At 59.6% G+C, this 168,872-nt stretch carries 165 protein-coding genes and 4 pseudogenes; 89 read left to right on the forward strand and 80 right to left on the reverse strand.

What is annotated here, in order from left to right; translation table 11 throughout:
* Positions 1-68: 68 nt before the first annotated feature.
* The 4 genes from C5748_RS16125 to C5748_RS16140 all read right to left on the reverse strand — a co-directional run bounded on the left by C5748_RS16125 (position 69) and on the right by C5748_RS16140 (position 3,320).
* Positions 69-1,016, reverse strand: coding sequence for a phage tail tape measure protein (locus C5748_RS16125; protein WP_105742964.1), 948 nt, complete (start codon positions 1,014-1,016; stop codon positions 69-71).
* 142 nt (positions 1,017-1,158) lie between these two features.
* A complete protein-coding gene (locus C5748_RS16130) occupies positions 1,159-1,467 on the reverse strand; it encodes a phage tail assembly protein (RefSeq protein ID WP_105742965.1) in 309 nt (102 codons plus the stop codon).
* Between the two features lie 65 nt (positions 1,468-1,532).
* A complete protein-coding gene (locus C5748_RS16135) occupies positions 1,533-2,045 on the reverse strand; it encodes a phage major tail tube protein (protein WP_105742966.1) in 513 nt (170 codons plus the stop codon).
* Between the two features lie 51 nt (positions 2,046-2,096).
* Positions 2,097-3,320: a phage tail sheath protein gene (locus C5748_RS16140; protein WP_105742967.1), complete on the reverse strand. Its 1,224-nt coding sequence runs from the start codon at positions 3,318-3,320 to the stop codon at positions 2,097-2,099.
* A gap of 17 nt (positions 3,321-3,337) precedes the next feature.
* Here C5748_RS16140 and C5748_RS16145 point away from each other — a divergent pair, with 17 nt between their 5' ends.
* Entirely contained in the window at positions 3,338-4,663 is a 1,326-nt protein-coding gene (locus C5748_RS16145) for an acyltransferase family protein (protein ID WP_158259869.1), read from the forward strand.
* On the opposite strand, the gene C5748_RS16150 is transcribed toward C5748_RS16145, so the two are convergent.
* From C5748_RS16150 to C5748_RS16180, 7 genes are all read right to left on the reverse strand, one after another.
* Complete coding sequence (locus C5748_RS16150; RefSeq protein ID WP_105742968.1) at positions 4,596-5,051, reverse strand: hypothetical protein; 456 nt, start codon at positions 5,049-5,051, stop codon at positions 4,596-4,598. The two genes, C5748_RS16145 and C5748_RS16150, sit on opposite strands and share 68 nt — an antisense overlap.
* Positions 5,052-6,638 (reverse strand): hypothetical protein, encoded by a 1,587-nt coding sequence (locus C5748_RS16155; protein ID WP_105742969.1) that lies wholly within the window; start codon positions 6,636-6,638, stop codon positions 5,052-5,054. It abuts the gene before it with no gap.
* A gap of 1 nt (position 6,639) precedes the next feature.
* On the reverse strand, positions 6,640-9,963 hold the full coding sequence (locus C5748_RS16160) for a DUF4815 domain-containing protein (RefSeq protein WP_105742970.1): 3,324 nt from the start codon (positions 9,961-9,963) through the stop codon (positions 6,640-6,642).
* A 7-nt stretch (positions 9,964-9,970) separates the two neighbouring features.
* On the reverse strand, positions 9,971-10,456 hold the full coding sequence (locus C5748_RS16165; RefSeq protein WP_105742971.1) for a hypothetical protein: 486 nt from the start codon (positions 10,454-10,456) through the stop codon (positions 9,971-9,973).
* A 3-nt stretch (positions 10,457-10,459) separates the two neighbouring features.
* Positions 10,460-11,125, reverse strand: coding sequence for a hypothetical protein (locus C5748_RS16170; RefSeq protein ID WP_105742972.1), 666 nt, complete (start codon positions 11,123-11,125; stop codon positions 10,460-10,462).
* Positions 11,126-11,488: 363 nt separating this feature from the next.
* Complete coding sequence (locus tag C5748_RS16175) at positions 11,489-13,306, reverse strand: DNA primase family protein (protein WP_245581836.1); 1,818 nt, start codon at positions 13,304-13,306, stop codon at positions 11,489-11,491.
* Positions 13,303-14,634 carry a DUF7146 domain-containing protein gene (locus C5748_RS16180; protein ID WP_105742973.1) on the reverse strand — a complete coding sequence of 444 codons (1,332 nt, stop codon included), beginning with the start codon at positions 14,632-14,634 and terminating at the stop codon, positions 13,303-13,305. The genes C5748_RS16175 and C5748_RS16180 overlap by 4 nt, the downstream gene beginning before the upstream one ends.
* A 62-nt stretch (positions 14,635-14,696) precedes the next feature.
* On the opposite strand from C5748_RS16180, the gene C5748_RS16185 reads away from it, so the two are divergent.
* A complete protein-coding gene (locus C5748_RS16185) occupies positions 14,697-15,683 on the forward strand; it encodes a hypothetical protein (RefSeq protein WP_105742974.1) in 987 nt (328 codons plus the stop codon).
* A 2-nt stretch (positions 15,684-15,685) separates the two neighbouring features.
* On the opposite strand, the gene C5748_RS16190 is transcribed toward C5748_RS16185, so the two are convergent.
* From C5748_RS16190 to C5748_RS16205, 4 genes are all read right to left on the reverse strand, one after another.
* Positions 15,686-16,516 carry an adenine nucleotide alpha hydrolase family protein gene (locus tag C5748_RS16190; RefSeq protein ID WP_146119541.1) on the reverse strand — a complete coding sequence of 277 codons (831 nt, stop codon included), beginning with the start codon at positions 16,514-16,516 and terminating at the stop codon, positions 15,686-15,688.
* A 67-nt stretch (positions 16,517-16,583) separates the two neighbouring features.
* Positions 16,584-18,527, reverse strand: coding sequence for a DNA cytosine methyltransferase (locus tag C5748_RS16195; RefSeq protein WP_158259870.1), 1,944 nt, complete (start codon positions 18,525-18,527; stop codon positions 16,584-16,586).
* A gap of 185 nt (positions 18,528-18,712) precedes the next feature.
* Positions 18,713-18,952 (reverse strand): hypothetical protein, encoded by a 240-nt coding sequence (locus tag C5748_RS16200; protein WP_105742977.1) that lies wholly within the window; start codon positions 18,950-18,952, stop codon positions 18,713-18,715.
* Positions 18,949-19,200 carry a helix-turn-helix domain-containing protein gene (locus tag C5748_RS16205; RefSeq protein WP_210204474.1) on the reverse strand — a complete coding sequence of 84 codons (252 nt, stop codon included), beginning with the start codon at positions 19,198-19,200 and terminating at the stop codon, positions 18,949-18,951. Before C5748_RS16205 ends, C5748_RS16200 begins: the two co-directional genes overlap by 4 nt.
* A gap of 138 nt (positions 19,201-19,338) precedes the next feature.
* Here C5748_RS16205 and C5748_RS16210 point away from each other — a divergent pair, with 138 nt between their 5' ends.
* Together C5748_RS16210 and C5748_RS16215 are read left to right on the forward strand one after the other, a co-directional pair.
* Positions 19,339-19,536: a hypothetical protein gene (locus tag C5748_RS16210; RefSeq protein ID WP_105742979.1), complete on the forward strand. Its 198-nt coding sequence runs from the start codon at positions 19,339-19,341 to the stop codon at positions 19,534-19,536.
* Between the two features lie 38 nt (positions 19,537-19,574).
* A complete protein-coding gene (locus C5748_RS16215; RefSeq protein WP_105742980.1) occupies positions 19,575-20,003 on the forward strand; it encodes a type II toxin-antitoxin system HicB family antitoxin in 429 nt (142 codons plus the stop codon).
* 8 nt (positions 20,004-20,011) lie between these two features.
* On the opposite strand, the gene C5748_RS16220 is transcribed toward C5748_RS16215, so the two are convergent.
* The 7 genes from C5748_RS16220 to C5748_RS16250 form a co-directional block, all read right to left on the reverse strand.
* Positions 20,012-22,759 (reverse strand): DNA methyltransferase, encoded by a 2,748-nt coding sequence (locus C5748_RS16220; RefSeq protein WP_199194815.1) that lies wholly within the window; start codon positions 22,757-22,759, stop codon positions 20,012-20,014.
* A gap of 79 nt (positions 22,760-22,838) precedes the next feature.
* Positions 22,839-23,228, reverse strand: coding sequence for a helix-turn-helix domain-containing protein (locus C5748_RS16225; RefSeq protein ID WP_105742981.1), 390 nt, complete (start codon positions 23,226-23,228; stop codon positions 22,839-22,841).
* Positions 23,225-23,701 (reverse strand): GcrA family cell cycle regulator, encoded by a 477-nt coding sequence (locus C5748_RS16230; RefSeq protein WP_105742982.1) that lies wholly within the window; start codon positions 23,699-23,701, stop codon positions 23,225-23,227. Before C5748_RS16230 ends, C5748_RS16225 begins: the two co-directional genes overlap by 4 nt.
* 3 nt (positions 23,702-23,704) lie before the next feature.
* Entirely contained in the window at positions 23,705-24,193 is a 489-nt protein-coding gene (locus C5748_RS16235) for a phage regulatory CII family protein (protein ID WP_105743110.1), read from the reverse strand.
* A gap of 106 nt (positions 24,194-24,299) precedes the next feature.
* Entirely contained in the window at positions 24,300-24,854 is a 555-nt protein-coding gene (locus C5748_RS27940; RefSeq protein ID WP_146119542.1) for a hypothetical protein, read from the reverse strand.
* Positions 24,855-25,052: a hypothetical protein gene (locus C5748_RS16245; protein WP_105742984.1), complete on the reverse strand. Its 198-nt coding sequence runs from the start codon at positions 25,050-25,052 to the stop codon at positions 24,855-24,857.
* Entirely contained in the window at positions 25,049-25,306 is a 258-nt protein-coding gene (locus C5748_RS16250; RefSeq protein ID WP_105743111.1) for a hypothetical protein, read from the reverse strand. Before C5748_RS16250 ends, C5748_RS16245 begins: the two co-directional genes overlap by 4 nt.
* Between C5748_RS16250 and C5748_RS16255 the strand changes: the two genes are divergently transcribed.
* Positions 25,289-26,107 carry an XRE family transcriptional regulator gene (locus C5748_RS16255; RefSeq protein ID WP_245581837.1) on the forward strand — a complete coding sequence of 273 codons (819 nt, stop codon included), beginning with the start codon at positions 25,289-25,291 and terminating at the stop codon, positions 26,105-26,107. The two genes, C5748_RS16250 and C5748_RS16255, sit on opposite strands and share 18 nt — an antisense overlap.
* 55 nt (positions 26,108-26,162) lie before the next feature.
* Here the strand turns inward: C5748_RS16255 and C5748_RS16260 are convergent, their stop codons facing one another.
* Positions 26,163-26,495, reverse strand: a complete 333-nt coding sequence (locus C5748_RS16260; RefSeq protein ID WP_105742986.1) for a signal recognition particle — start codon at positions 26,493-26,495, stop codon at positions 26,163-26,165.
* On the reverse strand, positions 26,492-26,782 hold the full coding sequence (locus C5748_RS16265) for a hypothetical protein (RefSeq protein ID WP_105742987.1): 291 nt from the start codon (positions 26,780-26,782) through the stop codon (positions 26,492-26,494). Before C5748_RS16265 ends, C5748_RS16260 begins: the two co-directional genes overlap by 4 nt.
* A gap of 200 nt (positions 26,783-26,982) precedes the next feature.
* Here C5748_RS16265 and C5748_RS16270 point away from each other — a divergent pair, with 200 nt between their 5' ends.
* From C5748_RS16270 to C5748_RS16335, 13 genes are all read left to right on the forward strand, one after another.
* A complete protein-coding gene (locus tag C5748_RS16270) occupies positions 26,983-27,600 on the forward strand; it encodes a hypothetical protein (RefSeq protein ID WP_105742988.1) in 618 nt (205 codons plus the stop codon).
* On the forward strand, positions 27,597-28,283 hold the full coding sequence (locus C5748_RS16275; RefSeq protein WP_105742989.1) for a hypothetical protein: 687 nt from the start codon (positions 27,597-27,599) through the stop codon (positions 28,281-28,283). The genes C5748_RS16270 and C5748_RS16275 overlap by 4 nt, the downstream gene beginning before the upstream one ends.
* Positions 28,280-28,561 (forward strand): hypothetical protein, encoded by a 282-nt coding sequence (locus tag C5748_RS16280; protein ID WP_105742990.1) that lies wholly within the window; start codon positions 28,280-28,282, stop codon positions 28,559-28,561. The genes C5748_RS16275 and C5748_RS16280 overlap by 4 nt, the downstream gene beginning before the upstream one ends.
* The gene (locus C5748_RS16285; RefSeq protein ID WP_105742991.1) at positions 28,558-28,899 is read left to right on the forward strand and encodes a hypothetical protein; all 342 of its coding nucleotides are present in this window, start codon (positions 28,558-28,560) and stop codon (positions 28,897-28,899) included. Before C5748_RS16280 ends, C5748_RS16285 begins: the two co-directional genes overlap by 4 nt.
* Before the next feature lie 31 nt (positions 28,900-28,930).
* Complete coding sequence (locus tag C5748_RS16290; RefSeq protein ID WP_105742992.1) at positions 28,931-29,887, forward strand: DUF2303 family protein; 957 nt, start codon at positions 28,931-28,933, stop codon at positions 29,885-29,887.
* The gene (gene dnaN, locus C5748_RS16295) at positions 29,884-31,020 is read left to right on the forward strand and encodes a DNA polymerase III subunit beta (RefSeq protein ID WP_105742993.1); all 1,137 of its coding nucleotides are present in this window, start codon (positions 29,884-29,886) and stop codon (positions 31,018-31,020) included. Before C5748_RS16290 ends, dnaN begins: the two co-directional genes overlap by 4 nt.
* Before the next feature lie 18 nt (positions 31,021-31,038).
* Positions 31,039-31,221, forward strand: coding sequence for a hypothetical protein (locus C5748_RS16300; protein ID WP_105742994.1), 183 nt, complete (start codon positions 31,039-31,041; stop codon positions 31,219-31,221).
* A gap of 2 nt (positions 31,222-31,223) precedes the next feature.
* Positions 31,224-31,418: a hypothetical protein gene (locus tag C5748_RS16305; RefSeq protein WP_105742995.1), complete on the forward strand. Its 195-nt coding sequence runs from the start codon at positions 31,224-31,226 to the stop codon at positions 31,416-31,418.
* 45 nt (positions 31,419-31,463) lie between these two features.
* Positions 31,464-32,912: a hypothetical protein gene (locus C5748_RS16310; protein WP_105742996.1), complete on the forward strand. Its 1,449-nt coding sequence runs from the start codon at positions 31,464-31,466 to the stop codon at positions 32,910-32,912.
* Positions 32,905-33,786, forward strand: coding sequence for a phage Gp37/Gp68 family protein (locus C5748_RS16315; protein WP_105742997.1), 882 nt, complete (start codon positions 32,905-32,907; stop codon positions 33,784-33,786). Before C5748_RS16310 ends, C5748_RS16315 begins: the two co-directional genes overlap by 8 nt.
* A 198-nt stretch (positions 33,787-33,984) precedes the next feature.
* Positions 33,985-34,689: a hypothetical protein gene (locus C5748_RS16320; protein WP_105742998.1), complete on the forward strand. Its 705-nt coding sequence runs from the start codon at positions 33,985-33,987 to the stop codon at positions 34,687-34,689.
* The gene (locus tag C5748_RS16325; RefSeq protein ID WP_199194816.1) at positions 34,686-35,150 is read left to right on the forward strand and encodes an ASCH domain-containing protein; all 465 of its coding nucleotides are present in this window, start codon (positions 34,686-34,688) and stop codon (positions 35,148-35,150) included. The genes C5748_RS16320 and C5748_RS16325 overlap by 4 nt, the downstream gene beginning before the upstream one ends.
* A gap of 181 nt (positions 35,151-35,331) precedes the next feature.
* Positions 35,332-36,450, forward strand: a complete 1,119-nt coding sequence (locus C5748_RS16335) for a tyrosine-type recombinase/integrase (RefSeq protein ID WP_105742999.1) — start codon at positions 35,332-35,334, stop codon at positions 36,448-36,450.
* Between the two features lie 391 nt (positions 36,451-36,841).
* Here the strand turns inward: C5748_RS16335 and C5748_RS16340 are convergent, their stop codons facing one another.
* From C5748_RS16340 to C5748_RS16435, 20 genes are all read right to left on the reverse strand, one after another.
* Positions 36,842-37,603, reverse strand: a complete 762-nt coding sequence (locus tag C5748_RS16340) for a hypothetical protein (RefSeq protein ID WP_146119543.1) — start codon at positions 37,601-37,603, stop codon at positions 36,842-36,844.
* 13 nt (positions 37,604-37,616) lie between these two features.
* Positions 37,617-39,923, reverse strand: coding sequence for a phage tail length tape measure family protein (locus C5748_RS16345; RefSeq protein ID WP_105743001.1), 2,307 nt, complete (start codon positions 39,921-39,923; stop codon positions 37,617-37,619).
* A gap of 137 nt (positions 39,924-40,060) precedes the next feature.
* Positions 40,061-40,996 carry a Mu-like prophage major head subunit gpT family protein gene (locus tag C5748_RS16350; RefSeq protein WP_105743002.1) on the reverse strand — a complete coding sequence of 312 codons (936 nt, stop codon included), beginning with the start codon at positions 40,994-40,996 and terminating at the stop codon, positions 40,061-40,063.
* 188 nt (positions 40,997-41,184) lie between these two features.
* Positions 41,185-42,162 (reverse strand): phage protease, encoded by a 978-nt coding sequence (locus tag C5748_RS16355; RefSeq protein ID WP_158259871.1) that lies wholly within the window; start codon positions 42,160-42,162, stop codon positions 41,185-41,187.
* A 17-nt stretch (positions 42,163-42,179) separates the two neighbouring features.
* On the reverse strand, positions 42,180-42,608 hold the full coding sequence (locus C5748_RS16360; RefSeq protein WP_146119544.1) for a hypothetical protein: 429 nt from the start codon (positions 42,606-42,608) through the stop codon (positions 42,180-42,182).
* Between the two features lie 154 nt (positions 42,609-42,762).
* On the reverse strand, positions 42,763-43,332 hold the full coding sequence (locus C5748_RS16365; protein ID WP_158259872.1) for a DNA-binding protein: 570 nt from the start codon (positions 43,330-43,332) through the stop codon (positions 42,763-42,765).
* Positions 43,322-43,861, reverse strand: a complete 540-nt coding sequence (locus C5748_RS28230; protein WP_158259873.1) for a hypothetical protein — start codon at positions 43,859-43,861, stop codon at positions 43,322-43,324. Before C5748_RS28230 ends, C5748_RS16365 begins: the two co-directional genes overlap by 11 nt.
* Positions 43,862-43,917: 56 nt before the next feature.
* Positions 43,918-44,622 (reverse strand): hypothetical protein, encoded by a 705-nt coding sequence (locus C5748_RS16370; protein ID WP_146119545.1) that lies wholly within the window; start codon positions 44,620-44,622, stop codon positions 43,918-43,920.
* Positions 44,619-45,011 (reverse strand): hypothetical protein, encoded by a 393-nt coding sequence (locus tag C5748_RS27945; protein ID WP_146119546.1) that lies wholly within the window; start codon positions 45,009-45,011, stop codon positions 44,619-44,621. The genes C5748_RS16370 and C5748_RS27945 overlap by 4 nt, the downstream gene beginning before the upstream one ends.
* Before the next feature lie 1,139 nt (positions 45,012-46,150).
* Positions 46,151-46,912, reverse strand: a complete 762-nt coding sequence (locus C5748_RS16385) for a TSUP family transporter (protein ID WP_105743008.1) — start codon at positions 46,910-46,912, stop codon at positions 46,151-46,153.
* Entirely contained in the window at positions 46,909-48,078 is a 1,170-nt protein-coding gene (locus C5748_RS16390) for a mandelate racemase/muconate lactonizing enzyme family protein (protein WP_105743009.1), read from the reverse strand. The genes C5748_RS16385 and C5748_RS16390 overlap by 4 nt, the downstream gene beginning before the upstream one ends.
* Positions 48,079-48,081: 3 nt before the next feature.
* Positions 48,082-48,816: an SDR family NAD(P)-dependent oxidoreductase gene (locus C5748_RS16395; protein WP_105743010.1), complete on the reverse strand. Its 735-nt coding sequence runs from the start codon at positions 48,814-48,816 to the stop codon at positions 48,082-48,084.
* Positions 48,817-48,825: 9 nt separating this feature from the next.
* A complete protein-coding gene (locus C5748_RS16400; RefSeq protein ID WP_105743011.1) occupies positions 48,826-50,304 on the reverse strand; it encodes an NAD-dependent succinate-semialdehyde dehydrogenase in 1,479 nt (492 codons plus the stop codon).
* A gap of 27 nt (positions 50,305-50,331) precedes the next feature.
* A complete protein-coding gene (locus C5748_RS16405; protein ID WP_105743012.1) occupies positions 50,332-51,378 on the reverse strand; it encodes a tagatose 1,6-diphosphate aldolase in 1,047 nt (348 codons plus the stop codon).
* Positions 51,379-51,390: 12 nt separating this feature from the next.
* Positions 51,391-52,302 carry a sugar kinase gene (locus tag C5748_RS16410; RefSeq protein ID WP_105743013.1) on the reverse strand — a complete coding sequence of 304 codons (912 nt, stop codon included), beginning with the start codon at positions 52,300-52,302 and terminating at the stop codon, positions 51,391-51,393.
* Positions 52,299-53,375, reverse strand: coding sequence for an ABC transporter ATP-binding protein (locus C5748_RS16415; RefSeq protein ID WP_105743112.1), 1,077 nt, complete (start codon positions 53,373-53,375; stop codon positions 52,299-52,301). Before C5748_RS16415 ends, C5748_RS16410 begins: the two co-directional genes overlap by 4 nt.
* Before the next feature lie 4 nt (positions 53,376-53,379).
* Entirely contained in the window at positions 53,380-54,378 is a 999-nt protein-coding gene (locus C5748_RS16420) for an alcohol dehydrogenase catalytic domain-containing protein (protein ID WP_425350268.1), read from the reverse strand.
* 5 nt (positions 54,379-54,383) lie between these two features.
* Positions 54,384-55,211, reverse strand: a complete 828-nt coding sequence (locus C5748_RS16425) for a carbohydrate ABC transporter permease (RefSeq protein ID WP_105743015.1) — start codon at positions 55,209-55,211, stop codon at positions 54,384-54,386.
* Between the two features lie 11 nt (positions 55,212-55,222).
* Positions 55,223-56,098 (reverse strand): carbohydrate ABC transporter permease, encoded by an 876-nt coding sequence (locus C5748_RS16430; RefSeq protein WP_105743016.1) that lies wholly within the window; start codon positions 56,096-56,098, stop codon positions 55,223-55,225.
* Positions 56,099-56,161: 63 nt separating this feature from the next.
* Entirely contained in the window at positions 56,162-57,454 is a 1,293-nt protein-coding gene (locus C5748_RS16435; protein ID WP_105743017.1) for an ABC transporter substrate-binding protein, read from the reverse strand.
* 211 nt (positions 57,455-57,665) lie between these two features.
* Between C5748_RS16435 and C5748_RS16440 the strand changes: the two genes are divergently transcribed.
* Positions 57,666-58,688 (forward strand): LacI family DNA-binding transcriptional regulator, encoded by a 1,023-nt coding sequence (locus C5748_RS16440; protein WP_105743018.1) that lies wholly within the window; start codon positions 57,666-57,668, stop codon positions 58,686-58,688.
* 22 nt (positions 58,689-58,710) lie between these two features.
* Here C5748_RS16440 and C5748_RS29505 read toward each other — a convergent pair whose 3' ends face one another.
* From C5748_RS29505 to C5748_RS16475, 7 genes are all read right to left on the reverse strand, one after another.
* Positions 58,711-59,145: an SMC-Scp complex subunit ScpB gene (locus tag C5748_RS29505; protein ID WP_425350270.1), complete on the reverse strand. Its 435-nt coding sequence runs from the start codon at positions 59,143-59,145 to the stop codon at positions 58,711-58,713.
* Positions 59,146-59,248: 103 nt separating this feature from the next.
* Entirely contained in the window at positions 59,249-60,325 is a 1,077-nt protein-coding gene (locus C5748_RS16450) for an ABC transporter ATP-binding protein (RefSeq protein WP_105743019.1), read from the reverse strand.
* 9 nt (positions 60,326-60,334) lie between these two features.
* Entirely contained in the window at positions 60,335-61,147 is an 813-nt protein-coding gene (locus C5748_RS16455; RefSeq protein WP_105743020.1) for a carbohydrate ABC transporter permease, read from the reverse strand.
* Between the two features lie 11 nt (positions 61,148-61,158).
* A complete protein-coding gene (locus C5748_RS16460) occupies positions 61,159-62,061 on the reverse strand; it encodes a carbohydrate ABC transporter permease (protein WP_105743021.1) in 903 nt (300 codons plus the stop codon).
* Positions 62,062-62,293: 232 nt separating this feature from the next.
* Positions 62,294-63,517 carry an ABC transporter substrate-binding protein gene (locus C5748_RS16465; protein ID WP_199194818.1) on the reverse strand — a complete coding sequence of 408 codons (1,224 nt, stop codon included), beginning with the start codon at positions 63,515-63,517 and terminating at the stop codon, positions 62,294-62,296.
* Between the two features lie 107 nt (positions 63,518-63,624).
* Positions 63,625-64,521, reverse strand: coding sequence for a sugar phosphate isomerase/epimerase family protein (locus C5748_RS16470; RefSeq protein ID WP_105743114.1), 897 nt, complete (start codon positions 64,519-64,521; stop codon positions 63,625-63,627).
* 14 nt (positions 64,522-64,535) lie between these two features.
* On the reverse strand, positions 64,536-65,558 hold the full coding sequence (locus tag C5748_RS16475) for a Gfo/Idh/MocA family protein (RefSeq protein WP_105743022.1): 1,023 nt from the start codon (positions 65,556-65,558) through the stop codon (positions 64,536-64,538).
* A 313-nt stretch (positions 65,559-65,871) separates the two neighbouring features.
* Here C5748_RS16475 and C5748_RS16480 point away from each other — a divergent pair, with 313 nt between their 5' ends.
* Positions 65,872-66,921 carry a LacI family DNA-binding transcriptional regulator gene (locus C5748_RS16480; RefSeq protein ID WP_245581838.1) on the forward strand — a complete coding sequence of 350 codons (1,050 nt, stop codon included), beginning with the start codon at positions 65,872-65,874 and terminating at the stop codon, positions 66,919-66,921.
* Positions 66,922-67,367: 446 nt separating this feature from the next.
* Here C5748_RS16480 and C5748_RS16485 read toward each other — a convergent pair whose 3' ends face one another.
* Complete coding sequence (locus C5748_RS16485) at positions 67,368-68,291, reverse strand: LysR family transcriptional regulator (protein WP_105743024.1); 924 nt, start codon at positions 68,289-68,291, stop codon at positions 67,368-67,370.
* Positions 68,292-68,387: 96 nt separating this feature from the next.
* Between C5748_RS16485 and C5748_RS16490 the strand changes: the two genes are divergently transcribed.
* From C5748_RS16490 to C5748_RS28235, 6 genes are all read left to right on the forward strand, one after another.
* Positions 68,388-69,356, forward strand: coding sequence for a TAXI family TRAP transporter solute-binding subunit (locus C5748_RS16490; RefSeq protein ID WP_105743025.1), 969 nt, complete (start codon positions 68,388-68,390; stop codon positions 69,354-69,356).
* Between the two features lie 3 nt (positions 69,357-69,359).
* Positions 69,360-71,219 carry a TRAP transporter permease gene (locus tag C5748_RS16495; protein ID WP_105743026.1) on the forward strand — a complete coding sequence of 620 codons (1,860 nt, stop codon included), beginning with the start codon at positions 69,360-69,362 and terminating at the stop codon, positions 71,217-71,219.
* Positions 71,216-72,553, forward strand: a complete 1,338-nt coding sequence (locus tag C5748_RS16500; protein WP_105743027.1) for an acyclic terpene utilization AtuA family protein — start codon at positions 71,216-71,218, stop codon at positions 72,551-72,553. Before C5748_RS16495 ends, C5748_RS16500 begins: the two co-directional genes overlap by 4 nt.
* A 3-nt stretch (positions 72,554-72,556) precedes the next feature.
* Complete coding sequence (locus C5748_RS16505) at positions 72,557-72,889, forward strand: AtuA-related protein (protein ID WP_105743028.1); 333 nt, start codon at positions 72,557-72,559, stop codon at positions 72,887-72,889.
* A gap of 29 nt (positions 72,890-72,918) precedes the next feature.
* Positions 72,919-74,931 carry a 3-hydroxybutyrate oligomer hydrolase family protein gene (locus tag C5748_RS16510; protein WP_280953487.1) on the forward strand — a complete coding sequence of 671 codons (2,013 nt, stop codon included), beginning with the start codon at positions 72,919-72,921 and terminating at the stop codon, positions 74,929-74,931.
* 147 nt (positions 74,932-75,078) lie between these two features.
* Entirely contained in the window at positions 75,079-75,225 is a 147-nt protein-coding gene (locus C5748_RS28235; protein ID WP_158259875.1) for a hypothetical protein, read from the forward strand.
* 28 nt (positions 75,226-75,253) lie between these two features.
* Here the strand turns inward: C5748_RS28235 and C5748_RS16515 are convergent, their stop codons facing one another.
* The 6 genes from C5748_RS16515 to C5748_RS16540 form a co-directional block, all read right to left on the reverse strand.
* Complete coding sequence (locus tag C5748_RS16515) at positions 75,254-75,997, reverse strand: phosphodiesterase (RefSeq protein WP_105743030.1); 744 nt, start codon at positions 75,995-75,997, stop codon at positions 75,254-75,256.
* The gene (locus C5748_RS16520) at positions 75,994-77,040 is read right to left on the reverse strand and encodes a LacI family DNA-binding transcriptional regulator (protein WP_105743031.1); all 1,047 of its coding nucleotides are present in this window, start codon (positions 77,038-77,040) and stop codon (positions 75,994-75,996) included. Before C5748_RS16520 ends, C5748_RS16515 begins: the two co-directional genes overlap by 4 nt.
* An 8-nt stretch (positions 77,041-77,048) precedes the next feature.
* Complete coding sequence (locus tag C5748_RS16525; protein WP_105743032.1) at positions 77,049-77,894, reverse strand: ABC transporter permease; 846 nt, start codon at positions 77,892-77,894, stop codon at positions 77,049-77,051.
* On the reverse strand, positions 77,891-78,712 hold the full coding sequence (locus C5748_RS16530; protein ID WP_105743115.1) for an ABC transporter permease: 822 nt from the start codon (positions 78,710-78,712) through the stop codon (positions 77,891-77,893). The genes C5748_RS16525 and C5748_RS16530 overlap by 4 nt, the downstream gene beginning before the upstream one ends.
* A gap of 210 nt (positions 78,713-78,922) precedes the next feature.
* Complete coding sequence (locus C5748_RS16535; RefSeq protein WP_105743033.1) at positions 78,923-80,059, reverse strand: ABC transporter substrate-binding protein; 1,137 nt, start codon at positions 80,057-80,059, stop codon at positions 78,923-78,925.
* Positions 80,060-80,084: 25 nt separating this feature from the next.
* Complete coding sequence (locus C5748_RS16540) at positions 80,085-81,239, reverse strand: ABC transporter ATP-binding protein (RefSeq protein WP_105743034.1); 1,155 nt, start codon at positions 81,237-81,239, stop codon at positions 80,085-80,087.
* A gap of 534 nt (positions 81,240-81,773) precedes the next feature.
* On the opposite strand from C5748_RS16540, the gene C5748_RS16545 reads away from it, so the two are divergent.
* Positions 81,774-81,974: a type II toxin-antitoxin system VapB family antitoxin gene (locus C5748_RS16545; RefSeq protein WP_105743116.1), complete on the forward strand. Its 201-nt coding sequence runs from the start codon at positions 81,774-81,776 to the stop codon at positions 81,972-81,974.
* Positions 81,971-82,354, forward strand: coding sequence for a type II toxin-antitoxin system VapC family toxin (locus C5748_RS16550; RefSeq protein WP_105743035.1), 384 nt, complete (start codon positions 81,971-81,973; stop codon positions 82,352-82,354). Before C5748_RS16545 ends, C5748_RS16550 begins: the two co-directional genes overlap by 4 nt.
* Positions 82,355-82,605: 251 nt before the next feature.
* Here C5748_RS16550 and dhaL read toward each other — a convergent pair whose 3' ends face one another.
* The 5 genes from dhaL to C5748_RS16575 form a co-directional block, all read right to left on the reverse strand.
* Positions 82,606-84,375, reverse strand: a complete 1,770-nt coding sequence (gene dhaL, locus C5748_RS16555; RefSeq protein ID WP_105743036.1) for a dihydroxyacetone kinase subunit DhaL — start codon at positions 84,373-84,375, stop codon at positions 82,606-82,608.
* 84 nt (positions 84,376-84,459) lie between these two features.
* Positions 84,460-85,284: a sugar phosphate isomerase/epimerase family protein gene (locus C5748_RS16560; RefSeq protein ID WP_105743037.1), complete on the reverse strand. Its 825-nt coding sequence runs from the start codon at positions 85,282-85,284 to the stop codon at positions 84,460-84,462.
* Between the two features lie 21 nt (positions 85,285-85,305).
* Positions 85,306-86,064: an SDR family NAD(P)-dependent oxidoreductase gene (locus C5748_RS16565; protein ID WP_105743038.1), complete on the reverse strand. Its 759-nt coding sequence runs from the start codon at positions 86,062-86,064 to the stop codon at positions 85,306-85,308.
* 67 nt (positions 86,065-86,131) lie between these two features.
* A complete protein-coding gene (locus tag C5748_RS16570; RefSeq protein WP_105743039.1) occupies positions 86,132-87,178 on the reverse strand; it encodes a transketolase family protein in 1,047 nt (348 codons plus the stop codon).
* A gap of 14 nt (positions 87,179-87,192) precedes the next feature.
* Positions 87,193-88,047 (reverse strand): transketolase, encoded by an 855-nt coding sequence (locus tag C5748_RS16575; RefSeq protein ID WP_105743040.1) that lies wholly within the window; start codon positions 88,045-88,047, stop codon positions 87,193-87,195.
* A 305-nt stretch (positions 88,048-88,352) separates the two neighbouring features.
* Here C5748_RS16575 and C5748_RS16580 point away from each other — a divergent pair, with 305 nt between their 5' ends.
* The 6 genes from C5748_RS16580 (at position 88,353) to C5748_RS16605 (ending at position 94,315) form a co-directional block, all read left to right on the forward strand.
* Positions 88,353-89,330 carry a TRAP transporter substrate-binding protein gene (locus tag C5748_RS16580; RefSeq protein WP_105743041.1) on the forward strand — a complete coding sequence of 326 codons (978 nt, stop codon included), beginning with the start codon at positions 88,353-88,355 and terminating at the stop codon, positions 89,328-89,330.
* Complete coding sequence (locus tag C5748_RS16585; RefSeq protein ID WP_245581839.1) at positions 89,327-89,896, forward strand: TRAP transporter small permease; 570 nt, start codon at positions 89,327-89,329, stop codon at positions 89,894-89,896. Before C5748_RS16580 ends, C5748_RS16585 begins: the two co-directional genes overlap by 4 nt.
* Positions 89,893-91,152, forward strand: a complete 1,260-nt coding sequence (locus C5748_RS16590) for a TRAP transporter large permease (protein WP_105743042.1) — start codon at positions 89,893-89,895, stop codon at positions 91,150-91,152. Before C5748_RS16585 ends, C5748_RS16590 begins: the two co-directional genes overlap by 4 nt.
* A gap of 7 nt (positions 91,153-91,159) precedes the next feature.
* Positions 91,160-92,047: an NAD(P)-dependent oxidoreductase gene (locus C5748_RS16595; protein WP_105743043.1), complete on the forward strand. Its 888-nt coding sequence runs from the start codon at positions 91,160-91,162 to the stop codon at positions 92,045-92,047.
* An 84-nt stretch (positions 92,048-92,131) separates the two neighbouring features.
* Complete coding sequence (locus C5748_RS16600; RefSeq protein ID WP_105743118.1) at positions 92,132-93,106, forward strand: LysR substrate-binding domain-containing protein; 975 nt, start codon at positions 92,132-92,134, stop codon at positions 93,104-93,106.
* A 957-nt stretch (positions 93,107-94,063) separates the two neighbouring features.
* Positions 94,064-94,315 (forward strand): hypothetical protein, encoded by a 252-nt coding sequence (locus C5748_RS16605; protein ID WP_146119547.1) that lies wholly within the window; start codon positions 94,064-94,066, stop codon positions 94,313-94,315.
* Between the two features lie 38 nt (positions 94,316-94,353).
* Here the strand turns inward: C5748_RS16605 and cysQ are convergent, their stop codons facing one another.
* Genes cysQ through cysD form a run of 3 tightly spaced genes read right to left on the reverse strand, consistent with a single transcriptional unit; the run spans position 94,354 to position 98,063 of the window.
* The gene (cysQ, locus tag C5748_RS16610; RefSeq protein WP_105743045.1) at positions 94,354-95,190 is read right to left on the reverse strand and encodes a 3'(2'),5'-bisphosphate nucleotidase CysQ; all 837 of its coding nucleotides are present in this window, start codon (positions 95,188-95,190) and stop codon (positions 94,354-94,356) included.
* A complete protein-coding gene (gene cysN / locus C5748_RS16615) occupies positions 95,191-97,131 on the reverse strand; it encodes a sulfate adenylyltransferase subunit CysN (RefSeq protein WP_105743046.1) in 1,941 nt (646 codons plus the stop codon). It lies immediately after the preceding gene.
* The gene (gene cysD / locus C5748_RS16620) at positions 97,131-98,063 is read right to left on the reverse strand and encodes a sulfate adenylyltransferase subunit CysD (protein WP_425350269.1); all 933 of its coding nucleotides are present in this window, start codon (positions 98,061-98,063) and stop codon (positions 97,131-97,133) included. Before cysD ends, cysN begins: the two co-directional genes overlap by 1 nt.
* Before the next feature lie 327 nt (positions 98,064-98,390).
* Here cysD and C5748_RS16625 point away from each other — a divergent pair, with 327 nt between their 5' ends.
* Positions 98,391-99,341, forward strand: coding sequence for an NAD-dependent epimerase/dehydratase family protein (locus tag C5748_RS16625; RefSeq protein ID WP_105743048.1), 951 nt, complete (start codon positions 98,391-98,393; stop codon positions 99,339-99,341).
* Between the two features lie 18 nt (positions 99,342-99,359).
* Here the strand turns inward: C5748_RS16625 and C5748_RS16630 are convergent.
* Positions 99,360-99,792 (reverse strand): annotated as a pseudogene (locus C5748_RS16630) (hypothetical protein); the annotation flags it as partial.
* A 185-nt stretch (positions 99,793-99,977) separates the two neighbouring features.
* Here C5748_RS16630 and C5748_RS16635 point away from each other — a divergent pair.
* Together C5748_RS16635 and C5748_RS16640 are read left to right on the forward strand one after the other, a co-directional pair.
* Positions 99,978-101,093: an NAD(P)/FAD-dependent oxidoreductase gene (locus tag C5748_RS16635; protein WP_105743049.1), complete on the forward strand. Its 1,116-nt coding sequence runs from the start codon at positions 99,978-99,980 to the stop codon at positions 101,091-101,093.
* Positions 101,094-101,265: 172 nt separating this feature from the next.
* On the forward strand, positions 101,266-102,219 hold the full coding sequence (locus tag C5748_RS16640; RefSeq protein ID WP_105743050.1) for a DMT family transporter: 954 nt from the start codon (positions 101,266-101,268) through the stop codon (positions 102,217-102,219).
* 19 nt (positions 102,220-102,238) lie between these two features.
* Here the strand turns inward: C5748_RS16640 and C5748_RS16645 are convergent.
* A pseudogene (locus C5748_RS16645) lies at positions 102,239-102,871 on the reverse strand (protein-L-isoaspartate(D-aspartate) O-methyltransferase); the annotation flags it as partial.
* A gap of 67 nt (positions 102,872-102,938) precedes the next feature.
* Positions 102,939-103,298, reverse strand: a pseudogene (gene ligD / locus C5748_RS16650) (non-homologous end-joining DNA ligase LigD); the annotation flags it as partial.
* A 244-nt stretch (positions 103,299-103,542) separates the two neighbouring features.
* Between ligD and C5748_RS16655 the strand changes: the two are divergent.
* Positions 103,543-104,301: a glycoside hydrolase family 108 protein gene (locus C5748_RS16655; protein ID WP_105743051.1), complete on the forward strand. Its 759-nt coding sequence runs from the start codon at positions 103,543-103,545 to the stop codon at positions 104,299-104,301.
* 191 nt (positions 104,302-104,492) lie between these two features.
* Here C5748_RS16655 and C5748_RS16660 read toward each other — a convergent pair whose 3' ends face one another.
* The gene (locus C5748_RS16660; protein WP_105743052.1) at positions 104,493-105,236 is read right to left on the reverse strand and encodes a LuxR family transcriptional regulator; all 744 of its coding nucleotides are present in this window, start codon (positions 105,234-105,236) and stop codon (positions 104,493-104,495) included.
* Between the two features lie 382 nt (positions 105,237-105,618).
* On the opposite strand from C5748_RS16660, the gene C5748_RS16665 reads away from it, so the two are divergent.
* On the forward strand, positions 105,619-106,374 hold the full coding sequence (locus C5748_RS16665; RefSeq protein ID WP_105743053.1) for a LecA/PA-IL family lectin: 756 nt from the start codon (positions 105,619-105,621) through the stop codon (positions 106,372-106,374).
* Positions 106,375-107,533: 1,159 nt separating this feature from the next.
* Here C5748_RS16665 and C5748_RS16675 read toward each other — a convergent pair.
* Complete coding sequence (locus C5748_RS16675; RefSeq protein ID WP_105743055.1) at positions 107,534-108,172, reverse strand: TetR/AcrR family transcriptional regulator; 639 nt, start codon at positions 108,170-108,172, stop codon at positions 107,534-107,536.
* Positions 108,173-108,266: 94 nt separating this feature from the next.
* Between C5748_RS16675 and C5748_RS28600 the strand changes: the two genes are divergently transcribed.
* Both C5748_RS28600 and C5748_RS16685 read left to right on the forward strand, forming a co-directional pair.
* The gene (locus tag C5748_RS28600; protein ID WP_199194819.1) at positions 108,267-108,416 is read left to right on the forward strand and encodes a hypothetical protein; all 150 of its coding nucleotides are present in this window, start codon (positions 108,267-108,269) and stop codon (positions 108,414-108,416) included.
* Positions 108,416-108,901, forward strand: a complete 486-nt coding sequence (locus C5748_RS16685; protein WP_105743056.1) for an anthrone oxygenase family protein — start codon at positions 108,416-108,418, stop codon at positions 108,899-108,901. Before C5748_RS28600 ends, C5748_RS16685 begins: the two co-directional genes overlap by 1 nt.
* 343 nt (positions 108,902-109,244) lie before the next feature.
* Here the strand turns inward: C5748_RS16685 and C5748_RS16690 are convergent, their stop codons facing one another.
* A complete protein-coding gene (locus C5748_RS16690) occupies positions 109,245-110,900 on the reverse strand; it encodes a thiamine pyrophosphate-binding protein (RefSeq protein ID WP_105743057.1) in 1,656 nt (551 codons plus the stop codon).
* A gap of 4 nt (positions 110,901-110,904) precedes the next feature.
* Positions 110,905-111,651, reverse strand: a complete 747-nt coding sequence (locus tag C5748_RS16695; RefSeq protein ID WP_146119548.1) for a FadR/GntR family transcriptional regulator — start codon at positions 111,649-111,651, stop codon at positions 110,905-110,907.
* A 196-nt stretch (positions 111,652-111,847) separates the two neighbouring features.
* Here C5748_RS16695 and C5748_RS16700 point away from each other — a divergent pair, with 196 nt between their 5' ends.
* The 14 genes from C5748_RS16700 (at position 111,848) to C5748_RS16760 (ending at position 124,973) form a co-directional block, all read left to right on the forward strand.
* Positions 111,848-112,765 carry an NAD(P)-dependent oxidoreductase gene (locus C5748_RS16700; RefSeq protein WP_158259876.1) on the forward strand — a complete coding sequence of 306 codons (918 nt, stop codon included), beginning with the start codon at positions 111,848-111,850 and terminating at the stop codon, positions 112,763-112,765.
* A gap of 27 nt (positions 112,766-112,792) precedes the next feature.
* Positions 112,793-113,776, forward strand: a complete 984-nt coding sequence (locus C5748_RS16705) for a TRAP transporter substrate-binding protein (protein WP_105743060.1) — start codon at positions 112,793-112,795, stop codon at positions 113,774-113,776.
* A gap of 62 nt (positions 113,777-113,838) precedes the next feature.
* Positions 113,839-115,125 (forward strand): TRAP transporter large permease, encoded by a 1,287-nt coding sequence (locus C5748_RS16710; protein ID WP_105743061.1) that lies wholly within the window; start codon positions 113,839-113,841, stop codon positions 115,123-115,125.
* A 1-nt stretch (position 115,126) separates the two neighbouring features.
* Positions 115,127-115,639 (forward strand): TRAP transporter small permease, encoded by a 513-nt coding sequence (locus C5748_RS16715; protein ID WP_105743062.1) that lies wholly within the window; start codon positions 115,127-115,129, stop codon positions 115,637-115,639.
* Entirely contained in the window at positions 115,636-115,953 is a 318-nt protein-coding gene (locus C5748_RS16720) for an NIPSNAP family protein (RefSeq protein ID WP_105743063.1), read from the forward strand. The genes C5748_RS16715 and C5748_RS16720 overlap by 4 nt, the downstream gene beginning before the upstream one ends.
* A gap of 158 nt (positions 115,954-116,111) precedes the next feature.
* Entirely contained in the window at positions 116,112-116,861 is a 750-nt protein-coding gene (locus C5748_RS16725; RefSeq protein ID WP_105743064.1) for a FadR/GntR family transcriptional regulator, read from the forward strand.
* Positions 116,862-117,074: 213 nt separating this feature from the next.
* The gene (locus C5748_RS16730) at positions 117,075-118,052 is read left to right on the forward strand and encodes a Bug family tripartite tricarboxylate transporter substrate binding protein (RefSeq protein ID WP_105743065.1); all 978 of its coding nucleotides are present in this window, start codon (positions 117,075-117,077) and stop codon (positions 118,050-118,052) included.
* 66 nt (positions 118,053-118,118) lie between these two features.
* Positions 118,119-118,583, forward strand: coding sequence for a tripartite tricarboxylate transporter TctB family protein (locus tag C5748_RS16735; RefSeq protein WP_105743066.1), 465 nt, complete (start codon positions 118,119-118,121; stop codon positions 118,581-118,583).
* Entirely contained in the window at positions 118,583-120,097 is a 1,515-nt protein-coding gene (locus tag C5748_RS16740) for a tripartite tricarboxylate transporter permease (RefSeq protein WP_105743067.1), read from the forward strand. The genes C5748_RS16735 and C5748_RS16740 overlap by 1 nt, the downstream gene beginning before the upstream one ends.
* 180 nt (positions 120,098-120,277) lie before the next feature.
* Positions 120,278-120,760: an EF-hand domain-containing protein gene (locus C5748_RS16745; RefSeq protein ID WP_105743068.1), complete on the forward strand. Its 483-nt coding sequence runs from the start codon at positions 120,278-120,280 to the stop codon at positions 120,758-120,760.
* Positions 120,761-120,878: 118 nt separating this feature from the next.
* Positions 120,879-121,112, forward strand: a complete 234-nt coding sequence (locus C5748_RS27955) for a hypothetical protein (protein ID WP_146119549.1) — start codon at positions 120,879-120,881, stop codon at positions 121,110-121,112.
* Between the two features lie 244 nt (positions 121,113-121,356).
* Positions 121,357-122,571, forward strand: coding sequence for a glycosyltransferase family protein (locus tag C5748_RS16750; protein WP_105743069.1), 1,215 nt, complete (start codon positions 121,357-121,359; stop codon positions 122,569-122,571).
* Positions 122,572-122,577: 6 nt separating this feature from the next.
* Positions 122,578-123,825: a glycosyltransferase family 4 protein gene (locus C5748_RS16755; protein ID WP_105743070.1), complete on the forward strand. Its 1,248-nt coding sequence runs from the start codon at positions 122,578-122,580 to the stop codon at positions 123,823-123,825.
* Positions 123,822-124,973, forward strand: a complete 1,152-nt coding sequence (locus tag C5748_RS16760) for a glycosyltransferase family protein (RefSeq protein WP_105743071.1) — start codon at positions 123,822-123,824, stop codon at positions 124,971-124,973. Before C5748_RS16755 ends, C5748_RS16760 begins: the two co-directional genes overlap by 4 nt.
* Here C5748_RS16760 and C5748_RS16765 read toward each other — a convergent pair.
* The gene (locus C5748_RS16765; protein ID WP_105743072.1) at positions 124,951-125,625 is read right to left on the reverse strand and encodes a class I SAM-dependent methyltransferase; all 675 of its coding nucleotides are present in this window, start codon (positions 125,623-125,625) and stop codon (positions 124,951-124,953) included. The genes C5748_RS16760 and C5748_RS16765 overlap by 23 nt on opposite strands.
* A 70-nt stretch (positions 125,626-125,695) precedes the next feature.
* Here C5748_RS16765 and C5748_RS16770 point away from each other — a divergent pair, with 70 nt between their 5' ends.
* From C5748_RS16770 to C5748_RS16785, 4 genes are all read left to right on the forward strand, one after another.
* Positions 125,696-126,274, forward strand: coding sequence for a hypothetical protein (locus tag C5748_RS16770; RefSeq protein ID WP_105743073.1), 579 nt, complete (start codon positions 125,696-125,698; stop codon positions 126,272-126,274).
* Between the two features lie 17 nt (positions 126,275-126,291).
* Complete coding sequence (locus C5748_RS16775; protein WP_105743074.1) at positions 126,292-129,006, forward strand: ABC transporter ATP-binding protein; 2,715 nt, start codon at positions 126,292-126,294, stop codon at positions 129,004-129,006.
* Between the two features lie 38 nt (positions 129,007-129,044).
* Positions 129,045-129,497, forward strand: a complete 453-nt coding sequence (locus tag C5748_RS16780; RefSeq protein WP_105743075.1) for a cyclic nucleotide-binding domain-containing protein — start codon at positions 129,045-129,047, stop codon at positions 129,495-129,497.
* 138 nt (positions 129,498-129,635) lie between these two features.
* Positions 129,636-130,484 carry an MBL fold metallo-hydrolase gene (locus C5748_RS16785; RefSeq protein WP_105743076.1) on the forward strand — a complete coding sequence of 283 codons (849 nt, stop codon included), beginning with the start codon at positions 129,636-129,638 and terminating at the stop codon, positions 130,482-130,484.
* Here C5748_RS16785 and C5748_RS16790 read toward each other — a convergent pair.
* Together C5748_RS16790 and C5748_RS16795 are read right to left on the reverse strand one after the other, a co-directional pair.
* The gene (locus tag C5748_RS16790; RefSeq protein WP_245581840.1) at positions 130,481-131,236 is read right to left on the reverse strand and encodes a polysaccharide deacetylase family protein; all 756 of its coding nucleotides are present in this window, start codon (positions 131,234-131,236) and stop codon (positions 130,481-130,483) included. The two genes, C5748_RS16785 and C5748_RS16790, sit on opposite strands and share 4 nt — an antisense overlap.
* Entirely contained in the window at positions 131,233-132,321 is a 1,089-nt protein-coding gene (locus C5748_RS16795; RefSeq protein ID WP_105743077.1) for a glycosyltransferase family 4 protein, read from the reverse strand. Before C5748_RS16795 ends, C5748_RS16790 begins: the two co-directional genes overlap by 4 nt.
* A gap of 92 nt (positions 132,322-132,413) precedes the next feature.
* Between C5748_RS16795 and C5748_RS16800 the strand changes: the two genes are divergently transcribed.
* Entirely contained in the window at positions 132,414-133,571 is a 1,158-nt protein-coding gene (locus tag C5748_RS16800) for a DUF3095 domain-containing protein (RefSeq protein WP_105743078.1), read from the forward strand.
* Positions 133,572-133,695: 124 nt separating this feature from the next.
* Entirely contained in the window at positions 133,696-135,054 is a 1,359-nt protein-coding gene (locus C5748_RS16805) for a nucleotide sugar dehydrogenase (protein WP_199194820.1), read from the forward strand.
* A 69-nt stretch (positions 135,055-135,123) separates the two neighbouring features.
* Here the strand turns inward: C5748_RS16805 and C5748_RS16810 are convergent, their stop codons facing one another.
* The gene (locus C5748_RS16810; RefSeq protein WP_105743080.1) at positions 135,124-135,315 is read right to left on the reverse strand and encodes a hypothetical protein; all 192 of its coding nucleotides are present in this window, start codon (positions 135,313-135,315) and stop codon (positions 135,124-135,126) included.
* A 68-nt stretch (positions 135,316-135,383) separates the two neighbouring features.
* Between C5748_RS16810 and C5748_RS16815 the strand changes: the two genes are divergently transcribed.
* From C5748_RS16815 to C5748_RS16895, 17 genes and pseudogenes are all read left to right on the forward strand, one after another.
* Positions 135,384-136,730 carry an adenylate/guanylate cyclase domain-containing protein gene (locus C5748_RS16815; RefSeq protein WP_105743121.1) on the forward strand — a complete coding sequence of 449 codons (1,347 nt, stop codon included), beginning with the start codon at positions 135,384-135,386 and terminating at the stop codon, positions 136,728-136,730.
* A complete protein-coding gene (locus C5748_RS16820) occupies positions 136,727-137,752 on the forward strand; it encodes a polysaccharide lyase family 20 protein (RefSeq protein ID WP_105743081.1) in 1,026 nt (341 codons plus the stop codon). Before C5748_RS16815 ends, C5748_RS16820 begins: the two co-directional genes overlap by 4 nt.
* A gap of 101 nt (positions 137,753-137,853) precedes the next feature.
* Positions 137,854-139,746, forward strand: a complete 1,893-nt coding sequence (locus tag C5748_RS16825; RefSeq protein WP_105743082.1) for an ABC transporter ATP-binding protein — start codon at positions 137,854-137,856, stop codon at positions 139,744-139,746.
* Positions 139,743-141,644, forward strand: a complete 1,902-nt coding sequence (locus tag C5748_RS16830) for an ABC transporter substrate-binding protein (RefSeq protein ID WP_105743083.1) — start codon at positions 139,743-139,745, stop codon at positions 141,642-141,644. The genes C5748_RS16825 and C5748_RS16830 overlap by 4 nt, the downstream gene beginning before the upstream one ends.
* A gap of 2 nt (positions 141,645-141,646) precedes the next feature.
* A complete protein-coding gene (locus C5748_RS16835; RefSeq protein ID WP_105743084.1) occupies positions 141,647-142,645 on the forward strand; it encodes an ABC transporter permease in 999 nt (332 codons plus the stop codon).
* Entirely contained in the window at positions 142,642-143,817 is a 1,176-nt protein-coding gene (locus C5748_RS16840; protein WP_105743085.1) for an ABC transporter permease, read from the forward strand. Before C5748_RS16835 ends, C5748_RS16840 begins: the two co-directional genes overlap by 4 nt.
* A 1,840-nt stretch (positions 143,818-145,657) precedes the next feature.
* Positions 145,658-145,921, forward strand: a pseudogene (locus tag C5748_RS28940) (hypothetical protein); the annotation flags it as partial.
* A 433-nt stretch (positions 145,922-146,354) separates the two neighbouring features.
* Positions 146,355-147,560: a plasmid partitioning protein RepA gene (gene repA / locus C5748_RS16850; RefSeq protein ID WP_105743086.1), complete on the forward strand. Its 1,206-nt coding sequence runs from the start codon at positions 146,355-146,357 to the stop codon at positions 147,558-147,560.
* 69 nt (positions 147,561-147,629) lie between these two features.
* Positions 147,630-148,631, forward strand: a complete 1,002-nt coding sequence (gene repB / locus C5748_RS16855; RefSeq protein WP_105743087.1) for a plasmid partitioning protein RepB — start codon at positions 147,630-147,632, stop codon at positions 148,629-148,631.
* A gap of 154 nt (positions 148,632-148,785) precedes the next feature.
* Positions 148,786-149,982: a plasmid replication protein RepC gene (repC, locus tag C5748_RS16860; RefSeq protein WP_105743088.1), complete on the forward strand. Its 1,197-nt coding sequence runs from the start codon at positions 148,786-148,788 to the stop codon at positions 149,980-149,982.
* Positions 149,983-150,288: 306 nt separating this feature from the next.
* Positions 150,289-151,242 carry a DUF1403 family protein gene (locus C5748_RS16865; protein ID WP_105743089.1) on the forward strand — a complete coding sequence of 318 codons (954 nt, stop codon included), beginning with the start codon at positions 150,289-150,291 and terminating at the stop codon, positions 151,240-151,242.
* A gap of 2 nt (positions 151,243-151,244) precedes the next feature.
* The gene (scpB, locus tag C5748_RS16870; RefSeq protein WP_105743090.1) at positions 151,245-151,976 is read left to right on the forward strand and encodes an SMC-Scp complex subunit ScpB; all 732 of its coding nucleotides are present in this window, start codon (positions 151,245-151,247) and stop codon (positions 151,974-151,976) included.
* A gap of 166 nt (positions 151,977-152,142) precedes the next feature.
* Positions 152,143-152,694, forward strand: coding sequence for a hypothetical protein (locus tag C5748_RS16875; protein WP_105743091.1), 552 nt, complete (start codon positions 152,143-152,145; stop codon positions 152,692-152,694).
* A gap of 165 nt (positions 152,695-152,859) precedes the next feature.
* Entirely contained in the window at positions 152,860-153,966 is a 1,107-nt protein-coding gene (locus tag C5748_RS16880; protein WP_105743092.1) for an ATP-binding protein, read from the forward strand.
* Between the two features lie 234 nt (positions 153,967-154,200).
* Entirely contained in the window at positions 154,201-154,770 is a 570-nt protein-coding gene (locus C5748_RS16885) for a hypothetical protein (RefSeq protein ID WP_105743123.1), read from the forward strand.
* On the forward strand, positions 154,767-155,477 hold the full coding sequence (locus C5748_RS16890; RefSeq protein ID WP_105743093.1) for a hypothetical protein: 711 nt from the start codon (positions 154,767-154,769) through the stop codon (positions 155,475-155,477). Before C5748_RS16885 ends, C5748_RS16890 begins: the two co-directional genes overlap by 4 nt.
* 278 nt (positions 155,478-155,755) lie before the next feature.
* Positions 155,756-156,196: a hypothetical protein gene (locus C5748_RS16895; protein ID WP_146119550.1), complete on the forward strand. Its 441-nt coding sequence runs from the start codon at positions 155,756-155,758 to the stop codon at positions 156,194-156,196.
* A 150-nt stretch (positions 156,197-156,346) separates the two neighbouring features.
* Here the strand turns inward: C5748_RS16895 and C5748_RS16900 are convergent, their stop codons facing one another.
* Both C5748_RS16900 and C5748_RS16905 read right to left on the reverse strand, forming a co-directional pair.
* On the reverse strand, positions 156,347-156,568 hold the full coding sequence (locus tag C5748_RS16900) for a hypothetical protein (protein ID WP_199194821.1): 222 nt from the start codon (positions 156,566-156,568) through the stop codon (positions 156,347-156,349).
* Between the two features lie 7 nt (positions 156,569-156,575).
* The gene (locus tag C5748_RS16905) at positions 156,576-157,472 is read right to left on the reverse strand and encodes a LysR family transcriptional regulator (RefSeq protein ID WP_105743095.1); all 897 of its coding nucleotides are present in this window, start codon (positions 157,470-157,472) and stop codon (positions 156,576-156,578) included.
* Between the two features lie 184 nt (positions 157,473-157,656).
* Here C5748_RS16905 and C5748_RS16910 point away from each other — a divergent pair, with 184 nt between their 5' ends.
* From C5748_RS16910 to C5748_RS16960, 11 genes are all read left to right on the forward strand, one after another.
* A complete protein-coding gene (locus C5748_RS16910) occupies positions 157,657-158,667 on the forward strand; it encodes a hydroxyacid dehydrogenase (RefSeq protein WP_105743096.1) in 1,011 nt (336 codons plus the stop codon).
* A gap of 2 nt (positions 158,668-158,669) precedes the next feature.
* A complete protein-coding gene (locus C5748_RS16915; protein WP_105743097.1) occupies positions 158,670-159,350 on the forward strand; it encodes an RraA family protein in 681 nt (226 codons plus the stop codon).
* Positions 159,351-159,376: 26 nt separating this feature from the next.
* Entirely contained in the window at positions 159,377-160,336 is a 960-nt protein-coding gene (locus C5748_RS16920) for a Bug family tripartite tricarboxylate transporter substrate binding protein (protein WP_105743098.1), read from the forward strand.
* 63 nt (positions 160,337-160,399) lie between these two features.
* Positions 160,400-160,861 carry a tripartite tricarboxylate transporter TctB family protein gene (locus tag C5748_RS16925; protein ID WP_105743099.1) on the forward strand — a complete coding sequence of 154 codons (462 nt, stop codon included), beginning with the start codon at positions 160,400-160,402 and terminating at the stop codon, positions 160,859-160,861.
* Between the two features lie 6 nt (positions 160,862-160,867).
* Entirely contained in the window at positions 160,868-162,376 is a 1,509-nt protein-coding gene (locus tag C5748_RS16930) for a tripartite tricarboxylate transporter permease (RefSeq protein WP_105743100.1), read from the forward strand.
* A 5-nt stretch (positions 162,377-162,381) separates the two neighbouring features.
* On the forward strand, positions 162,382-163,422 hold the full coding sequence (locus C5748_RS16935; protein ID WP_105743101.1) for an amidohydrolase family protein: 1,041 nt from the start codon (positions 162,382-162,384) through the stop codon (positions 163,420-163,422).
* The gene (locus C5748_RS16940) at positions 163,419-164,363 is read left to right on the forward strand and encodes a tripartite tricarboxylate transporter substrate binding protein (RefSeq protein WP_105743102.1); all 945 of its coding nucleotides are present in this window, start codon (positions 163,419-163,421) and stop codon (positions 164,361-164,363) included. Before C5748_RS16935 ends, C5748_RS16940 begins: the two co-directional genes overlap by 4 nt.
* Positions 164,364-164,421: 58 nt before the next feature.
* Entirely contained in the window at positions 164,422-165,396 is a 975-nt protein-coding gene (dctP, locus tag C5748_RS16945; RefSeq protein WP_105743103.1) for a TRAP transporter substrate-binding protein DctP, read from the forward strand.
* 1 nt (position 165,397) lies between these two features.
* A complete protein-coding gene (locus C5748_RS16950; protein ID WP_105743104.1) occupies positions 165,398-165,916 on the forward strand; it encodes a TRAP transporter small permease in 519 nt (172 codons plus the stop codon).
* A complete protein-coding gene (locus tag C5748_RS16955) occupies positions 165,916-167,208 on the forward strand; it encodes a TRAP transporter large permease (protein WP_105743105.1) in 1,293 nt (430 codons plus the stop codon). The genes C5748_RS16950 and C5748_RS16955 overlap by 1 nt, the downstream gene beginning before the upstream one ends.
* A gap of 4 nt (positions 167,209-167,212) precedes the next feature.
* Positions 167,213-168,166: an SMP-30/gluconolactonase/LRE family protein gene (locus C5748_RS16960; protein ID WP_105743106.1), complete on the forward strand. Its 954-nt coding sequence runs from the start codon at positions 167,213-167,215 to the stop codon at positions 168,164-168,166.
* Between the two features lie 238 nt (positions 168,167-168,404).
* On the opposite strand, the gene C5748_RS16965 is transcribed toward C5748_RS16960, so the two are convergent.
* Positions 168,405-168,872 (reverse strand): UTRA domain-containing protein (locus C5748_RS16965; protein ID WP_146119551.1); only part of this gene is annotated, 468 nt, incomplete at its 5' end.

Raw genomic sequence — 168,872 nt, forward strand, 5'->3', positions numbered from 1 at the left:
ACCCGATCGATTGCCGCGCCTTGCGACGCACACTCCTTGCTGTCCGGAATACGGATGAAACGGGTGCGTCACCGTCGCAAACTGCAACGAGGCAGAGGAACTGCCTGTATTTCCAACTGACCTACAAAGAGCTGCGAAAGCGTCGCCGCCTGCATGTATCGCGGCAGCTTCTTTATCCTTGTCAGCACATCGCGCAGCGTGCCGGCCGCGTTTTTCTGCATGGATTTCGAGACTTTGACCGCATCGAGGCCGAGTGTCTTGTATGCTATTCGCTGTGATTTCGTTGCCGCCTCGCCCTTGGTCAATGCCCGGCCCACATTGCGGAACGAAGTGGACGCCACCTCTGCTTGTGCACCCGATGCGATCATCGCCGAGCCGATCGCCGCCGTCTGTTCGGCCGTGAAGCCATACTGCTCGCCGGTGGCCCCGACGCGGTTCATATAGTCGAGGATCTGCGGGGCTTTCGCGGCCATATTGTTGGACAGATGGTTGATGGCGTCGGCCAGCGCGCCGGTGTCGGCGACGGAAAGGCCGAGCGCCGTCTTGAGCAGCGCCAGCGCGTTTCCAGCCTGGCTTGCGCCGATGTCGAATGCGACGCCGACCTTGGCCGCCATTTCCGTGAATGCCAGCAACTCGCCCGCCTCCATGCCGGCCGCGCCCGCTTCGGCGGCGATTGCGGCCAGCCCGGTCGCGGCGATAGGAATGCGCCGCGACATGTCGATAAGGTCGTTTCCCATCGCCTTGAAGGCCGCGGGCGTGGGGAAGTCCACCACCTTGCGCACATCGGCCATGGCCGATTCGAACTCAATGGCGGCCTTGACCGGAGCGCCTACCGCCTTCGCCAAGGCGTAGCCCACCGCCGCCGCCTCGACCATGCGCCCACGCATCGCGTCCAGCTGCCTGGAATTCCTTTCCTGCGCGGCCTTTAACCGGCCAAGGGTCGCCGCGATGCCCCGCGCCGGAGCCGTCACCCTGTCGATCAAAGAGACGATCAGGGAGGATGTCATCACAGCCATGATTGGACCTATCGGGATTTGGAGGGTGGACGATTTTCAGCGCGGATGACGCGGGAAAGGCTCGCGGAATAGTCGAGGAGCTTGTCGATATCCCATTCCTCGATCACATCGATCGAGGTGTGGAGATGGCGGGCAACGGCAGTTATGACGTCTCGCCACTGGACGCTGACACCGCCTTCTGCAGCTGCCCGCCCGCGGACTTTCCCATGAGGGGGGCTACCTTCTCACCGATCGTTTCCATATCCTCCCAGTCCAGATTCTCGATCACCTCGAGATCGACGCCCGCGAGTGCCGCAAACAATTTGTAGCCAACCCGCGCCTGATTTTCGTCGCCCTCGCCGACATAGGCGTCCACACTCTTCATACGGCGGAAGGTTAGGCTGGTGATTTCAGCGCCGGCATGTTGCACCGGATATTCGAGGGGAACCGTGACGGTCGTGACTTTTTTCATTGGAGTGTCCTGTCATGTTGAGGAAAGTAGAGTTTGGCCGCTCTCATCAGAGCGGCCGATGCGGTTCAGGCGCCGAGCGCCCGGCGCTCCGCCGCGAAATAGTCGACGCGCTTCGACCGCAACTCGCGTTCCCAGAAATCGACGTACCAAAGCTCATCTCCGTCGAGATGGAACTCGTAGTGGGTGACTTCCTTGAAGGAATGGGTGCAGCCGACGAATTCTTCCGGGCTCGCTTCGTCGGGCTCCCATTCGGTGATGGCGCCCTCGATGACGGCGCGGGCGGGCAATGAACGGTTCGTCTTCTTGTCCCGCACCGCGCCGGCGAAGGTCCACCGATCCCGCTGGCCGAAGCCATTGAAGATGTCGGTGTCGAAGCCCTTGATCTCGAAAGCCGGTTCGACCGGCTCGATCCGCGGAAGCGCGAAATCGACGCCCATCACGCCACCGGCCGGGTTGTGATTGGCCGTCATGAACTTGATCGCCGGGATCGTCAGCTTGGCGATTGTCAGGGCGCGAGACGAACCGGCCTGCTCGGCGCGGCGAACGTCCACCGCCGTCAGGAGGTAGAGAGACTGCATGGTCTGGTCCTTTCAGGATGAGAAGTGAAACGCGGCTGGCGAGGAGGCGCGTCAGGCCGTCGCGTTGAGACGGGCGACGATCTCGGCGACCAGCCCTTCGACTGCCGGCCGGTAGCGGCGGATTTCGTGGTTCGCGACCTTGAAGGCGGGAGCCGGTTCGATGCCGAGATTGACCGTCAGACGCCCGAGCCGGATTTCTTCCGGGCTGTTCTTGTCCTCGAGGAACTGGAGATTGTAGCCGAGGATATCTTCATCGGCCTTGTGGTCGCGCAGCATGAACTTCATGGAGTTCAGCCAGGCCTCGACGCCATCGGCCGTAATGCGGCGGCCAAGAAACTGCCGCGTGATCTGCATCAGCTTCACTGTCAGATAGTCGGAGCCGCGCACCTGGTGGATCTGCTTCCACAGTTCGCCGGTATCGGCATTGTCGGTGCCGATGAAAACGAAACCGCCGTCCGAAGCGGAGCCATCCACGCCGGTTTCGCCGGGAACGACGATCGAGACATTGCCTTCCAGCATTTGCTGGCCTTCCGTCGAGCCGTCGAGGAGGGAGAACGGGATCCGGCGCGAAAGGCCGGCGAGCCCCTGCACTGCCCTGTTGGCGATGGGATCGAACGGCTTGCCCTCATTGTCGTTGTCGACCCGGGCGAACAGACCGGCGATCCTCGGCCCCATCGGGCGGGTGACAATATTCTCCCCTTCATAAACGCGCGCGGCCACGCCGATCGGCATCAACCGTTGCGAATTCATGGTCTCACGCGCCGAGACCGCCTTGTCTTTCGCGGTGTCATCCACATCCACCGGCGCGATCGCCAGGAGCCGTTCGCATGCAGCCGCCAGCGCAATGACGACCGGATTGACCGTCTGCTCATCGGCGCGCCAGGCGGTGCGACCCGCCCATATGATGCGCGGTGTGGTGTTCACCGCGGAGGGAATATCGCCAGCGCTATCGAGAGCGGCCGCGATTGCCGCGGATGTTGCTGCAACATCTGCACCTTCAGCCACCCGCAAGACCGTAATGTCTGCACCGGCGTTGAGCCCGGAAAGCTGGGCGTTCACACCTTTTACGGCATCCGCCAGATATCCCGTGCCAAGGGCCGCCACCGCATCGGAATCGCTGGACGAGATCCGGACCGGCGTATCGAGCGGATAGGCTTGCGCCGACGCATCCTCGGAGGTTTCGATAAAGAGCATCTTGGAAAAATCCGCGCCGATAACGGGCAACGGCTCGTCATTTGGACGCGTGAATGTCATGCCGAACGTCGGTGCGGACATCGGATAGTCTCCTTCGGGTGTTTGGTTTAGCGCCCCGCCCACGGGCCGATTTCAGGCAACAAAAAACCCGCGCAAAGCGGGTTTATAATCTTGTGTGGCCAACGGTCGGTTTGTTTCAAGCCGATGCGTCCACGCCGATCCCCATTTTATCGATCTCTTCCGGTGTTGCCGATGCATCGAAAATACGGCATAGCTGCCGCAATTCGGTGGGGGTCATGTCAAACAACACTCTCTATTCTGTGCAGTGCGCGCGGGGGCTGGCGGCCTTTATGGTCGCGATCTTCCATATGCTTCCGATCGAAACGAAGTATGTGGCGCAGCAAGTTCTTCCATCTTTCTTCTCCTTCGGTCAGATCGGGGTGGATATTTTCTTTGTGATCAGCGGCTTTGTGATGGTGCTTACGACCGAGCAATCCCATCAGAGCATCGGTGCAATCGGCGAATTCATCCGTCGCCGGGCGACCCGGATTTTTCCCCTGTACTGGTTTTACCTATTGCTACTCCTGCCGATCTATTTCGCCGCTCCGCAGATGATAAATTCGGCACAGGGCAATCAGGTCGATTTAGTTGCATCGTTCCTGCTCCTTCCAAGCAACAAACTTCCGCTGCTCAATGTGGGATGGTCCCTGGTATTCGAACTATGGTTTTATATCGCCTTCGCGGCCATCTTGTTGATGCCTCGAAAATGGCTCGTTCCTACCCTTTTTGGTTGGGCGGCCCTTATCATTGCCAACTCGCTGCACGTTCGAAGCGGAGCTTCGCCCACCATCGATCTCGTGCTCAGCGCGTATTCTCTTGAGTTCATTTCCGGTGCAATCGGCTGCTGGCTCCTGCCGAAGGTTTCGCTTGGCACCGCACGTGCAGCCATCGTTGCAGGTTTTGCGGCACTGGCGGGGACACTGTGGTTCTTCGCGGCAGCTATCGACGTGATCTCCGTTGAACGATGCATTGCGTTAGGCGCGTCCATTGCGCTGGTCCTGACCGGCGCCGCCGCTTGGGAGCGCCATGGCGGATTGCGGAGCCTATCGCGACTAAAATGGACAGGTGATATTTCCTACTCGGTTTATCTGTCGCACGTTCTGGTACTGTCTGTGGTCGGAAGGACGTGGTTGCTGCTCACGGATCGAGCTGAAACCGGTATGCTTGCCACCTTCCTGTTCTGGTCCGCAGCCGGCATTCTTGTGATTGCAGCGGGACTATTCAGTTATCATTTGGTTGAGCGCCCTTTGATGGGCTTTTTTAATACCCGGAAGGTGAGCTCAACCGATCGTTCTCTTAAACCTCTGCAAATTCCGTCCAAACGGTATCGACTTGCTCGTCGGTCAATTCAAGGCCCGGAATAAGCTGCACGATGAGAGGGTGGAGGCGCCGAAACTCGGTTGCATACTGCCACTCGATCTGCGCTTGGCTCCGATCGGGTTCGGGTAACAATTCAATTGCAACTGATACCCCCTCCAGCTTGCCAAGGCTCAACAGGCCGAGCCTCAGTTGTCGAGCCGTAAGGTTTGGCATGACCGCTCTGGCTTCTTCGGGTGTCAGAGGAAGAAACTCCGAAATAGGGCCATACTCTCCGGCAACTCCCTTCTCCCAAATCTCCCGGCCATATTCGGTATCGCTATCTGGCACGGCGGTGAATGGCACCAGGCCGATGCCGTCCAGTTCCACCAGGGCATCAAATGCAGTCTGGTCATGTCTGGACCACTTAAGGTTTGAAACCGAAATCACCTCCATTTATGCGATCCTCCTGAACAAGCCCGCCAATACACTTGAAGAACTTGTGTCATTGTATGCTGGCCCGAGGTATCGCCAAGTTCCAGACGGCGTGTACAGGCTATAGCTTCCACCGTTTCCGCCGAGAGCAGTACCAGCGACCGGAATAAGACTGCTTCCAGCAATGATCGTGTTGGGGGCGATTGAACCTAGCGGTCCATTACCCTTCAAAATCGCCACGCATCCGACGCCATTCGTAGTGATCCCGGTAATTGTCGGCATGATAGCCGCGATCGCTGCGGCCTTCCGGTCGTCCGCGAATTCACGGGCGCGAAGCTCGATGCGGGCGCTAATAGCCGCCTTTGCGTTGGTTGATCCCCAATCTGACCATCCGCTGCCGACGACATTGCCATCGGTGTTGAGATAAGCGTCTCCGTCGGCGGCGTGTACGCGTCCCTGGACTACTATGTCACCGTTGAACCGATGGCCGATGAAGCCATTATCAGCGAAGTGGCTGATACGAGTTCCGCTGGCGTGGCCGATATAACCCGCTCTGGTCCCATCAGGTTTCAGAAATTCGACACGGCCGGGAGTGCCGCCGGCAACGACAAGCCGAGCCCCGCCAAGGTCCGAACGCTTCGCGGTTATGTTGCCGGTCGAACTAACGGTTGAGGCACTGAAATTCGTAATGGTGCCGCTGGCGGCACGGAGGCTATTAACCTCAAACTCGCCATTGGTGTTGAAATTAAAATACCTACTCCCGGCAACACGTATGCGCATCGCGCCGCTGGCGGTATCGCTATACAGTAGCCCCTTTTCATTGCCGTCTGCGTCTGTAAACCAGAAATGGCGATTGCCGTTGTTCTTTACCTGGAAGGCATTTCCCGTAGTAGTTAGGCTACCAGTTATCGTGCCGCCAGTCAGATTGAGCTTGGCATTGAGCGCCGCCTGAAGCCCGCCAATATCGCCGATGACAAGAGCCACCGCCCCGGTCCTGCCGGCGACCGAAAGCACGGCGTCGCTCGGCGTGCGCAACTCGACCCAATTGGCAAATGATGTCGCCGGAGAACGCGCCAGCACGAAGCACTTGTTGATGTCGGAGCGCACCGCGATATCGCCGCGCTGGACATTGAGCGCCAGCATCTGAGCCTGCGAGGACACGACGTAGGTATCAGTGATCGCCACTGCCGGAAGATAGGCTTCCGGGATCTTGGTATCGGCCCCGAGCGGAGCCACGCCATCGGCAGCACCACGCATCGCCTGGGTGAGGACCGGCGAACCGGCCGAGGTGATCGCGCCCGTCGCGGACATCGTGCCCTCGACGGTCAACGATGTCTGGATGGTCGGCGCTGTCCGCCTTGCAAAACGATCGTCGAGAAACTCCTGCAGGAGCCGTTCCTGCAACTGACTGTCGGGCACCACAGCGTTTTCGTCCAGCCCGGCATAGCCGTTCGCCTGCCCTTTCTCGGCCCGCGCCTGCCGCTCGTCCGAGATCTGCTTGACCGCCTCGTCAAACGCCGTCAGCGCGTCGGCGATCTTCTGGACCTCCTCACGCTGGATGCCGCTTGGGTTTGGCAGCGGTACTTTGAAATTCGGTGTTTCAGCCATCTCAAGCCACCTTCGAAGTTATCATGCGCAGGGATGAAAGCTCCGGCCGTGCGGCCGGCGTTCCGGTGAGCGTGATGCGGGTGCGGGCGTCCAGATTGGCCGCAGGATAGGCGGCGCGGACATAGGTCTGCTCGACCAGGCCGTCGCCGAGCTGCGTGGCGCTGAAGACATTCACGACAGCGTAATTGCCGGGCACACCGATCTCGACCTTGACGGACGAGCCGGTCGGCAGCAGCGCGTCGAACGTCGTCATCACCTTGTCGGCGTCAGTGGCTGTTACCGCGCGGGTCACATAATCGGCGGTCGGCTGCAGCTCGCCCTCGATGATCTGCACGGTCGGGAACAGGAAAGGCGTGACCTCGGCCGTGCCGCGCAGTAACGCCGAGACCTCGATCGTCTCGTTCTGGATATATTCGTCCAGACGGTGCGTCTGCGATGGCGAAGAGCGGATCACCTGCCCGTTGGGCCGCTTCAACAGGATCTCGATATCGGCCACCGGAGAGGGATATTCGACACCTGCCGAAACAATGATGTCGGACATCTTGGTCGGCTGGAAAGTGCCGATCGTCACCGTTCGTTCGGACGGCTCAAAGCGACAGGCGATGAGCTGGAAGACGAGATCGGCATCATTGTGCACCGTCCAGGTGCTGGCATTCGACGATGACAGCAGTACGCCGACGGTGAAGGGTTGGCCGGTGATGATCTCGTTGGTCGCCACGTCGATCTTACCGATCTGGGCAATCGCCAATGCGTGGTCGCCGTCATCGGTGAGCGCCACGAAGCAATATTCCCGCGCCGGCTCGAGATAGACGGGATAGCGGAAGCGGGCGGTGAAGAACGCACCTTCCTGAAGTTCAGCACCCGACACGAAGGCTTCGGCCAGCACCGTGCTCGTCGGCAGTCCGACATCCGTGGTTCTGATCTGCAAGAAAATCGCATTGGAGCGCGCCCCGATCGCCGCGCATTTCAACCTGACACCGGCGATGCAGCGGCCGCGCGTCAACGTGAATGTCTGCGCCAATGGATCGTGGTCGCCGCCGCTGCCGAACTCCGGTCTGGTCGGGCTGCGGGTCGAGGTGACCGGCGTGACATTGTTCACCTGCGTGACGTTCGTGGTGTTGTTGGTGACATTGGTGATGTTGTTGATCACCGTCGTCTGGTTGATCGGCTGCGGCATCACCTCGGTGGTGGTGGAGAGCGACGACGCAAGGCGCTGCTCCTCGACCGTGATCGTGCCGCGTCCTACATAGGAGCCAGCCGCCACCGTGCCGACGCTGCCCTGGAAATAGACCGTCTTGGTGCCGGTCGGCACCCCGGCCGGGATGGTGAACGTGCCGGTGATGACACCTGTTTCATCGGCAGGAAGGATGCCGGCCGGGACCACCTCGACATCGTCGAACCACATCTTTTCGAGAAGCTCGCCCTCGATAAAGCCCTCCAGCCGGAAATTCACGGCGCGGGCGCGGACAAACTCCGCCGCGCGCGTCGTCGTCCGTACCGTCTCGATGCGCTGCTCAAGCGATATGCCGGTGATGTACTCGCCATCGGCCGCCTCAAAGCTCTGCGTTTCCGGCGAGGTCCAGACGGTCTCGGTTTCCGTCCAGATGTCGGTCGAAGGCTCCAAGCTTGCTCGACCGGGCATCGGTGTGAAGGTCTGGTACGGATTGATCTTCATCGATCCGCTCTCGCGCAGCTGGCTGATGATGACCTCTTCCGTGAAGACGAGGTGCTCGATATCGGTAAGCGCCGGGAACTCATGCACCCTGGCATGGATCGGCAGGCGGAGCTTGCCGCCGAACGACGCCGCCGTCTGCGCAATGCCCTGGTCGCGCATATCGTCGTCGAGGAACGGATCGACGAAGACGCCGCGCTTTGCCGCGACCTCGCGCGAACTGGCGTCCGTCTTGAGCCGCTCCTGGGCAACAAGGTCGAAGAGGTCGATGACCATTTCCTTCAGGTCGGTCAGCTCCGAATACGGGATATTGCGCACCGCCGACTGGATCACATCAGGGGCAACGCCCCACTTGTTGACCACACGGGCAAGCTCCAGCCGGTTGCCGGGCACCACGGGCGGGCGGGCGCGTGACGTGGCGGAGGTGCCCTTGATGTAGACGAGCTGGCCGGTCGGCTCCATCGCGATCACATCGATGCGCGGCAGCTTATAGGTATAGTCGACAAGGATATTGGTGCCCTGCGCCGCGCCGGTCACCTTGATGCTGTCGCGCGTGACCTGATCTGGATCGATGTTCTCGTAATAGCGGTATTTGACCGTATAGGAGGTGCCGGGTGCCGGCTCGGCTCCGCCCGGCGACCAGTCGATCTCACCTTGGGAGAGAAGCCAGCTTGCCGGCGAAGTGTAAACCGTCGATCCAGCCTTGACCTCGATGATGCGCTCGGCGGAGGGATGCTGGAGCGGGTCAGACACGCCGGAGAACGCGCCATGCAGCACATTTTCGGTCACCTCCTTGATGATGGTGACGCGCTGCACCGCCGCGATCGGCGACTTCGACAGGGTAAAATCCTGCGTTCCGCCCGATGCCGTGGTGAAGGCGTGCGGCTCGGCCGAGATGGCACGCAGGTCCGGCTCCTCGGCAATGGCAAATCGCAGGCTCTGTGCGCGCGGCACACGGCGGCCATTGACGTAGGCAACACCTTCGGCGATCGAAAAGACCTGCTTTTCCTCGCCGTCGATCCCGAGCGCCGTAACGCTGCAGCCGGAATTGACAAAGCTCCCATTGCTCTCGCGGCTGTAGTTCTCGATCGCCTTGTAGATCTCGGAATAGTCAATGTTGGTTTCGGTCGTGATAATGGTGCCGTCCTGGACGGCATAGACGGCGATCAGCGGCAGGTCCGAGAGCTCGACCGAATGTCCCCATTCAACCGACATGGAGACACGCGCCGCGCCCGGCTCCATATAGGCTTCCGTACCTGTGATATCGCCTTTGAGCTCCGGCTCTTCGACATCGGTCACCAGCGCCTCGGAGCGGCGGACGCCGATCGCGTGACTGCCGGTGGCGGATAGCACGATAGTGCGCGCCGGCACGTCATGGACGAGGCCGGCAATATATATAGAGACGGCAGGCAGATCGACGCGGATCGTGCCATCTTCGAGCGGCGTCACCACCGGGTCGGGACCATCGACGATGCGGCCGTCCTGAAGGATATAATCCGAGACGCGCCGCAGCTTGTCGTCGGAAAGCGACTGCAGCTCGTTGAGTTCGGAGGACTGGAGAAAGCGCGGCTCGTCGGCGAAGGCGACCGCGAATTGCTTCCTCGCACGGTCGAAGCGATCAGAGAAACCGGGGCGTTTGATGATGCTGCTCATTTCACGCTCACAAGGTCAGGATAAAGTTGAAAGACTGCTCAAGCGTGCCGTCGCGGATAATCGAGTTGAAGCGATCAACCTGGATGAGCGTGCCGGTGACCGCCACATCGGCGAGCGGGATATACATCTGGCCGGCCGGCACATCCGGGTCGATTTCCACGCCGACCAGAATGCCTGTCTCGCGCAAGGTCGAACCGTTGGCATCGGAAAGGTCGAGCTTGAACTCCAGATATAGGTAGCGGGTCGGGTCATCGACGCGCAAGAATCGAGAGGTGTCCGCCATGATGATGTCGCCGGCATCATCGGGGGCGACAAATGAAATTTCCCGCAGCCGCGTCACGCCGACAGGGGCGACCAGCGCCGTATCGGTTGCCAAGGGTTCGGCGGGCACCGTATCCCAGGCGATATCGCCCGAGCCGACCCCGAGAAAGACCGGCACCTCTTTGAGAAGAGACGCCAGTGTCTTGCGTCCGCCGAGAGTGAATATCGCCATGTTCTAAGAGCCTTTCTGGACGCGGATGGCCGGAACGCCGAACGGCTCATCGAGCCATGGAGCGTTCGAGAACGGAACCGAGGTGGGATTTTCGTAGTCGGCAAGCGCCGGCGCGTTGGAAACGGTGCGCGAGGAGCGCTGGACGGTAGGAGCAGCGGCGTCGATGATGTCGGTCATCCGCATCCGCGAAGTTTCGATCACGCCAATGTCGCCGCCGCCCCACACATCAACGAGCTCGCGATGGTGATATCGCAGCGACAGCACCGGCTCGCCGGATGCGCGGCGGACACCGGACCATGAATTGAGCAACGCGCCGCCATTGAGGCGATGCTGGTTCAGCCGGAAACCGCGCTTGTCGTATCCGGCAGTGACGCGGGCGAACTCCGACCGCAATGGCTTCGAGGCTTTGGAGAGCGCCGTCATCGACGTCACGAAATCGGTATTGCGCACCTCGAACGGCAGGTGAACCTGGATCCACATGCCCGGTGATGAACGATCCCGATCGACCATTGCCATCAGATCGGCAAATTCCATGATCTTGCCCCAGGACGAAGCCTGCATCTGGCGCCAGGCCGAATGCAAATTGTCGAGCCCGTCGACGCCGCCGCCCTTGGTCAATTCATCCGTGAAGGCCCAAGTCAGCAATTCCTCAATCGTCTTCGTTTTCATTTTCCAGACCTTTCACCACTTGGCAGTAGTTTTTCGATAGTTTGCGATAGTTTGTATTGCCGTCGTTTGTTGAATGATTTCAGTTGGTTGCAGTTTAATTGCAGGAGTTGCGATAGTTTTGTCCCTAAAGTCGCATGGGAAATTTCATCCCCGCACCCCTTCTCACATCCCTTAGCCCTCCAAAAACTGGTGCAAACTATCGCAAGTCATTGATTTTCCTTCACTATTCTCGCTGTCTGAAGTGTCGCAAACTGGCGCAAACCGTCGCGACTATCGCAAAGCGAAATCCAACAAAATCAATACGTTGCCAGTTTTCAGGCGAAAACGGCTGGACAAGAAAGGGGTTGCGGGGAACGCGGGCGGTCATCGCAAATGCGCCTCCAAATCCTCGACGCTGTTGCCCGGCCTCTCCTGCGATTTCGGCACAGCGTCGAGTTTCAGGCCGTGATAGTTGACGATGCGCCCGTCCTCGCGCCGGTATTTCTTTTTCATGATCAGCCCGAAGCGGGTGAGCGTCACCGGCTTGCCGCCCTGATCGAGCGTGAAGTCGACATAGGCCTGATAGAACTCCTTGGCGGTCACCGAGCCATGCTCGTCCGGCATCACACAGCGGGCGCAGAAAGCCGCTGTCGGGTCCATCTCGTCGCGGTACTCCTGCGTCTTCGCCTTGACCGATTCCGGGATCACCAGCCCTTCGCGCAGGAAGATCTTCACCCCCTCGATCAGCCAGTTGAGGATGCCGGAATATTCCGGCTGGAATTCGGTCACCACATCTTCGAATTCACGCTGCTCCTTTTCCGCGAGCGTCACCGGCCAATGCACCACGGCCATGCGCCGCCAGATGCCGTTATCGGTGCCGCTGATGCGCGGATAACCATTTCCCGACATATGGCCGGTAAAGATCGGCTTGAAATCGAAATAGCCCTGGAAGAGATCGCGCACGGTGAAATCCTCGCCGCCCGTCAGATCCTTGACCAGGTTCTCGCGCAGATCCTCGCCTTCGGGCAATTCCTTGACGCGCAGGAAGCGGCGGCCATAGAGCCGCGCCATGTCAGGGTTTGCCGCGCCGGCGCCCTTGCCTTCCCCGATGAACGATTCGGAGGGAAGCGTCACAGCCGAATCTCCAAGCAGCCGGCACAGCGTCTCCATGTAGACGGATTTGCCGTTCGCACCGAAGCCATAGTGGAAGAACAGCTTTTGCACCGTCAGCCCGACCAGCCCCAGCCCCGATGCGATCTGCACCATGCGGCGCACATCGTCGATCGGCAGCATGCGCTCCATGAAGGCGTCCCATTTCGGGCATCTCGCCTCCGGATCATAGGCGACCGGCACGATCTGCGTGATCAGATCGCCGCGCTGGTGGCCCGGGATAACGTCGAGCGAGGCGCCGGTCGCCATGATGTATTCCGGCAGGTCTTCGCGAATATCGTCGGGATCGTCGAATGCCGGGTTGCGCTGCCGCTCGGCCGACTTGCTGAAGATCAGCGTATGCCCCCGCACCGCCACCTTGAGCGGATCGGCGTTGAAGGCATCGGGATTGCGCATGATATGTGGCGCTGCGCAGACCAGCATCGCTTCCAGCCGCCCCTTGTTCTTCGAAGAGACGGCATGATCCATCCGCCGCTTGCGCCGTTTGGCGAGGTTCTCCAGGGCATTCTCGGCGGATTTCGCCAGCTTCTTTTCCGCAGCCGTCCGCTCTTCCTCCGCCTTGTCCAGCGCCTTTCTGCCCTTGTCGACCGCCGCCTGCTCCGCAGGCGTCATCTGGATGAACTCGGCCTCCATCGCGATGCGCCCGCCCAGGCGCTGCGCCACGGCGAGTGAGCGGGGATCGCCCGTATCGATATCCCAATGGGTTCCATCCCAGACGGCATAGGCGGCCTTGCGGGCTTTCGATTGCGCCACGACAAGCAGGTCCTCGCCGAAATGCCTCAAAAGCCGCTCCGCATTGTCGGTATCGGAATGGTCGAGGCCGGCGCAATATTCGACGATTTCCTTGTCGACCTTGCCGTCCTCGCGCATGGTGGCTTCCGGCTCACCATCATAACCTTCCGACTGCCAGTCTGCAGGCCGCGCTCCTTCTGAAACGGGGTTGCGGGGATTGTCCGCCGCCCGCGCCTGCCGCTCGGCCTCGTCAAGCATGGCCTTCACCGCGGCGGGAATGTCACTCTTGTCTTTCTTCACGCCGCACCCTCAAACTCTGATCCGGCCTCGGCCATCATTTCCGCGAAATCCTTGCCATGGCGCCCCCAGACGATCGGGATCAGCCGTCCCGGCCGGGAGAGCCGCTTGCGCGCCCGCGCCATGGCCGAAGCCGTCATGATCCGTTCCGAATCGGGATCGCCGAGCAGCACGAGCTGGTCGACGTGGTCCGCGACCCACATGGCATCGTCCGGCGTCTGATCCGGTTTCGGCACAGGCCCGGCGACCATCAGCGGCCGCTCGCGGCCTTTGCGGTCGGTCACCGTCAGCGTCGGGTGTGCAAACCGTGATTTCGGATCGGCCGGTCCCGCAAGATTGCCGAGATCGCCGGCCGCGAAATAGAACGTGTCGGGCCGGAACTTCTCCCACCGCCCAAACGCGGCCCCGTTCTCGATCCCCTCGCCGCCGACCCAGCGCCTGGCCGAGGGATCGCCGGCAAGCGGGATCAGCCCGCCCTTTTTGGAGCCGCGCATCTTCTTGGCCGGCAGATGCTCGTAGAGCTTCACCTCGACATCGGCAGCGGAAGGCGCTGCATCTCCGAAGGCCCAGGGCGCAATCCCGGCCTTCTCGCCCTCTTTCGTCAGGCCATAGAGCACCGGCCGGTACTTCGGAGGGCGGTCGAGATCGATCCAAGTGATGTGGCAGCCGATGATCTCTGCATCAGGGCCGATGAATGGCGCAATCATCGCCGCACCGGCATAGAGCGAATGCGGCTGGCCGTTCTGGTCTTGCCCGTGCCAATAGGTGACAGACGGCGCGACCCTCAACCAGTCGTCATCGGTATAACCCGCCCCGCGACGCTGCAGGTAGAACCGGCCATGCATCATGCCGGCTTTCCAGAGCGGTTCGGCCCGGCCGTATATGCCGCGCGCCTTCTTGCGCTCCGCCTCGCGGAAATCATGGGCCTGGCGTTCCTGCTCTTCACGTGCATTCGCGTTCTCGCGCCGCTTCTGCTCGACACGGTCCAGTCTTGCCGCCCGATCTTCCTCGCTTTCGCGCTCGCCGCCTTCCGGAACGGGCCGGCCGGTCAGGATGGAACACGCCTCGAGGAAGCCATCGCGGCGTCTGATGTCGAGCCCATGAACATGCGCGGCCATGCCGATCGCATCGCTGCCGCCCACTCCTCCATGCCGGCAGTTCCACTTGTTCTTCTGCGAATTGAAGGCGAAGCCATCCCGGCCACCGCATAGCGGGCATGGCTGCGGATGCTCGTTTCCCCGCGCCCGAAACTTGAGCCCGAGCGCCTGCGCGGCGTCTCCGATAGAAACGCCGCACGCTTCCTCAATGAATTCATCGATGGCCGAGGTCATGACCACTCCCCCTGCAATTCCGTCATTGCAGTAGGTGCTGCCCGCCTGCTAATCATCGGCGCATGGGGGCGGTCAATAACGGCAACGATGACAAGAATCAGGACGCCAATGGCGCCGATGTGACGATGGTGGTGATTGTCGCCATCGTCGCGGCATGCGGCGTTGCCGTTTTGGCTCACATCTACGAACTTCCAGGACTTGCGCTTCGGGAACGGTACGAAATCCTCCGTAATGTCGGTCTTCTGGTTCTTGGTTTTATCGGCCTTCCTCTCGCTATCTGGCGAAGCGTTGTTGCCGCGCGGCAAACAACAGAAGCGATCAAACAAGGCAGGCGTGTCGAAAAGCAAATGCTCTTTACCGAGCAGCAGATAGCTGCCGCAGAAGAGAATAACCTCGCCGGTATCCTCGAAAAAGCTGCCTCGTTGGTCGCGGAGAAGAACAATGCGCGAATATCTGCGGGCATCGGACTGCTCCACTATGTGGCGACGGCGAATAAAGCTACATTTTCCCGCGAAGCAACCGACCTTCTCACTGATTTTGTCGATGGCAAAGAGCTTATAGATGGCGAACCGCGTGTACTTTTGCGGGCACTTGAATATTTGAATGAAATCGGACGCAAACGCCCTACGCCTGTTATTGTATCCGTTACCGTCAAATCGGGAGATGTGCCTTTCCGCCATCTGGCGGGCGTCGCATACAACGATTGCGAATTCGATGGAGAGAACCTCCCTTTGGACGGCACAAACACTCTGAAAGATTGCCGCCTTACAGACTGCCGAATTGGCGGTTGGAACTATATGGTCGGTGATATCAAAATCGAGAGAAGCGCAATCAGAACTCTGCGCATCCAGCAGTTGAGGACAACCAAAGTTGTTCTGGATTACTGCGACTTTACCGGATGTCGGCACATCACACCCGGAGCGAGCCTTCAATTCAAGAATTGCTATTATGATGTCGATCATCCGCCTGTGAGGAAAATACTCAAGGAATTCGGAGGTCAACTCGTGGCACGGGATCCGAGTGACGAATTCGAAGATATCGACGAATAGTTTCATTCGGCCGCCTCCGCCGCGCAATGAAGGCCGCACTCAGTGTCGTATTCCTCATTCTGCGGATCGAAGAGTTCGGGAGAACGGCGCACCTCATTGAGGAGCGCTGCATAGCGGTCGCGTCTATCGAAGAAGCCGCCCGTGAGGCGCTCCTGTTCAGCCCACCAGTCGGCGCGGCGTGGATTGTCGCGGATAATGCGCTTGCGGAGACCGCGGCCCTTCAGGAAGCACAGATCACAGTTCCCTTCCCACGGCTCCAGGCCGAGATCGAACGGCTGATCAGCCCAGAAGGCCATGACATCAGCCTTGGTGATCTTTGCCTTCGACAAGGGGTAGAGGCAGCGGCGGTTGAACTTCTCTGCGTTCTCCAACCCCTTGAGGGTGCGCATTCCCTCGTCATAGCGAAGTCCGATGACTTCGGAATATTCACCGGATGGCCAGCCGAGCGATGCAGCGAAGTCATTGAGGACCTCAATTTTGAGGTGTTGGGTGCAAAAGCGAGCCTGCCAGTTAGGCAGATAGCTTTTCCCCTTCACCAGTTCGGCGAACGGTTCTCCGTTGCGACTGGCACTGTTGAACCCAACCTCTTCGAATGAGGGTTTGCCTCGCCGCCATTCAAGCCAATGCACCTGGACGCCCCACCGGCTTCCGCACTCATAGACGAACCGCAGCGTTTCCTCGCGTTCCTTGCCTGTATTGGCAAAGGCGACGATCACGTCGTCCGGCAGCTTTCCGTCATGGGCGCGTAGGATCTCGTGCAGCATGTAAGCTGATGTACGGCCGCCGCTGAAGCTAACGCGCGCTGGGCCGGTAATGAGGTAAGGGTTCGTCATGCTGTCCCCATCAGCCTGAACATCGCGCACATGGCGCTAGAGATCGTTGCATATACGACAAAGCGTTTCATTCCGCCGCCTCCCGAAACGTGGTTTCAGCCCAGTGAAGCGGCGGTCTATAGTTGGCTACGATCACGGCAGCCGCAGGCTTCTCGCAAACGGAATTGCCGATTTTGTGCCGCTGCTCTGTTTCGGACAGCGGCTTGCCATTGAAGATGGGATCAAGGATGAAACTATCCGGGAAATCCTGCGCCCGGGCGAGTTCGCGCGGCACCAGCATGCGCATGCCGATATCGACGATGACGAACACGGTCCCTCGGATTGAAATCGTCACGATCTCGCCGCCGTCCCAACATCCGTGCGCACGCAAGAATTCGGCAACCTGACGCGCTCGCGCCATCTGAGCCTCGGAAATCGGGGGAACGGCAGCGTCCGCCTCGGTCAAGCCGAACCGCGCCTTGGTCGGCACGGTAAGCGATGGGGCGTCGACCCGCGCATGCTGACCGCCGGTCGAATAATAGGCCGTCATCAATGGAAGTGTCACAACGGCAGAATGCTGACCGGAGGCGCATACCGCAGGGTGCGCGTCTTCGCATGAGCCGTCCCGGCGTTCACTGCCCTTCAGTGAAAGCATATGGGCGGCGACCACCCCTTGTTGCGCGCCTTCGAATGTAATCGTCGAGAGTGGCACTCCGGCCGGTCGCCCCGGATTGACGCCAGTAGCACGGCGGCTGTCGCTGTTATGCTGCGCCAAATAGACGGCCGCCAGGCTCCCTTGGTTGCCATCCGGCACCGGCGTCGGCGTTGGCCGCTCCACGCTTGCCGTTCGGGGTTCTTGGCCATCTCTCTCGCCGTATCGCGGAACAAGGTACGGTACGACAACCTGGTTCTGATCACCGTCGGATGCAGAAATCGTGTGAAGCGGCTCCTTCGCGGAACGATTGCCGCCCCCGTGCTGGCCGCGAGAGACGAACGGCACAGCTGCAGTTTCAACGACGCCTATCGGCGACGCTCCGCCCGGACGCTTCAAGAAGCTATTGGCCGTCACAGTTGCCAGCGGTTCCATTGGGGATCTTCCGGTGCTGTCGCCTCTAAAGATGGCGACATGTGGAACCACAAGCCCACGCGCATCGCGCGCAACTATGAAGGCTTCATCACCGGCATCAATCACATGGCGCTTCACACCAAAAGCAAGTCTAGCATCCGTCTTCGGGGCCAATGGCCGCACGACGCGCCTGCCCGTTCGTTTGGCGTATTCCCGCCCTTCTTCCTTTGTCATGAAGATCGAAGGGCAATCCAGCGACCAATCCAAGATGTCGGCTGCTACTGGCCATGGCTTGCGCTCGCCAGACAAGACGAAGTGAGACTTCGGATCGCCATGCGTCGGCTCAGGCCATTCGACGGGCATCCCGTCTCTTCGCGCCACAAGTTTGAGCCTCTTGCGAATGGTCGGTGAGCCATATTCACAGGCAACAACCTCTTTCCAGCCTATCGAATAGCCGAAGCGCGAGAGTGCATGCACGAACTGGTGGAAGGTCCAACCCAACCGATCAGGATCGCGCATGAACCCTTGGCCGTCCGGACGCTCGATCAGCGGTGACCATTTCGCAAAGGCGCTGACATTTTCGAGACAAATGATCCATGGACGTTGCCAATCGGGCAATTCCTTGAGCCATTTTACCGCGACCCACGCAAGGTCGCGGACGGCGCGGGACGTGATCGGGCCACCCTTGGCCGGGGAATGATCGCGGCAATCGGGAGAAAGCCATAGCAGCCCGAACAAATCGTCGCCCAGCGTCTCGCGCATCGAGACCTGCCAAACATTGACGGGAAGATGGGTGGTGTCCGGATGGTTCACAGCATGCATGCAGAGCGCGGCGTCGTCGTGGTTTACTGCGAAATCCACGTCGAGTGGGTGCCCTGCCGGCAGCAATTCCATGCCGTGGAGTTGCTGGAGAGCCAGCCGTATACCATTCGATGCACCGCCCCCACCCGCGAAGCTGTCGACCACACGAACGCGCCGCGTTGCATTCTTCGCGGGCGGAACCTCCGGAAACGGCGCCTTTGCAGCAGGATAGGAGCCAGGGCATGGGAGGCAGCGCCAGCGAGCAGGTACGGCAGCTCTTGCCTCTCCGAAGAGATCAGCGACATGCGTTGCGTCGCCCCTGGCGAAGGAATCGATGATCAGCGGCCGGGTCATTGGGCAGCCTCACTGGCGGCATCGTTGGGACGCATTCCATCAATCTTGAAGGGGCTGAAAATGGTATTGAGGCAGTCGCGGATCTTGTCTTCAGACATGCCGCTCGCCTCGCGCATCTGCTTGCGCGTCAGGCCCATTTCCTGAAGGAGAAGCAGCCCTTCGATCTTCATGGCAATGTGCAGGTCCTGGAAACTGGCCGGCGTGATGCAGCCGGGCTGACCGAATGTCGCGCTCATAGGTAAGCCATCCTTCTGGATTTCAGATCGTCATGGAGGAAAAATTCAGGGGACCGGTCGAGCCATCGGCATATCGCCTCAAGCGCCTCGCGCCCGATGCCGCGCCCACGGATTACCCGGTGGATATCGTCGGGCGGCACATCGCAGATCTTCGCCAGCGCGCCGATGGACAGGCCGGCCCGTATCCGCGCGGCATCCGCAAACATGCCGAGCACTGCAAAATCGATCCGGTCTATCGGAAATGTCACGTCCCCCTCGCCAAGCATTATGGTTCCTCGCCCCAATAATTCGGATAAAAAAATCCGAATTCCGGAAAATAACGTCCGATTTCATTTGACAATGGGTCAAAAATATCCGATTGTCTATTTATCGAAACGGAGAGGTAAATGGACAAACGGGACCGCTTCATCGCCGAATTGAGAGACGAAGCAAAAGCGCTGGGGCTCATCTTCAAAGTGAGCAAAAGCAAAGGAAAAGGCGGACACGCCACGGTCTGGATAGGGGACCGCTTCACGACACTGCCAAGCCGTGAAATCGACCCCAAGACAGCCGCGAAAATCAGGAAAGGGCTGGGGCTCAAGTGAGCCCCTCCCTCCACACCAAACACCGAAGGGCTGGAATTATGAGAACTTATGCTTATGCGGCAATCTTCGAGCCGACGGAACGCGAGGGCGGCTTTGTCGTCACCTTTCCGGACGTGCCGGAAGCCATAACGGAAGGCGACGACATGGCGGATGCGCAGGTCCAGGCGGCCGATGCGCTTGGCGTCGCGCTGCTGACCTATCTCGAAATGGGGCGCCCTCTCCCCATAGCCCGGGCGCATGGCGAACTGATCTCGCCGAATGCGGGCATCGCGACGAAAATCGCGGTGATCGAAACCTTCCGCACATCGGGCATCACCCGCGTCGAACTCGCGCGCCGGGTTGGCAAAGACGAAAAGGAGGTCCGCCGGCTGCTCGATCCGGCGACGGCAACCAAGCTGCCGCTGATGACGGCGGCGCTCGCCGCCATGGGGCAGCGTCTGGTCATCGGGCTGGAAGCCGCGGAATAAGGAGGCCGTCATTCGGCGGCCTCCGCGGTCCCTGCCCCGCCCTCGGGCTGATCGCTGGCGGGGTCCTCATCACGCACGCCGAGATAGTCGAACATCGACGGCATGGCCATCTTGGCTTCCATGGCCTTGCAATGCGCCACGCCGTCGAGGAAATAGCCGGAATTAAGTTCGATCCCGACGCCGCGCCGCCCGAACTTCAGCGCGCGGTAAGGCACCGTCATCAGCCCGCCGAAGGGATCGAGCACCAGGTCTCCCGGATTGGAGAGTTGGTTTATCGGCCTGTCGACAATGTCGAACTGCAGCGGGCAGAGGTGCATTTCCTTGCCCTTGGCATGCTGCGCGCCATTGAGCGTCAGCATGCGGGTGACATCCGACCAGACATCATCATGATTGCTGTGCGGCGGCATCAGCATGAAGGTCGGCGGCAGCGCGCCGCGCATCTCCAGCCCCTCCGCCAACATGACATGATGCTCGAAATCATAGATCGACTGGAGATTATAGGCCTTCCAGATCTTGAACACCCGGCCAGCCGGGATGCCCTGTATCTCCTGTGCAGTCAGGAGCCGCTCGCCGGAAGACCGCGCAAAGGCATGCGCATCGATCTGCCACCTGGCGCGGGAATAGCCGGCCTCGTTCTTCCACTGTCCCTTGTCGTGGTCAAGAATCGGCTCATCGCCCCCGATCGGATAGCCGTCCTCGTCCAACGCCGGCTCGTCACCCAGGAGCGCTGGCGCCAGCCACTCCTTCTTCGCCTTGACCACAGGCACATCTGCATAGGAGCGTGATTTATCCGTCTGGGGCTTGCGGAACAGCAGCATATATTCCGGGGTGCCGCACCCCATCTTGGTCGCATCCTTGCACTGCTCTGTCCAACCGAGCCGGTAGGTCTGATTGTTCTCGCGCACCACGTCCGTGATGATGGTCTTCATGCCCATGAAGGCGAAACCGTGCTTGCGGAAATGCTGGATGGTGTCGCAATGAAAGGTCGAGAGCGTCTGGAAGCCGAGCCCGGTAAGCCCGCCCGGGATCACGCGATCCTTGACATGGATGCAGGCCCACCGGCCGGGCTGCAGCACGCGCAGGAGCTGCGGCGTGAGGAAGTCCATCTGCGCCCAGAAATGCGGATCGTCATCGGTATGCCCGAAATCATTATAGGACGGCGTATATTCATACTGCGTCGAGAACGGGATCGAGGTGACGATCAGCCCGACGGAGTTCTCCTCCATCCCGTGCGTTTCGATGACATTGTCATTGTTGATGCAGGTGAAATTGTCGCCCCGCACCTCGATCCGCTCGACACCGATCGAGCGTTCCAGCGCCTTGGCCATGGCATGTTCGTTCAGCCGGTACTTGCGGATGATTTCGCTCATTTTCTCCACCAGATGCTCGTGTTTCTTCCACTTGGCGACGAGCTTCCGGCGCACTTCCCGCTCGTTTTCGGTGAAGATGATGTGTATCTCGACCGGCTTGTCCTGCAGGAATCTCAGGATGCGATGGATCGCCTGAATGAAGTCGTTGAACTTGAAGCCGATGCCGAGAAAGATTGCCTTGTGGCAGTGCCGCTGGAAATTGCAGCCGGAACCGGCGATGACGGGTTTAGCGGCCAGATGCTGGAATTCGCCCTCGGAAAACTCGATGATCGTCGCTTCGCGGTGAGCGAGGTCCTGCGCGCCATAGACGGATCGCACGCCGCACACCGCCACCTCGATCGCGCGCCGCTCATCTTCGAGATCATGCCAGAGAATGAAGTGATCATCCGGCGAGGCCGTCAGAATCTCTTTCATCTTGTCGACGCGAAGCTTAAGGCTGTCGCGTTTCTCGCGGGCGGCATCGACGACACCCAGCGCGGCATCGCGGAAAAGCGTATGCTGGCCGCTGCGCTCGATCTCCCTGCCCCGAATGTCGGACTTGACCTCGTGCCAGTGGACCTGCATCGGCGGCAGGTCATAACCCTCATCAGAGAAGCCGAGATCGGAAGGCTTTTGCAGGAAGATCGCCCAGGAGGAAACCCAGAGCCAGAATTCATCCTCCTTATGGGGATGCAGCACCAGCTGGTCGGCCTTTTCCGAATTGCGCTTGAAGAAGCGCGTCTTGGCCTCGCCGACATCCATGATGCCGAGATAGGCGGCATAGGCGAGAAGCTCGATATAATCGTTCGGGCTCGGCGTAGCGGTCGCCACGAATTTGTAACGGACATTCTGGAAGAGGCGCATGAACTCGCGGAAGATCTTCGTCCCGCCGAAGCCGCGCAGGCATGAAGCCTCGTCGAGCGATGTGGCGAGGAAGAGTGCGGGATCGATCTTCCCGTCGCGCACCGTCTCGTAATTGGTGATGAAGATACGGCATTCGGGATCAGCCGCGTTCGCGGCCACGGCCTCTTCCCACGATCGGATGAAGGTCAGCTTGGTTCCAAGCGTCGCGGCATCCCGCATAAATTCCTGCCGCACGCCGAGCGGCGCGACGATCAACCCGAAGCCGGCTTCAGCGGATGCCGCAAACACCGCCTCGATGACGCAGCGCACCGTCTCCAGCTGCATATTGGTCTTGCCCAGACCGAACGCCGCAAAGATCGCGCGGCACCCGCCATTGACGGCCCATCTGACGATGGCGTCCTGGTGCGGCTTCAAAAGCGCATTGACCGAAACCCCATCCAGCAGGAGCCCGGCCGGTTTCGCCACCGGAGCCTTCGCCTCGAGGAATTGTTGATAGGCCCGCAGCGTCATGGCATCACCGCCATCACGAAAGCGATCCAGCATGCTCCGATGACGCATCCGATGCTGGCAGCAGCGGCGATGCAGACAGGGCGCGAAAGTTCACGGTCGAGCCAGGGCTGTTTCATGGCTGCCACCCGATCATCGCCCGGACATGCGCCAAGCCTTCGGCGCTCATCCGGTAGCCGAACCCATACAAATTGATGATCTCGATGCAGGACGGGAGCTTCTTGCGTGCGTGACAGACGAGGACGGCGATCTGTTTGTTCTCGATATGCTGGTTCCAGCGCGTGACGGCGCCGATCAAAGCCTCGAAACTCCAGTTCCGGCCATTGGCAAGACATGCCACCACAATCGCCTGCTGCGGCGTCAGGCCGAACGCATCCCTCAGCCTCAACTCATAGCCTTCGGGCGGCAGGAGCGTATCGAGGACATATTCGAGCTCCTCGATCCGGCGCGCCATCGCGTCCGGGCTCGCCCTGTCGATATCGAACTTGCGGGCAATCGCCGTCATGTGCGCGGCCTCCGCTCGGTGCGCAGATGCGCCGCGCAATAAGGCTTGCGCTTCGGGTTTTCGGCGCGTTCGCAACCGCACACCGGCATCAAAGGCCCGGCTGCGCTGAATGGATCGGCGGCGAAGAACAGGCAGCGATTTTCCTGCAACGCCCGCTCGAACGACATCGGCACGACGATGATGTCGCGCGCATCCGTGATCTCGGGAACCACTGCGCCGGCATTGGCAACCGGCTCAGTCGGTGCCTCGGGCCTGACAGCACCAGGCGCACGCAATGACGATTGCGCACCCTTCTGCTTTCGGCTCGGGCTGCCCGTCGGGCGGCTCGCAAATATATCCGGATGCCGATGCACCTTGCCCAGCACGGCGCTGCGCGAGATCGACAAAAGCGAGGCAATCTGCGCGGCGCTGTCGCCACGCCGCCAGTAGCGCTGCAATTCGGCCATTACCTGCGGGGTCCAAAGGCTTGCCATGGCTCAGCCCTCCACCACGCGGATATGCGCTTCCGGCGATCGAGCAGCGGCGAGCAGCTTGCGCAGATCCGAAAGGCTGCGTTCAACATCGTTCGCCACGCGGTCCATCTGCTGGGCCTCGGCAGGCGTCAGCTTGCCATCGGCGAACGCCTTTGCCCCGGCGCTCATCAGCTCGCCCGCCTGGCGCACCGTCTCGGCATAGCGCGCCAGAATGGTGCCCGTGCTCTTCTGCGCCTCATCCGGGTCTGCAAGCCGCCGCCCGTTCAGTTCCGCCATGACGGCGGTGACGATCGGCACGCCGCATTCGGCTTCGAGCAGCAACACGGCGTTCAATGGAATGAGATCGGTATCCTGCGTGTTGTTCCAGCGCCCGACCTGGCTTTTCGAAATCGAGGTGATTTCCGCAACGCGCTCGATCTGGCCCGCCAGTTTGATCAGGTCGCGCTGCGCGGCTTTGAGCCGGTAGAACCATGCGTCTGAAATCTGCGTCATGGGGGCATCCTCGAAAAAAGGCAAAGCTTTCCCGTCACGGGAAAAGCCGTTGAATTTTCCCGTTAAGGGAAAGGGTTTTTGCTGTCAGAGTGCGTGGGTCAGATGATTATGGAGGGCCACATGAAGCCCGATTGCTTAAGCGCTCGAAGGCCAGATGGAACCTTCGGAACAAAGGAGAGAAAACCCGATGCCAATACGGAACACGGATACGAAGCTTGTGCACGAACGGACGCAACACGCCCTTTTCGCCAAGGCCCTCGAACAGCTTGCCATAGCGTTTGTTGGAAAGGATCGGCGCCGCGTTCCACTTCTCAAGGACGTTTTCGTGCGTGCCATCGCGAGAGCAGAGATGCGCCCAGACACGACGGGCGCACAGACGAGCGCGGTCGATTTCGATTTCCTCAAGGAGCGCAGCATCCCCGAGGCGACCACCGCTCTGATGAAAGTGTTCGAGAAGATCGAACGCGGCGTCGGCAGATGATTGGAAAAACAACACATCGTCGAAACTCTCCGCCCATTCAGCACGCCTTTCCCGGCTCGCGACAAGTCGCTGTCCAAGAAGCAGCAACCGACGCCTGCGCACACGATCCAGATCACGGCGCGAATGGCCGTGGCAGAATGCGCAAGCTGCATCATCGAAGCGGCGCAGAAGCGAACCCATTTAGCCTGCCCTCCCCTTGCCAAAGAGCACGCGCCGCGCTTCCTGCTCGACCAGGCGGGCAAACAGCGCAGTCGGGCTTTCGCCGCGAAAGGCGCAGAGCAGTTGGAAAAGCTTCTTCGCCGTGGCGAGGCGTCGCGTTGCACGGCTATCGGATGGCTGACGCAGGGTCAGGCTGTCGGAGCTGCGGACGGCGTTCATTCGGCTGCCTCCTTTGGCACACAGACAACCGGACGGTGAACACCTTTCGGCCATTCCATACCGTCGGGCCAATTGACAGAGAACCAAAGCATTGCGTTCTCGAAAGTCGTGGTGGTGACGTCGGCCTGACCGGCGGCGATGCGATCGAGTGTCGAGCCACGGTTCAGCACGATCGTCGAAACCCTTGAACGCGAAAGCCCTGCGGCTTCGCGGTAACAATCGGAGACACGGACAAGATGAGAGCGCATGTTCATGAAACGGAAAATGAGGAAATCTTTCCACACTGTCAACCGAAAAGTTTCCACGTTCCGCAAATTGATATTGCGGATTATATTCCGCACATGATGGAAACGTTTCAGGACCGCGTTCGCCCAAGAATGCAAGAGCTGGGATTGAACCCTACCAGTCTGGCGACCAAGGCGGGTCTGGACCGGGGTACGGTCCATAAGCTGCTGGCCAATGACCAACAATTGCCGCACCCCAAAACGCTCATGAAGCTTGCCAGGGCACTTGAGGTCAGCGAACAATGGCTGTTGACAGGAGATGCCGCACCAGAGGACCCCGTGTCGCCAACGACACCGCCTTCTAATTCGTCGCTGCGCGGAGATACAAAAGCCGCAGGTGTGACGCCGCCCAACATGCGTCTCCTTCCCAACGATGTGCCTGTTCTCGGCACTGCGGCTGGCTCGCACCACGCCGGCTCATTTATTATGGAGGGAATTATCGACTACGTTCGCCGTCCACCTGCACTGGTAGGTGCGAGAAATGTTTATGCGGTCTTTATTGAAGGCACATCGATGGAGCCTGAACACAATCCGGGCGACCTTCGATTCATTCACCCCGATCGGCCGGCCCGCGTCGGCGATTCGGTCATTATCCAGACGAGCAAGGGCGCCATGGAGAATGTGGAGGGGACCATCGGCAGGCTTGCCAAGCGCACAGCAACGACAATTACACTGCAAAAACTAAATCCGCCCGCATTGATCGAATTTGAGATCGCGACGATCTTTGCCATGCATAAAGTACTGACAATGAACGAACTTTTTGGCATGTAGCGAAAAGATAAAGACCCGGCTGAAGCCGGGTCCATGAGCCGCGAAGCAGTCGCATCTATTTTAGCAACCCGTTGGCCTTAGCCGATCGACGAACCTGCATACAATGAGCAGTCTTGGCCGACCCCTTCATTTCATTGAGTTCATATTCCTGACCGCTAATCATCAAATTCATCGTCGGAGCAAAACCCGTGTCACCGGCATCGACATGTTTTTCGATGTAAGCTTCGATTGCAGACTGGTTGAAAGCAAGGTCGCAGAACTTCTCTGAAGCGATGATAGTACCAAGCTCATTGGCGACCTTCATGCTTTTCAGGCTGTCACCCTTGGCCGACGATATGGAAAGAAGGCCTACAGCGAGGGCCGCCAGCGCTTTTGGCATCATATTCATTCAACGGTCTCCTCTATAAGGGTCTTTCTGCCACGAAAGAGAACTGCGAACAGCCCAAGGATCACCGCTCCCGCTACCCAAACGAACAACAGAAAGCCACCGCCGATCGCTGCTCCTATTGCCCTTCCGGCCGCCTCTGCATCGCTTGCCACCGGCCCTGTCGCCGCGCTCTGAACGCCGGCGAACAGCCCAAATGCCATGAAAATGTTAAAACCCAAGAACAACAGCAGGAAGAGCCAGCCGAGAAAGCCCCTCTTCCTGATTTCTTTGCGTATGATTTTTGCCATTTTTGCCCCCAAATAAAATCACCCAATGCAATCGCAAATTGCCCGAGGGAAGCACGGCAATCAAGGCAAAATTTGCCGCGCGATCAGCGCTCTGGTAGGCAGAGATACATCAATATGGAAATCTTTCCTCATTTTATGATTGACGCGGAATTGTTTCCACATTAGCTTTTCTCCATCGCCATTCCCGATGGAGCCACACCGTGAACATCCAACACACACCACAGCAATTCTCGCCGGCCGCTCAGCGCGCCCACCAGTCGGTGGAAGCAGGGCGCGCTTTCGCCACCAGCTACCGCAACGCCGCCTTCGCCCGCGCCGACAATCCACGTGGGCCGGACGAGAAGCCGCACCGCCGCGCCATAGAAATGGCCACGGTGATGCAGGATATCGCCGCTTCTCGAGGCGCCGCGACATTCCGCGATATGATCAGCGCCGGCTTCACAACCGCAGAGATCATCGAATTCGGCGGCCAGGCGCAGAACCTTGCCGCCGAATGGAAATCGGAAAGCCGCAGCGGTGCATTCGACTGCATCGAGGAAATGGCGATCAAGGTTCGCCAGCCTCTCCCGAACCGCCCGCCCATGACCGAGAACTACATGACCTCGCCGGGATTCTTCCTGGCATGGGGAAAATATTGCGCCGGGCGCGCCGCACTTCTCCTCGATCCATGGGCGGCCCAGCGCGAGCGCTGCCTCTGCCTGCTGCAGGAATTTCTCAATACGCTGCCGCTCCTGCCGGCTGAACGCGCCCGCCTCGTGCAGGCGGCGGATAGCACGCTGCCGAAGATCCAGGTGCGCAATTCGAGGGCAGTCCTATGACCGCCTTCGTACCGGCCTTTCGCCCCGACGGCACGGTCTTGAACCTTGCCGAACCACAGACCTCCGACATCGTCTGGCCGGAGATCGCCAACAGCCTTTCCAAAATCGCCCGCTTCAACGGGCGCTATTCGTGCCCGGCCTATGTCGTGGCGCAACACTGCGTCATGGGCGCCGACGCAATCTTCAACGAGACCGGCGACGCGATCGCGGCAGGCTATTTCCTGCTCCACGATGCGCGCGAGGTGTTCATCGGCGACATGATCCGCCCCATGCAACGGCTGCTCTCGCTGCATCTCGACACCTATCTGGAGCCCGAGCTTTCTGTGCGGCTGTGCATCGACAGGATCGGGTGGAAGATAGACGCCGCCATCTTCAAGGCCGCTCGCCTGCCCCATCTCACAACGATGCCCGATTATCAGCACGTAGTCGACGCGATGGATGACCGGATGCTGCGCGCCGAAACGATCGCCTTCTTCGGGCAACACGCGGCGGAACATGTGCCAGCCGCCGATCTTCCGGCACCGAAGCTTACCGGCGCGCTGAAGCCATGGGGCCCGATGAAGGCGGAGGAAGCCTGGCTTGCCCGCCTCTCCCGCTATCTCGGCATCGACGCGAGGGCCGGGGTCCCCGCCAGCGACCGCAGGGAGCTTAAGGGCGGGGCAAACAATGGGGGCTCGGCATGACCAAGCCGGAAACCGCACGCGCCACCCTGAAAAAGATAGAGGCCGGAGAGCCGCTGCGCCTTCTCATCGGCCGGTTTCCCGACATGTCGGAGATCGTGCTTGAAGCCAGCTACGCGGCGCGCCTCCGAGAGAAGATCGCTATGGAAATGGCGCTACTGGCGGACGGTGACGAACCGGGCCCGGGCGCTTCGCCCGCCGCCGCAATTGCCGAGGCCGAAACAGCCGAAAGCGGGCCGCAACCATCCCAAGCCGCGACTGAAAGGACCATCCGACCATGAAACGCATCCGAGACTCCCAGGCCATCATCGGCTCGCTTGAAGGCGGCGATGCCGTTGCCGCGCTGTCCAAGGAAATCCTCGACACCCTGCTGACGCTGAAAGAGCTTTCCGGCGATCGCCCAAAATCGAAAGTGAAGGGCAGCGTCACCCTGAAGCTGGACATCGTCGTCGAGGCGGGCACCGCCACGTTCGAGGTCGACATCAGCTCGAAACGGCCCAAGCCCGTTCGCGGCTCCTCCTTCTTCTGGGTGCTCGACGACGGCTCGCTTTCAACCGAGCACCCCGAGCAGATCAACATGTTCGCCGGCCTGCGCGACGCGGCCGACATGAGCCGTTAACCCCCAACTCACCCCCTAAAGGAGACCTGAATTGTCCGAGAACAACCCCGCCACCGAAGCCGCCATCGTCGCCGATCCCGCATTCAGCCTTTCGACCGCCGCCGAACTTGGCGCCAGGGCGAATGGCGCGGAGCTGGTCAATGTCGTGCGCACGGACGAACTGACCGGCCTGCCCGCAAGCGTGCCCGCACTGCTCATTCGCGGCGACAATCCGCATATCAGGAGCGTGGATGCGATACTGGAGGAGCACCGCCTCTTCCCCGCCCGCAAGTCCGGCATCGCCACGGCCCAGACGCTCGAATCGTTCATCGGGCTCACGAACCGTCACAAGATCGAAGACAGCGTCGTCTTCGCCAATACCGACTGGATCAAGCCCAGCCTGACGACCGTCATCGATTATCACGAGAACACGAGCGGCGGCAAAGCCGCTTTTGGCAAACACAGGGTCCACTATGCCTTCCCGCTTTCCGAGGAATGGAAGGCATGGGTCAAGCTCAACAGCGCCACGATGACCCAGGAGGATTTCGCGGTATTCCTTGAAGAGCATGTGTTCGAACTGTCGGCGCCCGAGGATGGCGAGAAGCTTCGCTACGAACGCGAATTCGCCACCACGATCGCCACGCCGGCCCAGCTCGTCGAACTCTCGCGCGGCCTGCAGGTCAACGTCGCCGCGAAGGTCAAGAACGCCTCGACGCTGCAGACCGGCGAAGGCCAGATCATCTGGGAAGAGGAGCATCAGGGTTCGGACGGCAAGCCGATCAAGGTGCCCGGCCTCTTCATCCTGTCCGTCGCCCCGTTCTTCATGGGCGAGAAGGTTCGCGTGCCGGTCCGCCTGCGCTATCGCGTGAAGAGCGGCTCGATCGTCTGGTTCTACCAGATCTTCCGGCCCGACCAGATCATCAACGAGCGGGTCCGCACCGACCTCTTCGATGTGAAGGACAAGACCAGCCTTCCCGCTTTCGAGGGCTCACCCGAGATGCTCGCATGACGGGCGCTCTTTTTCATCTGCCGCGGGAAGCTCTGCTTCCCGCCCTGGCCGCCGTGAATCGCGCCGTGGCGAAGCGCAACACGATCCCGCTTTTGTCCAATGTGCTGCTTTCGCATGACGACGGCGCGCTGACGATCACGGGCACCGACCTCGATGTCGAGATCAAAGCCCGTGTGGACGCGGAGGGCATCGCGCCCTTCCAGGCATTCACACTGCCGTCTGCGCTGCTTCACGACGCCATGCGCAAGCTGCCGGATGGCGCGGATATCAGCTTTACCGGCGATCCGAACGGCGCATCCATGACGATCGCGTCCGGCCGGGCGCGCTTCCGGCTGGCCATCCTGCCGGCATCCGACTTTCCGACGATCTCCGCCGGAGAGCTCTCCCATCGCTTTTCCCTGTCCGAAAGGACTTTTGCCGCGATCATCGCGACCACGGCTTTCGCGATCTCGACCGAGGAGACGCGTTATTATCTGAACGGCATCCATCTGCATCAGGATGGTGAGAAACTCGCCGCCGTCGCGACTGACGGGCACCGTCTGGCGCTCATGCGGCTATCACTGCCGGATGGCGGAGCGGGAATGCCACCCATCATCCTGCCAAGGCGGACGGTGTTACTGCTTGCAACGCTCCTGGGCGACAAGGAGGCGATCGACGTTGCCCTTTCAGACAACAAGATCCTGTTCAGCCTGCCAGGCGGCGTGACGATCACCAGCAAGCTGGTCGACGGCACCTATCCCGATTACCAGCGTGTCATCCCGCCCGCTAACGCCAATCGGTTCAAGGTCAGCATCGAGCCGCTGGCAAAGGCGCTCGATCGCGTCCTGACCCTTTCAAGCGACAACGGGCGCGCCTGCAGCTTCGACTTCGGCGACGACGCGCTCAACCTGATCGTCATCAATCCGGATCAGGGCGAGGCCAACGACCAGGTCGACATTGAACGCATCGAGGGCGAACCGGTCAAGATCGGCTTCAACAGCCGCTACTGCCTCGACATGCTCAATGCCGCGGGCGGCGCCGAACTGATCTTCGAACTCGGCGCCCCGGGCGATCCCTCACGGATCATCCCGGCCGGGCAGGCGGACGGCGCCGCCACCGAGACGATGTTCGTCCTGATGCCGATGCGGATCTAGGGACTTAGGAGAAAGCGCATGAAGCTTCCCATTCCGATGGGCCGATATGGCTCCGGCATTCATTTTATCCCATGGTCCTATTTTGGCGTCATGTTGAATGGACGCATGTATGTCCTGCGCAATAAGGGGCAATTTTGCTTCCGGCGCTGGGATAGCATCTGGCGCAAAACAGCAACGCCCGTCCGGTCGGCAGGGCGATAGCCATGGCAAGCACCTCCCGCACCACGACTTGGCTGCTCGATGAAAACGAAGCGCAACACGCACTTGAGCTTTGGGGCACCCGAAAATTCGATACCCACGACATCGCCCGCTTCCTGCGGGTTCCAGAGCACGCGGTTTGCCGGCTTATTCAGGCGACCCGCGATATCATGAGAGAACAGAAGGAGGCTGGCAAATGACATTTCCGATAATTAGTCCTATGGGCTGTTTTTCTGGTGGCTCCCATGACTGACGCCCACACAGCAACGATAACGGACGATGCGGCAAAGGCATACCAGCGCGCCGCAGAAGTCGCCAAGAAATTGCTGGAAGTCAGCGACGGCTATTCATGGGAGAGCGCTGACGGCATCTATCACACTATCATTGGTCTGATCGACACGCACCCTACCACCGCCCTTGCCAAGCTACCGGCAGAGCCGAGCGCGTGGCGACCGATAAAGTCGGCCCCAAGGGACGGAGATGAGTTCATAGGCCGATGCGAACCGGGTCGAGCAGAATTTTCATGCTTTTGGGATGGTGAGGCGTTCGCGCATTATGACCATGCGGACGGCCTGATTTACTATCCCGTCAAAGAGTGGCGACCGTTAGCCATAGCCACACCCCAAACACCCGCGCCGCAAGTGCCGCAGCACCCCGACGACATAGCCGTTGATCAGTTTGCCGCTGCGATGAAGGACAAGCTCGCCAGGAAGCGTGCAGAAGGTCGCGGCGGATGGGATGAGCCCAATCAGTGCTCGATAGCGTATCTCTCGCGGCTCCTAACTGAGCACGTCGAAAAGGGTGACCCTGTAGACGTTGGCAACCTCGCAATGATGATCCATCAGCGCGGCGCGTCCGTTGCGGATGAGCGCGAAAGGTATGCCGATAAGGTCAAATCGCGATCCGATGTAATTGTCACACCCCAAGCCACCGCGCCGCAATCGGACATGACGGCTTTCCAAGGCTCACATGATGCCGACAGCCGCCTCCAAGCCGCAGCTCGTGAGGCTGGTTGGGCGTTGTCCCAGCTCGTGGACGGGATTGATTGGGATAAGCGGGAGCAGGTCTCCGCCATCATCGGCAGGCTAGGCCTCGCGCTTCGCCAAGCCCCCGCGCCGCAAGCGCCGGAGCACCCCGACGACATTGCCGTTGATCGGTTTGCCGCAGCCATGATCGCAGCTAGCGCCCTTCTCTCCGAACTGCTGGCCAAGGTCGAGGCTCAGAAGGCCTATTGGAATGCAAAGCAGCGCGGCCTGCCATCCATCGAAGACTACACCGACGATGAAGGCGAGGTCTCTTTGCCAAGCGATATAGGCCCGCTCTTGGAGCAGGCATCGGCAAACGGGCGATACAGCGCCGCCGATTGGTGGCTATCAACCATCACCGCCGTCTTTGCCAAGCTACCGGCTGCGCAGGGCGTGATGCAGCCCACGCACCGCCACAAGAAGCGCGCCACCGAATATGTGCTGATCGGCATCGGCAGGATGCAGACAAGTCACTGGCGTGATCCGAGTACGCCAGCAGACAACTGTCCCCACGGGACCTCGATCAATATGCGCGAGGTCGCCATTTATCGCAGCGTTGACGACGGCTCGTTATGGGCGCGTCCGCGCGAAGAATTTGAGGACGGGCGCTTCAAACCTCTTCCCGCTGCCCTCGCCCTGCTCGAACGCATCGGAGGGCAAGATGGCTGACGGCACCCACATCGAATGGACGGACACCACCTGGAACCCGATCACGGGCTGCAGCGTCGTCTCCCCCGGCTGCACAAATTGCTATGCCATGCGGCTTGCAGGAACGCGCCTCAAGCATATCCCGAGCCGCGCCGGCCTGACCCGAGACACGAAGGCAGGCCCGGTCTGGACCGGCGAGGTTCGCTTCAACCCGCAATGGCTGCATCAGCCAAGCAAATGGAAGCGCCCTCGCCGCATCTTCGTTTGCGCCCATGGCGACCTCTTTGCCAAAAATGTCCCGGACCAGTGGATCCTCGATGTCTTGACCGAGATGGCGGTCAACGATCATCACGAATTTCAGGTGCTCACCAAGCGTCCGGAGAGGGCCTGCGAGGTCCTGTCACGGGAGGATCTTCTCCAGGACATATATGCCAACTGGTATGGCTTTTCCGGAAAGCCAAGGGAAGTCAATTCCTGGCCGCTCCACAACGTCTGGCTCGGCGTCTCGGCTGAAGATCAGGGCCGCTACGACGCTCGCCGGCGCTGGCTTGAGGAGACCCCGGCGAAAGTCAGGTTCTGGAGCCTCGAGCCATTGCTCGGTCTCATCGATCTCCAGTTCGGGCGAGTTAAACCCGATTGGGTCATCGTAGGAGGCGAGAGCGGCCCAGGTGCCCGGCCGATGCATCCGGATTGGGTGCGGTCGATTCGCGACCAGTGCGCCGCCGCCGACGTGCCCTTCTTCTTCAAGCAGTGGGGCTCGCATAAGCTGACGTCCGATTGCAACGGCCCTTACATGATCCCCGCATCGAAGAAAGACGCCGGACGCGCGCTCGACGGGCGAACCCATGACGATTTCCCGGACATGACACAAATACCCGCGCGGAGGGCAATTTGATGACAAAGCTATCGAAAGCGCAAATCCGAGTGCTTAACCTCCTCGCCGTCTACCCTGCTGGGCATGGTGTGTTGTTGATCGGGCCGAATGTCACGGTAGCCGCCAAGCTGGAAGCAAGAAAGCTCGTAGGGTCTCACGGAAGACACTACTACAGCATCCTCAACGCAGGCCGCGCAGCACTGGCAGAGGGAGGCAAAGATGCAGACGCTTCAAGCAGCCATTGATGCTTTCAACGCGCTCCCTCCTGAGAAACAGCGCGAAATGACGGAGGAACAACGGAAATCATGGGCCGAAGCGGAAAGCGTACTCGACCGTACCCCAGCCAATCCGGCAGACAAAGCCACCGCCGACCTGGTGCCGGTGGCGCATCTCTTTCGCTATGAAGATTCCGAACATGGAAGCTTTGAATTTTACGACACGGTTCCAAACCCTCCGCAGGCATTCACAAGTCGCATCCCCCTCTACGGCCCCGAAGCCGCCGAGCGGATAGCGGCGCTGGGCCAAGAGCTTGCCGAAGAGAAACGCATAAATAAGCAGCTGTCTGACGAACTCGACATGCGCGAGGACGAAGGCTGCATGTTGGATGACGAGTTCCGTAAATTGACCGAACGCGCCGAGACAGCCGAAGCCTGTGTGGCGAAACGGGAAAAGGAAAACCAACAGTTCCGGGATCGCTACGAAAATTGGAAGCCGATGACTACCCCGCCTTTCGAAGGCGCACACCCTCATACGCTGCTCTGCTTTTGGACACCCCCGACAGAAGACGAAGCTGACTATTGGAGCACCGGACATTGGGATGAGCGGCCTGATAGCGCCGCTATGTGGTGCTCAATCGTAACGCCGATTGGTCCGCGTCGCGAGCAGATAGCCGCCCTTATCCAGCAGGAAGGCGAACAGCCATGACCTCGTTTGACCGCCTCCCCCAGCTCGCCCTATCCGTCATACAGCCATGGGGCCACGCCATCGTCCACGATTGGAAGGACATCGAGAACCGCAGCAAGCCAACGTCGGTGCGCGGTCCGGTCTGTATCCACGCCAGCCGGTTCGTGAAGCGGACCTTCAACGGCGAGGCGAATGCCTATCTCCAGACCGTGGCCGGTCTCGACGTGCCGCAATTTGCCTTTGACGACCTCACCTTCGGCGCCATCATCGGCACGGTGGAAATCGTCGACTGCGTGACATCGAGCCCCAGCCGTTGGTTCTTCGGCACCTACGGCTATGTGCTCCGCAATGCTCGGTCGCTCGAAGAGCCGATCCCGCTCAAGGGCGCACTCGGCTTCTTCGACTGGCGTGCCCGGCTCCCGGCCGATGTCAATCCGGCCAGGGACGAGCCCGGCTCTCCCGCACAAGGAAGCCTGTTCTGATGAGCGACGAGATAGAACTCGACAGGCCAATTCGGCTCAGCAAGGCATGCAAGCTCTTCTTCGACGGAGCGCTGACACCCTCCGCCTTGCGAACAGAAGCCGCGAAGGGAAATCTTGAAATTACTCAGATTGCCCGTAAGGATTTCGTCACGCGCCGCGCGATCGAGGAGATGATGACGAGATGCCGCAAAAAAGAAAGCCCCCACGCCTCTGGCTTAGAGCCGAAAAGCAGCGCGACGGCACAATCCGCAATACGTGGATCATCAAGGACGGCACCGCCAATATCCGCACAGGATGCCTTGAGGATCAAGTTGATGAAGCGGAGACAAAACTCGCAGAGTATCTCGCCGAAAAATATGAGGCCCCCCGCGGAGGTCGTTCATCTGAAATAAAGGTCGGTGATGTCCTGACCATTTACCTCGACGAGAAGTCGGAATCGACATCCAGGCCAAAGGAAACCGAGCAGGCGATTTCCCGCCTTAACGAGTTTTTCGGCGACAAGCTTGTCTCGGAAATAAAGGGCAAGCTCTGCCGGGATTTTGCCGTCCATCGCAAGACGCAATCGGGTTCCCGCCGCGACCTAGAAATTCTTCGTGCAGCCCTGCGTTATTATCACAAGGAATATGGGCTGGACGTTCTGCCCGCAGTGACGCTGCCGGAAAAGAGCGTCCCGCGCGAGCGATACCTCACGCGATCGGAAGCGGCAGCACTCCTCTGGGCATGCATGGGATGGGAGAAGCACGGCGAAGGAAAGAGCGTCTTCTGGACCCGCCGACGCGATCAAAAGCGCATGCACCTTGCCAGGCTCGTCCTCATCGGCATTTACACCGGCACCCGCCTTGGCGCGATTCTCAACCTGCAATGGATGAGGAGCACCACGGGCGGCGTCGTTGATCTTGAGCGCAGCGTCATCTTCCGTCGAGCCGATGGCGAGCGTATGGCGCACAACAAGCGCAAGACCCCGGTCAAGATGGCGCGGCGCCTGGTGGCCCATGCCCACCGCTGGAAGCGGCTCGATGGCTGGTCTGACGAAAAGGCAGGGCTGCGCTACGTGGTGAACTATCTCGGCGATCCCATCACCAAGCCCCACAAGGCGTTCCGAAGCGCGCGGGCAGCGGCCGGTCTGGGCGAGGACGTAACGCCCCACGTGCTGCGCCACACGCGCGGCACATGGCTCGCCCAGGCCGGCGTCCACTCCAGCGAGGCTGCCGCTTCGCTCGGGCTTACGGTCGAGGAGTATGAGCGCACATACCTGCATAATGATCCTGATTTCCAGCAAAACGCTGCCGATGCCTATTGAGAACAAACCCGGTGCAGCGCACTGATTGCGCACCGCTTCACGGAACATGGAGTGAACATACGTGACTAGACTGAACCAAATGGCACTGATTTCATTGAACTTTTTGCGCGCACACGCCGTTCGGGACGAGGGGGTCGGAGGTTCGAATCCTCTCACTCCGACCAATGTTTTCAATAGGTTAGCTATACGACTCCACCCCCACAGATACCTTACCCCACAGAATGACGCTGAAAATTGGTTTCTTAACAGCGGTATTCGTGGCGGCTGTAGCGCGCAAAATCGCGTGGCAGCGCGCGCAAGATCAGATGGCAACAAGTTTTTCTTTGTAAGCCTTTCCTCCATCCCATGGGGCGCTTGCGGAATCGAGCGTAAGGTGCACCTGAAGTTGCGTCTAGGCGACTCTCTTCCGCGCCTTCGATATACGATGCTCTTTGCGGTTCCCGAGATATTCCACATTCTGAGTATGGCGATAGGGATTGATCGGCTCGCCAATCGGATCGCCGTAATCCTTCAAAAGCTCTGTTGCTGCCCCATCGCGAGTGATCGTCGTAAGCTCGCAGACACCGCCTGCTGATGCGCCGAGCATCGGAACCTTGGTGCCCCATGTCGTTGTGTCGGGAACACCAGCAAGGCGGAAGGCCTCCATAAGCTCGACGCCTCGCAGTTCCAGGAACCGTTTATCTGATTGTGGAATTCCTTTGCTGAATGTGTGAGCTAACTCCGGCCCTAGGCGTGGACCGCCCGCCGCAAAGGACTGCTCACGGAAGCAGTATGGCGTCGGATCATCGGGATTTGTGCCTGCTACCAAAATGAAAAAACCGCGTGGTGGCGTGTAGCCGGCCACCAGCAAATCAAAATGCGTGTCCTTTGCATCGAGGTCGGCGGTATTCTGTTCTTTCATGGTGCGAAATATCGCGGCCAGTCCTTCGATCGCAATCTCGACTGAACCGGACTTGTCGGCAATCTTCACACCGGTGCCTGCCAGTTTCTTTGTGATGGCATCATGCCCCCGGCCTGTGATCGCCAGCGGCAATGATTTTGCGCGAAAGACCTTGCTTTCCACCTTGGCGAGATTGCCGTCCACGTCCCAAGATGCGCCGTCAGTCATGAGCCTCACGCAATCGGTATACTTTATAGCGACATAAACGCTCATATCCATGTTTCCTTCAGGCTAGCGTGTCGCGGCAGGAAGCCGCCATCGTGTTTGAGAACGTCCGCTTGAGATCGTCCTTTAGGAAGTCGGTCGCGGCCTTTCCGATTCCGGCCAGGGCACCCTTCCAGTCACCACTGGTCAGGCTGTCAATTACAGAACCGATAGCGTCTTCACCAGCAGAGCGAAAGTTGCTCCAGGCATCGGTTTGGCGCTCAAGTACGTTTGTCAAATCGGACTGCTGTTTGGTCAGTTCTCGGATTTCCTGCGCCTCCCGGCTGCTCTGCCCCAAACCGCGCTGACGAATAAGTTGCTCGGCTTCCAACTGGGCGAGAACACGGGCGCGCACCTGTTCGCTCGCCCCTACTAAGCGCAGTTCCGCCTGCATCAGTTCTATGCGATCGCTCTGAGAGCGAATATATTCTTGGGCGCTGGCGCGGCGTTCTTCCTTGGCAAGCGCCTCATAGCCTTCGACCGTCTGCGAAATGATCTTCAGGAGCCGCTGCTTTTCGTCACCCTCGGCTCGCGCAGCTGCCGTGATCAGCGGTCGCAATTCGCTCTCTGCGCGCAGATACTGCTCCGCGTCAGCCGCGCTGACCGTACCGGCCGCGATCGCGTCGTTGACCTTCGCCCGCGCTGCCGCCTCGGCTCGCATGTCGAGGATCTGCGCCGATGACTGCGCCATCGCCTCGGCCATGACTTGATTACGGGCCTGACGAACGCGGTTCTCAGCCTCTGCCGCGTCGATCTCCATGCCGGAAAGCTGAATGCGCTCGCGCTGCGCGGTCAGTTCCGCACGCGTCAGCGGATCGCGAGCTGCCTGCAACTGGATATCCACGCGGGCGAGTTCGATCTGGCGCTGCTCCTGGGCAGTGATGCGGGCGAGCGCTTCTGCGCGTTGTCGATCGGCGTCCGATCGCTCATTGCCATCACCGGCATTGCCGCGAGCCGTGGCGTACTGATTTTCGACTTGTCGCCGATCGCTCAATTCGGGAGCGGCAATCTCCCGCAGACCGGACAAGGCTTCCTTGTAGTGGTCCATCCGCCGCGCCGCCGCCTCGACGGCATTCGCAGCGCGGATCGCTGGGGGTGATGTTTTTTCCAGAGACTCGGCGGCTTCCAGCCCGTTCTTTGCAACGCCAAGGAGCGCAAGGCCGGTTTTCAGGAGCTTTTCATTGTTCGGCTCAAGGCTCCAGCGGTCCTCGACCATCTTCCTGAACCCGAGGATATCGGGCTGGCCTTCCTTGGCCGTCATACGCAAGTGCTCAAGCGCCTCGGCAAAGGCGTTGTAAGATGGATCAACGAACCAAACGTCGGCACCATTAGTCCGCACATAAGCTTCACTCGCCACCGCATGCGAACTGTTAACGATGGCCTCGTCCAGTTCCTTGCGTGTCGATGCGGCGGCGATACGCGAACCAGCCATTGCGCGGCGATAATACTCGTCCGCCCCGGTACCGGCATATTGGTAGGCATCGCGGAGCTTGCGCACCTGTTCTTCATGTTCACTGGTGATTTCGCTGACCTTACGGGTCTTGGTGAACATGCCGTCCAGGGCATAGCTGGCGGCGTAACCGACTGCCGTGATGCCAACCATCAGCAAGGTGGTCGGGGTGATCAGTGAGGTCATCCCCTGCAACAAAGCCGGGAAGACCTCGCCCAATCCGCGGTTTCCCATGACCTGGGCGACCTGACCGGTCTGTTGCACCATGATCATGAAAGGACTCTGCCCGGAAGCCAACATGGTCACGATATCGTTGGCCTGATAGCTCAGGATCGCCATTTCATGTGCCGCGAGTTTCGTCGATGTCGCGGCCGCAACGCCGCCCGACTGAATGGCCGCGACCTGCGCGGAATATGCAGCCTGCGCCTTTGCGATCGAGGCAACGCGTTGCTCCTCCGTGATCGCTCCAATCTTCTCGGCTGCATTCAGTTCGGCGAGCAGCGACAGATGCCGCTGCTGAGCGTCCATCAGCGGCTTGTATTGCGCCCGAACCTGATCCAACTCCCGGCCATAAGCCTGCAACTCGCGCTGGCGCTCGACCATGGAACTATCGGTCATGCCCGAACGAATGCCGAGGAAGCCGGAGACTTTCGAACGCAAATCGTTTTCCGCCAGCGCCTGACCGCGAGTGGCTTCCGTCGCGCGTCGGGATGACGCGGCGGCCTGGTCGTTGCTGGCGGCAAGCCCCTTCATGGTGGCGGCGGAGGCTGCTGCCGTGCTGCTGAGGCCGGCGACCGCAGCTTTCCCGTCCGTGGTCGCGCTTTTCAGACCACTGGCATCGCCGGTGATAATCATCGACAAACGCATCGGTGATGTCATCTGAATATCCTAGCCATCGTACTTGCCGGTATAGCCATGGTCAGGCTTTTGGAGAAAGGCGCGCGGCAATGGAGAAGCAATCATTGCCGCGCTGGTCATAGAGCCTTGCCACCCTATGACCGTAGGAGATACGGGTTCTATGCTGCTTTGGCCCAAGCCGTGACGATGGGCTTTGCGGTGTTGGCCCATTCGTTCTGGACCGAAACAGCCGTTGTGCTTCCATCACCATTGTCAGCGATAACGACGCGAGTCCCGTTGTTCAGAAGCCGCATAGCCGCACCCTCAAGGGCTGGAGGAACAACAAGAACGGTTGGCTTTATCCCGAGCAGGCGTCCTTCATCGCCTGTCAGGTTCATCATGTATTGCCGAGCAGCTTCATAGTTTTCGGCATTCAGTTCGGCCTTGGATGCGAAGGCAAGCTGCCATAATCCGAAGCCAGCATTCGAACGAGCGCGGATGCCGTAGATGTAATCATCTTTGAAGAACACATTGCTGTCGTTGTCATTATCGAGAGCAGTCAATTTCGGAGCAATACGTTCCTGATAGATCATCGGTTTAACGGCACGGCTGGTGTCCAGTAAATACCATGCAGGTCCGTTCCCGGCCTGCATATTCGAGACAGTGGCAGTTTCACCCTCGCCATTCCTCACCGGATGATCAGCGTCGAAGAAATTCTTCCCGTCATAGCACTTTGTGGCAAAGCCCTGGGCCAGCAATGAAAAGACCAGTTCGTCAGGTTGTTCTTTTGAGGCACGTCCAAGATCGGTAAAAAATGGCGCATAAACACCTATATTGTCGTCCTCAATGTCCGTCCGCTTGACCGAAATCGTATCTTCGAACAGCTTGTTGGTGACAGCGAAACCATGCGCTTCCAGACTCTTGATTTCACGGTCGCCTATCCATTCGCGAAGCTTTGGAACTTGACCGAGCCAGCCGTAGCGCTCGCTGCTATTGGTTGACGGCACAATCATGGCTATTTCGCCATAAGCGCTCCCCGCGCCTTCGAACCCAATGTTAAAATTCGCCTTGAAGCCCGTAAAAATATCCCCGAGGCTTTGTTTGTTAATGATCATACTAACGGCTCCGATGAGTTAGGTGCGGTCGAACTGGCATCGAAGGTTTTGCGGACTTACCAATTGACTGCGGTTAAAATCAAATTTGAAGGTCATTTGAAGGCCACTGGCGCGTTTTCTCCCTCCGGCCTTGTTCTCCCCCTTGGCATCAATGCCGTTTCGCCTTTCCGTGGGCCTGATGGCGATCTTCAGCTTTCCCGTGCATTTGCAAATTGTTCGGCGCTGAGACCGAGCTTGGCACATATCGCAGCCTGCCCTTCGTCCAGCTTGCTCGCGGTCTGACTGCGGCTATGCGCCGATGTCTGCTGTCCAAACAGACCGATGAAGGCAGGACCGGTCTTTTCCACGAAACTGTCAAAGGCGGGCTTGTTTACCTTGCAGAGCGAAACAGCCCAGTCCTTCATGAATGGAGCGACCACGCCGCGCCGAATATGGTCCGCAACGTGCGCTTCTGCGGCCGTTTCAGTCACGCCCTGGCGAAGTTGGTTTGCCTCGGCTACAACACGTTCGAAATCACCGATCGGAACAAACTTCGAAGGATCGGGAGTTGCGCTATTTGCGGAGACAGGTGGCGTCTCACCCGTGATGGATGCGATTTCAAATGCCAGATCGACAAGCGGCTGCAACTTCTGCAAGACGGCCTTCTCATCCGACCCATCTGGAAGGCCTAGCAACTTGGCCGCGCTCGCGACCTTCTCGACATACGCTTCCACTTTCATAACTACCTCCGAGCGCGCGAGCGCTGTCAATTGATCCAAGTTGGGAGAGTTGGTCAGGCCTGCGTTATCGATATGAAGAACGCTGCCCGATTGCGTGTGATGAAAAACCGGAGAGAGGTAACGATACTCGCGACTGGCGAGGTGTTTTGCGGCGGCTTCCGTCCATTCAACAAGCCCCCAGACACCATCTGATCGAGCTTCCATACCGACTATCCAACCCGCAGCCGGCGCGGGCTTGCCGTTGTTGGCGGCGTTTATGCTTTGGTGCTCGTAATCGATAACGATCTGTTTTTTACCGTGATAGGAACGCGTCCGTTTCACGATCTGCGCCGGATCATTCGCGAGATACGGGCCGCGTCCGTCAATGCCGTTGAATTTGCCTGCGGGCAGCAGGTGCACCCATGATCTAGCCTCATCTTTTGAAGCCAATATCTCGATGCGGTGCATTCCAACTCTTGCGCTCATCAACCTTTGCTCCGCGCGAAACGCTGGAGATCATCTTTTATTTTGCCGGTTCTTTCGCGCAATTGTTCGTCGCTCATGAGATACGAACGGACAGACGTGTCTGTTACGCGCAGGATGCGAGCGATTTCACTGTTGGAAAGGTTGCAGGAGCGGAAATATCGAGCGAGAAATTTCTTGGCCACCGGGATGCGATAAATGCTAACGCCCTCGAAGCGATCATATAAAGCCTGTGTCGCTTCTATTCCGATGAGGCGCACAATCTGATTACCAGGCGTGGCCTTGCCCGAAAAAGAGAGCGCGCTCCCGCCGAAATTGATCAGGAACGTTACGGCAACCTCAAGCCCCAAAGCTTCAATAAAGGGAATAATATGGGCTTCAATTCGCCCGGAAATTTCTTGGTTTTGGGAGTTTCGCCATGTGTGCTGCATGACCGAATTTAGATCATAACCAAGGTTGGCGATCTATTTCCTAATCCTATGCAATAAGGGTTTTTGGCCACCGCACGTTCGTTGGCAGTTCAATACATCAAAAGGCCACGGGAAGAAAGCTTGCCCATGGCCTTCGATTTTGATCCTGCCCGCCCTAGTTGGCAAGGCCCAATCTAACGAGCACTTTTGCCGCTTCCTCGACACTTGGTAACGCGATCTCCGGCGGTAGCCGTTCCGGCAGAATGTCCCATGCTTCTGCGAGATCGCCGTTCGTTTCGGTTTTCAAAATGCGGACGAGCGGCAGGACCCATGGCGGGGCCGTGTTCTCCGCTTGCGCTTCTTCCACCCGCTCCACGTCAGGCAGGTTCGGCAAGATTGAAACAACCGCGTCGATCGCCGGCAACTCCAGAATACGCACTATCAATTCGTCGAAGGCGCGGGCTGGCAAGCTTGAGACGTGATACGCGCAAAACCATTTACCTTTGTGTCTCGCCTTGCGTCTGCGCCAACTATCCTTGTTTGCTCTGCGGCTAATTGCTTCCGGCGTTCGAGGCAAGCCGGGTAATGCCTTGGCTGCCAGATCGGCGGCGGTGAACCATTCCTGTATGCGACTGCCGTCGCGAACGATATGCAGCAATAAGGTTTCGAGATATTTCACGCGTCGTTGATTGTAAGCCCATTCGTCAGCAGCGACCGATACCGTAAGGATAAGGCTATCTGACATGAGGCCACCTCTTTTCGAGCCAAAGCGTGGTTTGCTGCTTTTGAAGAATCCATCGAATATAAGCTGCGAAAACTCGGACAGAGGGCATGGGAGCAGTTTGAGTGCCTTCGGCATTCAATGAAACGGCCTTACCGAATTTTGCGATGCAAACCGCCCGGATCGGGGCCGCTTTACTTGTCGGAAACGTCAGAGAGTGCTCGATCCGTATCATCAACGTTATTTCACGATGCAACTCGCCGTTTTCTGCAATTTCGAGAATCTGCATCCCTCGAACTGGTTGCCAGTCCCTCCAGCCTCGACGTTTTTTCCGCCGCGCTATAGCGTCTTGAGAAAATAGACTGACATGGTACTCCATTGTCGTACCCTTTCCCGCTGCCTTTCGGCATAGGGTCGGATGCGCCGACAGCCAGTGACGCTGGATATAAAGACGCACCGCCTGATAACTACGAGACATGCCCAACAACTGCGCTTCATGGACTTGCCGCGCCGTGAGCCATTCCGTTTGGTGTGGGTTATATGATGTCGGCATAGTCTTTACCCCATAAACAAAAGAGGGCGCGGGATATGACCGCGCCTCAAGCCGCTCTATTCGTTTACTACTCTTTTGAGGTCGGATTGATCCGTCTCATTTGAAAGCTCTGTTCCGCTACTACCGAGCAACTGTGCAATCACCTTTTCGACGGTCGCGGTTTTCAGATTGAGCGTCTGGGCGATGGCGCTGGCGTCCACGCCTTCCTTGATCTTCGCCGCGATGGACTGATCGCGCGCGTTCTCGTTAAGGACTGGCTCCTGTCCGTCAGTCTCTGCATCGGACCGCGCGCTATATGCGTTCGGCAGGGCAACATGGAGCAACACGCTCCGTACGTTGTCGGGTGAAATATCGTGGATTTCGCCGACACGCTCCAATTCCGCTCTGTCGTTGATGAATTGCAGAAGAAAAGGCCTCACCATTTCATAGGCGCTCAACCCCTTGTTCTTGACGTATTCCGCCGCGTATTCTGCAGCCTGCTCATGTCTTTCCAGCCGTTTTTCATCTTCGGCGGGGCTGCGCGACTCTTTGACCATACAGCGATGAATAGTTTGCAGGTCATTCACGATGCGGTCGGGGATACGGCAGATGTCGTGACTAAGATGCTTTAATCCGCCATTTTCCCAAAGGGCCGCATGGAGAAGGTGCGTAAAACCGCGCAACTCTCCATAGGTATCTTCCAGTGTGGAAAGCGCGTCGTCCATGTCGTCGAGTTCATAGGTGACTTTGATAGCCATGTCGGCCTCCAGCATGCTTTTCAAGGCATCATTCCTGCGGGCGGCGCAGAAGCCGGGAGTTGAAAACCGTGCTGGACGGCAACATGACCTTTAGGCTTTCGCCCTGGACATTCGCCATGTCCTCCCGGCCGCATCGGCAGCAAACGAAAAATTTTCGCTTGCTGAAATCTTGTGCGACCACGCCCCGGAGACAGGGCATAAAAAATGCGCCGTTCAGGCGCGGATTGATTGGAAAATAAAAGAACGACATTTTTTCGTTCTCTATCTCTCGCACCGGCCATGGTGGCGCATACCACCAGCAAGGAGTTTTCAAGCTCCGCATATACCGTAACGGCGATTGCCTGTTTCTGCAAGCCATCAACACAGAGAAAAATCAGAAGGAAAAAATTTCCTTCTGATTTTTGAGATGGCAATTTTTTCCGCTTCAAACAGAAGATGGAGTTTGCGGGTTATCTCTCCAGCGCCAGCAACGAAAGTCTTTGCCGTCGCTCGCCAGCCATCTACCGTCCGCCTAGCAGAAAAATTGCCGTTTGCCTAAACGAAATTCTTTCGTTTAGGCACCTTTCCAAGCGGGGCAGCAACACTCTGATTTGGCAGTCCGAAATTTCCCACTTTCGCAACGCTTTATTTTCAATTATTATAAGTAAATCATTGAAATCAATATATTAAATTAAAGTGGAAAGTGATTTTAAAAGTATCGTTTCAGCGCTCCACTTTCGAATTGTCATTTTTAATGATTTCAAGCACTTAGCACTTTGATACAGCGTAAAATTATAGCCAAAACAGGCGGTTTATGCCAACTGATCTTGCGCGCGGCTTGAATGGGCTTTCCGCTCGATTTCGTTCTAATTCATTGAATTGACGTTGTTTTCGCCCGATCCCGGCCAATCCCACCTAATCCCGATTAATGCCATCTGATATTGCGGGTTACAGCGGCGTTGACGACAGGCGCGTTTTCCGGCTCTTCCTGTGGCAGGAAGATATGCGCGCTTGACGGCGATACGGTCGTCATTGAACGGGAGCATATTCGCATCGCGAATATGCTCCCATCTATAGCGCCGGGCGCAAATAAAGGTGGCGGACCGTCCCCGGTGCGTGAATGCGAAGCCCCTTTGAACGAAAGGGCTTTCAAAGCCCCGACTTTTTCCAACTCGCTTTGAATAAATTCTTTCCGATCCATTGCGAGCGCCGCCAAAGCTGGTGCTATACTATCGAAATCAGGTTCTCCACGAGCATGCTGCTCGATCACGCGGCGCAGAAGCTCTCATTTCTGGAGAGCGTTTTGTGAGAGGTCGAATCCGCTACCCATCGCGGGTCTTTCCGACACGGACGGCGATTACCCTGCTCCGGAAGAGGATGTGCAGTTAAATCGCCTGCTTCGCAACACCCGATTCCTGCGATTGGTCAAGTGCAAGATACCAAAACTGGCAGCCCAAACGATCATCGATGGAACTTGAGGAATCGAACCCAGGCACCTAATCAAACTTTGCTGTGCTTCGGAAGTTTCAATGCCAATTTATGGTTTAGATACAGCCATCTCATAGCTGTGCAGTTAAACTCCAAGGTATATTGCCGGCGCGATCAGCGACAAGCCGGACAGCAACAGTAGCGCGAAAGCCATTTGCCTTACGGTTCTAGGCGTCAGTGGCGGAGGCCACCTCCTTGCCAGGTAGGTGGCTGCGACCACGCTCGGTAAGCCGGCAAGCGCCCAGACGAGAACATGGCTCTGCCAGTCGCCACTGACGGCGACCAGACCAAGACGCAACAAAGAGCTTATCGAGAAGATCGCGACGAGCGTTTCGCGAACCACCATGTGCGGCATCGGCTGGCGGTAAAACTGGAAGACGAGCGGCGGCCCCGCCGTCGAGAAAAGCCCACCCATCAGACCACCCAGGGCGCCGTAAACTGCAAAAGCCGCGCCAGATGACGGCCGGCGGCGCAAAACCGGACGCCGGATCAGTTGCAGGCTCGACAGAACGATCACCACGCCCAAGACGATTCTGAGGGCCGTCAGTGACGTCGATGCCAACAATTCGAGAAGTGCATAACCCACAACGATCATGGGTACGGCGCCAGCAAGCGACAGGAAGAACGGCCTTGCGGCAATGTCGCGCCAACCGCGCGCCAGAACCACAACCGCATTTGCGAGCGTCAGCAGGCTGATGACGACAGCAGCCTCGGCGAACGGAATCAGCCCTGTAAACGCCACGGCGCCCATCAAAAGCAGTCCGAAGGCGAAGCCGGTCAGCGTCTGCACATAGGCCGCCCCGAAAGCAAGTAGACCGAACGTGACGAGCTCCGCCGTGCCGATCATGCCGGCTCGCCAGATGCCAGACGGAGCGTACGAAACGGTTCGAGCCGTGCCAGATCCGGCATCGCGCCGAGACCTGGTCCTTCGGGCAAGGCGACCCGCCCGTCGTTGACCACGAGCCAGGCGGGCGTGATCGCATCGCGCGACGGGTTCGCATTGACGTCGACCTCCAGCAGCCCATCCCCACCCGCCGCGGCAAGGATATGAGCGGAAGCCACGAGGCCGATGCCGGCACCGAGGAAATGCGGGCAGTAGCGGCGTCCTGCTGCGAGGGCGGCCTTGGCCACGGAAAAGCAGCCGCTGACGCCGCCCCACTTCGCGGCATCCGGCTGGATGACGGAGATATGACCGGCAGAGATCGCGGTGTTGAAGGCCGCAAGCCCAATGAGATTTTCGCCACCCGCCAGTGGCGTTTCAGTCAGTTCCGCAAGTCCGGACCAGACCGCCTCTGTGGAATCCACCCGGACCGGCTCCTCCGTCCAACCGAGCCTTAGATCCTGCACGGCCAGCAGGAATGCGCGCGCCTGCTTAGGCGAAAAGCCCTGATTGGCATCCGCATGGAGCGTTTCACCCGGCTCAAGGCTTTCGGCAAGGTCACGGATGAGGGTAATGTCGCGCTCGAAATCGAAGCCGACCTTCACCTTGAAATCACGATAGCCAGCCGCGCGCGACTGCGCGACGGCCGTCTCCGCCTCGCGGATATGGATACCGCTGGCATAGGCACGCACCGTTGTTGCTGCGCGCGGCGAAAGCGCCTTGGCGAGCGGCTTGCCGCCTCGTCTGGCGGTGAGATCCCAATAGGCCATGTCCAGACCCGCAATCACCTGAGCATAGGGCCCGGCCTCACCGGTCTGTAGGGCCAGAATCTCCGTGGCGGCGGTAAGCTCCCGCCACAGGCTGGGCGGGGTGGGCAGCAGCCGCCCGATGATACGCGGCGCGATATCGGTCACAAGAAGACGGGCCCGGTGCTCGGCGCCACAGGCCGGCCAGTTGCACCAGATCTCACCCCAGCCGGTGAGACCGACGTCATCCTCCAGACGGACCAGAACTGCGGGACGATCCCGCATTGTCCCGAATGACGTCGAAACGGGGCGATCGAGCGGGACGCGGAAGACGAGGGCTTCCACCTTTCTGATCGTCACCGGTGACCGGGCTGAAACGGCAGTCATGCTTCACCCCGCGAGAAAGCCGCCATCGATGGCGAAGACCGTGCCGGTCGCATAGTGCGATGCCGGCATGGCGAGAAAGACCACGGTGCCTGCCACCTCGTCCGGCGTGCCCCAGCGCTTCAGAGCGGTGCGTGCGGCAATCCGGTCACGATGAGCTATATCCTTGCGGCCTTCGGCATTGATCGCCGTCTCGATATAGCCGGGCGCGACTGCATTGACCCGGATGCCCTCCTCGGCCCAAGCAAGCGCCAGCGCCTTGGTCAGCATGACGACGCCTCCCTTGCTGGCGCAATAGGCCGGAATGCGCGGCAGCGCGGCAAAGGCGTTCATCGAAGCAATATTGACGATCGACCCGCCGCTCGCGGCAAGATGCGGGCGGAACGCCATCGACGTACGGAAGGTACCGGTCAGGTTGACGTCAAGGACACGCTGGAAGGTCTCGATTTCGAACTCTTCGTCTCGCGCGAGGATGCCGGCACAGTTCACAAGTGCATCCACCCGTTCAAACCGGGCGGCAAAGGCACTGACCGCCGCGTCGGACCGCACGTCGAGGGTCTCCAGCACGATATCCGGATTTGCGGACAGGGACGACCGATCGAGCGAAGACTGATCGTGGCCGGTGGCGGTCACCCGGGCTCCGCGCGCGTGAAAAAGGGAAGCGATTGCCGAACCGATATCACCAGCCCCGCCGATGACGACAGCGTTGAAATCCGGCGGAAAGGAAAACGGATCGTTCATTCCAGCACCTCAGATGCCGCCGACGGCGACGTATTTGAGCTCGAGGAAACCCTCGATACCGTATTTCGAGCCTTCCCGGCCCAGACCCGATTGCTTAACGCCACCGAAGGGCGCTATTTCGTTGGCGAGCATGCCGGTGTTGACGCCGACCATGCCGGCTTCCAGCGCTTCGGCGACCCGCCAGACACGGCCGAGATCGCGCGCATAGAAATACGAGGCGAGACCGAATTCACTGTCGTTTGCCATGGCAATGACCTCGACCTCGTCGCGAAAAGTGATTACCGGGGCGAGCGGTGCGAAGGTCTCTTCCTTGGCGACTTTCATCTCCTGCGTGATGCCGCTCATCACCGTCGGCTCGAAGAAAGTGCCGCCAAGCGCGCTGCGTTTGCCGCCGGCCAGCACCTTGCCGCCCTTGGAAAGCGCATCGACGACGTGTTCCTCCATCTTGGCGACGGCCCGGTCGTCGATCAGCGGTCCCTGGCTGGTGCCCGCTTCCGTACCGCGGCCGAGTTTGATTGCCGAGACCTTTGCCAGGAGCTTTTCGGTAAACTCCCCGGCAACCGCCTCCTGCACGTAGATACGGTTGGCACAGACGCAGGTCTGGCCGGCATTGCGGAATTTCGAGAGCATTGCGCCTTCGACGGCTGCATCAATATCGGCATCGTCGAAAACGATGAAGGGCGCGTTGCCGCCGAGTTCGAGTGACAACCGCTTGATGCCGTCGGCTGCTTCCTTCATCAGCCAGCGGCCGACTGCGGTCGAGCCGGTAAAGGTGATCTTCGCCACTTTCGGGTTGTGGCAGAACTCATGGCCGATCGGCCGCGCCTCACCTGTGATCACCGAGAAGACGCCTGCCGGAACCCCTGCCCGCTCCGCCAGCACGGCAAGCGCAAAGGCAGAGAGCGGCGTCTGGGCCGCGGGTTTCAGGATCATCGTGCAGCCAGCCGCGAGCGCCGGACCGGCCTTGCGGGTGATCATCCCGTTTGGAAAATTCCACGGCGTGATTGCCGCGCAGACGCCGACGGGCTGTTTCAGCACCATGATGCGCTGATGCTGGTTGGGCGCGGGAATGATGTCGCCATCGATGCGCTTTGCCTCTTCCGCGAACCATTCGAGATAGGCCGCATTCGAGACGATCTCGCCTTTCGCCTCGGCCAGCGGCTTGCCCTGCTCGGCGGTCAGGATCTGGGCCAGATCATCAGCGTTTTCGATGATAAGATCGTACCATCGCTTCAGCACTGCGGATCGCTCCTTGGCGGACTGCTTCGCCCAGTCGACCTGGGCGACGGCGGCTGCATCAATTGCTTCCCGCACGGCCTCGACGCCGAGATCGGGAACATGGGCGATGAGCGAGCCGTCGAACGGGTCGGTGACGGCGATGGATTTGCCGCCCTCGGCGCCTACCCACCGTCCGGCAACATAGGCATTGGCGGTCAGGAGGGATCTGTCCTTCAGGGCCGGAACCGGCTGGGTCGATCGTTCGTCCATGCTCTCTTCCTTCCGTTTCCGTCCGCCTCAGGCGGTGGCATAGTTGCTGGCAAAATCGCCTTCGTTGCGGATGGTCTGGAAGGCAGGTGCAGGTGCTTTCCAGCGCGGCGCCTTGGCGCCCGTCAACTTACTCAGGCTTTCGAGAACCGAGAGCCCCTCCTGCGACAGCGCCTTGGTCACCGCACCGGTATCCGGGAAATACGAACGGATGGCGTTGAGCCAGATCGTGCGGCCGGCGAGGAAGCCGCCCGCACCGGCCGCGTAGGCGTAGTCGAGCACCAGTTCGAACTTTTCCGGAGCCGCACCGCCCGACAGCAGCACCCACGGAATTCCGGCATCGGCGCAGATCTTGCCGACCGCGTCGAATTCGCGCTGGGCGGCGAGGGCTGCCGCGCTGCCGTCGCGCGCAGGCAGGCTGTTGGCCGCAAGCGGGCTTTCAAGCTTCAAGAGGTCGACGCCATATTCAGGCTTGGCGAATTCGCGCACGCTCTCGACAACGAGTTCCGGAAGCTTCGTCGGCGATTCGACGTAGTCCGCCGTATGCTCGACGGTACCGAGGAACGGGAAGACCAGCAGTTCGAGCACATAGGCGATATCGTGGCGGCGGCAGTCCTCACCGATCTTGCGGACGAATTCCTTCTGGTGCGCCAACACGTCGGTAGAGGCATCCGGCCGGTACCAGGCCAGAACCTTGACCGCGTCGCCGCCAAGTCGGCGGATCTTCTCGACGCTCCAGTCGGCGATGACCTTGGATTTCCGGCCGCCTTCAGTCTCTTGCGTGCGGTGGTCCTCCAGCGTCACAATCAACCCGCAGTCCGCCGGCAACACATCGATTGCGGCCGGGATCGCATAATTGGGGTCGAACAGCATCGAGCTGCAATGGGGGGCGAGATTCTCCACCAGCAGGCGCTTGGCAGTGATCATGTCAGAGAAGGGCACGGCCGATTTGCCGATGCCGCGCGCGGCGGCGATGGCTTCGAAGAGCGGCGGGCGCTGGTCGAGCGCCACCATGCAGAAATGGCCCTCGCGATTGGCGAGACGGGCAAGGCCACGGGTTTTACCGAGTGTAAGCATGACGTTTCCTTTTCAAGATGACTTCAATTCGTCGAGGGAGGGGATCGCAGCGCGGCCGCCCGGCCGTGTGCATTTGAAAGCGGCGGCAGCACCAGCAAAGACGAGCGCCTCGGGAACCCCGAGCCCCGCACCGATGGCGAAGGCATAGGCGCCGTGAAAGACATCACCGGCCGCGGTCGTGTCGATGACCTGCACCTTGGGCGCAGGCAGATGACGTAGGCCGGCGCCATCGCGCCAGGCGACGCCGTCGGCGCCTTGCGTAACGCCCACCATTCGGCACCCGAAGGCGGCCGCACGGGAGAGCGCCGCTTCGATCTGGTCACCGGCAAATCCGCGCAGGCCCGGCTCGGAAAAAATCGCGTGATCGGTGAGCGGCAGCAGGCGTTCGAACACCTCCACATCCGCCACGTCTCCATCAAGGACGGTCGGAATGCCTTGGCTGCGGGCGGCGCGAAACAGTACCTCCGCACCCTCGGGCCAGCGCGGATCGGCAAGAACGCAATCCGCTGATAGGGCCGCGAGCGGAAGCCAGGAGGGGTCTGCGGGATAGCGGCCGCGAAAGTTGACGATCTGCCGCTCGCCTGCCGCATCGACGATCACGCCCGACACGGACGAGGCGCCACCTTCGAACAGGCGGAAATTCTGAATCTCGACACCTTCGGCGGCAAAGCCGTCGGCGAGAATGTGCCCCGCGTCGTCATCCCCGGCGCGGCCCCAAAAGGATGCTTCGCCGCCAAGCCGCGCGACGGCGACCGCGGCATTCGCCGCCATGCCCCCCGGCTCGGTCAAATGTTCGACTGCGCGGATTTTCTCGCTTCCCGGTGCAAACGGCCTTTCGACGCGCCAGATCCGGTCGAGCGCCGAAAGCCCCAGGCATATGACCTTGGGATGCGCACCTTCGGGGATGGCAACGGAACCCATCATCGGATTGCGTCTCCGCTTGCCTTGACGAAGAGGTGTGCCTTGCCGGGCTGCACGGCCAGCTCAAGCATCTGCCCTGCCTTCGGCCGGAGTTCCGGGTTTACCCGCGCCACGCTGCTGATACCAGCGAGGTCGAAATGCACCAGCGTATCCGATCCGAGCGGCTCAACCAGATTAATCGTTACCTGCAAGCCTCCCGGCTGCCCCGGTGCATGAACGAAATGCTCGGGCCGGATACCGAGCACGGCTTCGTCGGTATCGGTCGAAACAGATCCCGGTATCCCGGAGGACGGCACCGCCACGTCCGGCGCGCCCGCAAAGCAGAAACCCTCACCCATGCGCCGTATATCGAAGAAGTTCATGGCCGGAGAGCCGATGAAGCCTGCGACGAACTGGTTCGCCGGTGTCTCGTAGACCTCTTCCGGGCGGCCATACTGCTGGATCTCGCCGCCCTTCAGCACGACAATGCGATCGGCCATGGTCATCGCCTCGATCTGGTCGTGCGTGACGAAGATCATCGTCGTCTTCAGCTCCTGCGACAGCGCCTTGATTTCAGCGCGCACCTGGCCGCGCAGCTTGGCGTCGAGATTGGAGAGCGGCTCGTCGAACAGAAAGACCTTGGGATCTCGCACGATGGCGCGGCCCATGGCGACACGTTGCCGCTGGCCGCCCGACAGAGCCTTGGGTTTGCGCTCGAGAAACGGTTCGATATGCAAAAGGCCTGCGGCATGGCGCACTTTCCGGTCGATCTCGGCCTTGGTCATGCCGCGCAGTTCGAGTGCGAAGGCCATGTTGTCGTAGACCGTCATGTGCGGGTAGAGCGCATAATCCTGGAAGACCATGGCGATGTCGCGTTTCGACGCCGGCACGCTGTTGACCTTCGTGTCGCCGATGAAGAGCTCGCCCGAGGTGGAGGGCTCAAGTCCGGCGATGATGCGCAGCAGGGTAGATTTGCCGCAGCCCGACGGGCCGACGAAAACGACGAATTCCTCATCAGCGATCTCGAGGTTCAGCCCCGGAATGATGGTCAGTTCGCCGAATTTCTTGACGATGTTCTTGATTGTGATCGATGCCATGATGTCACCCAAACGACAGGACCGGCTTGATGAGCTTGCCTTCGGCGAAGCGGGCGAAATTTTCGGGCAGATCGTCCAGCCCGAAGGCAGCGTCCACCAGCCTGCGGTAGCGATCCTTGTTGGCCCGCAGCAGTTCGACGTTGGGCTCGAAATCGCCCACTGGAAAATAGAAGGTCCGGATCATGTAGAAGTCCTTTCTGCGGAAGATCTTGCCTTCCTCGATGGTCCAGGGCGCGGCGTTTTCGCCTACAAGCATCAGGGCGCCGCGCGGCAGCACGAGCTCGATGCCGAGGTTGCGGGCCGCATGGGCGCCGGAGCATTCGAAGATCAGCTTGAAGCGCTTGTCGCGTGCGCCGACCGGATGTGCTTTTGCGCCGAAAGCGATGGCGATTGCCAGCCGTTCCTCGTTCGGATCGCTGACATGGATGTCAGCGTAGCCGAGGCTCGACAGTGCCAGCACGACACCAAGCCCCACCGGGCCGGCACCGGTCACGAGGACCGGCGCCTTCCCTTCGGGAGGAACCAGTTGCATGGCAAAGCGCACCGCATGGGCGGAAGTGCCGATCGTATCGAGGAGCAGCGGCGCAAGGTCATCCTCGATGTCGTCCGGCACCGGAAGCAGGCAGTTTTCGGGAACCGGCACATATTCGGCATAACCGCCCGGCCGGTTCCAGCCGATGAGACTCGACACTTCCAAGCACATCTGCGTGTCACCGGCCCGGCAGGCATCGCAATGACCGCAATGGACGGGGATGTAGATCGCACAGCGCTGACCGTTACGCGGATGTCCCGGCTGCTCGACAACGCCGAAAATCTCGTGGCCGGCAGTAAACTCGGCGCCCTTGTGCCAGAGCTTGAAGTCGGAGCCGCAGAGTGCCGTGCGCAGCACCCTGACCAGCACTTCGCCGTCGCCGACCGGCGGCGTGTCCTGGGTCTCGATGGTGATCTCGCGGTCGCCATGAAAAACGGAGGCACGCATGCGGGCATTTTTTCGGTGGTGCATGTTGGTCATCCCTTTACGGCGCCGAGGGTGAGCCCAGCGACAAGCCAGCGCTGGACAAGGATTGCGAGGCCGAGCGGTGGCAGCGCGATCAGCGTCGCAGCGGCCATCAGCGAACCCCATTGAGTGGAACCCTCGCCGACAAAGTTGAAGGCGGCGGCGATCAGCGTCTTCGTATCGGAGTCCGACAGGATCAACGCGAAGAGGAAGAAGTTCCACGAAAAAACGAAGGCGAGGATGGAGGCGACGGCAATACCGGCGCCGACAAGCGGCATGGCGATGCGCCAGAGAATGCGCGTCACCGAACAGCCATCCATCTGCGCCGCCTCGAAAACGCTGCGTGGAATATTGTCGAAGAACGGCAGCAGCACCCAGATGACGATCGGCATGGTGATGACCGCGTGGCTGAGGATGAGCGCCGTATAGGAACCGATCAGACCCACTTCGCGGAACATGATGTACCAGGGCAGCAGGAACAGCGTTCCCGGCGCCATGCGAGCTGCGAGCGTCAGGATCGCGGGCCACGTCACGCGCGACCAGGAGACCGCAAAAGCCGCCGGAATGCCGAAGAGAAGGCCGAGCAGCGTGGAGCCGATCGTGACGACGAAGCTGTTCACCGCATAGGAGAGGAACAGCGTCGTCTGCCAGAGCGTCACGTAATTCTCGAACGTCGGCTGGAAGAAAAGCGTCGGCGGATAGGCGGTCACTTCGAACGAAGGCTTGAAGGACGACAGGACCATCCAGACCGTCGGAGCAAGGATCATGATGCCGGCAATGGTAAGCTGAAGCGTGTTCAGCCAATAGAGCCAGCGATCGGAGCGGGAGAGTTCGTTCATCGTCGTCTTCTTTACCAGGCCACTGCATTGCGCAGGCGGTTCAGCACCAGCACCGCGGCGAGCACGATGGCCGACAGCGTGATCATCAGGGCACTGGAATAACCGATGTTGAAAAATTCGAAGCCGACCCGGAAGCCGTATATGTTGAGCGTGTTGGACGCATTGCCCGGACCGCCCTGGGTCGTGATGTAGATGATGTCGAAGAAGCGCAGCAGATCGACGCTGCGCAACACTGCGGCGGTGACGATTGTCGGCAGGAGAAGCGGCAGTGTGATGCGGCGGAATATCCGGAAAGAGGAGGCGCCATCGATCTGCGCCGCCTCATAGACACTCGGCGGCAGCGACTGAAGGCCGCCGAGTACGATCAGCGCGACGTAGGGCGCCCACTGCCAGGTATCGATCAGCGCGATCGTGGGGATGACCCAGACCGGCGAGGCAAGCCATTCGGACGGGGGCAGGCCGATGGATTCGAGAATGTAGTTGGCAGCCCCCAGCGACGGATCGAGGATGACCAGCCACATCATGCCGGCCACGACGGGCGGCATCATGAAGGGCGAGATCAACAGCGAGCGCAGGAAACCGGACAGGCGTTTTGAATGAAACAGCAGCATCGCCAGATAGATGCCCGCGACCAGTTGCAGCACCATCGACAGGATATAGAGCGCGAAGGTGACGTACAGGCCGTTCCAGAACTCTCCGTCAGCCGCCAGCTTCGAATAGTTGGCAAGCCCTGAAAACGATCCCTCCCCCGTTGCCGAGAACGAGTGAAAGCCGAGCCAGACCGTATAGACGACCGGAAAGGCGATCATCGCGACGGTGAAGACGATCGCTGGCGCGGACAGGGCAGCCAGCTGCCTTCCCTGACTGTTGGTCGAACCATGTGTCATGAGTCGGTTTCTCAACTATTCAAAAGGAATGGTTCGGGCCCCGCTCGCACGGAGCCCGGATTTTCACTTGCGGGCAATCAGCCCGTCGAGAGCGGTATCTGCCGCAGCGCAAGCCTCGTCGACCGGCTTCTGCCCAAGGAGCACGTCTTGAACCGCTTGACCGATGTAGTCACGCGATTCCGGGTTGGCGACGATCGGGTAGCCGACTTCCGAGGACCCGTCGGAGGCAAGCACATCGAGCGCTTCCTGCCAGCTTGCCCGGACCGGAGCTTCGCTGATCCACGCCTTGTATTCCTCGTCCGCCGCGACGGACGGGCGAGGTGCAGCCACGCCCTGAAGCGCCAGGCGCTTTTGGATTTCCGGACTGGAGGCCCACTGCACGAAGTACCAGGCTGCATCCTTCTTGGCGCTGTGATTGGAGATTGCCAGCCCCCAGCCGATCGCCGTCGGGACCATGCCTGCCTCGCCTGCCGGTAGCGGAATGACGTCGGTGTCCTTGAGACGCTCGCCGCCTTCCATGATCGTGCGCAACTCGTTGGAGGATTCGAAGGCCATCGCCGCCCGGCCACTGCGGTAGAGCGCGGATATCTGGTAGAAGCTGTAGTTGGCCGCACCGGGCGGTCCGTATTCGCGCATCAGATCTCCATAATAGGAGATCGCCTTCTTGCCTTCCGGCGAGCAGAGCGCCGACTTGCCATCGACGATGTAGGTTCCGCCAACATTGTGCAGGACGTTGCTGAACGTATAGGCGATGGCCGGCTTCAGGCCGCGCGATGCGAAAGGTGTCACGCCGCTTTCGCAAGCCTTCACCTTCTCAGCCGCTGCCCGGACGTCATCCAGCGATACCGGCTTGGCAATGCCGCATTTTTCGAAGATGTCAGTCCGGTAGTAGAGGAGCGGCCCTTCGAGATTGAGCGGGACGCTGGTGAGCTTATCGTCGAACGTCGCGGCCTTCACAAGTGCCGGGCTGATGCCGGCAAAATCGTATTCCGGCGCAACGGCGCTCTGCGTGTAGTCAGAAAGGTCCGCGTACCACCCGGCTGCCGCAAACTGCCGGCCTTCGCGAGACGCGAGCGTCATGAAGACATCGACCTCGTCGCTGCCCGAGTTCAGCACCGTCATCAGGCGCTGGCGCATCTGCTGCTCCTGATAGGTATCCACCTTGAGCGTGATGCCGGTCAGTTCGGTGAATTCGTCCTTGTAGGACAGCACTGCCTGGGACCAGGGATTGTTGTTCGACAGGAACGATACCGTTTCGCCCTCATGCGCCTTCCAGTCGAAAGCGAAGGCGGACGTCGCCACGCCGGAAAGCAGAACCGATATCGCAACTGCGCGGACGGATAGAAGTCTTGGCATTTTTTCCTCCACTAGTGGCCACCGAAATGGCGGCATCCTCAACGCTCCTCCCGAGCATCATTTGAATGTAACCGGTTACATAAATTAGTTGAAGCAGAACTGTCAACCGGTGGGAAAGGTAAATTTCCGTTGTTCATCGGCGATTTTTTCGTTTGACTTCCGCCGATCGAACGTCAAAAAGCATATGTAACGTTACATTCACGAGCGCGTCATGAACGAAAAAATGGAAAAGACCGGAATACGGACAGTTGCAAAACTGTCGGGCTTTTCGACGGCGACCGTATCGCGCGCACTCAACAATCCGCAGAGTGTCAGCGAAGACACGCGAACGCGTATCCAGGCCATTATCGAACAAACGGGCTACGTGCCGCATGGCATGGCGAGAGCCTTGTCCAGCAACCGGACCCGCACCATCGGCGCGATCATCCCGACGATCGACAACGCGATGTTTGCGCGCGGGATCGAGTCGCTGCAGAAATATCTCTCCTCGCGCGGTTACATGCTGATCCTGTCGACGAACGGCTATGATATCGACGCCGAACTGGAACAGGCGCGCAATCTCGTCGGGCGAGGCGTGGACGGGCTGATCCTGCGGGGAGACTGCCACCATCAGGCCTTGCGTGATCTGCTCGTGACACGCGACATTCCGTTCATCAACGTCGGCATCTACAATCCGTCGCAACCCCATGCCAGCATCGGCGTCGACAACGAGGCGGCCGCGCATCGTGCCATGATGCACCTGATCGAAATCGGTCACCGGCGGATCGGCGTCGTCAGCGCGCTCCAGCGCAACAACGACAGGGCGAGCGCCCGGATCCGTGGCTTCAAGCGCGCACTTTCCGAAAACGGCCTGAACCTGCCGACGCAATGGCATGTCGAGGTCCGCTATACGCTCGATGATGCACGGGAGGCCGCGCGCCAGATTCTGACCGGCAAGAACGTGCCGACGGCAATCGCCTGCGGCAATGACGTGCTCGCCTACGGCGTCATGCTGGAAGCCGAACGGCGCGGCCTCAGGATTCCGACCGACCTTTCCGTCGTCGGCTTCGACGACCTCGAATGGAGCCGCCATCTCCGTCCCGCACTGACGACCCTGCACGTTCCGACCGACCTGACGTGGAAGGGCGCCGGCGAATATATTCTGGCGCGTCTTGAAGGTCATCGGGTTCCAAATCACTACGAGATCGACTATTCGCTCGTCGTCCGGGAATCTACCGGCGCCCCTCGGCGATGAGCGCCTGATGCTGTGGAGACCATCAGTGTCCAGTCGCATACAACCAGTCATACCTTTCGACAGGTTGGAGCGAGTTGGTGGTTTTGAGTTTTTGAGCGTCCCGGGCGGCGGTCGAGCACGGCGGCGCTGAGGATGCGCGAATGGTATCGGCGAACCGGTTTTGGGTGCGATGCTGCCAGCCGTCGGCGACGGAAGCGAAAGCGTAAGAGCGGTCGCGCAACTCTTCCTGGAGATCATCGATCAATAGGTCGATGCTGCAATCCCGGCCGACGACGCGTGCCAGCGTCTCACGGGCCACCGGTTCGGTGGAGGCGAAGATTATGGCCTCGACGCGCAATATCCATTCGCGCCAGCGCAGTTCCGCCGGCAGATCCTCCAGCCCCCCGATCGAACAACACGTCATGTTGCGGATTTCCGTCCGTCTGGTCGGGCCGGGATCGTCGCCGGGCGCGGCCAAAAGCACTGCATCGTGTAAGCCTGCTTCGTCCTCGCCCCGGCCCATCAGCCGGGCGGTGACCGCGGCGCACTTCAGCGCTTAGCGGGACCGGTTTCCGTTCGGATCAGCCCGAAACGGCAAGTTCCGTTTCGCGATCGAATAGATGAATGTTTTCGAGAGAGATGTGGAGGCGAATGACGGCTCCCCTTTCCACGCCAGGTCTTCCGCTATGCGCCACCACCAATTGCTGTGATGCCACGCCAGCGGTGACGAATGTCATGCTCCCCGTGGATTCGACGCTTTCGACGTCAGCATTCAAGGCAAGGTCGCCCTTGACCGGCGCGAACGACAAATGTTCGGGCCGCAGGCCCGCCCATAATCTCGATCCGGGATTAAGTTTTCGGTTGAGAACCAGAGGCTGCGCCAGATCTTGTTCGATCACAAGCGATTGCCCATCAGGTCCGACCACCACGGGAATGAAGTTCATCGCCGGAGATCCGATGAAGCCGGCGACGAATTTGTTTGCCGGCTTGTCGTAGAGATCGAGCGGGCTGCCCTGCTGTTCCACCACTCCTAAACGCATCACCACGATATGATCAGCCATGGTCATGGCCTCCACCTGATCGTGGGTGACATAGACCGAGGTCGCTTCCAGCCGCTCATGCAGCTTGCGGATTTCGCTGCGCATATGGACACGCAACGCCGCATCCAGATTGGAGAGCGGTTCGTCGAACAGAAACACTTTCGGATTGCGCACGATGGCGCGGCCCATGGCGACGCGCTGCCGCTGGCCACCAGAGAGCGCTTTCGGCAACCGGTCGAGAAGCCCGCCAAGGCCCAGCGTCTCCGCCGCCGCCCGCGTGCGCGCGGCGATCTCCGGCCTGGGCCGGCGCTTCAGGCGCATCGAATAGTTCATGTTGTGCTCGACATCCATGTGCGGATAGAGCGCATAGGACTGGAACACCATGGCGACATCGCGCTCGCGCGGCGGCTTGGCGATGACGCTTGTGCCCGCGATGCGGATATCACCGGAACTGGTCTTTTCAAGCCCCGCGAGCGTGCGCAGCAGGGTGGACTTGCCGCAGCCGGACGGCCCTACAAGCGCCACGAACGAGCCGTTCCGAATAGCGATGTCAATATTCTTCAGCGCGTGAAATCCGCCATAGTGCTTGTTGAGATTGTCGATCTCGATCTGGAGCATGGTATCACCTCATTTCAGCGCGCCGGCGGTGAGCCCGCTGACGATGCGCCGCTGCAGCAGCATGAAAATCACAAGGATGGGCGTCACATAGATCGCGGCATAGATCATGATGCCGTTCCAGTCATTGGCGTTGGGGCCCATGAAGCTCTGGAGGCCGACGCTCGCCGTCTGGAGTTCGTTTTTGGCGATCAGCGAGCGGGCATAGACATATTCGCCGAAGGATTGCAGGAAGATCAGCACCGAAGTGACGAGAATGCCGTTCTTCGCCAGCGGCAGCATGATGTTGAAGAACGCGCCAATGCGCGACGAGCCGTCGACCAGCGCCGCATCCTCCAGTTCGCGCGGCAACTGCACGAAAGTGGCGCGGCACAGCACGATATAGAGCGGCAGCATCTTCGCCGTTTGCGCGAGAATCACCGCGAAACGCGGGCTCGCCAGAAGGCCCAACTGGTTGAAGGCGACGAAGATCGGCGTCACCATCAGCGAGGACGGCAGCACCTGCATCATCAGGATGGCGAACAGCGCCATGTCCATCCAGATATTGCGCACCCGCGCCAGCACATAGGCGCAACCGGTTCCGAGCAGGGTCACCAGAGTGGTGACGCCGACGGCGATCAACAGCGAATTCCAGATATACCGGCCCATATCCCGGGCCTTCCAGACCTCCAGGAAGTTCCATTGCGGATCGCTGGGCCAGAAGCTTGGCGGATACTGGAAGATTTCCGTGCTGGCCTTGAAGGCCGTCAGATACATCCAGTAGAGCGGGAAGAGATAGATCGCCGTAATCGTGAGACCGATTATGAGAAGGATGGTGCGTTTCATCGGCTCTCTCCTCAATAGCTGTGTTCGTGGTGGGTGGAGCGGACATAGACGGCGGCGACCACGATGACGAACAGGATCATCATCACGGAAACCGCGCTGCCGAGCGAAATTTCGTAAGTCTGGAAGGAGAGCTGCCACGACCAGTATTGCGCCACGTTCGAACTGTTCGCCGGACCGCCCTGGGTGAGCGCCGCGATCAGGTCGAATTGCTGCAATGTGAAGATGACGCCAAGCGAAATCACCGCGCCAAGCTGCGCCCGCATCAAGGGAAGCGTGATCGACCGAAACCGCTCGAACGCGCCCGCCCCATCCAGCTCCGCCGCCTCATAAACATCGCGCGGGATGCCGGCGAGCCCTACCGACAGCAGCAGCATATTGAAGGGAATGCCGAGCCAGACATTGGCGATGATGACGGCATAAAGCGCGACATCGGGGTCGGACAGCCAGAAGATGCGCTCGTCCGTGACGCCTGATGACATCAGGATATAATTGATCACGCCAAAATCCCCGGCGAGCAGCCATTTCCAGATGGCGCCGACAACCAGCGCGGGCATGATCCATCCGGCGAGAAACAGGCCGCGCAGCCAGGTGGCGCCCGGAAAATCCTGCTGAAAGAACAGCGCCAGCCCGAAACCGATCGACAGCTGGAACACGATGGAGAGCACGACGAACTTCACCGTGTTCCAGAAAATCGTGGAGGCCAGCGGCTGCGACAGGATATCGTAATAGTTCTTCAGCCCGACGAAGGGCCGGTCAAACGAGGCGATGGTGAACATGTCGACCGTCTGCAGCGACATGATGATGTTGTAGATGATCGGGAAGGCCGAAAACGCCACGAGATAGACGAGGGCGAGAAGAAGCAGAAGAATATCAAACCCGCTGCCGTCCCGGATCGTCCTGATGATGCCTTGCATGTGGTCGTTCTCCCCGGTCTTTATTTTTTACGCTGGCGGGGCACAGCACCCCCCTCTGTCCTGCCGGACATCTCCCCCACAAGGGGGGAGATTGGCTGACATCAACAATGGCGCTTATCCTGCAAACGTCTGCGATTGGTGCCGAACATCCATGAAGGCCAATCTCCCCCCTTGTGGGGGAGATGCCCGGCAGGGCAGAGGGGGGTTGCCTCGCGCTTTCGTTACAACAGCCCTACTTCCCCAACACCGCATCGATCTGCTTTTGCGCCGCCCCAAGCGCGGTCTTCGGATCGCTCTGGTGCGTCAGGGATGACTGGATCGCCGTGTAGATCGCCTTGGAGATTTTCGGCCATTCGGGATGCGGGCCGCGGTTGCGGGCGTATTTCATGCTCTCTTCGAAGACAGCGTAGATTTCCGGCGACTGCGGATTGTCCACCTGCACCTTGGACGCAGGCAGGAAACCGAAGCGGTTCCAGACTTCGGGCATTTTCGAATGGAGCCATTCGAGCAGGATGAAGGCTTCCTTCGGGTGCTTCGAGTTGGCGAGGATGACATTGTCGCCTTCTCCCAGCGCCGATGCGCGCGGCGCACCATCGTGGGGAACGGGGAGCAATGTTGCGCGATAATCGAACTTGGCGTCCGTCGCCATGCGCGGCAATTCCCACGGGCCGGAAATCGCCATGGCGGCATTGCCCGCATTGAAGGTGGCAAACGAATCGTACTGGCCGCGGATCAATGTGTCGGGCGATGCCAGCTTTTCATCGAGCAGTTTGCCCCAGGCTTCCAGCACCTTGACGCCGCCTTCGGTATCGACCTTGTCATAATCGCCGCCGGTCATCTGCAGCCAGGGCAGGAACTGGAACGTGCCCTCCTCCGTGGCGACAGCGGAAAAGGCGAGGCCGTAGACATTCTTCGCTGGATCGGTGAGCTTTTTCGCCGCCTCGTAAAGCTCGTCCCATGTCCTTGGCGGCTTGTCCGGATCGAGCCCCTTGGCCTTGAACATGTCGACATTATAGTAAAGGGCAATCGTATTGGCGCCGCGCGGAAGGCCATAGATCTTGCCGTCCCACGTCACCGAGGCGAGCGGTCCCGGAAAAATGTCGTCCTTCTTGACGATCTTCGATTCCGCAATCATCGGCGTCAGATCAAGCAGCAGCCCGCGCGAGGCGAAAAGCGCCACCTCCGGATTGTCGATATAGGTGACATCCGGTCCTTCCCCCGTCGCCGCAGCCCGCGCCAGATCGTTGACCATATTGCGGAACTCGATCGTCTTGAGATTGAGCTTGATATCCGGATGCGCCTTCTCGAACTCGTCCTTCAACAGGTAGATATACTGGTCCGCTCGGTCGATGGTCCAGATTTCCAGCGTTACCGGCTCGGCCTGTGCGGTCGCGGCGGTGAACAGCGCTCCCATAAAAGCTATTGGGCCTGCCATCCATTTTACGATGCGTTTCATGCCTTATTCTCCTCCTCAGCATGATCCCGAAAAGTTGCAGACTTTTCGGATAAGATCATGCGGCTAAAATAATGCTATGAACCGGAATTCCCATCCGGCGCGGGTAATCAGGGGTTGGCGATGAAATCACCGCCACGGCAATGCTTCAGATAATTGAGCGAGTGAACCTGCCCGGTCATCTCCAGATCATTGCGATAGACCGGATCGTGCCAGCCTTCGATATCGATGGAGCCGGGCCAGCCCGCCAGACGCAGTTCGGAGATCACGTCCGTCCAGTTGGTGTCGCCGAAACCCGGCGAGCGCATAAACACGAACTTCTCCTTGCCGAACACCCCATGCTCGCGGATCACCTCCCAGCGAATGGTCGCGTCCTTGCCATGCACATGGAAAATCTTCGAAACCCATTTGCGGATCTGCGGCATGGGATCGATCAGATAGACCATCTGGTGACAAGGCTCCCATTCAATGCCAAGATTATCGGCGGGAACCTCGTTGAAGATCATTTCCCAGGCATCCGGGTTATGCGCGATATTCCAGTCGCCGCTCGCCCAATTGCCATCCATGGCGCAATTCTCGAACGCCAGCCGAACGCCCTTGTCGGCGGCGCGTTTGGAAAGCTCGCTCCAGACCTTTTTAAATTGCGGCAGGCTGTCCTCGATGGGCTTGCCGCGCACCCGTCCGGTGAAGCCCGCAATCGTGGTTGCGCCGAAAAGATGCGCATGATCGATCAGCGCCTCCCAGCCTTTCAGCGTTTCCCGGTCGATCTCGGTATCTTCAAGCGGATTGCCGAACATGCCGAGCGTCGAGATGGTGACATCCTCGTCACCAATCGCCTCCTTCAACTGCGCGGCCAACGTCGGCAAATCCTTGTTCATCACCTGCCAGAAGAACGGCTCGATGCTTTCGAACCCGTGGGGCAGGATGCTTTTCACAGTGCTGGCCGGATCGGGCGCATTGGCCTTGATCATCGTGCCGATGCGGATGGATTTTGCCGGATTGCTCAATTCTGGGATTCCTTTCAAATCGTTATTTCCACGCGTCGCCCGGTTTCAGCACTGTCAATCGCGCCGAACACCATTGCGAGGCTCTTGATGTTTTCCGCGCCCACCGTTTCGGGCGTCGGGCCGCCACGTGTGGCACTGATAAAATCCTGCATAACTCCGAGGTGGCCGCCCACGCGGTCGGGGGCATCGAGGGGAGGGATCTCGACGGCGGCCACCTCGGAAAACAGGCCGTCTAAGCCGCTAGCGACGGCTTCGGCCTGTATGTCGTCATGCCCGTCCCAGACGAGCGTGCCTTTGGTGCCAACGATGCGCCAGGCGCTTTCCCAGCTCGTTCGCAGGCCATCGGCGCACCAGCTGCCGCGATAGGTGAAAATCGCGCCATTGGAAAACTCGAAAATCGCCGCAGCGGATGAACCCTGGCTGTACCATGAATTAGCCGGCTCCCATTCCCGCGCATAGACGGCGCTTGCCGCATCATCGGCAAGCAGGCGGGCGGCATCGAAGGTGTGGATCGCCATGTCGTGGAAGAGCACATGGCGCATTTCCTCGCGAAACCCGCCGAAATGGGGGCCAAGGAAGAAATCGCAATGGAGGCTCGTCACCTCGCCGATTGCGCCTGAACGGATCAGCCTGGCGATGCGCCGGATCTGCTCGAGATAGCGCCGGTTCTGGACGACGGCATGGATGCGCCCTGCCGTCTGCGCCCGCCGGATCAAGTCGCGGGCCTCATCCAGCGTTTCGGCCATCGGCTTTTCCGTCAGCACATGACAACCGGCATCGAGGCCGGCGGCAACGGTGGCATGGCGAGCACTGGGAATAACGATATCGAAGAGGAGATCCGGTTTGGTTTTCGCCAGCACGGCTGAAAGATCATCGGAAACCATAGCAGTTGGCAGATCGAATTCGCCGGCGCGTACGCGGGCCCTCTCAGCATCAAGATCGACGACCCCGACAATGTCGATATCGCCAATGGCGCGTGCTGCCTCGAACCATGCTTTGCTCATAGCTCCGCAGCCGACTAAAACGGCACGCTGCATTTTATTCCTCTCCTCCCAAGGAAGTCACTTAAACCGATTAAATCGGTTGCAAATGCTTTCCGTAAACGTTTACGATATCAATCTAACGGTTTGTTTTTGTCAATCCCTCTTTTTCGGTGTTAAAGATGACAGCTTCCCAACTGGGCCGTCATTCTCGGGCTTGTCCCGAGAATCTACGACGGAGCGCTCAATCAGGACGGTAATCACTTTCCTTCTTCTTATGGCAGATTCTCGGGACAAGCCCGAGAATGACGGCAGGACAAGGAGCGTTGCCCTGCCAGTGATGACAACTCTAGTAAGAAAGGAAAAAACCTTGAGCATTCGAGATCTTGCCCGCCATCTCGACATCTCGATCGGAACCGTCTCACGCGCCTTGAACGGCAAGGCGGACGTCAATCCGGAGACGCGCAAGCGCGTGCTGGAGGCGGCCAAGCGGCTTGGCTATGTGCCGAACCAGTCCGGGCGCAGTCTTCGCCAGGGAACGACGAACACGATCGGCTTCATGATCGAATCCACCATCGAGACCGCCGATACCGGCGGCACCTTCTTCATGCCAGTGTTCGAAGGCGTGCAATCGGTCTTCCGCCGCCATCATCTCGATCTGGTCGCCCTTCTCTGCGGCACGGACGAAGACCCCGCCTCCTATCTCAACCGCGTGGTCACCCGGCGCTTCGTCGATGGACTGATCATTTCGGCAACGGCACGTAATGACCCGCGCATCGATTTTCTGCTCGAACGCAACATTCCCTTCGTGGCGCTGGGACGCAGTGCGACGGTGGGAGACTATCCCTGGATCGATCTCGATTTCGAAGGCGTCGCCGCCGCTGCCGTCGAGCGCTTAGCCGGCTTCGGACACCGGCGGATTGCGATCGGCACGCCGGCCAGCGATCTCAACCTCGGCTATGTCTTTCTTGGCGGTTATAAGCGCGCACTCGCAGACAACGGCATTGGTTTCGATCCTGATCTCGTCCTGCCCGCTAATGGAAATGAAGAAGGCGGCTATCAGGTAGCGTGTGCGCTCCTGGCACAAAAGCCCATGCCGACCGCGATCATTCTCGTCAACGAGAACATGGCGATTGGCCTTTATCGGCGCCTTTACGAAGCCGGAATTCATCCCGGACGCGATATTGCGGTCATCGGCTTTCGCGAGAGCACCCAAAGCCGGTTTCTGTCGCCAACGCTGACATGTTTCCGGATTTCGTTGCGCGAGCTCGGCATCAAATTGGCCGAGGCCCTGCTTTCAACCTTGCCGGCGTTTGCTGGCCAATATCCGCAGGAACGAACCAAGTTGGTCTGGCCGATGGAACTGGTGCCAGGTGAAAGTGATCGATTTTCATTGCCAAACAACATCGGCTCGGCCTGATCCTGCACCCTCGGCCTTGATGGCAAAGGTCTGTTGCCAAATCATATGCTCATCGAGTGCGAGGAGATTGTTTGTCAGGCCGATCTCAATGCTGGCCCTGCTGTTTGACATGCTCCGCTCGCCGATCCTGCGCCTGACCGTGGCGCTAGTTTTCGCCGCCCTCGCCGCATCACCGGATATGCGCTCGCCCACGGCGTCACCAAGGAAACGGCGCCTTGCGACATCTGACGGCAAATCTTCTACATCGCCGCCGGCGACACCGTGGAGGTTGCGGCGTTATTGCAGCTAGAACGGTTCCTGTTTTGATGGAATCGTCTAGCCTTATCATTCTGCATCGCCGGAACTGTGGAGATGACGAGGCATGGATTCCTGTGACAAGCACAGGAATGACGGAGGATTGACTATTCTCGCCAATATTGGGCGTTTTCACCCCGCAGAACGATAGCTTATAGGAACGAAAACACCCCCAAATCGCGCATTGGAATGGCTCGGGCAAGATCGAGGAAGGATTGTGCCGCTGGCGATAATGTGCGTCCGGAGCTCCAGACGAGGCCAATACGTCTTTTGGCACCGAAATCCGGGATTGGACGGAGAACAAGCCGGGTGGCGCCGAGGACCGGCAAGGTCAGCGTCGGCAGCGCCGTAACACCAAGTCCCTGCGCAACCAGTGCACCGGCAGTGGCGAGATGGGCGACCTCGAAACGCGGTTCGAGAACGCGGCCGATGCTCAGACAGGCCCCGTCCAGCAATTCGCGCACGCTGGTTCCCCGCGCCATTGCGATGAACGGCATGTCGAGGAGCTCTGACCAGGCGTAGCTGCGATCTTCGGCCAGAGGTCCGTCAGAAGTTCCTACGGCGACGAACTCGTCATCAAGGATGCGGTGGAAGGATAGCCGCGCGCGGGTGCCGACCGTTCCAGCGGTGAACCCGATATCCGCTTCACCCGACTCCACTGCATGCAGGACACTGTCGGATAATGTGTCGAGTATCCGTAAATCGACATTCGGATGTTCAAGTGTAAAGCGCTGAAGGAGACTTGGCAAAAGACTGGTCGTGACCGAGGGGAGGCCCGCGATGACCAACCGGCCGTTGCGTACCGCAAGGTAGGATTCGAACTCGACCATTCCGTTGTCAGCGGTGTTGAGCATTCGCTCGGCGATGTCGGCAAGCAATAGGCCTTGGGCGGTCGGTACGACGTTGCGTGTGTCGCGGTCGAAAAGGCGGGTTCCCAGGCATTCCTCGATCGCACCAATCTGTCGTGACAGCGACGACGGAGAAACTCCCAGATTCTCAGCCGCTGCCCGAAAGCTTCCGTTGCTGGTGAGGGCACGAACGGCTTGATAATCGTCGAGGGAGAGTTTGTTGCGCATCCTGCGTTAATTATTGCGGTAGGCGCTATTTATCGCAACAGATTTTTCGGGAAGACTGTAACAGGACCCCTATGCGGTTCGTGAGGGAGGAAAATCATGAACACGACTTTGCGTGCCCTGATGGGCGCATCCTTGTTGACTCTGCCCATAGCGGCGATGGCACAGGATACCGATATTCTGATCGGATCGACCTCTGCTTCGTCGAGTCATTACGGATATTTCGTGGCGGTTGGCCAGCTCATCAATGAGAAGGCTGACGGGCTCAGCGCTTCGGTGGTGGAGACCGGTGCGACGATGGACAACATTCGCCGAATGGAACGGGACCAAGTGGACCTTGGACTTGTGACGACGAATGTCGCTCAGCATGCCGTGGCTGGCACGAAAGAGTTCGACGGCAAGGCGCGGGACCTGACGCTTCTGTGGGTCTACACAGGCGCACCGCAGAACGTGGTGATTCGCGCCGATGCTGGGGTGGACAGTCTCAAAGGTCTGGAAGATGTGCGTTTCAACCCGGGAATCCGGGGATCCGCCACGGAAACGACGACAGAGGCGGTATTCGACACGCTGGGTCTCAGCGCCGACTACGTCCGCGGTTCGACCACTGATATCGTTGACGCCATCAAGGACAACCGGGTCGCAGGCTACGTGAAGTCCGGCGCGGGGCAGAAGCTCGACGCCTCGACGATGGACATCGCGACGTTCACGGACATCCGGGTTCTCGGCCTGACGCCCGAGCAGGCCGATACGTTGCGCGCCGAAATGCCCGACATCTCGGTTGTCGACATTCCTGAAGGCGCGGCGAAAGGCATCCCTGCCTACACGACGTGGAGTTTTGGCGTTGGCGTCGGCGCACCCTCAACTCTGGACGAGGAAACCGCCTATAAGATCGTCAAGGCGGTGATGGAGGATGACACGGCACAGGCGAACGCGATGGCCAGCCTCAAGGAGGATGACATTTCCGAATTGACGCTGACCTATGGAACGGTCCCTCTTCACCCCGGCGCGGCGCGCTGGTTCAAAGAGCAGGGTATTGACCTGCCTGAAAAGCTGCGGCCTGCCGAGTAAGCCATGACACTCGAGCGCATGCAAAACGGGCTGGCACTGCTGGTCGGGGCGTTCGTCTTCTGGACAGCCGCCACCGGGCCCTTCGAAGGGCTGGTCCAGCGGGCCCTGTTTCTCGCACTGGTGGTGGCGCTCGGGTTTGCCCTTTACCCGCTGGGCACCGGCACCCGCTGGCGGCCCGTCGGGCTGGCCATCGACCTTGCGCTGACTGCGGTAACGGCCATCGCCTGCGGCTATATCGTCTGGAACTACGAGACGATCATGGGCTCACTGCCCTGGGCCACCGGATGGGACATGGCGATGACTGGAGGCTTGATCCTGGCCGTGCTGGAACTGGGACGGAGAACCGTCGGGATCATCTTTCCGGCGCTGGTCGTGGCGGGGTTGGCCTATGCCCTGCTCGGAGAACATATTCCAGGATCACTTGGTCACCGTGGGTTCGATCCAGCCTTCGTGACCGAGACGATTTTTCTTGGCGATCTCGGAATCTGGGGAATGTTGACCGGAGTCGCGGCAACGGTCATCGCGGCATTCGTGCTGTTCGGTGCGCTGTTGCTGCATTCGGGTGGAGGCCAGGCCTTCATGGACCTGGCCATGCGTCTTGGCGGTCGCCAACCGGGCGGAGCGGCCAAGATCGCCACGATCGCCAGTGGTCTGTTCGGCATGATTTCCGGTTCCGCTGTCGCCAATGTCGCGACGACAGGCAATTTCACCATCCCGATGATGATCCGGCTTGGCTATCCCAGACCGTTCGCGGCGGCGGTCGAGGCGGTGGCGTCGACCGGTGGCCAGATCGCACCTCCGATCATGGGAGCCGCGGCTTTCGTCATGGCCGAGATTCTCGGGGTTTCGTATCTCACCATCATTGTCGCAGCGATCATTCCGGCTGCGCTATTCTACCTGTCCGTCTTCGTCACCGTGCATATCGAGGCGCTGCGTCGCAACCTCGCCATCGTACCGGAGAACGACCTGCCAGCCTGGAGCATCATTGCCGCGCCGCGTCGGGTGCTGCCGATTCTTGCCGCGCTGACCGGGCTGGGCGTCGGCATCTATCTAGGCCGATCCGTCGCCACGGCGGCGTTCTACGGCATTGTCGGACTTCTGGTTGCCTTTGTTGCGACCCAAGCCGGACGGCTGAGCCCGCGCGAGATGGCAGACCGCATCATAGAGGGACTTTCCGACGCGGGCAGAGGCATGGTCATCATCGGTGTCCTCCTCGCCGGAGCACAGGTCTTGGTGGCGATGATTAACCTGACCGGCATCGGCGTGACATTGTCGTCGCTGATCGTGGCCATTGCCGGCGATTCCACAGCTCTGGTTGCATTGATCGTCGGACTCGTCTGCCTCATCATGGGGATGGGACTGCCGACGACCGCGGCCTATGTCCTGGTCGCTGCGGTGCTGGCACCGGCGATGACTGCGGTCGGGGTCGACCCGCTGGTCGCACATCTCTTCGTGTTCTATTTCGCGACCATCTCTGTGATCACGCCACCGGTCTGCGTGGCGGTCTTCGTGGGCGCGGGGATCGCACGGACCAACTGGTTACCCGCCGCCTTTGAGGCAGTACGACTAGGTGCAGTGACCTATGTCGTGCCGTTCATGCTCCTGCTTTATCCGGGCATGACAATGCGCGGCGGTGTGCTGTCGGTCATCGAAGCGCTCGTCTCCGGTTTTGTCCTCGTGTTGGCGATCCCCGGCCTCCTTTCCGGCGCCCGCCTGACCGGAAAGCGGGCTGTTGATCTGGCCTTGATGATCACAGCGATCGGTCTTGCGATCTGGCCTCACCCAATCGCCCCCTTCGCGGCGCTGGCACTCCTGATCGGGGGACGGGTGATCGGGCGGCGGCAAGGCGAGGTGTTGGCATGAGGACGATTCGCGTCGGCGCAGGCGCGGGTTTTTCCGGTGACCGGATCGAGCCCGCGGTCGAACTTGCCGAGAAGGGAGAACTCGATTTCCTCGTTTTCGAGTGCCTGGCGGAACGCACCATCGCGCTTGCCCAGTTGGCGCGGATGGCCGATCCGAATGCAGGCTACGACCCGATGCTCGAACGGCGGATGCAGGCGGTACTTCCGGCCTGCGCTGCGCGCGGCACACGGATCATCTCGAATATGGGTGCGGCGAACCCGCTTGCCGCAGCAGAAAAGGTGCGTGAGATCGCCGACCAGCTTGGGCTTGGCAACCTCAAGATCGCGGCGGTGACGGGCGACGACGTGATCGACGCGGTGATCGACGGCAGTTTTGTCCTTGACGAGACAGGCGCGCCCGCCTGTGCTTTGGGCGACCGTCTGATCTCGGCCAACGCTTATATCGGTGCTTCTCCAATCGTCTCGGCGCTGGAGGCTGGCGCAGATATCGTTCTGACCGGGCGCGCGTCGGATCCCGCCATGTTTCTTGCGCCCCTCGTCCACAGCTTTGGCTGGGCGATGGATGACTGGCACCGGCTGGGGTGTGGCACGGTCATTGGTCATCTGCTGGAATGCGCGGCACAGGTCACCGGGGGCTATTTCGCCGACCCGGAATATAAGGACGTGCCGAACCTCGCCCGACTTGGCTTTCCGCTGGCCGAGGTCGCGAAAGACGGCGATGCCGTCATTACCAAGGTCGCCGGAACCGGCGGCCAGGTCACCCGCGCGACTTGTACCGAGCAGCTGCTCTACGAAATACACGATCCCTCCTGCTATGCGCAGCCGGATGTCATCGCGGATTTTTCCCGCGTGACTCTGGCTGAGGATGGCCCCGACCGCATCCGGGTATCGGGTGCAACCGGGACGCCGCGCACGGGCATGTTGAAGGTGTCGGTGGGTTATGACGACGGATGGCTGGGCGAGGGACAGATCTCTTATGCCGGACCAGGAGCCGAGGCGCGGGGGCGGCTGGCGATCGAACTGCTTCGAGAGCGTCTCGCGGCGAACGGACCCGCCGTCCGCGAAACCCGGGGCGAGCTGATCGGCGTCGATGCCATTCTCGGAAATGACGGGGCGTATCCCTGCACCCCGCGCGAGGTTCGTGTCCGCTTCGCCGCGCGATGCGTCACGCGTGCTGATGCCGCCCGTATCGGCGAAGAAGTCGAAAGTCTTTATCTCAATGGTCCCTCGGGCGGAGGAGGCGCGACCCGCAGCGTTCGCCAGATTCTCGGCGTCGCCTCGACATTGATCCCCGAGGAATTGGTGGAGACCCGCGTTCAGATGGTGGAGAGCTGAGAGATGCGTCTGCGTGAACTGGCTCATTCCCGCACCGGCGACAAGGGAGACACCTCGAATATTTCCGTCATCGCCTACCGGGCCGAAGACTGGCCCCTGATCCGCGAAACCGTGACCGTCGCCAAGGTCACTGCGCTATTCGGCCCCCAGATCGCAGGCGAGGTCACACGCTATGAGTTGCCGCAGCTCTGCGCTCTGAATTTTGTCCTCAAGGGCGCGCTGAGGGGCGGCGTGACGCGATCGCTCGCGCTCGACGCCCATGGCAAATGCCTCGGCTCCGCCATTCTCGAGATGGAGGTTTCAGCCCACGACGGAGGAACCGGCGCGGGCCACTGATCTTCAAGACCAACCCAGGGAGGGAAGCAATGAAATGTGGCCTGAAAACCGGACTTATAGTCGGAACGGCTCTGGCGGGGCTGACGCTTTCTGTTCACGCAAATGAACACGACGCTCCTGACTGGCTTCGTGTCATGTCCGAAACGACGTTCGATGGCGTCACCAATGACCTGGTAACCGGCGGTTTCGGTGTCAGCGGGATGATCGCGGGGCCGGATATTTCTTACGCCGACCCATTTGCGCCGACGGCCGATGAGCTTCGCCGTGCCTCAATCATTACCGATGGCTCAGCAGGCTTTGGAAAGATTTACGGGCCGAATGTGGATGCGGCGAGTGGTGAGCCGATCCTGGGTGACGGCAAACTGGCCGGGACCGAGTACCTCGCATATGCGGATGACGGGAGTGGCCGCCAGAACGTGTCGTTCCTGCTTCAACTGCCAGAGACTTTCGATCGGGAAAGCCCTTGCATCCTCGCTGTTCCGGTAGGCGGCTCGGCCAGCCTTTATCGCAATATCGGGAATATCGGCTACTGGGGTCTCCAGAAAAATTGCGCCGTTGTCTACACCGACAAGGGGCTCGGCAACGGGTTCCACGATCTCGCCAGCGATACGGTGACGCTGATTGACGGCACTCGAAGTTCGGCCGACGAGGCAGGTGCCGCTTCCCACTTCACGGCTGATCTCGATGTCCCGGCCCGCCAACAGTTCCTGAAGGAAACGCCGCACAGGATTGCCTTCAAGCATGCCCATTCCCGGCAGAATCCTGACTCCACATGGGGCCGGGACGTAGTGCGCTCGATAGAGTTCGCTCTGTATCAGCTCAACGCCGTAGCGCCTGCTGCTCCGCTGACGCCGGACGATACGCTTATCATGGTCGCGGGCAACTCCAATGGTGGCGGCGCGGCCCTTAATGCCGGTGAAGAGGATACCGAAGGGTTGATCGACGGTATCGTCGCGGCACAACCCCAGGTGCAACTTAAACCCGATGACCGCGTGACCGTGGCACGCGGCGACAACATTCGAAAGGGATCAGGCCGCCCTCTGCTCGACTACTTCACCTATGCCATCCTCTATCAGCCTTGCGCGGCAGCAGCGACACCGGATGCGCCTTGGGCGGACCGGGTTTCTTTCGCGGAAAACAGGTGTGAAAGCCTGATCGAACGCGGCCTGGTGGACAGCGAAACGGTCGCGGAGGCAGCCGGGGAGTCGCTTGAAAAGCTTCGCGCCTATGGCTGGGAGCCCGAATCCGACATGCTTCACGCCTCGCATTACGTGATTGCGCCGACGGCCACCGCGATGAAATACGCCAGTTCGCAGGGGCGGTTCGGGGTGGAAGATCGGCTTTGCGGCTACAGCATCGCCTCGGTGGATGAAAACGGGAAACCGCAGGCTGTTCCGGAAGAAGAGCTGGCCGTCATTTTCGCCAAGGCCCCGGGCGGCGCGCCCACAGGTTCCATCGATGTCGTCAACGACCGGGACCCGGAAGGGCCGACACGCGACTATGTCTCGCGCTCGCCGAGTAGCGGGCGGCAGGACTTCAATCTCGACGGCGCACTGTGCCTGCGAGGCCTTGTCACCGGCGAGTCCGAAAACGCGGCGCGCGTCCAGAAGGGGATCGACGAGGTTGCCGGCAACGCCGATCTGCATGGCACACCCACCATCATTGTCCACGGACGCGCCGATGCGCGGGTGCCGATCGGCTTCACCTCACGGCCTTATCTTGGTCTCAATGCACTGAATGACGGATCCGGCAACTTGAGGCTCTATGAGTTGACCAATGTCGAGCATTTCGGTGCCGGACTTCCGGGATACGCGAAACACTTCGTGCCTATCGACCCCTACCACATCGCGGCGCTGGAGCTCATGTACGCGCATCTCACCGCAGGCGGTGATCTGCCCCCCAGCCAGGTCGTGCGCCCCGAGATTGGAACCGAAGGCGCGGGTGCGGGCGGCACCAATCTCGTCCTGCCGGAAATCGCCGCGACACCCGACACGGCCGACCTCATCGATGTCGCGAATGGAAAGGTGACCGTCCCCGATTGATGAGCGCTTGGTGATGGGACCGGCCGGGATTCCGCTGCTATCGTCAGTCCCTCCGCGACCGCGCCGATCGTCTCCGAGTGGTGGACGAGTCCGCCGCCGGCAGCGGGGTGTGCAGTTCCGGGACGGACAGCGATCACCTGTTCGGATGTGGTCAAGGAAATTGGCAAAGAAGGAGCCGAAGTCACCGCCCGCGCTGCTTTGAAAACCATTCTTGGAGTGGCTGACGGCTATTTCAATATGACCGGTGACGCAAGTGACGGCTGCCTTGCTTCCGGCTTCGTGGTCAAGAAGTGAGTGCCTACGATCGGGTTGATCCTGCAGCTCAAGCGAACTCATGCATGTGGACTATTATGTTCTCGCTGTCGGCGAGGATTACGCCATAGGCTGGCGGGTCGAAACTGACCTCATGCGGCCCGCTGAATGTCAGCGCCGACTGGAGACTGGTGGCGCGCATCGTCGTAAACGGAATGCCGTTCCAACTGCCGGCGGCGAAGCGGTGCACATGGCCGGCGAATATGTGCCGCACATTGTCGTGGCGGGCCAGGATGTTGCGGAGAGGATCGCTGTCGGTCAGCCGGTATTTGTCGAGGGAAGGCATGCCGATCTGGAAGGGTGGATGATGCAGAAACAGCAGCGCGCCTTTCGCATCCGCCAGCGTTGCGTCCAGCCAGGCGAGCCGGGCATCGCACAGCCTGCCTTCGACATGGCCAGCTTCCAGCGTATCGAGAAGCAGGATCCTGCCCTCCGGCAGATCGACGAAAGACTGCACGAAGCCGCCATCGCCCGGCGCGTCGGGAAAGGCGATACGGAAAGCGGCGCGATCGTCATGGTTGCCGAGCATGAGCCTGTAGGGCGCGGCAAGCTCGGCGAGCCGCTCCATCAGCGCGGCATAGGCCGAGGGCTCACCATTGTGGGTGAGATCGCCCGAGAAGACGACGAGATCGGCGTCGGCGTGATTGCGGTTGAGATCGGCGATGCACTCGTCCAGCCGCGCCAGCGGGTCGATGCCAGACAGCATTTCACCGGGGGTGACAAGATGGAGATCGGAGACCTGTATGATTTTCATGCAACTGATTCTGTATCGGGGTTTTTGGCCAATGTGGACAGCGTGCTCTGCCGCTCGATATAGGCGGCGTAGAGATGCGATGTCGCTGGAGGTGCGTGTGGGGCGGCGAGGCGACGGTCGAGATGTTCGATGGCGCGGGCAGCGATCTCTTCTGGATCCTGTCGGAAGGTGCTGAGCCGATAGGCGTCCCATGCCGCTTCCGGGATATCGTCGAAGCCGATCACCTGGACATCGTCCGGCACTCGCAATCCGAATTGCCAGCGCAGGGCGTCGATGAGGCCGATGGCGATCAGATCGTTGACGCAGAACACCGCCTGTGGCCGGTCCGCGCGGGTGAACAACTGTCTCGCCGCTTCCTGCCCGCCGGCATAATCGGAATCGCTCCCGTATGATGCCATCACACCCGAGCCGAGCCGCCGCGCCTCGTCGATAAAGGCGCGCTGGCGCTCGACAATGCTGGGTGTGCCCGAAGCCGATCCCGCGAGCCCGAGCCGCCGGTGTGCTTGCGCGGCGAACAAGCCGGCTGCTTTTCTCGCCGCCCCGGCATTGTCGATGCGCACATGGTCGCAATCGGGCTCCGAGCGTCCGATCATCACCAGCGGTTGGCCATTCTGTTTTGCAAGCTCGGCGAATGATGCGGGGGGAGAGCCGGTGAGGATAATCGTCGCCTCGGCACGGTAGCCGAACAGCGCTGTTTGCGCCGCCTGCAACTCCTGTTGCGAGCTCCCGGTATTGATGAGGAAGGGTAAATTGCCCCGCCGGATCAACGCCTGGCTAAGCGCCGCCACCAGATGCGCCCGAAAACCAAGCTCCGGCTTGGTGACGACGAGACCGACAAGCCGGCTGCGGTTGGCAAGTAGCCCGCGCGCCAGATCGTTGACCTGATAGCCGAGTTCCGCCGCCGCCTGCATTATCTTTTCGCGCGTTTCCGCTGCGATGCTGGCCCCCGGCGTGAACGCGCGGGAAACCGCTGAACGGGATACCCCGGCAAGCTCCGCCACCTGCTGGGCGCTGACGAAACGGCGTGGGGCTTCTTCTTCCAATGGGATTCTCAATGGCCAACCTTCGAAAGCACGTCGGATTTCAGGAAGCGCTCAACCACCAGCATGAAGGCGATCGACGGAATGAGCAGCAGAAGCGCGGTGATCGACGCCACCTGATAATTGCCGCCGGCGCTCGATGTATAGAGCAATAGTGGGAGCAGATTTACATCGGGTGCTCCGACGAAATAGCTGCCGGTGAATTCATCGAGCGATTCCAGAAAGACGAATATGGCGCTGGCGAGCAGGCCCGGCGCCGCGAGCGGCAATGTCACGTCGCGAAAGGCGCGCAATGCGCTTGCGCCCACCGAGCGGGCCGCTTGTTCGAGTTCCTCATCGACGGCGGCGAAAGCCGCTGTCGTGATCCACACGGCATAGACGAGCCCATGCGTGACATGGACGAGCACGACGCCGGCGATCGTGCCATTGAGCCCGATCTGATAGAACAATCGCGCGACATTGACGTAGACTGGCAGGTTGGGGAAGGCCTGCGGAATGAGGAAGGCCAGCAGGATCACCGCGCGAAACGGCAGCTTCAGCCGGGCCAGCGCGTAGCCTGCGGGGATGGCCAGCGCCGTTGCCACGATCACGGTAAGCATGGCGACGAAGACGCTGTTTGCCAGCGATTCCATCGCGTTGCCGCGCGGCGAGAACACCCGCGCCCAATAGCTGAAGCCATAGTCGAGCGGCAATGCGTGCGGGAAATACCAGCGCTCGGCCACCGCCCACAGCGCCAGATTGGCCAACGGTCCGAATATGACGAAGGCGAGCAGCCCGAGCACGGCGGCGCGCGGTATCCACCACAAATCCAGCCCTATGCCGGAGAGGCGTGGCGCAGAGGTCGAGAGGATGCTCATGTCTTCTCCTTCATGCTGTGGCGCAGGTAGAACCATGCGACGCAGGCCGTCACACCGAGGGAGATGAGGCCGAGTGCATTGGCGACGCCATAGTCGCCATAGGCATTGATGCGAAAGGCAATGTCGGCGGTGAGCATGGTGGGCGACTGGGCGTTGATCATCAGCGGCACCGAGAGCACCGACATCATGGTGACGAAGGAAAGCACCAGCCCGACCGTCAACGTCGCCGCCACTTGCGGCACGAGGATTTCGATGAGGATGCGCAGGCGCGAAGCCCCCAGATTGCGCGCGGCCTCGATGGTGCCGCGATCGACGGAGGCCATGGCGCCCGCCACCAGCAGGGTGACGAAGGGCGTCTGCTTCCAGACGAAGGCAATGACGATGCCGCGCCAGTCGAGAAAGCTGATTGCCTGCAGCGGCGTGATGATGCCGCCGGCGACCAGCACATTGTTCATCAGCCCGTTCTTGGCGAGAAAGGTGCGCAGCACCTGGCCAACGACGATGAACGGAATGAACAGCGGCCAGCGATAGAGCCAACGCAGGATGGCCACCGCGCGTGGATTTTCGCCCAGCGTCAGGTATCCGCCGATGGCGACGGAGAACAAGCCGATCAGGACGGTGGAGAGGCTGACGATCACGACGGTGAAAATGACGTCGGAGGTATAGAGCTCGAACGCTTTGGTGAAATTGCCCAGGCCGTAACCATCGCCCGTGACGAAGGCGCCTACCACCGAGGCGCCGAGCGGCACGACGAAGAGCAGGACGACCACCGCGAGGGCAGGCAGGACGAGAAACAGTCCGAGCAGGTTTTTCGGCATAAGCGGATATTCCAGATGTTGGCCGCCGGGAGGCAGTGAAACGCCCCTCATCCGCCCTTCGGGCACCTTCTCCCCGCACGCGGGGAGAAGGAAGAGGCAGTGACGTGGATGCCCCCCTCTCCCCGTCCTTACGGGGAGAGGGTAAGGGTGAGGGGCATCTTCACCATATGCGATAGCCCCGCGCCCAGGCGGCCAGATCAACAGTTGAAATCAGTTCGTGACCTGACGCTCATAGGCTTCCAGAATCGCCTTGTTATAGGGCGCAATCGGGAACGGCTTGCCATATTGGGCGAGGTCTTCGGGCGTGATGTCGACGAAGAGCTTGTTCCAGGTTGCCTCGTCAAGTTCCGCCTTCACATGGTCGGCGTCGATGCCCGGATACCAGTTGAAGCGCTTGACGATGCCTTCGGCCTGCACCTTCGGGCTGGTGGCTAATGCTACGAACTTTTCGGCCAGTTCCTTGTTGGGCGCATTGGCCGGGATCACATAATGCATCGGCTGGCCGGGCATGCCCGGAGCAGGCAGCACCAGCTTGAATTCGGGTGGCAACTGGCCGTTGGCCTGCCAGGAATAGAACATATCGACCCAGACCGGACCCATGGCGATTTCACCGCGCGAGAGCAGATCGAGCGTACCGGCATTTCCCGGTGTCAGTGTCGCGTTCCGGGTAAATTCCTTGAGGCCGGTGAAGGCCTTGTTCCATTTGCCGGTCTCGGCTTCTTCGAAGGGGCCGTTCATCAGCTTCTTGGCGTCGCCCTCACCGAAGGCATAGATCCAGCCCATGACGAAGCTGACGCCCGACGCGCCGCCCTTGATGCCATTATAGCCGAACTGCTTGGGGTGCGCCTTCGCCCAGTCGGCCAGTTCCGCGTAGCTCTTCGGCGGATTGGGAACCAGCGCCGGGTTGTAGGCAATCGCCGTCTGGCTGTTGAACATCGGCATGACATAGCCGCTGACATTGGAACCAAGAGCCATATCGGCATTGGCGCGCGTCACCAGTTTGCCGGTGGCGAGCCGGTCGCGATAGGATTCCAGAAAGCCTGCTTCCACCATCGGGCCGATGAACTTCTCATGCGCCACGGCAATGTCGGTATCCCAGACTTTGCTGCCCGCCTGCTTCTGCGCCTCGAAGCGCTCGACGATTTTCTGCGAGCCGGCATCGCCCGGGCCCGTACCGACGGTGCGCACGCTATCGCCAGGATTCTGCTTCTCGAAGAGCGGCCCGAGATATTCATTGATGTAATCGACCATGTTCTGGTCGCCGGCGGTGATGACGGTCAGTTCGGCTGCTGCGGCTGGCGTCGCCGCAAGGCCGAAGGCCAGTGTTGCCTGAAGGAGTATCTTCATCGGTGCTATCTCCGTTTGATGGATATCAGGTCTCGGATGCTTCCAGCACATGGGCTTTATGACCGACATGCAGGGAGTTGGTCTGCGGGCGCGAGGCTACGTCCGCATTGAAGAGAAAGAGTTTTTCCGCAGGGATGCGCACGCGAACGGCTGCACCGCGTTCGAACGGACGAGGCGCATCGACCAGCAATTCGCTTTGTCCCACGCGCACCGAATGCCGCCACGCGCCGCCGGGGTAGCTTGCCGCCTCGACATGGCCCGCAAGCTCCAGCGCATCGGTGAGCGTTTCGCCACGGGGTCCATCGTCGAGAAGTTCGGCTGCCTCGGCGCGGAACCTGACCTCGAAAGCGCCGTTGGTCAGTGTGCGCCCGTCGAGAGACAGCACGGCGCGGCAATTGTCCGGCCCGGCGTCGATCATCACCTGCCCGGCGCCGACGCTGCCGGAGAGTTCGAGCATATTTTCAGCTCCCATGAAGGCGGCGACGAATGGCGATGCGGGGCGGTTGTAGACCTCCTGCGGCGTGCCCTGCTGGGCGATGCGTCCGGCATTCATGATGACGATGCGGTCGGCCATCACCATGGCCTCCTCGCGATCATGGGTGACATGCACGGCGGTGATCCCGAGCCGCTTTTGCAGGGCGGTGATATCGTGACGCACCTTGAGGCGGATGCGTGCATCGAGATTGGAGAGCGGCTCGTCGAGCAGCAGGATCTGCGGGTCGATGGCGAGCGCCCGGCCGAGTGCTACGCGCTGGCGCTGCCCGCCGGAAAGCGCCAGCGGCTTGCGCTGGCCCAGCCCGGCAAGGCCGAGCAGGTCTTCGAGTTCGCCCACGCGCCGCGCGATCTCGGCGCGTGGCAGCCCCTTGAGCTTCAGCCCGTAGCCGATGTTCTGCGCCACTGTCATATGCGGCCACAGCGCATAGGACTGGAAGACGAGCGCCATGCCACGGCGGTCCGGCGGAAGGGCTGTGACATCCCGGCCCGCAACGGTGATCCTACCGGCGGATGGCTGCACGAAGCCTGCGATGGATCGCAGCAGCGTGGTCTTGCCGCAGCCCGACGAGCCGAGCAGCGCCACGAACTCGCCCCTGCCGATCCCAAGATTGAGCGCATCGAAAACCCGCGTGGCGCCATATCCGGCTGACAGATCCGTGATGCTCAGAAAATCGTCTTCACGCATTTTCGCCCTTTGCACAGCTGTGCAACACGGAGCACGTCCCGCCCCGGTTACTGTGCGAAGCTATAAGAGGCGTTCATAACGGATAGATGACGGTCGGCGGTGCGCTTCATTCAGAGCTGCCGCGCCGGAAGTGCGCCCGCGCGCGGCGGCAACGATGTCATCTATGCGTTCGGACACGGTCATCTCGGCCTAACCTGGCACCGGTCACGGCGTGTCTCGTGCAACTGCCGCTCGCGGGTCGCAGCCTGTCCGGGCCTGCCGCCGTGGCGCCGCGCCGTTTCCGTTAGCTTCTCGATCTTGAGCAGATTCGAACCTCGGACCCCCTGCAATTTCCAGTTTCATGGGTGTAGAGGCCCGCCCACATCGCTGGCGAAGTAGCACTCGCTTTCACGTCGGGGTACTCCCCGACCATCCGAATTAATGTGCCGCACTGTTTGATTTATAATCCTGCACCGGACGTAACAGAATGAAGAACAAGCGTAGATTTTATCACCAAATGGTGCTATTTATGATGCTTGGCAAGGAAACCAGATGATGCGATCGACTATAAACCTCGATGACACTCTCATCGAAAGGGCTAGGTTCCTAACCGGCACAAAAGAAACCACCGCTTTAGTCCGCCAAGCGTTGGAGACGCTTGTTCGTGTGGAGTCGGGACGACGGCTCATCGCGCTCGGAGGAACCATGCCCGATGCAGAGGCAGCCCCACGCCGCCGGAGCGCCGCAGTCGAGTGATACTAGCAGACACTTCTATATGGATTGATCATTTCCGCCATGTCGATGCAGAGCTGCGCAGGATTATTGAGGACGATCGTCTACTCTGCCATCCCGCTGTGATCGGAGAGCTAGCGCTTGGCAGCCTTCGGGATCGTGGGAGCGTGATAGCTTTCCTAGCGGCTCAGCGTGAAGCGTTCGTCGCAACGCATGACGAAGTCATGACGATGATTGATCGCCATGGAATTTTCAGTATGGGCATTGGCTCCACAGACGCTCACTTGCTGGCTTCGGTCCTCCTTGATCAGCGAGCGGCCTTATGGACCAGAGACAAGCGCCTGCGGGCAGCGGCAAAAAAGGCGGCCGCTCCACTGCACATGCCGGTAGACGCCCGCAACTAAACGCTCACACAATGCTGCTAAGGATTCGGACTTTATCCGATACTCGCCTTGAAAAGGAGGCAAACCCGCGACCTGTGATTGCCGGCCAGGGGGTAGAGGCGTAAATTATTGAATTAGCAGGATGGCGACGCCCTTACTTTGCCACCTGCCGAAAAGCAGCTGCGCTTCCACGATCTCAGAGTCCGTTTTGAAAATCAGGGATGAGCGGGTCTTCGGAGGAGGCCGCCGCCGACTGAGACAATTGTTCAATATCAACCTCGACGGTGATCACCTTGGTGCCAATCCACTGCTTCCGCCATCGCCGCCAACATAGCACTGGCCGAGGCTGCGCCTGGATCGACGTGACCAACAGATCTCACGCCAAGTTTTGCCGAACGTCCGCGGCAGCTCTCGAGTTGAGCGGTTTGTTCCATACCCGCTCGTGCTGCGTCACGCGCGGCCTGCAGGACCGCTGCTTCATCCAACCCCATACTCGCCGCCGTTGCCGCGGCAACAGACGCCGGCGCCCAGGCGTCAACCATTGTTTTGTCGCCAACCTTGGCACCGCCGCGGGCGAGAATTCCGTCGTTCATGCCTTTGATCCAGGCCGCCATTGCCGGTCCGTCAAGATTCAGGCGTCCTGAAACTGCCGCGCCCGCGCTGCGGAAGGCATCGGCATAAAGTGGACCCGACGAGGCTCCAACAGCGGTCAGGAACGCGTGAGCAATCGTCTCACATATCTCGGAAATGGTCATGTCCGCAGGCTTCTCATAGAGAATAGCGGTGACCGCGGTCCAGCCGATGTCCATGGTTATGCCATGATCACCATCGCCGATGACGCCATCAAGCTGCGACAGCCGGTCCTTCTCGCGCCGGATGGTTTCCGCGACGGCCCCCATCATCGTGCGAAAGATTGCTGGTGTTATCTGACCGCTCGCGTTCAGGGAAGCGCGATCGATCGCAGTGCCGGCTTTCGGTGCATGCACGTGTCGCGTCCTGCGCGGGGCATCGGCAACCGGAGCCAAAGCGTTTCCGACCGTCAGCGCAGGCGTTCGACACGGATGATCGAGCAGTGCAGTCAGTGTTTCGTCAAGTTTTAGCAGCGTGACTGAGGCACCCGCCATTTCGAGCGAGGTCGCATATTCGCCAACCCAGTTCGCGTGGATTTCTATCTTCTTTGCGTCAAGGATCTGACGCACGCGCCTGAAGAGCACGAAGAGTTCGAGCTGCGTCGTGGCACCGAGGCCGTTGACCAGCAATGCGACCCGGTCGCCCTCGGCCAGTTGGAGTTCCGAGATGATCGGCGCCATTAGCTCGTCGGTCACCGTATCGGCGGTCGCTAGCGGTTCGCGCCGCATGCCGGGCTCGCCATGCAGGCCCATGCCGATTTCCATGTCCTGCGGGCCGATTTCGAAATTCGGCGTGCCGGTCTGTGGCAGAGAGCAGGCGCCGAGCGCTACACCCATGGAGCGGCAATTGTCGTTCGCGAGACGGGCGAGTGCCTCGACGCGATCGAGCGGCTCACCACGATCGGCAGCCGCTCCGGCACATTTAAAGACGAAGAAATCGCCAGCCACACCGCGTCGTTCGGCCCTTCGGTCATAGGACGCCGAGGCGACGTCGTCCGTCACGGCGACGTGGCGCACCGGCGTGCCTTCCGCCGCCAGTTCTTCGGCGGCCATCGTGAAATTCATAACGTCACCGGTATAGTTTCCGTAGAGGAACACTACGCCAGCACCGCCATCCGCAGCGCGTCCGGCGTCGAGTATCTGCTGCGGTGAGGGGGACGCGAAGACGTTGCCGACGGCGGCCGCATCAGCGAGGCCTCGCCCGACATAACCAGCGAAGGCCGGCTCATGCCCCGATCCACCCCCGATGACGATGCCTACCTTGCCATCGCGCGGACCGTGGCGAGCAACGACTGCCCGTCCCGTGGAGCCTTCCACCGTCAACAGATCGCGATAGGCGCCGATCAAACCATCGATGAATTCGGGGATAATGTCATCCGGCGCATTGATGAGTTTCTTGGTCTTGATCGTCATAGCGTTTTCCATCCTCCCGGACGTGTTGCGTCCGCCACAAGCTGGCATCAATCGTTATGATCCAGGGTGCCTCATTTTAAACAGTCAGGCGGCCTGATTGCCGGGCACCAACCGTTTGGCGGCCGTTACGGTGCGGGCAAGCCATTCGTGTTCCATCCGGCGCGTTTCCTCCATGTCTCCCATCAACGGCAACCAATGTTCGAGGATCACGCTCATATCGTCCGGGCAATGGGCGAGACAGGAAAGGATCTCCTCGATTTCTGCCCTCCCCTCACCGAGCGGCGTTCCAAGGATTCGAAACCCGACGCCGTAGGGATCGGGTGCGATCCGGTAGTCCTTGAGATGCAGGTTGATCGTATAGGGTGCCAGTCTCGCCACGGTCGTCATCGGCCATTCACCGGCGCAGATCGAGTTCGCGACATCCAGGCAGACGCCGAGCGCGTCATCGGCCACAGCATCAAGCAGATCGACCATCCGCAGCGAGGGATAGTTGAAGTGGTTCTCGATCGCGAAGCGCAGTCCGGCACGCTTGCCGTCCGGCAGCAGTTCGCGGATTTGAGCAGCAAGCTCGGGCACCGGGATCAGCGCATCCTCGGCGTCGAGCGCGACGCGCAGTATTTTTGATCCGATCCGCTCACCGATCGGTATGTAGCGGGCGAGTTCCTCGGCGTCGAAAGACTGCGTGCCGAGTTCCAACGCCATGCCGTATTCGTCCGCGCGCCTCCTGAGCGCCCTGTGTTCATCCGCCGTCAAGCGGTCGAGCGGCAGATTGTCGGCATACTGAACCAGCGCAAGACCATGATCATGCGCGACTTCCAGTACCTCCATTGCCGTCATTGGCTTTGCCGGTCGCAGGTCCCCCAGACCGATCGACCAGCGGAAGGCATAGCTTCCCAAACCAAGTTTCATACGTTTCTCCCGGACGTCCGGTCAATGGATCAGCGAGCCGCCATTCACGTCGACCTCGGAGCCAGTGACATAGGCGGAGAGGTCGGAAGCAAGGAAGAGCGCGCAACCAGCCACGTCCTCCGCCGTTCCCGGACGTCCCATCGGGATACCGGCCTTGATCTCCTCGAGTTTGTCGGGCGTCAGCATGCCGGCTGTGATGTCTGTTGCGATAAAGCCGGGGCAGATTGCGTTGACGCGCACATTGTCGGGCGCGAGTTCGCGCGCCATCGCCTTGGTGAGGCCGAGTACACCGGCTTTGGCCGCCGAATAATGCGGGCCGCCGAAGATGCCGCCGCCCCGCTGTGCCGACACCGACGACATGTTGACGATCTTGCCCTGCTTTTGCGCGCGCATGTGCGGGATTGCCGCCTGGCTGCAATAGAGCGTGCCGCGCAGGTTCACATCGAGAACCGCTTCGTAGTTCTTCGGTGCGATCTCCATGATCTTCAGCGGCTGGGTGATGCCGGCATTGTTGACGAGGATGTCGATCCGGCCCCACTCGGCAGCCAATGCGTCGATCACGGTCTTCGCGCCGTCGTGGTCGGTCACGTCGCAGGCCATACCGACATGCTCAGGACCAAGATCGGCGGCGGCTTCCTTCGCGGCCGCCTCATCGAGGTCGAGGATCGCGACCGTTGCGCCGTGTTCGGCAAAAAGCCTGGCCGTCGCCTTGCCGAGACCGCGTTTCGAGGCTGCGCCCGTGATCACGGCGAACTTGCCCTGGAGCAGAGCAGTGGTCATTGGTGTTCTCCCTTGGTCATTGCGCCGGCTGTCGTGCCGGGCATCCTGTTCGTTGAAACTTGCTTGTTCACAGCCAGCTGCGTATCTGATCCATCATGGCGATCGTCGAGATACCGTATCGGTCGTGCAGCGCCGGTAACGCCCCGGCGTCGAGGAACTGGTCCGGCAAGCCGATCATGCGGAAGGTGGGCGTCACGCCGTTGGTCAGAAGCGTCGAGGCCACGGCCTCTCCGAGCCCACCGACCCGCGTGTGGTTTTCCGCGGTCACGACCAACCGTTCGCCCTTGCGGGCCTCGGCGAGAATTGTCTCAGTGTCGAGCGGCTTGATCGTCGGGCAATGCAACACCGCGACCGAAATGCCTCCGCGCTCAAGTTCCTCGGCGGCGTCAAGTGCGCGCATCGTCATAAATCCTGAGGCAATGACGATGGCATCCTTGCCGTCGCGAAGCAGCTTCGCCTTGCCGAGCTCGAATTTATAGTCCGGACAATGGCGGCGTATGACCGATGCGACCTTGCCGCGCGGCAGCCGCATGTACACTGGTCCCGGATGGGCAGCGATCGCTGGCACAGCTTCAGCGACATCGATGGCATCACAAGGATCGACGATGGTGAGGTTTGGCAAGCCGCGGAAGATCGCGAGATCTTCCGTCGCCTGATGGCTTGGTCCGTAGCCAGTCGTCAGCCCCGGCAGGGCGCAGACGATCTTGACCGGCAGGTATTCTTCCGCGATCGCCATGGCGATAAAGTCGTAAGCACGGCGGGAGGCGAAGACCGCATAGGTCGTCGCGAAGGGTATGAAGCCTTCGCGTGCCATGCCTGCCGCCGCTGAAATCATCACCTGCTCGGCCATGCCCATCTGATAGAACCGGCCTGGGAAAGCTTCGGCGAAAATATGCAAGTCGGTGTATTTTGCGAGGTCAGCGGTCAGGCCGACAATGCGGTCGTTCTTCTCCGCTTCGGCCACCAGCGCGTGGCCGAAGGGTGCAGAGACCGTTTCATAGCCTTCTGCTGCCAAGGAAGCGATCATCGCCGAGGTGCGGCCGCCTTCGCCCGGTTTCGGCGCGGCGCGCGGTTCCCATTTGCGATGCGGATCGTAGGCGCGGGTTGCGCTCATGGTTCTTTCCTCCCTCACTCCGGCCGGTTCGCATCGAGAGCGGCAAGCGCTTTTTGCCATTCGTCCGCCTCGACGCGGACGAAATGGGTGATCTCGCGCGCTTCCAGGAAGGGCACGCCTTTGCACATAACCGTGTCGCAGATGATGACGCGCGGCTTCCGCTCGGCGCAGACGCGGGCGGCATCGAAGGCGGCGACCAGCGCGGACATGTCATTGCCATCGACGCGCTGCACATGCCAGCCAAAGGCGGCCCATTTGTCGACAAGCGGCTCGGCGCTCAACGTCTCGGTCGACTTTCCGTCCGCCTGCTGATCATTGAAGTCGACGATACAGACGAGGTTGTCGAGCCTGTGATGGGCGGCGGACATGGCTGCTTCCCAAGTCGATCCCTCGCCCAGTTCCCCATCGGACATCAGATTATATACGAAGGCCGGGTTCTTCTTCGCCTTCAGACCGAGCGCCATGCCGACACCTATGCCGAGCCCTTGCCCCAGTGATCCGCCGGTGATTTCCATACCCGGCGTGTAAGCGGCCATACCGGACATCGGCAGACGGCTGTCGTCGGTTCCGTAGGTTTCGAGTTCCTGTTCAGGAAGGATGCCTGCCTCGATCAGCGCGGCGTAAAGCGCAATTGCATAGTGGCCGATGGAGAGAAGAAATCTGTCGCGGCCTTCCCATTCCGGCTCCTCCGGGCGATAGGTCAGCGCATGAAAATAGGAAGCGGCGAGAACGTCGGCGATGCCCAGCCCCTGTCCGACATATCCCTGTCCTTGCACCTCGCCCATGCGAACAGCCTTGCGACGGATTTCCCACGCGCGGCGTGCAAGGCTCACGTTCGACAACTGAACTGCCGGGCTCTGGCTGGTCATGGCTCCTCCTGTCTCATTGGGCAGCACCGCTGCACCATGGACCAACTACTGACCGTGGACTGGGCGATTTGACAATTAAGATATTCGAACAAGTTGTTAAGAAAAACTTAGGTGACGCACTGCTTGAGATAAGCGACGGTCTGAAGAGGCGGGCGAGGAGGACGCTCCGCTGCATGAAAGGCGAAGCCCCTAAAGCCAAGAGGCTTTATCGCGGGATCAGCAGTGCGAAAAATCGTTCATGCAGCACCGGAGGAAGTCCCTTTCACTGGTCGAACACTGTACCTATGCTCTCAGGGAGGAGATTCATGAACATCCGTCATTTGATGGTCGCTGCTGCCATTGCACTTTGCGCCAGCCAGGCAAACGCGCAAACATTCCAGCTTTCGCACAATGCGGCGGCCGGCAATCCGAAAGACATCGCCTCGCTAAAATTCGCGGAGCTCGTTGAACAGAAGTCCGGCGGCCGGATGAAGGTCAATGTCGGCGGCGCAGCGCAGTTCGGCGACGACGCCGAGACTATTACCAACATTCGCCTCGGCACCATCGCCTTCTCGGCCAATTCGCAAGGCACGACGTCGGCCGTCGTGCCGGAGATCGCGCTTCTCGGCCTGCCCTTCCTGTTCCAGGACCTGAAACAAGCCGAAACCGTGATGGACGGTCCGGTCGGCGACAAAATCGCGGCTGCCGCTGAAGCGCAGGGCCTCGTCGTGCTCGGTTGGTGGAACAACGGCATCCGGGAAACGTCCAACTCCAAGAAGCCGATCACTGCGCCCGGCGACCTTGCCGGCATGAAGATCCGTACGCCGCCGGACCCGATGACGGTGGACATCTTTGAGGCGCTTGGCGCGTCACCGACGCCGATGGCCTTCTCGGAGCTCTACATTGCACTCCAGCAAGGTGTGGTCGACGGGCAGGAAAATCCGCTGATCAACATCTATTCGTCCAAGCTGCATGAAGTGCAGCCCTTCATCTCGATGACCAACCACAAATACGAAGCGACGCCATTCCTCGCCTCCAAGATGATCTTCGACACGCTTTCGCCCGAAGATCAGCAAATCCTGCGGGACGCAGCGAAGGAGGCCGGCGATCTGAACCGTCAGATGGTGCGCGACCAGTCTGATGAACTGCTCGGCACGCTGAAGGATGCAGGAATCAAGATCAATGACGTCGATCCGGCACCCTTCGTGGAGGCAACCCAGCCCGTTTACGACAAGTGGCGTGCGCAATATCCCCAGCTCGTCGATGAACTCGTTGCGGCTGCAAAGGAAGCGGCAACTAAATGATGACGACGGGTAAGGTCGGGAAGACAGGTGCCAAGGCGGACTCCTCCGCCTTGCGCGCCGCCGACGCGATCGGTTTTGTTCTGGATCGAACCGCCATGGTAATCGCGGTCGGTTCGGTCATCGCCATCTTCCTTGCGCTGATGGCGGAGGTGTTCGTTCGCTATCTGACGCAGGCAGGGCTCGGCTGGCCGAACGAAGTGCCCAATCTGCTGTTTCCCTGGTTGATCATGGGAGGCATCGTACTGGGAGCCCATCGGGGCGCGCATATAGCGGCTGAAGCCTTTCAGGCGCTGCTGAACACCAGGCAGCTCCGCATTTTGCTCGTTCTGATCCATCTCCTGGTGGCGGTGTCCTTCGCCTTCCTCGCCTATCTCTCACTGCAAGTGATCTCGATCACCAAAGCGCAGGTATTCCCCATGACGGGCCTCGGCCAGGCCTGGGCCTATAGTTCCCTGCTCTTCGGTTTTGGCGGCATCACACTCGCCTCGCTCATCAATCTCGTGCGGGTCGCATGCTGCGACGATCCACGAACTCTCCATGAACCGGATACGGAGCACATGACATGACCGCCATCATGACCGGTCTCTTCGCCGCTATGCTGGTGCTGTCGGTACCCGTCGGCTATGCGCTGATCATCGCCGCCGGTGCGGCGGTCCTCGTCAATGGCGGGACGCCGGTTGTCGTTGCGGTCGTCAAGCTCTTCCAACCGACGCAGAGCTTTCCCCTGCTCGCAATCCCGTTCTTCATCCTGTCAGGCTCGCTGATGATGTCGGGAACGCTTGGCCAGAAGCTCATACAATTCGCCGCCTCCCTCGTCGGCCGCTTTCACGGCGGTATGGGACAGGTGACTGTCGTCGGCTCGACGATCTTCGGTGGTGTCTCCGGTTCTGCGGTAGCCGAGGCATCGGCGCTCGGCTCGATGCTGATCCCCTGGCAGAAGCGCGAAGGCTATCCGGCCGGCTTCGCTGCCGCCGTCACTGCTTCGTCCTCGACTATTGCTGGCCTCATCCCGCCGTCGATCCCGCTGATCCTGTATTCGACCGTGTCGAACACCTCGATTGCCGCGCTCTTCTCAGCGGCCATTCTGCCGGGCCTGATGCTCGCCGTTGGAATGATGACCGTCTGCTATTTTTCGGGGCGCATCCGGAATTTCCCGCGTCTGACCAACACCGGAAATTTGAGCATCTTCGGAAAGTCCCTGATCTCGGCTCTGCCGGCGCTCCTGATGCCCTGCTTCATCGTCGTGCTGCTCAGGGCCGGTATCGCGACGCCGACGGAAGTCAGCGTCATCGCGGTCTTCTACGCGCTGGTCGTCAGCCTCTTCATTTATCGGGACCTGACCTGGCAGCGCATTCACGCCGCTCTCGTCGGCACGGTCATCACCACCGGCGTCGTCATGCTCGTCATCACGGCATCAAGCCTCGTCAGCCATGTGCTGATCACCGAGCGCATCCCGGTGTTGGTTGCTCAATGGGCGCAGGAGACGCTGATCAACATCGTCCTGATCATTCTCATGATGAACCTCATCATGCTCGTCATCGGCATGTTCCTCGACCTGCCGGCCGCCATCCTTCTGCTTGGTCCAACCTTCGTGGCGATCGGTCATGCGATCGGCATGGACCCGATCCAGCTCGGCGTGATCATCTGCATCAACCTGTCGATCGGCCTCTTCACGCCGCCGATCGGTACGACACTCTTCATCGGCGCGGTCATCGCACGCGTGCCGATCGGCGCAGTGGTGAAGGAGCTCTGGCCCTTCTATCTGGTCGCCCTTACCGTGCTGGTGTTGATGTCCTATGTTCCCGCGTTGACAATTTACTGAGGACAATATGACAGTCACAAAGACAATCGCGTTCGTCGGACTCGGCTCCATGGGCCTTCCAATGGCCGGCAACCTCGTCAAGGCCGGCCATGCGGTGCGCGGTTTCGACACGCGCACTGAGGCCATGGATGCCCTGGCATCCACCGGCGGCGAGCGGCCTGCGACTTTATCGGCCGCTTGCGAAGGAGCCGACATCATCGTTCTCATGGTCGTCAATGCTGAACAGGCGCGCGCAGTGCTGGTCGATGCCGGCGCGCTCGCCTCGTTGGCGCCCGGCACCCATGTCTGCCTGATGGCGACGTGCCGGCCGGACGACGTGTCGGCCCTCGACGCCGAGGTCCAGGCGGCGGGAAAGGTCCTTGTCGACTGCCCGGTCTCCGGCGGCGTGGCTGGCGCGAAGACAGGCACCTTGACGATCATGGTGGGGGCGCCAAAAGACGCCTTCGATGCTGTTGCCCCAGTCCTGCGCAGCATGGGTGACAAGCTTTATCACTGCGGACCGAGGGCTGGTCAGGGGGCCGTCGTCAAGGCGATCAACCAGCATCTCTGCGGCGTGCATTTGGCTGCTGCCGGCGAGGCGTTGGCGCTCGGCCAGAAAGCCGGCGTCGATGTGTCGACGCTGCTGGAGATCCTGTCGGGGTCGGCAGCATCGAGCTGGATGCTGAAGGACCGTGGGCCGCGCATGCTCATGGAGACGCCGCCCGTCACCAGTGCCGTCGATATCTTCGTCAAGGATCTGGACATCGCCCTTTCCGTTGGCCGGTCTTACGGCACGGGCCTGCCACTTGCGGCCGCCGCGCACCAGATGTTCCTCGCCGAAAGTGGCAGTGGCAACGGAATTGCTGACGACAGCCAGGTCGTCAACACCTATCGCCGCCTCAACGGCATCTCTTGACATAACCGGCACTCCGCCCCCCATTGAGGCATGGTGCGCCGGACCCTCTTGCCCGCGCGCTGCGTAGCCCGCGCGGAGGAATATGTGCCGATCAATCCGAATCTCAATTCACTCGCCTATTTCGAGGCGGTCGCCCGCACCGGCCGGGTGTCGCTCGCGGCAGCCGAACTCGGCGTGTCGGCCGCAGCCGTCAGCCAGCAGCTGAAACAGCTGGAAGAGCAATGGGGTGTGCGCCTCTTCCGCCGCAAGGACCGACGCCTGTCGCTCACGATTGACGGTGAGATGCTCTACCAGACGACCACCACCGCCTTCCGCATGATTCGCGGCGCGCGTTCCGCTGTTCTCCGCCAGCGCAGCAGCCGGCAACTGACGATCCGCTCCAGTCCAAGCTTCGCCGTGCGCTGGCTGACGCCGCGTCTAAAGCACTTCCTCGACGCCAACCCCGAATGGGGGCTGAGGGTCGATGCGACACCGGATTTTTCCGATTTCGAGACGGAGGTCGTCGACCTCGACCTACGCTACGGCTCCGGCTCCTGGGAGGGCCTGCACACCGAATGCATCATTAACGATTTTGTCCTTCCGATGTGTAGCCCAGCCTACCGAGATCAAATGAAGGCGCTCAGCGACGATCCGACGGCGCTCTTTAATCAAGCCAGGCTGATCCATTCCGTCAAGGCGCTCTACCAGTGGGACGTCTGGCTGATCGTGCACGGCATCGACCCGCCGACCGAACAGGCGCCGCTGCGTTTCGACCGTTCCTCGATGGCGATCCAGCTCGCGCGGGATGGTGCAGGGATCGTGCTCGATTCGGCAACGCTCGCGCAGGAGGATCTGGAACGGGGTACGCTCGTGCCCCTCTCCACAGTCTTCGACGTCGTTGAGTTTCCGGCATATTGGGTCGTGTGCCCGCCCCGCCACGCCAACCGGCGCACGGTGCGCCTCTTTACAGACTGGATTCGTGATGAAGGAAGCAAGTTCGATCGTTTGACCAGAACGATGCTTCATGATCTTGGGTGCCGCTTCCGCCATGCAAAGGACGAGGAACCAGGGCTACGCTAGAGTGCCGTGCGTCCAATTGGACGCACAAAGGACGCGTCTCAAGCCTTTAAATCCACGCATCGTGCTTTCCGAAAATCGATTCCGATTTTCGGGCCGATGCTGTAGGGCCAAGACTTCGGAGAAAGTGACAGCCGCAGCAGCGCCGTCATGCTGGCGGTGCGGTAATGTCGCTATCAAGCTTTCGCAGGATGACGTTCGCTGGCTGGAAAAGGGTGACAAATGAGGTCCGCCAACGGGATTGGCAAGCCTTGCTCATCTTCTTCGGCTATCTGCGCCGATGCGTAAGTAAAATCTGAAGGAGTCAAAATAAACGAGGCGCAACATAATAATACTTTAAACATATCACAAAAAATCATTTTAGTATATCGAATACACCGACAAAATATTTAGATAAACTTAGTAATATTATTGGAAAATGGCCTGATACAAGGCCTGCATCCTTCTGACGTCACATCGGGTTTCAATTTTCCTTCCATTGATTCCCGTCAATTCAGATCCCAATGACTTGTGCTTTTCTACGTTTGTTAAAGCCAAAATTGACCCTCGAACGAACGGAGGAGCATATGAAGGACGTCTCCCATACATGCGATCGGCACGCGAAGCCGGCTCCGAAGAAACGTCTCAAAGAGATCCGCGATAGCGTCGAGAAACAAGGAGCGGCACCATCCAAGCTATCTGAAGTCCTCCGGCGAACCAAAGGCGGATATTCTCGATTTTGCCGCCGAACGGGAAAATGCTGACGGGGCGGAGAACATCGTCTATTCAATGCCGCTTCCTGCAGGCGGCGGCTGACCTGTCATCCTCTGCCCTCTCATGATGGCCGGGGCATCTTTTGCGGATGAACGTATGAGCTCCCTATTTTTCACGAGAAAAACATAGCAATATAAATAGCCGCTCTTTTATGATATTCGTTAAGGATATTGGAATCCTTAAAAATTAGCGGGTATGAGTATTCAAATGATCGATGTATTAGATAAGTTCAGCCTCAATTTATTGAGTCATGAAGATCAGAAGATCGCCGTTTCTCATCTTGAAAGTATTATGGAGCAAGCCTTGAATGCTCGCCATGTATTCTTTGCTTATCTCTTGGGGATGGCCGTTATAGAGTTACGCTCCATCATAAAGGAAGGGAGCAAGAGCCCGAAGTCGACCTCCTGCCGGGGCCATCGCAAAAGCGAAGAATTCTTCCGCCATATGCAACAGAAATAGGCGCAGGTGATCGGGTTTCTATTGACCGGACCGGTCCATCAGGATTGCGCCGGGCTCCATCTGCCACGGGCGATGAAAAACGGATTTTCAAATTCACGGCTATCGGGTTGCATGCGCCTGCCGTAGGTGAGAAGCCTGCCCTCAGGCGTCCAGGTCCCACCGCCTGCGGCGCGCAGAACCGCATCGCCTGCTGCCGTATCCCATTCCATGGTCGGCCCGAAGCGCGGGTAGATATCCGCCTCGCCGCGCGCCAACAGACAGAATTTGAGCGACGAACCGACCGAAACACATTCAGCGATATCGAAGCCGGCGAGGTAATCATCCGTCTCCGGCGTGCGGTGCGAGCGGCTGGCGACAGCAATCAACTGCGGTGGACGATCGCGCGCGGTAATAATGCGGTGCGCACTTGGCAGGCCCTGCGCATCGACCATGACTTCTCGTGCTCCGCCCGGACCGCCGGAAAAGAGCAACCCGCGCACCGGCGCATAGACGACGCCGAGAACCGGGATCCCATGATCGATCAGGGCGATATTGACCGTGAAATCGCCGTTTCTTCCAACGAATTCTCGCGTTCCGTCCAGGGGATCGACGAGATAGAAGCGGCTTCCCAGATGAGCAGGCGCCTGTCCCTCCGATACTTCTTCTTCGGCGACGATGGGAATATCCGGCGTCGCCTTGCGCAACGCCGCCAGGATCACCGCTTCCGCTGCCTTGTCGGCCTGCGTCACCGGCGAATTGTCATCCTTGAGGAGGACTTCGAAACCGGCGGCATAGATCTCCATGATGGCGCGGCCAGCGGCAATGGCTGCCGTTTCCATGACGGAGAGCAGCGCATCGCCATCGATCGTCTCAGCAGCATCAGAAATACCATTCATTCAGATCGACCAGGAATCAGCGTCGTAATTGCTGATAATGCCATGTTCGCCGAGATATTTCTCGACTTCCGCCGCCAGTTCCTCCGTCGAACGTCCGCTCGTCCTCAGATGGATTTCCGGCTTCTCTGGCTTCTCATAAGGCGAATCCACGCCGGTGAAATTCTTGATCTCGCCGCGTAGCGCCTTGGCATAGAGCCCCTTCGGGTCGCGTTCGATACATTCTTCGATCGGCGTGTCGACGAAAATCTCGATGAATTCGCCCTCCGGAAGGAGTTCCCGCACCAACTGCCGCTCGGCCTGGAAAGGCGAGATGAAGGACACCAGCACGATCAGCCCCGCATCCGCCATCAGCTTCGCCACTTCCCCGACGCGGCGAATGTTCTCCACCCTGTCCTCGGCGGTAAAACCCAGATCGCGATTGAGACCGTGACGGACATTGTCGCCATCGAGAATATAAGTGTGCTTGCCGAGCGAATGGAGATGCTTCTCCAGAAGGTTGGCGACCGTCGATTTTCCCGAACCCGACAGCCCGGTAAACCAGAGAACCGCCGGGCGCTGATATTTCTGCTCGGCGCGGGCGTTCCTGTCGACATCGAGCGCCTGCCAGTGCACGTTCGATGCACGCCGCAGCGCGAAATTGATCATGCCGGCACCCACCGTTGCATTCGTCATCCGGTCGATGAGAATGAACGAGCCCGTCGAGCGGTTCTCTTTATAGGAATCAAAGGCGATCGGTTCGCCAGTCGACAGATTGCAGACGCCGACCTCGTTCAGCGCCAGATGCTTTGCCGCTTCCTGAGCGAAACTGTTGATGTTGATGCGATGTTTCAGATCGGTGACCGTGACTGTCACCTGATCCGTTTCCGTGCGCAGCAGATAGGGACGGCCGGGCATCATCACCTCTTCGTCGAACCAGACGAGATGAGCGGCAAACTGGTCCGCGACCTCGGGGCGGGCGTCGGGCGCAACCAGCATGTTGCCGCGCGACACTTCGACCTCGTCATCCAGAACGATGGTGATCGCCTGCCCCTCGAAAGCCTGCTCCAGATCGCCATCCTGCGTGACGATGCGCTTGACCCGCGATGCCTTGCCCGATTTGGCGACGACGACGGGACTGCCCACCGCAATCGTGCCGGAAGCGACGGTTCCGGCGAAACCGCGAAAATTCTGGTTCGGACGGTTCACATATTGCACCGGAAAGCGGAACGGCCTGGCGGCGTCGGCTTCGTCCAGCGAGACGCTTTCGAGATGCGCCAGCAGCGTCGGTCCATCATACCAGCCGAGCTTTTCCGATTTCAGCGTGACATTATCGCCGTAGCGGGCGGAAATCGGGATCGGCTGGATCGTCGCAAAGCCCAGATCACGGGCAAAACCCGTGTAATCGGCCACGATACGGTCGAACACGTCTCGCGAATAATCCACGAGGTCGATCTTGTTGACCGCCAGCACGATATGCCGGATGCCGAGCAGGGAAGCGATGAACGAGTGCCGCCGTGTCTGGGTCAATATGCCCTGACGGGCATCGACGAGCACGATGGCGAGATCCGCGGTGGAAGCGCCGGTCGCCATGTTGCGGGTATATTGTTCATGCCCTGGCGTATCGGCAACGATGAACTTGCGCTTCGGCGTGGCAAAGAAGCGATAGGCGACATCGATGGTGATGCCCTGTTCGCGCTCGGCATCCAGCCCATCCACCAGAAGCGCGAAATCGATATCGTCGCCATTGGTGCCATGCTTGCGGCTGTCACTCTGCAAGGTGGCGAGCTGATCTTCGAAGATGAGCTTGGTATCGTAGAGAAGCCTGCCGATCAGGGTCGATTTCCCGTCATCCACCGAGCCGCAGGTCAGGAAACGCAGAAGCGATTTCCTTTCCTGATCGGCCATGAATGCGAGGACTTCATCCGCTTCGTCGGCGACAGCGGGTAGATCGATCCTGTTCATCAGAAATATCCCTCACGCTTCTTCTTCTCCATCGAGCCCGCCTCGTCCTTGTCGATAAGACGGCCTTGCCGTTCGGAGGTACGCGCGATCAGCATCTCGCCGACGATCTCGGGCAGGGTCGCCGCATCCGATTCGATCGCGCCGGTGAGCGGATAGCAGCCAAGCGTGCGGAAACGGACCATGCGCTCTTCGATCTTTTCACCGGCTCTCAATTTCATGCGGTCGTCATCGACCATGATCAACATCCCGTCGCGCTCGACGACCGGGCGCCTGGCCGCGAAATAGAGCGGCACGATGGGGATGTTCTCCTGCAGAATATATTGCCAGATGTCGAGTTCAGTCCAGTTCGACAGGGGAAATACGCGGATGGATTCACCCTTGGCGATGCGGGTATTATAGATCTTCCACATTTCCGGGCGCTGGTTTTTCGGATCCCAGGCATGCTGCGCATTGCGGAATGAGAAAATGCGCTCCTTGGCACGGGATTTTTCCTCGTCGCGCCGCGCCCCGCCGAAAGCCGCGTCGAAACCGTATTTGTCGAGTGCCTGGCGCAGACCGACGGTCTTCATGACATGGGTGTGGGTGTTGGAGCCGTGTATGAAGGGGTTTATGCCCTGCTGCACGCCGTCTTCGTTGATATGCACGCGCAGTTCGAACCCCAGTTCCCGCGCCTGGGCATCGCGAAATGCGATCATTTCGCGGAATTTCCACGTCGTATCGACATGCAGGAACGGAAAGGGCGGCTTCGCCGGATAAAACGCCTTCATCGCCAGATGCAGCATGACGGAGGAGTCCTTGCCGACGGAATAAAGCATCACCGGGTTGGCGAATGTCGCCGCAACCTCGCGAAAAATATGGATGGCCTCGGCTTCAAGACGCTGCAGATGCGTCAAAATCTGATTCATGACGGCTTGATTCCGTTTCGGTTTCACTTGACGACCATGATGACATACCGTGCCCAGATGGTATGGATAAGGCAAGGGCTGATCGGTTTCCGGGGTCTTACTGCCTCAAACAGGGCTCCGCAACCGCCAGCAAATGGCTGGATTGAAGAAAAGGATGAAATCGCAGAATGGCTCTTCTACACGCCAAAAACGTGCTACCGGACAGCAGCCGGACAGAAGAATGTTCCCGCCTGATTATCACCTCGGCCAGCATCTCTAACCCTTCGGAAATCCTACTGATTTTATGAGCTACTGGTCAGCCCCCCGGCTTCTCCGGCAACCCGTTCGAACCGGCCGCACCTCCGGCAACGCCCGATGAACACCGGACGAGCCCGCATATTGGTGACGGGTGCGTCCGGCTTTGTCGGACGAGCCCTTGTCCCGCATCTGCTGAAAGCGGGCTATGCCGTCCGCGCGGCATCGAGAACGCCGGAGAACATTCGTTTGGAAGGCGTCGAGACGGCAATTCTTCCCTCCCCCGACGCCCCTTCGGCTGCCTTTGAGGCGCTTGTCGCCGGATGCGATCATGTCGTTCATCTGGCGGCGATCGCCCATGCCCGACATCGGCAGGCGACGGCGGCTTATGAAGCCGTCAACCAGATATTGGCCGAAAGGCTGGCCGAGGCTGCACATGGTTCCACCAGCGGCAAATTCGTCTTCATCTCCTCCATCCGCGCGCAATGCGGGCCGGTGCGCGATGGCATCGTGCGTGAAACCGATCCGGCCATGCCGCAAGACGATTACGGGCGGGCGAAACTTGCCGCCGAAAAGACGATCGCATCGACATTCGCGGGCACCGGAAAGTTCACCATTCTGCGCCCGGTCCTGGTCTATGGTCCCGGCGTGCGCGGCAATATGGGAATGCTGATCCGCCTCGCGCGATTGCCCATTCCCCTGCCCTTCGCGGGGCTCGACGCCAGGCGCTCGCTTCTCGACCGCGAGGCGCTGTGCGACGCTATTCTGCATGCGATCCGCGAACCGCGCACGAATGGCGGCACCTATCTCGTGGCCGATGCGGCGCCGCTTTCCGTGGCGGAGATCATCGCCGCGGTCCGGATGGGGCTCGGCCGAAGGCCTGCTCTTTTCCCTCTCCCGCAAGCGTGGCTGGAGCGCCTGGCTAGCCTCACCGGCCAGTCCAGGCGATGGCAAGCCGTCACCGGCGGCCTTGTCGCAAGTCCGCTTCTCCTCGAAGCCACAGGCTGGCATCCACCCAGCGATACCTTCCGGCGCATCGCCGAAAGCATCCGCCAGGACAGCAGGAACTGACACACCTGTCGGACGCTCTCAGATGTTGAAGGCCACGCCGATCAGCGCCTTCGTATAGGCGGCCGCCGGTGCATCGAAGATCGCATCCGTCTCGCCCTCCTCGACGATGCGCCCATTCTTCATCACCACCACATAATCCGCCATGGCTTTTACCACCGGAAGATCATGGCTGATGAAGATATAGGAAAGACCGTGCGCCTGCTGCAGATCGCGCAGGAGTGCTATCACATGGCCCTTGCACCGAGCGGTCGAGCGCCGCACGTCTGTCCCGCTCTTGTTTGCTCAGTTGCGGTTCGTGGACGAATAGTCCTTCGGTTCGGCGAGCGCAGGACTGGCGCCGATCAGGAATGATCCAAGCAGGATGGCGGCGCGGAGATTGATTTTCGATAGTATCATTTTGTTCTCCCTCGTTTGGGTTGTACTGGGAGAGAAGGGCAAATTGCTTTCGAAGGCAAGATTGTTCCACACCTTGACCCCAGTTCTTCGGGCAGCCGAATTGCCTGGAGACAGCACCATGGTTCGTCTGCTTAATCGCTATGCTTTCATTGCATCCCATACTTTTTTTCCGATGCAGCACGGGGAATGATTTTGTGCAAATGTCGGAGTGAACCGGATGCAAGCGGTAAAGAGGATGTGATGGACAGGATTGATTGCGTGATTGCCGGTGCAGGCGTAGTCGGCCTGGCGGTGGCGCGGGAAATGGCCGGACGCGGTTTAGAGACGCTGGTCATCGAATCGGAAAACATGATCGGCGCCGGCACGAGTTCGCGCAATTCGGAGGTCATCCACGCCGGCATCTATTATCCGACCGGAAGCCTCAAGGCGCGCCTTTGCGTCGAGGGCCGCGCCGCCCTTTATGCCTATGCCGAGGAACATGGCGTTCCCTTCTCGCGCTGCGGCAAGCTGATCGTCGCCTGCCATGAAGATCAGCACGGCAAGCTCGACATCATTGCCGGACATGCGGCCGCCTGCGGCGTTCATGATCTCAGGCGTCTTTCCGCAGCCGAGGCGCGCGCGATGGAGCCGGAACTCGCCTGCACCTCGGCACTGTTTTCGCCTTCGACCGGCATCATCGACAGCCATGCCCTGATGCTGGCTCTGCAAGGGGATGCCGAACGCAATGGCGCTGCCGTCGCCTTCAACACCAGAATGCTTTCGGGCCAAGCGGAAACCGGAGGGATCGTGCTCAAGACAACGAACCTGGAAACCGGCGACGCCTACGAACTGATGGCCGATCGTTTCATCAATGCCGGCGGGCTTGGCGCACAGCATATCGCCGCCTCGATCAAAGGCATGCCTGCCGCCTACATTCCGGAACAGCGCCTCGCCAAGGGCAATTACTTCTCCGCGCTCGGCAAGACCCCTTTCTCGCGCCTCATCTATCCGGTACCCGAAGATGGTGGTCTCGGCGTGCATCTGACGCTCGACCTTCACGGGCGGATGCGCTTCGGCCCTGACGTGGAATGGATCGAATCCATCGATTACGCAGTCGATCCCCGGCGGGCGGAGCGGTTCTATGCAGCCATTCGCTCCTATTGGCCGGCCTTGCCGGACGATTGTCTGCAATCCGCCTATAGCGGCATCCGCCCCAAACTTTCCGGCCTTGGAGAACCCGCCGCCGATTTCCTGATCCAAGGCCCGCAGACCCATGGAATAGCCGGGCTGGTCAATCTTTTCGGCATCGAGAGCCCGGGCCTCACCTCATGCCTGGCAATCGCGAAACATGTGGCCGACATGGTCGAGCCTGACTGATGCGCACGGTCTTTCCGGTGGCTTCAAACAGCATTTCCATGCTGTTGAACTTGTATGGCAATGCCGCTGATTTTACCTTTGTCGCAGGGCGAAAAATTGGATATGCCACGCGTAAAATATACCACCTGCCGCATTCCCCATCCCATTGCATCCCCCTTCATTGGAACCCGTCATGCTGAACGGAATCATTCTGGCTTTTGCCTCCTATGCCGCGTTCGCGTTCAGCGATGCCTGCGTCAAATTCCTCGGCGGAAGCCTCTCGCCCTATGAAATCGCATTTTTCGGCGCGCTATTCGGGCTGACGGCCCTGCCCTTCATGAAACGCCAGGACGAGCGGTGGCGAGACATCTTCATCACCCGCAACAAGCCCATGTGGCTCCTGCGCACGATCATGGCCACGTCAGGCGTGATCGGCAGCGTCGTCGCCTTCACACATCTGTCGATGGCCGAGGCTTTTGCGCTGATCTTCCTGCTTCCCGCATTCGTGACGATCCTTTCCGTCATATTCCTGAAGGAACAGGTCGGATGGAAGAGATGGTCCGCCGTGCTGATCGGCTTCACCGGCGTGCTGATCGTGCTTCGTCCCGGTTTTCGCGAGCTTTCGCTCGGTCATCTCGGCGCCCTCTTCGCGGGGTTCAGCGGAGCGGTCGGCATCGTCATCTTTCGCGTCATGGGAAACCATGAAAAGCGCATCACGCTTTATGCGAGCGGGCTCTTCGGCCCCATCATCATCTGCGGCCTGCTGACCGCAGCGACCGACTATGCGAGCCCCACGGCCGAGCAGTGGCTCTACCTCGCCGGTTACGGCCTTCTCGCCGCACTGGCAAACATTCTGCTGATGACCGCCGCCCAGCGTGCACCCGCCAGCGCCATCGCCTCCCCGCAATATAGTCAGATGATCTGGGCCATCCTGTTCGGCTATTTCGTCTTTAACGACACGATCGACCTGCCCATGCTGACCGGCATTATCCTGATCATTATTTCAGGGTTCTTCACCTTCATCCGCGAGGAAAAGAGAGGCGTCACGAAGCCGCTCTCGGTTGCGACATCCGAACCCAGCCCCGTTCTCGTGCCAGAAGAAACGCAAGCAGCATCTCTGGATAAATCTTCGCGTGAATCAACGTAGATCACACCGATGGAAGCCCCTCCCCGATGAGCGGCACGAACATGACGCCACCCAGATCCTCCTCCTCGAATTTCGTGCCGCTGATGCGGGTGATCTTCATGAGACGCTGACTGCTTACTTCAGGGCCGACCGGAATGATCAATAGCCCACCGACATCGAGCTGGTCCATCAGCATCTGCGGCGGCCCGGGCGCGCCGGCGGCGACTATGACGGCATCGAAGGGGGCGGCCTCAAGCCAACCTTTCGTGCCGTCGCCGACGCGCAGCTCGATATTGTCGAAGCCGAGCCTTTCGAGCCGCTCACGCGCCGAATGCCCCAGCGCCGCATGCCGCTCGATCGTGTAGACACGCCTGGCGATCCGCGCCATGACAGCAGCCGCATAGCCTGAACCGGTTCCGACCTCCAGCACCTTGTCGCCGGGTTTCACCCCGGCCGCCTCGATCATCAACGCTACGATATAGGGCTGGGAGATCGTCTGGCCGTCGCCGATCGGCAGCGGCCCGTCCTCATAGGCGAATTCCTCGAAACCGGGATCGACGAACGCCTCGCGCGCAACATTACGCGCGGCATCAAGAACATTCCGGTCCTTGATGCCGCGCCGGGCCAGATCGATATCGACCATGCGGTTGCGGGCAGCAATCGGGTCAAACACGGTTCTTCTCCTGCATTTAACGCCCAACTCATCAGCAGGCCTATTGTTCCTACCCGGAACAATAGGCCTGCTGGTTGCGCAGATAATCGGCAAGGATCTTCCCACGCCGCTTCGATTTGGTGATGGTCGAGGCATAGAGGTCGGGGCTGTCGGCGGCCATGGCATCGGCAATCGATTTCGTGAACGCCTTCACGGCGACCCAATCGGCTTTCGGCTGAAGCGGTGTGACGACATGCAGCCCCTTCCCGCCCGAGGTCTTCACGAAGGCCGAGAGCCCCGCTTAGGTGAGCCGTTCACGCACCTCGCGCGCGGCGTCGGCCACCGCTTTCCCGGCAACGCCCTCACCCGGATCGAGATCCATTATAATCATGTCGGGGCGCTCCCAGTCGGTGGCCGCCCGGCAACGCGGTTCGATAGCCTTTGTTCCTGCCGTCAGGCGAGGTGGGCAGGTGGAATCGGCCTTCTCGCTGACATGAGATGATGAAATTCGAAATCGCTTCAGAAACAGTTCGGCGGAGACGCCACTTTCTTTACCGATCTTCAAGATCAGATGGCTGGAAAAGCCAAATGAGTTTTAATTATATTATATATATTCCAGTATATTATAGAATTTTCAACTTTATTCCTGATAGTTTGTGTGCCTATTCGACTTGCTTTAGGAAGGAATAGGCATGGCACAAGACACCTTCCCCAAATGTGTGCGATATGTTTTCGAGGAAGAAGGCGGGTATGCTGATAATCCCGCCGACCCAGGCGGTCCCACCAATATGGGCATCACTCTGCGGACCCTCTCGGCGTGGAAGGGGCATACGGTCTCTCCGGACGAAGTCAAAGCTCTCAGTAAAGCAGAGGCAACGAAGATCTATAAAGTCCAATACTGGGATAAAGTAGACGGAGACGCATTGCCTGCGGGTCTGGATTACGCAGTATTCGATTTTGCAGTCAATTCTGGTCCGGCGCGTGCAGCGATAACGTTGCAGGAGATTGTCGGCGCTGCGCCGGACGGCGTGATCGGCCTGCAGACGATCCGCGCCGTGGAAAGCCATAATGTTGCGGATGTCATCAATACGCTCTGCGACAAACGCCAAGCGTGGCTTCAAACATTGATGGGAGCAAGCACATTCGGAACAGGCTGGAATTCACGTGTCGACCGTGTCCGGTCACGCGCTCTGGCACTTGTAAAAAGCGGAGGTCGTCATGCTGTTGCCGCTTCGGATGTGGCGACGGCAAAGGCCAACCAGAGCGACACCTCGGTTTCCTCGATCCTTACCAAGCCGGAAGCGTTGGGATCTCTTGGAAGCGTTGCTACAGGCCTGGCCGCGATAGCGACTGGACGCGGCCCGGTGCAGTACGCACTTGCAGCCGTCATGATCGTTTTCGCGCTCGTTGGAGTCTGGTATTTCATTCGCCGTATCCGCAACGAACCCTAGTTCCATGTTTCTCAATGACCGCGACGCCTGGCAAGAGCGAGACCCGCAGATACGAGAACGGCCGGTACGGCTGCGCTATGAGATGGAGGATTTGCATGCACTTCCGCCCGTTGTGCGGCTGTATTGTTGAACACGGCATCACAGCTGAAGAAGGGAGTGTCCATAGATGTTCATGGGCCCACTTGTAGTGTTTATAGGTCCACTGGAATGAACTGGCACTGCATTGCGCGCGCAACAGCCTGCGTCTTGTTGGCGGCGCCCAGCTTATTCATTGCGCTGACAGTATGCGCGGTGACGGTGCGCTCCGTGATATTCAGGATTTCGGCGACATCATTAGCTGTCTTGCCGACAGCGGCCCATCGCAGGACTTCCCTCTCGCGCATAGTTAGCGGTGACCGGACGGGCGGGCGGGCGGCACCCACAACTTGCCGGACCTTCTCGGCAGTGTATATGGCAATGAATTGAAGAGCCGGTTTGGCACGCACCGGCAGCTCAGAGTGCCGCCCACTCATTGAAATGCAGGCCGTGCGATGCGCAAACCCCGGAACCGGCACGCAAAAGCCTCGCAACATGCCGAAATCCCGAGCCAACGCCATCAGTTCGCCAGCACGAGACTCCCGCTCTCGATCGTACGGCGCCTCCTTCCAGTCGAATGCCCGAAATGTGTTTCGACACATACGGGCCACAGGATCACAGCGTGCATATTTCCGTGTTGCGTAAAGCTCCGGCCACCCCTCAGGCAATTCATCAAAACAAATGACGTCTTCTATGTTCTCATACGACAATGGAAGATCAGAAATGACCAGATTTGTAAATCCAAACGGCGATATCGTCTGCATAAATATTCGTATAATATCAATGCTATTCGTTGCTTTATCTATACTTTCAATAAAGTTTAATAAAATTGTCACATAATAGAAATTCTCTCTGTTCATATCGCCACCTCGATTAAATCTTTCTTATATATTAAAATCACTATTCTGAGAGAAATCCAACCCCACTTGCTGTCGCGGTGTAGATTAGGTACATCAGCATCAAGAATTGACCGTATTGATAGTTTTCAAGGCGTCTGGCGCCCCCAAATTCAAAGCAAGCTGGGCGAGCGGATCGATGCCCGTGTGATTGCATCCAGCGGCTCGATGCAACTGCATGCCTGAGGCCGTGCGACGTGCCGTTCAGCACCGCTACGGTCCACGCGGCCTGTAGGAAACTACAATACCATTCTCTTGCTGTTTGCTTAGCCTTGGCACCTGGTGCGGTTCTCGGAGCATCGAGAGAAACACACCAGGTCACGTTATCTTTCGAAAGGAACAACCAATGGCTGAGCAAGAAAAATCTGTGCTGTGGACCGGCACGCTCGAGGCGACGAACGAACAGGGTGTGAAAACAGGTCTTACCCTTAACACGCGAGACCCAAAAATCACGATCACCGTCACAGGGTCTGCAAAGTATGCCCAGAGCAAACCGGCGTTCGGTCCAGACGGGGATACCAATTATCAAAACCCAAACACGCTGCTGCCCAGTGCAAATGTCGGTATGGCTTTGATGCGGATTGGCGGCGGACAGGCTGGCGGCGGCCCCTACAGACCCGTCGGCACGGGAATTTCCGATTGGACAATACGGGAGGACGGCGAACTCACGTTCTTTTATAATGATCAGCCAGGTGATTATGGCGACAATTCCGGCTCGTTCAACATCGCGGTGCTAAGACAACTCACATGGAACGGCAAGCTCCCGGCAAATGCGGCAGACGGCGTGAAAACGGGCATCGTCGTCAACACGAGAACGGACAAGATTTCGATCACCGTCACGGGCAAAGCAAGTTATGGGCCGGGGGGCCAGGAGTTCGGTCCCGATGGTAATCCGGGTGATGTTAATAACCCCGGGGCACTTCTGCCCAGTGCGAACTGCGCTTCATGTCTGATCAAGATCGGCAATGGCCCTTACAGGTTCGTCGGCACGGGGAAATCCGATTGGCCCGTACCAGAAGACGGCGAAATCGCGTTCTTCTACAATGATGGGATTTTTGATGATAATTCCGGCTCCTTTGCGATAACGCTCACGGTGAACTGACCGCCGATCGGTGCGTCGGCATTCATGACCGTCTGAGGGGATTCCCATGGCTTTGTTCCTGGCCCGGCGATCAGGCAAAGCCATCCTTCTCCTGCCGAGCCCGTTCACCGGGCTCGGCCCTTTTCACTGATAGAAAATGATCTTTCATGGTTGTCCGGTTTTGTGGCCCGACCGCGTGGTCTGTATAGTGAGTACGGATAGTGGCTCCCACCACACCCTACTGCGACCTTCCTGTGCGCTGAACCGCGAGCGTGCACCGGACACCTCAGTTCACCTCTCTTCTGCGCGCTCCACTTCTGCATATGGCATCCCCAAGCTGGCCTATCATATATCCGTGTCCGAACAGTGTACCGAGGCCATGGTGCTTGCCTTTCTCAAGAGCATCTCACCGGAAAAGCGCCGTACCGCGCCATCGAGATCGCCGCGCGTGCCAGGATGAAGCTGACGCTCGCGAAATCTTCGAGCGTGATTCGCGGACTTGATCCAAAGGCCGCTGCATCAGATCGCGACCGGCACTCACCTCGCACCGTCGCCGTAAGGTGCTGCGTCGACCATTTGACGCGGCCGTTGAGAAGGCCGATGGATTGCTGCATTGCTCCTGCAGCGTGAAATAACTTCGCACGTGAAAGCACGGAGGCGGCGGAACTATTGCCGCAAGACAGTTGTTAGTAAACCGTCCCTGCATAGCAGCGGCTCTCCAGAGTCGATAGAGATATGTTTTTGCAGGAACGACATGAAAGCCCCCCGATAGCCGATCTTCCGTGGCAGGAACGTCGCGGATGGCTGACTTGTCGCCCGAGAGATGGCCGATCGAAGATCAGCAGAATTTGCCTCTCCTTGACACCTTCTTGCCGAGCCGAAGGTGAAGTAGGTGTCATGCATCCGGGAAAATGGCCGTCGCAACCGACCCGACGAAAGGATCATCATCATGGAATCCGTGCTTGCAGTCGTCGCATGCCTCTCCACCGAGCCCTTGTGCCAAGTACATGTGCTCTCGGAGCCGCTTCCTCGCGTGCAATGCGTGTCCTTGTCCCAGCCCGTGGCGGCGCAATGGGCAGGTCAGCACCCGAATCAAAAGATCACCCGCGTCTTTTGCGCCGATCCGAAGGAACTCGGCAACATGCTAGGGCGCAGCCGGGCATGACATACGAGCCTGCAATCAAATTGCAAGCATCTCCCTCAACACCATGCGCTTGTAGGCGTTGACGATGGCCTGGCCCTCGGCGCGTCCCACGGAAATGGCGAGCCGCATGGTCGCCTCGCCGAGCGACATGATCACGAAAGCGGTCGTTGCGATCTCTTCACGATCATCTTCCGGGTGCAGTCGCATCAGGACATCGGCCAGCATGCCGCCGATGATGCGGCTGTCGGCGAGTTCGCTGTCGCGCAGCGCCTTGTCGGCCTGCGTCCCCGACCAGATGTCGCGCATGACCGGCTCGGCCAGGAACAGTTCGTAATAGGTATCGACCAGCCCGGCGAAGGCACGCTCCAGCCCGGCCATGTCCTTCACATCCGCAAGACCTTCCCGGATGCATTCGCGGCCGAGCGCATTATAACGTTCGGCCAGCGTCACAATGATCGCACCCTTGTCGGGGAAGAATTGGTAGAGCGAGCCGATCGGCACCCCCGCGCGCTCGGCGACTTCGCTCATTTTCATCGCGTCGCTGCCCTTTTCCGCGATCAGCGCCGAGGCGGCCCCGAGCATGCGCTCGACCCGCTCCCGGCTGCGCTGTTGCGTGGGTTGCCTGCGCACCGCCGCCGGCGCCCCGACGGCCTTGGATTGAACAGTCTGGCTCATGTCGTCATCGATTCCCGAGGTTACGCTTGACAGACATAATATGAGGGTTTATCACTTTTGCAAACATGAGGATTAATCATATTTTGGAGAGAGGATGACGACGATGAACCACCATCATGACCCGATCCTGATCCTTGGCGGCACCGGCAAGACAGTGAGCCGGGCGCTCGGCAGACAGGCACGTGATTTTGCGGATTATGCGCGGCAGACGGCGGCGGCAGGCATTTGGGGAGGGAACAAATAATGGACCGGATCATACCAGCAGTCATTTTTCTCGCCGCGATCGGCTCCGGCGTCATGGGCGGCTTCTTCTACGGCTTTTCCAATGTGGTGATGGCAGCACTTGGCCGCCTGACCCCGCAGGGCGGGATTGCCGCCATGCAATCGATCAATGTCACCGTGCTCAACCCGATCTTCTTCATTGCCTTTTTCGGAACGGCACTCCTTTCAGTCGTTCTGGCTGTCGCCGCTCTCTTGAGATTCGGCCAGCCCGGCACTTACGTGCTGCTTGCCGGCAGTGTGCTTTATCTCGGCGGAATCATCCTGGTTACGATAGTCTTCAACGTGCCGATGAATGAAGCGCTTGCCGGGGTCGATCCATCGAGCCCCGCCGGCGCGGAACTCTGGGGCACCTATCTCCACCGCTGGACGACCTGGAACCATGTGCGGACGATCACCGGCATCTTGGCCGGCGCCTGCTTCGTCCTGGCCTTGAAGACGCCTGTGTAGAATGTCCCCACAATCATCCAGATAAAAAAGGCCGGACTAAAAAGCCCGGCCAATGCTGAAGGTTATGACCTCCAGAGGGGAACAGTCGACGTGAAGAGTGGGAGGAGCGACCCGTCGACTAAGTGTTATGTAAGAGTGATTCGCGAAACTATTCAAGTTATATTTCTCTGCGTTCAGACTTATCCTGCGAAAACCAAAGTAAAGGATAATATTTCCTTTCGTTTTGGAAAAGCTGAATCTCCCAATTAATTGTTAGTCTAAAAATATCAGCGCGATAATTCCCACAACGGCACACTCATGGGCCGTACCGATCTTGCATAGAACTTCTCATTCTCGGAATGCTTCAGAGGACGAGCCTCGGAGACAAGGCCTTGGGATCGATCCTGAGATCGAGAATGGCTGGCTTTCCTGCCTCTTGAGCGCGGGAAAACGCAGCCGGAAAATCGTCGTTGCGCAATACCGTTTCGCCATACGCGCCATAGCTTTGCGCCAAGGCAGCAAAATCGGGATTGAACATATTGGTCCCCGAAACGCGGCCGGGGTAGTGCCGCTCCTGATGCATTCTGATCGTGCCGTACATGCCGTTATTGGAGACGAGAACGATGATGTTCGCCCCATACTGGCAGGCAGTGCCGAACTCCTGCATCGCCATCTGGAAACAGCCGTCGCCGGCGAAGCAGACGACATCGCGGTCGGGATGCGCGATCTTGGCCGCCACAGCCGCCGGCAGGCCGTAGCCCATCGAACCAGACGTGGGTGCAAGCTGCGTCCGCCATTTCTTGTAGGCGAAATAGCGGTGGAGCCAGGCGGAATAATTGCCTGCGCCATTGGTGAGGATGGCATCTTCCGGCAGCATGTTTGAAAGATGCCGCACGACATATTCCATCTTCAGCGCGCCCGGCGTTTCAACGGGCAACTGCCAAGCCTCATAATCGGCGCGCGCGGCCTTGCGCCATTGGCTCCAGGCGGGCGGCGATGCGGGGCTGGTGCGGGCAAGCCTGCTCAAGAGCTGAGCCGGCGCCGCACTGATGGCCAGCGTCGGGCGGTAGACACGCCCCAACTCATCGGGATCAGGGTAGACGTGGATGAGATCCTGCGAGGGCTTCGGTATGTCGACGAGGCTGTAGCCGCTCGTCGTCATCTCGCCGAGCCGTGCACCCAGCACCAGAAGCAGATCGGCGTCTCGGACCCTTGCGGCGAGCTTCGGATTGATGCCGATGCCGACATCACCGACATAGGAGGGATGGCGGTTGTCGAGATAATCCTGACAGCGGAAGGATGCGCCGACGGGAAGGTCATGCGCTTCGGCAAAACAAGCGAGTTCCACGGCGGCCTGTGCCGACCAGCCCCCGCCGCCCACGATCACCAGCGGGCGCGAGGCCTTCGACAAGGCGGCCAGGATATCGTCGATGGTTTCGGGCGAGGTCTCCATTCGCGGCGAGACTGCAACAGGCGTATCGGCGACAAGTGCCTCCGCCGACAGCATGTCTTCCGGCAGGGCCAGCACGACGGGCCCCGGACGGCCTGAGGTCGCGACATGAAACGCATGACTGATATATTCGGGAATGCGTTCGGTCGTGTCGATCTCGGCGACCCATTTGGCGAGCGGGCCGAACATCTGGCGATAATCGACCTCCTGAAACGCTTCGCGGTCGCGCTGATGCCTCGCCACCTGGCCGACGAACAGGATCATCGGCGTCGAATCCTGAAACGCGACATGCACACCGGCGGACGCGTTGGTCGCGCCTGGACCACGTGTGACGAAGGCGATACCGGGCTGTCCCGTCAGCTTGCCATGCGCTTCGGCCATTATCGCGGCGCCACCCTCCTGGCGGCAGACGATCGTATCGATGCCGCTTTCATAGAGGCCGTCGAGCGCGGCGAGGTAACTTTCACCGGGAATGCAGAACGCCCGTTCCACCCCCTGGATCTTCAATTGGTCGACAAGAATCCTGCCGCCATGGCGCAATGTGATTTTCGGATTGGTCTGGTTCAGCATCGTCTCACAAATCTGCAATATCGGCGCGGTCGGTAAGCCGCTGGGCCGCTCGTTCGAAATGGATGCGGGTCGCGATGCGGGCCGCTTCCGCATCGCGGGCGCTGATCGCATCGAACACGGTCTGGTGCTCGGCCAGAACATCCTCGCCCCATTCGGCGGCCCTGGCGTTTTTGATCGCGACGGAACGGAGGTTCTCGACGATCTTCGATTCGATCATGCCGATGAACTCGACATAATAGTCATTGCCCGACGCTTCGGTGATCGCCCGATAGAATGCGAATTCGGCATCGACCCGCCTTTCGATCGCGTCGCCACCCTGCGCCACAGCCGAGATCATTTCCTGCAGGAACCCACCGATCCCGGCAAGCTGAAGATTGTTTCGTGCGGTTGCGGCAAGGGCGGAGGCATCCGTCTGAACCCCTGTGCGCAACTGAAGAAGTTGCACTAGCTGCTTTCGTTTTTCGAAGCAGGCCGGGCTGATCCGAAAGGCGCTGCGCCCGCCGGCTTGCGCGATGAACGCGCCGACACCCCGGCGGGACTGGATGACGCCATCATATTTCAGAAGTGAAATCGCCTCGCGCACCACGGTCCTTGCCACGCCGAACTGATCCGAAAGCGCCTGCTCGGTCGGCAGGCGATCGCCCGGCTTTAACTGGCCCGCCTCGATGGCAAAGGAGATATTCTTCGCAATCTCATCCGGCAGGCGGCGCGGACGATCGATCTTCATGAAGAGTTCTGGCTGTTGCGACACGGCATCTCTTTCTCAATCTCGCCGGCCCATTCGGCCGGACCCGGCTCACCACCGTTCGTAACGCCAATGCGCTTACTCGACAACAGGCAGCCGGACTTAATGAGACTGTTATCAATAAATCAGTTGTCTGACAATATGTTTTATGCTTTATTCCGCGAAGTCAGACGTCCCCTGGCGGCATAATGGGAGGAAATTCATGGGCGATCCTGCATTGGCACGCATCGGTTTTATCGGGCTTGGCGGAATGGGCCGCGGGCTGGTCAAGAACATGCTCAAGCACGGCCTGGGGGTTACCGTACATGACCTCGATAAGGAGGCTGTCGATCGCGCTGTCGATCAAGGCGCCCATCGTGCCGAAGATCTGGCAGCGATGGCGAGGGACGTCGACGTGCTCGCCATCTGCATCACGACGGCGGAGGCCGTACGCGACCTTGCACTGTCGCCCGGCGGCCTTCTCGATTCGATGCGTGACGGGACCATTTTCCTCGATCACACAACGGTCTCGCCTCAGCACGTGGATATGATGCGACGTGAATGCGCTACGCGTGGCATCGCCTATGCGGAGGCGCCGATGACGCGCACCCCCGCCCATGCGGAACGCGGCGAGGTCAATATCCTGTTTGGCGGCGAGAGCGATCTTCTGGAGCGCCTGCGTCCGGTCTTCGACTGCTATGCCGAGAATGTCTTTCATGTCGGCCCCGCAGGCCACGCGATCCGCCTCAAGCTGATCCACAATTACATCGCCTTCGCCAATGTCGCTTCGTGGTGCGAAGGTTTTGCGCTGGCCGCGCGCGAAGGGCTCGATATGAGCAAGGTGATCGGCATCATTTCCGCCGCAGGAGGGCGGTCCGGAATGATGGATCTCTACGGCGAGATGACGCTACGGCGCGATTTCACGCCCCACATGTCGCTCGCCAATGCCCAGAAGGATGTCCGCTACTACGCTCACTGGCTGGAGGAGGCCGGCCTGCCGGGCTTCATGGCCGAGGCAGTCCACCAGACCTATGCCCTCGCCTCGATCATGGGACACGCCGGAGAAAGCTGTACGGCGGTCATCAAAGCCTATGAGCAGCTGACGGGGATCGAAGCCAGACTGCCCGATACCAAAGCCTGATCAACAAGCATGCCAAGGGAGGAATTCATGCTCACACGTCGTACATTACTAGGGGCGGTCGCGACCACCCCGATCATTTCCGCACTGCCGGCTCCAGCCGCAGCCGCCGATGTAACGCTTCGCCTCGCGCATTTTGCTGCCGAGAGCCATCCAGGCCACACCGCCGCGCTGCAATTTGCCAAGAACGTCGCCGAGCGGACCGGTGGTGCCGTTGCGATCGAGATCTATCCCGCAAACGAACTCGGCTCGCCGCCCGAGCAGCTCGAGCAGACCGTGCTCGGCGCAATCGACATGAACCTGCCGACCCATGGCGCCCTTGATAAATACAACAAGGCGTTCGGCACGGTCATGACCCCCTTCGCATTTCGTGATTACGGGCACGCCCATCAGGTGCTCGACGGACCGTTCACGAAATGGGCGGCGCCGAAGATCGAGGATGACGGCCTGGTCATGCTCAGCCATTGGGAATACGGTTTCCGCAACATCACCAACAATGTCCGGCCGATCAACATGCCGGAAGATGCCGCGGGGATGAAGATCCGCACGCCGCCGGAGGTGCAGATCGTGGCGGCGATCGAAGGGCTTGGCGCAAGCGCCGTGCAGATCGCCTTCCCAGAGCTTCCGAACGCGCTCAATCAGGGTGTCGTCGATGGCCAGGAAAACCCGATCGGCGTCATCTACCACTATAAGCTCAACGAGTTGCAGAAGCATCTGGCGCTCACCCGGCATGTCTATAACAGCATGATCCATGTGGTCGCCAAGGGAAGCTGGGAAAAGCTGACGCCGGAGCAGCAGACCATTATCCGGGAGGAAAGTGCCGCGGCCGGCGCCCTGATGCGCAAGCTCGTACTTAAACAAGAGCAGAAGGAAATCGCTGAACTCGAGGCATCGGGCATGAAAGTGACGCGGCCGGATATCACGGCCTTTGCCGCAAAGATGGGCCCGGCGCGCGAGCGCCTTGCCGCAGTTTCCGGCGAGGAGAACATGAAGACGTTCCTCGGCTTCCTCTAAAAGCAACAACCGGAGAAGAGGGCAAGCTGCGTCTTGCCTCCTTCTCTGCGGGATGATGGCTCATGCTGGCGCTTGCTATTTTCGTTTGTCTCCTCGCTCTGATTTTCCTCGGAGTGCCCGTGGCCATAGCGCTCGGCGTGGTCGCCACCGGCTTTTATATCGCCATTGGCGATTTCGGCATCCTGTCAATGCTGCCGCAGCGAATGTTTTCGGCCACTACCGCATTCACCCTGCTTGCCATCCCCTTCTTCATACTGGCGGGCAATCTCATGAACACCGGCGGCATAACCCGGCGCATCTTCCGTTTCGCAAATGCCTGCGTCGGACATATTCGCGGCGGGCTCGGTCAGGTGAACGTGTTTGCAAGCCTGATTTTTTCGGGAATGTCGGGTGCCGCCGTCGCCGATGCGGCCGGACTGGGTCAGGTCGAGATGAAGGCAATGACCGATCGGGGCTATGATCCAGAATTTTCCGCAGCGATCACAGCCGCCTCCTCAACCATCGGTCCCGTATTCCCGCCTTCCATCCCGTTCGTGCTTTATTCGTCCATTACAGGTGTTTCCGTCACGAAGCTGTTCCTGGCGGGTGTCGTTCCCGGTCTTCTCATGGCCGCCGCGCTGATGGTTTCCGTCTATCTGGTCTCCGTCTTTACCCGGATGCCGTGCGAGCCGCGTGCTTCAGTCAGGGAAATAGCCGTCAGTTTTGCCGATTCCGCGCTTTCACTGTTCACGCCTGTCATCATCATCGCGGGAATTTTCGGCGGATTCTTCACCCCGACGGAAGCGGGCGTCGTCGCTTCGGCCTATGCGCTGGCAATCTCCATGTTTGTTTATCGCGAGATCACGCCATCCCATCTCCCGGCCATCCTGTGGGACACGCTTTTGCATACCGTGCGTGTGATGTTCGTCATCGCCTCGGCAGGCTTTTTCGGCTGGCTGCTCATCCACCAGCGGATCCCGAACCAGCTCATCGCGGGGATGCTCGATCTTTCGGACAATCCCACAATCATCATGGCCATCGTCGTCTTCGTGCTCCTGGTGCTTGGCATGTTCCTCGAAGGCATTGCGGTCATCGTCCTGTGCGTTCCGCTGTTTCTGCCTGTCGTCACCCAGGTCGGCATCGACCCGGTGCAGTTTGGCGTCGTGATGATCATGTGTTCGATGTTCGGACTTTTGACGCCGCCTGTCGGCATGGTGCTGTTCGCCGTATCGAGCATCAGCAACCTTTCGGTCGGGCAGCTGAGCCGGGCGCTGTTTCCCTACCTCGTCGGTCTGGCACTCGTTCTGGCGGCCGTAGCCTTCATTCCGTCAGTATCTACCTGGCTCCCGACCATCATCATGGGGCAGTGATATGAAGTCCCTCTATCTCGTCGACAAGATCATCGGCCGCTTGCTGCGTGCAATCGCCAGTTTTTGCCTCGCGGCGCTGTTCGTCATCGTCCTTGCAAATGTCGTGTCGCGCTATTTCCAGATATGGCCAATGGCATGGTTCGATGAAATCGTGCAGGCGCTGTTTGCCTGGATGGTGTTCATCGGCGCCGCCGCGCTGTGGCGGGAGAAGGAACATTTCTGTGTGGACTGGCTCGGCGCTATCCTTGGCGAAAGCCGTAGCGGCGTCCTGCTCCACATCGTGGTCAACCTGCTTTCGACAGGTTTTCTTGCGCTGATGACCTGGAAAGGTCTCGACCTGACGCTGCGCAGCCGTGCCGTGACGCCCATCCTGAATTTGCCGGTCGCCTTCCTCTACGCCTCGATTCCCATCGCCGGCGCGGTGATGACCGCCTACAGCCTGGCTGAGCTTTGCCGGAGCGAACGGACCTTGTTCAAACCCTTAAACGCAACAACACATGAGACGAAAACATGATCTTCGACCACCGCACATACACCTGCCGTCCAGGCACCATCAGGAAACATCTGGCGCTTTATGAAAAACATGGCTGGGCGATCCAGTCGCAACATCTGGGCAAACCGGTCGTATATGCGGCGACCGAGACCGGTGACGTCAACGCCTATATTCATATCTGGGTCTATGAGGACGCGGCCGACCGTGAAGCCAAGCGCGCGGCCCTCCAGGCCGATCCCGCCTGGGCGGAATATCTCAAATTGAGCGCGGAAGCGGGCTATCTCATCAGCCAGTGCAACCAGATCCTGAAGCCGGTGCCCTTTTTCAAGGCTTAGAGCCCATGCAGAATTGCACCAACTCATCATATGAATTATCCAGGATAATAGGACCACTTGCGCTCCGGCCTGCATGGTCTAAAACTCGGCATGCGGCCCGGGCCGGCATCCCGTCAGCCAGGGGTCATTCTGCGTGGGGACGAGGAGCACCGAAGCCAATGGAGACCGTCGGATCGAAGCAGGTAAGGCGGAGCCTTTCCGCCGAGGTGGCCGAGGCACTGCGTGACGATATTTCCGGCGGCGCCTACCGGATTGGCGACAAGCTGCCAACGGAGCCCGCGCTGATCGCACGCTTCGGCGTCAGCCGCACCGTCATCCGCGAGGCGATCGTGACCCTGCGCGCCGATGGTCTGGTGCAATCGCGCCATGGCGTCGGGGTCTTCGTGACGCAGCCGCATAGGGCGGTTCCGGAGCTGCAGCTTCTGACCCAGGTGAATAAGAAAATATCTGATATTATTGAGGAACTTGAGCTTCGTGCCTCGGTGGAGATCGAGGCGGCAGGCCTTGCGGCGGAACGCTGCGCGCCGGCCCAGGAGGCGGAAATCCAGGCGCAGCTCGATGCTTTCGAAACGCTGATGCGCGCCGGCGACCCTACCGCGCAGGCGGATTTCGAGTTTCACGTCGCAATTGCGCGCGCAACCAACAACGCCCGGTTCGAGGAGTTCCTGGCCCATCTCGGCCGCCGCACCATCCCGCGCTCCAAACTCAGGGACATGGCCGGCACCGACAATATCGAGAACCGGGACGCCCAGCTTCACCGCGAGCACATGGCGGTGGCCGAGGCGATCTATGCGCGCGATTCGCAGGCGGCAAGGGAAGCGATGCGCGTGCATCTCGGCGGCTCATTGCGGCGCTACCGCGTGCTGACACAGCGCCAAAACATGCTGTCAGGCGACAAGTCATCTTGACGAATCCTGCAAGTCATCATACGACTTGCAGCTATAACGGATCAAGATCACCGTCGTGGCGCCTTGTGGGTGCCAGGGTATCATCGCATGCCGCCGGGTGTTGCACTTTCGGCGGGGAGGAAGGGAGCGGTCGTAAGGCAGACTGCCGACTTGAAAGCGCGTCCGCATGGACGCACGCGCAATAACTGGGAACCGCAATTCAGGGAGAGAGAAATGCACAGGAAATTTTTGACACTGCTGGTGGCCGGCGCCATGGGCGCGCTCATGTCGTCGGCGGCACTGGCCGATTATCCGCAAAGAGATATCCGGGTCATCGTTCCCTGGGGTGCGGGCGGCGGCACCGACGCCATCGTCCGCAAGCTGACGACGATTGCCGAAAAGAACATCGGCGCCTCCATGTACGTGGAGAATATCGAAGGCGGCATCAGCGCCACCGGCATTTCGCAGGTCATGCAGGCCCGCCCAGATGGCTATACGATCGGCGCTCTGACCTATGACAGCGTCGTGACGGTTCCCTGGCAGGGCATGCTGCCGACCTACAAGATGGACCAGCTCAAGCTCATTGCCCGCGTGACGAGCGAGCCAGACGCCATCATCGTCGATGCCGCCTCACCCTATAAGACCATCGGCGACCTCGTTGCCGATGCGAAGGCCAATCCCGGCAAGGTCAAGATCGGCATCCAGAATATCGGCTCGCGCCTGCACCTGGCGATCCTGCAGCTTCAGGACGAGACCGATACGCAATTCAAGATCATCGCCTATCCCGGCGGCGCGGCACCGCAGAAGGAAGCGATCCTCTCCAATGAGGTGGCTGTGGTGGCGACCAGCCTCGGCGATTTTGCGCCGCTGCTGGAAAACGGCGATGTCCGCGGGCTCGTCGAGTTCACGGATGTCACCAACCCGACCTTCACGACCGTTCCGACCGCCAAGGACGAAGGCCTCAAATTGCGGATCGGCAGCTTCGTCGTGCTGGCCGCGCCGGCCGGAACCCCCGACGATGTGATCGCGACGATCGAGAGCGCCTACAAGAAAGCGCTCGAAAGCGAGGAATTCCAGACATGGACCTCCAAGGTTGGCGTCACGCCGAGCTGGCTTGGTTCGGGCGAAGTCACGCAATGGGCCGATGAGACGAGCAAGACACTCTTCCAGCAGATGGATGCGCTGGTGGAACAGGGTGTCTTGAAAAAGTAACCATTCGCATGGGCCGGCGGGGTCAGCCCGCCGGTCTGCCAGGTTCAAGTCGTTGGGAGGACACCGATGGCGATGCGTCGACTACAGTGGAAGAATCGTCTTCTCCTGCCCTTGTTCCTTTTCGTCCTGACCACCGTCTACATCGCGGCGGCGCTGCAGATCCAACCGCAGTTCAGCGAGGGGCTGGTCGGGCCCGGCTTCATGCCGCTTGTCACGGCGTTCATCATGTATGCGGCGCTCGCCCGCGTCATCTGGAACGACCTGGCGGAGGAGCGCGAAAAGCCGGAGGGCTCTCTCCTGCCGCCATTCCTGATCGTCCTTGCGACGATCCTCTACATCATCGCCTTCAAGCCGCTGGGCTATAGCGCGGCGACCTTCCTTTTCGTGCTGGCGCTGTTCCACCTCTTCCAATTCCAAGAGGGGCAAATGATCAAACGCCTGCTCTATGCGGTGGCGGTCACGGCCATCTTCTACGGCCTGTTCGCACTTGCCTTCGGTATTCGGCTGCCAACCCTGATAGGCGTGATCTGATGGATTTTCTTCTCGAAATTCTCAAGGGCTTCGGTGCCCTCGCCCGGCCCGATGTCCTGATCGCCATGGTGGCGGGGTTCGCAGTGGGCACCTTCTTTGGCGCCGTGCCGGGGCTAACGTCGGTCCTCGCGATCGCGCTGCTGCTGCCGATCACCTACAGCATGGATGTGATACCCGCACTCGTCATGTGCGCATCGATCTTCATGTCGGGCATGTATGCCGGCAGCATCACGGCAACGACGATCAACATCCCCGGCGCGCCGTCTTCGATGATGACCTCCATCGAGGGCTATCCCTTGATGAAGAAGGGCCAGGGAGCCAATGCGCTCGGCCACGCGGCTCTTGGCTCCATGGTCGGCGGAAGCCTGGGCGCACTGATGCTCATGCTGCTGCTGCCGATCGCCGCCAAGCTCTCACTGCTGATCCAGACGCCGGGCAAGTTCTCGCTCGTGCTCTTCGCGCTCGTGGTGATCATCATCATGCAGCGCGATACGATAGCCAAGGGCCTGGTCACCACGCTTCTCGGCATCATGATCGCGACGGTCGGCATCGACGTCATGCAGCCGATCGCACGTTTCAGCTTCGGTACCGAGACGCTCGTCGAAGGCATAGACATGATGCCGATCATCATCGGCACCTTCGCCATCAGCGAGGTTCTCTACCAGGCGCAACTGCATCGCGGCGATATCCAGGCAGCCGCCCTGCGCGCCGGGGCGGCGTTGATCCGCCGCCGGGATTTCCTGCCACCCCTGTCGGAACTCCGTGAGATCGGCTTCTACACCTATATCAAGAGCGGTCTGCTCGGCTACGGAATCGGCGTCCTGCCGGGTGTCGGCGGCTCGATGGCGGCATTCGTCGCCTACGCCGATGCCAAACGCCGCTCCAGACACCCGGAACAATACGGCCATGGCAGCCGCGAGGGCATTGCCGCTGCGGAAGCAGCCAACAACGCCATGTGCGGAGGCGCTTTCGTGCCGATGCTGATGTTCGGCATTCCCGGCGATCCGACGACGGCGATCGTGCTCGGCGTCCTCGTCATCAACGGCCTTCAACCGGGCGCGCGTCTATTGGAGACCCAGACGGACCTCATTGCCCCTATGTTCGCATCGCTGTTCATCAGCGCCCTCGTACTCGTTCCGCTGACGCTGTTCCTTCTTGGACCTTATTTCGTTCGCATCGTCTCGATCCCGAAAGGCCTCCTCTATGCCTGCATAGCCGTTGTCGCCCTTGTCGGCAGCTATGCCGCCACCTTCTCGATCTTCCAGATGGCGCTGGCAGTGGTTTTCGGCGTGCTCGCCTTCTTCCTGCGCCAACAGCATTATCCGACCGTCCCGCTCCTCCTCGGCTTCATTCTCGGACCGGATCTCGAGCAATATCTTCGCCGGTCGCTATCCCTGAGCGATGGCAATCCCATTGTCTTCCTGACCAGCCCCGACAGCCTGTTCTTCCTCGTTCTGACCGCCCTTTTCTTCTATTTCATGGCCATCAAACCTTTGAAAGAAGCCAAAACCTGACCGGAAAGGTGGGGCACATCTGGTCAGAGAAAATGGGACGTGGCGGCGCCGTCGCCATTCATCGCCCATTTCATTACAAATATTTAACCAGAATATTCATTTTGTGTTCACATTGCAGGCTAAATATTACTCGCACGCCGTTTGACGGCGCCTTTAAATGAGTAATGGAGTTTTACCATCATGAAAGCAATTCCGGTATATATCGCCCTTTTAACGTCAGTTGTTCTTGCATCTCCAACGTTCGCACAAGAGGACAGCGAAACAGATGCCGGCAGTGCACAAGTTGAATCGTCCGACTCGGCACATGAACGCTTTAAAAATGAGCCTGTTGATCTTGCGAAATTTGCGAAGACCGATGAGCTGAAAGCTGCCGACACAAACGGCGATGGCACGCTTTCCCACGATGAGCTTGAAGCCATGGCCATGAAGCGCATCGCGTCTCGTGCTGCCGATCGCATGCAGCGCCGCCTTGATATCAACGGTGACGGCAAAGTGACCCTTGAAGAGATAGAGAAGCAGCGAGGCAAGGAATTCGCCGCTCTCGATCGCAACGAAGATGGCAAGCTCGACCGCAAGGAATTGCGCGCCGGCAAACGGTTCCACCGTCATGGCGGCCACCACGGCGGTCATCACATGAAAAAGCGGATGCATCAGGCGCAATAGACTGAAGAATGACCCGGGCCTTTGTGCCCGGGTTTATTTTTGCCGGCAGCCGGGCAATCCCCCAACATCGCGAAATCCTTTCGCTTCCAGCTGGACATGGCCCCGGCTGGATACGGCATTGCCGGCAGATTTTGTTCAGGCTAATTTCGATGCGGGCTGTCAGCAGGGATCAGCTGCCACAACGGATCGGGAGCATGCAATGGCGGGTGCCAAGGCTGATCAAGTGCCGATCACCATGCTCGTACCCAGCACGCCGATAACACCGCCGCGCGACATTGGCAGCCTGCTGAATTTCCGGTTGATCCGGGCTATGCTGCTCGCCTATGTTATTGATGATGCGCGGGCATCCTAGCGGGGTCAGCGGGCAGTTTTTCTAGAACGATGATTTTGGTTTGTCGGCAACGCTCCGAGCGGCGCCAATATGTGGTGACAGACGTGCTGGTCGGAATCTACAAGCCCCCTTTATCTCCACCGCCTATGAATATACCGGGCTCGTATTGGCGTGGCCTGTGCGGTCCTGTCCCCGATTCAGTTTTTCGAAGCCGACGCGGCCGCTTGCGCGTTCCGAAGGCAGCAACTGCCAGAGAGGTCCGGCAATGATCCAGCGCTTCGACGACGCCCGCGTCCTCATGTACAGCCACGACACGTTCGGGCTCGGCCATCTGCGCCGTTGCCGCACCATCGCTCATTCGCTGGTCGAGGATTTCCACGGGCTGCAGGTCCTCATCATCTCAGGCGCCACCATTGCCGGCGCCTTCGACTACAGAACGCGGGTCGACTTCGTCAAAACGCCCAGTGTCATCAAGCTCAGGAATGGCGAATACACCTCGATGGAGCGCCACATCGACCTGAACGAAACCTTGAGGATGCGACAGGCCATCATCCGCCGCACCGCCGAGACCTTCCAGCCCGACATTTTCATCGTCGACAAGGAGCCCCTCGGGCTGCACGGCGAGATCGAAGGCACGCTGTCCTATCTCAAAGCGCGCGGTACGACCCTGGTCCTCGGCCTGCGCGAGGTGATGGATGCTCCCGACCTCCTGGAGGCGGAGTGGCAAAAGAACGACGTCATGCGCAAGATCGGATTGTTCTACGACATGATCTGGGCCTATGGCCCGCCCGACTTCTACAATCCGTTGGTCGGTCTGGACGTACCGCCGTCCATTCAGGCCAAGATGAAATTCGTTGGCTTCCTGCAGCGACGCCTTGCACGTGAGGAACTGCCCGGCCATAAGCCCGAAGGCGACTACATCCTTGTCACCACCGGCGGCGGCGGCGACGGCGCCGAGCTCATCCACGATGTCATCCATGCCTATCAGCAGGATCCCACCCTCCAGCACAAGGCACTGATCGTGCTCGGCCCTTACATGCCCGCCCGCAAGCGGCAGAAGCTGATCCGCAAGAGCGTCGGCATCCCCTTCATCAGGATGATCGAGTTCGACAACCGGATGGAGGAACTGATCGCCGGCGCCCGCGGGGTGGTGGCGATGGGCGGTTACAACACCTATTGCGAGATCCTGTCCTTCGACAAGCCGGCGCTGATCGTGCCGCGGGTAAGGCCGCGCCAGGAACAGTTGATCCGGGCGCGCCGCGCCGCCGAGCTTGGCCTGGTGCAGATGCTGTTGCCCGAGGAAGCCGAGGACGCACTGCGTTTCGCCGCCGCGCTGAAGGCGCTGCCGGACCGCCCCCGTCCCTCGCAAAGCGCCCCCGATCTCCGCCTCGAAGGCCTCGTCCATATTTCCGAGATCGTCGGCGAATGGCTGGAACACAGATCGACACGCCATCTCGCCCTCGTCGAAAGCGGGAGCTGACCCCTCGTGAAACCCCGCCGGAAGATCGTGGTCGTCCTCAAAGGATATCCGCGCCTGTCCGAAACCTTCATCGCCCAGGAACTTCTCGGCCTGGAACGTGCGGGGATCGAACTGGTCATCGTTGCGCTCAGGCGGCCCACCGACGCCAAGCGCCACCCGGTGCATGACGAGATAAAGGCTGCCGTCCACTATCTGCCCGAATATCTGCATGAGGAGCCGCTGCGGGTCCTTCGCTCGGTTCTGATCTGCCTTCCACGACCCGACTTCCGGCGGGCGCTCGGCGCACTGATCGCAGATCTTCGCCGCGACCCGACGCGCAACCGCATCCGCCGCTTCGGACAGGCTCTCGTTCTGGCCGTGGAATGGCCCGATGGAGCCGGCTGGCTGCATGCACATTTCGCGCACACACCGGCATCCGTCACCCGCTATACGAGCCTTCTTCGCGGCCAGCCCTGGACGTGCTCCGCCCATGCCAAGGACATCTGGACATCGGCGGACTGGGACCTGGCGGACAAGCTTGGCTCCGCCCGCTGGATGGTCACCTGCACGAAGACCGGCTTCGACCATTTGAAGAGCCTGGCAAACGGCAGTTCCCGCGTGCATCTCAGCTATCACGGGCTCGATCTTGCCCGCTTCGGAAACTTCGAGGGGTGGCGCGCGGCGCACGACGGCTCGGCCCCCGAGGAACCCGTGGTCATTCTCAGCGTCGGTCGAGCGGTGGAGAAGAAGGGATATGGGACGCTCCTGCAGGCGCTCGCCCTGCTGCCCCGCGATCTGGCGTGGCGCTTCGAGCATATCGGCGGCGGCGATCAGCTCGACCGGCTCAAGGCACTGGCGGAGAAGCTCGGCATCTCCGCACGCGTCTCGTGGAAGGGAGCCCTTGCACAGGAGGAGGTGCTTCAGCTTTATCGGCGCGCGGATATATTCGCTCTGGCCTGCCGTATCGCCGCGGATGGGGACAGGGACGGTCTGCCCAATGTTCTGGTGGAAGCCGCAAGCCAGCGACTGATCTGCGTGTCGACCAATGTTTCAGGCGTTCCCGAACTTCTCACGGATGGCGAGACCGGCCTGCTCGTTCCGCCTGATGATCCCGCCGCACTTGCGCGGGCACTGGAACGGGCAATCCGCGATCCGGCCCTTCGCACGCGCCTCGGCAATGCCGCGGAGCAGCACGTCCGTGAGCATTTCGATCACATGTCGAGCATCGGCCAATTGAAGGACCTGTTCGAACAGGAGTGGCAGGCAGCAAGATGATGCGGCCGCGCGTCTTCTTCTACGTCCAGCACCTGCTCGGCATCGGGCACCTGGCGCGTGCCAGCCGCATCGCCATGGCGCTGGTCGCGGACGGTTTCGATGTCACCGTGGCTATGGGGGGCGTGCCGGTCGCCGGTTTCCCGGGACCGGACATCCGGACCGTGCAGCTACCACCCGTCATCACAGCCGATCATGGGTTTTCCGGCCTGGCGGATATCCAGGGAAACCCTGTCGATGACGCATTCAAGGAAAAGCGCTGCCGGATACTGCTGGAGGCGTTCGACAGTTGCAGGCCGGATATCGTCATCCTGGAAGCCTTTCCCTTCGGCCGCCGCCAGATGCGTTTCGAGCTCCTTCCCTTGCTCGAATCCATCAGCGCCATGTCACCGAAGCCGTTCGTCGTGGCATCGATACGCGACATCCTTCAGGAACGAACCAAGCCGGGCCGGAGCGAGGAAACCATCGGCCTCATCAATGGATATTTCGATCTGGTGATGGTTCATGGCGACCCGACCTTTGCGACGCTCGACCAGACATTTCCTCTTGCCCATGAGATCGAGGCGAAAATCGCCTATACCGGTCTGGTGGCCGCGCCGCCGCCACTGCCCGCTTCACGGCGATTCGACGTTCTGATTTCCGTCGGCGGTGGTGCTGCCGGGAAAAATCTCGTCAGGTCGGCGGTTGCGGCGGCACGAAATACCGCTGCAGAAAAAAAATGGTGCCTGATATCAGGCCCTAATTTCCCGAAGGAAGAAATCGAGGCGACGCTTCGTGAAGCCCCGTCGAATCTGTCCATCTTCAAGTTCCGCGAGGATTTTGCCAGCCTTTTGACCGGCGCGCGGCTTTCCGTTTCGCAAGCTGGTTACAACACGGTGTGCGACATCCTGCGCGCCGGATGCCGCTCGCTGCTCATCCCATTCGCGTCAGGCGGTGAAACCGAGCAGACCACACGCGCAACAGGCCTTGAAAGGCTCCGTCTGGCGAACGTGCTGAGGGAGGACGAATTGACCTCGGCCAGCCTGGCGGCGGCGATCGAACACACCTCCACGGGGGAGCGCCAAATCCACAGTCTCGATCTTGAAGGCGCACATGGCACGGCACGGATCTTACGCGAGCTGCTGGGCGTCAAACGGTCCCTATCAGCATGAAGCGGGTGTAGTTCTTCGTCGGCAATTCGCCGGAAAACCGCACCTCCCGCAGCGCCGCCATCTCCTCGAAAGCCGTAAGCGAAGCCACGCAATTGATATGGGACGGTTCGCTGAAATAGTCGTTCGACTGCAAAAGAACACGCGTGCCTTCAGGCAGGATATCGAGCCAGCCGCGCACATCCGCTATATGTTCGCAGCTCGAGTTGATGACGAGATCGGGCTTAGCCGCCGCATAGTCGAGCGCGTACATGTCGCTCGTCAGCGCCTTGAACCGCTCTCCCGCCGACCGGTTCAGCGTTTCCGCGATCGCTGCCACATCGGGATCGATGTCTATGCTTTCGATCATATCCATGTCGAAACGGGCATCGTCGAAAAACATTGCAGGCAGCACGCCGTACCACCCGCCCAGCACCCATACCCGCCCGAACCGGCCCCCGCAGCTTTCGAAAAGCTTGTCGCGCGCCCACATTTTGCAAGCGACCTGCTTGTGATTGAATGCATTGGCGATTTCGGCCTCGGGATGGCGAGCGACAACACGGGCCAGTCCTTCGATCAGCGGGCTGGCGGCATAGGCTGCGATTCCTCTTGTCAGGTCGTAAGCGCGTTCGTGCCAGTCCTCGGCGAGGCGGTCTGTCCGGGTAGCATCCATCATGTGCCTGTTGTATGTTCAGTTTTTGAACGGCACAACACAATCTCACCTCCAGAAAAGTAAAAACGCATCCATGGATTCGAACACACAGGAAGCTTCTGCGCCGTTGGCCGATGGGCGGGATCTGCCGCATCTTTCGGGACCGGCTGCGTTCATCCGCCAGGTTCTTGCCGCTCATTTCGTGCGCGACTGCCCACATATCGTGGAGATTGGCGGCCATATCAGGCCGGTGACCGAATTTCTGACACACAAGCCGCTTTCCGTTCTTTCGGTCGATCCGAAAACCCCTGCCTATGAGGCGGATGCGCTCAACAGCCATCCCTGCCGGGTTCGCCACATCCCGCGGAAGTTCCAGGAAGTCGATTACGATTATGTCGCGGGCAGCTATGGGCTGGTCCTGCTCGGCTATTCGCTGAAACCCTTCGGCAGCCGCGAACCGCTCGGCCAGCTGCTTTTTTCGCTGATCGACAATGCCCAGGTGGTCGTGATCGAATATCCGCCGGAATTGGACCGTGCATCCTCTCAGGTCCCTGCCATCATCGGCCGGCCGACAATGAATATCCATTGCAGCCTCGAATTGGTGCTCGATGACGAGGCGATCGCAGGATCACCGTTCGCAAAGAGGCGCTTTTACGTTCTTCATCCTAACTGAACGACCGGCGATCGCCCATGGAACAAAGCCTCGCCCGCTACATCTGGATGCACACCAAGAAGCAGCAGCTTTGGATCGTGGTGGTCGTCATCCTGTCGATGGTCCCCTATTTCATGTCCTTCGACCTGCCCAAGCTGATCGTCAACGGGCCGATCCAGGGCCAGGGCTTTGAAAATCCGGGCGCGACCCAGTCTTTCATGGCGTTCAGTCCAAATCTGCCCTTCATCGGAGAGGTCAATCTCTTCTCCGGCTTTCAGCTCACCCGCGAGGGGATGCTCGTCGCCCTCAGCCTGGTGTTCCTGCTGCTGGTCATCGTCAACGGCCTGTTCAAATTCTACATCAACACCTACAAGGGCCGTCTCGGCGAGCGGATGCTGCGCCGCGTTCGCTTCGAACTCGTCGACCGCGTTCTGCGGTTCCCCCCGCAATATTTCAAGCGGGTGAAATCCGCCGAAGTGGCGAGCCTGGTGAAAGACGAGGTGGAGCCGCTCGGCGGCTTCATCGGTGACGCATTCGTGCAGCCGGTCTTGCTCGGCGGCCAGGCGCTGACCGCCATGCTTTTCATCATGGTGCAGAATTTCTGGCTGGGCATCGTGGCCACCGTCATCGTCGGCATCCAGATCATACTCATTCCGAAGATGCGTCAGAGGCTGCTCCGGCTCGGTCGTGAACGGCAGATTACGGCGCGTGCGCTGTCCGGCCGTGTCGGCGAGATCGTCGACGGCATTGGCGCCGTGCACGTCCATGACACCTCCAATTACGAACGCGCCGACATCGCCTCGAGGCTCGGCCGTATTTTCAAGATCCGCTATGATCTCTACCAGTGGAAGTTCCTGGTAAAATTCTTCAACAATCTCCTCGCCCAGGTAACGCCGTTTCTGTTCTACCTCATCGGTGGTTATCTGGTCCTCCAGGATCGACTGGATGTCGGCCAGCTCGTTGCCGTCATCACCGCCTATAAGGACCTGCCGGGACCGATGAAGGAGCTGATCGACTGGGACCAGTCACGCCAGGATGTGCAGGTCAAATATGCGCAGGTGGTCGAACAGTTCAGCGCCGAGAACCTCGTCGCACCCGAGATCCAGGCGATCAGGCCAGAGTCCGTCGGGGCATTGAGCGACCCGCTTGCCGCCGTCAATCTCTCGCTTGCCGATGACGGCGGAGCCACGCTGGCCGAGCGGATTTCCTTTCAGATCAATCCCGGCGAGACCGTCGCGATCGTCGGCACAACGGCTGGCGGAGCCGAGGCCGTCGCCGAGGCCATCGCCCGCCTGAACAGGCCGGAAAGCGGCAAGGTGACGGTAGGCGGGGCGGATTTGCTCGAAATCCCCGAAGCCGTGACGGGGCGTCGCATGTCCTATGCATCATCCGACGTCTTTCTCTTCCAAGGCAGCCTTCGCGACAATCTTCTTTATGGGTTGAAACATGCGCCGCTGATACCGGCGAACTATGAAGGGGCTGAAGCAGACCAGCGCCTCTGGAATATCGAAGAAGCACGGAAAGCCGGCAATCCCGACTTCGATCTCGGCAGCGACTGGATCGACTATGAGGCGGCCGGAGTAACCGGCCCCCAGGATCTTTTTGCAGCGACCCGCAACGTGCTTGATGCCGTCATTCTGTCACAGGACATATTGGATCTCGGCTTGCGCTCTCCCGTTGATCCGGCGCGCCACAAGAAACTTATCGGACGCATCCTGGAGCTGCGAAGCGCCTTGCGCGCGCGGCTGAAAGAGGAAGGCTTGAGCGAGCTGGTGGTTCCCTTCGAACCCGGCACCTACAACAAGGAAGCGACCGTCGGCGAGAACCTGCTTTTCGGCGTTGCCGTCGGCCCGGCTCTCGCCGACAAGGCGCTGGCTGCCAACCCCTATTTCTTGTCGGTCTTGAAGCAAGCGGGACTGGACAGAAAGCTCTATGAAATGGGTCTCGATATCGCGGAGCAGGCGGTTGAACTGTTCGCCGATCTTCCGCCGGGCCATCCCTTCTTCCAGCAGCTCGCCTTCATGACGCCCGAGGAGATACCTGTTTACGAAACCCTGCTGCAGAAGCTCAAGAACAGGCCGTATGAGGCCGTCTCGGAAGCCGATCGCGCCATGATCGTTGCTCTGAGCTTCGCCTATATCGAACCGCAACATCGCTTTGGCCTCTTGAGCGAGGAGTTGATGAAGCGGATCGTCGACGCACGCAATCGCTTCTATGAAGGTCTGCCCGCCGACCTCGACGGTCAGGTCGAGCGCTACGATCCGATGACTTATATCACCGCGGCAAGCGTCATGGACAATGTGCTGTTCGGACGTATCGGCCATAAACACCCCGACGGGCCGGAACGCATCCGCTCCATCGTCAATGAAATCCTGGAAGCGCTCGGCCTCGACGCCGACATTCTGGATGTCGGGCTGGACTTCAACGTCGGCGCAGGCGGCAAGCGCCTTACCGGCGGGCAGCGCCAGAAGATCGACGTCGCCAGGGCACTGCTCAAACGCGCTGATTTTATCGTTTTCAACCGCCCGCTTGCGGCCCTCGACCAGCGTGCGCAAGGTCAGATCCTGCGCAATGTGCTGGAGGAAGCCAGGCGCGACGGTCGCTCGCCGGCCATTATCTGGGTTCTTGCAAATCCAGCTATGGCAGCAATGTTCGATCGCGTTATTGTGTTCAATGCGGGCCGGCTGGTGGAAGACGGAACGCACGAGACGCTTTTGGCAAGAAATGGGACCTTCAAGGAACTGCTATCCTAGCGGTTCCGGCAGAAGAATTTTGGGGAAGGTTTTGCGAAGTGCTCCTCAAGGATGAAGTCGGAATGCTGCAACGGATCCCGTTGTTTTCGGGCGTCGAGCCGGCGAAGCTCAAACTCCTCGCCTTCACCTCCGATCGTGTCAGCTACAATTCGGGCCAGGTTCTCTTCAGACAGGGCGATGAAGGCGACGCCGCCTACGTCATATTGTCGGGCACCGCCGATATTCTGGTCGACTCGGATAATGGTCAGATCAAAGTCGCCGAGGCCGAGCCCAATGCCATCGTCGGCGAAATCGCCATTTTGTGCGATGTCTCACGCACGGCAACCGTGAGGGCGACCGCACCTCTCGAGGTATTGCGCATCCGCAAGGATCATTTCCTGCGCCTGCTCAGGGAATTCCCCGAGATAACGATCGAGATACTGCGCGTGCTGGCGGACCGGCTCAGTCACACGACGGCAGAGCTGATCGACGCCCGAAGCAGCAAAGAATAGGACAACCCGGGGAAGATGGCACAACCGACAATTTCCCGTCATGCAAGTCAAGCCGCAGCACCGTAATTCCATGTCTCGCCTATTAGCGGCGGTTTGGCTAGGATGGCCGCGAAACCCCTCTACTGCAAAGAAGGTAGGATGGACGACGATACGTTGCTGGTGAAATTCTGGGGGGTGCGCGGCAGCGTTCCGGTATCTGGGCCCGAATTCCTGCACTATGGCGGCAATACGGCATGCATCGAATTGCGATGCGGCAAGCATAGACTTTTCCTCGACGCCGGTTCCGGACTGCGCCCCGCCGGAGAAGCCTTGCGGGCGGGCGGCGTCACGGACATCGACCTGTTCTTCACCCACTGCCATTACGACCATATCATCGGCTTCCCGTTCTTCGCTCCCATCCATGACAGGAACAGCCGGATCACCGTGTGGTCCGGGCACCTCGCTGGAAAGATGACGACGCGGCAGATGCTGACCGAATTCATGCGTCCGCCCTGGTTCCCGGCAAAGCTCGATATCTGCAAGGCCAATATCATCTGCAACGATTTCGTCTCGGGCGACGTGTTGCAGCCGCGCGATGGCATCACGATACGTACCGGCAGCCTCAACCATCCAGGTCACTGCATCGGCTACCGTGTCGAGTGGGGTGGGCGTGCAATCGCGTTGATAAGCGATACCGAACACGAGCCCGGCAAGCTCGATCCGGCAGTGCTCGATCTGATCGAGGACGCCGATCTCGTCATCTATGACTGCACCTATAGCGAACCGGAAATGGAGCGCCGTCGCGGTTTCGGGCATTCCACCTGGCAGCAAGGGGTCAAGCTCTGCGAGGCCGCCGGTGCGCACGGCCTCGCCATGTTTCATCACGATCCGACACGCACCGACGACGAACTCAAGATCATAGAGCAGCAAGCGAAAGGCGCTTTTGCAGGGGCTTTTGCCGCGCGCGATAGCCAGACGCTAAAATTTTCTCGCCTCGACCGGGGCTAAGGCAGAGCGCCTTCGGCCAGCATTTCACGGGGAGAGCGCCAGCGCACACGATGCCGGGACGTCATCTCGAACAGGCGTTTCACGAAGGACCACACCGCCTCATCATGCACCAGATGATGTGTGAGGAGGCCGACGGCATCCCCGCCGCCGAAAGCGCGTCCGAGTTGCGCGACGATCTCTTCAACCAGCAGGGCGTGATCGCGGCAGCCGCGCGTGCCGTGCCAGTCCATCACATCGACATTGCTGTTGATCAGGCGGATCGAAGCGGGCTTTGACGGCCCGAACACGGACAGTGCCTGAAATCCCAACCGGCCGAGTTCGGGGACCAATCCGGGATCGATCCGGTTCCACGGCGGCACCAGCAGGGGCAAGGCGCGCTCCCCATGCAGATCATCCATCCGCGCAAATCCCCGCGCCAGATCTTCAAGCACGATATCACGCGGCCGATGCGGTCCCAATTCCTGCTTCTTCTCCCCCTCGGGCGCGTGATTTTCATGCGCCCAGCCGTGAACTGCCACCAAGGCATGCTCCACCCCGGAAAGCCGCACAGCCAGTGCTTCCCCGGTAAAGGCCGGGACGACAGCCAGCGTAACCGGCACGGCATATTCCCCCGTCAGGTCGAGCAAGCGATCCAGCGCCGCGGTCGGTTCGATCGCATCATCGTCCCGCAGCCAGAAATCGGCGACGCGGCCGGCACGCTCCCAGCGCAGGAGCTCTTGATGCAATGGCTGCCAGATCGGATCATTCATCATGCGTTGAGAACCTTCGGAAGCATGGCGGCAAGACGCACGGCCGCAGCCTCAAGAGACCGTTCGTCATGCACGAAGCGTCGCGCGGCATCCGACATCATGATCCGCTCTCGATCATCCGTCAGCAGCCTTTCGATAGCGGCTGCGAAAGCCTCGCTATCGTCCGGCGGAGTCAGCAGTCCGGTCCGGCCGCTCACCACCACTTCCGGAACGCCCGCAATATGCTGCGCCACCACCGGGAGGCCTGCAGCCTGGGCTTCGAGATAGGCCAATCCATAGGCTTCGCCACAGCCCGGCCAGACATATATTGCCGCGCCCGAAAGAATGCCTGCCACGGCACCGGGTTCCAGTCGTCCATGCCATTCGATCCGCTCTGGCGGAAAACCGGCGAACAGCGCCATGACTTCGGCTCGGGCCGGCCCACCCCCGACCACCGATATAGTCCAGGGCAGGTGATGAAGCCGATCGAGAGCCCGGGCGAGCATCTTATAGCTTTCGAGCTTGTCGCCGGATCGCATCATCGCAACGCAGACAAGGCGCGAAGGATCAAAAGCCGGGGGTTGCGCTGAGAACGCCGAAATATCGATGAAGGGCGCAAGCATATCGAGGACGGCATCGGGCACGGCAATCGACAGCCCCTCTCGATCCCTCCGGGTGAAGCAGATGTTCAGGGCCGCCTGCCTGACCGACTGCGCCACCAGAGACTGTGTCCTGGCCCATAGACCCGTGTTGCGCCGCTCCGAATAGGACGCCTCCGCCGTCACGTAAGGAATATCGAAACCCGCGGTCATGTCGGGCCCGATCAGATCCGGCGCCTTGTAATAAGGATGATAGGTGAACCAGAGATCCGGCTTACCGTCGCGCCTCCAAAGCTCGCACAGCCTTGCGACTTCTCCTGCGGCTTCCTTCTCGACCCCGGCGAAACGGTCCAGATCGGGTTCGCGCCCAAAGGTTGAAAGTTCAGATGCCAGTTCGACCGCATGGCCGCCATATTCGAGCGCCCTGATCAGCAATTGCGCCATCTGGCGGTCACCCGAGGGAACCGGATGGGTCGGCGATTTCATGGGCGCGTAGAAGGCAATTCGCATCGATCGAGTCTATCGTCAGGAAATCGATGCAAGTCAACGTCACGCGGCATTCCGCTGATCCCGGATCACATGAGATGTGGTAATTATAGAGCATGGAAAAGCCAGCCGCACCCGATTCATTCCTAGATACATTGCCGGTCTTGCCGGAATTCGAACGCGTAGCCGATATCGACAATTATCGGCCCCTGCCGGCCGGCTGGGCGCTCGCGGTGGCGGATATCGTCAATTCGACCGGAGCTGTCGAGGCCGGCCGCTATAAATCCGTCAACATGGCTGGCGCCAGCGTGATCTCCGCATTGCTCAACGCACTCGCAAGGCGCGATCTTCCTTTCGTGTTCGGCGGCGACGGCGCGCTGGTGGCTGTTCCGCCCTCCGCCGTGCAGGCCGCGCGCGAGGCCCTCGCCGCCGTCCAGGCATGGGTGGCGGAGGAACTTGCGATGACCATGCGCGCCGCCCTCGTGCCGATTGAGGATATTCGCGCGGAAGGCCTCGATGTGCGGGTCGCACGGTTTCAGGCTTCCGATGATGTGTTCTATGCCATGTTTGCCGGCGGCGGCAGCAGCTGGGCGGAAACCCAAATGAAGGCCGGACGCTATCGAATCGACCCGGCCCCGAAAGGAACCAGGCCGGATCTGACGGGCCTCTCGTGCCGCTGGGATCCGATCGAAGCCACGCTTGGCGAGATCGTCTCCATCATCGCCGTGCCCGGCCCTTCGCATGATGCGCGCGCTTTCCAGGATCTGGTTTCCGATCTCATCGCTTTCACCGGCCAGCAGGAGCGCGGTGGTCATCCGCTGCCGGCGGAAGGTCCCAAATTCGGCGCCTCCCGGCAAGGTCTGGAGATCGAGGTACGCGCAAACACGCCCGGCGGCCGGCAATGGCTTGCAAAGCTGTGGATACGGTTTGTCCTCATGCTCGCCGTCCTGGCCGACAGGTTCGGCTGGAAGATGGGTGGCTTCGATCCGAGGGCCTATCGGCGTGAGGTGACCAGAAACTCGGACTTCCGCAAATTCGACGACGGGCTGAAGATGACGATCGATCTCGATCCCGCCGCCCTGCGCAAGATCGAACAACGGCTGCAGGCTGCCGAGCGCGCAGGCATATGCAGCTACGGACTGCATCGGCAAAAATCGGCTTTGATGACCTGCATCGTCGCATCACCCATGCAAAGGGACCACGTCCATTTCATCGATGGCGCAGCCGGCGGCTACGCGGTGGCAATGACAAAGTTGAAAGCGAAACTGGCCTGAGGAGCTTTGGTTCGGCACATCGGCACAATGGCTTGCGGAAGACTGTTTTCCGCAATATGCATGCCCCACGGTCCACGGAGACAAGATCAGCTTCGCTATGGTGGCGGATGGTCTGTCCGCATCGATGGAAAGCAGGTCCTTGGACGCCTCCCGAACAACACATGATCTCCTTTTGGAGCGGATTTCGGCACGCACCGCGCAAGTGGGTGTGATTGGTCTCGGCTATGTCGGATTGCCTCTGGCCATCGCCATCGCGCGTGCAGGCTTTCCGGTTTCAGGCTTCGACATCGATCGGCAAAAGGTGGAAAACCTCAATGCCGGCCAGTCCTATATCGAGGCGGTGACATCCAATGCTCTTGCTGAAAAGGTGGCCGATGGCCGGTTCCGCGCCACCGCAGATTTCGCCGAACTCGCCGCATGCGATGTCATCGTCATCTGCGTGCCGACGCCGCTGACAAAGCATCGCGAACCGGACCTCTCATTCGTCGGCAATACCGTGCAGGTGATCGCGGACAATTTGCGGCGCGGCCAGCTGATCGCGCTTGAATCGACGACCTATCCGGGCACCACCGATGGCGTCATGAAGCCCATTCTGGAAAAGACCGGGCTGCAATCGGGAACGGATTTCTTCATCGGCTTTTCACCGGAGCGCGAGGACCCCGGCAACCGCAGCTTTGAAGTCGCGATGATTCCCAAGGTGGTTGCCGGCGATGGGGCCGAAGCCGCGGCCCTGATGCAGGCCTTCTACCAAAGCGTGGTGAAAACCATCGTGCCGGTCTCGACCACCGCGACGGCCGAGGCTGTCAAGCTGACCGAAAACATCTTCCGCTCCGTCAACATCGCCCTCGTCAATGAGTTGAAAATCGTCTTCGGGGCCATGGGCATCGATATATGGGAGGTCATCGAAGCTGCAAAGAGCAAGCCCTTCGGCTACATGCCCTTCTACCCCGGCCCGGGACTTGGCGGGCATTGCGTTCCCATCGATCCGTTCTACCTGACCTGGAAAGCCCGCGAGTACGAATTGCCGACCCGCTTCATCGAACTGGCAGCCGAAATCAACACGGCAATGCCCCGTCATGTGATCGATGTGCTTGCCAGGGCGCTGGATTTTCGCGCAGGCAAGGCAATGAGCCGTTCACGCATTCTCATCATCGGGCTCGCTTACAAGAAGAATGTGCCGGACACGCGTGAGAGCCCGTCATTGCGGCTCATCGAGCTCATCGAGGAACGCGGTGGCCGGACGGAATTCCATGATCCCCATGTCAGTGAGATCCCGGTCACAAGAGAACATATGGCGCTCAAGGGGCGGCGCTCGGTCGAGCTGAGCGAGGCCGCATTGAAGAGCTTCGATGCCGTGTTGATCGCGACCGATCATGACGGCATCGACTATAAGGCAATTGCCGATTGGGCTCCGCTGATCATCGATACGCGCAATGTCTTCGAGCGCCTCGGGTTGAAATGCGAGACCGTGGTGAAGGCCTGAGGGCGCGCGTGCGACCGAAGCGCCCCTGTCGCCTCACTGCGACGTTCCGCTCCGTTGCATTTCACGTCATCAACGACGGCAAACTCTCGTGTCGAACGAACAGTTCGGCAAGATTGTCGTGACGATTTGACAGCCCATTCGCGTGATGAACAGCGCTTCGCGCCCGCTATCTTGTAATTCCGACGGCTGAACGATAGTTTTCTTCCGGGCGTCGGCTTCGCTCGCTTCAAAGAAGCCCGGAATGCCGGCAAGGATGGTCATTCGTTTGCAAACCAAGGGAGATGGTCCCGTATTCGAACGGCATCCGGTTTGAAGCGGCCCCAAAACATATGAGCGCGGCACAATCCGAAATTTCCACCATATTGATGGACAAGGTCGCCGACTGGCTGACCCAGTCATCATTGGCAGGCGACGATCTTGAAACCCTGGTGAGGGGCTTTTGCGAGAGGCTCGCAGCGGCAGGCCTGCCGCTAATGCGGGTGCATTTGAGCTTTTCAATGCTGCATCCGCTTTATGATGCTTTGGGCTTCACATGGCGGCGTGGGCGCGGCATCGAGGTCGAGGGCTTCCGCAAGAAGGCCGGAGGGCCGTCGGATCGATTTGCGCGCAGCCCCTATTACCACCTGTTCAGCAATAATCTGGATCATCTGCGCCGGCGGATCAATCCTGAAATGCCGTCGGAATTTCCCATCTTCGATGAGCTCAAGCTCATTGGCGTCACCGACTATATGGCTTTCGTCCATCCATTTGGCAGCGATTCGGGCCAGGGGATGATCGGGTCATGGTCCACGGACAGCCCGGCCGGCTTCAGCGAGAGTATGATCGCCGCCCTGCTGTACATGCAGAGCCATCTTGCGGTCGCCAGCAAGATGGCCGTTCTCCATAAACTGACCGACAATATGCTCAAGACCTATCTGGGTGGTGATGCCGGCAAGCGCGTGCTGAACGGCCAGATAAAGCGCGGTGAAGGCGACACGATCCGCGCCGCCCTCGTGATGGCCGATATGCGGAATTCAACCAAACTTGCCGAAACGGCCGGTCGCGACCTCTATATCGAGACGTTGAATCAGTATTTCGACGCGATCGCTGCGCCTTTCAACAGGGCGGGTGGTCAGATCCTGAGTTTCCTGGGTGACGGCTTCCTCGCGGTCTACCCCTGCGAAAGACACCGGGCGCCTTCCGAGACCGCCTGCCAGGCCGCACTTGCCGCGGCCCATAAGGCAACCTCCAGGATGGCTGAGCTGAATGCCCGCAGGAGCCAACAGGGATTGAGCGAAATCGGCTATGGCATAGGCTTGCATGTCGGTAATGTCATGTTCGGCAATGTCGGGCTCTCCGATCGCCTGACCTTCTCTGTCTTCGGCTCGGCGGTCAATGAAGTCCAGCGGCTTCAGGACCTGACCAAGAAATCGCAGTACCACCTCATCGCCAGCCAGGAATTCGCCAATTATTGCGGCAACGGCACCTGGGTGACCATCGGCGAGGAGAAACTGGCAGGGGTCAGGGAGAAGTTTACGGTTCTCTTTCCAGAGCTGACCGAAGCCTCGCTGGGCGACGAGGATGGCGGCCTTGAGGCGACCTACGACAGGATATCGGACGCCGAGCAGGTCATCTTGCTCCATCGCGACGCCAGAAAATTACCGCCATCCTCACCGCATTCGAAGGATTTTCAATGAAGATCAAGCTGTTGCTCTCGGCCAGCCTCGCTGTCCTACTTTGCACGGGAAATCTGGCAGGAGCCGAAATGAGAATTCTGCGGGACGGGTTTGACGGGCAGAGTTTCTCACCGGAGGGCGGGCTTTACTATAAGAAGAATTTCGAACAGAGCGCCGGCACCGTCGAGTTCCAGCGTGATGTGGCGCAAAGCGGCGGTGCGCTCAAGCTCAGCGTCAAGCCGCACTGTCCTCCGACCAGGGACTCCTGCAGCGAACGCGCCGAGATCTGGGAGAAGCCGGCCCTGCGCGTGCCTTATAACGAGGGCGTCTGGTATGGCTTTGCCGTCAAATTTGCCGAGCCGATCCCGCAGGACGATCATCGTTATCTGATCGCACAGTGGAAACGCGAAATAGGGCCAGATGCCGAGGGCGATTTCAGCCCGTTTCTGGCGCTGCGGCTGAAGCGGGGAAAACTCTTCGCCACCGTCGAGACCAATTATATTGCTCCCCCTGCCACGTTGGCAGCAACAACACCTGAAAAGAAACCGGCGGCATGCGCTTCCGGTGAGACACCGGTGTGGTTGCGGCCGGAAACCAACCAGATGCGTGCGCTGGTCGCCACCGATGCGACATGGACGCCCGACGACGGTACCCTGTTTTCAAGCTGCACCCGTGCGATTTCCCTCACGGAACATGGCAACCCATTGCCGGCCCCGGATTCGGGCTGGATCGATTTCGCGGTGTTCACCAAACCGGGACCGGACGGATCCGGCCATATCGAGATCTTCGCAAACGGCAAGCCGATCGTCACGGTCACAGGACATATCGGCCATGCCGATCCGGGATTGGGCAAGAACCAATATTTCAAATTCGGTCCTTATCGGGCAGCCAATGAGGGCGAATGGACGCTCTATTATGATGATTTCCGGCGGTCGCCCCATTGCGGAGATGTCCTGGACAAGGAAGCTTGTTCTGCGCTGGCAGCGCAGCGACAGAGTGAGAAATCGCCCCCTCCTTCCGGGAATATCGTTCAGCAAGATTAGTCTCCCCCCGGCTCTAGGCAGGCTACCGGCAGTGGGCTAATCTCCTCCAGGGAACAGGCCGCGGCGGGGCGGCAAATGCTTGAACGCGGGGCGATAGAAGGATGGATTCGAGCACTGATCTGCTGAGGATCGAAGATCTCAGCATTTCGTTTGCGATCATCGGCGGGCCGATCCGGGCAGTCAGGCATGCCAGCCTTCGCGTCCTTCCCGGTAAGGTGACAGCACTCGTGGGCGAGTCCGGCTCCGGCAAATCGGTGATCAGCCAGGCTGTGATGGGTATTCTGCCACACACGGCCCACGTTCATGGCCGCATCCTGTTTTCCGATCCGGCAACGCCGGGAACGACAGTCGATATCCTTCAGATGCCGCGTGACGGCCGGGAAATCCGGACGTTGAGGGGAAGCCGCATCGGCAAGATTTTTCAGGAGCCGATGACGTCGCTATCTCCACTTCACACGATCGGAAACCAGGTCAGTGAAGTCCTGCAGATCCACACGAACGAACCGGCGGCGAAACGAAAGGCACGCACCGAGGAAATGCTCGGTCTCGTCGGCTTTTCCAACCCGCGGCGCGCCTATGACATGTACCCCTTCGAGCTTTCCGGTGGGATGCGGCAGCGCGCGATGATCGCCATGGCATTGATCTGCCGGCCTGCCCTGCTGATCGCCGACGAACCGACGACAGCGCTCGACGTGACCATACAGGCGCAGATCCTGCAACTGCTGCGTGAACTTCAGACCAAGCTCAACATGGCGATGCTGCTCATTACCCACGACCTCGGCGTTGTGGCGAACGTCGCGGATGAGGTGGTGGTCATCTATCATGGCGAGATCGTGGAAGCAGGACCTGTCGACGCGATATTCCGCCATCCCGGCCACCCTTATCTGAAGGGCCTGATGGCCGCTGTCCCGCATTTCGATCTGAAACCCGGCCAACGGCTCGCGGCTATTCGTGAGGTGCCGGTCAATGTCGAGAACCTGTTGGGCAAGCGCAAGACGCCCCCGCCGAAAGGCCAGGACATCCTTCTGTCGGTCAAGGACCTCAGCAAGACATTCACCACCCGCAAGTCCGACTGGCTGGGCAAGGAGCAAAAGACGACCGTCCGCGCCGTGGATGGCGTAAGCTTCGATATAAAATGCGGTGAATGCCTGGGGCTCGTCGGCGAAAGCGGTTGCGGCAAGACCACCGTCAGCAAGATCCTCATGCGGGCTCTTACATCAGACAGCGGTTCGGTCGTCCTCAATGACGATGCAGGCCCGATCGATGTGCTGGCGGCCCAGGGGGCGGCGCTGCGTACCTTGCGGACGAGAATCCAGATGGTTTTTCAGGATCCGGTGTCGTCGCTGTCGCCCCGTATGACGGTGCAGAAGATTCTCAGCGAACCATTGGAGATCCACGAGCGTGGCAATGCCCGCTCCCGTCTCGCCATGGTCAAGAATTTGATGCAGGCCATCGGACTGGATCAACATTTCATCAACCGCTACCCGCACAGCTTTTCCGGCGGTCAGCGCCAACGCATCGGCATCGCGCGCGCGCTTGCTTTGAGTCCCGATCTACTGATTTGCGATGAGCCGGTGTCAGCCCTCGACGTATCGGTCCAGGCGCAGATCCTCAATCTCCTGAAGGATCTGCAGAAAGATCTGGGCCTCACCTATCTCTTCATTTCGCACAATCTGGCGGTGGTCGACTATATGGCAGACCGCATTGCCGTGATGTGCAGGGGCCGCATCGTCGAACTGGCGCCACGGGAAGTCCTGCTCAGGAAACCGATCCATCCCTATACCCGCTCGCTGGTTGCCGCCGTGCCGTTTCCCGATCTCGACAGGCGAATGGACTTCAAGACGCTCAATTTGGGCGGAGCGGCGGACACAAGTGCGTGGGGACCGCAGTTCCGCGACGATGGCGAAGACAATGCGCTGGCGCCGCTCGACCTCGGCAGCGGCCATTTCGTGCTTGCCCGCCGAACGACCGATATCAGGGAGTTGCGCCCTTGATCAATCGGCGGACGATTCTCGGCCTCACGGCGTCGGCTTTCATTCCCGGCAGGCTTCTCGCGGCTGATCGCGAGCCAGCCTTTTTCAAGACTCAGCTGAAATTCGAAAAGCTGCCGGCACTGGCCGACCGCCTGCCGAAAACGCCCCGGATCGTAAACCTCAGCGCCAAAGGCAGACAGCCTGGCCGGCATGGCGGCACGGTACGAACCCTGATCGGCAGCCAGAAAGATATCCGGCTGATGACGATCTACGGCTATACGCGCCTGGTCGGCTATGATGAAAAACTCAACATGATCCCGGATATCCTGGAAAGTTACGAGGTGCGCGACGAACGCATCTTCACCTTCACGATACGCGACGGCCACAAATGGTCCGATGGCACCCCGTTGACGCCGGAAGATTTCCGCTACTGCCTGGAAGACGTCTGGCTGAATGACGAGCTTTCCCCCGGAGGGCCGATCACGGCCTTGAGGGTCGATGGCAAGCCGCCCCGCTTCGAAATCATCGATCCGCTGACCGTCCGCTATTCATGGGATGCGCCCAATCCCGACTTTCTGCCGAAACTTGCTGCCGCTCAGGCATTGATGCTTGTCCTTCCCGCCGCCTATCTCAAACAGTTCCACAAGAAATATCAGGATCCCTTTCGACTGGCCGGGTTGATGAAGGAATATCAGGCCAGGAAATGGACCTGGCTTCACATTCGCATGTCGCGGCAATACCGCCCCGAGAATCCTGATCTGCCGACCCTCGACCCATGGCGAAATACGACAAGGCCCCCGGCGGGACAATTCGTCTTCGAACGCAATCCGTATTTCCATAGGATCGACGAAAACGGTCTGCAGCTGCCCTACATCGATCGCTTCGTCCTCAATATAAGCTCTTCGGAGATCATCGCCGCCAAGACCGGAGCCGGCGAGAGCGACCTTCAATGCTTCGGAATAGATTTTTCCGACTATACCTTCCTCAAGGACGCAGAAAAGCGTTACCCGATCAAGGTTCATCTGTGGAAACGAACGCAAGGGGCGCGGGTGGCGTTGCTGCCGAACCTGAATTGTGCCGACCCGGTATGGCAATCGCTGCTGCACGACGTTCGCATGCGTCGAGCACTCTCTCTGGCAATCGACAGGCGCGAGATCAACAAGGCGGTCTTCTACGGGCTGGCAACGGAGAGCGCCGATACGGTCCTGCCCGAAAGCCCCCTCTATCGTCCTGAATTCGCCGAGGCCTGGATTGCTCATGATCCGGAAAAGGCCAACGCATTGCTTGATGAAATGGGGCTCGACACACGTGACGACGACGGCCTGCGCCTCCTGCCCGACGGACGCTCCGCGCAGATCATCGTGGAAACCGCTGGTGAAAGCACGCTCGAGACGGATGTCCTCGAACTTGTAACCGATCATTGGCGTCAGATCGGCATTGCCTTGTTCATCCGGCCATCGCAGCGCGATGTCTTTCGCAGCCGGGCGATGGCCGGCCAGATCATGATGTCAATTTGGTCGGGCATCGACAATGGTGTTCCAACCGCCGACATGAGCCCTGATCAGCTTGCGCCGACCGCTGACGAGCAGTTGCAGTGGCCGCTTTGGGGCGTCCATTATATATCGCATGGTAAGATCGGCGAGGCGCCGGATATGCCCAAAGTGATCGAGCTCATGTCGCTTCTCAAGCGTTGGCGCAGATCGACCACTTCACAGGAGCGCGCCGCGATCTGGACCTCGATGCTTGGTATATACACCGATCAGGTGTTTTCGATCGGCATCGTCAACGCGACACACCAGCCGGTGATATCGTCCGCGAAGCTGCGCAATTTGCCCGACAACGGCCTCTATGGCTTCGATCCGACGTCTTATCTCGGTATCTATATGCCGGACACGTTCTGGCTTGGCGGGGAGGCCTAGGCGTGCTGCGATATATAATCTGGCGTATCGCCGTGATGATCCCGACACTGCTGATCATATCGGCACTGGTCTTCACCATCATCGAGCTTCCGCCGGGCGACTATTTCGACAGTTATATCGCCGAGCTCAGGGCCCAGGGCGAGAGCGTGGATTCGGAGCGTATCCAGCTGTTGCGCAAGGAATACGGCTTCGACAAGCCGCCGGTCCTGCGATATTTCTACTGGGTCGGCGGCATGTTGCATGGCGATTTCGGCTATTCCTTCGAATATGATCTACCGGTTCGCGATGTCGTCGGAGACAGGATGTGGCTGACCATTCTCGTTTCCTTCGTCACCATCGTCTTCACCTGGATCATCGCCTTCCCCATCGGCATGTATTCGGCGACCCATCAATATAGCTGGGGCGACTACGGGCTGACATTGATCGGCCTTCTGGGCCTCGCCATACCGAATTTCATGCTGGCGCTCATCATGATGTATTTCGCCAACATCTGGTTCGGGACGTCGATCGGCCATCTCATGGATCAGAAATATCTGGGCGAACCGATGAGCTGGGACAAGGCCAAATCGGTCCTCGAGCATATCTGGATCCCCGTCGTCATCATCGGGACGGGAGGCACGGCCAGCATGATCCGGCGCCTGCGCGCCAATCTCCTGGACGAACTCCACAAACAATATGTCACGACGGCGCGCGCAAAAGGTCTCAGCCCGTTCCGCACCCTGATCAAATATCCACTGCGCATGTCGCTGAACTTCTTCATATCCGACATCGGCTCGATCCTGCCCGCCATCATCTCCGGCGCTGAAATCACCGCAATCGTGCTGTCGCTCGAAACCACCGGCCCGATGCTGATCAAGGCGCTGCAAAGTCAGGATATGTATCTGGCGGGTTCATTCCTGATGTTCCTGGCCTTCCTGACGGTCATCGGCGTGCTGATTTCCGATCTGGCGCTGGCACTGCTCGATCCGCGGATCCGATTGCAAGGCGGCAGCACCAAATGAACTCTCCCCTCCCGCCTCCCGGCGCCCCGCTGCAGCATTACGTCTCGACCGCACCGTTCGATCCCCAGTCAGTCGAAGTGATGACCAAGGAACAGGAGCGCGTCTATCAGGCCTCGCAACTGCGCCTGATGTGGTGGAAATTCAGGAACCACAGGCTCGCCGTCGCATCGGGCATATTCCTCCTGATACTCTATTTCGCGATTTTGATCTGTGAGTTCCTGGCGCCTTACAATCTGCATACGCGGAACATGGATTTCATTTATTCGCCACCGCAGCGCATACATCTGTTCCATGACGGCCAATTCGTCGGACCCTTCGCGTATCGGCACCAGATGACGCTGGATATGGAGACGCTCAAACGCAATTATGCCGAAGACACAAGCCGGGTTCAGCCACTTCGTTTCTTCTGCAGAGGCGATAAGTACCGGTTCTGGGGTCTGGTCGAGAGCGATCTGCACCTGGTCTGCCCTGCCGAAAACGGCGAGCTTTTCCTCCTTGGTACGGACAGGTTGGGACGCGACGTGCTATCGCGCATCATATATGGAGCGCGCATTTCACTGACGATCGGATTGATCGGCATCAGTTTCAGCTTTCTCCTGGGGATCATCATCGGCGGCCTTGCGGGTTATCATGGCGGTGTTTTCGACCTGGTCGTGCAGCGGATCATCGAGGTCCTCCAGTCCATCCCCAGTATTCCGCTCTGGATGGCGCTTGCCGCGATCATGCCGATCACGTGGAGCCCCATCCTGATCTATTTCGGCATCACCGTGATCCTCGGCCTGCTCGACTGGACCGGCCTGGCACGTGCCGTGCGTTCCAAGCTTCTTGCGCTGCGCGAGGAGGATTATGTCCTGGCGGCGCAATTGATGGGCGCCAAGGGCAGCCGCATCATCAGGCGCCATCTGATCCCCGGCTTCATGTCGCATCTCATCGCGACGGCGACGATCTCGATCCCCGGCATGATACTCGGCGAGACGGCGCTGAGCTTCCTGGGGCTTGGTCTGAGAGCGCCGATCACCAGCTGGGGCATTCTTCTGACCGAGGCGCGCAGCGTCAGCGTCATCGCCTTTTATCCATGGCTGCTGTTTCCCATGATCCCGGTCATTCTGGTGATCCTGGCATTCAATTTCCTCGGCGACGGGCTGCGCGATGCGGCCGATCCATACAGGTGAGGATCGCATGTGCACCAATCTCTGCTTTGACTGCGGATGACGGGCACTCGGCTTTTTTCCTCGCCATGCGTCTTGACGGATTCGCCAAACGGCGATTTCCAAGGAAAATATTGCATGAAACCGCCGCACCTGTCGCGAGAAATTCATGTCCGATAACGGCATTCAAGGCATGAATTGTGAGAGATTTCGCCGGATAAGATCAACATATGCCGCTTGGCCAACTGCGGCAAGCGCCCGAGCGATGATTTTGCCCCTCCTCCAAGGTGTCAATCGAACGGCGCCCATTTTCCCGACAACAAAATGAGCAGCTATAGATGATCGGCACCACGCCCGCTTTTCGCGTCTGGCCATTGAGAAAGAACGCCCCGATCCGGGAGTGGGAAGACGGGCGGTCTTGCGAACGCTCGTATGAAATAATTTGACTGCGGTCACAGGACCGCCCGTCCGGCGATTTCTGTCTCTGTCCGTTGCCTTAAGTGCTCTTTCGGCACATACCGAGCGTAGTCTCGGCAGGGTGAACCAGGACGCGAGCCTCCCCGGGCTCGCCGCTACGTCAGCGGCGAGGCGGAGGCGCCGGTTCCTCCCGCGAGACCCGCCGTCGCGAGCCGCGTTCCCGCCAGGAAGAACTGAGGGGAAGGATAAAGGCAGAGTGGAGATGGGGGATAAGTTTTTTTGGGAGAACATGACATTCCCCTTCACCCTTGTGGTTCGAGGCTTCGCTTTGCTCCACCCTATAAGGGTGAAGGGCCGCGCTCCGACAGCTTCACAACAATAAGCAGTCTTTATTGCAGCAGGCGAAGAAGCGACGACGTTCCAGTAGCCCTCACCTGGAGGTGCGCAGTGAAGCGAAGCGCAACGGAGCCTCGAAGGGTGAGAGGCTTGGCACCTCACGCGGGTTAATCCTCCTGTTTGTCGCCGATGATATTGCAGAACCGCCAAGAGCCGGTCCTTCTGGAATTCAAACCGCTAACCTGCCCGGGAAATGCGTTGGAGCGGTTCCTGTTTTGATGGAATTGTCTAGCCTTATCATTCTGCACCGCCGGAACTGTGGTGATGACGAGGCATGGATTCCTGTGACAAGCACAGGCCCGGGCACAGGAATGACGGAGGATTGACTGTTGCTGGCTAATTGTTGACGCTTGCCGCCGGCAAACCGGTTCTCGCGGTGACGAAACATCTCCATTTCCGTCATTCCTGTGCTTGTCACAGGAATCCATGCCTCACCGATGCCGCTGTTGCTGCGGTTGGAATAGGGTGATTGCCACCGTCAAGAGTGAGGAACGCCTGAACGCATCGTCTGAAAGTGAACTACTCTAGGGAAATCACCGTCTATATCGTGCGCGCAGATCTGACGGCAGGAGGCGGATGCGCGGGTATGGGAGCACGAAAGAAGCTGCGTCCGGCGAGGTTGATGTTCACCAACCTGCGACCGGATCATCGATACCGTTGTACAGGAGCGGCGAATCAAAGGCTGGTCGCGGGCCAGGAAAGAGGCGTTGTTCGCGCTGACCCACGAAAAGCTGACTGCACTTTTGGAGCGAAGCAAAGCGAGGTGAGCTTCACCCCGCGCTTCGAGGCTTCGTGGCGCTTCGCTCCGCTGCACACCTCACCATGAAGGTGAAGGTGTGGCGCTCAGTCCCCTCACCGCGGAGGAGGCGCAATATATCAATAGGCCAACCTGAAATGCGCTGTTAGAGCGGTTCCTGTTTCAGTGGAATCGCCGGTCTATGCCATTGTGAACCGTTATCGCGGTGGAGAGGTCGAGGCAGTGATCACTCCATGAAAATATCAATGCGTTATAGTTCCATCTAAAAGTGAACTGCTCCAAGCCAAGCACCCTCCCCTGGTCGAATACGATAAATATGAGATCGTGCGCCGTTCCCATCAGCAAGGACTACGTCCGCTTTGCCGGTCGCTTGTGGAGAGTCCCAAAAGCATTCCGCGGTGAATGCCTAGCCATCAGGCCGCCTCCGCCGACGGCCGGCTTGCCGCCTGCTTCGCTGCTCATCAGAGCGCGACCATTGACTTGACCACAAGTGAACCGCTCCAGCGGATGGCGTATATTTCCGGACCGAACGATGGAATAAACAGTAATGCGGAATAGACTGCCGTCTATTTTCCCATTAGTGACGACTTTTCAATGAGATAGACGGATACACAGGAACGAAACCCGGCACAGGCCGCCGGCTCACGCGCTTTCTCCCCCATCCCCGGAGGACCAAGATGGCGCCGGGCGGAGCGCTCCCAATCGCGCTTTGCGAAAGCATATATGACCTCGCCCATCAATTTGCGCCATCAGTTGACCAATTGAACGGGGGATCGGTCGCCACATCCAGCATGGCTCATGTGATAGCTTTAAGTATCGACTCGTCATCGACGCCTCAATCTCTTGCAAGATAATTGCAGAGGTTCGATAGCCAAGCGGCGGCGTTAACCTTTTATTAACCTAAAACTTCTTGCCGAGCCCGGAGAATCGGACATAATGACGGCATTAGCGTGAAAATCGCTCGAATACCGTTATTTGAGGTTCTGGAAAAATGAATTTCTCTGCTCCCCAGCAAAAGGCGCTGTTTGATGACATCATCTTGTCTCAGGGGCGAGAGATATCCAAGCGGCTGAATCAGCTTCGGCTCGAAACGTTTCCGCCAAACGCATCCAAGACCCTGCGGCAGTTTTCGCTCGCCGAAGCAGCTTATTTCCTCGGTGTATCGACGAGCAACCTCAAAAAGCTGCATCTGGAAGGTAAAGGTGTGGAGCCGCATATTCACGCCGGCGGCCGGCGCACCTATTCGGCCGAACAGATCATGGAACTGCGCCATTATCTCGACAGGAACGGGCGCGCCGACGTCAAAAAATACGTTCCGCACCGCCGCAACGGTGAAAAGCTCCAGGTCATTGCCGTCGTCAACTTCAAGGGCGGCTCGGGCAAAACCACCACCGCCGCACATCTCGCGCAACACCTTGCCCTCACCGGCCATCGCGTTCTTGCCGTCGATCTCGATCCGCAGGCGTCGCTTTCGGCTCTGCACGGCATCCAGCCGGAGCTCGACAAATATCCGTCGATCTATGAGGCGATCCGGTATGATGAAGAGCGCAAGCCCATTGCGGAGGTGATCCGTCCGACCAATTTTCCCGGGCTCAGCATCATTCCGGCCTCCCTGGAGCTGCAGGAATATGAATACGACACGCCGCTGGCAATGCAGGACCGGAGTTCGACGGAAGGAAAGACCTTCTGGAACCGTATCGAGGCAGCGCTCAAGCAGGTGGATGGCCAGTACGATATCGTCGTAATCGATTGCCCTCCGCAGCTTGGATATTTGACATTGACGGCCCTTGCCGCTGCCTCGTCGGTGCTGATTACCGTTCATCCGCAGATGCTGGATCTTATGTCGATGTCTCAGTTCCTGCTGATGCTCGGCGATATCCTGAAAACCATCCGCAGGGCTGGCGGCGAGGTCGATCTCGACTGGTTCAGATATCTCATCACGCGCTATGAACCGACGGACATTCCGCAGGCCCAGATGGTGGGTTTCATGCAGTCCATGCTGGCCAAGCAGATGCTGAAGCATCAGATGGTGAAATCCACGGCGATTTCCGATGCAGGCCTGACGAAACAGACACTGTATGAAGTCGAAAAGTCCGGAATGACCAGGGCCACATATGAACGCGCGATGGAATCGCTCGAGGCCGTCAATTCGGAAATCTGCGACCTGATCCATCAAGCATGGGGAAGATCAAAATAGACTGCCGTCTAAATCAGGAATTTATGACGTGAAAACAGATGGCTAGGAACAATCAAAGAATGTGGTCCAATGGCTAGAAAGAACATTTTCGACAATTTGATGCGGACGGAGCCGTCCGAAGCCAATGAAGACGATCGACGCGATTCAGGCTTTCCGAAATTCGGCGCCGCGAAATCCATTTCGTCCTCGATCGATGAGCTTGCCAAGCAAGCATCGAAACTGATCGAAGGTGAGACGATTGTCGAAATCGATCCTGATCTGATCGATGGCTCGTTCGTTGCGGATCGCATGAAAGCCGATGACGACGCCTATCAGGAGCTGCTTTCAGCGGTCCGGGAGAGGGGACAGGATACACCAATCCTGGTGCGCCCGCATCCTGATCGTGATGGTCGCTACATGATCGTGTTCGGCCATCGCCGGGTCAGCGTTGCCAGAGAGCTCGGCCGGCCGGTTCGCGCCGTCGTCAAAGCTCTGGCGGATATCGACCACATCATAGCCCAGGGGCAGGAGAACGCCGCTCGGGCCAATCTGACGTTCATCGAGCGTGTTCTGTTCGCCCAGCGGCTGGAAACGCTGGGATATGGCCGCGAGACCATCCAGTCGGCGCTGTCGATCGATTATCAGACGCTCAGCAAGATGCTGACGATACCCAAGGCAATCCCGGCGGCGATCATCGATGCAATAGGCCCCGCAAAGGGCGTCGGGCGCGATCGCTGGCTGGATTTGCGCAAACTTGTCGAACGGCCGAGAAATACCGAGGCTGCGGCAGCGTTCACAGCAAGCACGGAGTTCATGGCAGCGGATCAGGAGCGACGCTTTGATCTGCTGTTCGATCATCTCAGCGGCGCCAGCAAAAAGCCGGTGAAAAAGGCGATCGAGCCAAAGACCGCACGGGTCTGGGCCGCCGCCGACAAGCAGGTGACGGGAGATATCCGCAATACCGGAAAAACCTTCAGCCTGGCGTTGAAGGCCAAGGACGCCGGTAAATTTGGAGAATACCTGACCGAGAACCTGGATCGCTTTTATGAAGCTTTCAGGGAATCGGAAAAAGCGAAGCAAACGGGAGACTAGAAACCGCAAAAGAAAAAGGCCCCCAACGACGCAGTCGTGGAAGCCCTTCTCAGATGTAAGCAGTCAGAGAATCACATTTCCACGAATCACTGTCAAGAGTCTTTAGCGTCATTTGGCGAGCGGATTTCTTTTGCCTGAACGAAGGTGAAGGAAAATGGAGATCAATAAGATAACGACGCCCTTCGGGCGGCGGCCGATATCGTTTGCCTTGCTGGCAAGTCAGATCGAGGCACAGGAAATCCCCCGGGGCAAGACAGCCGACAAATGGCGGATCTACCGTCGGCTTTGCGAAGGAAAGGCCATCATAGGCATTTCAGACCGCTCATTGGCCGTATTGAACGCGTTGCTGACCTTTTATCCTGAGACCGATCTGTCGCAGGAACACGGTCTCGTCGTCTTCCCGTCCAACGCACAGCTGGCGCTCAGGGCTCACGGCATGGCGGATACGACGCTGCGCCGCCATCTGGCCGCTCTGGTCGATTGCGGCCTGATCATCCGCCGCGACAGCCCGAACGGCAAGCGATATGCCCGCAGGGGCAGGGGAGGCGGCATTGACGAGGCTTTCGGCTTCTCCCTGGCGCCATTGCTGGCGCGAGCGGAGGAATTCGAACAGGCTGCAGAACAGGTCCAGGCCGAAAGCCGTGCTCTCAGGCTGACACGACAGCGCATCACACTATACCGCCGCGACATCCAGAAACTGATCGAAGCCGCCCAGCAGGAAGGCATCTGCGGCCATTGGGATGTGTTGTGGAAACGGTTCAGAAGCATTGTCGAGGCAATTCCCCGTCGCGCCGTGATCGCTGATCTGGAGCCCATCGCGGCGAAATTGGCGGCACTCCGGCAGGATATAGACAAGCAGTTGGAATCACACATGAATGCTTCAGATATAAGCGGCAATGAGTCCCAGAATGGACGGCAGCAATCTAATTCAGATACAGAAATCCTATTTGAATCTGACAAAAGCCTTGGAAAAGATTTGAAAAAGAAAACCGCTGACAATTGCCAAGCCACAGAGCCGTCGAGAACCTATCCGCTTGATCTCATTTTGAGAGCCTGTCCTGAAATCACCGATTATGCACCCGATGGTATCAACAATTGGCGTGATCTGATGATAACGGCCACGCAGGTCAAAGAATATCTCGGGATTTCACCGTCGGCCTATAGAGATGCCCTGCAAGCCCACGGCCAGGAGAACGTTGCTGTCATCATCGCCTGCATTCTCCAAAGGGCCCGGCATATCGGTTCCGCCGGCGGATATCTGCGTCGCCTGACGCAAAAGGCGCGGGAAGGGGAATTCTCGATGAGACCAATGATCATGGCCGCTTTGAAAGCCAACGGAACCACAGCGTGAATGGCGGGATAACGGAAATCGGCGGATGCCGGTCAAGTTATCTTTCTGCTTTCGGTCCGGGAAGCCACGCCCAGAGTTCAACCCGTAGCCAGCATATGGGGCCGGCCACGGATCGCGAACCGCAGGAAGGGCCCGTTTTCTGTACGTGATTTCCGATATCGTCATCGAGAATCGAAGCCAATTGTGGTATGCTGGTCAAAGGAAGCGACAAGGCAACATTATCGGTCGTTTTAGATACACGACAGGCAGTGCGGTTTTGGCCAATTCCGGTAGACTAAACTGCACATACAATATAGGCTTTGCGGCATGGATTCGCTCTCCGTCGCCGCTGCTTCGACCGCCGTCGTACCCGCCACATTGCCGGGCTGGGCATCGTCGCGCGGGCGCGATGTGACGGAAGCAGACGCCGCCTTCGCCGCCGGCATCGCCCTGAAAACATTGGACGATCTCGTTCGCTCGGAACCGGTCTGGGCCGGCTGCTGGCGCGCCCGCCAGGCCCTGAAATCTGCCGCGACGGCCGTGCGGCTGATGGGGCGGAGCGAGGACGAAGCAGCACTGCGCGACGCCGTGTTGCTCACCGCGCCGGGCGACGACCCCGGACCGGCCGGCAAGGTGTTTTGGGCCTACAAAAGGATCGCCAGCCGAAAACCCGGCTTTTCGCCGAAGACCGTCAGCGAACTCACCGATTCGTTGGGCCTCGCCTGGGACGACGGCCTCGCCGCTGTCCTCGACCACGCCGACGCGGCGCTCCAGTTCGGCCGCCCGGCGCCTTTTGCAGCGGCGGAGCTGGTGACGGCGATTGTTGCTGATCGCCCGGATGCGGAGATGCTGGCCTGGGCGCTCGCCGACATGCTGATCGCCGCGATGCTGAAATGGGACCGTCCCGTGCCGCTGCTGATGGCCGAGCGCTATGGTCCGGCGTTACGGACCCTCGGCGGCAGGGGACGCCTCCGTCCCGGCGAGCCCGGCTTTCCGCGCGCCGTCTGCCTCGCTTTGGTTGAAGGGGCGGGCTGCGCCCTGCGCTCGGCGAATGAGATCGCCCGCCGCGCGGACGCGCTTCTCGTCGCGGCGCCGAAGGTGCGCACCAAGGGTGCTGGCGTCGTCATCCAAAAACTGCTCGAGGAAGACGCCGTGCCGGCGTCAGCGCCCGACAGCAATTTGTCCCGCTGGGCCGCGACCCGGCTGTTCGAGCGGCTGGAGAGCTTTGGCGCGGTGCGCGAGCTGTCCGGTCGCTCCTCGTTCCGGATTTTTGGGTTGTGACGATGGCCGGACCGAGCGCAGCCAAAACCAGACGTCGGCAGGACAAGGATCGGCAACACGATGTGTTGTATGACTGTGAACTCGCGGACCTACCGCCGGAGCTGCGCTGGCGCGAATGGATGCTGCGCGTCGAGGCAGTGATTTTTGCCTCCGCCGAGCCGGTGAGGCGCGAGACCCTGGCCCGCGTCGTCGGAGAAGACTGCAGCATCGACCTGCTGATCGATGACCTCCAGGAAGAACTGCGCGATCGGCCGTATGAGCTGGTGTCGGTCGCCGGCGGCTGGCAGCACCGCACCCGGGTGCGTTTTGGCGACACCATTCTGGCATCCACTGCGCCGACCCGCTCGGCCGCGGCGGCGCTCTCCGAGTTCGAGGCGATGGTGCTGATGGCGGTGGGATATTTCCAGCCGGTGACAAGGAGCGATTTATCGAAGATCTTCGGCAAGGAGGTGAGCCGCGACACCGTCGCCGAGCTCCGCGGCACAGGTTTCATCGCCGCTGGCCCACGCAGTCCAACACCGGGCGCGCCCTACACCTACGTGACGACCAAGCTTTTCCTCTCCGCCTTCGGAATGGAAACGCTGCGGGACCTCCTGAACATCGAGGCGCTCGAGGATGCCGGCCTACTCAACAGAAACAGTGCATCTGCCGATGAAATGCCGGTTGTGACCAACAACAGCTCTGATGAAGACGAAGGCACGAGCGAGGACGACGTGGAATCTGCTGTTCTCTAATAGGTGCGGAGAAGCCTGACGCGATTGATGAAGTTCGGATCCCTTACACTTCTTCCAAAGCGAAACTGGTGCAAATAGCTGGTTATTAATTCTGAGCATCTTTCGTCATTTTGTACTTCCGGTCATTCTCGTGGTTCTCGGGAATCGAGAAGCTTAGCGGGGACCAATGCAAAAATATCATATCGAACTTACAGAGGAGGAAGCTGACCTCCTGTCGAAGATTGATCTGCGCTCCCATCATCAAAACCATGATGAGGGGCGTGCGGCATATCTGGCAAACCAGGAGCCGATCCTCGCACTGTTCAAATCGCTTAGCGCACGCCGCGCCGTGCCAGATGTGCGCCTCAGCTACTGGAACGATGCCGACTATCGGTCGGGCCGCATTAAAGGGTCACGTAAGGGTCTCTTCGAACGCAACGGCTGTTCTGGCGCCGGCATCTATACGCATCCACATTTCCTTGAGCATCTCAGATATTTCTTGTTCGGCACAGAGCTTCCGGAGGTGGTTGTCGACGAGTTTGAAAAGAAAGTCGGTAATCCCGAGTGGGTCTCCTCGAGCGACATCGTCCCGATCGGCAAGACCGCCCGGGATCTGACGCGCCGATATCGCCTCGATGTGTCTGCCGCGCCAGAAGAGTTTTTCAAGCTGTGCCTGGATATGGGTCTAGGTCTCAGCACGGCCCAGAGCGTGATGCAGTCCGTCAAACAGGTTCGATAATCGAACGGCGGAACTCGCAATCCTGAACCATTACGGCTGGTACTGAAAGATTTCCAGTTCGACGGCCATGGCCTCCCTCAGGAGCTAGAGACACTGAATGTGCCATATTTTACAACCGCAAGCGACGAGCCTAATATCGTTCGCAAACATAGAGGCGAAGACTTGATGATCGAGACGCCAACGAGAGAACGGATCGAAGGTCGGCGAATAGCCGAGGGAACGTTCTACGATTTCAAACGCGAGGTCGATCTCAACAAAAAACATCCAGGCGGCGGAAAATCGGCCAAGGAACGGTTCATCGACGATGTCGTCGCTTTTCTGAACGGCGCAGGTGGCCATCTTATAATCGGAGTGAACGAGTCCGATGGCGTATGGGAGAGTTACGTCCCGATGGGTGGTGATCGGGAGAAGACCTGCAACAAGTTTCTACAGGTCATCCAGTCAAACATCCTTCCGTTGCCCACGAAAATCGATGTCGTGCCGATCGATGTACCTGGTGGATTCGTTCTCGACGTCCGGATACAGCCACAATGGCGAAAGCCGTTTCAGAACGCGATGTCAGGCGCGTTTTACGTCCGCGGCGGACCCCGAAACCGGGTTCTGACCGTCCCGGAAATACGGGAGTATTTCGCGGACGTCGAGAAAATGGAAACAGATCTTTCTCGCCTCTTTGAGGGCTTTCGACGTGATCTGTTTTCAACCGACCACCTGAACAGCATTGGGCGGATTTCACTTGGCCCTCTCGGAGGACTTTCTCACCGCGAGGACGATGATTCAGGGGCACGTTTGCTCTTGGGGGTATTGCCGCGACAGCACTATGATAGATTCAGACCCTGCTATGAAGCCTCGAAATCTTCACAGCGAGGGATCGCTGCGTTCAATGGTGGCTGGTACCCTCGCCTCAAAGGATGCGCAGGCGGGTTCGAAGCGTTAGCAACGCGCGAGCGGCTCTTCGTCGCGACAGACTGGCACATTCTAGGATGGGTGAAACATCCATTCGATTTCTCGAGAGAGCGTCCCGATATTTCGTCATTCGAAGAAAACCTACGGCGGTATCTTCGCTCCCTTGAGGAGTTCTTGAAGGAGGTGCACGTCGTTGGGCCTTACGCAATCACGTTTGCGATCGATGGGCTGGACGAGATCGATGGATGGTCAAGGCCGGGGATGTCATCGGAGATAGGGGACAGCCGACCTTCGATCGTTGAAAATCTAGCCGATCTCCAGGTTCTTGGTGATTTCGTCACGCAGGTGAGGAGCGCGCTCTATTATTAATCTCTATTCCGGAACAGTGGGTCCGTCGATGGGCTTCCTGATATCTGGACGTACGAGATTGACCGGGTCGATGACGAGGGCGACGGACCGGTGTCGGCACTTGAGTAACGAAAGGGGAGGCAATGGCGTCTGGACCACCATCGGTAAAATTTGTTTGCCCCGGAGTGCAAATTGTCTTTGACAAATAGCCGAACCGAGGCCACTGTCCCTAGTCCTTGGACAATGGACACATGGATGAAAAGCCAAGATATCGTCGTCTTGCTGAAGCTTATCAGCTTGCAGGACCAGGAAATGGAAAAGGGTGGCGATCGATTACGAGCTGAATCGATTGGAGGCGACCCCTATTCCGTTCGCAATCTAGAGGCCTTACTCGGCATAAGCAAATCCGAGATCGGTTTGTCGATCAACAGAAGCGTCTCTTCCGGAATTGCACGCAGGGACAATGATCTCAACGAGCCCCGACCCCGCCGGAAAAATCTCTTCGACTTCATCGTGCACGGGGTGAAATTCGTTTTTCCAGCTTCGTCAGGCTCAATGCAGCGTGGTTTGCCGACGGCATTTGCAGCTCCGATGCTGCAAGACCTTCTGGTTAGCGCCGGCAGCTATAATTACGTGTGGCCTTATCCAGAAGGAAGGGAAATTGGCCAAGCCATCGATCCACTTTTCAAGAGCGTTCCGGAAGCCGTTATAAAGGATGAGCATCTCTACGAATATCTTGCATTGGTGGACGCGATAAGGCTCGGAAACCAGCGTGAAGTCGGATTTGCCACTAAACACCTCTCATTGAAGCTTTTGCACAGATGACGGCGATCCGTGCACAGTTGCTGGACATGCTCAAGGCGGTAGCGACCGCGCTCGGCGACGATTTGCGCGACCGGTTGGTTTTCGTAGGCGGCTGCACGACGGCGCTCTTCATCACCGACCCGATTACGCTCGAAGACGTCAGGGCGACGGACGATATAGACCTCATTGTCGATCTCGCCGGACATGCGGAATGGGCCGCCCTCCAGGACGACCTGCGACAGAGGGGCTTCATGGAGGCGGCCGACGAAGCTGTGATTTGCCGAATGCGGCTCGGGCCATTGAAGGTAGACTTCATGCTTGATGACGAAACGATCCTCGGTTTCAGCAATCGTTGGTATGCGGCCGGCATCGAGACCGCGGTTACCAGCACATTGGATGCTGGCCTCGAAATCAGGATTCTCACGCCCGCCATATTCGTGGCAACCAAGCTCGAGGCTTTTGCCGGGCGCGGCCAGAACGACCTCTTCATGAGCCGAGATGCCGAAGACATCCTGCTGATCGTGGATGGGCGACCGGAGCTCGTAGAAGAGATCGCCGCGGCACCCGCAGAGGTCCGCGTGTTTATCAGCCAGGGTTTTCGAGATTTCCTCGGCCACCCGGATTTCGACGATTTCCTGGACGGCAACCTTCGACAGCAGGGACGCGCAGCCGTCGTCAAGAAACGCTTTGTCGCAATTGGCAAGCACGACGGCGACAATGCGGATTAGCGTTCGATGGCAAAGCCAGGGCGGCAACAGGACCAAGGACAACCGGGATTGCGCGGGCATAGGGTTGGCTGGCGACTCCCTTCTGGCTGTCGTGGCCGACGGTTCAACGGCCGGCAAGGATAGCGGCCAGCTCGCCCAATGCCTGGTCCAGAATATCGTCGACTGGTTTGCCAGCACGAGTGGGACGGTGGGTGGGGGCAATCTATCCGGACAACTGCAGCAGATCCACGGTTCATTGGCCGGGAAATTTGCGCGTTCCTCGGCAAGCTACATGATTGTTGTCGTGCAACCGCACGCACCCTTGCCTCGTCGGCTATGCGGGCGATTGCATCCTCGGCACGTTCGCCGATGGCGGAGCGATCAACTGGCTGACTGCGCCGGACACGCTCGCCAACGCTCTCGCGGACATCCCTATCGAACAGCTGGCGAAGGAGCGCTCGCGGCACTTGCTGACGCGCAGCTTTCGGTCCCACGAGTTCATGCCCCCTGCTTTCCGGACCTTCGATAACAAACCCGCTCGACTTCTTATCGCTACCGACGGTTTTTGGGCCGAGTTGCCTCCCGAAGGTCAACTAGCTTTTCTTTCGGGAAGGGTCCCGCCTTTTATCGGTGAGCATGATGATCGAAGCGTCCTGGAGCTTGCATCAAGCGACCTTGCGAATACCGCGATGGAGCGAGTGGATGTCATGGGAGACATCTATCTGCAACGTAGTGTTTGACCCAGCCGATTGGTCAGCGCTCTCAGCATTCGCCCCAGACATCAGTCTCCGCCGCCTAGTTAGCCTAACAGACAAATCAACGCCTTAGCCGAATTATTAGGGGGGTGACAGTTCAGATCCCTTCAAGACCAAAAAGAGCAGCTGGGGCTTTCACTGCGGCAGATATGCCTCTGCTCCTGTGGTGATAATATCTTCTTCGCTGAGGTGCATATGCCAGTGCGAGTAGAGCACGAAGCGATCGCGGGAAAGCCCGATATCCTTCTTCAGGTGCCGATGAATAGCACTGAACGCCCGGTGCTCGCATCCGCCCCACACAATTCCTTCTGCCGTTTGGCGATTATCTTTTTGCTCGGTCTCAGTGCGAAGGGCCACAGCATGCCTATGTATTTTCGACGCGCTTTAGCCCATGCTCTCCACAAAGCAATGCAAGCGTCTGATGCATGCGCGCGATAATCTCTGCACGCGGGGAAACCGTCCGTTCGATGATTCCGATCTGCCGGGTCAGTTGAGGTTCGCCGAAAGGCAGCCTGACGAGGTCGCGGTCTTCCGGTTCCTGAAGGGCAACATGAGGTACGATCGAAACGCCCAGCCCTTGGCGGACGCAGGTCACGATCGAGCCGATGGTATCGATCTCGGCAATGTCCTGGGTCACGATCCCGAGACGGGAAATCTCGGTGTCGATGAGGTTCGCCAGCGGAACGGCGCTGCGAAAGCGGACATAGGGCGTCTCGTTCAGTAGCCTGAGGGGATTGGTTTGCCGGGTTCCTTTCGGAGCGATCAGCCACAGAGGTTCCCGCAGGAACGGACTCCAACGCAAGGCGGCAGGAATACCCATGTGTTCGGCCACGATCGCGGCATCCAGCCGCCCGCCAGCCACATCCGCAATTAAGGTCGAGGACAGCGAGATGCGCAAGCTCGTCTTGAGCTGCGGATACTGCGCACGCATCTGCACAATGGCGCGGGGCAAGAGGTTGAGCGCACTTGAGCGCACAGAGCCGATTATCAGCGTTCCGGCAATCCTTTCTCCCCTCAGGCTGGCCTTCGCATCTTCTTCTTCGCGCAGGATATTCTTGGCCATTTCAAGCACTTGCATGCCTTGCGGCGTCAGCTTTGGTGGTCTGGACGTTCGATCGAAAAGCGTCGCGCCAAGTTCCGTTTCGAGGGCATGAACCTGTTGGCTCACTGCCGAGGGGGTGAGCCCCACGACGTCTCCGGCCTTGGCGAAAGTGCCGTGCGTGACAATCGCCACGATGGTTTTCAGTTGGCGCGTATCCATCGATATATCCAGTTTTGCTACATCTAATAACCAGAAATATTCGCTTTTGTGAAGCAATTCTATCCATTACCCCTTGTTAACGGGAGGATTGAGGTGCGCCGTCGGGAGCCGGCCGCCGATCCATATCCAGCAATTGAACAGATCGACACTCGCCTTTGAGGGCGCTTGTTTGGAGAAGCATGCGATGAACAAGACAATTCTCGTGACCGGACCGGACCTCGATCCGAACGCGACGAAGCTTCTGGTCGAGCATGGCTATGAAGCCGTGCACACTCCGCCCTATGCGGACAGTGCCGTCATTTCGCAGTATCTGCAGACAACCGGTGCAGTCGGGATCGTATCGCGCATGGGTCGCATCGATGAGAGCGTCATTGCCGGCGCGCCGCAACTGCGCGTCATTTCCAAGCACGGCGTTGGGGTCGACAATATCGATCTGGACGCGGCCGCGCGCCGTGGCATACCAGTACTTGTGGCAACAGGCGCCAACGCGGTATCGGTGGCTGAACACGCGATTGCGCTGCTTCTTGCCATCGTCAAGCGCATCCTCCCGCTCGATGCCGGCCTGCGCGCCGGCCGCTGGGAAAAACCGGGCTTTGCCGGTCGCGAGATTGCCGGATCCACGCTCGGCCTGTTCGCCATGGGCGCCATTGCCCAGGCGACCGGGCGCATCGCCAAGGGGCTCGGCATGACCGTCATCGGGTATGATCCGTATGCCGGGGAAAGCGTGTTCGAGGAACTCCAGGTCGAGCGGTGCGGGAGCTTTGACGAACTGCTTTCCCGCTCCAATGTCCTCAGCCTCCACTGCCCCCTCAACGACCAGACCCGCAACATCCTCGATGCTGTTGCCATCGCCCGCATGCCGCAGGGTTCCTACGTCATCAACACTGCGCGCGGCGGACTGATCGACGAGGCGGCGCTGCTCGAAGCGGTGCGAAGCGGCCATCTGGCCGGCGCCGGCCTCGACACCTTTGCCGTTGAACCTCCCAAGGCGGACCACCCCTTCTTCGCGGAGCCGAGGATTGTGCTCACCCCACATATCGGCGGCGTCACCCGCGAAGCAGGGGCCCGCGTGGGGGTCGACGCGGTACGCGGCATTTTTCAGGTCTTGGCCGGTGAGCCCGTCCAGCCCGAGCGCATTGCCAACCGCAAGCTGCTTGAAGCGGCGAAACAGACACTTGCCAAGATAGAGGTTTAGAAATGGCCATTGGCTTCCGCATCCACAATCGCGCCAAGGTGGCGTCCAGGGACCTGGTCGACTCCTTTGCCAAACTACCCGTCGCCAACGTCTCGGACGCCATGTCCCGCATGACGGCTGCAGGTCCGACACTTCGCCCCATGCATGTCTCAGGCGGAATGGCCGGTGTCGCCGTGACGATCAAGTCACGCCCCGGCGACAATCTCATGCTGCACAAGGCCATCGACATGGCGGTGCCCGGCGATGTGATTGTCGTGGACGCCGGTGGCGATCTGAGCAACGCCCTGATGGGGGAACTGATGCTCGCCTATGCGGTCAAGAAGGGTGTCGCAGGCTTTGTCCTGAACGCGGCCATTCGCGACGTTGACGCCTTCGTCGCGACCAATCTGCCGACCTTTGCGGCCGGCGTAACCCATCGCGGCCCCTACAAGGACGGTCCCGGTGAAATCAATGTCCCGATCAGCATCGGCGGCATGGTGATCGACCCGGGCGACATCATGCTCGGCGATTCCGACGGTGTCCTATGCGTTCCGCTCGCCGATGCCGAAGAGATCCTCGCCAAGACCCAGGCCAAGCAGGATGCCGAAACGAAGCAGATGCAGGCGATCGCCGACGGAACGAATGACCGAAGCTGGGTAGATGCCGCCCTGAAGAAACTGGGCTGCGCCTTTCCCGAAACCTGAGAAGACATGTGGAGGAGGAGACTACCATGTTGAAACTGATCAAGATGACGACAGCAATTGCCACCGCCGCCCTGCTGACGGCAGGAACGGCCATCGCCGCGGACTATCCGAACAAACCGATCGAGATGATCGTGGGCTTTGGCGCCGGTGGAGGCACGGATGTCATGGCACGCACGGTCGCCCCCTTCATCGAGAAATATCTCGGCAATGGCGCAAGCGTCGTCATTAAGAACGTGCCCGGCGCTAGCGGGCAGATCGGCGTGACCCAAACCGCCCATGCCACGCCGGATGGCTACACTCTCGGCACGTTCAATCTGCCCGGCATGATGGCGCGCACGATAGATCGCAAAGCAGAATATGATGTCGACAGCTTCACCTATCTTGCCAATGTGGTGAACGATCCAAACGTCATCGTCACCTCGAAAGCGAGCGGTTTCGATACGCTCGACAAGCTGATCGAGGAGGCCAAGGCCAATCCCGGGGCGATCACCGTGGGAATGTCCAGCCTTGGCGGCGACGACCATTTCGCCCTGATCAAGCTGCAGAACCTGATCAATAGCGAATTCACCATCGTTCCATTCAAGGGATCGGCGCCGGCTCGCACCGCGTTGCTTGGCGGCCACGTCGCCATGGGCATCCTGAACATTTCCGAAGTGGCCGAATTTCAGGACCAGCTCAACGTGCTGGGTGTTGCTCTCGACAAACGTTCCCAGTTCGCTCCGGACTTGCCCACTTTCAAGGAGCAGGGGCTCGACCTGGTGAATGGCGCGATGCGTGGTTTCATCGCTCCGGCCGGACTGCCCGATGAGGCGCGTAACAATCTGATGGCTGCCTTTTCCAAGCTTAAGGACGATCCCGAGTTCCTGAAGGCCATGAAAGACACCGCCAATCCGGTGGAAGTAGTCACCGGGGATGACTTCAAGTCGATGACGAAAGACATCCATGATCTGGCGACGGGCGTGTGGGAAGCCACTCCCTGGAACTGATCCGTGTCAGGCGCGCGGTCTTTGGCCGCGTGCCGTTCCTGCATCATAGAATGGAGCCGGATCATGTCCGAAACCCGTCCCTCTCGCCTGACCCGACCGGAGACCGTGACTGCAATCGGCATTCTCATTGTCGCTGGCGCATTCCTGGTCCCGGCACTTGAACTCAAGCCGATTTCCGCCCTTCTTCCGGTTGCCATGCTGATCGGCCTGATCGTGCTGTCGCTTGCCCTTCTCTTCAAGGACCAACGTAAAGCCGCGCTAGGGGAGAATGCGCGGCCGATGATGAAAGTCCCGTCGCGTGTAGCAAGCGCCTTCCTGCTGATCATCGGCTATGTGGTCGCAACCGACCTGATTGGCTTCTATCTCGCGACGACCATCACGATCCCGCTGGTGGCCTACGCTTTCGGTTACCGCAGTGTGCCGGGGCTTTTGGCTGCGACCGCCATCGTCGTTGGTGCCATCTACCTGATCTTCGATTTCGCGATGGCGCAGCAGTTTCCCGCTGGCATTGTGTGGGGAAGGTAATCGGCCATGTATCTCGATCTGCTGCACGCACTTCCCGAAGTCCTGAGCTTCACCAATTTCGCGGCCGTCATCATCGGCGTCATCGCCGGTATCGTGGTCGGCGCCATGCCTGGGCTGAGCGCCACCATGGCGATCTCCGTCCTTGTCCCCTTCACGTTCGGCCTAGAGCCGCTCGTTGCGCTCGGTCTGATGGCTGGCATCTATAATGGCGCCATGTATGGCGGTGCGATCCCTGCCGTCCTGCTGCGCATTCCCGGCACGCCCGCAGCCGTCGCCACCACTTTCGACGGCTATCCGATGGCTCAGAAGGGCGAGGGTGGCTTCGCCCTGCAGGTTGCGGTCGTGTCCTCCTCGATCGGCGGGGTCGCGAGCGCCTTTGCCCTCATGCTCCTGGCGCCACCCCTATCGAAGGTCACATTGCTGTTCGGGCCTTCCGAAGTGTTCTGGGTCGCGGTCTTCGGCCTTGCCAGTATCATCTTCCTGCTCGGCGGAAGCGCCATCAAGGGTCTGATCAGCGCATGCTTCGGGGTCTTTGTCTCGGTGATCGGCTCCGATCCGATCTTCGGCACGGATCGGTTCACATTCGGCCAGCTCGAATTGCTGGATGGTATCAACATCGTTATTTTGCTCGTCGGACTCTATGCGCTTCCGCCGGTGATTGATCTGCTGGAAGTGCCCCTCAAGACCGACGGGGTCAGCAGCAGCAAATTGGGTACGGAGCCCCTTTGGCGCGCGCTTCCGCGGATGACACGCTTCTGGAAAACTTGGATTCGCTCGTCCATCATCGGCATCTGGATCGGCATCCTGCCTGGTGCCGGCGGTTCCATGGCGGCCTTCATCTCATACAACGAGGCGCGCCGGGCCAGCAAAACTCCTGACACTTGGGGCAAGGGCGAGCCCGAGGGTGTGGCCGCCGCCGAAACGGCCAACAATGCCGATACGGCCTCCGCGCTTATTCCGGCACTTACGCTTGGCATCCCCGGCACTGCCGTTGCCGCAGTCATGCTGGGTGGCCTGCTGATTCATGGCCTCCAGCCCGGCCCGATGCTGTTTCGCGACAATCCAGACATCGTCTTCGGGTTCATGTGGCAGTTTCTGTTTGGTGCCATCCTGCTGGTCCTCGTCGGAGGTTCACTCGCCACCAACAGCTTCGCCCGGCTTCTGAACCTGCCGCGGCCGCTGCTCGGATCCGTCATCATCGTTTTGATGCTGATCGGCGTCTACTCGATCCACAGCCGCATGTTCGATGTCTATCTCATGCTCGGCTTCGGGGCGATCGGCTATGTCATGGACAAGTTGAACTTCCCGCTTCCGCCGGTTGTGCTGGGTCTAATCCTTGGCGGATTTGCCGAGGAAAACCTGCGGCTTGCCCTGCGGATCGGTCGCGGCGACTGGACGATCCTGTTCGCTAATGTGACGAGCCTCGTCCTTGTCGCACTGACCGTGGCCGTCGTGGTAGGCCCCATGATCAAGCGGCATTTTGACAAGAAACGAGAAGCTGGTGGGGAGGTTTGAGCACCATGCAAGCGAACCCGCATTATGTGGTGCGAGACGACTGGCTGGCGAAGGCGCGCGAGGAGATCATTGCGCCTGAGCAGCCTATTCTCGATGCGCATCATCATCTGTGGGTAAGACCTCAGGGGCGCTATGCAGCCGCTGAACTTCAGAAGGATGTATCGTGCGGGCACGATGTGCGTGCGAGCATCTACGTGCAGTGCCGCACGGGCTATAAGACGGATGTAGAGCCTGCATTGCAGCCTGTTGGCGAGGTGGAAACGATCTTGGCATGGTGTCGAAACCAGCCAAATTATCCCGCCGCCATTATTGCTTTCGCTGACCTGCAGTTGGGAAGTGGCGTTCGCAGAGTTCTGGATCCATTAATTCAGACAGGTGACGGCAAGGTTCGCGGCATCCGCAACACGACCGCCTACCATGCGCACCCGGCAGTGCGCTCCAATCCGAACCCGCCGCCCGATGGTCTTTTGCGCAGCGAGACATTTCTGGCCGGGGCAAAGGCGCTCGCAGCCTATGGCCTCAACCTGGATGTATGGGCCTATCATACGCAGCTTGGCGAGGTGCTTGCCCTGGCCGCCGCGGTGCCTGACCTTACCGTGGTGATTGATCATTGCGGCGGTCCATTGGGCGTTGGACCTTATCGGCCAGCAGATCCGGAGGTTTTCGGGGAGTGGTGCAAATCCATCGTCCAGTTGGCGGAATTGTCGAATACCCGCATCAAGATCGGTGGCTTTGGGTTGACGGTTCTCGGCTATCGCTATGCTGACGCGCCGATCCCGCCACAATCCGAACAGCTTGCATTCGACTGGTCCCCTTATTTCGCCCATTGCCTGGAAAGCTTTGGGCCGCAGCGCACCATGTTTGAGAGCAATTTCCCGGTCGATAAGGGGCAGTTTAGCTACGGCACGCTCTGGAATGCGTTCAAACGACTTGCAAGCGATCTTTCACCCGAGGAGCGCGACGACCTTTTCTGGCGGACAGCGGCGCGCTCCTACGGGCTCGATGAGCGGATTTTTACCAATGACAGAGGGAGGACGATGTCATGAAAGAAATACTCGCAGCACTCACAATAACCGGCTTTGCGGCCGCGCCCGCCTTCGCCGAATTTCCCGACAAGCCGATCAAGATCGTCGTCGGTTATTCCGCAGGCGGTGGCACCGACGTTATAGCGCGCACCGTTGCGCAGTTTCTTGAAAAGGAGCTGGGTGACGGAGCTTCGGTCATTGTGAAAAACATTCCCGGCGCCGGCGGCCAGATCGGTTTCACGGAGGTCGCGAAGGCGGCACCAGACGGCTACACGCTCGGCACGTTCAACCTGCCGGCTGCACTGGCGCTGACCAAGGATCGCTCGGCAGACTACGACGTCAACAGCTTTACCTATCTGGCGAATTTCGTGGAAGACTCGAACACCGTTGTTGTCAGCGCCTCGTCGGAATTCAAGACTCTAGAAGAGCTTCTGGCTTTAGCGAAGAAAAATCCTGGTGCAGTCACCTTCGGGCTTTCCTCGCTTGGCGGCAACGATCACTTCGCGGCCAATATGCTGGCGGACGCGTCGAAAGCCGATTTTACGCTGGTTCCCTTCAAGGGCGCTGCCATGGCGCGCACCGCATTGCTGGGCGGGCATGTCGCCGCCGGCACGATGGCACTCAGTCAGACCACGAGCTTCAAGGACGAGATCCGTGTGCTCGCAGTTCTATCTGACGAGCGCTCTCCCTTCCGCCCCGATGTGCCGACAGCAAAGGAACTTGGATACGACGTTGAGATGTCGTCTCTGCGGGGCATCGTAGGCCCAGCCGGAATGGATGCAGACCTTACCGGCAAACTTCGCGATGTGCTGAACGTCGTGAACAAAAACCCTGACTTTCAAAAGGCCATGGCTGATCAAGGTAACCCTATGGCCTTCATCGCGGGAGATGCTTTCGCTGACTTGGCTCGAAAACAGGACGGCGTCGCCCAGGCCATATGGGACAAAAGTCCATGGAAATGAGGGTATGTGCTTCGACGCAGGTCACTGAATTGTAGATTATTTAATGGAGGACATACTCATGAAGCTCTCAACACTAGGCGCAATGGTCGCTTTGGCGGCATCCACCACGATAGCCCAGGCGACGGACTGGACCGCCTATACCTATTCCGCAGTATCCACCACCGCTGCGGTCAAAGGTATGAACCGTATCGTCGAGCGGGTCGGCAAAGAGACCGATGGCGAGCTGACCATGCAGCTGCATCTCGGTAAGACTCTGCAGATTGCCTCGTCCGACATCACCCAGGCGGTGGGCGACGGCATCGTTGACTTTGCCGCTGACTTCTTCTTTTCCGGGAGCGTGCCAATCGCCCGCGTCCTTAACCTGCCGCTGCTCATCGAGAATGACGACGAATGGGCTAAGGCGACGGACGCGATGGAGCCGATTCTGGTTAAGGCGTTCGCCAGACAGGGCGTCACCCCGCTCGGTGAATATCGCTATCCAGAACAAACCATATTCGCAACCTTCGAGATCAATAGCCTTGCCGATCTTAAAGGCCATAAGATCCGTGTGACCTCCCCCGAACAGGGCAAGTTCGTGGAGGCATTCGGCGGCGCGCCGATCACGCTTGCCGGCACTGAGGTGCCCACTGCGCTAGAGCGCGGCGTCATCGAGGGCGTGCTGACGGCCAGCGCCGGCGGCGCCAAGAACTGGCACGAATTCCTACCCTACAACTATCGCTTTCCAGTCAACTACGGCAACTCGATGATCATTGCCAACACCGATACCTTCGAGGCTCTAAGCGAGAAAGACCAGGACCTTCTGCGCAAGATCGTTGTCGAGGAAGGTCCGGCCACGACGAAAGAGTTCATCGATGACGAAGCCGCGCAGAAGGCCTCGCAAGCTAGTGCCGGCATGATGATCGTGGGCCTTGCGGACGGCGATCTCGCAACCGCCCGCCAAAAGCTCAGCCCTTATTGGGAGGCGTGGGCAAAGGAGAACGGTCCCGAATACGAGGAAGCCCTGAAGGCCATTCGCACAGCCATCGGTAAGTGAGATGAACAACGACTGTTCCCAGGGGCGGGCGTCCGCAGGGCCTTTCTTCGACGTGATTGCAGCGGTGGCGAAACTCGCCACTGCTGCGGTCCTGATCGTTCTCGTGCTTCTTGTTGCCGGCGAATCGCTTTCGCGCAGCCTTTTCAACTATTCCTTGGGATTTGTCGAGGAGGTGACGGGCTACTGCGTTGTCATGCTGACCTTCTTTGGTGCCGCCATCGCCATGCGCAGCGGCAGTCTGTTCCAGGTCCACTTTCTCTATGACAGCCTGCCGGAACGCGGCCGGGTCTGGGTCACGCGGTTCTTCGTTCTTGCCGCGCTTTTCATCTGCGCCGTGCTGATCTGGAAAACCAGCGATCTGATGATGAGCTCATTTGGCCGCGGCAAGTTCGCGCCGACGGTCCTGCGTACGCCGCTCTGGATCCCGCAACTGCTGATGCCTGTCGGTTTCGGCCTGATCGGCATCTTTCTGGCCGAACAATTCCTGCTGACCTTCGGCGGGTTCAAGAGGGAATCCTGATGGACGCGATACTTGCTTTCGGGCTTTTGATCGGCCTCATACTCGGCGGCATGTGGGTCCAGTTCGCCGTCGCCGGCGCCGGGCTGTTCTACATCTGGCTGATTAAGGGCTTCGCCGGCTGGAAGGCCCTCGGCATCGTCAGCTGGGGTTCGGCCAACAGTTTCACGCTGGCTGCCATTCCGCTGTTCGTGCTGATGGCAGAGGTTCTGCTCGGCTCGGGTCTTTCCACCAGGCTCTACAACGGCGTCGCGCCCTTCGTGCGCCGTCTTCCGGGCGGGCTTCTGCACACCAATATCGCGGGCAGCGGCATATTCGCAGCGATCTCGGGGGGAAGCGCGCCGACTGCCGCCGCGATGTCCACTGTGGCTCTGCCGGAGCTTTCGGCGCGCGGTTACGACAAGCGTCTAGTCGCCGGGTCGCTTGCGGCGGGCGGCACACTCGGCATCCTGATCCCCCCGTCGATCACGATGATCATCTATGCCACCTTCACCGAGACCTCGATCGCGCGACTGTTCGCGGCGGGCCTCGTGCCCGGCATCCTGCTTGCCCTGTTTTACATGGCGTTTATTGCGGTTCGCGTACTTCTCAACCCGAAACTCGCGCCAAGGGGCGAAATGCGAAGCACGTGGTCAGAGCTTGGTGCCGCATTGCTGGACATCTTGCCCTTCCTGCTTCTGATCGCGATCGTGCTCGGCAGCATCTACGGGGGTTTTGCGACCCCTACCGAGGCGGGTGCCATCGGAGTCATCGGCGCAATTGCCATTGCGGCACTCTACCGGCGCCTGAGCCTGCGGCTGCTGTCGGATGCCTTGCGCCGCACTGCCACGATGAGCGGAAACATTCTGTTCGTCGTGTTCACGTCGATGATCTTCGCCTATGCAACGGCGCTTTCCGGCGTTGGGGAAGACTTGGTCGCGATGCTAAACGACGCAAACGTGTCGCGCCTTACCTTCCTGTTGATCATCATGGTTACCTTCGCGATCCTCGGATGCTTCATGGAAGGCCTGGGCATGATCGCAATCATAGTGCCGGTGATTTTCCCGGCACTGCTCGCGCTCGGTGTTGATCCGGTCTGGTTTGGCGTCTTCGTTGTGATCCTGGTCGAGCTCGGCCAGCTTACCCCGCCGCTCGGCGTCATCCTGTTCGTGGTCGCCAGTTCCTCCAAGGAGGTGAAGGTCGAAGACGTGATCATGGGAACGGCGCCCTTTTTTGCCATCATCCTTCTATTCATCCTGTTGATGATCGCCTTCCCGCAAATAGCGCTTTTCCTGCCTTCGCTTACAGTTGGATAAACCGATGACTCCTACCTATCCCTTCCCCGAACCAGCGGTACTCGACGCAGAAGTCTTCACAGAGCTGCCGTCCGACTTGAGGCGTCCCGGCGTCTCGTCCTATTGGGCGGAGCGCAATCGCCGGGGACAGGCGGTCGACAGTTTCCTCGAAGGTCCGTCTTTCGATCTCGCTGGAAACCTGTGGTTCGTGGATATTCCGTTCGGTCGCATACTGTGCAGTGATCCGCAGGGCAATGTGCGCCAGGTTGCCGAGTATGATGGACAGCCGAACGGGCTGAAGATCCATCGCGACGGACGTATCTTCATTGCCGACTTCCAGAACGGGATTATGCAGCTCGACCCGCAGAGTGGGGTGGTTTCCCATGTGCTCCGGGACTGCGACACCGAAGGCTTCAAGGGGTGCAACGACCTGCATTTCGGCAGGGACGGGGCTCTATACTTCACCGATCAGGGACAGACCGGCCTGCAGGATCCAACTGGCCGGGTCTATCGGTGGGATCCTGAAAGCGGTGCGCTATCCTGCCTGATCGACAATGTTCCGAGCCCGAACGGGCTCGTGCTCGATATCAACGAACACGTGCTCTATCTCGCCGCGACGCGTGCGAACGCCGTCTGGCGCCTGCCGCTCTCCGCCAGCGGTCGGGTCAACAAAGCAGGCCTTTTCCTCCAGTTCTCCGGCGGGCGGGCCGGACCGGATGGATTGGCATTGACGGCACAGAACGGCGTCGTCGTCTGCCAGACCGGCATGGGCTTGGTCTGGGTTCATGATGCTCTAGGACGCCCGGTTGCCGTTGTCCGGTCGCCACGCGGCCTTGGCACCACCAATTGTGCCTTCGGAGGCCCTGGCGGCCGCACGCTCTTCATCACGGAGTCAGACAGTGGCAGCATCCTGAAAGTGGATTTTCCAACAGAACTCGCAATATCCGGCGCACCGTTGTACTCTGGGATGGGCGTTTGAAAGCTTCAGTATCCTGAAACGCGCTGTTATCCGCGCGAATTTGCTTATCGACCAACGTCGTGAAAATTCGATCGGTCAGAAAAGGTGATTCGAATTCTATCGAGACGCCTGTCATAAATCGGTTGCTGCCGCCTCGGCGATTGCACACTTAAGGGTACGAACCGAGACACATTTGTTTGCAACCCAATTGCCGGACGAAACAGAATAGTCGGGCTTTGATCCCGGCCGGTGCTCCGGCTCATGACAGCGTGACGAAATATTCGTGGTTATCGGTGAGGCTCCGGCTGAGCCGCAACTCCACCACGAGATCCAGCAAGTCGACGGCTTGACGTCTGACTTCCAAGACGGACGTGCCCTGCTTGATGCCCAGCGCCTCTGCTGTGCTCGCCGTTGCAGTGGCAACCTTCAGTCGCTCGTCGGCCCGCACGATGATTATGGAATAGGCCCGCTGGTACAAAATATAGATCGCGCTCGCAAGGGGCAGCCGCTCCACCAGGCCCGGAAAGAGCGCCGATGACACCACCAGGATCTCATGGATCACATTGCGCCCGGAAAGACTGCGCGCACGCTCGATCTCGATAACTCTATCCGCTAAGCCTCCGGCTCTGCCGGAGCGAATAACGGCCGTTATACGGCTTCGGGAGTAGGGTCCTGATATCAGATGATCTCCTTGGGGAACCGCGAGGCCCTCAAGGAGATCACAATG

Origin of the sequence: Phyllobacterium phragmitis, from assembly GCF_002980495.1 — a bacterium.
In the GTDB taxonomy this organism is placed as follows: Bacteria; Pseudomonadota; Alphaproteobacteria; order Rhizobiales; family Rhizobiaceae; genus Paramesorhizobium; species Paramesorhizobium phragmitis.

Coding starts and splice junctions, on each gene's coding strand:
- C5748_RS16395 (WP_105743010.1), bottom strand. CDS start 48,816: ATGAACGATCCGTTTTCCTTTCCGCCGGATTTCAACGCTGTCGTCATC.
- C5748_RS16775 (WP_105743074.1), top strand. CDS start 126,292: ATGGAACAAAGCCTCGCCCGCTACATCTGGATGCACACCAAGAAGCAG.
- C5748_RS16305 (WP_105742995.1), top strand. CDS start 31,224: ATGGCAAGCACCTCCCGCACCACGACTTGGCTGCTCGATGAAAACGAA.
- C5748_RS16545 (WP_105743116.1), top strand. CDS start 81,774: ATGCGATCGACTATAAACCTCGATGACACTCTCATCGAAAGGGCTAGG.
- C5748_RS16795 (WP_105743077.1), bottom strand. CDS start 132,321: ATGCGAATTGCCTTCTACGCGCCCATGAAATCGCCGACCCATCCGGTT.
- C5748_RS16320 (WP_105742998.1), top strand. CDS start 33,985: ATGCAGACGCTTCAAGCAGCCATTGATGCTTTCAACGCGCTCCCTCCT.
- C5748_RS16215 (WP_105742980.1), top strand. CDS start 19,575: ATGAGAACTTATGCTTATGCGGCAATCTTCGAGCCGACGGAACGCGAG.
- C5748_RS16280 (WP_105742990.1), top strand. CDS start 28,280: ATGACCAAGCCGGAAACCGCACGCGCCACCCTGAAAAAGATAGAGGCC.
- C5748_RS16165 (WP_105742971.1), bottom strand. CDS start 10,456: ATGGCGATATTCACTCTCGGCGGACGCAAGACACTGGCGTCTCTTCTC.
- scpB (WP_105743090.1), top strand. CDS start 151,245: ATGGCCGGACCGAGCGCAGCCAAAACCAGACGTCGGCAGGACAAGGAT.
- C5748_RS16425 (WP_105743015.1), bottom strand. CDS start 55,211: ATGAACGAACTCTCCCGCTCCGATCGCTGGCTCTATTGGCTGAACACG.
- C5748_RS16155 (WP_105742969.1), bottom strand. CDS start 6,638: ATGGCTGAAACACCGAATTTCAAAGTACCGCTGCCAAACCCAAGCGGC.
- C5748_RS16315 (WP_105742997.1), top strand. CDS start 32,905: ATGGCTGACGGCACCCACATCGAATGGACGGACACCACCTGGAACCCG.
- C5748_RS16865 (WP_105743089.1), top strand. CDS start 150,289: ATGGATTCGCTCTCCGTCGCCGCTGCTTCGACCGCCGTCGTACCCGCC.
- C5748_RS16575 (WP_105743040.1), bottom strand. CDS start 88,047: ATGACCAGCCAGAGCCCGGCAGTTCAGTTGTCGAACGTGAGCCTTGCA.
- C5748_RS16805 (WP_199194820.1), top strand. CDS start 133,696: ATGGAAAGCAGGTCCTTGGACGCCTCCCGAACAACACATGATCTCCTT.
- C5748_RS16245 (WP_105742984.1), bottom strand. CDS start 25,052: ATGAACGCCGTCCGCAGCTCCGACAGCCTGACCCTGCGTCAGCCATCC.
- C5748_RS16185 (WP_105742974.1), top strand. CDS start 14,697: ATGGGGGCGGTCAATAACGGCAACGATGACAAGAATCAGGACGCCAAT.
- C5748_RS16730 (WP_105743065.1), top strand. CDS start 117,075: ATGCACAGGAAATTTTTGACACTGCTGGTGGCCGGCGCCATGGGCGCG.
- C5748_RS16930 (WP_105743100.1), top strand. CDS start 160,868: ATGTATCTCGATCTGCTGCACGCACTTCCCGAAGTCCTGAGCTTCACC.
- C5748_RS16390 (WP_105743009.1), bottom strand. CDS start 48,078: ATGACTGCCGTTTCAGCCCGGTCACCGGTGACGATCAGAAAGGTGGAA.
- C5748_RS16595 (WP_105743043.1), top strand. CDS start 91,160: ATGACAGTCACAAAGACAATCGCGTTCGTCGGACTCGGCTCCATGGGC.
- C5748_RS16525 (WP_105743032.1), bottom strand. CDS start 77,894: ATGAGCATCCTCTCGACCTCTGCGCCACGCCTCTCCGGCATAGGGCTG.
- C5748_RS16790 (WP_245581840.1), bottom strand. CDS start 131,236: ATGATGAATGATCCGATCTGGCAGCCATTGCATCAAGAGCTCCTGCGC.
- C5748_RS16675 (WP_105743055.1), bottom strand. CDS start 108,172: ATGAGCCAGACTGTTCAATCCAAGGCCGTCGGGGCGCCGGCGGCGGTG.
- C5748_RS16200 (WP_105742977.1), bottom strand. CDS start 18,952: ATGAGCGCGACATTCGGTCAGCCCGGCTGCATCACGCCGGCCAGTTTC.
- C5748_RS16475 (WP_105743022.1), bottom strand. CDS start 65,558: ATGCAGCGTGCCGTTTTAGTCGGCTGCGGAGCTATGAGCAAAGCATGG.
- C5748_RS16710 (WP_105743061.1), top strand. CDS start 113,839: ATGCTGGCGCTTGCTATTTTCGTTTGTCTCCTCGCTCTGATTTTCCTC.
- C5748_RS16840 (WP_105743085.1), top strand. CDS start 142,642: ATGAACTCTCCCCTCCCGCCTCCCGGCGCCCCGCTGCAGCATTACGTC.
- C5748_RS16800 (WP_105743078.1), top strand. CDS start 132,414: ATGGAAAAGCCAGCCGCACCCGATTCATTCCTAGATACATTGCCGGTC.
- C5748_RS16725 (WP_105743064.1), top strand. CDS start 116,112: ATGGAGACCGTCGGATCGAAGCAGGTAAGGCGGAGCCTTTCCGCCGAG.
- C5748_RS16495 (WP_105743026.1), top strand. CDS start 69,360: ATGACACTCGAGCGCATGCAAAACGGGCTGGCACTGCTGGTCGGGGCG.
- C5748_RS16905 (WP_105743095.1), bottom strand. CDS start 157,472: ATGGATACGCGCCAACTGAAAACCATCGTGGCGATTGTCACGCACGGC.
- cysQ (WP_105743045.1), bottom strand. CDS start 95,190: ATGAATGGTATTTCTGATGCTGCTGAGACGATCGATGGCGATGCGCTG.
- C5748_RS16190 (WP_146119541.1), bottom strand. CDS start 16,516: ATGACGAACCCTTACCTCATTACCGGCCCAGCGCGCGTTAGCTTCAGC.
- C5748_RS16880 (WP_105743092.1), top strand. CDS start 152,860: ATGATCGAGACGCCAACGAGAGAACGGATCGAAGGTCGGCGAATAGCC.
- C5748_RS16915 (WP_105743097.1), top strand. CDS start 158,670: ATGGCCATTGGCTTCCGCATCCACAATCGCGCCAAGGTGGCGTCCAGG.
- C5748_RS16385 (WP_105743008.1), bottom strand. CDS start 46,912: ATGATCGGCACGGCGGAGCTCGTCACGTTCGGTCTACTTGCTTTCGGG.
- C5748_RS16785 (WP_105743076.1), top strand. CDS start 129,636: ATGGACGACGATACGTTGCTGGTGAAATTCTGGGGGGTGCGCGGCAGC.
- C5748_RS16415 (WP_105743112.1), bottom strand. CDS start 53,375: ATGGCATCGATCACAATCAAGAACATCGTCAAGAAATTCGGCGAACTG.
- C5748_RS16890 (WP_105743093.1), top strand. CDS start 154,767: ATGACGGCGATCCGTGCACAGTTGCTGGACATGCTCAAGGCGGTAGCG.
- C5748_RS16885 (WP_105743123.1), top strand. CDS start 154,201: ATGAAAAGCCAAGATATCGTCGTCTTGCTGAAGCTTATCAGCTTGCAG.
- C5748_RS27940 (WP_146119542.1), bottom strand. CDS start 24,854: ATGGGTTCGCTTCTGCGCCGCTTCGATGATGCAGCTTGCGCATTCTGC.
- C5748_RS16150 (WP_105742968.1), bottom strand. CDS start 5,051: ATGGAGGTGATTTCGGTTTCAAACCTTAAGTGGTCCAGACATGACCAG.
- C5748_RS16435 (WP_105743017.1), bottom strand. CDS start 57,454: ATGCCAAGACTTCTATCCGTCCGCGCAGTTGCGATATCGGTTCTGCTT.
- C5748_RS16715 (WP_105743062.1), top strand. CDS start 115,127: ATGAAGTCCCTCTATCTCGTCGACAAGATCATCGGCCGCTTGCTGCGT.
- C5748_RS16700 (WP_158259876.1), top strand. CDS start 111,848: ATGGGCGATCCTGCATTGGCACGCATCGGTTTTATCGGGCTTGGCGGA.
- C5748_RS16230 (WP_105742982.1), bottom strand. CDS start 23,701: ATGGCAAGCCTTTGGACCCCGCAGGTAATGGCCGAATTGCAGCGCTAC.
- C5748_RS16340 (WP_146119543.1), bottom strand. CDS start 37,603: ATGAGCGTTTATGTCGCTATAAAGTATACCGATTGCGTGAGGCTCATG.
- C5748_RS16950 (WP_105743104.1), top strand. CDS start 165,398: ATGAACAACGACTGTTCCCAGGGGCGGGCGTCCGCAGGGCCTTTCTTC.
- C5748_RS16705 (WP_105743060.1), top strand. CDS start 112,793: ATGCTCACACGTCGTACATTACTAGGGGCGGTCGCGACCACCCCGATC.
- C5748_RS16745 (WP_105743068.1), top strand. CDS start 120,278: ATGAAAGCAATTCCGGTATATATCGCCCTTTTAACGTCAGTTGTTCTT.
- C5748_RS16655 (WP_105743051.1), top strand. CDS start 103,543: ATGGCACAAGACACCTTCCCCAAATGTGTGCGATATGTTTTCGAGGAA.
- C5748_RS16540 (WP_105743034.1), bottom strand. CDS start 81,239: ATGCGTGAAGACGATTTTCTGAGCATCACGGATCTGTCAGCCGGATAT.
- C5748_RS16685 (WP_105743056.1), top strand. CDS start 108,416: ATGGACCGGATCATACCAGCAGTCATTTTTCTCGCCGCGATCGGCTCC.
- C5748_RS16740 (WP_105743067.1), top strand. CDS start 118,583: ATGGATTTTCTTCTCGAAATTCTCAAGGGCTTCGGTGCCCTCGCCCGG.
- repA (WP_105743086.1), top strand. CDS start 146,355: ATGAATTTCTCTGCTCCCCAGCAAAAGGCGCTGTTTGATGACATCATC.
- C5748_RS16235 (WP_105743110.1), bottom strand. CDS start 24,193: ATGACGCAGATTTCAGACGCATGGTTCTACCGGCTCAAAGCCGCGCAG.
- C5748_RS16405 (WP_105743012.1), bottom strand. CDS start 51,378: ATGCTTACACTCGGTAAAACCCGTGGCCTTGCCCGTCTCGCCAATCGC.
- C5748_RS16690 (WP_105743057.1), bottom strand. CDS start 110,900: ATGCTGAACCAGACCAATCCGAAAATCACATTGCGCCATGGCGGCAGG.
- C5748_RS16310 (WP_105742996.1), top strand. CDS start 31,464: ATGACTGACGCCCACACAGCAACGATAACGGACGATGCGGCAAAGGCA.
- C5748_RS16125 (WP_105742964.1), bottom strand. CDS start 1,016: ATGGCTGTGATGACATCCTCCCTGATCGTCTCTTTGATCGACAGGGTG.
- C5748_RS16135 (WP_105742966.1), bottom strand. CDS start 2,045: ATGCAGTCTCTCTACCTCCTGACGGCGGTGGACGTTCGCCGCGCCGAG.
- C5748_RS16820 (WP_105743081.1), top strand. CDS start 136,727: ATGAAGATCAAGCTGTTGCTCTCGGCCAGCCTCGCTGTCCTACTTTGC.
- C5748_RS16460 (WP_105743021.1), bottom strand. CDS start 62,061: ATGCAAGGCATCATCAGGACGATCCGGGACGGCAGCGGGTTTGATATT.
- C5748_RS16450 (WP_105743019.1), bottom strand. CDS start 60,325: ATGCTCCAGATCGAGATCGACAATCTCAACAAGCACTATGGCGGATTT.
- C5748_RS16920 (WP_105743098.1), top strand. CDS start 159,377: ATGTTGAAACTGATCAAGATGACGACAGCAATTGCCACCGCCGCCCTG.
- C5748_RS16140 (WP_105742967.1), bottom strand. CDS start 3,320: ATGTCCGCACCGACGTTCGGCATGACATTCACGCGTCCAAATGACGAG.
- C5748_RS16585 (WP_245581839.1), top strand. CDS start 89,327: ATGATGACGACGGGTAAGGTCGGGAAGACAGGTGCCAAGGCGGACTCC.
- C5748_RS16300 (WP_105742994.1), top strand. CDS start 31,039: ATGAAGCTTCCCATTCCGATGGGCCGATATGGCTCCGGCATTCATTTT.
- C5748_RS16210 (WP_105742979.1), top strand. CDS start 19,339: ATGGACAAACGGGACCGCTTCATCGCCGAATTGAGAGACGAAGCAAAA.
- C5748_RS16660 (WP_105743052.1), bottom strand. CDS start 105,236: ATGAACAGAGAGAATTTCTATTATGTGACAATTTTATTAAACTTTATT.
- C5748_RS16465 (WP_199194818.1), bottom strand. CDS start 63,517: ATGAAACGCATCGTAAAATGGATGGCAGGCCCAATAGCTTTTATGGGA.
- C5748_RS16760 (WP_105743071.1), top strand. CDS start 123,822: ATGATGCGGCCGCGCGTCTTCTTCTACGTCCAGCACCTGCTCGGCATC.
- C5748_RS16580 (WP_105743041.1), top strand. CDS start 88,353: ATGAACATCCGTCATTTGATGGTCGCTGCTGCCATTGCACTTTGCGCC.
- C5748_RS16180 (WP_105742973.1), bottom strand. CDS start 14,634: ATGACCTCGGCCATCGATGAATTCATTGAGGAAGCGTGCGGCGTTTCT.
- C5748_RS16255 (WP_245581837.1), top strand. CDS start 25,289: ATGAGAGCGCATGTTCATGAAACGGAAAATGAGGAAATCTTTCCACAC.
- C5748_RS16510 (WP_280953487.1), top strand. CDS start 72,919: ATGAAATGTGGCCTGAAAACCGGACTTATAGTCGGAACGGCTCTGGCG.
- C5748_RS16365 (WP_158259872.1), bottom strand. CDS start 43,332: ATGTCAGATAGCCTTATCCTTACGGTATCGGTCGCTGCTGACGAATGG.
- repB (WP_105743087.1), top strand. CDS start 147,630: ATGGCTAGAAAGAACATTTTCGACAATTTGATGCGGACGGAGCCGTCC.
- C5748_RS16665 (WP_105743053.1), top strand. CDS start 105,619: ATGGCTGAGCAAGAAAAATCTGTGCTGTGGACCGGCACGCTCGAGGCG.
- C5748_RS16275 (WP_105742989.1), top strand. CDS start 27,597: ATGACCGCCTTCGTACCGGCCTTTCGCCCCGACGGCACGGTCTTGAAC.
- C5748_RS16635 (WP_105743049.1), top strand. CDS start 99,978: ATGGACAGGATTGATTGCGTGATTGCCGGTGCAGGCGTAGTCGGCCTG.
- C5748_RS16815 (WP_105743121.1), top strand. CDS start 135,384: ATGAGCGCGGCACAATCCGAAATTTCCACCATATTGATGGACAAGGTC.
- C5748_RS16535 (WP_105743033.1), bottom strand. CDS start 80,059: ATGAAGATACTCCTTCAGGCAACACTGGCCTTCGGCCTTGCGGCGACG.
- repC (WP_105743088.1), top strand. CDS start 148,786: ATGGAGATCAATAAGATAACGACGCCCTTCGGGCGGCGGCCGATATCG.
- dctP (WP_105743103.1), top strand. CDS start 164,422: ATGAAGCTCTCAACACTAGGCGCAATGGTCGCTTTGGCGGCATCCACC.
- C5748_RS16360 (WP_146119544.1), bottom strand. CDS start 42,608: ATGCAGCACACATGGCGAAACTCCCAAAACCAAGAAATTTCCGGGCGA.
- C5748_RS16170 (WP_105742972.1), bottom strand. CDS start 11,125: ATGAAAACGAAGACGATTGAGGAATTGCTGACTTGGGCCTTCACGGAT.
- C5748_RS16420 (WP_425350268.1), bottom strand. CDS start 54,378: ATGCACCACCGAAAAAATGCCCGCATGCGTGCCTCCGTTTTTCATGGC.
- C5748_RS16960 (WP_105743106.1), top strand. CDS start 167,213: ATGACTCCTACCTATCCCTTCCCCGAACCAGCGGTACTCGACGCAGAA.
- C5748_RS16515 (WP_105743030.1), bottom strand. CDS start 75,997: ATGAAAATCATACAGGTCTCCGATCTCCATCTTGTCACCCCCGGTGAA.
- C5748_RS16770 (WP_105743073.1), top strand. CDS start 125,696: ATGGATTCGAACACACAGGAAGCTTCTGCGCCGTTGGCCGATGGGCGG.
- C5748_RS16130 (WP_105742965.1), bottom strand. CDS start 1,467: ATGAAAAAAGTCACGACCGTCACGGTTCCCCTCGAATATCCGGTGCAA.
- C5748_RS16590 (WP_105743042.1), top strand. CDS start 89,893: ATGACCGCCATCATGACCGGTCTCTTCGCCGCTATGCTGGTGCTGTCG.
- C5748_RS16220 (WP_199194815.1), bottom strand. CDS start 22,759: ATGCTGGATCGCTTTCGTGATGGCGGTGATGCCATGACGCTGCGGGCC.
- C5748_RS16345 (WP_105743001.1), bottom strand. CDS start 39,923: ATGACATCACCGATGCGTTTGTCGATGATTATCACCGGCGATGCCAGT.
- C5748_RS16265 (WP_105742987.1), bottom strand. CDS start 26,782: ATGGCAAAAATCATACGCAAAGAAATCAGGAAGAGGGGCTTTCTCGGC.
- cysN (WP_105743046.1), bottom strand. CDS start 97,131: ATGAACAGGATCGATCTACCCGCTGTCGCCGACGAAGCGGATGAAGTC.
- C5748_RS16260 (WP_105742986.1), bottom strand. CDS start 26,495: ATGAATATGATGCCAAAAGCGCTGGCGGCCCTCGCTGTAGGCCTTCTT.
- C5748_RS16875 (WP_105743091.1), top strand. CDS start 152,143: ATGCAAAAATATCATATCGAACTTACAGAGGAGGAAGCTGACCTCCTG.
- C5748_RS16285 (WP_105742991.1), top strand. CDS start 28,558: ATGAAACGCATCCGAGACTCCCAGGCCATCATCGGCTCGCTTGAAGGC.
- C5748_RS16350 (WP_105743002.1), bottom strand. CDS start 40,996: ATGATCATTAACAAACAAAGCCTCGGGGATATTTTTACGGGCTTCAAG.
- C5748_RS16400 (WP_105743011.1), bottom strand. CDS start 50,304: ATGGACGAACGATCGACCCAGCCGGTTCCGGCCCTGAAGGACAGATCC.
- C5748_RS16825 (WP_105743082.1), top strand. CDS start 137,854: ATGGATTCGAGCACTGATCTGCTGAGGATCGAAGATCTCAGCATTTCG.
- C5748_RS16560 (WP_105743037.1), bottom strand. CDS start 85,284: ATGAAACTTGGTTTGGGAAGCTATGCCTTCCGCTGGTCGATCGGTCTG.
- C5748_RS28230 (WP_158259873.1), bottom strand. CDS start 43,861: ATGCCGACATCATATAACCCACACCAAACGGAATGGCTCACGGCGCGG.
- C5748_RS16910 (WP_105743096.1), top strand. CDS start 157,657: ATGAACAAGACAATTCTCGTGACCGGACCGGACCTCGATCCGAACGCG.
- C5748_RS16455 (WP_105743020.1), bottom strand. CDS start 61,147: ATGAAACGCACCATCCTTCTCATAATCGGTCTCACGATTACGGCGATC.
- C5748_RS16565 (WP_105743038.1), bottom strand. CDS start 86,064: ATGACCACTGCTCTGCTCCAGGGCAAGTTCGCCGTGATCACGGGCGCA.
- C5748_RS16355 (WP_158259871.1), bottom strand. CDS start 42,162: ATGCACCGCATCGAGATATTGGCTTCAAAAGATGAGGCTAGATCATGG.
- C5748_RS16250 (WP_105743111.1), bottom strand. CDS start 25,306: ATGAACATGCGCTCTCATCTTGTCCGTGTCTCCGATTGTTACCGCGAA.
- dnaN (WP_105742993.1), top strand. CDS start 29,884: ATGACGGGCGCTCTTTTTCATCTGCCGCGGGAAGCTCTGCTTCCCGCC.
- C5748_RS16430 (WP_105743016.1), bottom strand. CDS start 56,098: ATGACACATGGTTCGACCAACAGTCAGGGAAGGCAGCTGGCTGCCCTG.
- C5748_RS16530 (WP_105743115.1), bottom strand. CDS start 78,712: ATGCCGAAAAACCTGCTCGGACTGTTTCTCGTCCTGCCTGCCCTCGCG.
- C5748_RS16640 (WP_105743050.1), top strand. CDS start 101,266: ATGCTGAACGGAATCATTCTGGCTTTTGCCTCCTATGCCGCGTTCGCG.
- C5748_RS16605 (WP_146119547.1), top strand. CDS start 94,064: ATGATCGATGTATTAGATAAGTTCAGCCTCAATTTATTGAGTCATGAA.
- C5748_RS16500 (WP_105743027.1), top strand. CDS start 71,216: ATGAGGACGATTCGCGTCGGCGCAGGCGCGGGTTTTTCCGGTGACCGG.
- C5748_RS16440 (WP_105743018.1), top strand. CDS start 57,666: ATGAACGAAAAAATGGAAAAGACCGGAATACGGACAGTTGCAAAACTG.
- C5748_RS16335 (WP_105742999.1), top strand. CDS start 35,332: ATGCCGCAAAAAAGAAAGCCCCCACGCCTCTGGCTTAGAGCCGAAAAG.
- C5748_RS16505 (WP_105743028.1), top strand. CDS start 72,557: ATGCGTCTGCGTGAACTGGCTCATTCCCGCACCGGCGACAAGGGAGAC.
- C5748_RS16940 (WP_105743102.1), top strand. CDS start 163,419: ATGAAAGAAATACTCGCAGCACTCACAATAACCGGCTTTGCGGCCGCG.
- C5748_RS16225 (WP_105742981.1), bottom strand. CDS start 23,228: ATGACGGCGATTGCCCGCAAGTTCGATATCGACAGGGCGAGCCCGGAC.
- C5748_RS16935 (WP_105743101.1), top strand. CDS start 162,382: ATGCAAGCGAACCCGCATTATGTGGTGCGAGACGACTGGCTGGCGAAG.
- C5748_RS16410 (WP_105743013.1), bottom strand. CDS start 52,302: ATGATGGGTTCCGTTGCCATCCCCGAAGGTGCGCATCCCAAGGTCATA.
- C5748_RS16925 (WP_105743099.1), top strand. CDS start 160,400: ATGTCCGAAACCCGTCCCTCTCGCCTGACCCGACCGGAGACCGTGACT.
- dhaL (WP_105743036.1), bottom strand. CDS start 84,375: ATGACGATCAAGACCAAGAAACTCATCAATGCGCCGGATGACATTATC.
- C5748_RS16490 (WP_105743025.1), top strand. CDS start 68,388: ATGAACACGACTTTGCGTGCCCTGATGGGCGCATCCTTGTTGACTCTG.
- C5748_RS16955 (WP_105743105.1), top strand. CDS start 165,916: ATGGACGCGATACTTGCTTTCGGGCTTTTGATCGGCCTCATACTCGGC.
- C5748_RS16570 (WP_105743039.1), bottom strand. CDS start 87,178: ATGAGCGCAACCCGCGCCTACGATCCGCATCGCAAATGGGAACCGCGC.
- C5748_RS16735 (WP_105743066.1), top strand. CDS start 118,119: ATGGCGATGCGTCGACTACAGTGGAAGAATCGTCTTCTCCTGCCCTTG.
- C5748_RS16625 (WP_105743048.1), top strand. CDS start 98,391: ATGAACACCGGACGAGCCCGCATATTGGTGACGGGTGCGTCCGGCTTT.
- C5748_RS16810 (WP_105743080.1), bottom strand. CDS start 135,315: ATGACCATCCTTGCCGGCATTCCGGGCTTCTTTGAAGCGAGCGAAGCC.
- C5748_RS28600 (WP_199194819.1), top strand. CDS start 108,267: ATGACGACGATGAACCACCATCATGACCCGATCCTGATCCTTGGCGGC.
- C5748_RS16485 (WP_105743024.1), bottom strand. CDS start 68,291: ATGCGCAACAAACTCTCCCTCGACGATTATCAAGCCGTTCGTGCCCTC.
- C5748_RS16720 (WP_105743063.1), top strand. CDS start 115,636: ATGATCTTCGACCACCGCACATACACCTGCCGTCCAGGCACCATCAGG.
- C5748_RS16750 (WP_105743069.1), top strand. CDS start 121,357: ATGATCCAGCGCTTCGACGACGCCCGCGTCCTCATGTACAGCCACGAC.
- C5748_RS16325 (WP_199194816.1), top strand. CDS start 34,686: ATGACCTCGTTTGACCGCCTCCCCCAGCTCGCCCTATCCGTCATACAG.
- C5748_RS16765 (WP_105743072.1), bottom strand. CDS start 125,625: ATGATGGATGCTACCCGGACAGACCGCCTCGCCGAGGACTGGCACGAA.
- C5748_RS16160 (WP_105742970.1), bottom strand. CDS start 9,963: ATGAGCAGCATCATCAAACGCCCCGGTTTCTCTGATCGCTTCGACCGT.